Origin of the sequence: Pigmentiphaga daeguensis, assembly GCF_039523035.1 — a bacterium.
GTDB classification, from domain to species: domain Bacteria; phylum Pseudomonadota; class Gammaproteobacteria; order Burkholderiales; family Burkholderiaceae_B; genus Pigmentiphaga; species Pigmentiphaga daeguensis.
In genome coordinates this window covers 1-226,019 of sequence record NZ_BAAAEN010000001.1, presented here as the reverse complement: position 1 = coordinate 226,019, position 226,019 = coordinate 1, and the positions used below count along the sequence as shown (strand labels likewise).

Below are 226,019 nucleotides of genomic sequence, written 5' to 3'. Positions count from 1 at the left end.
GCGTGACTCCAGCCAGACCGGATGCGCCACGCCGATCACGGCGGATGCGCTGACCGGCCCGAAATACCGGCTGTCGAACGACGCCGGGTTGGTCACACTCAAGAGGAACAGTTCGCCGGGTTCAAGGCGGCGGCATTGCTGCCAGGATGGCAGCGGCCGGCGCCAGCGGTCAGCGGGCAGCACGGCGGCCGAAGGCACGCTGTCGATGCGGACAACGCGGCCAGTGATGCACACCTCCTGCGGCGCGACGGCGCCCACACGCTTGAGCAGCGGCACGCGCGCCGGCAGGTAGCCGCGCTGCGCAGCCAGCGCGGCGGCATCTGGCGGCAGCGTGGTCAGGACGATGCTGCCTACGGACAAAGGACGTGGCAGCGAGCCGGTGCCGTGCTCCTGTGGATCGACGCGATACCAGCCTACCGCCACGCTGTCGGACGGGTTGTAGATCAGACGCGGCATCGGATGCACGAAGGACGCCCAGGCCAGCGCCGCGAGGCCACAGGCGGACAGGCTCGCCAGCACGAGGCGAGCGCGCAAACGTGCGCGGGGCGCGCGAGGACGCGGCTCGGTGCCGGCAGGGGAAACGGCGGTCATGGCAGCGCCCTCCCGGTCAGCCAGGCGGCGTGCCGCTCGGCGGTGTATTCGGGCAACGGCAGGCGCGCGGCGAGCCGGTTGGCGAGCGTGCGCCAGTACGCGGGCGACGCACCGATAGGCGCGATGCCCAGCGCCTCGATGGCGTCGATGCGCTCCAGCACGGCGCGCACCTGGTTCTCCCCTTCGGCGTGCAGCAGCAGGCGCGCGCCAGGCTGCACGCCGGGGATGCGCTGCGCCGCATCGAACGGCGTGCAAGCCTGCATCACCATGAGCTGCCAGCGGATCGTGCCGTAGTCGTTGGCATGCCAGCGGATGCGGCAGAACATGGCACCCGGCAGGAACACCGCGCAGCGCCGCCAGCGGTCGAGCTGGAGCGTGCGCGCAGGTTCGCCGAAACGCAGGTAGAGCTTGAAGCGCGGTTCGATGTAGGCCAGCGCCACGCGCGTTAGCGGCGCGCTGGCAGACTGGACGGATGGTGCTGCGAGCGCGGCCGTGGCCGCGAAAGCAACAGGCGCGGGGGCAGGCGAAGCGGATGCATTCATGGCGTGTTCTCCCTGCGGTGTTCTGGAAACTCCCGCTCCAGCAGGCCGCGCAGCAGGTCGGCGACGGTCACGCCTTGCGTGAAGGCCGATACCTTGATGCGCGCCCGCATCGCGGGCGTGATGTCGAGGGTCAGGCGGGCGGTGTAGAGGTCGCCCTTGCCCAGCGCATCGGCGTCGCCCTGGCGAATCCACGCCTCGGCGTGCGGATTCGCGGGCGGACGCGCGCCGATGCCGACGCGCTTGGCCGTGCGTTTGCCGTTCGGTGGCGGCTTTGCGGTCATGGCGTCCACCGCAACAGTTCGTCCACCAGGGCTGTGATTTCGCGGGCGGCGGCGCTGTCCGGCGCCGTCTCGCGTGCAAGCCGGCCAGCAGCCACGCTGTCGGCGAAGACGATGCGTTGATGCACTTCCGCGCGCAGCGCAGGCCGAAACACCTGCGCCTCGCGAATCAGCGCGACCATCTCGGCGCTGGCCCACAGGTCATAGGGACTGGGCTGCACCGGGATCAGCACGCGCTCGGCCGCCAGCAGCGCGGAGCGCGCCAAGGCGGCAATGCGCGGCGGGCCGTCGATGACGACGTGATCGGCCCGTCTGGCGAGTTCCGGCGCTTCCTGATGCAGCGTTTCGCGGGCGAGGCCCACGGCACTGAACAACCGTGGCAAGCCTTGCTGGCTTCGGCGCTGCGTCCAGTCCAGCGATGAACCCTGCGGGTCGGCGTCCAGCAGCACGACGTGCTGCCCGCGCATCGCCAACTCGCCGGCGATGTGCGTGGCGAGCGTGGTCTTGCCCACGCCGCCCTTCTGGTTGAGCAGCGCGACGATCATGGCCTGGCCCTCCATGCTGGAAAGCCCGGCTGTTGCCGCTGCGTTTGCGGCCGCGTGGTGGTTGTCCACCGCAGCGGCGTTTCCCTACTAAAAGTTAGAGAGATTAAGTTAGGGAAGTTAGAGGGCAAGGAAACCCAGTGCTGGCGCGGGTTTGCGGCCGATCGGCACGCCTGATAGCACGATAGTTCCACGCCTGATAGCACGATACCCCGCACGCCTGATAGCACGACACCATTCACAGGTTTTCCCGGAGTTATCCCCGTGCCGTATGCGGCACGGGCCGGAAGGTCAGCAGCTCCATGCCGTTGTCCGGCATCCGCTCGATGCCTAGGACGTAGCCGGGCAGCGACTGCCGTGCGACCAGCGAGCGCAGATCGCAGGCGAAGTCGTAGGGCTTCGCGGTGCTGCCGGACTTCTGGTGCAGGTAGCGGAAGTCGAATTGCCAGCCGTATTCCTGCTTGCCGCCGTGCTTGCGTACCAGTCGATACAGCCACCGCTCGATGCCGCCCGTGAGCCGGAAGTACGCCGGGTCGATGGTCAGCGCCAGGGCGGCGTCGAGCACGCCGGCATAGAACCAGTCCGGCAGGATCAGTTCGATGCCCAGCGGCGTGCCACTGGCATCGGCCAGTTCCTTCCATTCGTTGATCCACGAAAACCGATGCAAGCGTCGCCCGGTCGTCTCGCGGATGGACGTGGCCACGGTGGTCGATTGCAGCCGATCCAAGGCCGCTTTGAGGCGCTGGTAGTCGCGCAGTGACTTGCCGCGCCCGATGAAGCGCAGGATCTCGTAGGGAGTGGCGCGCATCAGCCGCGAGGGGCGCAGGCCCGCATCCTTCGCCTCCACGATCTGCGAGGCCGCCCAGATCAGCACGTCCGCATCCCAAATCGTGGCGATGCCGTGCTCGGCCGTGCCTTCCACGCGGATCGTCACGTTGCCCGCGCGGAAGTCGATGGGCTTGACCCGCTTGGACTTGCCGAGCGAGAAGAACGGATAGGCCATCAAGTCCTGGCTGTCGCGCGGTGCCATGTCGCCGGGCAAGGCGCGGAACAGGTCGAGCTGTTCGCGCTCCTGCAACGGCCGCTGCCGGGACGGCAGCGCGGTGCTGGACATGGCGATGGCCTGCCGCGCGCCGCCGATCAGCGCGCACGGCTGTCGGCCGAGTGGTGCTCGGCGTATTCGGGATCGGAGGTCGTCTCGAAGCTGCGGTCGGCAGCCCAGGCATCGAGGTCGGCCACGGCGTACATGACGCGCCGGCCGAACTTGCGAAAGCGCGGGCCGCCGCCGATCACGCGCTGCTTTTCCAGCGTGCGCGGCGACAGCCGCAGGTACTCGGCGGCTTCATCGTTGGTGAGGTAGCGTTGGGGCTGTGCGGCAGCGGTCGAGACAGTGGCGGCAGGCCGCAAGGGAGCGGGACGCATGGTGTGAACCTCCATCGGTTGAAAGCGCCCGGTCACACAGCGCGACCGGATGGAGGCAGTCTCAGAAAACCAAGCTGTCCTGCTCAGGGCCGTTTTGCGTCGTCCTCAAAACGACCCTTCTCAAGCGGCGGAAGCTGTGCTAGGTGGCGATAGCCGCCGCGCATCAGCGCATCGCCGCGCCGCACCAGGCGGCGCACCTTCGAGCGCAGGCCACCGTCGCTGTACCAGTCGGCCACAGCGTCGGCACCGAACAGTCCTTCGCCCACATCGCGCAAGGACGCGCCCGCCAGAGTCGCGTCGAGCGCCTGCAAGGTGTGCAGCTCCAACAGCGCGGAGGGTGTTGGCCTGGGCGTGGTGGCAGCGAAGGCCGTGCCGGACGCATGACCGCGCACAGCCGCGGCAGTGCCGCCCCGCCGGGCATAGGCCACGGCCATGCCGTCTTCCAGACCGGGCGCCAGGGCAAAGCGCAGGCAATGGCCTGGGCTGCGTGCGATCAGCGCCAGCCGTTTGCCGTCATGGAGCAGTTGCTTATGGCCGGGGATGCGCCAGAACGCGAAGATCGAGGCATCGGGTGGTGGATCTTCGTCCGGGTAAAGCTGCACCATCGCAGCGTGGCCGGGCAGCCAGGCCGGATGCGCGTCGCGCGCATCCAGGGCCGGGTCTTCCAGCAGGCGCAAGCCCCAGCGTTGCGCCGCTTCCTGTGCCGCCTGCGGCCGGCGACGATGGCGCAGCCAGTCGAGCCGGTAGTCGGGGTGCCTGCGCAGGTACTCCCAGGCGAGCGCAAGGCTGTCCAGATGCAGCACGTACAGATACGCGGCAGTCGGATACCAAGGCTCGGCGGCGCGGTCGGCCATGACGCAACCTCCTGGGAACAGGAATCGCCGCCACGGCTGGGCTACGCGCTACATCGCCATCGTCAGAACGTCATGGGTAAAAATGGTGGCTGAGGCTGTCAAGACCGATTGGCTCCGATGCGTTGCGGTATTCGTCTCAATGCTGCGGCGGCAGCGCCCCGATGTGGGGCGCCGTACAGGCCAGCCTGCCGCAGCCCACGCCAGGCATCATGTCTATTTGGATCAGACTGGTGCGGCTACGCCGCAAGAATCCCGATTGAGACTTACCCGGTATGACACCAGACTGGAAAAGTCACAGTAGGCCGTATTCAGTCCGGGATAGCCCCGTCGCGCTCGGCCAGCCGGGTGTATTCCGCAAGGGTGCGCACTGGCCGAAAATAGAGGTCGCGCAGCACGGGTCGTTTGAGCGGCCCGACGATGCCGGCCAGGTCGGACAGCTTCACTGTTCCCAGCTCCGGCATCCCCAGCCCGAGGTCGATCAGGCCGTAGGCCGTATCGCCGTCCGCAGGATCGAGCGCGGCCAGCAGCCAGATGAGGTGCGCGTCAGGGGTGAACAGCCGCACCACAGGCACAGGGTCGATGGCCCGGCCAGCGGCGCGGGCCTCGCCGTTGGCGAGCAGTTGCGCGCGCTCCGGGACGGTGGCAAGTGGCTGGGGCATGGTCGGCAATCCCACAAATCCAATGATGCACGGATGCGGTTTCACGCCGAAGCGCAGAACCGCCACACCGGATTTACGCCTTCGTGCGCAAGCACGGATGCGGTTCCATGGCTCTACAGGAACCCGCCGATGCGGATTTCTGTAAAGACACGAAAGCGGAGGGCGGCACCTAGTGAACACTATAGATTGTAGCCCTATAGAGCGCAATAGGTTGTCATCTTGGTTTTTGAAGGGAAACCATAGGTGGCGGCTCGGTACTCATTGGCAAAGGCGTTGAAGACGGTCAGGAAGGCGCGTGGCTTGAGCCAGGAAGCCTTCTCTGACGTGTCCAGCCGCACCTATATGAGCACCCTCGAACGCGACCTCAAAAGCCCGACCTTGAACAAGCTGGCCGAGCTGTGCGAGGTGATGGGTGTGCATCCGCTGACGCTGCTGACGCTGGCCTACATCGGCGACAGCCCACACAAGGCCGAGGAGCTGCTGGCGCAGGTGCGTCGGGAACTAGATGAAGTCGGCGACCCTGGCCAAGCGTAGCCCCCGGTCTGAGGCAAAAAACTTCTGTTACATTCGATTCGCAACATGCGAGAGAAGTTTCCCAAACCATTTCAATGAGAGGAGATCACATGGCAGATAAGAAAGTTATTTTTGTTGCATTCGCAATTGAAGACGAAAGGCAAAGAGACTTCTTGAAAGGCCAATCACTCCTTACGAACTCGCCATTTGAGTATATAGACATGTCCGTCAAGGAAGCCTATGCGTCGGAGTGGAAGGAAAAAGTCCGCACTCGCATTCGCCGATCAGACGGCGTGATTGCTCTCATTAGCAAAAACTCCCTGACATCAAGCGGGCAAAAATGGGAGATTGCGTGCGCGCGAGAAGAAGGAAAAAGGGTACTAGGCATCTGGGCCTACACCGATGATCGAACCAGAATTGAAGGCGTTAACACTGTTGTGTGGACGTGGGATGCCATCAAAAACTTTATCAATGGTCTTTGATACGTAAGGAGTGATGTCGTGCGTATAGCTCTTATAGTCGGCATCAATCACTACGAGCATGGTGGCTCTCTGTATGGATGCGTTGATGACGCCCACGCTGTGCAAGCTGTCCTGGCCCGGCATGGCGATGGGTCAGTCAACTTCGATTGCAAGATGTTCACTGGCACTGGCCCAACGGATCGCGTTGATCGGGCTTTGTTAAAAGATCGAGTAGAGGAGCTTTTCAAGGCGCAGGCTGATATTGCGCTATTTTACTTCGCCGGCCATGGGCACATTGAAGCAACGGGTGGATATCTACTTGCAACCGACTCTCGCCGTGGTGACGAAGGGGTATCGCTCTCCGAAGTTCTCACCGTGGCCAATAAATCTCCGGCTCGAAACAAGATAATCATTCTTGATAGTTGCCACTCAGGTATCGCCGGGACTCCCCCTGCCGCTGGGGAACTTGCCAGTCTATCTGAAGGATTGACTATTCTTACCGCCTCGGCTGCCGATCAGTATGCGACGGAAGAAAATGGCAGAGGAGTATTTACAACACTGTTAGTAGATGCGCTTCACGGTGGAGCAGCTAATCTCACTGGTGATATCACTCCAGGCAGTATTTACGCGCACGTTGACCAATCTTTGGGAGCCTGGGAGCAGCGTCCTATTTTCAAGACCAACGTTAGGCAGTTCGTTTCGCTTAGAAAAGTCAATCCACCCATCTCCCTTGACGATCTTCGGCGTATAACGGAATTTTTCCCTCAACGAGGCTATGAATATAAACTCGACCCCACATTTGAGCCGGAGTTGAAGGGAAGAGATCCGGACATGCCTCCCCCAAATCCAGAAAACACAAGAAAGTTCGCGCTGCTGCAACGATACAACCGCCTGAATCTGGTTGTACCCGTGGATGCGCCGCATATGTGGCACGCCGCAATGCAAAGTAAGACCTGCAAACTCACAGTGCTCGGCGAGCACTACCGCCGCCTTGTGGAAAAGCAACGCCTCTAGCAGGTTCAACTCAGTCTACGTCACTATGGCCACAGATCGATCCTTGGAAGGATGCGCCCCGCCGCAATAGCGGGGCGCTGCGGCGGTCACACCGCCTGGGGCTTGCTGCGCGACCAGATCAGGTCGTGCGTGCCGTCCTCACCTTCGATCAGGCGGGCATAGACCGGAGCCGGGAACGAAGGATCGTCGAGGGTCACGGACAGGTAATCGCGCCCGGCCTCGCTTGTCTTCTTCCACGCCGCGCCGATGTCGTGGCCGGCGGCCTGGAGGCGGAAGTCGGGGGCGTTCTCGCTGCTGCCCTTGTCGTTGGGAACCAGCTTGGCCTTGACGTTGAGTTTCAGGGTGCGAAGCGTGCCGGCGAAGCCGTCTTTGTCTGCGGTGAAGGTGCCGATGTTGGCCATGATGTTTTCTCCTTTCGGTTGAACAAGGTTCGCGCCCATCGCGTCCTTGTTGTGATCCGGCCGGCGGGGGACGGGCTGGCTGCACCGCTTGCGGTCGCAACGCAGTGGAGAGCCGGGAGGCGAAAAGAATTTGCTGCGCGAGGAAGCCGCGTAGCGGCGGGGAAATTGTTTTCGCCGGACGGTTGCAACCATGACGCCCGAGGCGCAGCCGTTCCCCTGCCAGGATTCACAACGAGACAAGGACGCCTTGGGCCGAACCGCTCCGAAAGGAGATGGGGCCGACTCGGCATCCCTGCCCGAAGGCTTCTCCGGCTCGCCCGCTGACGCGGTCCAAGTCAACCGCCCGACGACAGGCGAGAACGCCCCTGCCGCACCTTGCGGCGCCGGCCTTGAGGCGTGGCGTGGAAGCTCCATAGCGATGCCGGGCGGGTTGTCCGTGAACCGTCCTTCGTGACGTGATAGGCAGGAACCGCCAGCGTTGAGGACGGCACGCATCTGCACAACCTGCCGCAGCAAGCCGGGGCGTAGCCTCACAAGCCCCGTCCATCGCGGCGGGGCGCTGGCCGGGCCGATCCGGCGTAGCCGGTTCGGCGGCATCGAGGGGTGCCAAGCTGCGCGCGGCGGGGATAGCCCGCAGGGCTTTCCCCTGGAGGCAAGCGAAGCGCGCAGCGCCGCAGGCGCGAAGGCGTGAGGGATTGATGCCGAATGGCCGTGATTCGGCACGAAGCACGGGGCGCAGCCCGAAAGCCCGGCGGCGCACCGCGCCGACACGCCCAGGCCGTTCTATATTTTCAGGAAGGCATCCAAGAGAAGTTCATGACCATCCATCTACGACACGAAACACCTGACGACGTTGCCGCCATCGAGGCCGTCACGATTGCCGCCTTCGCCGATGCGCCGCACACCAGCCACACCGAGCAGTTCATCGTGCGCGCCCTGCGCGCCGCCGGCGAACTGACGCTTTCCATCGCGGCCGAGGAACACGGCCAGGTCGTCGGCCATGTGGCCCTGTCGCCCGTGACCATCACCGACGGCCACGGCCACAAGACCGAAGGCTGGTACGGTTTGGGGCCGATCTCCGTTCTGCCGCAAAGGCAGGGACACGGCATCGGCTCGCGCCTGATGGAACAGGCGCTGTCTGAACTGCGGGCCATGCAGGCCGCAGGCTGTGTGCTGCTCGGAGATCCCGTGTACTACGGGCGCTTTGGCTTTCAGGCCCATGCGGGCCTGCAACTGCCGGGCGTGCCGCCCGGCTACTTCATGGCGCTGGCCCTGCACGGGCCAGTGCCGGAAGGCATCGCGCGCTACAGCGATGCCTTCAACGCCGCCGCCTGAGCCAGCGCGAAGGCGGCGGCGTTCTGACTAGGCTGCTGGCCTTGAACACCGGGCGCGGCCGCCGCCGCGCCCGGATTTTGCGTTTCACCGCGCCCAGGACGGCACGGCCTGGGCGCGGTGCTGAACGCGGTTATTCCTTCGTCTCGATGAGCCACCACACGGCACGCGGCAAGGCGCGGCCCGTGATGGGATGAATGTCGGTGAGGTCGGCGCAGGCCGTCCAGCCCGAGGGCGGGCGGTAGCCGCGCACGTCGCCTGCGCCGTGCCAGCGCCGGGCGCGTACCGTGCCGGGCGCGTAGATCGCCGCCATGCGCGGGCGGCTGGTGGTGGTGCGGGTCATGGGGGCTTCTCCTTCCAGCAAAGCGCCCCGGTCGAGGCCGGGGCGCTCGCCTTCGGCGCGGGTCAAGCGGCCAGCGCCTCGGCAGGTTCATCCGCCATTGCTTCGGCATCCTCCGGGGCATCCTGCTCCGGGCCTGCCTCCTGCGCGGCATCCTGCGAGCCTGCGGTCTTGAAGATGGCGGGCATCCAGCCCGTGCCATCGGCCAGCCGTTCGGCTTCATTGGCAATGTCGGCCTTCTTCAACTTCGCCAGCCGGGTGACGGATTCCGGTGCAAACGCGCCCACGGCATCCAGAATCACGGCCTTGGAAACGTGCTTGAAGTAGCCTTCTGCGGTCGGCTTCCACCATGCGCCCATATCGAGGCCCACGGCCTGCGCCAGTTCCTCGCCGGGCTGGTGCGGCGTGGTGCGAGGCGTCACCACGTCCACCGTGGAAGCCACGCACACGGCCAGCAACCGCACCAGTTCGTCTTGCGGCTTCGCCAGCAGCGCGGCGAACAGTTCGGCGCTGTCCTCCGGCAAGGCTTCACCCGCCACCTGTTGCAGTTCGCGCAGCGCCACGGCGGCGGGTGATTCGGGCCAGTCCGGGGCCATGCCTTCCAGCCGGTCTTGCAGTTTGAGGCCCACGCCCAGCGGCAGAGAATCACGGCTGCGGCCGTAGCGGCTGTCCTGCAAGACGGTCTGCACCATGCCATGCACCACAGCGGCCAGCGCAGCTTGCGGATGCCGGGCGACTTCGATTTGCAGCGCGGCGGTGCGGTGCGCGCTCAGGCGCTGCGCCAGCCGGTCGGACATGGCGGCGGTCTTGGGCTGCCTGTCGTCGTCTCCGTCCTCGCCTTCGTCGTCATTCGCGGATTCGCCTTCGCTGCCGAACCCTTGGCGCAGCCGTTCCAGCGTGCGAAGTGCCTTGGCCTCGGCTTCGCGCAGCAGGCCGCGATGAATGACGGCCTCGCCGTTGCGGTCGATGGTGACGATGGCACCGGCTGCGGCCTTCACATTCGCGCCGTAGCCCTGCAAGCCATCTTCCAGCGCCTGCAACTGCTCGCCCAGGGTTTCACCTTCCTCCTGCAAGGCGTCGGCCTTTTCCTCGTCGTCGGCGTCCAGTGCGGCATCCACGGCTTCGGCCAGTTCGTGCATCTTTGTTTGCAACTTCTCGATGCGTGCCGCTTCGCGCTTGTTCGGCTCGCGCCGCTCCCTCGGCGCACGCTGAAAAGCGTGCAGGTCGGCATGGGTCATGCCCGGCGTGGCATCCACCCACGCCCAACCCTCGGCGCGGACAGTGGCAGCGATGCCTGCCAGCTTGTCTTGCGCCAGCCGTTCCAGCAGCGCGGCATCGGTCAGATACACGCCCGCATCATCTTCCGCGAACAGGTCACGGCGGATGCCGCCGCCTGCGGCTTCGTAGGTGTCCAGCCCGACGAAGCGCACCAGCGGATGCCGGTAGGCGTCAATCTCACGCTCGGTGAGGCGTTCGCGCAGGTTGGACGGGTGACGCTGCCACGTTGGCGCATCGTAGAACGCGCTTTCCTGCGCGGCGTGGTCGTCCGTGATGGACAGGGCCATCAACTGATCGAGCGTGACAGCATCGGCGCGATAGTCGGCCATCAAGCGCGGGGAGACATTCGCCAGCTTCAAGCGGCGCTGCACCACCAGCGGCGTGACGCTGAAATCCGCCGCAATGTCCTCGATGGGCCGGCCTTCGGCCACCAGTGCCGCGAAGGCTTCAAACTGGTCTGCCGGGTGCATGGCTTCGCGCTGCACGTTCTCGGTGAGGCTGGCAGTGCGGGCCGTGCCATCGGCCACCAGCAGGCAAGGCACCTCCCATTCCTTGCTGATACGGTGCTTTTTCGCCAGCAGCTTGAGGGCCACGAGGCGACGGCCACCGGCCACGACTTCGTAATGCTCGCCATCGGCGGATGCAATCACGATCAGGTTTTGCAGCAGGCCGACACGCTGGATGCTCGCGGCTAGTTCGGGGATGGACATGCGCGGGGTCTTGCGCACGTTGCGGCCCGTGGGGCGCAGCACCAGCCGCGACAGCGGAACCAGAATCAGATTCTTGGTCGGGTCGGCGGCTTCCAGCGCAGGGGCTTGGATGGCGCGGGCTTCGGTTTGGGTGATGGCGTTCATGGTGATAACTCCTTGCGGTTAGGAAATGCAGCAGCGAAGAAAGCGGCAAGGGCTGCTGCCTGCCCCTGCCGCGTGGGGATTCAGGCTTTCAACTGGCGCAGGCCATCGGCCAGCATCCAGAGGGCGCGATTCAGGCGCACATCGGAATCAATGCCCTGCACGGGTCGGGTCTGCTGGCGGCGTCCGTTGGCGCTGCGGCCATGCAATCCGCCTTTGGTCAGGTTTTCTTGGGTGCGGTTGAACACGCTCCACAGGTCGGGGCGGCGGTCGTCGAACCGGCGCGGCATCAGGATTTGCGATTCGGTGATGGGCGCGGGCTTGTTGTCGGTGGGGTCGTACTTGAGGGCCAACGCGGAACGGGCGAACACTTCGGCTTCGCCTTCATCCAGCGTGATCGCGCGCATGGCATCGCGGGATTCCTTCACCCGCTCGAAGCCGCTCAACACCTCGAAAGCGCCTTCGATGACAGAACCGGCCACGTCGCCTTTGTGGGGCACGCGCACATCGGCCACGGTGTCACCACACACAAGGCCATTGCTGCACACGAAGCGGAACATTCCGGCCAGCATCTGATAGCTGCTGGTGCCATCGTGCGAGTTCAGCAGCACGATTTCGTTAGCCTCCGCGCCGTTGATCTGGCTGGCATGGCGCAGGCGCAGCATGTGTTTCGTGTGGTCGCGCTTGCCTTCATCACGCACGCGGGTTTGCGTCACCATGAACGGCTGGAAGCCTTCTTTGCGAAGCTCGGTCAGGACGGCAGCGGTGGGGATGTAGCTGTACCGCTCGGAACGGCTCTCATGCGGGGCGTCCGCGAAGATGGACGGGGCCACCCTGCGAATCTGGTCATCGGACAGCGGGTAATCGCTGCGCAGCGAAGGGGAACGGGAAGCAAAACGGGATGCGAGTTGCATGTCTTTCTCCTGAACAAAAAGGCTGTTGAAGAAAACCGCACACCGGATTCCTAGATTCGAAGCCCAGCCTTTCGGCTGTTCGGTGCGGTCGGCACGAAGAACCCGGTTGGCCTCGTTGCCACCGTCTTTCCTGAGTTCATCGCCCGCGACGGTCAGGAGCGCGCGAACGGGCGCCGTCAAGGAGGCAAGCGCAGGGTTGGTGCGGCCCGCAGGCGCAGCCGAGGACACGGCCCTGCGCGCCTTGACGGCGCACGGGCGCGGGCTACAGTCGCGGACAAGGTGATGAGGTCAGGGAAGACGGCTGGACAAGGCAACGGCCCCTCCACACGCCGACCGCACGGCAAGCGAAGCGCGCAGGCCCGGATCTGGAAGCCGGGCCGGAGGCGTCAGCCGAGCGGAGCGAGGGAACGATGGAAACCCGACAGGGGCGAAACCCCGCAGGGGGTTCGATGCGCAGCACGACAGCGCGACCGGCCATCTCCCAGGTGGCCGGGGACGCCCAGCCTTCAATGCAAGATCAGGACGAATCCACGCAAGGCATCGTGGATCTGCTGCGAATGCGGTCTAGCCGATCCGGCGCAGCCGGGTCGGCGGTGTTCAGGGGCGCCAAGCCTGCGCGGCGGGGATAGCCCGCAGGGCTTTCCCCTGGAGTGCAAGCCGAAGGCGTGCAGGCATCGCGCCACATGGGCGCGATGCGAGGGGGCGTCCCGCGACGCCCCAAGGCCGGGTCAGACGATGACCCGCCCGGCTAGCCGCGCATCGCGCGCGTAGGCGCTCAATCGCTTCTCGGCGCGGAACGACAGGTCGCGCTCGATCGGCAGGCCCAGCCCGCCGCGCACCGTCGCCAGTTCGCCCAGGCTGACCCAGCCAACTTCCGGCTCACCCAGCCCCAGGTCGCAAAGACCAAAGGCGTGATCGTGGTCATCGGGATCAATCTCGGTCAGCAGCCAGGTCGCGCCGGCGTCCGGCGTGAACAACTTGACCACGGGCGCCGGATCGAAGTCCGGGTTCTGGAGAGATTCGCGGCCATTGGCCAGCAGCACGATGCGCTGTTCGTCAGTGATGAGTGCGTTGATCATGGTGAACTCCTGAAAGGTTGCCGGGCGGAATTGCCCGACCCGTCCGAGGCACGGCGCAGCGCAAGCAGTCAGGGGACAGCGACGGCCGCAGGCCGCAAGCGCCATCGGCGCGCCGCCCTTGACGGCGAGCACGCCGTGGCACGATGAAGGGAAAAGCAAGACCGCATCCCTCGCGCCTCCACGCTCCCCGGTTTTCGGCAAGCGGAGCGCGCAGGCCCGAATGAAGTCGGGCCGGAGGCGTCAGCCGAGCGGAGCGAGGGAACGATGGAAGCCCGATGGGGCGAGACGCCGCAGGCGGCTCGATGCGCAGCACGACAGCGCGACCGGCCATGCTTCTTGGCCGGAGACGCCACTACTACACCTATAAATTCACCATCAGTGAAATTCTATTGACATTACGCGCAGACTTGTGCTGTAATGCCCTCGGCTAGGCGAATCGCCTAGGTACACGTTCTTTGAAGTGTTGCTCTTACCGTAAAAGCGAAAGGTCAGTGTATTGCCTGAAGTGATTCAGGCCGCTCCTTCATCCAGTGTTGGAGATTTTGAGGTGAGGCAGGCCGGTAACGATCGGTCCGCCGCGAAGGTTCGCCCTCGCATCGTCCCGCGCACCACGGTTAGCCAGATGCAATCTGCTAATCACAAAGCGCAATCGGATAGACGCTCGGACGGGGCTTCATCACCGCGACGACTGGTGTTGGGCTTGCGCATCGAGTTGGCTCCTTTCGGCCAATCGCCTTGTTACGGGGCTTCGGCGTTGTGCCGGGTTTAGAAGGAGCAATCCATGAAATTTGAAACTTTGAAGAACAGCATCGCAACGCTCCAAAAGCTGCGCGATGCACATTACAGCCAACTCGATGCTGGCGCTCTGGCTGAACTGGATGACGTGTTGTGGCAACTGCGCGATATGTCTGAAAGCTCTGAGAAGCGGGAGCACGATCACGGGAAACTCCTGGATCGGACTCTGCGCATCACTGACATCGTCATCCGCGCAGTGAGCAATCTCACTGACTGGATGAAGTGATGGAAGTGGGCCAAGACGCAGCAAGCCCAATATTTGATTACCGGAGTCGATCATGAACGTTGGACAAGCCATCAAGCTATGCCGCACTCGGCGGGGCATCTCCCAGGCTGATCTGGCGCGACAGGCTGAATGCTCGGTTTCCTATCTTTCCATGCTGGAAAACAATAAGCGTGATCCGACGCTTTCCACCATGACCAAAATCGCCCATGCGTTGCATATGCCCGTGGGCATCATCTTTTTTCTCGGCGCTGAAGGGGATGATCTGACGGGCATCGACAAGTCGCTGCAAGGAGACCTTGCGCGCACGGCACTGGAACTGCTCAATGAGCCAGTCAGCGACCAACGCCCCCTCCTATAGCCAGCGCCGCATCGGCACGCTGCAAGCCCTGCATGTTGCGCTGGGAATGCCTGTCGGCGACCTCCCGACATTGGCCGAGCGTGCTAACGACCTTTACCGAGTCGCAAAGTCCATCACCAAACCGGACGGCAGCATCCGTAATACTTACGATGCACGGGAGCCATTGAAGGAAGTTCATCGAAGGATCAAGAGTCAGATCCTCGACCACGTGAACTACCCGGCCTATTTGACGGGGAGTATCAAAGGCTGCGATTACAAGGTCAACGCCTCGCTCCATGCCCGCGCACGGATCGTCATCAACGAGGACATCAGCGGTTTTTTCCCTTCCACGTCGGCAGACCGCGTGTTCAGCATCTGGCGCGGCTTCTTCGGCTTCAGCGAGGACGTGGCGCGATGCCTGACACAACTGACGACCCGGCATGGCGAACTGCCCCAAGGGGCGATAACCAGTTCATTCCTTGCCAACCTCGTGTTCTGGTGGGATGAGCCCGAGTTGTTCGGCAAGTTCGCAGCCCAAGGTCTTGTCTACTCTCGCTATGTCGATGACATCGCCGTGTCGTCTAAAACGTTCCTGACCAACGAGGCAAAAACGAACGTAGTGCGGCAGGTGTACGGCATGCTGCTCAAGCATGGCTATAAGGCCAAACGAGCCAAGCATGAAATTGCCACATCGGGCAGCCGCATGGCCGTCACGAAGCTCGCAGTGAACAACAAGCCTGGCTTGGACAAAGCCACGCGCAACAAGATTCGTGCAGTCGTCCATGCCGTTGAACGACGCATCGCGCAAGGCGAGGCGCTTTCGTTTGAGCGTGGCCCATACGCCCAGGCAATGGGACAAGTTCTGCATCTGGAAAGATTTCATCCCGGCGATGCGGCACCACTGAAGAGGCGACTATTAGCCCTCAAAGAGGCAGGTGCAGCCCTGCCCCACTCCTAATAGAGAGGGAGGAGACAAGTGATCCTGACCGATAACGAAACCAAAGTTGATCTGCTGAATAACGAAGCCATTGCCACCACGATTATCGGGCTGCTTCGTGCGAAGCCCGACCACCCAGTGACGATCGGAGTGCATGGCGACTGGGGGGCGGGGAAATCCAGCGTGCTCGAAATGATCGAGGCCGGCTTCGCAGACCAGGACGATGTTCTGTGCCTCAAGTTCAATGGATGGCGTTTCCAGGGCTTCGAGGACGCGAAGATCGCCTTGATCGAGGGGATCGTCACAGGCTTGATCGAGAAACGTCCGGCGCTGAAAAAAGCGGCAGTAGCCATCAAGGACGTCTTCCGTCGCATCGACTGGCTGAAGGTCGCCAAGCGATCCGGCGGCTTGGCCCTGACCGCATTCACTGGCATTCCGACACCGGAGCAAATCGGAGCCATTGTCGGCTCGCTCGAAGCGCTGGTGACAGACCCTGCCAAGCTCGTAACGAAGGAAAACATTTCGGCGGCCATCGACCAGGCGAAGGCCGTGCTCAAGCCGGGCGAGTCCAAGAACGTGCCAGAGGAAGTGGAGGCTTTCCGCAAGGCGTTCGACCAGCTTCTGAAAGATGCTGGCATCAAGCAGCTCGTTGTCCTGATCGACGATCTTGACCGCTGCCTGCCTGACACAGCCATTGAAACACTCGAAGCGATCCGGTTGTTTGTTTTCACTGCGCAGACAGCGTTCGTCGTTGCGGCAGACGAGGCAATGATCGAATATGCGGTGCGTAAGCACTTTCCCGACCTGCCTGACAGCACCGGGCCGCGAGACTACGCCCGCAACTACCTCGAAAAGCTCATCCAGGTTCCGTTTCGCATCCCGGCCCTGGGAGAAGCCGAGACGCGAATCTACGTGGCGTTGTTGCTGGCCGGCGCCGAAGTCGGCGAGGACGACGCGGACTACGGGAAGCTGATCGCCGTGGCGCGGGAGAAGCTGAAACGGCCTTGGACCAGCGGCGGTCTGGATGCCGCGACGATCAAGACGGCGCTCGGCAAGCAGGCCGAGAAGGCGAACAACGCTCTTGCGCTCAGCGACCAGATCGGTCCCATTCTGGCGAGCGGCACAAAGGGCAACCCGCGCCAGATCAAGCGCTTTCTCAATACGCTGTTGCTGCGCGAACGCACTGCGACCGCGCGCGGTTTCGGCGACGACATCAAGCTACCCGTGCTCGCAAAGCTCATGCTCGCGGAACGCTTCATCCCACGGTTGTTCGAGCAGATCGCGTTCGTTGCAGCGATCCATCCGCAAGGACTGTGCGAAGACCTCGAAGCATTGGAGAAGAACCTTGCGGCGATTGACGCTAAAGATGGCGAGTCAAAAGGTCAGAAATCCGCAGAGCCCACACCTGCACCCGATAACGCTGTATTGATCGAATGGAAATCGTCGGAGACGGTGTGCGACTGGGCGCGCCTCTTGCCGAAGCTATCTGGACTCGATCTGCGCCCCTACTTATTCGTGACAAAGGACAAGAAGGACTACTTCGGCCCGGTGTCGGTGTTGGGTCACTTGGCTGGTGTGGTCGAGAAGCTGTTCGGCGGCAAGATGACCGTCCAAGGCTACGAAGTCGAGTTGAAGCAACTCGTGCAGCCTGAAGCCGAGAAAGTGTTCGAGGCCATGCGCAGCAAGATCATGGGCACGGGTGTTTTCGACACCAAACCGGCGGGCGTCGATGGTCTCGCCGTCCTCGTGAGGGCGCAGCCCAGCCTCCAGAGCCGGTTGCTGGATTTCCTGGAGGTGTTGCCAAGTAGCAAATGCGGGCCTTGGGTTGTCAGCGGCTGGCAAGGCGTCATCAAAGACACCGAATGCGCCACTCGCCTGACGAAGCTGCTGGGAGACTGGAGCAAAGTCACCAACAACCCCGGTCTCAAGGCCAGCGCCGAAGCGGCGCTCAAAGATCTGAAGGGAGGCCGCTAATGGGAACCTCGACAGCTTACGGCGGGCCAGGTGGCGGGACACCACTTGTTCCATCATGGCTGGGTGACATCGATGGCGGTGGCGCCCCTGCTGCTCCGGGAAATGGTGCAGGACCGGATGGCCAGCCGCCCGCGGACGGCGCCGCACCGCCGGTGCCGCCAAACCGCCCACCTATTCCCAGGACAGCGGACCCGCAGCGCTTCTCTGGCGCTCGCAACAGCTTCACGCGATTCGCTGGCTCTGGTGGCAGCGATCGAGCCAACCTGGGCCGTGCGGTCTCAAGGTACATCTCAACGTCCGCCGGGGGTTCACGCCAGGCTGCCCAGCGCATGGGCGCCTCTCGGGGTGCCGGCGCGCGGCTCCTCGGCTTCTTGGCCGATGCGCAAACGCGGGGTGTGCGCGAAGCGTTGCGTGCCCTGGATCTAGAATCGTTGGCAGGTCGCCCGATCACTGAGATTTTCGTCGGCTTGGCCGACTACATCTGCCCAGGCGCGGGAACGGTCGATGAAGGCATCGCCCGCGAGGCTTACATCGAAACCATTGTTGAATTGGCGAGCGAGGGTCTCACCGACTTGGCCACATTCACCCCGGATCAGATGCAGACGGTTTTCGAGCTATATGCCACCCATGCCATCGAGGCGCGCATCTGCAATGACATCGGCACCAAGGCCGTGACCATGCCGACAGATGCACAGGCAGCACATCGGGTCGAGCAGCAGTTGCGCGACTTCATCCGAGGTGGAGTGAGCGATGCGCTCACGCGAGCACGGGCGGAGACACCCAATCTCACCCCCGAGCGGGTTCAAGGCTTCGTGGACGCGGTGTATGAGTCCGCATTTGCGATCTTGCAGACCCTCGGCGAGGCGGAGGCCAATCAATGAAGCGACAACTCCTGGTGGGTCGTTTTGGCCCGGATGACCGCTTAGATGTGACGGCGGGCGCTGATGAACAGACGACCTACCTGCAACTCGTCGCCGGCGAGAAATCCTTGGATCACGGTATCAGTGGCGCGCTGACGAGTCTGAAGAAGATCGGCGTATTTCCTTCGGAAATCGGCATCGACCTGCTGGTACTGGCCGCCCATGTCCATGCAGCCGACACACGCATCTCTCGCACCGAGCAGTCGCAGGATTCGTGGACGCGCGAGATACGGCTGGTCGTGCCGGTCAGCGATCCGACTCGCTGGGGAGCAGCAGCGCCGACGCTCAAGAGGTCTCTGGACTTCTTGACGGGAGATCGCTGGACGATCGGCTTCAGGGCACGTCCAGATCGGTTCACGACGATCACCCAAGTGGCTCCTCCAAGTCTGATCGCGCCTCCCTTTGATTCCGTCAGCCTATTCTCAGGAGGACTGGACAGCCTTATTGGTGCCATCGACCTACTGGAGGATGGCGCGACGCCATTGCTGGTGAGCCACTTCGGGGAAGGGGCGACGAGCGATGCTCAAGGCAAGCTGTTTGCAGGTTTGAAGAAGTATTACATCCAGTCATCTTTCGAGCGTTTGCGGGTCGGCATGACCTTCAAGAAAGGCCTCGTGGCAGACGTTGGTTCGGAGGACAGCACGCGCGGCAGGTCATTCCTGTTCTTCGCGCTCGGGGTGTTCGCGGGCACAGGGCTTGGGCGCCGTTTTGTCCTGCGTGTTCCCGAGAACGGACTGATCGCGCTGAATGTGCCTTTGGACCCCCTGCGGTTGGGATCAAACAGCACCCGCACCACACACCCGTATTACATGGCGAGGTGGAACGACCTGCTCATCGCACTCGACATAGATGGCGAGATTCGGAATCCGTACTGGGACAAGACGAAGGGAGAAATGGCCGCAGCCTGTCGCAACCCGGACCTCTTGAAGAAGCTGGCGACGGATTCGTTGTCGTGCTCGTCCCCCGCCAAGGCCCGATGGCTAGGACATGGTATTGAGCAATGTGGCTATTGCCTGCCATGTCTGATCCGTCGCGCAGCCTTGACGGCAGCATGGGGGGCCGGGAACGACCCGACGACGTATACCGTTCCAGACCTTCATGCGCAGCCGTTGGACACGCGCCAAGCCACCGGGGTACAGGTTCGGTCGTTTCAGTACGCGATCGAGCGCTTGAAAGGTAAGCCGCAGCTTGCGAACCTCTTAATCCACAAGCCCGGCTCGCTTGTCGACGAAGCCGCACACCTAGACCAACTCGCCGATGTCTACCGGCGCGGCCTCGATGAGGTTGCACGGCTCATCGACGGTGCCGAAGCGAGACCGAGTTGACGAGGGTGAGTACATGATCGCCACAGCAGGCCTCGTGGACTTCCACTGCCATCTTGATCTCTACCCGAACCATGCTGCGGCAGTCCAGGACGCGGAGGCCTCTGGCGTGTTCACGCTGGCGGTGACGACGACACCTCGCGCCTGGCCTCGCAATCACGAACTCGCGCAGCGCACAAAGCATGTTCGAGCGGCTCTGGGACTGCATCCGCAGTTGGTCGCAGAACGCGAGAACGAGATCGAGCTATGGGATCAACACCTTGCGGAGACGCGCTATGTCGGCGAAGTCGGGTTGGACGCCGGCCCCCGGTTCTTCAAATCGCTCGATGCGCAGAAGCGTGTGTTCCAACACGTGTTGCAGCGTTGCGCGCAGGCCGGTGACAAGATCATTACGGTTCACAGCATCAGGTCGGCCAAGGCGGTACTCGATCTTGTCGAAGCACATCTACCGCCCGAGCGCGGGAAAATCGTTCTCCACTGGTTCACGGGAACAAAGAGCGAGGCGAAGCGTGCGTTGGAATTGGGCTGCTACTTCTCGATCAACGCGGCAATGCTGGGCAATGAGAGGCACGCACCGATGGTGCAGGCTATCCCCTTGGATCGGATGCTGACGGAAACCGATGGTCCCTTCACTCGCACTGGCGACAGGCCCTCGCAGCCGACGGATGTAGTAAGCGTCGTCGAGGAACTGGGCTGTTTACATCGGCTACCTGCAAACGACATGGCCAGCCTTATTCGTGACAACCTACGAGCATTGCTCGGATAGCTGGAGACGAAACGCTCCGCGCGAACTCTACATCCGCTTGAGTGTTCCCCAGTTCGCCCTAGCAAGTTGTCCCGATAGCTGCGGAACTTCACCATGTCTCCATGCAGCGTGCTCATGGAGTCCGAGGTGGAACATCTATCGCAAACGACCAACGCGGCCGGCATCGACAACGACATCGGCCGGTCTCTCCCCTTGCCGGGAACGGAGGCCTACGAGGCACTGCCGCAATTTCCGAAGCGCAGCGCCCTCCCCTTCCGACGCACCATTCGCCGCCAGGAACTGCGGCAGATAGTCCCCTTGGCCGAAACGACGATCTACGAAATGGAGCGCCGCGGCGAGTTTCCACGCCGATTCAATCTGACGCCGCGCTGCGTGGTGTGGGACTTGGCCGAAGTAGAAGCGTGGGTCGAAGAACGAAAGCAAGCGCCTCGCGGCGGCACCTCAAAGCCGGATGTCCACCTACGAAAAACCCGCCCTGTCCGGGCGGGTTCGAGCGAGAAATGAGGCCGGCGACGTTCCTCATCCGACCAGGGCTTGCAGTTCCTTTGACGCCGAGCGCGGCAGCCGCCGCCCCTCCTTCGCCACGTTGACCTGCAAAGCCACTCGCGCCACCTCCAGCACGTCCTTGGCCAGCGCATAACTGCCCTTGGCCTGCAACCAAGCCAGCACGTCCGCCAGATGCCAGATCGACGCACTGCCCTCATGCACCGGCGCCGGGAAGCTGCCCGGATGGGCCAGCATCAACTTGCGCATGTTCTGCCGCGACACGCCCACGATGTCGGCCACATCGGTCAGGCCGACCAAATCCGGCGCCACCTCGATCAGCTTGGCCGACGGCGCGGCACGGCGCACATCGGCCAGCGCACTACGCACCGCGTCATCCGCATCCGCCGCCTCGCGCGTGAACTCCAGCGCCAGGCGCCCCGGCTGCCCGATGCCGACCAAGGCATCGTCGCAGCCGGCTTCGCCCAGGCGCTCCACCAACGCCTCCGTGTCGCGGTCGTCGTCGGCAAGCTGGTATTTCAGGGTGAAGGTGTATTCCATCGCGCTACTCCTTGGAACCGTCGTCAGCCTCGTGCTGCTTGCGGTGCGTGGTGCAGTTGTCCACGACGCGCCGCAAGGCGCGAGCGTGGTTGCCGGGGTTCTTCGGCGTGCTCCACACGCTGGTGATGCAGAACTCGCCGCAGCGGCATTCCTCATCGTTGTACGGGCAGTAAATCCGCCCCCAGGCATGGCTACCACCGACTTCGACGCGCCAGCCCTGCCCTTCGGCGTGCCTGAGAGCTTCCTCGACCTCTTTCTTTGGATGAGGGGAACGAGCCATCAGTGACCTTCAGTATGAGGATGGCCGGCAAGGTTGTCAAGTGACAACCTTGCCAGGACAAGATCAGGCCACATATCGCCGACCAGCGAGAAGTTCAGATTTCCTCGTTTTCGATCACTCAAAGTGATCGCTTCCTCGAAATAACAAACCTGGCACAACCCGGCAAAGACCGATTCAAGGCAACCCATGATGCGGCCCTCCTACGCGATCGCGCTCAACGCCGGCACGACCACGTTCTCCGGCATCAGCTTCGGCACGTAAGTCTGTCCGCCACCCCAGGCATCGACCAGGTTGGCCCACTCTTGCAGCATGTGGCGCCGCTGCTCGGCGTATTCGGCCTTGTTGTAGACCGAACGCGAGGAACGCCCCTCCTCGTGCGCCAGGCACTTCTCAATCCAGTCGCGGTTGAAGCCGATTTCGTTCAGCAGCGTCGAGCCGGTGCGGCGCAGATCGTGGACGGTGAACGGCTGTAGCGGCAGATCTTTGGCCTTGGCACCTTCTGCCACCAGCATCGTGATGCGATTCAAGGTCGCATTGGACATGCACCGCTCTGCATCGTAGCGAGAAGGGAAAACGAACTTTGAGCCAGCCGCACAGGCGTGCAGCGTCACGAAGATGTCGAGCGCCTGGCGCGACAGATAGACCACGTGCGGATTGCGACCCTTCATCCGCTGCTTCGGAATCGTCCAGGTCTTGCGCTCGAAATCGACTTCATCCCAAGTGGCCTGGATCAGTTCGCTCTTGCGCACCAGCGTCAGCAGGATCAGGCGCAGCGCCAGCTTGATGGTCGGATAGGTCGCCACCGTCTCCAACTGCTGCACCATCAAACGGATTTCCAGCGGCGAGAGGGCACGATCCTTCGGCACGAAGGTGGCGATCGAGGACGGCCCCACGCTGTCGGCGGGGTTGACCACCTTCTCACCGTGGGCGATGGCGTAGACGTAGACCTGCTTCACGATGTCCCGGATCTGCACCGCGGTGGCTGGTGCCCCGCGCTCCTTGACCTTGTTGCACAGAATCCGAAGGTCTTCGGCCTGGATCTCGGTCAGCAGCCTATTCTGGAAAACCGGCAGGATGTCCCGGTCGATGATGTGCTTGCGCACGGCGCGGGTGCTGTCGGCCCATCTCGTGTGGGCAAGATACGTCTCCATCGCCGCGCCGAAGGTCTTGATGGCGCGAACCCGGCGCTTGTCGCGTTGCTTCTCCAGCGCGGGCGATATGCCCTGGAGAACGGCCTTGCGCGCCTCCAGAAGCAGTTCACGCGCCATTGCCAGCGAAATGCCGCCTGCACCGTAGCGGCCGATGGTCAAGGTCTCGCGGCGGCCGTTGAGACGGTAGTCGTAGCGGAAGGTGACGGTATTTGCGGGCGATACCGTCACGTACATCCCGTCCCGGTCAGAAACCTTATAAGTCAATGACTTAGGCTTCAGATTGCGCAGTGCTGTGTCGGTCAGCATCGAGGTTTACCTCCTGTTTTGCGACGGCTTTTACCGTCAAGGACCAGGAGACCCACTGATGCCCGGAAAGCCGCATGCAATAAGCTTTCCCGAGAAGGCTTTTACCGTCAAAGACGGTAAAAGTCTGAATAGTGAACGAGAGTGTCTTAATTCGGCCTCAGTTCTTACCGTCAGCTCTACCGTCAACCGTTTTTGCTGGTCGGCGATAGCCACCGATAGCTGCCGCGACGTATTTCCTTCTAAATCAACACGTTACGACGGGTTTTCGGATGGCTGGCGATAGTCCCTGAAGGACGTAAATTCACTCCCACTCAATCGTCGCCGGCGGCTTTCCTGACACGTCATAAACCACCCGATTCAACCCCCGAACCTCATTGATAATCCGGTTCGAAGCCCTCCCCAGCAACGCATACGGCAAATGCGCCCAATGCGCCGTCATGAAGTCGGTAGTCTGCACCGCGCGTAGCGCGACGACGTAGTCGTACGTCCGCCCGTCCCCCATCACGCCCACGGACTTCACGGGCAGGAACACGGCGAACGCCTGGCTGGTCAGGTCGTACCAGTTCTTCCCGACCTCCTCGGCCGCGCACAGGCCCGCTGCGGCATCCTGTTCGGTTGCCCGGGTGCCTCGCAGTTCTTCGATGAAGATCGCGTCCGCGCGGCGCAGCAGGTCGGCGTATTCCTTCTTCACCTCGCCCAGGATCCGCACGCCCAGGCCCGGCCCGGGGAACGGATGCCGGTAGACCATGCCGTGCGGCAGGCCGAGCGCGATGCCGAGCTTGCGCACTTCGTCCTTGAACAGCTCGCGCAGCGGCTCGAGCAGTTTCAGGTGCAGGGTATCGGGCAGGCCGCCGACGTTGTGGTGCGACTTGATGGTGACGGCCTTGCCGGTCTTGGCGCCGGCCGATTCGATCACGTCGGGGTAGATGGTGCCCTGCGCCAGCCACTTGGCGCCCTTGAGCTTGGCGGCTTCGCGCTGGAAGACTTCGACGAATTCCTTGCCGATGATCTTGCGCTTGGCCTCGGGGTCGGTTTCGCCGGCCAGCTTGCCCATGAAGTCGTCGGTGGCGTCGACGTGGATGATCTTCAGGCCCATGTTTTCGGCGAAGGTCTGCATGACCTGCTCGCCTTCGTTCAGGCGCAGCAGGCCGTGGTCGACGAAGACGCAGGTGAGCTGGTCGCCGATGGCCTTGTGGATCAGTGCGGCCGCCACGGAGGAATCGACGCCGCCGGACAGGCCCAGGATGACTTCGTCGCTGCCGACCTGTTTGCGGATGGCCTCGACGGCTTCGCTGACGTAGTCGGGCATGTTCCAGTCGGTGCCGCAGCCGCAGATGTCGTGCACGAAGCGCGACAGCAGGGCCTGGCCCTGGACGGTGTGGGTGACTTCGGGGTGGAACTGGACGGCGTAGTAGCCGCGGTCGACGTCGGCCATGCCGGCGATGGGACACGAGGCGGTGGAGGCCATGAGCTTGAAGCCGGGCGGCAGTTCGGTGACCTTGTCGCCGTGGCTCATCCAGACCTTGAGCATGCCGTGGCCTTCGGGGGTGGCGAAGTCCTGGATGCCGTTCAGGAACGGGGTGTGGCCGTGGGCGCGGACTTCGGCGTAGCCGAATTCGCGGTGGTCGCTGAAGCTGACCTTGCCGCCCAGTTGCATGGCCATGGTCTGCATGCCGTAGCAGATGCCGAGCACGGGCACACCGGATTCGAACACGGCCTGGGGGGCGCGCATGGAGGCTTCGTCGTAGGCCGAGGCGTGGCTGCCGGACAGGATGACGCCTTTGAGGCCCTTGGCGAGCTCGCCGCGGACGAAGTCGTCCGAGACGTCGTAGGGGTGGATTTCGCAGTAGACCTGCGCTTCGCGCACGCGGCGGGCGATGAGCTGGGTGACTTGCGAGCCGAAGTCGAGAATCAGGATGCGGTCGTGCACGCTTCAGTCCATCCGGTAGTTGGGAGCTTCTTTGGTGATCTGCACGTCGTGGACGTGCGATTCGCGGATGCCGGCGGCGGTGATCTGGACGAATTCGCTCTTGGTGCGCATTTCGTCGATGGTGGCGCAGCCGCAGTAGCCCATGGAGGCCCGCACGCCGCCCACCAGTTGGTAGATGATGGCGATGACGCTGCCCTTGTAGGGCACGCGGCCTTCGATGCCTTCGGGCACGAACTTGTCGGAGTTGTTGGCCGGGTCCTGGAAGTAGCGGTCGGCCGAGCCGTCGGCCATGGCGCCCAGGCTGCCCATGCCGCGGTAGGACTTGTACGAGCGGCCCTGGTACAGGACGATTTCGCCCGGAGCTTCGTCGGTACCGGCGAACATGCCGCCCATCATGACGGTGTAGGCGCCGGCCGACAGGGCCTTGGCGATGTCGCCGGAGTAGCGCACACCGCCGTCGGCGATCAGCGGGACGCCGGTGCCTTCCAGGGCCTCGGCCACGTTGGAGATGGCGGTGATCTGGGGCACGCCCACGCCGGCCACGATGCGGGTGGTGCAGATGGAGCCGGGGCCGATGCCGACCTTGACGCCGTCGGCGCCGGCCTCGACCAGTGCGCGGGCCGCGGCGCCGGTGGCGATGTTGCCGCCGATGACCTGCAGTTGCGGGTAGTGTTTCTTGATCCAGCGGACGCGGTCGAGCACGCCGGCGGTGTGGCCGTGGGCGGTGTCGACGATGAGGACGTCGACGCCGGCGGCGACGAGCTTCTCGACCCGTTCGTCGGTGCCCTCGCCCACCCCGACGGCGGCGCCGACGCGCAGCTTGCCGTGTTCGTCCTTGCTGGCGTTGGGGTTCTCGGTGGTCTTGATGATGTCCTTGACGGTGATCAGGCCGCGCAGCTCGAAGCTGTCGTTGACGACCAGCACGCGCTCCAGGCGGTGCTTGTGCATCAGGGCCTGGGCCTCGTCCAGCGAGGCGCCTTCGCGCACGGTGATGAGGCGCTCGCGCGGCGTCATGACGGTGCGGATGGGCTCGTCGTAGCGGTCTTCGAAGCGCAGGTCGCGGTTGGTGACGATGCCGACCACCTGGCGGCCCTCGACCACGGGCAGGCCGGAGATGCCGTGCTGGCGCTGCAGCTCGATGACTTCGCGCACCTTCATGTGGGGCGCGATGGTGATGGGATCGAGCACGACCCCGGCCTCGTAGCGCTTGACCTTGGCGACTTCGCGCGCCTGCTCGTCGGCGGTGAGGTTCTTGTGGATGATCCCGATCCCGCCTTCCTTGGCCATGGCGATGGCCAGGCGCGATTCCGTGACGGTGTCCATGGCGGCGGACACCAGGGGAATGTTCAGCGAGATTTCACGGGTCAGACGGGTTCGAAGACTGGTGTCGCGGGGCAACACCGCAGAGTATGCGGGCACCAACAACACGTCATCGAAAGTAAGCGCATTTTGTACGAGACGCATCGAGTAACCCCTGGCCGCAATAAACCTAGTATTGTAAATCAGAGCGGGGGGCTGCGCTGTTCAGCCTTGCTGTCAAGAGGGTTTATATGCGGGAAAACCCACGGTCCACACGCCGGGCCCGTCTAGCGGCCCGGTCCGCCCCGCCTGGCGCCTGCCGACGCCGCCTTGTGCGCGGCTCGCCGGCGGCGGGATTCCTTGGGGTCGAAGACCAGCGGGCGGTAGATCTCGACCCGGTCGTGGTCGTGCAGCACATGGTCCAGCGGCCGGCGGCGGCCATGGACGCCGGTGCCGGCCTGGGCGGGGTCCACCCCCGGGTAGGCCTGGCGAAAACCGCTGGCCAGGATGGCGTCGGCCAGGGTCGCGCCCCGGGGCAGGACGAGTTCCCGCATCCAGGTTTCCGACGCATCCGCATAACAGACGCTGACGGCCACGGTGCCGCCCCGCCCCGCCTGGCTATCCATAGCAGGCTTCGGCCCGCTGGGTGAAGGCGTCGATGAAGCTGGTGGCGATGCGGTTGAACACGGGGCCGACCAGGGTTTCCAGCGCACGGCTGGAGAACTGGTACTGCATGGTGAAGACCACCTTGCAGGCGTCGTCGGCCAGGGCGTGGAATTCCCAGACGCCTTCCAGCAGCGAGAACGGCCCGTCCACCAGGTCGAGCTGGATGCGGTCGGGATAGTGGTGGGTGTTGCGGGTGGTGAAGCGCTGGCGCAGGCCCGCGAACTGGATCACGACCGAGGCGCGCATGCCGTTCTCGTCGCGCTCGTGCACCTCGGTTCCGCCGCACCAGGGCATGAATTTGGGGTAGTCCTCGACCTTGGCCACCAGGTCGAACATCTGGGCGGCGCTATAGGGGACCAACACCGAACGTTGCACTTTATGCATGCGTAGATGATCCGATTGGGCAAATTGCTAGAATGACCCATTTTAACGGCGTGACGAATGAGCATCATTGAGAACCGCAAGGCATTCCACGACTACTTCATCGACGAGCGTTTCGAGGCCGGCCTGGTACTCGAAGGCTGGGAGGTGAAGGCGATTCGTGCCGGGCGTGTCCAGCTCAAGGAAAGCTACGTCATCGTCCGCGATGCCGAACTGTACCTGCTGGGCATGCACGTCAGCCCCCTGGAGACGGCCTCCACCCACGTCCATCCCGACCCGACCCGCACGCGCAAGCTGCTGCTCAAGGCCGAGGAGATCCACAAGCTGATCGGCAAGGTGGAACAGCGCGGCTTCGCGCTGGTGCCGCTGAACCTGCATTTCAAGAAGTCGCTGATCAAGCTGGAATTCGGGCTGGCGCGGGGCAAGAAGCAGTTCGACAAGCGCGACACCGAGCGCGAGCGCGACTGGCTGCGCGAGAAGGCGCAGATCATGAAGCACGACACGCGCAAGCACTCCTCCTGATCCCTCAGGCATATCAGCTTTGGCGCCGCGGTGATGAACAGCCGCGCGGCGGCTACCTATACTCGTGCCAGCCATCCATCGCACGAGACCGGACCCGGATCCGGCCAGGAGACGCCTCATGCCGCGCCGCATCGCCCCTTTCCCCACTGACCTCCCCTGCCGCCCCGCCCACGGCGCGAGCCGGCCATGAGCAGCCTGGCGGGCGTGAAGGTCCTGGACCTGAGCCGGGTGTTCTCGGGCCCCTGGGCCGCGCAGATGCTGGCCGATTTCGGGGCCGACGTGATCAAGGTGGAGCGGCCCGGACGCGGCGACGACGTGCGCCACCAGGGCCTGCGGGCGCGCGGCGAGGACGGCGGCGAGGTGGGCGAGACCTCGTCCTTCATGTCCATGAACCGCGGCAAGCGTTCGGTGGCCATCGACCTGTCCAGGCCGGCCGGCCAGGCGCTGGTGCGCGAGCTGGCCATGCGCTCGGACATCCTGATCGAGAACTTCAAGGCCGGCGACCTGGCGCGCTACGGGCTGGACTACGCGTCGCTGTCGGCGCTGAACCCCCGGCTGGTGTATTGCTCGATCAGCGGGTTCGGGCAGACCGGTCCGTACAGCCACCTGCCGGGCTACGACCCGCTGTTCCAGTCCATGAGCGGGCTGATGAGCATCACCGGCCACGCCGACGGCGAGCCGGGCGGCGGGCCGCTGCGCGTGGGCTATTCGGTGGGGGACATCACCGCCGGCTTCTATGCCGTCAGCGCCATCCTGGCCGCGCTGCGCCACCGCGACGTGGTGTCCGGCACGGGACAGCACATCGACCTGGCCCTGCTGGATGCCCAGGTGGCGTCGATCTCGCACGTGGCCATGATGTACCTGGTGTCGGGACGGCAGCCGGAGCGGCTGGGCAATGCCTCGCCCATCACCTGCCCCTGGCAGTCCTTCGACTGCGCCGATGGCCAGATCGTGGTCGCGGTAGGCAACGACACGCAGTTCGCCGCCATGTGCGAGGTGCTGGGGCTGCCCGGGCTGCCGGGCGATCCGCGCTATGCCACCAACCCCATGCGGGCGCGGCACCGGCTGGAGCTGGTGCTGCTGCTGGAACAGGCCATCGCCCGGCATCCCGTGGCGCAATTGCGCGCGGCCTTCGACGCCGCCGGCGTGCCCTGCGGACCCATCAACGACTTCGCGCAGGTGTTCGACGATCCGCAGATACGCCATCGGGAGATGCTGCTGCGCATGCCCGCGGACGCGGGGCGCGATATTCCCCAGGTGGCCAATCCGGTCCGCTTCTCGGACACGCCGGTCGAATACCGGCGCGCCCCGCCCGCCCTGGGCCAGCACACGGACGAGGTGCTGCGCGAGGTGCTGGGCCTGGAGGCGGCCGAGCTTGACGCTCTGCGGCGCGACCGCATCATCCAGGCCGCCCCATGACCGCCCCGCTGCACGGCATCCGCGTACTGGACCTGAGCCGGGTGTTCTCGGGCCCGTTCGCCACCCAGATGCTGGCGGACCTGGGGGCGGACGTGATCAAGGTCGAACGGCCGGGTATGGGCGACGAAGCGCGCTACCAGGGTTCGCCCCTGCGGGACGCCGACGGCAGGCCGCTGGACTGGACCTCATCTTTCCTGGCGATGAACCGCGGCAAGCGGTCCATCGCCATCGACGTCGCCAATCCCGAGGGGCAGGCACTGGTGCGCGGCCTGGCGCGGCAAAGCGACGTCTTCATCGAGAACTTCAAGGCCGGCGACCTGGCCCGCCACGGGCTGGACTACGCGTCGCTGCGCGCGGTCAATCCGCGCCTGGTCTATTGCTCGATCACGGGTTTCGGCCAGGATGGGCCGCGTGCCCGCCAGCCCGGCTATGACCTGGTGTTCCAGGCCATGAGCGGCATCATGAGCATGACGGGCGAACCCGACGGCCCGCCGCAGCGCGTGGGTTATTCGGTGTCGGACATCACCGCCGCCTACCATGCGGTGATCGGCATCCTGTCGGCGCTGCACGCGCGCCAGGCGGGTCTGTGCGAAGGGCAGCACATCGACATCGCGCTGCTGGACTGTCAGCTGGCCGCCGCCTCGCATGTCGCGATGGGCTATCTGCTGTCGGGTTCGCAGCCGGCGCGCATAGGCACGCGTTCGCACTTCATGGTGCCCTACCAGGCTTTCGACTGCGCGGACCAGCCGCTGGTGGTGATGTGCGGCAACGACGACCAGTTCCGCCGCCTGGCCGCCGCGCTCGGACTGCCGGGGCTGGCGGACGATGCGCGCTACGCCGCCAATCTCCAGCGCATGCGGCACCAGGACACGCTGGTGCCCCTGCTGGAAGATGCGCTGCGCGCCCGCCCGCGCGCCCATTGGCTGGAAGCGCTGGACCGGGCCGGCGTCCCGTGCGCGCCCATCCAGGACTTCCAGCAGGCCTTCGACGACCCGCAGGTGCGGCACCGGCAGGTGGTCACGCACCTGCCCTTCGCGCCCACCGGCACGCTGCCCATGGTGGCCAATCCCGTGCGCCTGTCGGAGACCCCGGTCGAGTACCGACGCCCGCCACCGGCCCTGGGCGAGCACACCGAGGAAATCTGCGCGCAGCTGCTGCAAGTGCCGGTGGAGCGGCTGCGGGCCTTGCGCGAGCAAGGCATTCTTTGACGGGGCATGCCCCAGGGAACTTCATGGACGATACTCTGCGGGAATTTCGCGACAGCGCCGCCGACTACCTGGGCGCGAACGACCAGCGGCAGCGCATGCGTGCGCTGGACGACAGCGCGGGCGGACACGATCGCGAGGAATGGCGCCGCATCGCCGAACTGGGCTGGCTGGCGGTGCTGGTGGCCGAGGACGACGGCGGACTGGGCCTGGGTCTGCCCGAGCTGTGCGCGATCGCCCAGGAAGCCGGCCGCCATCTGCTGCCCGAACCGCTGGCCGCGGCGGGCGTGCATACGATGGCGCTGCTGGCCGGCCTGCCCGCCACGCTGCCGCGCGCATCGCTGCTGGAGAAGGCCATGTCGGGCGCCCTGCTGCTGGGCGTGGCCTGGCAGGAACGCGCGGGCCAGCTCGATCCCGACGCCCGGCCCGGTTCATGCGCCACGCGCGGGGCCGGCGGCCTGCGGCTGGCCGGCCGCAAGCGCTTCGTCCAGCCCGGCGCCGACGTCGATGGCTGGCTGCTGGCCGCCACGCTGGACGACGAAGCCGCGCTGCTGTGGCTGCCCCGCGAACGTCTGGCCCGCGCTCCCATCACCCGGCGCCTGGTGGACGGCAGCGCGCAGGCGGACCTGGACCTGGACGGTACCGTGCTGGATGCGGAGCACGTGCTGGCCACCGGCCCGGCGGCCAGCGAGGCCCTGGCGCGCGCCAACGACGTGGCGCGCCTGGCCCAGGGCGCGGAGCTGGCGGGCATCGCCCGGCGGGCGCTGGAACTGACGCGCGACTACCTGGCGACGCGGGAGCAGTTCGGCCGCCCGATCGGCAGCTTCCAGGCCTTGCAGCACCGCATGGTCGACGGGCTGATACAGGTGGAACTGGCCGAGGCCTGCCTGCGCGAGGTGCTGGCGCAGGCGGCGCCGGATGCTCCCGCCACGCGCCTGGGGCGCCTGGCCAGCCGGGCCAAGGCCCGCTGCGCCCACGCGGCGCTGGAGATGACCCGCATGGCGATCCAGTTGCACGGCGCCATCGGCACGACCTACGAATACGACATCGGCCTGTATTTCCGCCGCGCGATGGCGCTGTCCGCGCACCTGGGAAATGCCGAGGCGCACCGCGTGCGCTACGCCACGCTGGCCGCTCCGGAAGCGGACGATCGCGAAGCCGGGCCGGCCCCCGCGCCCATCACCGCGTTTCCCGCCGACGCGGACTGGGGGGCGATGCCGGAAGCCGAATTCCGCCGCCTGGTCCGCGCGCTGTTCGACACGCACTACCCGCAGGACCGGCGGCACATGCCCTACCGCCAGACCTGGGCCGAGACGCGCGACTGGTACCTGACGCTGGCCCGCCTGGGCTGGCTGGCGCCGGCCTGGCCCCGCGAGCATGGCGGCATGGGCCTGCCGCCCGACAAGCTGATCGCCTACATCGAAGAAGCCGAGGCCTACGGCGTCGCGCGGCCGCCCGACCAGGGGCTGAACATGGTGGGGCCGATCCTGATGCGCTTCGGCACCGATGCGCAGCGCGCCCGCTTCCTGCCGGCCATCCTGAAAGGCGAGCACGTCTGGATCCAGGGCTATTCGGAACCCAACGCCGGCTCGGACCTGGCCGCCGTGCGCACGGAAGCCGTGCCCGACGGCGACCACTTCGTCGTCAACGGCCAGAAAACCTGGACCACCTGGGGTTCGGACGGCACGCACATGTTCATGCTCGTGCGCACCGACAAGACGGCCAAGAAGCAGGCCGGCATCAGCTTCCTGCTGGTGGACCTGAAGACACCCGGCATCACCGTTCGCCCCATCCGCAACATCGCCGACGAGCGGGAATTCTGCGAGGTGTTCTTCGACAACGTCCGCGTGCCGCGCGAGAACCTGGTGGGAGGCCTGAACGAGGGCTGGACGGTGGCCAAGGCGCTGCTGGGCTTCGAGCGCCTGTTCACCGGCAGCCCCAAGCATTCCCAGCACACACTGCGGCAGGTGGAAAAGCTGGCGCGCCAGCGCGGGCTGTTCGACGACCCGGCCTTCGTCGCGCGCCATACCGCCTTGCAACTCGACACGCTGGACCTGGGGGCGGCGTACGGCGGCTTTGCCGACCTGGCCAAGCGCGGGGCGGCCATTCCGCCCACCGTGTCGATCCTGAAGATCTGGTCCACCGAGACCTACGAGCGGCTGGCCCTGCTGCTGATCGAGGCCGCCGGCGAATACGGCGCGGTGCGCGACCACGCCGGCACCGACGAGATCGACCTGCACGTGGTGGCGCCGCTGTTCAACGCGCTGGGCGCGAAGATCTTCGCCGGCAGCAACGAGATCCAGCGCAACATCCTGGCCAAGGCCGTGCTGGAGCTGCCCTCGGGCTGAAGGCGGCGGCGTTCAGCCCTGGCCGGCCTGGGTGCCCTTGACCACGGTCAGCGCCGAGGCGATCAGGCCGCTGATGTCGCTGACGTTGGCGGGCACGATCAGGGTGTTGTTGGTCTTGGCCAGGTTGCCGAAGGCGTCGACGTAGCGCTCGGCCACCTTGAGGTTGACCGCTTCCATGCCGCCGGGGTGCTTGATGGCCTCGGCCACCTGGATGATGGCCTTGGCGGTAGCATCCGCCACGGTCACCACGGCGGTGGCCTCGCCCTGGGCCTGGTTGATCTGGGCCTGCTTCTCGCCCTCGGAACGCGCGATGGCGGCCTCGCGCTCGCCGGTGGCGATGTTGATCTGTTCCTGGCGGCGGCCTTCGGAGGCCGCGATCAGGGCCCGCTTCTCGCGCTCGGCGGTGATCTGGGCCTGCATGGCGCGCAGGATCTCGGCCGGCGGCGTCAGGTCCTTGATCTCGTAGCGCAGCACCTTCACGCCCCAGTTCAGCGCAGCCTCGTCCAGCGCGCTGACGATGCTGCTGTTGATCTGCTCGCGCTCCTCGAAGGTGCGGTCCAGTTCCAGCTTGCCGATGACCGAGCGCAGCGTGGTCTGGGCCAGCTGGGTGATGGCGACGATGTAGTTGGACGAACCGTACGAGGCGCGCATCGCGTCGGTGACCTGGAAATACAGGATGCCGTCCACCTGCAGCTGGGTGTTGTCGCGCGTGATGCAGACCTGGCTGGGCACGTCCAGCGGGATTTCCTTGAGCGAATGCTTGTAGGCCACGCGCTCGATGAAGGGGATGACGAAGCCGGCGCCGGGCGACAGCACGCGGTCGAACTTGCCCAGGCGCTCGACCACCCACGCATGCTGCTGCGGAACGATGGCAATGGCCTTGACGACGATGAGGATGGCCAGGAAAACGATGACCAGCAGGACGATGGTGGATGCGCTCATGGTGCTTCCTTATGAGTGATGCCAGCGATACGGGAAGGCCGTCCGCAACGGCCTTAGCGAGTGGGCGAAAGAACGAGGCTGTTGCCGCGCATCTCGGTAATCACGAACTGCCCGGCGACCGGCTCGGCCCCGGGAGCGAGCTCGGCCTGCCAGTGCGCCCCACGATACCAGACACGTGCGGTGCGGTCTTCGTTCCAGGCGTCGACCTTGACGGTCTGGCCGATGTCCATGTTGACGTTGGCGTTGGAAGACGGCGGCCCTCCCCGTTTCTTCAGCACGTTCAGGCGCTTGAGCAGCAGCGTGCAAAGCACCACCGCCGCCGCGCACAGCACCAGTTGCCAGGCGATGTCCACGCCCAGCCAGGCCGCGATGCCGGCCACGGCGAAGCCGACGGCGACCATCAGCAGATAGAAGGTGCCGGTCATGACTTCGCCGATCAGGGCCAGGGCCATCAGACCGAACCATACCCAGGCGGGATTCATAGTTGCCTCCTTCGAGCGAGAGCGGACGCGGCCCGCCGGCTCGGCCGCGCGGCACGAAACGTGCCGCAGTGACGTATCTGCCTCTATTATGCCTGCCTGGGGGAAATGCCGCCCGGCCCCGCCCCCCGGCCACCGGAGGAACCCCCATGCGCATACCGCCCGCCCCCACTCCCGCCTATCCGTCATCCGCCAGCCGGCGGCAGTTCCTGGGCTATGGCGGTGCCGGCATGCTGGCCGCGGTCCTGCCCGGCTGCGGAGGGGGCGACGGCCCGACGCCCGCCGCCTATGCGCAAACGATCGAGTGGGGCCGGCAGGAAATCGCGCGCGCCCTGGCCGGCGATCCCGGCAACGTGGCCGCGGTCTCGATTGCCCTGCTCAAGAACGGCACCGTAGTCTGGCAGCAGGCCTTCGGCCGCGCCTCGGTCCAGGACAACGTGGCGGCCACCGTCCTGACCCGCTTCAACATCGGTTCGGTCAGCAAGGTGCTGGCGGCGCTGGCCGCCATGATCCTGCGGGACCGCGGACTGCTGGACCTGGACGCACCCGTGGCGCGCTACCTGCCGGGCTTCGCCATGCTGTCGCCCGAGTATGCGCTGATCACGACCCGGCACCTGCTTTCGCATTCCTCGGGCCTGCCGGGCACCAGCATGCGCGATGCCTTTGCCTTCGAACCCATACCGGGCTACGCGGCCCATGCCGAAGCGGCTCTGGCCAACCAGCACCTGAAGCACCTGCCGGGCGAACTGGCGGTCTATTGCAACGACGGCTTCACGATGATCGAACGGGTGGTGGCGGCCCTGGCCCGGCAGGACTACGCCAGCTTTGTCCAGGCCAACATCCTGACGCCGCTGGGCATGGCCGACTCCGGCTTCCTGACGAAGAAGCCCACGGGCGGCTCGTTCGCGCTGCCTTATTCGGGCGGCAGGCAATATCCCCAGGAGTTCGTCAATCCGCTGGCCACGGGCGGCCTGGCCGCCACGCCAGGCGACATGATGAAGCTCGCCCGCATGCTGCTCGAACGCGGCACCTACCAGTCGCGGCGCATCGTGTCGGCCGACGGCATCGCGCAGATGGGCACCGACCAGACCACGGGCCTGGCCATCAATCCCTCGCCGGAATGGGTATGGGGGCTGGGCTGGAACAGCGTGCGGCATCCCGGGCTGGCCGCGGCAGGCGTCCGGGCCTGGCAGAAGAATGGCGGCACGACCTTTTTCTCGAGCGACTTCTACGTCCTGCCGGACCAGCGGCTGGCCCTGATGGTGACCGGCAACACGGGCAACGCGCAACGCCCCGATACGTATCGCGCCGGCGCGCTGGCCGAAGGCGTGCTGCTGCGCGCCCTGGTCGAGGACGGCACGATACGTGCCCTGCCGCCGCTGGTCGCCCATGCCGCGCCGCCCGCGGCGGCATCGCCCGGGCTGGCCGACGCCGTGGGCGTGTACGCCAACTACAACCAGCCCACCCGGGTCACCGCCAACCAGGACGGCAGCTTCTCGCTGTCGTCCTGGAACGGCACCGCCTGGCAGCCGATGAACGGCGGTGCCAGATACAGTTATCGCAGCGACGGCTGGTGGTGGGGCAACGACGCCCCCATCAGCTACCGCTTCGAGGTCGTGTCCGGCACCGACGCGAACGGCCAGCCCTACCGCTATCGCTACCTGATGCTGCGCGGCCCCCTGTTCGGCGCCGGCTACAGCGAAACGACGCTGCCCGTGGGCCAGCAACTGCTTCCGCTGGCGCCGCTGGGCGCCGCCTGGCAGGCGCGGCTGGGCAAGACCTGGACGGTCATCAACGAATCCCCCACGACCATGCCGTCCACCCTGGGCGGCACACCCTACGCCACACTGGGCAGCCTGCCCGAGCTGCCGGGCTACATCCTGGTGCGCAATAGCAGCTACGACGACGGCTCGCCCGAATACCAACTCCTGGCCCCGCTGGCCGCCGACCGCGCCGGCATGACCGTCAAGATCCCCGCCAACGCCGGCCGCGACCTGTACGAACTGCACTTCGCCACGGCTGGCGGCAAGGAAACGCTGACCATAGGCAGTTGGACCTACGAAGCAGCCACGGGCTGACCTCAAAAAATGCCCCCACGCTAGGCCCTTCGGGCCGTCGCTGCCCCCCGAGGGGGCGTTTTTGCCTTGGGGCGGCCCGGCGGAAAAAATGCCCCCACGCTAGGCCCTTCGGGCCGTCGCTGCCCCCCGAGGGGGCGTTTTTGCCTTGGGGCGGCCCGGCGGCAAAAAAAAACGGCGCTCCAAAAGGAACGCCGCTCTCCACGAGCCCGGTTTTACCCCAGGATGCGGTGGATCCGGCTTTGCCGGTCCACCCGCATCGCCCCCTGGGGGGCGCGCGTCAGCGCGTAGGGGGGATCCTATTCAGCCAACTTCTTCCAAGTATCGACCACCGTATCCGGATTCAGCGAGATCGACTTGATGCCCTGGTCCTTCAGCCAGACCGCGAAGTCCGGATGATCCGAAGGACCTTGGCCGCAGATGCCGACGTACTTGCCCGCCTTCAGGCAAGCCTCGATGGCACGCTGCAGCAGCGCCTGGACGGCCGGATCGCGCTCGTCGAAGTCGGCGGCCAGGAGTTCCAGGCCGGAGTCGCGGTCCAGGCCCAGGGTGAGCTGGGTCAGGTCGTTCGAACCGATCGAGAAGCCGTCGAAGTATTCGAGGAACTGCTCGGCCAGCACGGCGTTGGACGGGACTTCGCACATCATGATCAGGCGCAGGCCGTTCTCGCCGCGCTTGAGCTGGTTGTCGGCCAGGAGGCCGACCACTCGCTCGGCCTGCTTGAGCGTGCGCACGAAGGGAACCATGATCTCGACGTTGGTCAGACCCATGTCCTGGCGCACGCGGCGCAGCGCCTCGCATTCCATGCGGAAGCACTCGGCGAACTCGTCGGCGATGTAGCGCGAGGCGCCGCGGAAGCCCAGCATGGGGTTCTCTTCCTCGGGCTCGTAGCGCGAGCCGCCGATGAGCTTGCGGTATTCGTTCGACTTGAAGTCGGACATGCGCACGATGACCGGCTTGGGATAGAAGGCCGCCGCGATCGTGGCGATGCCCTCGGCCAGCTTGTCGACGAAGAACGCGCGCGGGCTGGCGTAGCCCCGGGCCACCGATTCCACCGCCTTCTTCAGGTCGCCGTCGACATTCGGATAGTCGAGGATGGCCTTGGGGTGGATGCCGATGTTGTTGTTGATGATGAATTCCAGGCGGGCCAGGCCCACGCCGCCGTTCGGGATCTGCGCGAAGTCGTAGGCGAGCTGCGGGTTGCCCACGTTCATCATGATCTTGACGTCGATGGCGGGCATTTCGCCGCGTCGGACTTCCTCGACCTCGGTTTCCAGCAGGCCGTCGTAGATCCGGCCCTCGTCGCCTTCGGCGCAGGACACGGTGACCATGGCGCCGTCGGCCAGCACGCTGGTGGCGTCGCCGCTACCGACGACCGCCGGGATGCCCAGTTCGCGCGCGATGATGGCCGCGTGGCAGGTCCGGCCGCCACGGTTGGTGACGATGGCCGAGGCGCGCTTCATGACCGGTTCCCAGTTGGGATCGGTCATGTCGGTGACCAGCACGTCGCCAGGCTGGACCTTGTCCATGTCGGCGATGTCGGCCACCAGGCGCACCGGGCCCGAGCCGATCTTCTGGCCGATGGCGCGGCCCGTGACCAGCACGTTGCCGGTGGCCTTCAGGCGGTAGCGCTGCTGCACGTCGTTGCCGGACTGCTGCGACTTCACGGTTTCCGGGCGGGCCTGCAGGATGTAGATCTTGCCGTCGTTGCCGTCGCGGCCCCATTCGATGTCCATGGGACGGCCGTAGTGCTTTTCGATGATGACGGCGTAGCGCGCCAGCTCGATCACGTCGTCATCGGACAGCGAGAAGCGGTTGCGCTGTTCGGGCGCGACGTCGACCGTGCGCACGGCGCGGCCTTCGGTGCGGGCCGGGTCGAATTCCATCTTGATCAGCTTGGAGCCGATGCGGCGGCTGACGATGGGATACTTGCCGGCTTCCAGCGTGGGCTTGAAGACGTAGAACTCGTCGGGGTTGACCGCGCCCTGCACCACCGTCTCGCCCAGGCCGTAGGACGAGGTGATGAAGACGACGTCGGGGAAGCCCGATTCGGTGTCGATGGTGAACATGACGCCGGCCGCGCCGGTGTCGGAGCGGACCATGCGCTGGATGCCGGCGGACAAGGCCACGTCGGCATGGGCGAAGCCCTTGTGCACGCGATACGAGATGGCGCGGTCGTTGTACAGCGACGCGAACACGTGGCGGATCTTGTCCAACACGTCGTCGATGCCGACCACGTTCAGGAAGGTTTCCTGCTGGCCGGCGAACGAGGCGTCGGGCAGGTCTTCGGCGGTGGCGGACGAACGGACGGCGAACGAACCCTTGCCGTCGGCGTCGAGCTTGGCGAACGCTTCACGGATGTCCTTCTCGAACTTGGCCGAGAACGGAGCATCGACGATCCATTGCCGGATTTCCGCGCCGGTTTCGGCGAGCGCGCGCACGTCTTCCGGATTCAGGGAAGACAGGCGTTCGTTGATCCGGGTATCCAGGCCCGAATCCTTCAGGAAATCGCGGAAAGCCTCTGCCGTCGTGGCAAAGCCCCCGGGCACGCGGACTCCGGCGCCGGTGAGCTGGCTGATCATCTCTCCAAGTGAGGCGTTCTTTCCTCCTACCGAGTCAACATCCGTCATCCGGAGTTGCTCGAACGGCACAACATAAGACATGAAAGTCCCCTATTACAATGGCAAGAAAGCTTGTTTGGCGAGCACACGCGCCGGGCGATTCCGCGCCGCAATGCGTGGTGTGCTGGCCAAACCCGCCTCCGCCGCGGCCCAGGGCTCCGTAAGCCTGGGCGTGCGCCATGCGTAACCGGGGTAATCCCCGGATTGTACGCCGGCCGCCGGCCTTTCTGCACATTGCTTGCTTCGTTTGCCTTTCCCATCCCCGGAAACCCTGTTTTTGCGAGATATCCATGCCTCAACCCGCCCCCGCCGCGAATTCGTACCTGCGCACCGTATTCGTGGTCTCCGACGGCACCGGCATCACCGCCGAGACCTTCGCCCACTCGGTCCTGGCGCAGTTCGAGAACGCCCGCTTCCGCCATATCAGGCTTCCTTTCATTGATTCGGTGGACAAGGCCGCCGACGTGGCCGCGCGGATCGACGCCGCCTTCACGGCGGACGGGCAGCGCCCCATCGTCTTCAGCACCCTGGTCAATTCCGAGATCAATACCCGCGTGCGCCAGGCCAACGGCCTGTTCCTGGACCTGTTCTCGACCTTCGTCGAGCCCATCGAGCAGGAACTGAACATCAAGTCCAGCCATTCGATCGGCCGCTCGCACAACATGGCCAACACCAAGCAGTACCAGAGCCGGATCGAGGCCATCAACTTCAGCCTGGCGCACGACGACGGACAGTTCATCAAGGGCCTGGAACAGGCCGACGTGATCCTGGTGGGCGTGTCGCGCTGCGGCAAGACGCCCACCAGCCTGTACCTGGCCATGCAGTACGGGATCAAGGCCGCCAACGTGCCGCTGATTCCCGACGACTTCGAGCGCGACGCCCTGCCCTCGGCCATCCTGCCTCACCGCAACAAGCTGTTCGGGCTGACCATCCAGCCCGAGCGCCTGGCCGAGGTCCGCAACGAGCGCCGCCCCGACAGCCGCTATGCCTCGCTGGAGCAGTGCCGCTACGAGGTGGCCGAGGCCGAGAAGCTGATGCGCCGCGAAAGCATCCGCTGGCTGTCGACCACCACCAAGTCGATAGAGGAAATCTCGACCACCGTGCTGCAGAAGATCGGGCTGGAAGGCCGGTTCTATTAAGTCAGGAAGCAGGCCGCGGCGGGCGCGCCAGCGCCTCGCTTTCGGCCGCATGGGGCCGGGCCGCGACCTCCAGGCACTCGCGCAGCACGTTCAGCAGTTCGCGCCGCCTGGGTTCGCGGGGCATGACCAGGCCCAGCTCGCGGTGGAAGACGTCCTTGCCCAGCGAGACCGCCCGGACGCCCGGCGGCAGGCTATTGCTGCGCGTGATGGGCACCAGCGACACGCCCAGCCCGGCCGCCACCATCGCCACCATGGCATCCACGTCCTCGATATCCAGCATGGCCTCGACATGCAGGTCGTGCCGGCGCAGGAAATGCTCGACCCCCCGCCCGCCGAACGAGGCACGGTCGTAGCGGATGAAGGGGTGGGCGGCCAGCAACTGGCGCCAGTCCTCGCCCGGGACGCCCTCCGGCACCGCCAGCACGAAGGGTTCGCGCACCAGCGGCTGCCATAGCAGCTCGCGCGGTAGCATGAAGGGCGGCGCGATCATCAGCGCGGCGTCCAGCTCGCCGCTGTCGACCTGGCCGATCAGGAACAGCGACGAACCGTGCACCAGCCGCACCGATACCAGGGGATGGCGGCCCCGCAGGATGCCCAGCGCCGTGGGCAGCATGCCCACCTGGGCGGTCTGGATCGCCCCCATCCTGACCGTGCCGCGCAGTTCGCGGCTGGTCACCCGCACGGCCAGCTCGTCGAACAACCCGACGATCTGGCGAGCCATTTCCACCGCTTCCTCTCCCGCCTCGTTCAGCGTGGCCGAGCGTCCGGTCCGGGTGAACAGGGGCGCGCCCAGCGCCTCCTCCAGGCGTTGCATCTGGGCGCTGACGGCCGACTGCGTCAGGCCGATGCGGGCCCCCGCCGCGGCGAACGTGCCCCAGCGCACGACCGCAAGAAACGTCTTCAGCTCGCGCAGCACGACGGCACCCTCCGAATGATCAAAAAAATTTGACCTCAGGCGAAAAACAAAGCGTTTTCGTTTAAGGATTTTTGTTTATACCATGGCTGCCATGGATGCCTGCCTTGGCGTCCCTTCCCACTTCGAATCCCTGGACACTGGGTCGCCTGCAGTGGGGTTAATTTCGCCCAAAAACAACTAAATCAAATCAAAACAAAATAAATACGCAGAATTTCTGTCAACTTCATGGCACAGCACTTGCTTGATAACCCAGGAGACGGCGCGCAATCCCGCGTTCGCCCCTCTCTCTTGAATGGAACAGCAGGTATGAAGATCCCCTCCTTTCTAGCGGCCGCCGCGCTGGCCCTGACCCTGGCCCTGCCGGCCCATGCCTACCCGGACCGGCCGATCACCATCGTGGTGCCGTTCTCGGCCGGCGCCGGCACCGATCTGACCGCCCGCCTCCTCGCGCGCACCATGGAGAAGCACGCGGGCCGCAGCGTCGTGGTGGTGAACCGCGCCGGCGCCGGCGGCGAGATCGGCATGGCGTCGGTGGCCAACGCGGCGCCCGACGGTTACACGCTGTCCATCCTGAACACGCCCAACGTGCTGACCATTCCCATCGAACGCCGGGCGCAGTTCAGCCTGTCCAGCTTCGACGTGATCGCCAATATCGTGGACGACCCCGGCACCCTGAGCGTGCGCGGCGACAGTCCGCTGCGCGGTATCCAGGAACTGGTGGACGCGGCTCGCAAGGCACCGGGAACGCTGACCTACGGGACGGCCGGCGTCGGCTCGGCCGGCCATATTTCCATGCTGCTGCTGGAGCAGGCCGCCGGCATACGGCTGCGCCACGTGCCCTTCAAGGGCACGGCGGACGTGGCAACGGCCTTGCTGGGCGGCCACATCGACATCGCCACCGCCAACCTGGGCGAGGCCCTGGGTTTTTCCAAGGGCAAGCAGTGGCGCATCCTGGGCCAGATGGCGTCCAGCCGGTCCCCCATGGCGACGGACCTGCCCACCTTCGCCGAGGCCGGCTATCCCATCGAAAGCGGTTCGCTGCGCGGGCTGGGCGCGCCGCGCGGCACGCCGCCGGAAACGCTCAGGGCGCTCTCGGCGCTGGTGGACAAGGCCATCAACGACCCCGACTTCCGCCAGGCGGCCCGGGGGGCCGAGCAGAACGTCCGCTACCTGCCGCGCGACGACTACGCGCTCCTGCTGACGGGCATGCAGGGCCAGTTCGAGAAACTGTGGGCGGCCTCGCCCTGGAATCAATGATGCCGAGCCCCTCGTTCCCCCCGCACCGGACCGCCACCATGAAAACCGCCCTTCGCTTCCTTCTTTCCGCCCTCGCGCTGGCCGGCGCCTGCGCCGCGCACGCCGCCTATCCCGACCGCCCCATCACCATGATCGTGCCGTTCAGCGCGGGCGCCGGCACCGACCTGACCGCGCGCACCGTCGCCCAGTGCATGGAAGGCCAGATCAAGGGTGCCACCATCGTCGTCACCAACCGCCCCGGCGCCAGCGGCGACATCGGCCTGGCGGCGCTGGCCACGGCCGCGCCCGACGGCTATACCCTGGGCATCGTCAACACGCCCGGCGTGGTCAGCATCCCGATCGAGCGCCAGACGCGCTACACCGTCGCCAGCTTCGACTTCCTGGGCGCCGTGGCCGATGCGCCGGGCACGATCAGCGTGCACGCCGACAGCGGCATCCACTCCATCCAGGACCTGGTGCGCGCGGCCAAGGCGAAACCGGGCGGGATCACCGTGGGTACGCAAGGCGTGGGCTCGGCCGGCCACATCGCGCTCCTGCTGCTGGAGCAGTCGGCAGGCATCGAACTGACCCCGGTGCCGTTCCAGGGTGCGGCGCCCGCGCGCACCGCGCTGCTGGGCAAGGTGATCGACTCCACCATGGCCAACGTGGACGAGGCCGTGGGTTTCCGCAACGGATCGCCGTGGCGCATCCTGGGCGTGATGAGCGATACCCGCTCGCCCGTGGCCGCCGACCTGCCCACGTTCAAGGAAGCCGGCTACGACATCGTGGCGGGCTCCATGCGCGGCTTCGCCGGCCCCAAGGGCATGCCGCGCGAGGTGGTCAAGACACTATCCGACGCCATCCGCACCTGCGCCGCCGACCCGGTGTTCCTGGACCGCGCGCAGAAAGCCTTCCTGCCCGTGCGCTATCTGCCGCCGCAGGAACACCTGGACAGCCTGCGGCGCCTGGACACCTCGCTGCGCGAGCTGTGGAAGGCCAAGCCCTGGAACCAATGACCCCTTCACCCCAACGGCGGACCTTCCGCCATCCTGAACGAGACGAACGCTTCATGAGAACCGACCACAGCACCTATGCGGACATCCGCGCCTACCTGAAGAATCACGACACCCTGCTGGTCCCGGTGGGCGCCACCGAGCAATACGGCTCGCACCTGGCCACGGGCACGGAACTGCGGCTGTGCGAGATGATCGCCACCGAGGTCGGTGCGCTGACGGGCTTTGCCGTGACGCCCATCATCCCGGTCAACTACTCCGCCATGTTCCTGGATTACCCCGGCACGCTGTCGGTGTCCATGGCCACGCTGGAACGCTACCTGGACGAGATGTGCGACGGCCTGGCCGGCCAGGGCTTTCGCCATTTCATGTTCGTCAACATCCATGCCGGCTCGCTCGGTCCGATCGAAAGCGTCTGCCGCAATCTGCGCCGGCGCCATGGCGCGGTGGGCGGCACCATCGATGTCTTCACGGTGATGCGCGACGTCGGCGGCGTCGAATTCAAGACCAGGAAATCGCCCTCGGGCCATGCCTCGGAAATGGTGACCTCGGTGGCGCTGGCCAAGTGCCCGGAGCTGGTCTTCATGGACCGCGCCCAGGCCACCGAATCGCTGCGCCCCTTCGTGGACGGCGTCAAGACAGTGTCCAGCGGCAAGGTCAGCCTGGGCAAGTCCAGCTTCTCGGTATTCAGCGACATCAGCGACTATGCTCCCATCGGCACCCAGGGCGACCCGACCGGCGCCACCGCCGAGCAGGGGCACCAGGTATGGAACGCCGCGGTGGACTACCTGGCCGAGGCCGCCAGGAAGTTCAGCCAGATGTCGTTCCAGGCATAGGGAGCGGCCATGCGCAACAATCCGCTGAAAGCGCTCTGGCGGGCCGGCAAGCCGGCCTTCGGCACCTGGGCCACGCTGGTGCACCATCCGCGCTTCATGAAGCTCCTGGCCGTGACGGGCCTGGACTTCGTGCTGATCGAGATGGAGCACAGCGACTTCACCATCGCCGAGGTCGGCACGCTGTGCCTGGTCGCGCGCGAAGCCGGCATCGTGCCCATCGTGCGGCCCGCGGGCACGCAGCCGCACGACTACACGCGGCCGCTGGACGCCGGCGCCATGGGCCTGCTGCTGCCCAACGTGGAGACGGCCGGGCAGCTCGAATCCATCCTGCGCGCCACCAAGTACCACCCGCGCGGCGAACGCATCCTGAACATGCGCGGCCCGCACACCGACTACGTCCGGCTGACCCAGCCGCTGGAGCAGATCCAGGCCATGAACGAGCACACCCTGACGGTGGCGATGATGGAGTCGCAACGCGGCCTGGACAACCTGGACGCCATCTGCCGCGTGCCGGGACTGGACGCCGTCATGATCGGGCCCGACGACCTGTCGCAGGCGCTGGGCGTGCCCGGCGACATGAAGCATGCGCGCATGGTCGAGGCCACCGAGCACGTCATCGCCACCTGCCAGCGCCACGACGTGCCCTGGGGCTTCAGTTGCCAGGACCCGGCCAGCGCCGCCGAATGGATAGGCCGCGGCATCCGGTGGATGCCCTATGCCAACGACGCCGCGGCGCTGTTCAACACCTTCAGCTCGGCCGCGCAGCAGCTCAAGCGCGCGGCGGGCCGCTAGCCCCCCATTCCTTCATAGACCAGGAGTCTTCGATGAAAGCAGTCGCCATGTACAGCCCCTACGGCTGGAAAGCCAAGATCGGCCTGATCGTGCCGTCCACCAACACCGTCAACGAACCCGAGTTCTGGCGCCTCGCGCCCGAGGGCGTGACCATCCATACCGCCCGCGCCATGCTGCTGGGCCCCGCCACCGAGGAGTCCTACTACAAGATGGCCGAGGCGGTGAACGGCGCCGCCGACGAACTGGCCACGGCCGAGGTCGACGTGGTGGCCTACGGCTGCACCTCGGGCTCGATCATCTGCCCGCTGCCGGAACTGATCCGCAACATGAGCCAGCGCACCGGCACCCCCGCCATCGCCACCGCCGGCGCCGTCGTGGCGGCGCTGCGCGCGCTGGGCGCCCGCAGGATCGCCGTGGGCACGCCCTACGTCGATTTCGTCAACGAGAGCGAGGACAAATTCCTGCGCGACTACGGCTTCGACGTACTGACCCTGCAAGGCCTGCGCCTGGGCGAAACCCAGGAGGAACGCCGCGGCATCGGCCGCGTGCCGCCCGAGATGGTGTTCCGCCTGGCCCGCGCGATCGACCGGCCCGAGGCCGATGCCATCTTCATCTCGTGCACCAACCTCGCCACCTTCGACGTCATCGCCGAGATCGAAAGCGAGCTGGGCAAGCCGGTCGTGACCAGCAACCAGGCGTGCTTCTGGGCCTGCCTGCGCCTGCTGGGCCTGCGCACGTCCATTACCGGCCACGGCACGCTGCTGGAGCACCAGCTCGATCCCATCGACGAATCCAGCTACGCGCTGCCGTCCGCGCGATGAACGTCCCGCCGCCCGACCTCGCGCTGGCCAAGACGCTGTTCGCGCAGTTGCGCCGCGATGGCCACGACGGCGTGGGCATCACGCGCGATGCCTACGGCCCGGGGGAACAGCGCGCGCATGACGAGGCCACGCGCCTTGCCCGCGCGCTGGACCTGGAGATCGCGCGCGACGCCGCGCTGAACCTGTACCTGACGCTGCCCGGCCGGGACCGGCAGGCACCCCGCGTCATGACGGGGTCGCACCTGGACTCGGTGCCGGCCGGCGGCAACTACGACGGCGCCGCCGGCGTGGTGGCCGGGCTGGCGGTGCTGGCGGGTTGGCGGGCGGCCGGATTCGTGCCTCCGGCGGACGTGACGGTGATGGCCGTGCGCGCCGAGGAAAGCACCTGGTTTCCCTATTCCTACCTGGGCAGCAAGGCCGCCTTCGGCCTGGTCGGCCGCGACGCGCTGCAATTGCGGCGCGCCGACACCGGCCGCCCGCTGGCCGAGCACCTGGCCGAATGCGGCGGCGACCCGGCCGCGTTCGGCAGTGCCTGGCTGGATCCGGCGCGCATCGCCCGCTTCGTCGAGCTGCACATCGAGCAAGGTCCCGTGCTGGTGGACGACGCGCTGCCGGTGGGCATCGTCACCGGCATACGGGGCAGCCTGCGCCATCGCGATGCCCGCGTCCTGGGCAGCTATGCCCATTCGGGCGCCGTACCGCGCGCCGGACGGCGCGATGCCGTGCGCGCCGCCGCCCTGCTGGTGGCCGCCATCGACGACGACTGGGAACGGCTGGAGGCGCAAGGCCGCGACCTGGTCGTGACCTTCGGCAAGTTCTGCACCAATCCCGCCCAGCACGCCTTCAGCAAGGTGGCCGGCGAAGTGGACCTGTGCGTGGACGTACGCAGCCAGGACCGCGCGGTGCTGGACGAGGTCGACGCCCTGCTGGACGCCCATGCGCGCCGGCTGGAACAGGCGACCGGCACGCGCATCGAACTGGGCCCGCGCACCGGCTCGGAACCGGCGCTGATGGATGCGGGCATCCAGCGGTCGCTGGAAGCCGCCGCCGCCCGCCACGGCATCGCCGCGCGCCGCATGGCCAGCGGCGCGGGACACGACGCGGCGGTGTTCGCCCAGCGCGGCGTACCCACCGGCATGGTGTTCGTGCGCAACGACCACGGTTCGCACAATCCCGACGAACACATGGACATGGACGACTTCGCGCTGGGCACGCGCCTGCTGGCCGACGTTCTGGCCGCTCCCTGACTCTCTTTTCCTAGGAACACGATGAAGCCACCCGTCTGCCTGGTTGTCCAGCCCATCCACCCCGCCGGCATCGCCCGCCTGCGGGCCGCCGGTATCGAAGCCCGCATGGCCAGTTCGGCCGACATGGCCACCGTGGCCCGCGAGATCGCTCCCTGCCAGGCCGTGATCACGCGCAACGCCGGACTGGATACTGCCGCCGTCGAGGCCGGCGCGCAACTGGCCGTGATCGCCAACCACGGCATAGGCACCAACAAGATCGACGTGGCGCGCGCCACGGCGCTGTCGATACCCATCGTCTACACCCCCACCGCGAACGCCCGCTCGGTGGCCGAGCACGCCGTCATGCAGATGCTGGCGGTGGCCAAGCGGCTGGCCGCCTGCGACCACGCGGTGCGCGCCGGCGACTGGGACTACCGCTATCGGCCCGGCCTGCAGGAACTGCACGGCAAGACCCTGGGCATCGTCGGCTTCGGCATCATCGGCCGGCTGACCGCGGCCATTGCCCTGCATGGCCTGGGCATGCGGGTCATCGTGTATTCGCCGGCCGTGCCCGCCGGCGAGATCACCGCCCAGGGGGCGCAGCCCTGCCCGGCGCTGGACGAGCTGCTGGCGCAGGCCGACGTGGTGTCGCTGCACCGTCCTTCCCGGGCCGATACCCGGCACATGATCGACGCGCGCGCGCTGGCGCGCATGAAGCCGACGGCCATCCTGGTCAACACCGCGCGCGCCGACCTGATCGACACCGACGCGCTGGCTGCGGCGCTGCGCGACCGCCGCATCGCCGGCGCCGCGCTGGACGTATTCGAGCAGGAGCCCCTGCCCGCCGGCCATCCGCTGTGCGGACTGGACAACGCGCTGCTGACGCCCCACACTGCCGGCAGCACGGACGAGGCCCTGCGCGCCGCCGCCGAACAGTGCGCCGACCAGATCATCGAGGTCCTGGCGGCACGCCGGCCGGCCCACCTGGTCAACCCGCAGGTCTGGGAAACCCGGCGCCTGCCCGTTCCGGCCTGACCCGTCATCTTTCATGCACCGACCGTCATCATGCAATCGATCTTCCACCTGGCCTATAACGTCACCGACCTCGCCCAGGCGCGCCGCTTCTATGGCGACGTCCTGGGCTGCGCCGAGGGGCGCAGCACCGACACCTGGGTCGATTTCGACTTCTTCGGACACCAGATCTCGCTGCACCTGGGCACGCCGTTCAAGACCGAGCGCACCGGCCACGTGGGCGACAAGCTCGTGCCCATGCCGCACCTGGGCGTGATCCTGCTGCTGGACGACTGGCAGGCGCTGGCGCGGCGCCTGCGGGAGGCCGGCACGGAATTCGTGCTGGAGCCGCAGGTCCGCTTCCAGGGCCAGCCCGGCGAACAATGGACCATGTTCTTCACCGACCCGTTCGGCAACCCCATCGAGGTGAAGGGGTTCAAGTCCTTCGAGTCGGTGTACGCCGCCTGAGGATCAGGCGCGGCGCGCCGTCAGCCATTTGGCCGGGGGCAGCGGCTCGGCGCAGATGCGGATCTCGCCGATGTTGCCCAGGAAGCCGTTGGTGCGCTCGCCGGCATACGCGCCGCCGCCGATCACCATGCGGTCGGTGGACTTGCGGTAGGCGATGCCCGGCGCGTTGGCCGCGTTGCGCAGCACCGGCGCCCCTTCCACGTACATGATGGTCTCGTTCAAGGCCGGATCGTTGACGATGGCGATGTGCACCCATTTGCCGGCGATGATCTCGCCCGACCAGTTGGCCGCGGGAGACTTGCTGCCCGGGCTGTTGGGCAGCACTTCCCATTGCACTTCCCGCAGGCTCGAGATCGAGAAGATGATGGGGCATTCGTCGCCGTCTCCGCCCGCGAAACCGGGGATCTGGCCACGCCGGCCGTCGCGCTCCATGATGTTCATCCACGCGTTCTGGCTGGCGGTCCAGCTGCTGTCGACCTTGATGAAGGCCTCGACGGTGTAGCCGGCATCCAGGGTGGCCGTGTTGACCTGGGCATCCGCGCGCGTCGTGAAATAGCTCATGCGCAGCGGACTCGTGGTCGTATTGGCGAAGCGCACGCTGCCGGGCGCCGCGGACAGGTAATGACGGTCGTCGGTCCAGGTCAGGTCGCCCTCCTGCCCTATCGTGGCGCCGTTAAAGGTCAGGGCCTCGCGATACACCGGATTCCTGCCGGTCGTGTCCGCCACCACCTGGCCCACCGGCACCACGCTGCCGGGCGTTCCGCCGAAGAAGCGCCAGTGCGCCACCGTGGACGCCACCAGCGGGTAGTCGTTCTCGTCGGCGGCGGGCTTCTTCTCCACCGTTTCCGGTTCCTCATAGGTCGCCAGGATGGCGGCCTTGGCACGATCGTTGATCGGCTCGTTGCCCGCCTCGGGCGTCTTGAAACCGGGGTTGAAGCGGGCGAAGCGCTTCTTGAAATCGAAGTCGATCTCGAATTGCTGGTTGGCCTCGGTCAGCACCGCCACGTCGAAGTCGTTCAGCGTATCGGCGGGCTTCTGCGGCACCCACGGCGAGAACGACAGGACCTTGATCTTGTTGCGGGTCAGGTCGAACTCGTACAGGCGCATCAGCCCGTTGCCGCCCATGTAGGCCATCTGGTAGTCGACCACCATTTCCTCGACCGCGTTGCCATAGTCGTTGGTCTTGGTCAGGCGCGAGGCGCCGTGATAGTGGCCGTTCAGCGTCATGAAGATCTGGTCGTTGTCCCGGATCAGCTTCTCCCACAGCATCTTGCCGTACGGAACCTCCAGCGGGCTCGCGCCGTCCGCGGCGATGTTCAGCAACTGGTGGTTGACCAGGATGGCGGGCAGGGTCGGATGATCCGCCAGCACCTTGCGCGCCCAGGCGATGGCCGCGTCCGACGCGCGCCACGACAGCGACAGCACCAGGAACCGGTTGCCGTCGGCCTCGAAGATGTGGAACTCGTGGAACCCGGACGCATCGCGGCCGCCGAACGTCGCCTGCTGCTTCGCGCGTTCGGTCGGGAACCACTTCAGGTACGGCTCGGCGGCCAGGTTGCGCTGGGCGTCGGTGTTCGAGGCCTGGCTGCTCTCGTCGACATAGTCCACGTCGCGGATCACGTCGTGGTTGCCCGCCAGGATGGAGTACGGCAGCCTGGCTTCCTCCAGCACCTTCATCGCGTCGTCGGCGACCTGCCACTGGGCCGGCTTGCCCTGCTGGTCCACCACGTCGCCCAGATGGATGGTGAACGGGATCTTCAGGCTCTTGGCGTTTTGCGCGATCCAGTTCGTCTGCGCGCGGAACGGCGTCGATCCGTACTTGCGCTGGAACTGCGTGTTCTCGGCCTCGGTCGCATAGCGCGCATAGAACTGGGTATCGGGCAGCACCGCCAGCGCGAAGCTGGACACCAGGGTGGATGGCTGCTCGCCGTCTCCGCCGTTGCCGTCCCCGGGATTGCCCGTCTGCGGCGGCGCGTCATCGCCGCCGCAGGCCGACAGCAGCAATGCCGTGCCGCCCAGCGACAATCCGAAGCCCGCCTTCATCAGCAAGCGGCGCTGCCGGTCGGGCAGTCCTTCCAGCTTGCGGAGCGTGTCCGGGGCGAGAATGTTGTCCTTCTTGTTCATGTCCTGCTTGTTTCCATGCCACGAAAGCCGCACAGCGTAGCGATGGAACATGACAGGAGTACGCGGTCCGCATGCCGCGTTGAAACGCGCATGCAACCTTGGAGCCGCGGCTGGGCCCTAACCCGGAACGAACCGGCGCCGATGCTCGAACAGGCACACCGCCACCGCCGCCCCGACGTTCAGCGACTCGGCCGCCGGCTCCTGCGGAATGCGCACCCGCAGCGCCGCGGCGGCCTGAAGTTCGGCGCGCACGCCCTGCCCTTCATTGCCGAATACCCAGGCGCAGTGCCGCGGCAGCGCGGCCTGGTAAAGGCCCACGGCATCGTCCAGCGTGGTGGCCACCAGCGGCAGGTCCAGGCGCGCCAGCAGGGCCCGCAGATCGACCCGCTCATGGATGGTCAGCGAGAAATGCGCCCCCTGCCCCGAACGCAGCACCTTGGGCGACCAGGCGAAGGCGGTCTCGTCCGACAGGAAGACGTGGCGCACGCCGGCCGCCGCGCAGGTGCGCAGGATGGCGCCGACGTTGCCGGGGTCCTGGACGCGGTCGAGCAGCACGCAGCCTTGCGTGACGCGCTCGGGCAGCGGCGGCGCCGGCGTCTCGACCACGAACACCACGCCCTGGCCGGCCTGCACGTGCTCCAGGTCGTCGATCAGGTTGCCGTCCAGCCAGACCTGGCGGTCGGCCGGCACCTGGTCGCGCAAGGCCATGACTTCGGCGCTGGCCCGCTCGCCTTCCAGCCGCCGCGCGTCGAACACCGCATGCCGGGGCAGGCCCCGCCATTGCAGGTAGGCCTGGCACAGGTGCACGCCTTCCAGCACGGACAGGCCGGCCTCGCGCCGTGCCTGCGAGGCCTGCGTCAGCTTGCGCAGCGACTTGAATAGCGGATTGTCGCGCGAGGCGATGCGTTTCATGGTCGGTCTTCCAGGCGGCGATCCGCGCGGCTAGGCGCGCTTGGCATGGCGGCGGCGCGGGGCCGGCGCCTCGGGTTCGGGCAGGTCGTCCCAGGGCAGCAGGCTGTCCATTACCCGGGCCAGCGGCGTTTCCGGCTCGGGTATGCCCAGGGCCCGGCGCACGGGCTCGAAACTGCGGCGGTGTTCCGGGCACGGGCCGTGTTCCAGCAGGCAACGCAGGTGGTCTGGCGTGCCGTAGCCCTTGTGCCGGTCGAAGCCGTACATGGGGTAGCTGGCGTGCAGCCGGACCAGTTCGGCATCGCGCGCGGTCTTGGCCAGGATGGACGCCGCCGAGATCGCCTGTACCTGCGCATCGCCGCCGATCACGGTCTGCACCCGGCAGGCCAGCGCCGGCGCACGGTTGCCGTCCACCTGCACCAGGTCGGGCACGCAGCCCAGCCCCTCGACGGCCCGCCGCATGGCCAGCATGGTGGCGTTCAGGATGTTCAGCGCGTCGATCTCGGCCACGCTGACGCTGGCCACGCACCAGGCCAGCGCGCGCTCCTGGATCAGCGGGGCGAGTTCGTCGCGGGCGCGCTCGCTCAGCATCTTGGAATCGTTCAGGCCGTCGACCGGACGGGCCGGATCGAGGATGACGGCCGCCGCGTAGACCGGCCCGGCCAAGGGCCCCCGGCCGGCTTCGTCCACGCCCGCCACGCGCAGGGTCAGCAGCGTGTGGGCATCGAAGGCCGACAACAGGTCCGCTCCCGGCGATTCCACCGCGGTCCAGCCCAGCTCGGTCTGCACCCAGCCCTTCTCAGCCATGGCCCGCCACCTCCAGGATCGCCTGGCTGGCCAGGGCGGGCGTGTCGCGCACGAGGTCGTCATGCAAGGCGGTGAAGCGCTCTTCCAGCCGGCGGGTGGCGGCCTCGTCGGTCAGCGCCTTCCAGGCCGCGTCGGCCAGCGCGCGCGGCGTGGCCTCGTCCTGCAGCAGCTCGGGCACGACCGTGTCGCGGCACAGCACGTTGGGCAGTCCCACCCAGGGCAGATAGGCCTGGCGCCGCATGATCCACCATGACAAGCGCGGCAGCACGTAGGAAATCACCATGGGGCGCTTGAACAGCGCGGCCTCCAGCGTGGCGGTGCCGCTGGCAACCAGGACGGCGTTGCAGGCGGCCAGGATGTCGTGCGTGCCGCCTATGACGGTATGCAGGTTGGCCAGCCCCCCCACGGCCGCGGCGTGCGCCAGGAACTCGCGCTCGCGCTCGGCGTTGGCCATGGGCGCCCACAGATGCAGGCCCGGATCGCGCGCCTGCAGCAGCTTGGCCGCGGCCAGGAAGCGCGGAGCCAGGTGTCGAACCTCGCCGGCCCGGCTGCCGGGCATCAGCGCCAGCACCCGCGCGCCGGCGGCTATGCCGTGGCGGGCCCTGGCCGCGGCGCGGTCGGGCACGCGCTGGACGAGGCGCGCCAGCGGGTGGCCCACGTAGGTCACGGGAACGCCGGCGTCGCGATAGATCTGCTCCTCGAACGGGAACACCACCAGCATGTGGGAGACGGCGTCGCGGATCTTGTTGATGCGTTCCCCCCGCCAGGCCCACAGCGAGGGGCCGATGAAATGCACGGTGGGGATGCCGCCCTCGCGCAGGGCATGCTCCAGGCCGAAATTGAAATCGGGCGCGTCGACCCCGACGAAGGCCGCCGGCCGTTCGGCCAGCCAGCGCTCGCGCAGGCTGCGGCGGATGTTGAGCAGCTCGGGCAGGTGCATCAGGACGTCGGCGTAGCCGTTCACGGCCAGCTTGTGCATGGGATACCAGGCATCGAAACCCTGGGCCTGCATGTTGGGGCCGCCTATGCCCGCCAGCGCCAGTTGCGGCGCCCGCTCGTGCAGGGCCTCGACCACCGTGGCCGCCAGCAGGTCGCCCGAAGGCTCTCCCGCCACCATGCCGATGGACGCCCTGCCCTCATCCGGCACGCCGGCCTCCGTCAGCGCACGATACCGCGCGTGGCGGTATCGAGGAAGGCCAGCAAGGTGGACAGCGGAGCATCGAGCTCGGGATCCTCGGCACGCCTGGCCTGGAGCGCCGCGCGCGCCTCGTCCAGCGTCAGGCCCTGGCGGTACAGCGTCTTGTAGGCGGCCCGCAGTCCGGAGATCTGCGCCGGCGTGAAACCGCGCCGCTTCAGGCCCTCGACGTTGATGCCGACGGCCCTGGCCGGACTGCCCGAGGACGTGACGAAGGGCGGCAGGTCCTGCAGCAGCGTGGAATGGACGCTGGTCATGGCATGCGCGCCGATCTTGACGAACTGGTGCACGCCGGTCATGCCGCCCAGGAATACGTGGTCGCCGATGTGCACATGGCCGGCCAGCTGCGTGCCGTTGGCCAGGATGATGTGGCTGCCCAGCTGGCAATCATGGGCCACGTGCACGTAGGCCATGATCCAGTTGTCGTTGCCCAGGCGCGTCGCACCCGCGTCCTGCACCGTGCCGGTGTTGATGGTGCAGCATTCGCGTATCGTGTTGCCGTCGCCGATCTCCAGGCGGGTGGGCTCGCCGGCGTACTTCTTGTCCTGCGGCTCGGCACCGATCGAGCACGACGGGAAGAAGCGGTTGCCGCGCCCTATCGTCGTATGGCCGTCGATGACGCAATGCGGTCCGATCTCGGTGTCGGCGCCGATGCGCACGTTCGGCCCGATCATGCTGAAGGGGCCGACCGTCACGCTGTCGTCCAGCCGGGCGGCCGGATCGACGATAGCGGTGGGATGTATCCTCGCCACGAAAACCTTCCGTCAGGGTTCAAGGATGCGCATGGTGCACATCAGGTCCGCCTCGGCCGCGACCTGTCCGTCCACCAGCGCCTTGCCGTTGTACTTCCAGATGCCGCGCGACGAACGCTCGACGTTGACCTCCAGGCGCAGCTGGTCCCCCGGGACCACGGGCCGCTTGAAGCGGGCGCCGTCGATGCCGACGAAGTAGTACACCGTGTTGTCGTCGGGCTTCTTGCCGGCCGCGGTGAACGACGTGATGGCGGCCGCCTGGGCCATGGCCTCGAGGATCAGCACGCCCGGCATGACGGGATGGTGCGGGAAATGGCCGGTGAAGAACGGCTCGTTGATCGACACGTTCTTGATCGCGAGGATGGATTCCCCGGGCTTGACGTCGATGACCCGATCGATCAGCAGCATCGGATAGCGATGCGGCAAATGGTCGAGTATCCCCTTGATGTCCATTTCCATACAGATTCCAGTATTTGATGCGCGGCGGGCCGCTGCGGCGCCCGCCCGCCTTTTACTTCTTTTCCAGCGCCTTGATCCGCTTGGCCATGGTGGCCAGGTGCCTGACAGCGACCGCGTTGCGCTCCCACTGGGCGTGCTCGGTCATCGGGAAGAAACCAGTGTACTGCCCCGGCTTGTCGATGTTGCTGTGCACCGGGGTTGCCGCCGAGATGAAGACGTCGTCGCCGATCTTCAGGTGGCCCCCTATCATCGCGGCCCCGCCGATGGAACAGCGCTGGCCGATGGTGGTCGATCCGGCGATGCCCACGCAGGCCGCCATCGCGGTGTGGTCGCCGATGCGGCAGTTGTGGCCGATCATGATCTGGTTGTCGATCTTGACGCCGTTGCCGATCACGGTGTCGTCCAGCGCGCCGCGATCGATGGTGGTGTTGGCGCCGATCTCGACGTCATCGCCGATACGCACGCCCCCGAACTGCGGGATCTTGGTCCAGGCTCCCTTGGCCCGGGACGGATCGGGCGCGAACCCGAAGCCGTCATCGCCGATGACCGCTCCCGACAAGACGACGCAACGCGCGCCCATGCTGACCCCCCGGTACAGCGTGACACGCGGATGCAGCACCGTATCGGCGCCGACGCGGCAGCCCTCGCCCACGACGCAACCCGCACCGATGCGGGCGCGCGGCCCGATCTGCGCGCCGGCCTCGATGACCGCGAGCGGCCCCACGTGGGCGCTGGGATCGACGCTGGCGTCGGGCGCGACGACGGCCGACGGATGGATGGAGCCGGCGGGCTGGGGATGCAATTGCCGGTCGAACCATTGCCCGATCCGCGCGAACAGCAGATAGGGCGAATTGCAGACCACCAGCGGCAGCGCCTGCTCGGCGCGGCCTGCCTGCGAGAGGCTTTCGCGATAGGCTTGCGCCACCTCGGCCGTGACCAGCACGACCGCTGCGCGCGCATCGATCAGTTGCGACTGGTAACGGGGATTGGCGACGAAACTCAGTTCCTGCGGCCCCGCGTGCTCGAGATTCGCGATGCCCGCGACCACGACTTCGGCGCTGGGGAGCGCTTGCGCCCCCCCCGGCTCGATCGTCCACGTCAACCCGCTGGTATCGGTTTCGTCGAGCAGCCTTTGCAGTACCGGCGCCTTGGTCGTGTCAAGCAGGATGGGCATGCGAAGCTCGCGCGGACGACAGGAACATGCGAGAGCGGCGCAATTACTTGGCGCCGCTGTTCAGGGCCTTCAGGACCTTGTCGGTGATGTCGACACGCGGGCTGACCACGACGGCTTCCTGGAAGATCAGGTCGTAGTTTTCCTGCTCGGCGATCTGCTTGATCACGCGGTTGGCGCGCTCGAGGATCTGCGAGAGCTCCTCGTTGCGGCGCTGGTTCAGGTCCTCCTGGAACTCGCGGCGCTTGCGCTGGAAGTCCTTGTCGAGGTCGCTCAGGTCGCGCTGGCGGCGGGTGCGATCGGATTCGGACAGTACGGCGCTGTCCTTGTCCAGCTGCTCGGACTGGGTGCGCAGGCGATTGGCCATGTCTTGCAGCTCGGCATCGCGCTTCTTGAAGTCGGCTTCGATCTTGGCCTGGGCGGCCTTGGCCGGCGCGGCGTCGCGGAAGATCCGCTCGGTATTGACGAAGCCGATCTTGACCGGGGCCTGGGATGCCTGGGCATGAGCCGCGCCGACAGCGGCACTAGAAAGCACCAGCGCCGCCAGCACCCGGCCGGCACCCTTGACTGCAGAGGAGGCGGTCAGACTGGTGGCAGATGTCGAAAACATGCGGATCATTTATTTCTCGCTAGGAAGGTAGTCGTGTATTTTGCCACTAATGGCGCCGGGCCGGGCAAGCGCCCGGGGCCGCGCCCTGGTAATTGGTTGTAGCAGAAAAATTCCCGGGCGGGCATAGGCCTTGCGGCCGCCCGCCTCGTTCGCCTCGTCAGAACCCCGTGCCGATCTGGAACTGGAAGCTCTGGGTCCGGTCCTGCGGCTTGGCGTTGAGCGCCTTGCCGAAGGAGATCTTCAGAGGACCGATGGGCGATTGCCAGCTCAGGCCGATACCGGCCGAGTAGCGCAGCTGGCCCAGGTTGATGTTCTCCTCGTCGGCGTAGACGTTACCCGCGTCGGCGAACAGGAACCAGCGCAGCGTGCGGTCCTGCTGGGTGCCGGGGAACGGCAGCAGCAGCTCGGCGTTGGCGATGACCCGCTTGGCGCCGCCCAGGCTGTCGCCGTTCTTGCTGTCGCGCGGACCCAGCGAACCGCCGTCGAAGCCGCGCACCGATCCGATACCGCCGGCGTACACGTTCTTGAGCAGCGGGTACGGCCGGCCGCCGAAGCCCTTGCCGTAGTCGACCTGGCCGTTCAACGCCAGCGTCATGCTGCGCGTGATGGGCCAGTAGTACTGGTGCTGGTAGCTGGCCTTGTAGTAGCGCAGGTCGCCGAACAGCGAGGTTTCGCCGGCCGCGCGCTGGTAGGTGCCGCGCGTGGGCGCCAGCGCGCTGTCGCGCCGGTCGTTGCTCCAGCCCACCGAGAAGATGACGGCGTTGCTGCGAGCCCCGAAGGTATTGACGTAGTCGATGAAGCGCTGGGGGCTGCTGTCGTAGATGTCGATGTCGTTGGCTTCCAGCGCGGTGCCGAAGAACACGCGCTGGGTTTCCGTGAACGGCACGCCGAACGTCAGGCTCGCCCCCATGGTCTTGATGCGGTAGTCGCCGGTGTTGATCGACAGCGGACGCAGCGTACGGTAGTACAGGCTGGTCGAGCGGCTGATGCCATCCTGCGTGAAGTACGGATTGGTCTGGCTGATCGCGATCGTGCGGTAGGTCTTGCCGGTGTTCAGCTCCAGGCCGGCGGTGGTGCCGCTGCCGAAGATGTTGTCCTGGCTGATGCCCGCCGACAGCACCACCTTGTCGGTACTGCTGAAGCCCGCGCCCAGGTTGATCATGCCGGTCGGCTTTTCCTGGACGTTCACGTTGACGTCGATCTGGTCGGGCGTGCCCGGCACCGGCGGCGTCTCGATGTTGATGTTCTGGAAGTAGCCCAGGCGGTCGATCCGGTCGCGCGACAGCTGGATCTTGCCGGCGTCGTACCAGGCGCTCTCGAGCTGGCGCATCTCGCGGCGGATCACGACGTCGCGGGTGCGGGTGTTGCCGCCGATGTTCACGCGGCGCACGTACACGCGGCGGTTGGGATCGACGAAGAAGGTGATGGCCGCCGTTTTTTTCTCGCGATCGACCTGGGGCGTGGCGTTGACGTTACTGAAGGCATAGCCCAGCTTGCCCAGGTAGTCGGTGATGGCCTTGCTGGAGGCGTTGACCTTCTCGGCCGAGAAGGTCTCGCCCGGCTTGACCGTGATCAGCTTGTTGAGCTCGTCGTCCAGGCCCAGCAGGTCGCCCGCCAGCTTGACGTCGCTGACCGAGTATTTGTCGCCTTCGGTGATGGACAGGGTGATGAAGATGTCCTTGCGGTCGGGCGAGATCGTGACCTGCGGCGAATCGACGTTGAATTCCAGGTAGCCCCGGTTCATGTAGTACGAACGCAGCGTTTCGATGTCGCCCTGCAGCTTCTGCCGCGAATACTGGTCGGCCTTGGTGTACCAGGTCAGCCAGCCCGGCGTGGTCAGCTGCAGCAGGTCCAGCAGTTCGCTTTCGCGGATGGCCTTGGCGCCGATGATCTTGATGCCCGCGATGCGCGCGACGTCGCCCTCGAAGATGTCGAAGGTGATGCCGACGCGGTTGCGCTCGAGCGGCGTGATCGTGGGCACGATCTCGACCGAGTACTTGCCGCGCGCCAGGTACTGGCGCTTGAGTTCCTGCACGGCGCGATCGAGCAAGGCGCGGTCGAAGATGCGGGCCTCGGCGAAGCCCACTTCGGCCAGCGACTTGAGCACGTTGGCGGACTCGAATTCGCGCATGCCGTTGAAGGAGATCGCGGCGATCGCCGGGCGTTCGTCGACGATGACCACCACCACGTCGTTCTCGACCTCGATGCGCACGTCGCGGAAGAAGCCGGTACCGTACAGCGCCCGCACCGCCTGCGTGGCCTGCTCTTCGGTGAAGCGTTCGCCCACCTTGACCGGCAGGTATCCGAACACCGTACCGGCCTCGGTACGCTGGATGCCTTCCACCCGGATATCGCGGACGACGAAGGGATCGAAGGCGTAGGCCAGGGGGGTGGCCGCCATGGCCAGCAAAATGGACAGCAGACGCGGCATGCGCCGGGTGCGATTGGTCATGCGTAATCCCGGAGTTTTCTTAATTGAGTGATATGCGAAAGCGCGGCGTGCGGCTCGACCCGGCCCGGGCGGTCGAGGCACGGTCCGCTAAGGCGGCAGGCAAGGCGGCGCGCATGGGTTCTAGGTCAGCAGTCGCGTAAAGTCGTTGAACAAGGCAACGGCCATCAGCACCATCAGGATGCCGAACCCGGCGCGCTGCCCCATTTCCATCCAGCGTTCCGGCGGCGGACTGCCCCGGATGATCTCGACGAGATAATACAGCAGGTGCCCCCCGTCCAGCATGGGAATGGGCAGGAGATTCAGCACGCCCAGGCTGACGCTGACCAGCGCCAGGAAGGCGATGTAGGCCTCCAGGCCCATCCTGGCCGTCTGGCCGGCGTAGTCGGCGATGGTCACCGGCCCGCTGAGGTTGCTCAGGGCCACGTCCCCCACCAGCATCTTGCCCAGCATCCGCAGCGAGAACCAGGACACCTCGGCGGTGCGGCGGGCGCCCATGGCCAGGCTTTCGACCGGACCATGGCGCACGGTGATGAGCTGGATGTCGCCGCCGATCTGGGCGCCGATGCGGCCCACCAGCGTACCGTCCGCCTGGCGCTCCTCGCGCGGCAGGACGTCGATCGCCAGCGCCGCCCCGTCGCGTATCACGGACAGGCGCAGCGGCTGGCCGGCATGCGCCTGGATCAGCGTGATCAGTTCGGTGGCCGAGGGATCCTTCTTGTCGCCTGCCGCCACCACCCTGTCGCCGGCCAGCAGGCCCGCCTGGGCGGCGGCGCTCTCGGGCACGATGCCGCGGATCACGGGTTTCGGGCTGGCCAGGCCGAAGCCCTCGCGGCCCAGCACGTCGCCTTCCATCTGGCCCAGCGCGGCGCGGGAGAAGTCGACCGTGCGCACGCGGCGCTCGCCGCTGGCCGTCTGCACCTCGACGGCGGGACGGGCCTTGTCGGTCAGGCTCTTGAGCAGCATCCACCGCGCGTCGCCCCAGGTACCCACCTGGGCGCCGTCGATGGCGAGGATGCGGTCGCCCGCCTGGACGCCCGCCGCGAAGGCCGGCGTGCCGGCCGCCGGCGCGCCCAGCACGGCCGCCGGTTCCTTGACGCCGGCCATGTTCAGCGCCGCGTACAGCAGCGCCGCGAGCACCAGGTTGAACACCGGCCCGGCCGCGACGATGGCGATGCGCTTGCCCACCGGCTGGGCATTGAACGCGCGGCCCCGCTCGGCGGCGGGCACCTCGCCCTCGCGCTCGTCCAGCATCTTCACGTAACCGCCCAGCGGGATCGCCGACAGGGCCCATTCGGTGCCGTGGCGGTCGGTGCGCTTGCACAGCACCTTGCCGAATCCCACCGAGAACCTCAGGATGCGCACCCCGCACGCGCGGGCCACGAGGTAGTGCCCCAGTTCGTGGATCACCACCAGCACGCCCAGCGCGACGGCGAAGGCCGCCAACGTCAACAACATGGAAATCTCCTTGCTCCGGCATCCTGGCCTGGACGCCGAACCGACGATTTAACACGGAAATGCACGCCGGCTCCGGCAATACACGGGGAATCTCGGTAAGCGAACATGACAGGATCATCGGCCAAAGGCCGGTGGCCGCCAACCCGGGTGCGCGGCAAGCGCGCTTCCTAGGGCCCGGCGCTCCGGGCCAGGGCCTCGCCGGCCCGGGCGCGCGCCTCGCGGTCCAGGTCGAGCAGGGCTTCCAGGCTGCCCAGCCGGTCCGCGGCCCGGACCCAGGCGCCATCCAGCACGGTCTCGATGATAGCCGCGATTGCCGGATAGGGGGCGGCGCCCCGCAGGAAGGCCTCGACGGCCACTTCGTTGGCGGCGTTCAGGGCCACGCAGGCGCCCTGCCCGCCCCGCAACGCCTCGAACGCCAGGCGCAGGCACGGAAAGCGGGCCAGGTCGGGGGCCTCGAAGTCCAGGCGGCCCAGCCGGGCCAGGTCCAGCGGGCCGACGCCCGTGGCGATGCGCTCGGGGAATGCGAGGCCGTACGCGATGGGGGTCCGCATGTCGGGATGCCCGAGCTGCGCCAGCACCGACCCGTCGTCGTACTCGACCATGGAGTGGATCACGCTTTGCGGATGCACCACGACGTCGATGCGCTCCGGCGGCATCGCGAACAGCCAGTGCGCCTCGATGACCTCCAGCCCCTTGTTCAGCATCGTGGCCGAATCGACCGAGATCTTGCGCCCCATGGACCAATTGGGATGGGCACAGGCCTGGTCTGGGGTGACGTCCGCCAGGCTGTCCAGCGGCCGGGTACGGAATGGTCCGCCCGAGGCGGTCAACAGCAGCCGGCGCACGCCCGGCGCGGGCGCCTGGGCCGCCGACGCCCGGGCGCCATGGGGCAGGCACTGGAAGATGGCGTTGTGTTCGCTGTCGATAGGCAGGAGTTCGGCGCCGTTGTCGCGCACCGCGTCCATGAACAGGCGCCCCGCCACCACCAGGGCCTCTTTGTTCGCCAGCAGCACCCGCTTGCCGGCGCTGGCGGCCGCCAGCGCCGAAGGCAGGCCCGCGGCGCCCACGATGGCGGCCATGACCGTGTCGCTGGCCTCGTCGGCGGCGGTATCGGCCAGCGCCTGCGCGCCCACGCGGATCTCCGGCAACCGTGCCCTGCCCCGCCACGCATCGACGAAACGCTGGCGCGCCGCATCATCGGGCACCACCACGACGGCAGCCTGGCTGGCCTCCGCCTGGGCGGCGAGCTGTTCCATGCGGCTGTGGGCGCTCAGGGCATGGACGCGGTAGCGCTGCGGGTGGCGCGCGATCACGTCCAGCGTGCTGGCGCCGATGGAGCCGGTGGCGCCCAGTATGGTGACGGTACGGAAGGTCATGACAGCAGGACGGCCAGCGGCAGGACGGGAATCAGGGCATCGATGCGATCCAGCACGCCGCCGTGGCCCGGCAGCAGGTTGCTGGAATCCTTGATGCCGGCGCGCCGCTTGATGAGCGATTCGAACAGGTCGCCCGCGATGGACAGCGCCGCCAGCACCACGGCCAGGGCCAGGGCTCCGGCCCATCCCCAGCGCTCGACCAGGGCGGCGCCGAAGGTGCCGGGGAAGAAGCCGCAGGCCAGCACGAAGACGACCACGCACACGACGCCGCCCAGCGCGCCCTCGCGGGTCTTGCCCGGGCTGATGTGGGGTGCGAGCTTGTTGCGCCCCAGCGCGCGGCCGACGAAATACGCCGAGATGTCGGCGATCCAGACCACCGCCATCAGGGTGAGCAGGAAGGGCACGCCGCGTCCGAACGCCGCGGTCAGCGCCGACCAGGCGGCCAGCAGCGCGAACGGCGCCAGCGCGGTCAGCCAGGGGTTGCGAGGCTCGGCATCCGGACTGGCGCGAAACAGCATGGGGACCAGCAGGCCCACCCAGACCGCCGAGACGGCGATCCACAGGCCGCGCCAGAAGCTGCCGGCGGGACCGGCCGAGAGGTCGGCGCCGCCGCTGTTCCAGCGCCAGGCGACCAGGGCGGCGCCCAGTACCACGCCCGCCGCGATGGCGGGCAGATGGGCGCGGCCGGTGCCGCCGCGGGGCGAAAGCGTCAGGCGCCACCACTCCCACAGCGCGCAGCCCACGAACACCGCCATCAGGATCTCGAAGGGGCGCGGATCGGCCACCGCCAGCACGGCGACCAGGACGATCAGCAGGACGATGGCGGTGACGACGCGCTGCCCGAGCATGGGTCTAGCCGCCGTTCGAGGAAACCGCCGCCGGCGCCTTCAGCTGGGCGCTGGTGCGGCCGAAGCGGCGCTCGCGGCTGCGATAGGACTTGCACGCCAGATCCAGTTGATCGGCGTCGAAATCGGGCCAGAAGCAGTCGGTGAAATACAGCTCGGTATAGGCCAGTTGCCAGACCAGGAAGTTGGAGATGCGCTGCTCGCCGCCCGTGCGGATGAACAGGTCCGGCTCCGGCGCGTACGCCATCGACAGATGCGGCGTCAGCATGGCCTCGTCCAGTTGCTCGGGATGGGCAGCCAGGTCCGGACGCGCAGCCAGCAGGCGGCGCGTCGCTTCCAGGATGTCCCAGCGGCCGCCATAGTTGGCGGCGATCGTCAGCGTCAGGCGGTCGTTGTCGCGGGTGCGGGCTTCCACGTCGGCGATCAGCTCGCGCAGCCGGGGCTCGAACGCGCTGATGTCCCCCACGACCTTGAGCTTGATGCCGTTGCGGGCCAGCCTGGCGACCTCGCGCTCCAGCGCGTGGACGAACAGCCGCATCAGCAGGGACACCTCGTCGGGCGGACGGCGCCAGTTCTCGGAACTGAAGGCGAACAGGGTCAGGTATTCGATGCCGCGAACGGCGCAGGCCTCCACCACCGCCCTGACGGCATCCACGCCCTTCTTGTGGCCCGCCACGCGGGGCAGGAAGCGCTGCGTGGCCCATCGGCCGTTGCCGTCCATGATGATCGCCACGTGCCTGGGCACGGCGTCGGTACGGGGAATGCCGAGGGTTGAACTCAGGACCATGTCAGCTCCGCTGGGACCGAATGTACATGGCGGAACTCAAACCGTCATGATCTCCGCTTCTTTCTGCGCGACCACCTTGTCGATCTCGGCGACGAAACGATCGGTCAGCTTCTGGACGTCGTCCTGCGCGCGGCGTTCTTCGTCCTCGGAGATTTCCTTGTCCTTGACCAGGCGCTTGAGCTGCTCGTTGGCGTCGCGCCGCAGGTTGCGCACGGCGACCTTGGCATCCTCGCCCTCGCTCTTGACCACCTTGGTCAGCTCGCGGCGGCGCTCTTCGGTCAGCGCCGGCATCGGCACGCGGATCAGGTCGCCCATGGACTGGGGGTTGAGACCCAGGTCGGATTCCCGGATGGCCTTCTCGACCACCTGGGCCATCTTCTTTTCCCACGCCTGGACGCTCAGGGTACGCGCATCCAGCACGCTGACGTTGGCGACCTGGCTCAGCGGAACCATGGAACCGTAGTACTCGACCTGGACATGGTCCAGTATGCCGGCATGGGCACGACCCGTACGGATCTTCGCGAGACTGCCCTTCAGGGTCTCGATGGACTTGCCCATCTTGGTCTCGGCGTTTTTCTTGACGTCGGAAGCGCTCATTGCGGTCTCCTAAATGCTGAACAATCGATCAAACGTGCACCAGCGTGCCTTCGTCGTCGCCCGAGACGACGCGCTTCAGGGCGCCAGGCTTGTTGATCGAAAAAACCTTGATCGGCAGTTTCTGGTCGCGGCACAGCGCGAACGCCGTCGCATCCATCACTTCCAGGCGGCGCACGATGGCCTCGTCGAAACTGATGCGGCTGTAGCGCGTAGCCGTGGGATCCTTCTTGGGATCGGCCGAATAGATGCCGTCGACCTTGGTTGCCTTCAATACGATTTCGGCACCGACCTCGGCGCCGCGCAGGGCGGCGGCGGTGTCGGTGGTGAAGAACGGGTTGCCCGTGCCGGCCGCGAAGATCACGACCTTGCCCTCTTCCAGGTAGCGCAGGGCCTTGGGGCGGATGTAGGGCTCGACCACCTGCTCGATGGTCAGCGCCGATTGCACGCGCGCATCGACGCCGCGGCGCTTGAGCGCGTCCTGCAGCGCCAGGGAGTTCATGATGGTGGCCATCATGCCCATGTAGTCGGCGGTGGCGCGGTCCATGCCCTGGGCACCCGGCGCCACGCCGCGGAAGATGTTGCCGCCGCCGATGACCAGCGCCAGCTCGACGCCCAGCTCGGCCACCTCGGCAATTTCCTCGACCATGCGGCCGATGGTCGCCCGGTTGATACCGAACGCATCGTCACCCATCAGGGCTTCGCCCGACAGCTTGAGCAGGACGCGCTTGTACGCCCCCGTTTTCGTTCCAGATGCGTTCATTTCCACCGTCATACATGCTCCCGCGCAATCGCCGACATCCGGCCCATCTCCGCCCACAGAGGCCCACCCTTCTGCGCTGCGTTACGTCTACATCTTTACAACAGCCCCACTTCCCCCAGACGAGGCACGAGGGATCCGGCTCCGCCGGTCCCTCGAGGCCGCCCCCGGGGGGCGCGCGTAAGCGCGTAGGGGGGGGACTAACTCTTTGCAGCAGCAGCCTGGGCAGCGACTTCTGCGGCGAAGTCGGTGACCTTCTTCTCGATGCCTTCGCCCACCACGTACAGCACGAACTGCTGGACGGCGGAGTTCTTGGCCTTGAGCACCTGCTGGACGGTCTGCTTGTCGTCCTTGACGAACGGTTGCGACAACAGCGTAACCTCTTTCAGGAACTTCTGGACCGAACCTTCGACCATCTTGGCGACGATGTCGGCGGGCTTGCCCGATTCGGCGGCCTTCTGCTCGGCAACCGAACGCTCGCGCTGGATGTCGTCCTGCGACACGCCGGCGGCGTCCAGCGCCTTCGGCTTGGTGGCCGCGACGTGCATGGCGATGTCCTTGCCCAGCGTTTCGTCGCCGGAGTACTCGACCAGCACGCCGATGCGGCCGCCGTGCACGTACTGGGCCAGCTTGTTCTCGGTGGCGATGCGGGTGAAGCGGCGGATGGAGATGTTCTCGCCGATCTTGCCGATCAGGGCGGTACGCACGCTTTCCACGGTGCCGTCACGGAACGCCAGCTCGGACAGGGCGGCGACGTCGGCCGGGTTGGCCTTGGCGATCAGCTCGGCGATTTCGTTGGCGAACTGGACGAAATCGTCGTTCTTGGCCACGAAGTCGGTTTCGCTGTTGACCTCGACGGCGACGCCGGTCTTGGCATCGGCCGAGACATACAGGGCCACCAGGCCTTCGGCGGTCACGCGGGCGGCGGCCTTGCTGGCCTTGCTGCCCAGCTTGACGCGCAGGATTTCCTCGGCCTTGGCCAGATCGCCACCGGCTTCGGTCAACGCCTTCTTGCACTCCATCATGGGCGCGTCGGTCTTCTCGCGCAGTTCCTTGACCATTGCTGCGGTAATTTCGGCCATGATTACTCCTGACATCTTCCGCCCCTGACAAAGGCGGAAATATAGTTTGACTAAAAAGAAGGGGCACAAGGCCCCTTCAAGCATTACTAGCGGCAGAGAAGCCCACTCCCGCATCCAGGCAAGAATGCGGCGCTTCGCGCCGAGACATCCCCACCCAGACCCAGGATGCGGTGGATCCGGCTCCGCCGGTCCACCCGCATCGCCCCCTGGGGGGCGCGCGCAAGCGCGTAGGGGGACCTTACTCCTCGCCTTCGACTTCCACGAACTCGTCGCCGCCTTCGGTCACGGCATCGACCACGCCCTGCAGGGCCTGTTCGCGGCCTTCCAGCACGGCATCGGCCACGCCGCGGGCGTACAGGGCGATCGCCTTGGACGAATCGTCGTTGCCCGGGATGACGTGGGCCACGCCGTCCGGCGAGTGGTTAGTATCCACCACGGCGACGACCGGAATGTTAAGCGCCTTGGCTTCGGTGACGGTAATTTTGTGATACCCGACGTCGATGATGAAGATCGCGTCCGGCAGGCCGTTCATGTCCTTGATGCCGCCGATGGACTTGTTCAGCTTCTCGAGCTCGCGCTGGAACATCAGCGCTTCCTTCTTGCTCATGCGCTCGGTCGCGCCCTCGGCCTGCATGGCTTCCATGTCCTTCAGGCGCTTGATCGAGGTCTTGACCGTCTTGAAGTTGGTCAGCATGCCGCCCAGCCAGCGGCTGTCGACGTAGGGCATGCCGCAGCGCTGCGCTTCCTCGGCGATGATCTCGCGAGCCGCGCGCTTGGTGCTGACGAACAGGATCGTGCCGCCGCGGGCCGACAGTTGACGCACGAACTTCAGAGCGTCCTGGTACAGGGCCAGGGTCTTCTCGAGGTTGATGATGTGGATCTTGTTGCGATGGCCGAAGATATAGGGGGCCATCTTGGGGTTCCAGAAGCGGGTTTGGTGGCCGAAGTGGACACCGGCTTCCAGCATTTCGCGCATGCTAACGGACATATTGACTCCGAGGGTTGGGTCTTGCACCGCATCAGCACCCGCCAGGCACACTAGGCCCGGCCGGCACCCTGGACGACACGGCGCGCGGTTGAAAAATCCAGGCCGAAGACGGGCGACATCCCTGGAGAAACTCCAGGCTTTCTGGCATGATGGACGCGCCACGCGGCGCCCCGCCACCCCAGGATCGCCCTGATCCGATCCGGCCTTTGGCTTCCTGAAATCACAGGAAGCCTATAATTCTACTATTTTCCGGACCACCTGCTCAAGCGATCCCTCGGCCCCGGCGCCGGCCCTCGTCGCTTCTTGTTACAAGAAAGCCTCGACGCCTGCCTTTCGGGCGCCGTCCGGGCCGGCTGCGGGCGCGACGGGCGGTCCGGCGCCATAACATAATGTGGAGCGCACACAGCGCGGGAAGCAGATCATGAGCATCACCATCAAGTCGGCCGAGGAAATCGGGAAAATGCGCGAGGCCTGCCAGGCGGCGGCCAGCGTGCTCGATTTCATCGCGCCCTACGTCAAGCCGGGCGTGACCACCGGCGAACTGGACCGGCTGTGCCTGGAATTCATGACCGACGAACTGAAGGTGAAGTCGGCCACCATCGGCTATGCGCCGCCGGGCTACCCGCCCTTCACCGGGGCCATCTGCACCTCGGTCAACCACCAGGTCTGCCACGGCATCCCCGGCGACAAGGTCCTGAAGAACGGCGACTCGCTCAACATCGACGTCACCATCATCAAGGACGGCTGGCACGGCGACACGAGCCGCATGTTCTTCGCCGGCGAGCCCTCCATCCTGGCGCGCCGCCTGGCGCAGGTCACGTACGAGTGCATGTGGCTGGGCATCGAGCAGGTCCGCCCCGGCGCCCACCTGGGCGACATCGGCCACGCCATCCAGAAGCACGCCGAGGCGCACGGCTACAGCGTGGTCCGGGAGTTCTGCGGCCACGGCATCGGCCAGGTGTTCCACGAAGACCCGCAGGTGCTGCACTACGGCAAGCCCGGCACCGGCATCGAACTGCTGCCGGGCATGATCTTCACCGTGGAACCCATGATCAACGCCGGACGCCGGGAAATCCGTGAACTGGCCGATGGATGGACCATCGTGACCCGGGACCACAGCCTGTCGGCCCAATGGGAACACACGGTGGTGGTGACGGACTCGGGCTACGAGACCCTGACCGTCTCGCCCGGCATGCCCGCCCCGCCCAGCTTCGTCACCGCCAAGGCCGCCTGATCCTGCTCCCATGTCCATGTCCACCGCCACGCTGGCCTCGCCCGGCCTGAACGAACTGCAGGGCCTGCGCAACACCATGCGAGCAGCGCGCGAGCGCGCGATCGCCACCTACCGCGAGAACCTGCGCGCCGATGGACTGCTGACCGAGCTGCGGCGCATCGTCGACCGCACGCTGGTGGCGCTGCTCGAGCGCCATCCGCTGCCCGAGGGCGCGACACTGGCGGCCGTGGGCGGCTACGGCCGCGGCGAGCTGTATCCCTATTCCGACGTGGACGTGCTGGTGCTGCTGCACCAGCCCCCCGGCGCCGAGGACGAGGCCAGAATAGGCGCGCTGATCACGGCGCTGTGGGACATCGGGCTGGAGCCCGGCCACAGCGTCCGCACGGTGGACGAATGCATGGCCGAGGCGGCCCGGGACATCACCGTGGAAACGGCGCTGCTGGAGGCCCGCTACCTGGCCGGCAGCCGGACGCTGATGCGCCAGTTCGAGACCGCGATGCGCGGCCGGCTGGACAAGCGTGCCTTCTTCCACGACAAGCAGCTGGAGATGCAGCAGCGGCACACCAAGTACAACTACACGCCGTACGCGCTGGAACCCAATTGCAAGGAATCGCCGGGCGGCCTGCGCGACCTGCAGGTCATCCTGTGGATGGCGCGGGCGGCAGGCTTCGGTAAGACCTGGGCACAGGTCGCCCGCGCGGGACTGCTGACGGCCGACGAGGCCCGCCACCTGCGGCGCGCCGAACAGGCCTTCAAGCGCCTGCGCATCGAGCTGCACCTGCTGACCGGCCGGCGCGAGGACAGACTGGTGTTCGACATCCAGCCGGCGATGGCCAAGGTCTACGGCATCGAGGCCGGCGGCGCGCGCCGCCCCAGCGAAATGCTGATGCAGCGCTACTACTGGGCGGCCAAGCTGGTGACCCAGCTCAACACCATCCTGGTCCAGAACCTGGAAGAGCGCCTGTTCGCGCGGCCGGGCGAAGAAGCCCAGCCCATCGACGAGGACTTCCGCAGCCTGCACGAACGGCTGGACATGTACCGGGACGACGCGTTCGAGCGCAACCCCACGCTGTTGCTGCGCGCCTTCCTGGTCATGCAGCAGCAACCCTCGCTCAAGGGCATGTCGGCCCGCATGCTGCGCGCCATCTGGCACGCGCGCCGGCGCATCGACGCCCAGTTCCGGCGCAATCCGGTCAACCGCCACCTGTTCCTGTCCATCCTGCAACAGCAGCGCGGCATCGTGCACGAGCTGCGCCGGATGAACGAACTCAGCATCCTGCCGCGCTACCTGCTGCCCTTTCGCCGCATCGTCGGCCAGATGCAGCACGACCTGTTCCACGCCTACACCGTGGACCAGCACATCCTGATGGTGGTGCGCAACCTGCGCCGCTTCACCATGCCGGAACACGCGCACGAGTACCCCCTGTGCAGCCAGTTGATCGCGAACTTCGACGGCCACTGGATCCTGTACGCGGCGGCCCTGTTCCACGACATCGCCAAGGGCCGCGGCGGCGATCACTCCGAGCTGGGCGCCGTGGAAGCGCGCAAGTTCGCGCGCGAGCACGGGCTGGCCAAGGACGACGCGGCACTGCTGGAATTCCTGGTGCGCCAGCACCTCACGCTGTCCTCGGTCGCGCAGAAAAAGGACCTGTCCGATCCGCAGGTCATCCAGGAGTTCGCGGCGCTGGTGGGCGACACGCGGCACCTGACCGCGCTCTACCTGCTGACCGTGGCCGACATACGCGGCACCAGCCCCAAGGTCTGGAACGCCTGGAAAGGCAAGCTGCTCGAAGACCTGTTCGTCAAGACGCGGCGGGCGCTGGGCGGAGAGATCCCCGACTCCAAGGCCATCCTGGAAAATCGCAAGGAAGAAGCGCTGGGCGCGCTGCGGCTGGCAGGGCTGACCGAGGACGCCCACGAAGCGCTGTGGAAGCAGCTGGACGTGGCCTATTTCCTGCGCCACGAGGCGCCCGAGATCGCCTGGCAGACCCGGCACCTGTACAACAAGGTCAACAGCGAGGCGCCCATCGTGCGCGCCCGCCTGGCGCCCATCGGCGAAGGCCTGCAGATCGTCGTCTACGTCAAGGACCAGCCCGACCTGTTCGCCCGCATCTGCGGCTATTTCGACGAGCGCCACCTCAGCATCCAGGACGCCCGCATCCACACTACGCGCCATGGCTGGGCGCTGGACAGCTTCATCGTGCTGGCCCAGGGCACGCCCAGCGAACAGCGTTCGCTGCTGAGCCTGGTCGAACACGAACTGACCCAGCGGCTGGCCACGCCCAACGCCGCCGGACCGGCCTCGGCGGGCGACGCCGTCCCGCTGGGGCCCCGGCAGTCGCGGCAGTCGCGCATGTTCCCGATCACCCCCGCGATCGAACTGCGGCCCGACGAGCGCGGACAATCGTGGATACTGAGCGTGACCGCCTCCGACCGGACCGGCCTGCTGCACGCGCTGGCGCGCACCTTCGTCAAGCACGGCATCAACCTCAAGACCGCCAAGGTCATGACCCTGGGCGAACGGGTCGAGGACACTTTCCTGATCGACGGCGACGCGCTCAACAACGCGCGCAGCCAGATCCAGTTCGAACAGGACTTGCTGGAAGCCCTGCAGTAAGCAGCGCCAGTTCCTTTCACGGCGCTGTCGCATGCTTAACCAATTGAAAACGCGGCTTGCGCCGCACGGATCCCAAAAGCAACAATAGCCGGGTTGCCCCGCCCCTGGGGCGGCGTACCGATGGGAGCTCCGCACGTGTCCGCACCTGTTCCCCTGCCGGCCGATGACGACGACGATCGCACGTCGTTCTCCAAGGAAAGCCTGAAGCGCGCCTTTTTCGACCACCTGTTCTACACGATAGGCAAGTTTCCGAAGATCTCGGGCAAGAACGACCTCTACCTGGCCCTGGCCCACGCGATACGCGACCGCAGCCTGCAGCGCTGGATCAGCAGTACCGCCCAGTACAACCAGACCGCGCCGCGCACCGTCGCCTACCTGTCGGCCGAATTCCTGATGGGCCCGCACCTGGGCAACCACCTGATCAACCTGGGCATCGCCGACAGCGTGCGCGAAGCCATGGCCGAGCTGAAACTCGACTTCAACGAGATCCTGCGCCAGGAAGAAGAGCCGGGCCTGGGCAACGGCGGCCTGGGCCGCCTGGCCGCCTGCTTCCTGGATTCCCTGGCCACCGGGCAGATCCCGGCCTTCGGCTACGGCATCCGCTACGAGTACGGTATCTTCTTCCAGACCATCATCGATGGCTGGCAGGTCGAGAACACCGACAAGTGGCTGCGCTACGGCAATCCATGGGAAATCCAGCGCGCCGAATGGGCGGTCGAGATCAAGCTGGGCGGCCACACCGAACAGTACACCGACGATGCCGGCTACCTGCGCGTGCGCTGGGCCCCCGAGAAGACCGTGGTGGGCGTGCCGTTCGATTCGCCCATCCCCGGCTACCGCGTCAACACCACCAACACGCTGAGGCTGTGGCGGGCGGAGGCCACCGAGTCCTTCGATTTCTCGGTCTTCAACCAGGGTGACTACCTGGGCGCGGTCAGCAAGAAGGTGACGTCCGAGAACCTGACCAAGGTGCTCTACCCCAACGACGAAACCACCCAAGGCAAGGAACTGCGGCTGGAGCAGCAATACTTTTTCGTGTCGTGTTCGCTGCAGGACATGATACGCATCCATCTTGCCCGCGGCGGCGCCATCGGCGATTTCGACAAGAAGTTCGCGATCCAGCTCAACGACACGCATCCGGCCATCGCCATCGCCGAACTGATGCGGCTGCTGGTGGACGAACACCTGTTGCCGTGGGACCAGGCCTGGGGCATCACCACGCGCAGCTTCTCGTACACCAACCACACGCTGCTGCCCGAAGCCCTGGAGCGCTGGCCGCTGGACCTGTTCCAGCGCATCCTGCCGCGCCACCTGGAACTCATCTATGAGATCAACGCGCGCTTCCTGAACGACGTGCGCATTCATTTCCTGGGAGACGAATCCCGCATCTCCCGCCTCTCGCTGATCGACGAAAGCGGCGAGCGCTACGTACGCATGGCGCACCTGGCCTGCGTGGGCAGCCACGCCATCAACGGCGTGGCCGAACTGCACTCGGACCTGCTCAAGCACGGGCTGCTGAAGGACTTCTACGAAATGTGGCCCGAGAAGTTCACCAACGTCACCAACGGCGTCACGCCGCGCCGCTGGCTGGTCCTGAGCAATCCGCGCCTGACCTCGCTGGTGACCAACGCCATCGGCGACGCCTGGGTGACCGACCTGCCCCGCATCCGCCTGATCGAGGACTACATCGACGATGCGGCGTTCCGGCAGGAATGGCGCGCGGTCAAGCGCGCCAACAAGGTGGACCTGGCGGCGCTGATCCTGCGGCGCACGGGGGTCAAGGTCGACCCCGATTCGATGTTCGACGTGCTGGTCAAGCGCATCCACGAATACAAGCGCCAGCACCTGGCGGTCCTGCATATCGTCACGCTGTACCACCGCTTGAAGTCCGGCCGGGCACGCGACCCCCTGCCCCGCACCTTCATCTTCGGCGGCAAGGCCGCCCCCGGCTATCACACCGCCAAGCTGATGATCAAGCTCATCACCTCGGTAGGCGATGTGGTCAACAACGATCCCGACGTGCGCGACCTGCTCAAGGTGGTGTTCATCCCCAATTTCAACGTCACGCAGGGCCAGTGCATCTATCCGGCCGCCGAGCTGTCCGAGCAGATATCGCTGGCGGGCAAGGAGGCCTCGGGAACCGGCAACATGAAATTCGCGATGAACGGGGCGCTGACCATAGGCACCATGGACGGCGCCAACATCGAACTGCGCGACCAGGTCGGGGCCGAGAACTTCTTCCTGTTCGGCCATACCGCCGCGGAAGTGCGCCACATCAAGACCGCCGGCTATCATCCCGGCGACTACTACCATAGCCACAGCGAGCTGCGCACCTGCCTCGACCTGATCCAGAGCGGTTTCTTCTCGCGCGGCGACACCGAACTGTTCCGGCCGCTGGTCGACAACCTGCTGCGGCACGACCCCTATCTGCTGCTGGCGGACTACCAGTCCTACATCGAGTGCCAGGATCTCGTCAGCCAGGCCTATCGCGACCATGAAGGCTGGACGCGCATGTCCATCCTCAATACCGCCCGATCCGGCAAGTTCTCGTCGGACCGCAGCATCCGCGAATACGCCGAACAGATCTGGAACGTCAAGCCGGTGCCGGTCGAACTGTATGACGAGGCCGAGATGGAGCACACGCTGCGGTGAAAGCTTGCCAAGCAGTGAGAGAATAGGCGCTTTCCACCCCCTTCATCGAGGCCCCATGAAGCTCTACTACTCCCCCGGCGCCTGCTCCCAGGCCCCCCACATCGTCCTGCGCGAGGCGGGCATCGACTTCACCTGGGAAAAGGTCGACCTCAAGGCCAAGACCACCGAGACCGGGCAGGATTTCCGCAAGATCAATCCCAAGGGCTACGTGCCAGCGCTGGAAGTGTCCACTGGCGTGGTGATGACCGAGCTGGCCGTGCTGCTGCAATACATCGCCGATCTCGTGCCGGCGCGCAAGCTGGCGCCCCCGCCCGACAGCGCCGAGCGCTACGCGCTGCAAACCTGGCTGGTGTTCATCGCCACCGAGATCCACAAGGGCTTCTCGCCCATGTTCAAGCCCACGCTGAGCGAGGAAGGCAAGGACGTCTTCCGCCAGATCCTGGCCACGCGCCTGGACTACGTGCAAAGCGAGCTGTCGCAGCGCGAATACCTGATGCCCGGTGGCTTTTCCGTGGCCGATATCTACCTGTTCGTGACCACCGGCTGGGCCGCGCGCCTGAACTACGACCTGTCGCGCTGGCCCGCCATCGTGGCCTTCCGCGAACGCATCGCGCAACGCCCCGCCGTGCAGGCGGCGCTCAAGGCCGAAGGCCTGCAGTAAATCCCCCCCCTACGCGCTGACGCGCGCCCTGAATCGTGGGCCCCCAGCCGCTACGCGGCAGCCCCCCGATGGGGGCTGGGCCCGCCTTGGGGCGGCCCGGCGCCGGGCCCAGGGGCGGCACTGGCGGACCGGCAAAGCCGGATCCGCTGTGCCCTGGATCACTGACGAATCAGGTGGCTCCGTCGCCGCAGGTGGTGCCCACCAGTTGGCCCAGGATGCGGTGGACGTTCTGCATGCTGTCGTCCACCACCACGCGCATGCCCTGCATGGAAATCTCGTCCACGCTGGCGCGCTGGCCGGCGGCATCGTTGGTGACGAGACACAGGGCCGCATAGTCCAGGTCGAGCTCCCGCGCCAGGGCGGCCTCGGGCATGCCGGTCATGCCGACCATGTCGCAGCCGTCCCGCCCCATCCGGCGGATTTCCGCGGCGGTTTCCAGCCGCGGACCCTGTGTGCAGCCATAGACCCCGCCGTCGACGACGTCTATCCCGCAGGTCCGCGCCGATTCCAGCAGATCGTGCCGCATGGCGGCCCCGTAGGGCTGGGTCATGTCCACGTGGGCGACGGGCTGGTCGCCTCCCTCGAAGAAGGTGCGGGGCCGTTCGGTGGTGTAGTCGATGATCTGGTCGGGCACGACGATGACCCCGGGCACGAGGGGACCCGCGATGCCGCCCACCGTCGCCACCGAGACGATGCGCCGCACCCCCACCTCGTGCAGCGCCCACAGGTTGGCGCGATAGTTGATGCGGTGCGGGGCCAGCGTGTGGCCGTATCCATGGCGGGCCAGGAAGACGATTTCGGCGCCGTCGCCGATGCGCCCGTAGGTCAGCGCGCCCGAAGGCTCGCCGTAGGGCGTGCGCACGACCTGGCGGCGCGTCACGACGAGCCCGGTCAAATGGTAGAGGCCGGTGCCTCCGATGATTGCCTGCATGGTTTTCCTTCCTGCGAAGCGGCGCTTCGCCCTGTCAAGACTGCAGCAAGGCCTTCAGGCCGTCCTCGTCGAGCACGGCGATGCCGAGCTCCTGGGCCTTGGCGAGCTTGCTGCCGGCGTCGGCGCCGGCGACGACGTAGTGGGTCTTCTTGGACACCGAGCCGGTCACCTTGCCGCCGGCGGCGCGTATGAGCTCGGCCGCGTCCTCGCGGGTGAGCGTGGGCAACGTGCCGGTCAGCACGAAAGTCTTGCCGCCGATGGGGCCGGCGGTGCGATCGACCACGGTTTCCGTGCCGGGGGTCACCCCGTTGCGCAGCAGGTCGGCCACGACCTCGCGGTTGTGCGGTTCGGCGAAGAAGCGAAAGATGGACGCGGCCACCACGGGCCCGACGTCGGGCACCGCCAGCAGCTCGGCCTCGGTGGCGTTCATCACCGCATCCAGGTTGCCGAAATGGCGCGCCAGGTCGCGGGCCGTGGACTCGCCCACGTGCCGTATCCCCAGCGCGAAAAGAAATCTCCCCAGCGGCGGCGTGCGTGTCGCGGCGATGGACTCGACCAGGTTGCGTGCCGACTTCTCGCCCATGCGGTCCAGGCCGGCCAGCTCTTCCTCGTTCAGCGTATAGAGATCCGCCAGCGTGTGCACGCGGCCGCGCTCGACCAGCTGATCGATCAGCTTCTCGCCCAGCCCCTCGATGTCCAGCGCGCGGCGCTGGGCGGCATGCCACAACGCCTGCTTGCGCTGCGCAGCGCAGAACAGGCCCCCGGTACAGCGCGCGATGATCTCGTCCTCGGGCCGCTCGATGGCCGATCCGCACACCGGACACTGGGTGGGCATGACGAACTTGCGGGCATCGGCCGGGCGCTTGTCCAGCACGGGTGTCACGACCTCGGGAATGACATCGCCGGCCCGGCGGACCACCACGGTGTCGCCGATGCGCACGTCCTTGCGCTCGATCTCGTCTTCGTTGTGCAGCGTCGCGTTGGTGACCGTGACGCCGCCCACGAACACCGGCTTGAGCCGCGCAACGGGCGTGATGGCGCCGGTGCGGCCGACCTGTACTTCGATGCCGAGCAACTCGGTGGTGGCTTCCTCGGCCGGGAACTTGTGCGCGACGGCGAAGCGCGGCGCGCGCGAGACGTATCCCAGCGTGCGCTGCGCCTCGAGCGCGTTGACCTTGTAGACCACGCCGTCGATGTCATAGGGCAGCGAGGCCCGCAGCCCCTCGACCCGCCGGTAGAACGCCAGCAGGCCGGCCGCGTCCGACGCCAGCTGGCGCTCGCGGTTGACCGGCATGCCCAGTTCCTGCAGCCAGTCCAGCATGCCCATGTGGGTATCGAACGGCGGCGCGTCGGCGCGGGATTCCTTGCCCGGCAGGCTGCCGCGTATCTCGCCCCAGCCATAGGCGAAGAATCGCAGCGGACGGCGGGCCGTGATGCGCGGATCGAGCTGCCTCAGGCTGCCCGCCGCAGCATTGCGGGGATTGATGAAGACTTTCTCACCGGCTTCGCGCTGGGCGTCGTTCAGGCGCTCGAAATCCTTGCGGAACAGCAGCACCTCGCCGCGAACCTCCAGCACCTCGGGCACGGGTCCCGCCAAGGTCAGCGGGATGGATCGTATGGTCCGGATGTTGGCGGTGATGTCCTCGCCCGTCTGGCCGTCGCCGCGGGTAGCGGCCCGCGCAAACCTGCCGTTCTCGTAGCGCAGGCTGACGGCCAGTCCGTCCAGCTTCAGCTCACAGGCGTACTCGACGGCGGACGCCGTTTCCAGGCCGTCGCGCACCCGTTTGTCGAAGGCCTGGATGTCCTCGTCGTCGAAGGCATTGTTCAGGGACAGCATGGGCACCGCGTGGCGCACCGAACCGAAGGCGGACAGCGGCGCACCGCCCACCCGCTGGGTGGGAGAATCGGGCGTGGCCAGCAGCGGGAATTCCTGCTCCAGCTTGACCAGTTCCGCGAACAGCGCGTCGTACTCGGCGTCGCTGATCAGCGGGTCGTCCATCACGTAGTAGCGGGCGTTGTGCAAGGCCAGCTCCTGGCGCAGCTGCGCCGCCCTCTGCATGGCCTGGTTTTCCCGATCGACCCCCGACACCATATCCGCTCCGCCTGCGCGCCTTATCCGAATACCCGCAGGGCACGCACCGAACCGGCCTTCAGGCCGGACTGCTCAAGGCGCGCATACAGCGCCAGCAATTGCTTGTCGATGGCGGCCTCGGCGCCATCCGCCAGGGGCCGGCCGTTGTCGTCGACCACGGCGGCTTCCAGCCGCGTGGCCAGCCCACGGGCGACCTGGGCCATCTGGGCGAAGGCGTGCTCGTGGGCGGGCGCCCGGGGCACGTCCAGGACCAGGCTGAGTTGGCCGATGGTGGCCGGGCCCGCCGAGCCCAGCGATACGCCATCGCTGCGCCCCAGCGTGAAGCGGACCGCGCCGTCCTGATCCACCCATGGCAGGCGGCCGTCGTGGATGGACGAGAATCCGGCCTCGCGCGCGGCGGTCAGCACGTCGCCGGATGACCAGCGGCGGCTGCTGGCCACCAGGGTCAGGCCCACCTGGGCGTCGAGCGCGGCGCAGACGGCATCGAGCTTGTTGGCGCGATCCAGCACCGCTTGCGTATCGCTGGCCTCCACCGTGCCGTCGAACCGATCGGCCAGCACGCGCGAGCGCGACAGTGCCTCGGCCCATTCGCCGGCGCTGAGCGGGCCGCTGCGATTGGCCAGCAGCACGGCCACCTGGACGGACGCATAGTTCTCGCCACTGCGGATGGCCGAGCGGTGCACCCCCTCGGCCGTTTCGGCGAACACGCGCAGCGATTTCTGGCCGGCGTGGCGGATGCCCTGGGTGAAGGCCGCCAGCTCGTCGCCCGGCACGGGTTCGAGAAAGGAGACGTCGATGACGGTCTCGCAGGCCTCGTCGGCTTCGTCCGCATCATGCTGCTGCGGCACGGCCGCGCCTTCGGCCGGCGCCTCCATGCCTCCGACGATGTTGGGCTCGGCGATTTCGCCCGCGCCCAGCCCCGGCTCGCGGCGTACCCCGTCCGCCTTGGGCAGGCCGGTTTCGACCCCATGCAGCAAGGGATCCTTGCCCGAGTCCGGGAAGCCGTCCTGTATCTGCTTGCGAGCGCGGCGGTCCTGCCACCAGTTCAGTCCAAGCACGACGACGATGGCCAGAACGCCAAGGGCGATGAGCCCGGTTTGTAGATCACTCATTGGTGTGTTCCCGATGGCGGGGCATGGTGGAAAGAGTGCCGGTTCGCGGACTGCCGGCTCATCAGGCGGCCTCGACGGCGAGTTGCATGGCCGAGTCGATGTCGACGGCCACGATGCGGGAGACGCCCTGCTCCTGCATGGTCACGCCGACCAGCTGGTGTGCCATTTCCATCGCGATCTTGTTGTGCGAGATGAACAGGAACTGCGTCTGCTCGCTCATCCGGCGCACCAGGTTCGCGTAGCGCTCGGTGTTGGCATCGTCCAGCGGCGCGTCGACCTCGTCCAGCAGGCAGAACGGCGCCGGATTGAGCTTGAACATGGCGAACACCAGCGCGGTGGCCGTCAGTGCCTTCTCGCCGCCCGACAGCAGATGGATGGTGCTGTTGCGCTTGCCCGGAGGCTGGGCCATGACCTGCACGCCGGCATCCAGGATTTCCTCGCCGGTCATGACGAGCTTCGCTTCGCCACCCCCGAACAGCGACGGGAAGAGTTCGCCGAAGTTGCGGTTGACGGTGTCGAAGGTCTCCTGCAGCAACTGGCGAGTCTCGCGGTCGATCTTGCGGATGGCGTCCTCGAGCGTATCGATGGCGGCCTGCAGGTCGGACTGCTGGGCATCCAGGTAGGTCTTGCGCTCGCGCGAGGCGTTGAGTTCGTCCAGCGCGGCCAGGTTGACCGCGCCCAGCGCGGCAACCTCGCGGGCCAGGCGCTGCACTTCGGCCTGCAGCCAGTTGGGACGCTGCCACTCCTTGGGCAGCGCGTCGAGTTGCTCGCCCAGCGCCGCCAGGTCCAGCTCCTGGCCGGCCAGTTGCTCGGCATATTGTTCCTGGGCCAGGCGGGCCGCCTGTTCCTTCAGCTGCAGCTCGGTGATGCGGCTGCGCAGCGGCTCGAGCGAACGCTCGATGCCCAGGCGCTGCTCGTCGGCGGCGCGCAGTTGCGCGGCCAGGGTATCCATTTCGATGCGGGCGCGGTTCAGCACCTGCTCGCGCTCGCTGCGCAGCTCGAGCGCCGACTGCAGGCCGGCCTGGGCCGCGGCGTCGTCCAGGACCCGCAATTCCTGCTGGACCCGTTCGGCCTCGGCGGCGGCGCGCTGGCTCTGCTCGCCCGCCAGTTGCAGGCTGCGGCGCAGCTCGTCGATGCGCGCGCGCAGGCCCCGCTCGGCGAAGCTGGCTTCCTGGGCCGACCGCTCGAGTTCACGCAGGCGATCGCGCGCCCGCTGGACGTCCGCTTCACGCTGCTCCTGGGCCATCTGCGCGTCTTCGAACGCGGACTGCTTGTCGCCCAGCTGGCCATCCAGGATCTCGAAGCGGCCCTCGGCCTCTTCCTTGCGGATGCGGGCCTCTTCTTCCTGCGCCTCGAGTTCGGCATGCTCTTCGCGGATGCGCGCGGCGCGCTCCTCGGACTGCGCGGCCTGCTGCGACAGCTTGGAATGCTCGAGCTGGATGGCGTGCAGGCGCTGGGTAACCTCGGCCAGGCGCTGGCGCGAGGCGGGCAAGGCCTGCGCCACCTGCTGGTAGCCGGCCTCGGCGCGCGCCACGGCGGACCGTGCCTCGTCGGCGATGAGCTGCTGGGCCTTGAGCTGGCGTTGCAGGTTCTCGATTTCCTGCTGGCGCGCCAGCATGCCGGCCTGTTCGGAATCGGGGGCGTAGAAACGGACGCTGTTGTGCCCGATCAGGTGCCCTTCCTTGACCACGAACTGGCCGCCTTCGGGCAACTGGGCGCGCGCGGCCAGCGCCTGGGTGGCGTCGGTGGCCGTATAGACATCGCGCAGCCAGTCGGCCATGAGCGAACGCAGGCCCGGATCGGTGATGCGCAGCAGCGACACCAGCGGCGTCAGCGCGGCTGGCGCGGGAGCCGGCGCCGTGGCCGGCGGCATCTGGTAGAAGGCCAGCCGCGCGGGCGGCGCGTCGCCGAAGAAGGCCTTGGCCCATTCGAGATTGCTGACTTCCAGCGCGGCCAGCCGCTCGCGCAGCACGGCCTCCAGCGCCGTTTCCCAGCCTGGCTCGATATGCAGCTTCTGCCACAGCCGGCCGAGCTGCGTCAGTTCGTGTTTCTCCAGCCAGGGATGCAGCGCGCCCTGCTTCTGCACATCCTGCTGCAGGCGGGTCAGGGCCGAGAGCCGGGCTTCGATCTGCGAAACGGAGGCGGCCTCCTTCTGCACCAGTTCCTGGGCCTGCCGGCGGCCGGCGTCGACCTGCGGCAACTGGGCCTCGAGCGTGGACAGCTCCTGCTGGGCATGCTGGACACGCTGCTCGGTGTCGGCCAGGTCGCCCGTCAACTGCTCGAGCCGGGCCGGGTCGGGGCGCTGCAGGTTCCGTTCTTCCTGTTCCAGGCGCTCGCGGCGCTGCGCCAGGGCCTGCAACTGGCGGTCGGCCTCGCGCTGCTCCTGGGCGGTCAAGGCCAGGTTCTGTTCGACCTGGGACAGCGCAGCGCGCAGCTCGGACAGGCCGGATGCGGCATCGCGCACCTTGGCCTCGATGTCCGGCAACTGGGCCTGCGCTTCTTCGGCCACGACGCGCGCTTCCTCGGCGCGGGCCTCGCCCACGGCCAGGTCTTCCTCGGCCTGCGCCAACTGGTCGCTGCCGGTCTCGTGCTGCTCGTTCCACTGGGCGATCTGCTGCTGCAGTTGCGCCAGCTGGGCCTGCATCCGGTTGCGCGCCTCGACCACGTACTTGATCTCGGCCTCGAGCCGGCTGACCTCGGCATTGGCCTCGTACAGGCCGCCCTGCGCGGCATGGACGGCATCGCTGGCGGCATAGTGCGCCTGGCGCGTGCCTTCCAGGTCGGACTCGAGCTTGCGCAGGCCCGCCATGGCGGCCTCGAGGTCGGTCTGGGCCTGTTCGATGGCCAGCGCGTGCTTCATGCGGTCGGCGTCGGCCTCGCGTTTCTTCAGCAGCCACAGGAAGCGCTGCTTCTGCTCGCTTTCCGCCTGGAACCCCTGGTAGCGCTGGGCGACCTCGGCCTGTGCCTCGAGCTTCTCGAGCTGGGTGGCCAGCTCGCGCAGGATGTCCTCCACGCGCGTCATGTTCTCGCGCGTGTCGGCCAGGCGGTTCTCGGTCTCGCGGCGGCGCTCCTTGTAGCGCGACACGCCCGCCGCCTCTTCCAGGAATACGCGCAGTTCATCGGGCCGGGCCTCGATGATGCGCGAGATCATGCCCTGCCCGATGATGGCGTAGCCCCGCGCGCCCAGGCCGGTACCCAGGAAGATGTCGTGGATGTCGCGGCGGCGGACCTGCTGGTTGTTGACGAAATAGCTGCTGGTGCCGTCGCGGGTCAGCACGCGCTTGACGGCGATTTCGCCGTACTGGCTCCATTGCCCGGACGCCCTGCCCTCGGAGTTGTCGAACACCAGTTCGACCGACGAGCGCGCCGCCGGCTTGCGGTTGACCGATCCGTTGAAGATCACGTCCTGCATGGACTCGCCGCGCAGCTCGGAAGCCTTGGATTCGCCCAGGACCCAGCGCACGGCGTCGATGATGTTGGACTTTCCGCAGCCATTGGGTCCCACCACGCCGACCAGCTGGCTCGGCACCTGGATGGAAGTGGGGTCGACGAACGACTTGAAACCTGCGAGTTTGATCTGGGTAAGTCGCACCGGAAACGAAGCTTCGCTTAAAAAAGGCTGGAAAAGGAACCGACCTGCACCCAAGCCGGTCCGATATGGCGGAACACTCCCCACCCCCGCCCCAGGGCACCGGGATCCGGCTCCGCCGGTCCTCCAGTGCCGCCCCCTTCAGGGGTCGCGCGAAGCGCGGAGGGAGGGGGGCCAACACAGCTTCGTATAATACCAAAGGGTCATCGGCAAGGTTACGCCAGGAGCCGCCGCCCAGTCTGTTTTTTCATTTTCGTTACGTATAGATCGCAAGAGACATGCCCTCTCAACCCAGCAAGAGCCTAGACACCTTCGCCAACCCCAGCCCGGGGCGCGACTTCCAGATCCACATCGAGGTGCCGGAATTCACCTGCCTGTGCCCGATGACCGGACAGCCGGACTTCGCCCTGCTGGTCATCGACTACATCCCCGACCAGTTGTGCGTCGAGCTCAAGAGCCTCAAGCTCTACGCCTGGAGCTTCCGCAACGAAGGCAAGTTCCACGAAGCGGTCACCAACGAGATCCTGGACGATCTCGTACGCGCGCTGTCCCCCCGCTTCATGCGGATCACCGCCAAGTGGTACGTGCGCGGCGGCATCTTCACCAACGTCGTCGCCGAGCACCGCCAGCCCGGCTGGACGCCGCAGCCCGCCGTGCAACTGCAGGAATTCGCGCCCGGCAGCAATATCCGCGGGTAACTACCACCGGATCGGCCGGGACGCGGCCTCGGAACCTGCGCTACGATGCGCGGCACGCATTCCTGCCGTAGTGCCCCGAGTGCGGCACTTTCCGATCCACTCAAAGGCACACGAGTCCACGCCTACCGATGAAACGCGGCTTTTACCTGATCATGGCGGCGCAGTTCTTTTCCTCGCTGGCCGACAATGCGCTTTTCATCGCCGCGATCGCGTTGATCCAGCAGTTGGACGGTCCGGACTGGATGACGCCCATGATCAAGTGGTCGTTCGCCCTGGCCTATGTCCTGCTGGCCGCCTTCGTGGGTGCCTTCGCCGACTCCTTTCCCAAGGGCCGCGTGATGTTCGCCACCAACGCGGTGAAGATCATCGGCTGCCTGACCATGTTCGCCCACGCCAGCTTCGGGCTGGCCGACCACCACCAGGTCTATACGGTGTGCGCGGCCTATGCGCTGGTGGGCATCGGCGCGGCGGCCTATTCGCCTGCCAAGTACGGCATCATCACCGAACTGCTGCCGCCCGAGCAGCTCGTCAAGGGCAACAGCTGGATCGAAGGACTGACGGTGGTGTCCATCATCCTGGGCGTGGTCCTGGGCGGCGCGCTCATCAGCCCCAAGGTGTCGACCTGGCTGCTGTCCCTGGATCTCAGCCCGGGCTTCGGCCCCGACATCCAGACGCCGGCCGAGGCCGCCATCATGGTCATCGCGCTGGTCTACCTGGTGGCCGCCTTCTTCAACCTGCTCATCCCGTCCACGGGCGTGTGCTACCCGCGCCAGCAGCGCAACCCCATCAGGCTGATGAGGACGTTCGGCTGTTTCGTGGCCACGCTGTGGCGCGACAAGCTGGGCCAGATCTCGCTGGCGGTGACCACCCTGTTCTGGGGGGCCGGCGCGACGCTGCAACTGATCGTGATCGAATGGGGGCGCGTACAGCTCGGACTGCCGCTGAACAAGGCCTCCATCCTGATGGGCGTGGCCTCCGTCGGCACCATCCTGGGCGCCACGCTGGCCGGCAAGGTGCCCCTGCATCACGCGCTGGCCGTGCTTCCGATGGGCGTGGTGATGGGGCTGGTCGTGATGCTGATGCCGCTGGCCTACGAACCCTGGTTCGTCTATGCGCTGCTGATCGCCATCGGCGGCCTGGGGGGGTTTTTCGTCGTACCCATGAACGCCCTGCTCCAGCACCGGGGCCACGTGCTGCTGTCGGCCGGCCACTCGATCGCCGTCCAGAACTTCAACGAGCAGCTCAACATCCTGCTGATGGTGGCGGTCTATTCGCTGATGCTGGGCATGCAGATTCCCATCAACACCATCATCATCATCTTCGGCACGCTGGTCGCCTGCCTCATGCTGCTGATCATGGGCTGGAACCGGCACAACCACCGCACCCACCCGGATCTCGACCTGGTGATAGGCAGCCGCGCGCACGGCACGGCGCTGCGCGGGGAATGACCCCGCGCGGGGCCGCGCTCAGTTGCGGGCCCGCCCCACCGACAGGGCCAGCTGCAGGTCCTGCCAGGCCTTGACCTTCTCGGCCGGGCTGCGCAGCAGATAGGCCGGGTGGTAGCTCACCACGACCGGCACCGGCCTCCCCGCCACCGACAGGCTGTGCACCTTGCCCCGCAGGCTTCCTATGCGCGCATCGGTCTCGAGCAGGGTCTGCGCCGCGAACCGCCCCAGCACCAGGATCATTTCCGGATTGATGAGGGAGATCTGCCGCATCAGGTACGGGCTGCACCGCGCCACCTCCTCAGGCAGCGGGTCCCGGTTGCCGGGCGGACGGCACTTGATGACGTTGGCGATGAAGACGTCCTGCTGGCGCGAGCGCGCGATGGAAGCCAGCATGCTGTCCAGCAGCTTGCCCGACCGCCCGACGAAGGGCGCGCCCTGCTTGTCTTCCTGCTCGCCTGGCGCCTCGCCCACCAGCAGCCAGCGCGCCTTGGGCGATCCGGTGCCGAACACGGTCTGGGTACGCCCCTTGCACAAGCCACAGGCCATGCAGTCGCGCACCTCGTCCTGCAAGGCGGCCCAGGCCTGCCCGGGGTCGGCGGGCGTGGCGGCCGGCACCGGAATCTCCTGCGCCGGGATTTCCTGCACGAAGGCCACGGATTCGACCCTCTCGGACCCGGCGGCGGACCCGGCGGCGGGCGCGGCGACCACGGGTGCCGGCACCGGGCCCGGGGACGGCGCCACGGGCTCTTCCTGCGCCGCCGGCGATGCATCGGGTTCGGGTGCCGCGGGTGGGGCCGCGGACGCCACCGCGCCGGGCAGGTTCCACAGCCGCTCCACGCCCAGTTCGCGCAGCCAGGCGCGCCGGACCGCGCTCATGCCCTCGGCGCCGTTGCGTTCAGTTGCCATGGAGGCCTCCGGGAATCGGATGGACCGCCAGCATCTTGCGCATGACGATCGCGTCTTCCCGCCCGCGCACCGACGGATAGTAGCCACGGCGCAGGCCGATGCGCTCGTAGCCCGAGCGTTCGTACAGGCCCTTGGCCACCAGATTCGAGGGACGCACCTCCAGCAGCAGGCTCTGCGCCTGGCGCGCGGCGGCGCACTGCTCGACCCAGGCCAGCAACCTGCGGCCCAGCCCCAGGCCCTGCGCCTGGGGCGCCACGCTGATGTTCAGCAAGTGCGCCTCGTCCAGCGCCACCATCACGATGCAGTATCCCAGCAGCCGCTCGCCGTCGCTCACCACCCAGGCGTCATAGCCAGAGCGCAGCGAATCGGCGAAATTGCCGCGCGTCCAGGGAAACGAATAGATCTGGCGCTCGACCGCGTCCACCTGGTCGAGATCCCGTTCGGTCATGGGACGGCAGGCCTGCCCCCATGTCGCCAGGATGCGCGCCGCGTCGATCGGCGCCCGGCCCTGCACCGCAGTCATGATTGCGCTCCCGATGTGGCGACGCGCGGGTTGCCCCCCGCGCCGGCTTCCCGTTCCGCGGTGGTGAACGCCACCTTGTCCCTGACGTACAACGGCGCGGCGAGTTCCGCCGCGACGGCTTCGCCACGCAGGTAGGCGTCGTGAGCCAGGCGGGCGACCGCGGCCGCCGTGGGCCGCGCAATGTCCGACCGCTCGTCCGCGCCGAAACCCGCGAATACCTCTGGATAGGCGGCCGCCGCATCACCGCACAGCAAGGGCCTCTGCGGCACCGGATCGCCCAGGTCTTCCAGGCGCCGGCGCACCCAGGACTCCAGCCCCTCGCCCGCCATCAGCTGCGGTTCGATCACGCAGGCAAGCCGGCCGGACGGCTCGCGGCGATAGGCGGCCAGGTAGATTTCCTGCATGCGCGCGTCCATGGCGACCACCAGCGTCCGGGATCCGGGATCCCGGACCTGCTGCGCCACGGCCGCATGCGAGACCACCGGTACCACCGGACGATCCAGGGCAAACCCCAGCCCCTGCGCCACGCCGCAGGCGACCCGCAGTCCGGTGAAGCCTCCGGGCCCCTGCCCGAAGGCGATGGCGTCGAGTTGCGTCCGGGCGATGCCGGCCTCGTCCAGCACTTCCTGCACCATGGGCAGCAGCCGGGCCGAATGCTCCTGCACGCCCTGGTGCTCGCGCGCGAACAGGTCGGCGGCGCCCGTGTCCGTGGCGCGCAACAAGGCAACGCCGCACCAGGCGGAGGAAGTTTCTAGAGAAAGGATATGCAGCGACATGGGCTGCGATTGTAAGACCAGACGGGAGGAAATACCGGGATGACCTCCCGGTTTTCAGTGCTTGTGCTTGCGATAGGGCTCGTACACTTCCTCGCTGGCGCGGCGGATTTCCTGCCGCAGCAGGACGCGTTCCTCGGAAGAGAGTTTGCGCGGCCCCACCCGCCGCTCGTCCGGACTGACCGGCCCGGCCCAGGGGTCCATGGCGGCGCGGATCACGCCGGAATGCCCGGATTGCGGCGCGGCCGCCGTGTTGGCCTGCGCATCGGCCTGTGAAACCGCGCTTTCGACCTGGACAGCCAGCCCGCCGGCGACGGGAGGCGCGGGGCGAGCGGCCTCGGCGCGGGAGAGCGGTGCACGAGGATCCCTGACCTGGCCGATCGCCGCGCCACCGGCCAATACCGTTATCATCACGAACAGCCCACCCAGCATGATCGCTGCGCTGGAGCCTGCCGTACGAGTGGAGTCGAATACTTTGTTCACGTTTCAATCATACGATGTACCCATGACAGCGTCATAGATGCCTGCGTGACCAAACGGGCATTTATGTAACAACCAATGTCCCTCGCTGGATTGATACAAACTCCTCCGTTACATTCGCGCCATGTCACTAGCCAACGCCCCCAAGAAAATCCTCGTCGTCGACGACGACGTGCGGCTGCGCGATCTGCTGCGCCGCTACCTCGCCGAGCAAGGTTTCTCCGTCTGGGTCGCGGAAAACGCCCAGACCATGAACAAGCTCTGGCAGCGCGAGCGTTTCGACCTGCTCGTGCTCGACCTGATGCTGCCGGGCGAGGATGGCCTGTCGATCTGTCGCCGCCTGCGCGGCGCCCGCGACAGCACCCCCATCATCATGCTGACGGCCAAGGCCGAGGACGTCGACCGCATCGTCGGGCTGGAGATGGGCGCGGACGACTACCTGCCCAAGCCCTTCAACCCCCGGGAACTGCTGGCCCGCGTCAACGCGGTGCTGCGCCGCCGGGGCCCCGAAGAGCATCCGGGCGCGCCCAGCCAGGACAATGAATCGGTTACGTTCGGCCCCTATGTGCTGAACCTGGCGACCCGCACCCTCACGCGCGACAACGAGCCGGTGGCGCTGACCACGGGCGAATTCTCCGTGCTCAAGGTCTTCGCCCGCCATCCCAAGATCCCGCTGTCGCGGGACAAGCTGATGGAACTGGCGCGCGGCCGGGAATACGAAGCCTTCGATCGCAGCCTGGACGTGCAGATCTCCCGACTGCGCAAGCTGATCGAACCCGATCCGGCCAAACCTGTATTCATCCAGACGGTATGGGGCCTCGGCTACGTATTCGTACCCGATGGGGGCAGTTGATCCGCTCGTAGGCATTCATGTCGGTCGCCCTGCGCGTCGCGTCCAGGCTGGGTCTGTTCAGCCGGACCTTCCTTTTGCTCACCGTCCTGATGACGGCAAGCCTGGCAGCGTGGCTCCAGGCCTTCCGCAGCATGGAGGTCGAACCGCGCGCGCAGCAGGTGGCCCAGCAGATCGTCACCGTCGTCAACATCACGCGCGCCGCGCTGATCCACTCCGCGCCGCAGGAGCGCCGCTACCTGCTGCTCGATCTGGCCACCAACGAAGGCATCCAGATCTACCCGCACGAAAAGGATGACATCACCGTCCGCCTGCCCGACCGCCAGGTCCTGCAGCGGGTCGAAGAACAGGTGATCGATCGCCTGGGGCCCGAAACCGTCGTGGCCTGGGAAGTCAACCGCATCCCCGGCCTTTGGGTCAGTTTTTCCATAGACGATGACGACTACTGGATGGTGGTCGAACGCGACCGGGCCGAACGCGTGCCCGGGGTCGAGTGGCTGGGCTGGGGCGCGGCCGCCCTGCTGCTGTCGCTGCTGGGCGCGGCGGTCATCGTCGGCTTCGTCAACCGGCCCCTGTCGCGCCTGTCGCGCGCCACGCTGGCCCTGTCGCGCGGCGAAACCCCGCCGCCGCTGCCGGAGAGCGGTCCCGAGGAAATCCGGCGGGTCAACACCAACTTCAACCGCATGGTCGAGGAACTGGACCGCGCCGAGGCGGATCGCGCGCTGATGCTGGCGGGCATCTCGCACGACCTGCGCACCCCGCTGGCCCGGCTGCGGCTGGAAATCGAGCTGAGCGGGGTCTCCGAAGCCAGCCGCGACGCCGTGGACGAGGATCTTGCCCAGATCGACCGCACCATCGGGCAGTTCATGGAATACGCCCGCCCGGCCAGCGCCCCCGACCGCAACACCAACATTTCCGAGCTCGTCTCCGAGATGGTCGAGCGCGAATGCAGCCATACCGAGACGCTGGGCGGCTCGCTGCAGGTCACGATCACGCCCAACCTGTGGGCTCGCATCGCCGCCGCCGACCTGCAGCGGGTCGTGGGCAACCTGCTCGAGAACGCGCGGCGCTACGGCCACAAGCCGGGCGAAGCGCCCCACATCGACCTGACCGTCAGCAGCCAGGGCGCCAACGTCCTGATCGACGTGTCCGACCACGGCCCCGGCGTCAAGGCCGAGGACGTGCCCCGGCTCACGCGCCCGTTCACCCGGGGCTCCGATGCACGCACCAACGCCGGCGGCGCCGGACTGGGCCTGGCCATCGTCAAGCGGCTGCTGCAACGCGCAGGTGGTACCCTAAACCTCCTGAACCGGGATGGCGGGGGCCTGACCGCCCGCATCACCCTGCCGGCCTCCTCGCAGAAATCGGCCGACGCCAAGTAGGCGGCATCGGCCATCGGCGCGCGGAGCCGGCGCTGTCCGAGGAGCGTGCATGAAAACCATCGGAGCCAAGCTCGAACCTTTCAAGGTGCATGGCGTCAAGCCAGGCTTCAACCAAGCCGAGGAAAACGGCGCCTCGGCCTTCGAGACCCTGAGCGAAACCTCGTTTCCAGGCAAGTGGAAGGTCATCTATTTCACTCCCAAGGATTTCTCCGACATCTGCGCCACCGAGATCGAGGGCTACGCGGCACTGGCCGAGCCCCTGGCACAACGCGGCGCCGTGCTGATGGGCGGATCCGTCGACAATGAGTACGCCAAGCTGGCGTGGCGCCGCGCGGTGCCCGCGCTGGCGAACCTGAACCACTACCAATTCGCCGACAGCGCGGGCGCGCTGGCGGATCAACTGGGCATCCGGGACCGCAACGAGGGCGTGGCGCTGCGCGCCACCTTCATCGTCGATCCGGACAACACCATCCAGCACGTGTCGGTGAACAACCTCAAGGTCGGCCGCTGCCCGGAAGAAACGCTGCGGGTGCTCGACGCCCTGCTGACCGGCCAGTTCTGCCCCGCGAACCGCCCCGTCGGCGACCCGCCCTCGAAAAAATCCTGAACATGCCGCACGTATTCGTCTACGGCACGCTGCGTCGCGGCGAGATCAACGACATCGAGCGCCTGGCGCGCCGATTGATGCTGTCCCCGCCCCTGCTGCTGGGCGAGGCGCGCGTGCGCGGCCGCCTGGTCGATTTCGGCGACTGGCCGGGACTGGTCGAGGACGGCGATGCGCGGATACTGGGCGAGGTCTACGTGGTGGACGACCCGCTGCTGGCGGCCATGGACGCGGTCGAGGAATACGATCCGGACGGCGGTTCGCTGTTCGTGCGCCGCCCGGTGGATCTTCAGGTGGCGGGACAGGCGCTGTGCTGCCACTACTATCCGATCGAACCGCGCCTGATGGGGGGCGCCGTCCCCATCGACCATGACGACTGGGTCGCGTACCGCCTGGCGCGCGACACGGGGCGCGCGGACAGGATCCGGCAGGCCGCGGGCTGAGCCCCGGCCGCAAGGTCAGCGCCGGTCGGCTTCCAGGACGCCGGGTACTTCGCGTATGCCCGCCAGCGCCCGCACCAGGTGCTCGCCGTTGCCGACCTCGGCGGTGAAGACCATGCGGGCGATTCCCTGCCGGCTTTGCGTGTTGACGCCGATGACGTTGATGCGCTGGCGTGCGAAGACTTCCGAGATATCGCGCAGGAGTCCGTGGCGGTCGTTCGCCAGCACGACGATGTCCACCGGATACACCGCGTCGCGCGTATCGCCCCAGGTCACGTCGATGACGCGCTCGGGCTCGCGCGCGGCCAGCGAGCGGAAGCTCTTGCAATCGCAGCGGTGGATGGAGACTCCCCTGCCGCGCGTCACGAAGCCCGAGATGAGGTCGGGCGGCGCCGGCCTGCAGCACTTGGCCAGCTGCGTCAGCAGCGCATCCACGCCAACCACCAGCACGCCGCTCTTGCCCGCATGGACCGCGCTTTCCGGCCGGCTGTCGCGCGTGAGTGCGGACAGGTCGGGGCCGGCGTCGGGCGGCGGCGCCTCGAAGGCAGCCGCGACGTGCCGCAGGCTGAATTCGTCCTTGGCCAGCGCGACGTACAGGTCCTCGGTGCACGCGAAGCCCAGTTGCTGGGCCAGCGATTCGAGGTTGGTCGCGGTCTTGCCCAGGCGCTGCAATTCCTTTTCCAGCATGCCCTGGCCCTGGGCAATGCGCTCCTGGATGTCGATGGCGTTGAACCAGGCGCGCACCTTGGCACGCGAACGCTGGCTGGCCAGATAGTTCAGCTGGGGATTGAGCCAGTCGCGCGACGGGCCACCGGACTTGGTCGCGATGATCTCCACCGTCTGGCCGGTGGCCAGGCGGGTGTTGAGCGGCACCATGACCCCGTCCACCCGCGCGCCGCGACAGCGATGCCCGAGATCGGTATGGACCTGGTAGGCGAAGTCCACCGGCGTCGCGCCCGGCGGCAGCTCTATCACCCGCGCCTGCGGCGTCAACACGTAGATGTTGTCGACCAGCGTGTCGAGAGCGGCCTGGCCTATCTGGTCGTCGACCTGGACATCGGCCTTCCAGGCCAGCAATTGACGTATCCAGCTGAGCTTGCGATCGTATTCCGAATCGGCGCTGACCTGCCCGCCCTTGGCGCCCGCTTCCTTGTAGCGCCAATGCGCCGCCATCCCGAATTCGGCGAACTGGTGCATCTCGCGCGTGCGGATCTGCACCTCGAAAGGCCGTCCGTCATGGTCGTAGACCACCGTGTGCAGCGACCGGTAGCCATTGGGCTTGGGCCGCGAGATGTAGTCGTCGAACTCGTCGGGAACGGGCGTCCACAGGTGGTGCACCAGCCCCAGCACCGTGTAGCAGGTACGGATGTCCTCGACGATGATGCGCAGCGCGCGCAGGTCGTACAAACCGGCGAAATCCAGGCGCCGGTTGCGCATCTTGTTCCAGATGCTGTAGATGTGCTTGGGCCGGCCGGTGACGTCGGCCTCGATGCCCGCGCTTGCCAATGCCTGGCGCACCCGGGCGATGGCGTCGGCGATGAAGGCTTCGCGTTCGGCGCGCTTTTCCTCGAGCAGGTGGGCGATTTCCTTGTAGCGGACCGGCTCCAGGAACCGGAAGGCCAGGTCCTCCATTTCCCACTTGACCTGCCAGATGCCCAGGCGGTTGGCCAGGGGCGCGTAGAGTTCCAGCGTCTCGCGCGACAGCGCCTCGGGCAGCGGCACCTTGTGCTGGGCGTGCCAGCGCAGGGTTTGCAGGCGCGACGCCAGCCGCATCAGGACGATGCGCAGGTCGGCCGCCATGGCCAGCAGCATCTTGCGCAGCATCTCGGCCTGCGCGCCGCTGCCGGCCGACGCATCGCTGGCGTCGCGGGTGACTTGGCCCAGGCGGATCAGGGCGCGATAGCCATGCACCAGCTTGCCGATCTCGGGACCGAACTGCAGCGTGACCGGATCCTTGTGCGGATTGGCGCTGACGTCGCGGTCGCCCACGGCGATCGCCAGCAGCGCCGCCATGCGGGTATGGCCATCCACCTGGAGTCCCGCCAGGATCGCGACCACGCCCGCCGCGTGCTCGGCCCAGCCCTCGCCCTCGGGCACGGCCGGCTCGCGCGCATAGCGGGGAAACGACCATTCGAGCGCCTTGCGCAAGTCCAGTCGCGCCGCCTCCGACAGGCCGGCATTGGCCGCCTGTTGCCAGTCGGGGCCGAAGGTCGCCGACAGGTTCGCGGAAGTCTCGGGAGCGGATGAGTTCATGGTCTTACACTTGGGGCGATGCCGGCCCTTCCTGGCCGCCGGCACGGTACTCTAGTCGCTTATCCACCAGGGAAGTTCATTGTATGTTGGGATGGCTGTTTGCCCGCGGCGCATCGAAGCACCGCGTGGCGCAGATGCAGGCTCGCATCAATCCGGAATTATGGACCCAAACGCTGGCCTCGCATGCATTCCTCGCGCGCCTGACCGAGGACGAACGCGACACGCTGCGGGAGCGGGCCGCGTGGTTCCTGGCCAGCAAGACCATGACCGGCGCGGCCGGCCAGGTCCTGACCGACGAGATCCGCCTGTCCATCGCGGTACAGGCCTGCCTGCCCATCCTGTACCTGGATCCGGGCCTGTACGAGGGATGGTCCGAGGTCATCGTCTATCCGGGCGGATTCCTGATCCCCCGCTCCGACGTGGACGAGGACGGCGTGGTGCACGAATATGTCGAGGAAGCCGCCGGCGAAGCCTGGGACGGCGGTCCCATCGTGCTGTCCTGGGAGGATGCCAGTCCCGGCCTCGAACGGCCGGCGGGCTTCAACGTGGTCATCCACGAATTCGCCCACAAGCTCGACCTGCAATACGGCCAGGCCGACGGCATGCCCAGCCTGCACGCGCATGCCGGCATACGGCCCAGGCTGTGGCGCAGCGTGCTGGAGCGCAGCTACGACGCGCTGCTGGCCCGGCTGGAGGAAATCGAGGCGGCCATCCCGGCCGACGTGGATCCGGAATCCGAGGAAGCGGACCACTGGTATGCGCAGCTGCCGCTGGATCCGTACGCGGCCACGGACGAGGCCGAGTTCTTCGCCGTCAGTTCCGAGGCCTTCTTCGTGCATCCCGAGCCGCTGTGGCGCGCGATGCCCGAATGGTATGCGCTGCTGTCGCAGTACTACCGGCAGGACCCGCTGGGCGCCGGGCCCGCGCTGCCCCGCTGAGCGGACGGCGGGCGGCCGGCGGACCGGGATCAGACCGCGGCGGTGACGACGATCTCGACCTTGTATTCAGGCGCGGCCAGCTTGGCCTCGACCGTGGCGCGGGCGGGCGTGTGGCCGGCAGGCACCCAGGCGTCCCAGACCGAGTTCATCGCGGCGAAGTCGGCGATGTCGGCCAGGAAGATCTGTGCGCGCAGGATGCGGGTCTTGTCGGTGCCGGCGGCGGCCAGCAGCTTGTCGATGGCGGCCAGCACCTGGCGGGTCTGGTCCGCCGGATCCTTCGAGGGATCCTCGGCCACCTGGCCGGCCAGGTAGGCCACGCCGCCGTGCACGACCATTTCGGACATGCGCTTGCCGACACTGAAACGCTCGATGCTCATGATGTTTTCCTCTTTGTGGGGCAGATTCGGAGCCGCAAGCATAGCAGGCGGCGATGGCCGCTAGTCGCGCAGGAAACCGTCCACCAGGTCCAGTTGGGCGGACGTCATGAAGGTGGGCGCATGCCCGACGCCGGCGACGTCGACGCGCCGCGCATGGGGATTGCGGGCCAGCATCGCCGCCACGGTATCCTGGGTGAGCAGGTCGGAATGTTCGCCGCGCACGATCAGGATGGGACATTCTATGTTGGTGTAGACGTGCCACAGCGCCGCCTCGGCCGCGATGGCCGTGGCGGGATCCATGGCCGCGAAGGCCTCGGCGATGGCGGGATCGTAGTGCATGGTCCAGGGCCCGGCCGGACCGTCGACCTGCCGCACCACGTGCCGGGTCAGTTCGTCCCACTGTTCCTGGGTATGCGGACCGAACGAGGCCGATACCGTGCTCACGTAGGCCCGCGCCTCCTCGAAGCTGCCGAAGGCCGGCGCCTTGCCCACGTACTGCGCGATGCGCGCCAGCGCGGCGGGATCCAGGTGCGGCCCCACGTCGTTCAGCACCAGCTTGTCGATGGGGGACGCCTCCAGGCCCGCCAGCGCCATGCCGATCAGGCCGCCCAGCGAGGTTCCGAACCAGTGCAGGGTCTCGGCCTGCACGCGGGCCAGCAACGGCATCATGTCCGCCACGTATTGCGGTACGGTGTAATAGGCCGGATTGGACAGCCAGTCCGAGCGGCCACGGCCCACCACGTCCGGGCAGACCACGCGATAGCGGCCGGCCATGCGCCGCGCCAGCGCGTCGAAATCGCGACCCGAGCGGGTCAGGCCGTGCGCGCAGACCAGCACGTGGTCGTTGGACGGATCGCCCCATTCCCAGTACGCCATGCGATGCAGGCCCGCCGGGCTCAGGCAGGTCACGAACTCCAGGCGGGGCTGGAGGGAATCGGGCGAGGCATCGTGGTTCATGAAGGCATTCCTTGCTGGGCCGGACCCGGGATTGTAGCCACCGCCGTCACGGTGCGGTATGCCAATAGCGCCGTCGGGATTCCCGCTCGCGCGCGACCCGCAGCCCCTCCTGCCGCGAGACGAACACGAGCGCGCCGTGCCTGTCGGTGCGATGGAACACGGCGCCGGCGCGCCGCCACCGCCGTTCCGCGTCGGGATGCGGATGGCGATAGCGGTTCAGGTAGCCCGCCTGGGCCACGACGTGCGAGGCCCGCGTGGCCGCGACCAGCGCCGGGCTGGACGATCCGCGTGAACCGTGGTGGGGCGCGGCCACCACATCGGCGGCAAGGTCCTCGACGGCCGCGAGGCCAGCTTCCTCGGCCGCGCCGATGTCCCCCGCCAGCAAAGCCGCGTGGTGGGCACCGCGTACCCGCAATACGCAGCTGTACGCGTTGCGTGCGCGAGCCGGTACCTCGCCCCTGGGCGAGGCCGGGTGCAGGAACTCGAACGCCACGCCATCCACCGTCCACCGCTGCCCGGCGGCGCAGCGCGAGAAAACCGCCTGCCCGATGTCCGCGGACGCAAGATCGTAGGACGCATGCACCCGCGCCGCGGGCAAGGCCGCCAGCACCGAACGCAGCCCGCCCGCATGGTCCGCATCCGCGTGCGATACCACCACGTCGTCCAGCCGCCGTATGCCCCGCGCCCGCAGATAGGGCCAGACCACCCTGCCACCGGCATCGGCCTTGTCGCCATAGGGCGGACCGGTGTCGTACAGCAACGTCGCGCTGGCCGTCTCCACCACGATCGCGGTGCCCTGCCCCACGTCCAGCATCGCCAGGCGCCATTCGCCCGGCGCGGGACGCGCGGGCCGATAGGCCAGCATGGGCACCAGCAGCACGAGCCCCAGCCAGCGGCCGGGCAGGCCGCGCGGCTGCAAGGTCCATACCACCCCGGCCAGCGCCAGCACGAACAGCGGCCAGGGCGGCGCGGCCAGCGAGACGGCCGCCAGTTCGGTATCGGCCAGCCACTGCAACGGCACCATCAGGCCCTCGAACACCGCATGAGCGACGGCGGCCGTGGCGGCGCCCCACTCCTCCAGCCCCGGCACGACAGACAACGCCAGCGCCGCCAGCGCGAGCGGCGTGACCAGCAGGCTGACCACCGGGATGGCCACGGCATTGGCCAGCGGCGATACCAGCGACACCTGCTGGAACAGCAGCGCCAGGGCGGGCAGCAGGCCCACGGTCAGCGCAGCCTGCGCGCGGGCGCCTTCCCGTACCGAAGCGGCCACCCGCGCCGGCCATGCGCTGGCCGGCGCAGGCCCGTCGCGCTGCCGCCAGCGCCCCCCGCCACACAGGATCAGCAGCGCCACCGCGCCGAACGACAGCCAGAACCCGGCCGCCAGCGTCGCCCAAGGATCCAGCGCGCAGACCAGGGCCGCCGCCAGCGCCAGCACCCGCGAGCCGGACACCGGGACTCGCCAGGCCGCCGCGCCCGCCACCACGGCCAGCATGAAAAAGGTCCGGCGGGCCGGCACGCCCCATCCGGCCAGCAGACAGTACAGCCATGCCACCGCCAGGGCCGCGCCGGCCGCCGCCACCTGGGCGGGATGCCGCTCGGGCAGCCGGATGCCGTCCCAGCGGCAGCGCTTCCACGCCTGCAGCACCGCCCACCCCGCCAGGGCGGCCAGCATCGTCACGTGCAGGCCGCTGATGGAGACCAGATGGGTGATGCCGGTGCGGTTGAAGATGTCCCAGTCGCGCCGGTCCACGCCGGCCTGGTCGCCCATCGCCAGGGCGGCCAGCACGGCGCCGTAACGCTTGCCCTCCAGCGCCCGGCGCAAGGCCTCGCGGCACACGTGGCGGGCACGTTGCACCGCTACATCGAAACTGGCGTAGGCATCGTCCGCCAGCCAGCTCGGCTGGCCGCGCACCGACCCCGTCGCGCGGATACCGTGTTCGAACAGATAGGCCTCGTAGTCGAAACCATGCGGATTCAGCGTGCCGTGGGGCCGCCTGAGCAGCACGGTCCCGCGCCAGCGTTCGCCGGGCACGACCTCCGCGGCCCGGCCCCACCACGATAGTTGCACCTGGCCGGGCACGCCGGCCGGCGGATCCAGCACCGTCGCCTCGAAACGCTGCCCGGCCGCGGTCGCCGTGGACAGGCTGGTGACGAGGTACTCCAACTCCAGCGGCACGTTCTCTTGCGCCGGCGACAAGCCGTCCTGCAAGCGCAGGTCGATGCGCGCCAGCGCCAGCGCGGACCCCGCGGCAAAAGCGGCGACCGCGAGCAGGACAGCCGCGCGGCGATGCCGCCGGCATCCTGGCCGCGCCCGCCCCCACGCCGCGCACGCTGCCGGCACGGCCACGCCCGCCAGCGCCGAGACCCAGGCCGGCGGCACCGCCGGCAGTCCATGCACCCAGGCGGTGCCCAGCACGAACGCCACCAACGCGAAACGCAGCATGCCCTTCCTCCGGCCCAAGGGCAGCATGGTAGGCATGCCGGGGCCGCCACGCAGCCCCTGCCGGGATGAATCTGTCCATGATGAATCTGCCCGGGCCGCACCCGGCCGGCGCTCAGGCCGCCAGCGCGCCGCTCAGGCGCGGCAGCACGCGACGCGCATTGGCCGACGTGGCCGCGGCGATCTCGGCCACCGGCAGGCCGCGCAGTTCGCCCAGCACCGCCGCGATGCGCGGCAGCTCCCCGGGCTCGTTGCGACGGTCGTCGCGCGGCAGCCAGGCGGGCGGTATGTCGGGCGCGTCGGTTTCCAGCACCAGCGCGGCCAGGTCCATCCCGGCCGCCAGCCGGCGGATGTTGCGCGAACGCTCATAGGTCATTTCCCCGCCCAGGCCCAGCGCGAAGCCGCGCGCGACGAACAGGTCGGCTTGCTGCCGGCTGCCGTTGAAGGCATGGGCGATGCCTCCCGGCACTTCCACGCGCCGCAGGTACTTCAGCAGCACGTCCTGCGAGCGGCGCACGTGCAGCAGCACGGGCAGGCCGAACTCGGCGGCCAGCGCGAGCTGCGCGTGGTAGAAGCGCTCCTGGCGCGCGCGCTGTTCGCCCTGGGCGATGTCCTGCACGAAGAAGTCCAGGCCGATCTCGCCCACGGCGACGAAGCGCGGATCGCCCATGGCCTGCGCCACCGCGTCGCGCAGGCGGTCCAGGTCCTCGTCGGCGGCGTGGCGCACGTACATGGGATGGATTCCCAGCGCATACGCACCGCCCGGAATCGCATGGGCCAGGTCGCGCACGGTGGAAAAATTGTCGCGCGCCACGGCCGGAATGACGATGCCGGCCACGCCGGCGGCGCGGGCCCGCATGGCAACGTCCGGACGGTCGCGGCCGAACTCGGCCGCGTCGAGATGACAATGGGTATCGATCAGCATCGGACCACTTTACCGTCTTCGCCGTGCCAGGGCCTGTTCACCCTAAAACCTAAAAGGAACCTCGCACAGGCCCTAGCCGGCGGCTTCCTCTGCCAGCAGGCCGTCGGCCATCTTCAACTGCCGGTCGGCCAGCGCCGCCAGTTCGGCATCGTGCGTCACGATGACGAAGGCCATGTCCAGTTCCTGGTTCAGCCGCTTGAGCAGGCCGAATACCTCGCGCGCCGTGTGGCGGTCGAGGTTGCCGGTGGGTTCGTCGGCCAGCACGCACAGCGGCCGCGTCACCAGCGCGCGGGCCAGCGCCACGCGCTGGCGCTCGCCGCCCGACAACTGGCCGGGATGATGGCTGGCCCGCTGGCCCAGCCCCACCTGCTCGAGCATCGCCGCGGCGGCCCGCCGGGCCTGCGCGCGTTCCATGCGGCGCACGATCAGCGGCATCGCGACGTTGTCCAGCGCCGAGAACTCGGCCAGCAGATGATGGAACTGGTAGACGAAGCCCAGGCTGCGGTTGCGCGCCAGGCTGCGCTGCTTTTCATTGAAGCTGGCCGCCGCCTGACCGTCCAGCAGGACCTCGCCGGCGCTGGGCTGGTCCAGCAGCCCCAGCACGTGCAGCAGCGTGCTCTTGCCCGAGCCCGAGGCCCCCACCAGGGCCACCATCTCGCCCTGGCGCACCCGCAGGTCCACGCCGCGCAGCACGGTGACGCGTTCGCCGCCCTCGGCATAGACCTTGGATATGCCCCGCCCTTCCAGCACCACGCGGCGATCAGTCATGGCGCAGCACCTCCGCCGGTTGCAGGCGCGAGGCGCGCCAGCTGGGATACAGGGTGGCCAGGAACGACAGCACCAGCGACGTCACGCCTATGGTGACGATGTCGGACAGGCGCGGGTCGGACGGCAGCTCGGTGATCAGGTAGATGTCGCGCGGCAGGAACTGGATGCCCAGCGCATGTTCGATGGCGGGCACGATGACGTCGATGTTGTAGGCGATCAGCGTGCCGCCCGCCACGCCCAGCAGCGTACCGATGACGCCGATCAGCGCCCCCTGCACCACGAAGATGCGGGCGATCTCGGCCGGGGTGGCGCCCAGCGTGCGCAGGATGGCGATGTCCGCCTGCTTGTCGTTGACCGCCATGACCAGCGAGGACAGCAGGTTGAAGGCCGCCACGGCGATGATCAGCGCCAGGATCAGGAACATCATGCGTTTTTCGGTCTGCACCGCGGCGAACCAGGTGCGGTTGTTGCGCGACCAGTCCGCGGCGGCGATGTTCGGCGGCAGCAGTTGCGCCAGGTCGCGGGCCACCTGCGGCGCCTTCTGCATGTCGGCGATGCGCAGCCGCACCCCGCCTATGCCGCTGTCGCGAAACAGCCGCGCGGCGTCGTCCACGTTCACGAACGCCAGGCTGGAGTCGTATTCGTAGTGGCCGGCCTCGAACACGCCCACCACGGTGAACTGCCGCATGCGGGGCGTGAAACCGGCGGGCGTGACCGAGCCCTGCGGGGCCAGCATCAGGATCGGATCGCCCAGCCCCACGCCCAGGCCCTGCGCCAGCGCGCGCCCCAGCACCACGCCGTAGCTGCCGGGCTTCAAGTCGTCCAGCGAACCGGCCACCATGTTCTTGGCCACGTCGGACACGTCGCGCTCGGCCTCGGGGTCGATGCCGCGCACCTGCACGCCGCGCAGCACCTGGTCGCGGGCGATCATGGCCTGGGCCGCCACGTAGGGCGCCCCCGCCTGCACTTCGGGATTCTTCCTGGCCAGCGCCGTCAGTTCGCGCCAGTTGGCCAGCGCCGCGCCGCGCTCGCCCCCCACCGGATAGAGTTCGATGTGCGGCAGCACCGACAGCATGCGGTCGCGCACCTCCTTCTGGAAGCCGTTCATGACGGACAGCACGATGATCAGCGCCGCCACGCCCAGGCCTATGCCCGCCATGGAACTGGCGGCAATGAAGGAAATGAAGCGATCGCGTCGCCGCCCGCGGCCGGCGCGCGTATAGCGCCAGCCTATCCAGAATTCGTAGGGTATCTTGAGCACGCGCGTATTATGGCAGAAGGCGGCGGCCGGCACCGCCTCCGCCCCACCCCCTACAATACCGGCCATTCGGCCCGCCGCCCGCGGGCCCTCCTACCCGGATCCTGCCGCCGTGCCCGCCTTGCCGTCCGCCCTGACCCTGCTGCTTCCCGGCCTGCTGACCGACGCCGCCATCGCGCCCGAACTGGCGCGCCAGCTCGCGGACCAGCCCGCCGTGCGCACGCTGGTCTCGTGGCTGGGCGCGGCGCGGCCCGTCCAGCAGGACTTCGACCCCTTCGAGGCGGGCTGCACCTCGCGCGAGTACTGGTGGCTGCATCGCGCGGGCCACCGGCCCGCGGACGGCAGAATCGGCGCGGGGCTCGCGCCCTTGCTGGTGGACGATGCCCGAGACGGCCGGCCCGTCTGGCTGGCGGACCTGGCCCACGTGCAGGTCGGCCGCGACGGCCTGGTCCTGACCGACTCCACCGAACTGGGCACGACGCAGGCCGAGAGCGACGCGCTGCTGGCCGCGGCGCAGCCCGCGCTGGAGGCGCATGGCGCGGCGGCCCGCGCCGTCGATCCGCGCCGCTGGCGCCTGGACCTGCCCCAGGGCGCGGCCCGGCACACCGGCACGCCGGATGCCGTGACGGGCGCCGCGCTGGATGCCTGGTGGCCGCGCACGCCCGAGGCCCGGCCCTGGCGCAAGCTGATCAACGAAATCCAGATGCACTGGCACGAGTCGCCGGTCAACGTCGCCCGCGAAGCGCGGGGGCAGGTCCCGGTCAACACCCTGTGGCTGCACGGCGGCGCGGTGCCATGGCAACCGGACTGGCCCGCCGGCCGGCCCGCGCTGGTGGCCGGCAGCGCGCCCTGGCTGCGCGCGCTGGCCGAACGCGGCGGCCTGCCCTGGCAGCGCCCTGCCGATGCGGCCTCGGCGATCCGGCCCGGCGCGCTGGTGGAACTGGACGACCTGGCCCTGCCCGAGCGCACCGACGACTGGCGCAGCTGGCTGGACGCCGCCGCGCGGCTGGAGCGCGACTGGTTCGCCCCGGCCGACGCGGCGCTGCGCGCCGGCGCCCTGCGGCAACTGATACTGGTGCTGCCGGCGCGCGAACGGCTGGTCACCCTGACCCTGGAACGCCGGCCCGCCCTGCTGCGCTGGCTGCCCTCCTCCCGACACGATTGGAAACGCTGGTGGTTGCCCCAAGAATCCTGACCCGTCAGCCCGACCCGGCGGCCCGGCGCCGCCTGGAACAGGCCGGCATCCATCCCCTCCTGGCCCGCCTGTGGGCGGCGCGCGGCGTGGCCGCGCCGCAGGAAACCGCGCCCGACTGGCAGGCCATGCTGGCCCCCTCGCTGCTGACCCACGCCGGCCGCGCCGCCGCGCTGCTGGCCGATGCCATCGCCGCGCGCAAGCGGCTGCTGATCGTGGCCGACTACGACTGCGACGGCGCCACCGCCTGCGCCGTCGGCCTGCGCGGCCTGCGCGCCATGGGCGCCGTGGTGGACTTCCTGGTGCCCAACCGCTTCGAGACCGGCTACGGCCTGTCGCCCGCGGTGGTCGACCTGGCCTGCGCCCACCCGGGCGGCAAGCCCGACATCCTGATCACCGTCGACAACGGCATCGCCAGCATCGACGGCGTGGCGGCGGCCCGCGACGCCGGCATGCAGGTGTTGATCACCGACCACCACCTGCCCGGCGACGTCCTGCCCGAGGCCCTGGCCATCGTCAACCCCAACCAGCCCGGCTGCGGCTTCCCGTCCAAGCACCTGGCGGGGGTCGGCGTCATCTTCTACCTGCTGCTGGCACTGCGCGCGGAATTGCGCCAGCGCGGCGCCTTCGGCGGGGACAGCGGCCCCAGGCTGGATGCCCTGACCGACCTCGTGGCCCTGGGCACCGTGGCCGACGTGGTCCGGCTGGACGCCAACAACCGCCTGCTGGTGGCGCAGGGCCTGAAGCGCATACGCGCCGGCCGCATGCAGCCGGGCCTGCGCGCGTTGTTCGCGGTAAGCGGCCGCCAGGCCCGCGAGGCCAGCACCTTCGACCTGGGCTTCGCCCTGGGCCCCCGCATCAATGCCGCCGGCCGCCTGGCCGACATGAGCCTGGGCATACGCTGCCTGGTCACCGACGACGAGGACGAAGCCCTGAAACTGGCGCGCGAGCTGGACACCATGAACCGCGAACGCCGCGAGATCGAGGCCGGCATGCGCGACCAGGCGCTGGCCTCGCTGGACGCGCTGCCCGCGGCCTCGGCCGCCAGCCTGTGCGTGTTCGATGCCTCGTGGCACCAGGGCGTGGTGGGCCTGGTGGCGTCGCGCCTGAAGGACCGTTTCTGGTGCCCGACGCTGGCCTTCGCGCCCGCGGGCGACGGCGAACTGCGCGGCTCGGGCCGGTCGGTGCCCGACGTGCACCTGCGCGACGCGCTGGATCTCGTCTCCAAGCGCTACCCCAGCCTGATCCGCAAGTTCGGCGGCCATGCCATGGCCGCCGGCCTGACCCTGCACGAGGCCGACTTCGCGGCATTCGCGCCGGCCTTCGACGCCGCCGTGCGCGAACTGACGGGCCGCAGCCGTTTCGAGCCGGCGCTGGAAACCGACGGTTCGCTGGAGGCCGACTACGCCAATGCCGAGGTCGCCACCCTGCTCGACCAGCAGGTCTGGGGCTCCGGGTTCCCGGCGCCCGTCTTCGTCGACGCCTTCATCGTCCGCAACCAGCGGGTGGTGGGCGAAAAGCACCTGAAGCTGGCGCTGGAACGCGGTGGCCAGCGCTTCGACGCGATCTGGTTCGGCCACGCCGACGCCCTGCCGCCCGCCGTGGACCTGGCCTACCGCCTGGCGCTGAACAACTGGAACGGCATGGTGTCCGTGCAACTGGTGATCGAGCACGGCCAGGACACGGCGCGCTGAACGCCGGGCGCACCCCGCCGAAGGGCGTCCGGCCTACGCTAAAATAGCGGGTTACGCGAAAAATCACCTGGAATTCAGCATGGAAGCAGAACGCCTCAACCAACTCGAAGCCCAACTGCAGGACCTGGCTGCGCGCACCCAGGATCTACGGAGGTATCTTTGACTACGATGTCAAGGATGAACGCCTGCAGGTCGTGAACGCCGAGCTGGAAAACCCCGACGTCTGGAACGACCCCAAGCACGCCCAGGACCTGGGCCGCGAGAAGAAGGCCCTGGAAACGGTCGTATTGACCATCAACGAGATCGATTCGGGCCTGCGCGACGCCACCGAGCTGTTCGAGATGGCCGCCGCCGACAACGACGACGCCACGCTGGAATCCATCATCGGCGATGCCCAGGGCCTGGAGGAAAAAGTGGGCGGGCTGGAATTCCGCCGCATGTTCGCCAACCCGGCCGATCCGCTCAACTGCTTCCTGGACATCCAGGCCGGCGCCGGCGGCACCGAGGCGCAGGACTGGGCCTCCATGCTGCTGCGGCAGTACCTGAAGTACGCCGAGCGCAAGGGCTTCAAGGCCGAGCTCATGGAAGAGTCCGAGGGCGAAGTGGCCGGCATCAAGTCCGCCACCATCAAGATCGAGGGCGAATACGCCTTCGGCTACCTGCGCACCGAGACCGGCGTGCACCGCCTGGTCCGCAAGAGCCCCTTCGATTCGTCCGGCGGCCGCCACACCTCGTTCGCCAGCGTGTTCGTCTACCCGGAAGTCGACGACTCCTTCGAGGTCGAGGTCAATCCGGCCGACATCCGCGTGGACACCTTCCGCGCCTCCGGCGCGGGTGGCCAGCACATCAACAAGACCGACTCCGCGGTGCGGATGACCCACATCCCCACGGGCATCGTCGTGCAGTGCCAGAACGATCGTTCGCAGCACCGCAACCGCGCCGAGGCGATGCAGATGCTGAAGTCCAAGCTGTTCGAACTGGAAATGCGCAAGCGCATGGCCGAGCAGCAGAAGCTGGAGGACTCCAAGACCGACGTGGGCTGGGGCCACCAGATCCGTTCGTACGTGCTGGACCAGAGCCGCATCAAGGACCTGCGCACCAACGTCGAAATCTCCAACACCCAGAAGGTGCTGGACGGCGATCTCGATCCCTTCATCGAAGCCAGCCTGAAACAGGGCGTCTGAGCGGCGCCGGAACGCGACATGAGCGATGCCATCGTGATACTGAGCGGTGCCTCGCGCGGCCTGGGGGCCGCGCTGGCCCTGGCCGCCTGCCGGCCGGGCACGCTGCTGGTCACGCTGTCGCGCGGCGCGCATCCGTTGCTGGCGCAGCAGGCGCGCCGCAGCGGATGCCAGCACCGGCACTATGCGGTGGACCTGTCCGATCCGGCACAGACGGAAACCGTGGCCCGGGGCCTGTTCGCCGACCTGCCGGCGGGCGCCGCCCGCTACCGGCTGATCAACAACGCCGGCACGGTCGAACCCATCGCCCAGGCCGCCACGCTGGACGCCGCATCGGTCGCGCATGCGCTGCATGTGAACGTGGCCGCCGCCATGCTGCTGACGGCGGCCTTCCTGGCGGCCGCGCCCGCGCAGGCGGACCGCCGCGTGCTGAACATCTCGTCCGGCGCGGGGCAGCGGCCCATGCCGGGCTGGAGCGTGTACTGCGCCACCAAGACCGCGCTGGACATGTACACGCGCACGGTGAAGCTGGAACAGCGGGGCTCGGGACTGCGCATCGCCGCGCTGGCCCCCGGCGTGATCGACACGCCCATGCAGGCCCGCATCCGCGCCACGCTGCCCGACGCCTTCCCCGCCGTGGAAGACTTCAAGGAACTCCATCGCGGCGGCCGCCTGGCCGCCCCCGCCGACGTGGCGACCCGCATCCTCGACTACCTGGAACGCGACGACTTCGGCCACGCCGACATCGACGACATCCGACATTACTGACCCGATAGCCATCATGACCGACAACCGGCCCACCGCCAACGAACCCGCGCAAGACGAAAACCAGATCATCGCCGAACGGCGCGCCAAGCTCGCCCGCCTGCGCGAAGCCGGGCCGGCCTTCCCCAACGACTTCGTGCCCGCCGACCGCGCCGCCGCGCTGCACGCGGCACACGACGGCACCGAGAAGGAAGCGCTGGACGCGGCCGACATTCCCGCCAGCGTCGCCGGCCGCATGATGCTCAAGCGCGTGATGGGCAAGGCCAGCTTCGCCACCCTGCAGGACTCGACCGGCCGCATCCAGATCTACCTGAGCAAGGAACTGGTCGGCGACCAGGTCTACGACGCCTTCAAGCACTGGGACATCGGCGACATCCTGGGCGTGCGCGGCAAGGTCTTCAAGACCAACAAGGGCGAACTGTCGATCCAGGCCACCGAGGTGCGGCTGCTGACCAAGTCGCTGCGCCCCCTGCCCGACAAGTTCCACGGCATCTCCGACCAGGAGATGCGCTATCGCCAGCGCTACGTCGATCTCGTCATGACCGAGTCGACCCGCAACACCTTCGTGGCACGCAGCCGCGCCATCGCCTCCATTCGCCGCCTGATGACCGAAGCCGGTTTCCTGGAAGTGGAAACCCCCATGCTGCACGCCATCCCGGGCGGCGCCGCGGCCAAGCCCTTCACGACCCACCACAATGCGCTGGACATGCCCATGTACCTGCGCATCGCGCCCGAGCTCTACCTGAAGCGCCTGATCGTGGGCGGCTTCGAGCGCGTGTTCGAGCTGAACCGCAACTTCCGCAACGAAGGCGTCAGCCCCCGGCACAATCCCGAATTCACCATGATGGAGTTCTACGCGGCCTACGGCGACTACCGCTGGCTGATGGACTTCACCGAGCAGCTCATCCGCCAGGCCGCCATCGACGCCACGGGCAGCGCCAAGGTGACCTACCAGGGCCGCGAGGTGGACGTGTCCAGGCCCTTCGACCGGCTGACCATCACCGAGGCCATCCACAAGTACGCCGATCCCGGCTACACCGACGAGCAACTGAACGACGAAGCCTTCGTGCGCGCCGAACTCAAGCGGCTGGGTGCCCACGTGGACGGCCCGCAACTGGCGCGCGCCGGCCTGGGCGCGCTGCAACTGGCGCTGTTCGAGGAAACGGCGGAAGCCAAGCTGTGGCAGCCGACCTACATCATCGACTACCCGGTGGAAGTGTCGCCCCTGGCGCGCGGCTCGGACACGCGCCCCGGCATCACCGAACGCTTCGAGCTGTTCATGGTCGGCCGCGAGATCGCCAACGGATTCTCCGAGCTGAACGACGCCGAGGACCAGGCGGAGCGGTTCCGCAAGCAGGTCGAAGCCAAGGATGCCGGCGACGAGGAAGCCATGTACTACGACGCGGACTACATCCGCGCGCTGGAGTACGGCATGCCTCCGACCGCCGGCTGCGGCATCGGGATCGACCGCCTGGTGATGCTGCTGACCGACAGCCCCAGCATCCGCGACGTGATCCTGTTCCCGCACCTGCGGCCCGAGGACTGATCCCCCGATCCATCGAGCAGGGATGCGCCGCAAAGCGGAAGGATCGCCGGAAGAGGCGCTTGAACGTACCGCAAGGAGTATCCATGGTCCCCGCGCAGCGTCACCTGGCCTTTCTCCTGTCGGTGTTCCTGGCCGGCGCCACATTCGCGGCTGCACCCCAGGACCCCGCCGGCTATCCCGACGCCGATGCCAGCGATCCCGCCAGACTCGGCTGGATGGTCGGCTCTCCGCCGCCACCGGACCGCATCCTGCGGTTCGACGACGGCTCGTACTTTCGCTTCCCCGCGATGCGCTGGAGCGTCTCCCACTTCCGCCAGCTGATGCCCACGGTGAACGTCTCGCGCGGCCTGGGCGCCCCCGCCCCTCTGCCGCGCGCGCTGCGCGGCGACATCGACGGCCTGGTCTTCCAGCCTCTGGGGTCGGACCGGACCATGACCTGGCAGGCCTCGCTGAAGGCCAACTATACCGACGGCATCGTCGTGCTGCACAAGGGGCGCATCGTCTACGAACGCTACTTCGGCGTGCTCGACCAGCAAGGCCAGCACGGCGCGATGTCGGTGACCAAGTCCTTCATCGGCACGCTGGCCGCCATGCTGGCGGCCGAAGGCACGCTGGATCCGTCGCGCAGGGTGGCCGAGTACGTGCCGGAACTCGCATCGTCCGCCTTCGGCGATGCGACGGTGCGCCAGGTCATGGACATGACGACCGGCATCCGCTTCAGCGAAGACTATGCCGATCCCGACGCCGAGGTCTGGGCCCACGCGGCCGCCGGCAATCCGCTGCCCAAGCCCGGTGACTACACCGGGCCGCGCAGCTACTACGAATTCCTGCAAACGGTGAAGCCGGAAGGCAAGCACGGCGAGGCCTTCCATTACCGCACGGCCAACACCGACGCGCTGGGCTGGGTGCTGGCCCGTGCCAGCGGCAAGCCGGTGGCGCAACTGCTGTCCGAACGCATATGGAGCCGGCTGGGCGCCGAGCAGGATGCCTACATGACGGTCGACTCGACCGGCACGCCGTTCGCCGGCGGAGGCCTGAACACGGGCCTGCGCGACCTGGCTCGCTTCGGCGAGATGATCCGGAACGATGGCTTCTTCAACGGCCGGCAGATCCTGCCGCCCGCCGCGGTGGCCGACATCCGGCGCGGCGGCGACCCGGCGGACTTCGCCCGCGCCGGCTACGCGCTGCTGGCGGGCTGGACCTACCGCGACATGTGGTGGGTCACGCACAACGCGCACGGCGCCTTCACCGCGCGCGGCGTGCATGGCCAGGCGATATATGTCGACCCCAAGGCGGAAATGGTGATCGCGCGCTTCGCCTCGCATCCGGTGGCGAGCAACGCCGCCAACGACCCGACCTCGCTGCCCGCCTACCATGCGCTGGCGCTGCACCTGATGGGTTCGCGCTGACCGGGGCGTTGGTCCGAAGGCCCGCCGGCGCCTGGGGTCTGTTCACGCTAAAAGGAGGGGCTCAGTCCGGGATTTCCGGTTCGACCAGCTTGGCCAGCTGGAGCAGCGACTCCTGCCAGCCGAGATAGCACATCTCCGTCGGAATGACCTCGGGAATGCCGGCCTGTTCGATGTCCAGGTCGGTGCCGCATGCCACCTGCCTGAGCACGACCGTGACCGCCATTTCGCCCGGCAGGTTGGGATCGTCGAACTTGTCGGTGTAGCGGATCTTCTGGAACGGGACCAATTCCTGGTACTCGCCGCCGAAGGAGTGCGCGTTGCCGGTCGTGAAGTTGCGGAAGGACATCTTGAAGGTCCCGCCCACCTTCGCTTCCAGGTGATGGACCTGGCAGGTGAAGCCATACGGCGGCAGCCACTTCGCCAGCGCGTCGGGCTCGACGAAGGCGCGATAGACGCGCTCGGGGGTGGCGCGCAGGACGCGGTGGAGTCGAACGGTTCCGGTAGCCATGGTGAATCTCCTTTCGTCAGGGTGGTTACATGCCTACGACGAGCGGGAAACCGGGAAATCGACAGAACGACCCATCAGTGAAAACCCTAGGCATCACACCCTGTCATTCCCAGACGTTGGCCGACCGCTCGAACCCGTCCCGGTAGGGCTTGCCCACGCAGAACCGGTGTCCGCTGGGCGCCTGCATGACCACCCAGGCCTCCTTGCGCGACACGAGGACGGCGCCGAGTCGTTCCAGGCGCGCCACCTCCGCCTCGATCGCATCGGTCTCGATGTCGAGATGGGCGCGCGCCTCGTGCTCGACCTTCTGGATGATGACCTGAACTTCCCCCGGCCTGGTCACGAGCTGGATGAAACGGCCATCCGGATCGATTTCCCCGGGCAAGGGATACCCCAGCGCCGCGCTCCAGAAGCGCGCTTCCGACAGCAGATCGCCGGTCTTGCAGTCGATGACGATGTTTCCCAATCGGCTCTTGTGCATCACAGCTCCCGAACGACAACGGCCACTACTTCCGCGCGTGCTCCCGCAGATAGTCCAGCACCGCGCGCTGGTCTCCCGTGAACACGATACGTGCCGCCTTCAGCTTGCGCTGGTAGACGTACATGGGATCGTAGTAGCCGGTCAGCAGTTCCTCGATCCAGGCCCGGTGCGGTTCGACACTTCCCCCTCGCGCCTGCTCGGCCAGGGCGGCGTCCATGACCGCCGCCAGGCGCTGATGGCGTTCGCCGCCCAGCCGCTTGCGGATATTGTCCAGGCTTGCACGCAGCCGCTGGCCGAAAAGCGCCCTGCCCGCTTCTTCGCCATGAAGGACGACGAACTCGGCGCACAGATCCACCACGTAGTCGCGCAGGATACGCTCCACACGGTTCTGCAGGCTGTCCTCCAGCCAGACCACAGGATATTCCTGCATGCCCTGGAAAAGGCTGAACGGCACGCTGCAACTGCCTATCGCATGGCTTTCGTCCTCCAGCACGAAACGGGCATGGCCGGCTTCCCGCTTCCTGAGCACGTCGATCGCCAAGCCGTTCTCGAAGCCAATCTGCGGCGGCTGCCCGGTGGCATGCTTGCCGAAGCTCGATCCGCGGTGATGGGCGTGCCCCTCCAGGTCCAGGGCATGGTCCAGCGCCCGCAGCACATCGGTCTTGCCCGTTCCCGTCATGCCGCCCAGCACGATGAAGCCGCACTCGGCCACGGCCCGTTCCAGCGTGTCCATCAGGAAACCGCGCATGGCCTTGTAGCCGCCCACCACGCGCGGATAGGCGATGCCCGCCTCGTCCCGCAGCCACTGCTGGACGATTTGCGAACGAAGGCCGCCGCGGAAGCAATACAGGCTGCCCTCGGGATGCACGCGGGCGAAGGCCGCCCAGGCCTCGATCCGTTCAGCCTTGGTGCGGCCCCGGACCAGTTGGTGGCCCAGCGCGATCGCGGCCTCCTGGCCCTGCTGCTTGTAGCAGGTGCCGACCTTCTGCCGCTCGATGTCGGTCATCAGCGGCAGGTTGACGGCCCCGGGAAAGGCGCCCTTGCGGAATTCGATGGGCGCGCGCGTATCCATCAGGGGCGTGCCCCGCAGGAACAGCGCGCGGTAGTCGTCGATATCGCCGCGCATCACACCACTTCGACCGCGTAGTCCCGCCGCTCGACCAGTTCCCCGATGGGCTCGAGCGCCAGTCCGGATTCGGCGGCCGCCGCCAGGAACTCCTCCTCGCCATCGGGCGCGACCGCCACCAGCAGGCCGCCGCTGGTCTGCGGATCGCACAACAGGTCGATGCGATCCTGGCCCAGCGGCGCGATGCGCTGGCCATAGCTGTCGAAATTGCGGCCCGTGCCGCCCGGTACGCAGCCTTCGGCCAGATAGTGCTCCACGCCCGGCAGGCGCGGCACCTTGGCGAACTCGACCCGGGCGCTGACGCCGCTGCCGTCGGCCATTTCCACCAGATGGCCCAGCAGCCCGAAACCGGTGACGTCGGTCATGGCCTTGACGCCGGCCAGCCGGCCGAAACGGCTGCCGGGCCGGTTCAGCGTGCACATCCAGTCCCGCGCCAGGTTCACATCTTCGGGGCGCAGCTTGGCCTTCTTCTCGGCCGTGGTCAGGATGCCGATGCCCAGCGGCTTCGTCAGGTACAGCTTGCAGCCCACCGTGGCGGTGTCGTTGCGCTTGAGCCGGGCCTTGTCCACCACGCCGGTCACGGCCAGCCCGAAGATGGGCTCGGGAGCGTCGATCGAATGCCCGCCCGCCAGCGGAATACCCGCGGCGTCGCAAGCCGCCCGGCCGCCGCGCACCACCTCGCGCGCCACTTCGGGCGGCAACAGATTGACCGGCCAGCCCAGGATGGCGATGGCCAGCAACGGATCGCCGCCCATCGCATAGATGTCGCTGATGGCGTTGGTGGCGGCGATGCGGCCGAAATCGAAGGGGTCGTCGACGATGGGCATGAAGAAATCCGTGGTCGACACCACGCCGCGCTCGTCATCCAGCGCGTAGACCGCCGCATCGTCGCGCGAGGCGTTGCCCACCCACAAACGGGGGTCGAGATTCTGCGCGCCGCTGCCGGCCAGGATCACGTCCAGGACCTTGGGCGATATCTTGCAGCCGCAGCCGGCCCCGTGGCTGTACTGCGTCAGGCGTATGGGAGTGCTCATGGATCGTTCGCAATGGCTTGATGGAAGCCATTCTAGAACACCCGTCCGGGCGGCCCTGCCGCCCGGCGCCCATTACTTCCCTTCCGGCATCGCCGACGAGTGATGGCTGGTGATCAGCCATTGCCGCCCGTCCCAGCGATAGGTATAGGTGTAGCGCGCCTTGACCGCGGCCCCCGTCCGGGCGAAGGTGAAGGTGTACAGCCCCGAGTCGACCGCGGTATTGCATCCCAGCGCGATGCGGCGCTCGTCGATCCGGCCCGCCGGGCGGTCTTCCAGGAAATGATGGAAGTAGTCTTCCTTGGCCTCTGCGCCATAGCGCGGCTGGTTGGACAGGGTGGGCAGCAGCACCGAATCCGGTGCGTAGTTCGCCACCACCCGATGCGGATCGCCGGTCTGCAGCGAGCGGTTCCACCGGTCGAACAAGCCGGCGATCTCCTGCTCGCTGACGCCCTTGCAATTTTCCAGGTGCGGCGCCAGCGCACCCCCGGACACCCTAGGATTCGTGGCACAGCCTGCCAGCGCGCCGGCCAGAATCACCATTCCCAGACGTTTCATGAACTTCCCCCTTCATTATTGTTGTGGAAGTGAATGCTCAAGCATAGCGGAGAGCGGCCTCGGTGCAGGCCTGCTTGCGGCCCCCGGCCGCCTCAAGAACCAAACCTCCACCGGTAGTCCAAATCATCACTTGCATTTTTATGTCTTATATCTTATATAAGACATAGGACCTACCCTTATAGAAAGTCATCCTCCCCTACATCGCAACGACGCAACATAAGTGGTAGATTTAACCGGTTTTCCTTCGGAGCCCATCATGCCGCACAACACGTTCAAAACCCTGAAAGAGTTCAAGATCGGCAGCAAAACCGGCCAGTACTATTCGCTCCCGGCGCTCGGCAAGGCCCTGGGCGTGGCGGTAGAACGATTGCCCGTCTCCCTGCGCATCGTGCTCGAATCCGTCCTGCGCAACTGCGACGGCAAGAAAGTCACCGAAGAACACATCAGGCAACTGGCCCACTGGAAACCCAACGCCAAGCGCGAAGAGGAAATTCCCTTCGTCGTCGCCCGCGTCGTGCTCCAGGACTTCACCGGCGTCCCCCTGCTGGCCGACCTGGCCGCCATGCGCAACGTCGCCGCCAAGCTCGACAAGAATCCCAAGGCCATCGAACCCCTGGTTCCGGTGGACCTCGTCGTCGACCACTCCGTCATGATCGACGCCTACGGCACCAAGAACGCCCTGGACATCAACATGAAACTGGAATTCAAGCGCAACCACGAGCGCTACCAGTTCATGAAATGGGGCATGCAGGCCTTCGACACCTTCGGCGTGGTGCCCCCGGGCTTCGGCATCGTCCACCAGGTGAACCTGGAATACCTGGCGCGCGGCGTGCACAAGCGCGACAAGGTCTACTACCCTGACTCGCTGGTAGGCACCGACAGCCACACCACCATGATCAACGGCATCGGCGTGGTCGGCTGGGGCGTGGGCGGCATCGAGGCCGAGGCCGCCATGCTGGGCCAGCCCGTCTACATCCTGACCCCCGACGTCGTCGGCGTCGAACTCAAGGGCAAGCTGCGCGAAGGCGTCACCGCCACCGACCTGGTCCTGACCATCACCGAGATGCTGCGCCGCGAGAAGGTCGTGGGCAAGTTCGTCGAGTTCTGTGGCCCCGGCACCGCCAGCCTGACCGTGTCCGAGCGCGCCACCATCGGCAACATGGCGCCCGAATACGGCGCCACCATGGGCTTCTTCCCGGTGGACGAGCGCACCATCGACTTCTTCAAGGGCACCGGCCGCACCAAGGAAGAAATCGAAGCCTTCGAGGCCTATTACCGCGCCCAGAAGATGTTCGGCGTCCCCAACGCCAAGGACATCGACTACACCAAGCTGCTCACGCTGGACCTGTCCACGGTCGCGCCCTCGCTGGCCGGCCCCAAGCGTCCGCAGGACCGCATCGAGATCGGCGACGTCAAGACCACCTTCAGCGACCTGTTCAGCAAGCCGGTGGCCGAGAACGGCTTCTCGCAGCCCGCGGAAAAACTCGACCAGGTCTTCACGACCGACAACGGCATCCCCATCCAGAACGGCGACATCCTGATCGCCGCCATCACTTCCTGCACCAACACGTCCAACCCCAGCGTGCTGCTGGCGGCGGGCCTGCTGGCCAAGAAGGCGGTGAAGGCCGGGCTCAAGGTCAAGCCGCACATCAAGACCTCGCTCGCCCCGGGATCGCGCGTCGTCACCGAATACCTCCAGAAGACCGACCTGCTGCCCTACCTGGAACAGCTGGGCTTCGACGTGGCGGCCTACGGCTGCACCACCTGCATCGGCAACGCCGGCGACCTCGCCCCCGAACTGAACGACCTCATCACCAAGAACGACCTGGTGTGCGCGGCCGTCCTGTCGGGCAACCGCAACTTCGAGGCCCGCATCCACCCGAACATCAAGGCCAACTTCCTGGCCTCGCCGCCCCTGGTCGTGGCCTATGCCATCGCCGGCACCATGAAGCGGGACCTGATGACCGAGCCCGTGGGCCGCGGCACCAAGGGCGACGTCTACCTGGGCGACATCTGGCCGACCCAGGCCGAAGTCGAGAAGCTGATGAAGTACGCCCTGGACCCCAAGGCGTTCAAGAACAACTACGCCCAGGTCAAGACCAATCCCGGCAAGCTGTGGCAGGACATCCAGGGCGTATCCGGACAGATCTACGACTGGCCCAAGTCGACCTACATCGCCGAACCCCCGTTCTTCGAGGATTTCACGATGGAACCCGGCGCGGCCAACGCCGTGGTCAAGGGAGCCCGGGCGCTGGGCCTGTTCGGCGACTCCATCACCACCGACCACATTTCGCCGGCCGGCTCGATCAAGGAAAGCTCGCCCGCGGGCAAGTACCTGCAGGCCAACGGCGTGATGAAGGCCGACTTCAACAGCTACGGCTCGCGCCGGGGCAATCACGAGGTCATGATGCGCGGCACCTTCGCCAACGTGCGCATCAAGAACCTGATGATCCCGCCCAATGCCGACGGCACGCGCGTGGAAGGCGGCATCACGCTGCACCAGCCCAGCGGCGAACAACTGTCGATCTACGACGCCGCCATGAAGTACATCGCCGAGGGCACGCCCACGGTGATCTTCGGCGGCGAGGAATACGGCACGGGTTCGTCGCGCGACTGGGCCGCCAAGGGCACGCAACTCCTGGGCGTGAAGGCCGTCATCGCGCGCAGCTTCGAGCGCATCCACCGCAGCAACCTGGTGGGCATGGGCGTGCTGCCCCTGCAGTTCAAGGCTGGCGACAGCATCCAGTCCCTGGACATCACGGGCCGCGAGACCTATGACATCACCGGGCTGGAGAACGGCATCAAGCCCCAGCAGGACGTGACGCTGACCATCCACTACGAGAACGGCACCAGCAAGCAGGTTCCGCTGCTGCTGCGCATCGACACGCCCATCGAGGTGGACTACTACAACCACGGCGGCATCCTGCCCTTCGTGCTGCGCCAGTTGCTGGCGGCCTGAAGCCGGCCGGCCCCGGCGGCCGCCTCCAAGGCCTGCGCTTGCGGTGCCCCCGGCATCTGGCGCAGGCCTTGCCACATCCGCGGAGCCCACGCTTGATCAACCTTTCGCGCTTCGACCTGGTGACGCTGTCGCTATTCGTGGCCGTCGCCCGCCACGGCAGCATCTCGGCCGGCGCCCGCCAGGCCCGGCTGGCCGTGGGCGCGGCCAGCCGGCGCATCGCCGACCTGGAAGACGCGGTCCGCACGCCCTTGCTGTACCGGCGGGCCTCGGGCGTCGAACTGACCGAGGCCGGACGGGCCTGCCTGCGGCATGCGCTGCGCATCCTGCAGGACGTGGAGCAACTGGCCGGCCGTATGTCCGACTACGCCAGCGGCGCCGTGGGCCAGGTCCGCATCGCCGCCAACACCTCGTCCATCACGCAGTTCCTGCCGGAAGACCTGTCGGCATTCATGGCCGGCCATCCCGGCATCCGCATCGAGCTGGAGGAGCAGAACAGCGCGGACATCGTGGCCGCGGTGAACGAGAACCGCGCCGACATCGGCGTGTTCGCCGACCGCACGCCCGCCCAGGGCCTGACGACCTACCGCTACCGCGAGGACGAGCTGGTGCTGATCGCGCCGCGCGCGCACGCCCTGGCGTCCCGGCGCGCCGTGGCCTTTCGCGACACGCTGGACTGCGACTACGTCAGCCTGCCGGATGCGACCTCGCTCGCCAGCCGGATAAGGGAGGAAAGCAGCCGGCTGGACCGCCCCATCCGGCTGCGCATCCAGGTGCGCAGCTTCGATGCCATCTGCAGGATGGTCTCGACCGGCATGGGCGTGGGGATACTGCCGCGCCTCGCGGCGGCTCCGCACGCGAAATCCATGCACCTGAAGCTGGTCGCGCTGGAAGACGACTGGGCCAGGCGCAGCCTGCTGCTGGGCGTGCGCGCGCCCGATGCGCTGGCGGCGCCGGCACGGCTGCTGGTGTCGCACCTGCGGGCCGCCGCCACGCCGGCCTGACGCCACCGGCCGGCTTTCGCGTTCCGGCAAACCCCGCTTGCCCGATCGCCCATTTCCTCCGTTGCGGGTTTCGGGTCACACTGTCGCCAAGATATTTCCCCGCGAGACTCCCATGCCACGGCAAATCCTCGAAGGCATCCGCATCCTGGAACTGGGCCAGCTGATCGCCGGCCCGTTCGCCGCCAAGACCCTGGCCGATTTCGGCGCCGAAATCATCAAGATCGAACCGCCCGGCCAGGGCGATCCGCTGCGCAAGTGGCGCATGCTCCACGAGGGCACCTCGGTCTGGTGGGAAGCCCAGTCGCGCAACAAGCAATCGGTATGCGTGGACCTGCGCCAGCCCGACGGGCAGGAACTGGTGCGCAAGCTGGCCGCGCAAGCCGACGTGCTGATCGAGAACTTCCGCCCCGGCGCCATGGAAAAATGGGGCCTGTCCTGGGAAGCCCTGCACGCCTTGAATCCCCGCCTGATCATGCTGCGCGTCTCGGGCTACGGGCAGACCGGCACCAAGCGCGACGAACCGGGTTTCGCCGCGATAGGCGAAGCCATGGCGGGCCTGCGCTACCTGACCGGCGAGCCTGGCCGCCCGCCGGTACGCGCGGGCCTGTCGCTGGGCGACACCATCGCAGGCCTGCACGGCGCGATGGGCGTGCTGCTGGCGCTGTACGACCGCGACGCGCGCGGCGGCCAAGGACAGATGATCGACACCGCGTTGTACGAAAGCGTGTTCAACCTGAGCGAAAGCCTGCTGCCCGAGTATTCGGTGTTCGGTGCCGTGCGCCAGCCGGCCGGCGGCGCCCTGCCCGGCATCGCGCCCTCGAACGCCTATCCGTGCGCCGACGGCGAATACGTGCTGATCGCCGGCAACGGCGACGGTATCTTCGTGCGCCTGATGCGGCGCATGGGACGCGACGACCTGGCCGACGATCCCGGCCTCGCCCGCAACGACGGCCGCGCGCAGCGCGCGGAGGAACTGGACGAGGCCATCGGCGCCTGGACCCGCACGCTGGACAGCGGCGCCGTGCTGGCGGCCCTGCGCGAGGCCGACGTGCCCGCCGGGCGCATCTATAACGCTCGCGACATCGCCCAGGACCCTCACTACCGCGCCCGCGAGATGATCCACGAGGTCACCTCGGCCAACGGCCTGAAGGTCGAGATGCCCGGCATCGTGCCCAAGCTGTCCACGAATCCGGGCGCCATCCGCCACCGCGCGCCGACCCTGGGCGAACACACCGACGCGGTGCTGCGCGGCGTGGGCCTGGACGACGAGACGCTGCGGACGCTGCGCGGCAAGGGAGTGATCGCATGATCGAGATCAACGAGGTCGGGCCGCGCGACGGGCTGCAGATCGAACCGGCCTTCGTCGCCACCGACGACAAGGTGGCGCTGGTCGATGCGCTGTCGGACTGTGGCTTCGCCCGCATCGAAGTCACCAGCTTCACCTCGGCCCGTGCCATTCCGGCGCTGGCCGACGCCGAGGCGGTCATGCAGCGCATCCGCCGCCGGCCCGGGGTGGTCTACACCTGCCTGGTGCCCAACCTGCGCGGCATGGAGCGCGCGCTGGACAGCGGCGCCGACGAGCTGAACCTGGTGATGTCGGTCAGCGAGACCCACAACCAGGCCAACCTGCGCATGACGCGCGAGCAATCCACGGCCCAGCTCCTGGCCATGCTCGAGCGCGCGGGCCAGGCCGGCGTGCCCTGCAACGTCTCGCTGTCCACCACCTTCGGCTGTCCGTTCGAAGGCGACATCGCGCCATCCGAGGTCGAGCGGCTGGCACGGCTTTTCGCCGGGGCCGGCGCCGCCGGCATCACGCTGTGCGACACCACCGGCATGGCCTACCCCACGCAGGTGGCCGACCTGTCCGCATCGCTGGCCGCCGCCCTGCCCGCCTCGGCCCCGTTGACCCTGCACCTGCACAACACCCGCGGCATGGCCCTGGCCAACGCGCTGGCGGCCTGGCAGGCGGGCATGCGGCGCTTCGACGCCGCCGTGGGCGGCCTGGGCGGCTGCCCCTACGCGCCCGGCGCCAGCGGCAACGTCAGCACCGAGGAACTCGTCCACATGTTCGATTGCATGGGCGTGGACACCGGCGTCTCGCTGGCACCCCTGATGGACATCGTGGCCACCCTGCCCCGCCTGGTGGCGCGCGAGGTACCCAGCCAATTGCTGGCCGCGGGACCGCGTCTGCGTACCCACCCGGCGCCAGGGAGATAAACTAGCGGACTCGAACAATCATTCCGTCAGCCGCGACCCCTCCATGCCCCGTTCCCGCAGCACCTCCTCGTCCCGCCTCAATCGCGATGCCGAAAAACTCGTTTCGCTGTCCCTGTCGCTCAACGGCTCGGGCAGCCGGGTCGAAGACCGCTACTGGGAAGGAGAACTGGGCGCGCTGTTGGAAAAGCTCATGCATGGCGGCCAGGACGCGACCATCGAGGCCGCGCTCGAGGTCCTGTACCAGCGCAACGCCGGCGCCTACGAGATCCTGGTCGAGCAGGCCGAGACCCTGTCGGAATCGCTGACGCTGCAGAAGGAAGGGGTGGACCACGACGTGCTGCTGGTGGTCGCGCCGGTGGTGGCCTGGACCCGTTTCAGCATCCCCTACGGGCCGATACGCATCGGCCTGCTGGACGCGCTGAAAGCCCAGCTGCATGGCCACATCCTGGCGGCCGACGCGCGCCTGGCGCTGGCCCCGGAGCTCTACAGCGTGGACCAGATGCCGCGTTCGTTCAGCGCCACCCGGCTGTGGCTGAGCCGCCTGGGCGCCCAGGCGCTGGGGCTGACGCTGCCGCGCATGCCCGCCACCGACACCGAAGTCGCGAACCTGCTGGCCGACACGCGCTACGTGGTCGCGGCCGTAGCCGTGCCGCGCGGCGCGCCGGTATTCCGCTGGCAGGAGAACCCCGGCAAGCCCGAGCACACGCGCGAAAGCTGCCTGGCGCAATGGGAGGCGCAGGCCGCGCCGCTGTTCGCCGACCTGCTGCCCGGGTGCGGTTTCGAATGCCTGCTGCCCGACGCCTATTACGTCAACAACCGCGAGGCCGACCGCCGGGTGCGGCCGCTGTCGCTGCGCGCCTCGGTCGCCTGGCTGGAGGCCACGCTGGGCGTCGCGCCCGACCAGTTGCGCGCGGTCATCGCCGCCTGCGGCGAGACCGAGGTCGAGGAATACCGGATCGGCTTCACCCAGCGCCAGAGCAACGACGTCATCTATGGCTCGGCCTGGCCCCTGTTCGGACGCGAGGACGACAATCCCGACATGCCGGCCATGGACGTGATCGCCGACCAGTTGCGAGAACTGGGCGTGACCGACCTGCGCAAGCTGCAGGGGCTGCTACCCATGGAATTCTGCGACGACTGCGGCGCACCCTACTTCCCCAATCCCCTGGGTGAAATGGTGCATGCCGAGCCGCCCGACGACGCCGACGCCGGCCCCGCCCATTTCCACTGAGCGGGACGCCGCCGGCGCTCAGGCCGCGCGCGGGCTGGCCTCGGGCGCTTCCTCGGGACGGTTGGCGTAGCGGCGCGCCAGCACCGCGCACACCATCAGCTGCATCTGATGGAAGATCATCAGCGGCAGCACGATGGCGCCCGCCGCGCTGCTGGACAGCAGCACCTTGGCCATGGGAATGCCCGTCGCCAGGCTTTTCTTGGAACCGCAGAAGACGATGGTGATCTCGTCCTCTTTCGAGAAGCCCAGCGCCCGGCTGATGTAGGTCGTGGCCAGCAGCGCCGCGGCCAGGATCACCGCGCACGCCACCAGCACGCCGGCCAGCGTCGCGGTGGAGGTCTGGTGCCAGAGGCCGCCCACCACGGCCTCGCTGAAGGCCGAGTAGACCACCAGCAGAATCGAGCCCTGGTCGACGTACTTGAGCACGGCGCGATGGCGCGTGACCCACCCGCCTATCCAGCGGCGCATCACCTGCCCCACCACGAAGGGCAGCAGCAGTTGCACCAGGATCTTGCCCACCGCGTCGAACGAGAACGCCGCCTCGCCGGCCGTGCTCATCATCAGCTTGACCAGCACGGGCGTCAGGAAGATGCCCAGCAGGCTGGAGGCGGAGGCGCTGCAGATGGCCGCCGGGATGTTGCCGCGCGCGATGGACGTGAGCGCGATGGCCGACTGCACCGTGGCCGGCAGCGCGCACAGGAACAGGATGCCCAGGTAAAGGTCGGGGGTGACCAGCGGCGCCAGGAGCGGCTTGAACGCCATCCCCAGGATGGGGAACATGACGAAGGTGAAGGCGAAGATCAGCAGATGCAGCCGCCAGTGGGTGGCGCCCGCGACGATGGCCTCGCGCGACAGCTTGGCGCCGTGCAGGAAGAACAGCAGGCCGATGGCGATATTGGTGACCCAGTCGAATACCACGGCCGTCTGCCCGGAACATGGCAGGAAGCTGGCAAGGGTGACGACGACGATCAGGCTGAGTGTGAAATTGTCGGGCAGGAAACGCGGACGAGTCATGGGATGGGCCGAAAGACAAAGGAAAACTGCGCCTGGCACCGGGCGCGAGGCCACGCGGCGCCTCCGGACGAACCGGTCGCTGGTCCCGCCGCAGCGGACGTTGCGCGCTGGCGGCCAGCGGCCGGAAGGCGGTTCCGGCCAAGGGTAAACACGGATTATCTTCCTTTGTCGGCCCCCTGCCCAGCCCGCATTCGTTGCATCTGCTGTGCTCCCAGGTCAAAGATCGCCGTCCGTATCCCTGCCGCAAGGGAGGCCTATCGGCCACGAGCGATGGTCTTTGTCGCATAATCGCATCGAACTCGACCTCTTTCCGGAGTCCCGCATGACCGACAAGATCGCCAAGCCGGCCCAGCAGCCCATCCAGGTCTACTCCTGGCCGACGCCCAATGGCCACAAAGTGCACATCATGCTCGAGGAGTGCAAGCTTCCGTACGAGGTGACGGGCATCAACATCGGGGCTGGCGACCAGTTCAAGGAAGAGTTCCTGGCCATCAGCCCCAACAACAAGATTCCCGCCATCGTCGATCCCGAGGGGCCCGACGGCAAGCCGATCTCGCTGTTCGAGTCGGGCGCCATCCTGGTCTACCTGGCCGGCAAGACCGGCAAGTTCCTGGGCAAGACCGACCGCGAGCGCTACAACACGCTGCAATGGCTGATGTTCCAGATGGGCGGCGTCGGCCCGATGTTCGGCCAGGCCCACCATTTCCGCCTGTACGCGCCCGAACGCATCGAATACGCCACCAACCGCTACACCAACGAAGCCCGGCGGCTTTACGGCGTCATGGACAAGCAGTTGTCCCGCCAGGCCTTCCTGGCGGGCCGCGCCTACACCATCGCCGACATGGCCACCTGGCCCTGGACGCGCTCGCATGCCAACCAGGGCGTGGACCTGGCGGACTTCCCCAACGTCAAGCGCTGGTTCGACGAGATCCACGCGCGTCCGGCCGTGCAGCGCGGCATCCAGGTCCTGGCCGACCAGCGCAAGCCGCAGGACGCCACCGCGAAGGAAAACCTGTTCGGCGCCACCCAGTACCAGCGGCGCTGACACCCGGGCGGCGGCGCCTTGCCGGCGCGCCGCCGCCCTCAGGCCAGCCAGGCCCCCAGCACCGGCGCCAGCAGCACCATCGACAGGCCGCTGAATATCATCAGCAGGCTCGCCATGACGCCCGCCTCCTCCCCCAACTCCCGTGCCTTGGCCGTGCCCAGCGCGTGGGCCGCCGCGCCGTAGGACGCACCGCTGGCCAGCCCGGAGCGGCGCGGCATCAAGGCCAGGATCAGTTCCCCGGTCAGCATGCCGGCCAGTCCGGTGAAGACCACGAACATCGCGGCCAGGTCGGCGTTGCCGCCGAAGCGGTCGGCCGTGGCCATGGCGAATGGCGTGGACACCGAGCGCACCAGCAGGCTGCGCGCGACCTCGGGCGCCAGGTGGAAGGCGCGCGCCAGCCACCACGAGCTGGCCACCGCCGCCGTCACGCCCGCCACCGTGCCTACGGCCAGCGCCGGCCACAACTCCCGTATCAGGCGCCGGTACTGGTAGATCGGCACCGCGAACGCGACCGTGGCCGGGCCCAGGAACCACAGCAGCACGCGCGTGTCGGCCGTGTATTCGTCCAGCGAGATGCCGGTGGCCAGCAGCAGTGCCAGCAGCGCCAGCGGGGTCAGCAGGATGGGATGCGTCCACAGCCGCGGATGGCGGGCATAGAGCAGCTTGTTCAGGTAATACAGGGCGACCGTGGCCACCACGCACAGGGCGATGATCATGATGCCGCCTTCGCCGGCACGCGGGCGCGGCGTCGCCGGGCGATCCATTCCACGGTCATGGCGGTGGTCAGCATCACGCAGGCGTTGCCGAGCACGATGACGGCCGCCAGCTTCAATCCCTCGCTCCTGAGCAGGTCCTGGTAGCGCACCATCGCGACCACCGCGGGAATGAAGAACACCAGCATGTCCGCCAGCAGCCATTGCGCGCCCTGGTCAATGCGATGAAGCGGCAGGCGGCCGCTCAGCAGCAGCGCGAGCACGGCGAACAGCCCCACCACCCCGCCGGGTATGGGCAGGCCGGTCCAGCGCACGGCGGTATCGGCGGCCCACCAGACGGCGACCAGGGCCAGGACTTGCAGGATGCGGGCGGCGAAGGAAGGAACGGGACGATGCTGCATGATGGCGAACCAAGGGTATACCCGTAATTCTAGGCAACTTCCATACATTTATAAAATGAATAAAATCCATATTTGGAATTCCATATTGGAATGAAATGGATTTGCGCGCCCTGCGGTACTTCGTCGAAGTCGTCCAGCGCCAGAGCTATACCGCGGCGGCGCGGGCGCTGTTCGTCACCCAGCCCACGGTCAGCAAGATGATCCGGCAACTGGAGGACGAACTGGGCACGCCGGTGCTGCGCAAGTTCGGCCGGCGCATCGAACCGACCGACACCGGCCGCATCGTGCTGGAACGCGGCCGGCAACTGCTGGCCCTGCACGCCCAGTTGCAGGCCGAACTGTCCGACGTGCGCCAGGCCGCCCGGGGCGAGCTGGTCGTCGGCACGCCGCCGCTGGCGCACCACCTGCTGGCCCCGTTGCTCGCGCGCTTCCACCAGGACTACCCGGGTATAGAGCTGCGGCTGTTCGAGCGGGGCTCGCGCTCGGTCGAGGACGAACTGAAATCGGGCACCCTCGAGATCGGTGCCATGCTGCTGCCGACGGACGAGAACGAATACGAGACCCTGCCCATCTGCAATTTCCCGCTGCGCCTGATTGCGCCCGCCTCGTCCGGCTGGGCAGGGCGGGAACGGGTCCGGCTGGACGAGCTGGCCGCCGAATCCTTCATCTTCTACGGCGAAGGCTTCGTGCTGAACGAGGTGGTCCACGCCGCCTGCGTCCAGGCCGGCTTTACGCCGAAGATCGCCGGCCGCAGCAGCCAATGGGACTTCATGGCCTCCATGGTGGCCGCCGGCGTGGGGCTCGCCCTGCTGCCCGAGCTGTTCAGCCGCCAACTGGACCGCTCCCGGCTGGCCGTGGTCCCGCTCGACGATCCGCAGCTGTGGTGGCACATGGCCTTCGCCTGGCGCCGCGGCCGCTATCTGTCGTTCGCCGCCCGCGCCTGGCTGGACCTGGCCCGGCGCACATTGCCCGGGGATGGCCGGGCCGCGGGCGATAATGGCGTCCTTTGGGAAGAGGGAAACCGCTGATGCGCGCCGACATATTCTGCCGGGTGATCGACAACTACGGCGACATCGGCGTGTGCTGGCGCCTGGCCCGCCAGTTGGCCCGGGAACACGGCTGGCGGGTGCGCCTGTGGGTGGACGACCTGTCCGTGATGACGCGCCTCGCGCCGCAGGTGGATCCCAAGGCGGCCTCGCAGCGGGCGGATGGCGTGGACATCGTCCATTGGACACGCCCGGCGCCGCCGCTGGCCCCGGGCGACGTGGTCATCGAAGCATTCGCGTGCGATCCTCCCGTCGAATTCGTCCAGCGCATGCGGGACCAGGTCCGCCCGCCCGTCTGGGTCAACCTGGAATACCTGAGCGCCGAGCCCTGGGTCGAGACCTGCCATGCCCTGCCCTCGCCCCAGCCTGGCGGCCTGCGCAAGTACTTCTTCTTTCCCGGGTTCACGGCCGCGACGGGCGGGCTGCTGCGCGAGCGCGGCCTGCTGGCCGAACGCGATGCCCTGCAGGGCGACCCCGCTGCCCGGGCCGCCTTCCTGCGCGGCGCCGGCCTGCCCGAGCCGCTGGCCGGCGAACGCCTCGTCACCCTGTTCTGCTATCCCGACGCCCCCGCGTCCGCGCTGGCCGACATGCTGGCGGGCGGCGACACGCCCACGCTGCTGGCCATCCCGCCCGGTGTCGCGCCCTACCTGGCCGCCGGTACGCGGGGCCGCCTGCGCATCGCCCGGGCGCCCTTCCTGCCCCAGGCCGACTACGACCGCCTGCTGTGGAGCGCCGACCTGAATTTCGTCCGGGGCGAGGACTCCTTCGTCCGCGCCCAGTGGGCCGCCCGCCCCATGGTCTGGCACATCTACCCCCAGGCCGAGGCCGCCCATGTCGACAAGCTGGAGGCCTGGCTGCGGCGCTATCCCGCCCCCGCGCCCGCTTCCGCGCTGCAGACCGCCTGGAACGGCGACGCCGGCGCCGCCCGTTTTCCGGGGCTGCTGGCCGAGGCCTTGTCGCCGGCGGTATTCGGACCTTGGCGGGAAGCCGCCCGCGCCTGGAGCGGCAGCCTGGCCGCACAGCCCGACCTGGCCACCCAATTGACCGGTTTCTGCCAGGCACGACAGGAAAACCACGCCTGATGCCGGCACTAGCCGGAGTGCCTCGTCCCAGGCTATACTGATTGGCTGCACAGGCCGTATGGCCGTCTTTTGGGCATCGCGGTTGCTTACGCGCCGGCTGTCCAGCGTTCCCTCCCCTAAGGTTGCTCCAGCATGAAAATCGCTCAGGAACTGCGCGTCGGCAACGTCGTCATGGTCGGCAAGGATCCCCTGGTCGTCCAGAAGGCCGAATACAACAAGTCCGGCCGCAACGCCGCCGTCGTCAAGATGAAGTTCAAGAACCTGCTGACCGGTTCGGGCACGGAATCCGTCTACAAGGCCGACGAGAAGTTCGAAGTCCTGGTGCTCGAGCGCCGCGAGTGCACCTACTCGTACTTCGCCGATCCCATGTACGTCTTCATGGACGCCGAGTACAACCAGTACGAAGTCGAAGCCGAGAGCATGGGCGACGCCCTGCACTACCTCGAAGAAGGCATGCCCGTCGAGGTGGTCTTCTACGAAGGCCGCGCGATCTCGGTGGAAATGCCCACCATCGTCGTGCGCGAGATCATCTACACCGAACCCGCCGTGCGTGGCGACACCTCGGGCAAGGTCATGAAGCCCGCCAAGATCAACACCGGCTACGAACTGCCGGTGCCGCTGTTCTGCGAAATCGGCGACAAGATCGAAATCGACACCCGCACGGGCGAATACCGTAGCAGGGTGAAATAACCCCCCTACGCGCTTACGCGCGCCCAGCAGGTGAGCCCCCAGCCGCTACGCGGCAGCCCCCCCGAGAGGGCCGGGGCCCGCCTTGGGGCGGCCCGGCGCCGGGCCCCGTGGGGCGTGCGGGTGGACCGGCGAAGCCGGATCCACTTCGCCTCGTCTTTCTTGGGGGCCTTTGGCCCCCTTTCCCCCATAGTTTCGTCTATTGGTTGGCTTGCGCTTTTTTGACGCAGGGCAGGCGCAGGTTCGCCCCGCTTTGCGGGACGAACAAACGTCCTCATTGCAGGCGGTCGTCGTCCAGCAGGGCGGGGATGGGGGCTACGGCTATGCCTTCTTCGGCCAGGGATTGACGTTCTTCCTGGGTGGCCACGCCGCGGATGGGACGCTCGGGGGCGTCGCCGTGGTGGATGCGGCGGGCTTCGGTGGCGAAGCGTTCACCGACGTTTTCGGTCCTGCGCAGGAGTTCGCGCAGTTGCTGCAGCATGGCGGCCTGCATGTCGGGAGACATGGGCGCGCTGCCGGACTCGCGGGCAGCGGGAACGGCGGGCGCCTTGCTGCCGGATACGTTCAACATGGGCGCCGACAGTTTCTTGTCGATGGACTTGCTGTCGCACAGCGGGCAACTGATCAGGCCGCGTTCGCGTTGCGTGTCGAAATCGGAGTGCGAGCTGAACCAGCCTTCGAATACGTGGCCGTGCTCGCATTGCAGATCGAAAACCTTGAATGCCATGGATGATGCGCCTGTCGCCCCGGGGGACGCCTGGCGCGGTCTGTACCTGTAGATAACCCTATCGTACCCCAAGCCAGGGGCTTGCAGCCGCCCGGGCGTCGGCGTTCATACCGAACGCGACATCGACCCCTGCTGCGGCTCGTACACGCAAGTGCGGTTGCGCCCCTGCCGCTTGGCGGCGTAGAGCGCGGCGTCGGCCTGGCGCACCAGCAGCGCCGCCGTCGTGCCGTGGCCCGGCACCATGGCATCGACGCCTATGCTGACCGTCATCACCCCCTGCTCGCTCTTCAGGTGGGGAATCCGCGCGTCCAGCGTGGCCTTGCGGATGTTCTCGGCGATCAGGTAGGCGCCGTCGATGTCCGTCTTGGGCAGCAGCACCGCGAATTCCTCGCCGCCGTAGCGCGCCGCCATGTCGGCCGGACGCCGGATGTTGGCCTGGATCACCTGGGCGATGGTGCGCAGATACTGGTCGCCATGCTGGTGGCCGTAATGGTCGTTCAGGGCCTTGAAATGGTCGGCATCGATCAGCAATAGCGCCAGCGAGCTTTCCTCGCGCGCGGCCCGCCGCCATTCGCGCTCCAGCGCCTCGTCGAAGCGGCGGCGATTCGACAGGTTGGTCAGGCCGTCGGTGGCCGCCATGGCCAGCAGTTGGGCGTTCTCGGCCTCCAGCGCCTCTTCCGCCTTCTTGCGGCGCGACACGTCGCGGATGTTCAGGATGCAGCGTTCGTCGCCCATCTCGGGCGGCAGCCGCTTGACGCTGGCCTCCAGCCAGCTCCACGAGGAATCCCGATGCCGCGCCGGGAAGGTCAGCATGCGCGGCCAGGACTGCTCGTCGCCGGAAAAGAGCGGCACATAGTCCGCGCGCACGAAATCGTCGATGTTGCGCCCCTCGATGTCTCCCGGCACCCATCCCAGCACGTCCTTGATCGCCGGCGAGATATAGGTGACGGTGCCGTCGGCCCGGCACAGCGCGATGATGTCGGCGGAGTTCTCGGCCAGCACCCGGTAGCGCGCCTCGCTGCGCAGCGCGCTGCGCTCGGCCGCCAGGCGCAGCGCGAATTCCCGGCGCAGCATCCAGACCAGCACCATGGTGCCCATGCACAGCAGCAGCGTAAGGATGGCGATGATCCCGGCCTTGTTGCGCCAGGCCGCGTAGATGTCGCTGTCGGCCATGCCCACGAGCACGATCAGTGGCAGCGGAGGCTCGACCGCCGTGAAGGAATAAAGCCGGGTCACTCCGTCCGTGGCCGACACGGCCTCGTACGAGCCGCTATCGGACGCCGGGTAGCGCTTGAACAGTTCGAGGTCGGTCAATTGCTTGCCCAGCAAGCCCTGCACCGCCGGAAAACGCGCCATGACCGAACCGTCGGCGCGCAGCAGCATGATGGAACCGTTCTGGCGCAGGTCCAGCTGGCGGAACTGGTTTTCCAGGTGGGAGATGCGCAGCGTGCTGACCACCACGCCGCCGAAACTGCCATCGGACCGGGTGACCCGGCGGCTGATGGCGATGGACCACATATTGGTCAGCCGGGAGAAGAAAGGCCGGCTCACGAAAAGGCCGACGTCGGAAGCCTCCTTGTGCACGCGGAAATAGTCGCGCTGCGAAAACTCGACCCCGCGCGGCTGTACCGACTTGGAGTCGGTCAGCATCCGGCCCTCGGTATCCAGCACCACCATGGTTCCCACCCCGCGCATCTGCGGCAGGCTGCCGAACAACAGTTGGTGGCGGCGATAGGGGTCCAGGCCCTCGGCTTCGGCAAGCCGCAGGCCATTCAGCATGGATTGCAGAGAAAGGTCGACCAGCTCGATGTCGCGGCCGATGCCGTCGGCGACCACCCGGCCCAGGTTCACCGTGGCTTCCCTGGCCGCTCGCTTGGCATCCTGGCGGGTGTCGTATAGCGCGGCCGCGCATACCAGGCCGAAACACGCGACCACCAAGGTGGCCCATAACGTTAGCCAGCGCATGGACCGAACGATATAGGTTACAAAAATTAACCGGGACTATACATCCATTGGGTGGCCGGCGGTACGCGTCTTAACGGTGATTTGCATTCTCCGGGCCGGAAGCGGGCCCCGTCCGGCCGCGCGCCGCCCTCTCCGCCATCGCGTGGTAGCGTTCGCTCAGCCGGCGCAGATGCTCTTCATCCATGGTCTCGATGGCGACCAGCTTGCTGTTGGCGCCTTCCAGCGCCCCGAGCAACTCGTCCAGCTTCAGGTGCAGCGCCTCGCTGTCCTTGTTCTGGCTGCGCTGGATCACGAACACCATCAGGAAGGTCACGATGGTGGTCCCGGTATTGACCACCAGTTGCCAGGTTTCGGAAAAATGGAATATCGGCCCGAGCACGGCCCAGAGCAGGATGGCCGCGCATGCCACGCTGAACGCCGGCGGCGATCCCGTGCTGCGGGTGACCGCCGTCGCGAAGCGGTCGAACAGTCGCCCCCGGCCGTTTCTCCGCGTGCTGGCTTGGTTCATCGTCGTCTCCCGTGGATGAGGACGACATGGCCCAGCAAGCGGCGTACCCGCGATTCGGAGGAAGGAGAAATGGTGCGCCCGGCCGGAATCGAACCGGCACGCCTTGCGGCGGCGGATTTTCTTACCCGCTACTGCTCGCGCAGCCGGATTGCACGGGGCAACGCCGTTTGGGGTCTGGACTCTGCCTTGACCATCGCGTCGCGCGGCGGAATCGCCGCGCCCAGCCTTAGGTCCCCGCCGTCGAGTCTCTACACACGCCCGGCGGCCTGCATCGGCCGCCTGCTTGGCTCGGCGTTCCCGTGCCAGGGGTTCGCCGAATTTGACGGGTTCTACTCCCGGACTTTCGTCCAGGGCACTCCACTCTTACGGAAGTCCGCTACGTCTACCAGTTTCGTCACGGGCGCACGGGCGGTATTGTAGCCGATGCGCCCCGCCCTCCTGCCCCGCCGCCCGCCGAATCAGGAATAAGCCTGGCGCAGCACGTTCTTCTGGACCTTGCCCATGGTGTTGCGGGGCAGCTCGGGCACCACGTAGACGCGCTTGGGCACCTTGAAGTTGGCGATCCTGGCCTTGAGCTCGGCGATCATGGCCGCCTCGTCCAGGCTGGCGCCCGGCTTGGGCACGACCACGGCCACCACGGCCTCGCCGAAATCGGGGTGCGGCACGCCGATGACGGCGCTTTCCTCCACCCCCGGCATGTCGTCCAGGAAGCTCTCGATTTCCTTGGGGTAGACGTTGAATCCGCCCGAGATGATGAGGTCCTTGCTGCGTCCGACGATGGACAGATAGTCGTCCGGCACCCTGGCGCCGCCCGATTCGCCGCCCCAGCGCCCGACGTCGCCGGTCTTGAACCAGCCGTCCTGGGTGAATTCCTCCCTGGTCTTCTCGGGCATGCGCCAATAGCCCTTGAACACGTTGGGTCCCTTGACCTGGATGTTGCCGATCTCGCCCGGGGGGCACGGCACGCCGGCATCGTCCACCACCCGCGCCGATACGCCCGGCAGCGGCTTGCCGACGGTACCGCCCAGGCGCTCGCCCTGGGCCGGGTCGTAGGGATTGGAAACCAGCATGACGGTCTCGCTCATGCCATAGCGCTCGAGAATGGTGTGGCCCGTGCGTTCGCGGAAGGCGTTGAAGGTTTCCATCAGCAGCGGCGCCGATCCCGACACGAAGAGCCGCATGTTGCGGCAGGTGTCGCGCCCGAACACCGGTTCGGCCAGCAGCCGCACATAATAGGTCGGCACGCCCATCATGACGGTGCAGCGCGGCAGCAGGCGCAGCGCGGCGGGCACGTCCAGCTTGGGCAGCCAGATCATCTTCGCGCCGGCCAGCAGCGCGCCGTGCGCGGCCACGAACAGCCCGTGCACGTGGAAGATGGGCAGCATGTGGAGCAGCACGTCGTCGGCGCGCCAGCCCCAGTATTCATGCAGCACGCGGGCGTTCGAGGCCAGGTTGCCGTGGGTCAGCATGGCCCCCTTGCTGCGCCCCGTCGTGCCCGAGGTGTACAGGATGGCCGCCAGGTCGTCGGCGGCGCGCACGGCCACCGCATGCTCGGGCGCAGCCTGCGCAGCGGCGTCCAGCAGCGTGCCGGTACGATCGTCGTCCAGCGTGTACACGTGGCGCGTTCCGGCACGCTGCGCGCAGCGGTCCACCCATTCCTGGTTCTTGCTGGCGCAGACCACGACCGACGGCTCGGCATCGCCCAGGAAATAGTCGATCTCGGCTTCCTGGTAGGCGGTGTTCAGCGGCAGGTAGACATAGCCCGCGCGCAGGGTGGCCAGGTACAGCAGCAAGGCCTCCGGCGACTTCTCGACATGGACGGCCACGCGGGCGCCTGCGGGCAGGTCCAGCGAACGCAGCAGATTCGCCATGCGCGCCGTCTGCGTCTCGACCTCGCGCCAGGTGTAGTCGCCGGCGCCGGGCGCCTCGATGCACACCGTGTCGCGATCGGCGGGGAAGCCCGAGGCCAGCAGGGAATAGAGATTCTCGTCTTTCATCTATCTTCTTCGGTCTGGAAAGGTGAAGCGTCGCCGCCGAACACCGGGGGTCGTCCTTCTAGGAACGCCGCCACGCCTTCGCGATGATCGCGGGTATCGCTGTAGGAAAAAAATGCCGCCAGTTCGGACTCGTCCAGCGGCTCGGGCCGCTGCAGTCGCCGTACCATGCGCTTGTTCAGGGTGGCCGCCAGCGGCGCGCCGGCGGCCAGGCGGGACAGGGTGCGCGCCAGCTCGGCCTCGAGTTCGGCATCCTCGACCACACGGGTCAGGAGGCCCTTGGCATGGGCCTCGGCGGCATCCAGGATGCGGCCTTCCAGCAGCAGCTCCAGTGCCACCGCGCGGCCGGCCACGGCCAGCAGGCCGGCCAGCTCGGCCGGCGCCATGGGGAATCCCAGCCGGGCGATGGGCGCGCCCACGCGAGTGCTGCCGCCGGCGATGCGCAGGTCGCAGCAGCAGGCGATCTCGAGCCCGCCGCCCACGCAGGCTCCTTGCAACAGCGCCACCGTGGGCAGCGGACATTCGTCGATCGCGCGCAGCGCCGGCGCGATGATCCGCTCGTGATAGCGCCGCACCGAATCCAGGCTGCCCCGCTCCACCGGAAACTCGCCGATGTCGGCGCCGGCCGCGAAGTGGCCGCCGGCGCCCCGGATCACGACGGCGCGCACGCTGGGCTGGCCGGCGGCATCCCGCATCGCCGTGGCCAGCGCGCGCCACATCCCGGCGGTCAGCGCATTGAGCTTGCCCGCGTGCGCCAGGGTCAGCGTCAGGACGCCATCCCTGGCCGACACGTCGATCCGGCCCGGCGCCGGCGCGGCTTCCATGGCTGGGTCCCCGTCCATCAGTCGGCCTTGATGCCCGCGTCCTTGGCGACCTTGGCCCAGCGCTGCACTTCATCATGCAGGTATTTGCCGAACTCGGCGCTGGTATAGCGCGGGACCTCGGAACCATTGCTCAGCCACACCTTCTTGATCTCGGGCGTGCCCAGCGCCTTCTGGACCTCGGCGTACATGCGCTCGACGATGGGCTGGGGCGTGCCCTTGGGCGCCCACATGGCATACCAGGTCGAGACCTCGTAGCCCGGCAGGCCGGCCTCGGCCGCGGTGGGCACGTCGGGGAAGGCGGACGAGCGCTGCGACGCCGCCACGGCCAGCGGCTTGATCTTGCCGGCGCGGATGTGCTGGGCCGACGACCCCAGCCCATCGAAGGCCAGGTCGACCTGGCTGCCCATCAGCGCGAGCAGCATGGGGCCGGCGCCGGTGTACGGGACGTGCGCGATATCCACGCCAGCCTGGAGCTTGAACAGCTCCCCGGCCAGGTGGTGGGACGTGCCGTTGCCCGCCGAGCCGAAGTTGAGCTTGCCTGGCTGGCGGCGGGCGTGGTCGATCAGCCCCTTCAGGTCGCTGAAGGGTTCGGTGGGCGCCGCGACGATGATCTGCGGCGGCTGCGCGATGAGCGTGACGGGAACGAAATCCTTTTCGATATCGTAGGTCAGGCCCTTGTAGAACGACGGCGCGATGGCGTGGTGCGCCCCGCCCACGAAAAAGGTGTAGCCGTCCGGCTGCGCGCGCGCCGCGATGGCCGCTCCCACCGTGCCGCCCGCTCCCCCGCGGTTGTCCACCACGACGCTGTGTCCAAGCTGGGCGCCCAGTTGCTGCGCCAGCGGCCGGACGAAGGCGTCGGTGCCGCCCCCCGCCGGGAACGGCACGATGATGGTGACGGCCTTGGACGGCCAGGCCTCCGCTCCCACTGCATGGCCACCCGCGGCCGCGCCCACGATGCAGGCGATCAAGGCAATGCTGCGTTTCATCTCCTGTCTCCTTTCTTTTGGTATGAAGGTACTACACGCTGGCTCGTGCCAGTTCTATCAAAGCAGCCGGGCCACTCCCCTGCTGGTCTCGGGCTTCCCCTCGCCCAGCCGGGCCAGGTTGTCGTCCAGCGCATCCAGTTCGTACACGTAGTTGACCATCATGCCGCAGGACTGGGCGCGGCCCTTGCGCGACGTGTCCGCCTTCCAGTTCAGCCGTTCGATGCGCGCGCCATTGCCCAGGTGGAACCGCGCCACCGAATCGAGCGGCAGCGAGCCCTTGCGTTCGACCAGGTAGCGCGCCGCCAGCCTCATGGCCACGGCCTGCACGGCCGGCGGCGCGGCCTCGTCGTCCACCGCCTGCTGGATGGCGGCCAGCACCTGCGCGCCGGTAGCGCCTTCCAGGCCGGCCTTCTCCTTGCGGACGATGGCGGCGAGATCCTCGGCGCCGCGTTTCCTGACCCAGTCGCAAAAACCCGGTATGGGCGAGAGCGTGGCGAAACGCTTGATCTTGGGCAGTTCGCCGTTCAATTCCTCGATCACGCGCTTGAGCAGGAAGTTGCCGAAGCTGACGCCGCGCAAGCCCTGTTGCGTGTTGGAGATCGAATAGAAGATGGCCCAGCGCGCCTTGTCCAGGTTCTCCATGGGCGCGCCTTCGTCCAGCAGGCTCTGCACGTTGCCGGCCATGTCGGCGCAGAATGCGACCTCGACGAAGATCAGCGGCTCGTTTGGCATGCGCGGATGGAAGAACGCGTAGCAGCGGCGATCGGAATCCAGGCGGTTGCGCAGGTCGGTCCACGAGGCGATCTCGTGCACCGCCTCGTAGATGATGAGCTTCTCGAGCAGCGAAGCCGGCGAATCCCAGGTGATGCGCCGCATCTCCAGCAGGCCCACGTCGAACCAGTTCGACAGCAGGCCCTCCAGATCCGCGTCCAGCCCCTGCAAGGCCGGGATCTTCGAGCGCCAGGCCAGCATGTCGGTGCGCAGTTCCAGCAGGAAAGGCAGGCCGTCGGGCAAGGCGTTCAGGCGCTTGAAGAAGCGGACGCGGGCATGCGAGAGCGCGCGCGACAAGTCCGAAGGCGTCTCCTTGCCGCCCGCCTCGGACGGCCCCGCCGCCGACGCCCCCACCTCGCCCAGCAGCCCCAGCATGGCGCCGCGACGCTGGGCGTCGGCGGCGCGATAGGTCTCCTGCCAGGCCGACGCGGCGCGATTGGCCGCGACATCGGTCAGGCGCGCCTGGAAGCACGGCAGCAGCATCGCCCGCTGGCGATTGGCCTCGCGCGTGGACAGGGCGACGCCGTCGGCCTCGCGGCCCGGCTCGGCAACGGCCTGGGGCCGTCCTCCCAGCCATTTGCTCCAGCGGGCCAGCAGCGACTGGGTCGGCTGCGGATCGGGGGCCGGCGCGGCGGGCCGCGCATCGGCGGCATCGTGACGATCGCTGTTCAACATGTCGTTCATGTCCCTTCTGAAAGACTCAACCCGATTGCCTGGACAGCGAGGCCATCAGGTCGGCGAAACGCTGCCCCTGCACCACCACGTGGTCGCGCGCGCGCTCGGCGGCCAGGCCGGCATCGCCGGCCAGCAGGGCCTCGACGATGCCCTCGTGCTCGTCGTAGGACGTGGCGATGCGGTCGCGCACGCGCAATTGCAGCCTGCGATACGGCCCCAGCCGGCGATGCAGCTTGATGGCTTCCTCGTTCAGGAAGCCGTTGCAGCCCAGGCCGTAGATGGTGCGATGGAAAATCTCGTTCAGGTAGTAGTAGGCATTGGCGTCGCCGGCATCGCGCGAGGCCTGGCAGGCCCGGTGGGCCTCGAGCAGGCGGCGGTGGTCATCGGCCGTCATGCGCCGCGCGGCCAACCGCGCGCACATGGCCTCGATCTCGCCCATCACGTCGAACATCTCGATCAGGCGCTGGGGCCCGATCTGCGCCACCAGTGCGCCCTTGCGCGGCCGCATTTCCACCAGGCCGGCGGAAGCCAGCTGGATCAGGGCCTCGCGTATGGGCGTGCGCGAAACGCCGAAGCGGTTGGCCAGCACGGTCTCGTCCAGCGGATCGCCCGGCGACAGTTCGCCGACGGCGATCAGCTCTTCGATGGTCTCGCGCAGCGTCTCGGAGCGCTTCTTCTCGTTGCCGGGAGATGGGGGGCGGGATGACATGGCGCCATCTTGCCCCATCCCGTCCTTGTATACAAGAGATTTTTATAAATACACAAGAATAGGGGTCTGCTTACACACTACGCGCCTGCCGCCGCTCCAGCCACAGGGTGGCCAGCAGCATCACCGTCGTGGTCAAAGCCACCGTGACCAGGCTCATCGCCATGCCTTGCCCCACCGAACCCTGCTCGAACTGCCTCCAGATGAACAGCGATACCGTCTGCACCCCCGTGGGCGCGAGCAGCAGCGAGGCCACCAGCTCGCGCGAGGCCACCGCGAACACCAGCAGCATGGCGGCGGCCAGGCTGGGCGCCAGCAGCGGCAGCAGGATGCGCGCCAGCGCCGTGACCGTACCGGCGCCATGCACCCGGGCCGCGGCCTCCAGGTTGTCGCCGATCTGCATGAGCGCGGCGTGGGAATAGCGCACCGGATAAGGCAACAGCAGGCAGCAATAGGCCAGCAGCAGGATGCCCCAGGTGTTGTAGGGCGTGGCGGGCCAGAAGGCCTGGTTCCAGGCCAGGATCAGGCCTACCCCGACCACCACGCCCGGCATGGTGTTGGGCAGCACGGCCAGGGCGTCGAGCACCGCGCGGCCGCGCGTGCGGGTCTTGACCACGCAGTAGGCCACCAGCACGCCCGTCAGTCCGGTCACGATGGCCGCGCCGGCGCCCAGCATGAGGCTCGTCGCCAGCGCGCCCGAGGCTTCGCTGCCGCCCGCGGCGATGGCCTGGAAATGCGTCAGCGACAGGTTGCCGACGGCCAGGCCGCCCGACAGCGTGCGGCTGAATGCCGTCGCGGCGATGGCGAACAACGGCGCGAAGGTGGCCACCGCCACGATCACGGCGAACAGCGCGGCGGCGGGCCAGCGCCAGGCTCCCAACGGCAGGTTCTCGCCCCGCGCGGGCTTGCCCGTGGTGGTCTCGTATCCCCTGCCCGTCAACATCCGCCGCTGCCAGACGAAGGCCAGCATGGCCAGCGCCACCAGGATCAGCGACAGCACCGAGGCGCCGGGCAGGTCGATCGGCCATTCGGAAAACCGCCGCTCGATGCCCGTCACCAGCACGAAGAAGCCGGCGTTGGCCGCCAGCGCCGCCGGCGTGCCGTACTCCTCGATCGCCATCGCGAACACCAGCAGCAGGCTCGCGGCGATGCCCGGCAGGGCCAGCGGCAGCGTGATGCGCCAGAAGCAGCGCCAGGCCCCCGCGCCGCACACCCGCCCCACCAGCGCCAGACGGGAACCCGACGCGGCCATGGTGCGGGACACGGCGAAATAGACCACCGGCACCACGTTCAACGTCATCACGAACACCACGCCGCCGAACGAGAACAGCGCCGGCCCGGCATGGACGCCCAGCAGCTGCTGCAGGTATCCGCGCGGCTGCAGCAGCATGATCCAGCCCAGCGCGCTGATGTAGGGCGGGATCATGAAGGGCACCAGCATCAGGACGTCCCAGAGCCTGGCGCCGGGCAGGTCGAACAGGCCGCGCAGCGTGCCCAGCGGAATCCCGATAGCCGCCGCGGCCAGCACCACGCAGGCGCCCAGCTTCAGCGTGTTGATCGTCAGCTCGACCAGCTTGGGATCGGCCAGGACACCCGCCAGGTGGGCCAGCGGCCGCGCCAGCGAGCCCTGGGCCAGTTCGGGGAAGATGGCCTGCAGCAGGACGAAACCCAGCGGCATGGCCACCAGGATGCCCAGGGCGGACACCGCGGCACCCACCAACAACGTGTTCGCGCGCATGGAGCCCGCCTCTTGCTAGATATGTGAAGTCATGCATGGCCGGCGCCGCGACGGGCGCCGGCCGGGTCGGTCACTTGCGGCCGAACAACGTCGTGAAGCGCTCCAGCAGGGCCTGGCGGCCGGCACGCTGGGCCTCGTTTTCCATCGGCAGCGCCTTGATGTCCTTGATCACCGGACGCTTGGCCTGCACGTCCTGGCGGGCCGGGATCAGGTAGGTCGCGGCCACTCGCGCCTGGCCCGCGTCGGACAGCACGAAGTCGATGAAGCGCTTGGCGTCCTGCTGCTGGCGGCTGGACTTCAGGATCATCATCGGCCGTCCGGCGATCACCGTGCCGCTGGCGGGGAAGATGACCTCGATGCTCTCGCCCTTGGCCTGGTTCTCCAGCGCGACGTAGTCGACCGCGCCGAAGACCGCCGCCTTGGCACCCTGCAGGACGGGGTTCATCGCCTGCGCGTTGGCGCCGGCGATGGCCATGTCATTGCGCTTCAGGTCGGCGAACAGGCGCCACGCATCGGCGCCGCGCGCCGACTGCAGGCCGGACAGCAGTTCCAGCGCGGTCCCCGACTGGGCCGGATCGGGCATGTTGACCAGCCCCTTGAACTCGGGCTTGGCCAGGTCCGCCCAGTCCGCCGGGCGGGGCGTGCCGCTCTTGGTGTTCCAGGCGATGGCCAGCGCCGACAGGCCCTGCGCCACGTAGCTCGGCCCCTTGTACTCGGCCGGCACCTTGGCGGCATTGGGGCTGGCGTAGGCCAGCAGCCAGCCGCGCTTGTGCAGGTCCAGCGCGCTGTCCCACGAGGCCGAGATCACCACGTCGGCCTTCGGGTTCGAGGCTTCCGCTTCCAGCCGCGCCATCACCTTGCCGGTATCGGCCTGGAACACGTCGACCGACACGCCGGTCTGCTTCTTGAAGTCGTCGGCCAGTTGCTTGATCAGTCCGGCCGGGCCGGCGGTATAGACCGTCAGGGCCTGGGCCTGGCCGGCGGCCAGCAACGCGCCGAACGCCAGCGCGCCGATCAGAGGCTTGATTTTCATCATCGAGATTCCTGAGTCGAGAAACGGCATATCGCCGGGGGAAGGGTCACGCCGCCTGCGGGAACCAGCGCAGCCGGCTCCAGTCGAGATCCAGCCCTACCGGATGCAGGACAGGCATGCGTTGATCGGTCAGCCACGCCAGCTCGAAGGCATGGTGGTCGCTGCCCACGCGCACCGTGGTCGCGTAGTGCCCGCCGCGGAACCGCTGGGCGACCACGTGGCCCCGCAGGGCATGGCGTTCGCCCGCCTTCAGCGCGGCATGGGGAATGAAGAGATGGCCCGGTCCCGCCGGCCCGCCGGCCAGGGGTTCGGGGCAGACCAGCTCGAGGCCGCCGGCCAGTTGCCAGCCGCGCTCGGTGCGCACGCCGCTGCGCAGGGCCCCCAGCTTCAGGAACTCCACCACGTCGGGACTGGCGGGCTCGTTCACCAGCAGTTCGGGGGCCGCGATCTGGCACACCTTGCCGGCCCGCATGACCGCCACCGTATCGGCCAGCGCGAAGGCCTCCTCGTGGTCATGGGTCACGTAGACCGCCGTGGTGCCCAGCTCACGCAGCAGCAGCCCGATCTCGCCGCACAGGGTCTCGCGCAGGTCCCGGTCGAGATTCGACAGTGGCTCGTCGAACAGCAGCACCCGGGGCCGCGCCACCACCGCCCGCGCCAGTGCGACGCGCTGCTGCTGGCCGCCCGACAGGCTGCCCGGGGAGCGGGCTTCGTAGCCCGCCAGCCCCACCATGTCGAGCGCGCCCGCCACCCGCCCCGCCCGTTCGCTCCTGGGCACCCCGCGCACCTCCAGCGGGAAGGCCACGTTGGCCCCCACGGTCATGTGCGGCCACAGCGCATAGTCCTGGAACACCATGCCCAGGCCGCGCCGCTCGGGCGGAACGAAAGTCCGGTCGTCCACGACCGTGGCGCCGCCGATGGCGATGCGCCCCGCCACCGGACGGCTCAGGCCGGCCAGCAGCTTGAGCAGCGTGGTCTTGCCGCAGCCGGACGGCCCCAGCAAGGCCAGCACCCTGCCCGGTTCGAGCCGGATGTCGATGCCGTCCAGGATGGTATTGCCGGACAGGCGCTGCACCAGGCCCTCGATGTCGATGGCGGCGCCGGAGGAAGAAGATGCGGAATGGGAAGCGAAGTCGGACACGGGCGAACACGAACAGGAAACGCCGCCGTTCGCCGGCTCGCAAGAGCCCGGCCACGGCGCCGTAGGATCGTGTAAATACTATGTCCGCCCGATGACCGGATCATGACAGCCGGCCACCCCGCGCGGGGCGCCGGGTCAGAAAATGGACGTGATGGCGAAATGCTCCAGCACCGTGGGACACAGGGTGCCCAGCTTCGCGACCAGCCACATGAAGACGCACGAGAAACCGGCCAGCAGGGCCAGATCGCGCAAGCGCTTGAGAAATACCGTCAGGGGCCGATACTCCACGCCGTGGTATTCCATGGTTGCAGAACCTCTCATGATTGCGAAAATCCGCGACGAGAGTCTATTCGTCCCCGCCGCGAATCACCATATCCGGAAGGTCGTACTCCAAAGACGTGAAAAACGGCCGCGCCCGTCACAGGCCGGCCGGACGCACGTAGCCCGGGAAGTCCTTGTCCAGCACGTTCTTGAAGAACGGCGACTTGAACGCGGCGGCCAGGTCCTTGGCCCAGGGCTTGCCCTGGTCGGCGCTGCGGATCGCCACGACCTGCTGGAATTGCACGGGCGGCGTCTCCAGCGCCACCGCGCTGGTCAGCTTCAGGCCCGAGGCAATCGCGAAATTGCCCGGCACCACGGCGAACTCCACGTCGCCCACGGTACGCGGCAGTTGCGCGGCCTCGACCGGCTGCAGCTTGACCTTCTTGGGATTGGTGGCCAAGTCCTTTTCCGTGACGCGCAGCGGGTCCACGTCGGCCTTCACCGTGATCACCCGGTTCTGCTGCAGCAGCAACAGGGCGCGTGCCAGGTTGCTCGGATCGTTGGGCAGCGTGAAACGGTCGCCCTCCTTCACGTCGGCCAGGCTCTTGCGCGACTTCGAATAGATGCCCATGGGCGCGGTCGTGCTTTGCACCAGGTCGACCAGGTCCAGCTTCTGGTCCGCCTTGAAGCGGTTCAGGTAGGCGATGTGCTGGAACAGGTTGGCGTCCAGCGAACCTTGCGCCAGGGCCAGGTTGGGCTGCACGTAGTCGTTGAACTCGACCAGCTTGACCTTGTAGCCCTGCTTCTCGAGCTGGGGCACGATGCCCAGCTTGAGCACGTCATAGTTGTAGCCGGCGGTCGCGCCGAACACGAGGTCCTTCTTGGCGGGATCGGCGGCATGGGCGGCGGCGCCCAGCGCCAGGACGGCGGCGGCGGTGCCGAGGATGAAAGTGCGACGTAGGGTCATGATGGAATTCCCGGAAATGAATGCGGCACGGCCAGCCGTGCCTTCGACGGAAAGAAAGGATCAGCGTTTGTCCAGCCGGTGGGCCAGCGCGTTGCCGCCGAACTGGATGATCTGCACCAATACGATCAGCAGCGCGACGGTCAGCAGCATGACGTCGGTCTGGAAGCGGTAGTAGCCGTAGCGGATGGCCAGGTCGCCGATGCCGCCTCCGCCCACCACGCCGGCGATGGCCGAATACGACAGGAAGCTGACCGCCAGCACGGTCAGCGCCAGGATCAGGCCGGAGCGGGCTTCGCGTACCAGCACGCGCCAGACGATCTGCAGTTCGGAAGCGCCCATGGCGTGCGCGGCCTCGATCACGCCGCGCGGCACTTCGCGGATACTCTGCTCCACCAGCCGCGCGAAATACGGGATGGCGGCCACCGACAACGGTACCGACGCGGCCAGCGGGCCGATGGACGTGCCCACCACCACGCGCGTAACCGGCACCAGCGCGACCAGCAGGATGATGAAAGGAAAGGACCGCACGGTGTTGACGATCCAGCTCAGCACCAGGTAGGCGGGCCGGTTTTCCAGCGACTGCCCGGGTCCCAGCAGGAACAGCAGCACGCCCAGCGGGCCCCCGATCAGGATCGCGGCGGCCAGGCCGATGCCCAGCATCATGAAGGTCTGGCCGATGGCGACCCAGAGTTCGGGAAGAATGGCGAGGATATTGTCGGACATGGTCATGCGGCCCGGGTAGTCGGTTCCGCCGCCTGGGCGATGCGGGCGGCGTGTTCCTTGAGGATGTCTTCACGCACCTGCTCCTGGGCCAGTTCGCGGCCCAGCGCGCTCAGGCGCGGCGTGGCCTGGTCGCCCACGTCGAAGCGTTCGACCAGTTGCCCGTTCTCGAGCACCGCGACGTGGTCGCACAAGGCATGGACCACGTGCAGTTCGTGCGTGACGATGATGATGGTCACGCCCAGCCGCTGGTTGATCTCGCGCAGCGTGTCCAGCACCGAACGCGTGGTCTCGGTATCCAGCGCCGACGTCGGCTCGTCGCACAGCAGCACCTTGGGATGCGGCGCCAGGGCGCGCGCGATCGCCACGCGCTGCTTCTGCCCGCCGGACAACTGCGCGGGATGGTTGTGCAGCTTGTCGGTCAGGCCCACCACGGCCAGGCACTCCTGGACGCGGGCCTCGATCTCGGCCCGGCTGCGGTTGCCATGCAGCTTCAGCGGAAAAGCCACGTTCTCGTAGACGCTGGCGTTCTGCAGCAGGTTGAACTGCTGGAAGATCATGCCTATGCCCTGCCGGGTCTCGCGCAGCTCGCGCTTGGAGAGCCGCGTCAGGTCGCGGCCGTCCACCAGCACGCGGCCGGTGTCCGGGCGCTCCAGCAGGTTGATCATGCGCAGCAGCGTCGACTTGCCGGCGCCGCTCTTGCCGATCAGGCCGAAGATGCGCCCTTCGGCCATGTCCAGCGACACGGACTTCACGGCCTCGAACACCCGCCCGTCGGGCAGCTTGAACGTCTTGCTGACCGCTTCGAGCCGGATCAGCGGCGGTGCGGAAGGAGAGGAAGAATTCGGATTCATAGAAAAAGACGAGGCGGCTGGCCCCCGCCCGGCATGGGGCGGAAGCACCTTGGCCGCCACTGTAACATCGCAGTATGGGGCAAACGCCCGGCGCCGGGAACGACGCATTTTTCCTATGTATATTCTATTTCCTTATTAACCACTGCGTTCGTTCGACAAAAAACGCATAAGCGGCCGGTTCAGAATTTCAGCGTCATCCCCAGGGCCAGCGCACGCGGATAACCCGGCTTCACATAGTCCGCGTACTGGAATTCCCAATAGCGCTTGTCGGCCAGGTTGGTGATGGCGGCGCGGAAGATCGTGTCATAGCCGCCCAGGCGGGTTTCGTAGCTGGCGCCGACATTGACGATGGTATAGCCCGAGACCTTCACGTCGTTGGCCGGACGCAGCATCGTGCTGCCGGTGTACTTCAGATCGGCCCGCAGCTTGAGCCCCTGCACCTGCGGCACGCTGTAGACCACCTGCCCCGCCGCGACGAAGCGCGGCGCGCCGGCGACGCGCTTGCCGTTGTAGTCCGAGCCCTTGCGATATTCCGAATCCAGCAGCATCAGGTTGCCGCCCACGGTCCACGCCCCCGCCCGCTTCGAGGCCCCCAGTTCCAGGCCCTGGTAGACCGACAGGCCATCCTGCACCAGCACGTTGCCGGCGTTCGCATATTCGGCGCCGCGCTCGATGCGGAACAAGGCGGCGGTGGCGGCCCAGCCGCTGCGCTCGGTCTTGATGCCCACCTCGTACTGCTTGCTGGTAAGCGGCCCCAGCGTCTGGCCGCGGTTGACGTAGGCATTGCCCACCGTCGCGCCCTGCTCCAGCGACTCGACATAGCTGGCATAGGTCATGGTCTGCGCATCGGGCCTGAACATCACCGCCACCGTGGGCGTCACGCTGCTCTTGTCATACAGCGCCGACGTGGCGCCGTCCGGCGTGTAGCCTTCCTGCCTGAACCTGGTGTAGCGCACGCCCGCCAGCACCGACCAGCGATCCGACAGCTTGACGGTATCACTGGCGAACAGCGCCTTCTGCGTGATCTCGCCGGCCCGGTACAAGTCGAGCCCGCCCTGCGGATGGTAGGCAATGACGTTCCGCGACCCCAGCGACCCCGTGCCCATCTGCTGATACACGCTGTTCAGGCTGTAGTCGTTCTTCTGCTGCTGCCAGGACGCGCCCAGCACCACCTGGTGTTCCAGCGCGCCCGTCGCGAAACCTCCCTGCACCATGGCTTGCCACTGGTCGTAGGCATAACGCTCCGCGTAGTCCGACCGGTAGTCCTGGTAGTTGCCGCCGCTGTCCGTCAGGAACAGCACCGACTCGCTGCGGCGGGTCCCCAAGTTTGACGATGGGCCGGTCGTCCAGGTCGCTGCGCGTGACCACGGTGGTCGAGAACGGCGTCTCGAGCTGCGTCAGGCTGCCCAGCGCACCGGCATTGACCGGCGCTTCCAGGTCATGGAGCGTGGCCGATTCGCCCGTCGCGGTGACGGAGATGGTGGGAAGCTGCTGGGCGGTTTCCGGCGTCTTGTCCTGGTCCCTGGCGGAGGTATCGGCGGCAGCGGCCTGGGCCGCGAAAGCCAGGGACAGCGCCAGGACGAGGGCGGAACGACGCAGGCATGCGAGGCGGGCGTGATCGGCGTGGCGATCCTGATGAGAAGGAGTGTGCAAAATCGCTCTCGGGTAGAAATGGTGGGTCACAAAATTTGCGAATCATAATGATAAATGTTTTCATTTAAAAACAGGAATCCCCGGGAGCTGCTTCTCTCGATCGGTCGCCCCGTGAACACGGGAACGCACAAAAGAAAATCGCCGCCCCTTGCGGGAACGGCGATTGTCGGTGAACCTGGAGGCGCGTGGCGGAGTCGAACCGCCCTCAACGGATTTGCAATCCGGTGCATAACCGCTTTGCTAACGCGCCATGGCGAACAAGGTTCGCATTCATCTTTCCTTTTCCGCCCCATGGTTCTTGCATGATTTCGCATGCAAGGGGCTTGTGCTGGAAAGAGCCCGCTATTCTACACGAAGCTGCGCTTGTGTGCGAGGCGCGTGCCCGCCCCGCCCTTGCGGGCTTGCGCTAGTTCTTCCGGCGGGCGCGCATCACCTCGATATTCGCCCGTTGCTCGGGTGTGAAAGAGGCTTGACCCTGCGGGCCGGCGGCCCGTTCGGTGGCCAGGTACATGCCGGCATGCAGCGCCGCCAGCATCGCGGTGGCGTATTCCTTGCCGGTCAGCCGCTGGCGGGCCAGGGCGGCGCGCACGCGCGGCTGGGCCTCGAGCTTGCGCGCGATGTCCTCGACCGACTCGGCGTCGTCGTCATCGTCGTCGGCGGCTTTCACGTTCTTCAGTTCGGCGGCCACCGCGTCCATGCGGTCGAGCAAGGCGGGAGTCAGGCGGAAACGCGCCGGATCCGTGCCGTCGGCGGCCTGCGCGGGGTCCGCGGCGAGCAAGGCGCTCAGGACGATGACGGCCGAGGCGGCCGCCAGGGAAAGGAAACGGGTGCTTGGCGACATGGCGATACATACCTTGGGAAAAACCCCGGCAGACTAACCAAACCCTTCCCCCTCTACCCCACCCTGCCCGGGTAGGGTGTCGTGACCGACGCACGGGGATGCCGGGATGCCGCGGCTCGGGTACGATCAGGAATCCCCATTGTCGCCACCCGCCATGTCATCGCCTCGCCCGACCGGCCAAGCCCTCGCTCGCCTGCACCAGCTGGCCTGCCTGGACGTGGGCGGCCCGCAGTTGATCCAGCCCATGCTGGAGGCCATGCACCCGCTCATCGGATTCGAGTCGGGCGGCTATTTCTACCCGGACGGCAATGGCGAGCTGGAAGCACATATGGAGGATGCCGACGTGCAGGCCTCGGTGCCTGAACATTTCGATCCGCGCATCCTGCGCAGCGAGAACGAGATGTTCCACAACAGCCTGCGCGCGGCCCGCGACATCGTGCTCCACGGCCACGGCCCGCGCACCATGGGCCAGATGCTCCGGGCGTCCCATGTGGACCTACGGCGCAGCGACTATTACAACGTCGTGATGCGCCCCGCGCGGGTGGCCGACTGGCTGTGCCTGGCGCTGCGCGCGCCGCAAGGCCAGGGCATAGGCATGCTTTTCCTTTTCCGTCCGCCCGGCGCGCCCCCCTTCCGGCCGGAAGAAATCGCAACGCTGGCCCGGCTGGAACCCCATCTGGCGCATGCCTTGCAGCCGGGCGAGCTCGACGCCCAGGACAGCGAAATCCATCGCCAGGGCCTGCTGGTCGCCACCCCGCAAGGCCGGCCCTTGTGGATTTCCCCCGACGCCGAAGCCCTCATGCCGCTTGCGTTCGGCTGGCGCTGGCGGCGAGGCGCCGCGCTGCCTCCTGCCCTGCAATCGCTGGTGCAGCGGCTGGCGCCACGGGCAGGCGCGGACTGCGCCCCGCCGCGACACGAACTGCACAATGCCCACGGCTGGTTTTCGCTGCGGGCCACGCACCTGGCGGCGGCCTCGGGCGATGGGGAAGCCATCGGCATCCATATCACGCAGCGCGTGCCGCGCGGCCTGCGGCTATGGTCGGCCTTGGGGGCGCTGCGGCTGCCGCCGCGCCAGCACGAGCTGGCATACTGGCTGGCGCGCGGCGTGCCCGAGTCGCAGATCGCCAGGCGCCTGGGCATCAGCGCCAACACCGTGGTCTATCACCGCCGCCAGCTCTACAACCGCCTGGGCGCCGGCAACCGGGCCGAACTGCTGGCCCGGCTGGAGCCCGGCGGCCATCGTCGATAACCGACCATCCATCTGGAGCAAGCCATGGCCGACAAGCCCGTCAAGATTCCCGGCCCGGACCATCCGATCACGATCACGCCGAACCCGGCGCGCATCGTCGTCACGGCCGGCGGCCGCACGGTGGCCGATACGCGCCGTGCGCTGACGCTGCACGAGGCCGTCTATCCACCGGTGCACTACGTGCCGCGCCAGGACGCCGACATGACGCTGCTCGAGCGCACCGCGCACACCACCTACTGCCCCTACAAGGGGGACTGCACGTACTACAGCATCCCTGCCGGTGGCGAGCGCGCCACGGATGCCGTGTGGAGCTACGAGTCGCCGCACCCCGCCGTGGCGCAGATCGCCGGGTATCTGGCGTTCTATCCGGACCGTGTCGACGCGATCCGGGAAATGCGCTAGCGCCCGCCGATCAACCGCAGTGCACGAATGCTTCGTCCGGGATCGCCCAGGCCAGCAGGTTGCGCATATGAACCTGCCTTGCTGCGCCGGAACCCGCCACATCCTTCCATTCGCCGTCGCCGATGTTCGCTAGCGCCGCCATCATCTGCGGCCTGCAGGCGCGCAGCACCGCAATGAGCCCGCCGGGGTCGCGCCGGGCCAGGGCATGGCGGCACAGCGCGAACAGGTACGCCGTATCTTCCTGCCCGTCCTCATCCGGGCCGTGATCGACGGGCAGCCTGGACCGCAGCCGCCTGAGCAGGCGATGCAGGTGCTGGCGGGAAGCTTCCTCGCTGCGCCCGGCCAGCGAACCGAGCTCGGCATGGCTGAACCCGAATACCTCGTACAACAGGACGGCCGCCGCATCGCCGGGGGCCAGCGTCCGGCAGAGGTGAAGCAAGGCCGCCTCCACGCGCTGGGCCTGATCGGCCAGCCGCTGCGGCCAGTCTCCATCCGGCTCCCCCGGCGCCGCTTCGGCCGCCTGCGCGAGGACGGCCTGGTACCGCCCCTGGCGGCGCAGGAAATCGATGCACAGATGATGCAGCACCGTCACCAGCCACGCCTCCCGGCCTGCCTGGGTCGGCGGCAAGGCGCCGCCGGCGGTGCGCAGATAGGCGTCCTGCACCAGGTCTTCCGCTTCGCCGCCGTGCGCCAGCCAGCGTCGGGCCAGTGCGATCAATCGCTTGCGCAGCGCCTTGTCGTCTGCCAGGGGATGGGAGGAGATCAGGGATGTCACGTTATGGGCGGCTCGTTCGTTTACCAGCAGAACCTAACACGAAAAGGAGCCTCCGATGTTTGCCAACGATCCCGATCACGCTTCCGGAACCGCGCCCGGACAGAACAGCGCCTTCCTAGAAGAAAAGGCGTTCCGGACACGGACGGTGCTGGTGTTCGGCACCATCACCGACACCACGGCGTCCGAGACGGTGCGGCGCCTGCTGGCGCTGGACTCGGAATCCGACGCGCCCATCAACATGATCGTCTCGTCTCCCGGCGGCCACCTGGAGTCGGGCGACGCGATACACGACGTGGTGCGCTTCATCGACGCGCCGGTCAACATGATAGGCACCGGCTGGGTGGGCAGCGCCGCCACCCATCTCTACCTCGGCGCGCCCCGCGCGCGGCGTTTCTGCCTGCCCCAGACCCGCTTCCTGATCCACCAGCCCAGCGGCGGCATGGGCGGCACGGCCAGCGACGTCGCCATCCACGCGCGCGAGATCGTCAAGGCGCGCGAACGCATCGCCCGCGTCATCGCGCGCGAAAGCGGGCAGGCCCTGGAGCGGGTGCTGGCGGATATCGAACGCGACCACTGGATGCCGGCGGAAGAAGCCGTGGCCTATGGGCTGGTCTCCCGCATCATCGAGAAACGTGGAGACCTGGCCTAGGCCCTTCCCCTTGGAAGAAGCCCCACGCAGATCCTAGAACGCGGCCTGCAGCGCGATCTCGCCGCGCGTGCCGGCCATGCCCGGAAACAGCCGCCGGGCCGCCGCGTCGGTTCCATGCAGGGTCAGCCGCAACTCGAAGGGAGGCTTGAACGCCCACACCGCGCCCACCGAGGCGTGGGTGTAACTGTCGGCATACGCGTCATCCAGGAAATAGCGGGCCAGCGCGGCTTCGACACGCCACGTATGGCCCAGGGGATGACGCGCCCCCAGCAGCGCATACGTGCCGGCCGTGCGGCTGGCCATGGCATTGTTCGAATGCCCCAGGGCCAGCCAGTAGCGATCGCGCCATGTCACGGCGAAATTGACTTCGTTCCAGTTCGGATGCCCCTGCGTCGACGGATACTGGTAACGGAGGAAATAGGCATCGAGCGCCCAGTCCGGCGCGAGCCTTCCTGCCCAGCCGGCGGCGAGGTCGAACTCGGTGTAGGCGCCGTTGTCGGGCTTGAATTTCACCGTGGACCCCCACGCCGAGGCATACAGCCCCGATTCGTGGGTGTATCGGACGCCGGCCTGCACGGCGGGGCGCTCCCGCGTTTGCGACGACCCCCGCCACACATAGTCGGAGGTCAGGGCCGCGCTGCCCGTCCACTGCGCACGGGCATCGCCCGGCAAGACGGCCAGCAAGGCCGCGCAACCCAGGACGGCAAGGCTGCCGCGGGAAAGAACAAGGATGAGCCGCATGTTTTCCACTTGAAAAGGGTGATAGACATGACCGGCCACCAGTATTCCGAAAAGCGTATAAATTCCTCGTTCAAAAACCGGGGAGCGCCGTATATTTTCCGTAAACGTGCCCGCCCGCGGCGGCGGGCTCAGCCACCGCGGTAATACCGCTGCGGGACGAACGGCATGCGGACCACTTCGACCGGCACGGCCTTGCCGCGCACCATCGCTTGCAGGACGGTTCCCGGCTGTGCAAGACCGGTGTTCACATAGCCCATCGCGCAGGGTGCGTTGAGCGTCGGGCCGAAGCCGCCGCTGGTCACCGAACCGGCCGGATGGCCATGTTCGTCAAGCAGTACGGCGCCTTCACGCACTGGCGTGCGCTCGCGCGGCAGCAGCCCGACGCGCTTGCGGTCCACGCCCTGTTCGATCTGCGCCTGGATCGTCTCGTCCCCCGGGTAGCCGCCCGCCCGGGCGCCCGCGGCCCGGCGCGCCTTCGAGATCGCCCAGAGCAGGCTGCTCTCGACGGGGGTGGTCGCGGCGTCGAGATCATGGCCATAAAGGCACAGGCCGGCCTCGAGCCGCAGCGAATCCCGGGCTCCCAGGCCCACCGGCCTGACTTCCTCGTGCCCGAGCAGTTCCCGGGCCAATGGCTCGGCGGCATCGGCGGGAACCGAAATTTCGTAGCCATCCTCGCCGGTGTAGCCGGAGCGGCTGACCAGGCACTCGACGCCCAGCAATTCCACGGTGGCGACCGACATGAAGAGCAGCGAGGCGAGCTCGGGCGCCAGGCGGGCCATCACCTGCGCGGCCGCCGGTCCCTGGATCGCCAGCAAGGCGCGATCGGACAGCACCTCGACGCCGCAGCGCTCGCCGATGCGGTGGCGCAGGTATTCGATGTCCTGCTCCTTGCAGGCCGCGTTGACGACGAGGACCAGCGAATCGCCGGCGTTGGCCACCATCAGGTCGTCCATCACTCCGCCGCGCTCGTTGGTGAACATGGCGTAGCGCTGCTGGCCTGCGGGCAGATCGACGATGTCGACGGGCACGAGGGTCTCGAGCGCCGCGGCCGCCTGCGGCCCGGACAGGCGGATCTGGCCCATGTGCGATACGTCGAACAAACCTGCCCTGGCCCGCGTATGAAGATGTTCCTTCAGGATCCCGTCGCGGTACTGGAGCGGCATCGCGTACCCCGCGAAGGGGACCATGCGTGCCCCGAGCTCGAGGTGCAGGTCATGCAGGGGCGTCTGCGCCAGGGGCGCAAGAGCGGATTCAGTCATTCATCGGTTCCCAATCAGCACTCGATCACGTTGACGGCCAGCCCGCCGCGGGCCGTCTCCTTGTACTTGACCTTCATGTCGGCGCCGGTCTCGCGCATGGTCTTGATGACCCTGTCCAGCGACACGCAGTGGCTGCCATCGCCCTGGAGCGCGATACGCGCGGCATTGATGGCCTTGACCGCCCCCATCGCGTTGCGCTCGATGCAAGGCACCTGGACCAGTCCCCCGACCGGATCGCAGGTCAGGCCAAGGTTGTGCTCCATGCCGATTTCCGCCGCATTCTCGACCTGCCGCGGCGTGGCTCCCAGCACTTCCGCCAGCCCGCCGGCGGCCATCGAGCATGCGACGCCCACCTCGCCCTGGCAGCCCACCTCCGCGCCCGATATCGAGGCGTTCTGCTTGTACAGCATGCCGATGGCCGCGGCAGTGAGCAGGAAGCGGACGACGCCGTCGGACGTGGCGCCCGGAACAAAGCGCATGTAGTAGTGCAGCACCGCGGGCACGATACCGGCCGCGCCGTTCGTTGGCGCCGTCACGACTCGTCCGCCGCTGGCGTTCTCTTCGTTCACGGCCAAGGCATAAAGATTGACCCAGTCGATCACGGACAGAGGATCGCGCAGGCCGGCTTCCGGCTGGCTCGTCAGTTTCCGGTACATCTCGGCGGCGCGACGCTTGACGCGCAAGCCGCCGGGCATCACCCCTTCCTTGCGACAACCGCGCCGCACGCACTCCTCCATCGTGCTCCAGATCCGCAGCAGGGCCGCGCGTGTTTCCTCCTCGGGCCGCCAGGCTTCCTCGTTCTTCATCATCAGCGCGCTGATCGGCAGTCCGGTCTGCCGGCAGTGCGCCAGCAGCGCGTCGGCGGTATCGAACGGGTATGCCAGCGGCCGGTCGTCCGCCACGATCGGCGAACCCTCGGCCACCGACTCGTCGAGCACGAAACCGCCCCCCACCGAGTAGTACACGCGCGACCGCAACACCTCGCCCGCCTCGTCGAACGCCGTGAACCGCATGCCGTTCGGATGAAACGGCAGGCTTTCCCGCCGATGCAGGACGAGATCGGTCTTCTCGTCGAACCGGATCTGGTGCACGCCCAGCACGTTCATGCACCTGTGCTCGCGGATGGCGGCCAGCCGGTCCGGGATGCTTTCCGTATCGACCCGCTCGGGCTCCTCGCCTTCGATGCCGAGCAGGACCGCCACGTCCGAGGCGTGTCCCCTGCCCGTGGCCCCCAGCGACCCGTACAGCTCGGCCCGGATACGGCACACCCGCTCGAGCAGGCCCAAGTTTCGCAGGCCGTCCGCGAACTTCAGGCCCGCCTTCATCGGCCCCACCGTATGGGAACTCGACGGCCCGATTCCGATCTTGAAGATGTCGAGGGCGCTCACCGACATGGAACTCTCCCGGGCACGCTAACCGCGGTCGGCAAGCGATTGCCTGGCCGGGGCGCCTGCCTGGCCGCCTTCGTAGTCGGACATCGGGGGGCACGAGCAGACCAGGTTGCGGTCTCCGTAGACGTTGTCCACCCTGCCCACCGGCGGCCAGTACTTGGACTGCCGCAGCGACGGCACGGGGTACGCGGCCTGCTCGCGCGAGTAGGGCCTGGTCCACTCGCTCGCAACGACGTCCAGGGCCGTGTGCGGCGCGTTCTTCAGCGGATTGTCATCGCGGCCGAAGGCCCCGCGCTCCACCGCGTCGATTTCCTCGCGGATGCATATCATGGCATCGCAGAAACGATCCAGTTCGGCCTTGGGTTCGCTTTCGGTCGGCTCGATCATCAAGGTGCCCGGCACCGGGAACGACATGGTCGGCGCATGGAACCCGAAGTCGATGAGCCGCTTGGCGACGTCTTCCGCCGACACGCCGGTCCTGTCCTTGATCGGACGCAGATCGATGATGCACTCGTGGGCGACCATGCCGTGCACGCCCGTATACAGGATCGGATAATGCGGCGCCAGCCGCCGGGCGATGTAGTTGGCGCTGAGGATGGCGACCTCGGTGGCGCGCTTCAAGCCGTCCGCGCCCATCAGCGCAATATAGGCCCAGGTGATCGGCAGGACGCTCGCGCTGCCCCACGGAGCAGCGCTGACGGCGCCTTCCGTGCGCCGCTCGAACCGGCGGTGTCCCGGCAGGAAGGGCGCCAGGTGGGCCTTGACGCCTATCGGCCCGACGCCGGGCCCGCCGCCGCCGTGCGGAATGCAGAAGGTCTTGTGCAGGTTGAGATGGGACACGTCGCCGCCATAGGCCCCCGGCAGCGCCAGGCCGACCTGGGCATTCAGGTTGGCGCCGTCGATATAGACCTGGCCGCCATGCTCGTGGACGATGGCGCAGACCTCGGCCACCTCCTCTTCGAACACGCCATGTGTCGACGGGTACGTGATCATGATGGCCGCGAGGTCGGCCGCATGCTGCGACGCTTTTTTCCGCAGGTCTTCGAGGTCGACGTTGCCGTTCTCGTCGCACGCGACGACCACCACCTTCATGCCGACCATCTGCGCCGATGCCGGATTCGTTCCGTGCGCCGACGAGGGGATCAGGCACACGTTGCGGTGCCCTTCCCCACGGCTCGCGTGCCAGCCGCGTATCGCCAGCAGGCCGGCGTACTCGCCTTGCGCACCGGAGTTCGGCTGCAGGCTGAAGGCGTCGTACCCGGTGCACGCGCACAACATCTGCTCCAGTTCGGTCACCAGTTGCAGATAGCCCCGGGCCTGCTCGATGGGAGCGAAGGGATGCAGGCCGCCGAACTCTTTCCACGTCACCGGAATCATTTCGGTGGTGGCGTTCAGCTTCATCGTGCATGATCCCAGCGGGATCATCGTACGGTCCAGGGCGAGGTCCTTGTCGGCGAGGCTGCGCAGGTAGCGCAGCAGATCCGTCTCGCTGTGATAGGTGTTGAAGACGGGATGGGTCAGGAAGGCCGACGTGCGTTGCAACGCTTCCGGGAACCGGTCGTCGGTGCCGGCCTCGATCGCCTCGAACCCCGGCGCCCGCAGTCCGGCGGGAGCGAACGCCGCCCACAGGGCTTCCACTTCCGGCACGCCGCTGGTCTCATCCAGCGAAATGCCCACGTGGGCGTCGTCGATCTCGCGCAGGTTGATCCCGCGCGCCCGCGCGGCCTGGTGGATCTCGTCCGTGCGGCGGCCCGTCCTTACCGTGATCGTGTCGAAGAACACGTGCGTCGGCACCTCCAGGTCCAGCTCGCGCAAGCCCCGGGCCAGCGTGGCCGCAAGTCGGTGGACGCGCCGCGCGATCGTCGCCAGGCCGCTCGGCCCATGATACGAGGCGTACATCGCGGCCATCATGGCCAGCAAGGCCTGCGCCGTGCAGATGTTGCTCGACGCCTTCTCGCGCCGGATGTGCTGCTCGCGCGTCTGCAAGGCGAGCCTGTACGCCTTGCGTCCCTGCGCGTCCACCGACACGCCGATGAGGCGGCCGGGCATCTCGCGCTTGTACGCCTCGCGCGTGGCGAAGTACGCCGCGTGCGGGCCGCCGAAGCCCAGCGGCACGCCGAACCGCTGCGCCGATCCGACCACGACGTCGGCCCCGCACTCCCCGGGCGGGCGCAGCAGCGTCAAGGCAAGCAGATCCGCGGCCACCGCAAGCAGCGCGCCCTTCGCATGCGCCTGATCGGCGATGCTGGCCAGGTCTCCGACCTCGCCGCTGGTTCCGGGGTATTGAAGCAGGACGCCGAAACAGTCCACGGCCGCGAGGTCCGTGCGCTCGTCGCCCACGATCACCTCGATACCCAGCGGCTCGGCGCGCGTGCGGACGACGTCCAGCGTCTGGGGATGGCAATCGCCGGATACGAAGAAACGGTTGGCCTTGTTCTTGGCCAGGCGCCGGCAGAAGGTCATCGCCTCCGCCGCCGCCGTCGCCTCGTCCAGCAGCGAAGCGTTGGCGATGTCCATCCCCGTGAGGTCGCTCACCATCGTCTGGAAATTCAGCAGGACTTCGAGCCTGCCCTGCGAGATCTCGGGCTGGTAGGGCGTATAGGCCGTGTACCACGACGGATTCTCGAGCAGATTGCGCAGGATGACCGTCGGCGTGTGGCAGTCGTAGTAGCCTTGGCCGATGCAGGACTTCATCACCCGGTTCCCGGCCGCGATGCGCTTGAGGTCTTCCAGCACCCGGGGTTCGCTGCGCGGCTGGCCGAGCGCCAGCGGCGACCGCGCAAGGATCGAAGCGGGGACCACCTTCTCTATCAGCTCGCCCATCGATGCGAGTCCGAGCGAGCCCAGCATCTCGGCCTGGTCGGCCGCGGAAGGTCCGATATGGCGGCCGATGAAATCGTCCGCCTGGGTCAGCCCGGCATAGGGGATACGGCGTGCGGTGTCGGTTGCGTGCTTGGTCATGAAGCTTCCTCTGTTCGTGCCGGTCCGTCCTCAGCCCTCGATGAGCCGGGCATAGGCTTGCGCGGTCAGCAGCCCGTCCAGCCTCGGCGCTTCGTCGGGCGCGAGCTTCACGAACCAGCCGCTGCCCAGCGGGTCGCTGTTGACTTTGCCGGGATCCTGCACGATTGCCTCGTTGACCGCGACGACGGTGCCGGACAGCGGCGCCTTGATGTCGCCGGCCGCCTTGACCGATTCGATCACCGCAAGCTCGTCGCCGGCATCGTAGTGCGAGCCGACGGCGGGAAGCTGGACGAACACCAGGTCACCGAGCGCCGATTGCGCGTGATCCGTGATACCGACGACGACGCCGCCGTCCGCATCCGGCCGGAGCCATTCGTGGTCCTCCGTGAAGCGGACTGCATCGGTCTGGATGGACATGCGAACCTCCGGGGCGGATAAAGCAAATCATTCTGCTAACCGGTACCCGGGTGGTCAAACGATCTATACTGGGGCATCCATTAGTCCGAGTGCGTGCAAGGAACCAAGAGTGCGGCGGAGACACCTCAACAGCTCCGTAATGGCCTGGCTGCGCTGCTTCGAGGCGGCCGCCCGCGCCGGCAGCTTCACGCAGGCGGCTTCCGAACTGTCCCTTACCCAGGGCGCAATCAGCCAGCAGGTTCGCGAGCTGGAAGACCGGCTGGGCGTCGTGCTTTTCCGCCGCCTGCCGCGCCAACTGGTGCTTACCAGCGAAGGCGAGAAACTCCGCGAAACCGTCACGACCGCCCTGGACCAGCTCGAACTGGCCCTGTCGCGGCTGCAGGACCGGCGCACCGACGGCTCGCTGGTGCTGAGCTGCTATTCGTCCTTCGCGCTGCTCTGGCTCATGCCGCGCATCGGCGCGTTCTACCGCGAGTACCCCGAGATCGACCTGCGCGTGTCCGCCGAATTCCATGTGCTGGAGATGGCGACGGTGCTCAGGGAGGAGATCGATGCCGCGATCCGCTACGACCTGGGCGAATATCGCGACCTGGAATCCGTCCATCTGCTGGACGAATATCTGCTTCCCGTCGCCAGTCCGGATTTCGTGGAAGCGCATCCGGCGCTGCGCACTCCCTCCGACCTGGACGGTTCCATGCTGCTGCACGACGCGGTGGCCTGGCCAGGCGCCTCGGCCGATGCGGAATGGCGGTACTGGCTGGACACGGTCGGCGCCGACAGGGTGTCCATCACCCAGGGCAGGCGCTTCAACATGGCGCAGTTGGCCGTGGAAGCCGCCCTGAACGGCCAGGGCATCGCCATCGGACGCCTGGCCCTGGTCATCGATCACTTGCGGGAAGGTCGCCTGGTGCCGCTGTTCGGGCGCGCGGTACGCTCGCCGGCCGCGTACCGCCTGGTACACGTCGCCCAGCCGCCGCCGCGCGTGGATGCGCTGGCGCATTGGTTGAAGCAGGAAACCAGCCGCTTCCGCCAAGGCCGCGACGACTACCTCGCCCCGCTGTCGCCGGCCAGCCGATAAGGCTTCCAGGGCCTGCTCCGGATGGACAGGGAGGGTCCCGAAACGAAAAAAGGAGCCGCAAGGCTCCTTTTTTACACTCCATGGAAGGGCTTTCCATGGATCTCGAATTGGAGCGGGAAACGAGTCATGCACTAGAGCGCTAAGTCTCTGTTTCCCAATCACTTTCTCCACTGTGGTGATCAGCGAAGAACTCAATTATAGCCTTGTTTTTCGCCCTCGGCAACAAAGTTCATCCAACCACTTCCACCAGCGTCCAAGGATGATCCATCCACCCGTCGTTACGCCTGATGCGTCCAGCTGCTGAGCGGGTTCGCTATCGAACTCCAACTTGCGACGATCATGACTTGCGCTCGCTCCGCAGGCAGCGCGGGGTGGTGTCGCGTGGACTACCTGGCACCTGGACGGCTGTAGGACACAACCGCCGGCATCGGAACACCGCAAGTACTCATCTTTACATCGCTGCGGCTAACTTCGCCGGAGCGCAACGCGGCGCCAGTGTAGTGGCAGCCAGCCTCAACGAAGGCGTGCAGCAATCCGGTTCATCTGCTCGATCTCCGCGCGCTGGCCATCGGAAATCGCTTGGCATAGGTTGACGAGTTCCGGATCTGAGAGCTGCGCCTCGCGGCACATGAGGATCGCTCCCGAATGGTGCGGGACCATAGACGCGATGAACTGTCGATCGCCGATTCCGGTTTGAGCACGGGTAGCGGCAAAAGAACCGAGTGTGAGAACGGCAAACAAGCCGTACAGCACGAGATTGAGCCGCCGGTTTGGAAACATGCCGGGCATTGTCGCTAGCATGAAGATGCCCATTGGCGCCCACATAGTGACCGCCATGTAGAGCATGTTGAGATTGTTTCTGAAGTCCCTGGCGCCGTCGATCATGCTGAACATTACGAAGTACATGACGACGAGGCCCAACACCATGTTCACCCAGAACTTGGCGTATGGTCGGCCGTGCTTACCCATCTGACCGGATGTGTGATGTTGATGTTCATGGGAATGTTCAGCCATCTCCGTCTCCTATGTGCTGGGGCAACCTGGCAGGGTCACTGGTACTGCGGCAGATACTTTGTCGATATATCAGCATGTGGAGCGATGCATCACTAACCGCTGATTTCCAGTCCCCAACTGGACGTAGGGGCGTCGAACGCTTCAACTCGCTGGTCTTGAACCGTCTGGATATCAGACCATACCAAATCGGTCTTGATGGGCTTTGCGCCACCTATGACGCTGGTACCGTGAGCGCCAATATCGAGCTTGCGTCCTCATCGCTCGATGGGCCGGCAACTGATCGATTCTTGCATATCAAGCAAGACAAGGCCACCTGCGGCGGACGCCAATGGCCTCCTCCGCCTTCGCTTAGGGCATCGCCTCAAGCGTCCGTCGCAGGCCATAACGACACAACAGCCCTTGGGCAAGAAAGGAGCCGGTGATGTAGCGCACCCGAAAGGAGACGAAGACATGCACAAGGACATTTCAACATCAAAGGTGTTCTATCGTCCCATCGAGGCGGCCATCCGATGGGCTGGGTTGCTGCGGTATCTCCCGATGATCCTGGCCACGATCGCGTCACCGCGTGTCCTGCCTCGGTCGCTGAACTGCCCTCGATGGAATGAGTGCCGGCTGCACTCGGAACGTATCTATGACGGCATCCTCAACGGAGAGCTGCCCTACGGCAAGAACGGGATCACGCTCAATGATCCGAACCTGCTCAATTCTCTGGATCTGACTGTTCGCCATGTCGATCTAAAACGCTGGATGCGCACCCACTATCCCGAGCACCGGCCAGGATTTCTGTTCAGCCGTGGCGAACGCATGGCGCATCCTTTCATCACCATGGAAACAGGACAGGCGATCCTCGTGGAGCGGCTGGCCCTTCAGGCCGCGCTTGAACAAGCCCGACGTGAGATGCGAGAACTGCAGGAGCAGCACGACACGCTACTCAAGCAATCCTCGGTGCTGTTGGCATCCAAGCAATGCGAGATCAGCGAACGGGCGGAAACGACCTATCTCAACATCATTGGAGGGATGTTGACGCTGATGCTGAGCCAGTCGCCTTCAGGCGTGCCCTATTCCAGCTTCAAAACGCAGGAGGCCCTTGTCTCTGCATTGGTCGCCCACTACGGCGGCACCATGGGCATCACTGAGCGCACCTTAAACGGAAAGTTCGCCAACGCTAAGAGGTACGTTCGTAGCGCAAGCGCATGAGGTTATCCAGCTTGTATGTGCAATCGCGGAGATTGCATTTGCAATGTCTTTCCGCAGCCAGGTCTATTGAATAGAGGTCACGCCAACAAACGCCACCGAGCGTTCAGGAGTGACCGCCATGTCGCAGACCCCTGTACTCCCGCCGAACGAGCGCCGCATCCTGCGGCTCGATGAAGTCGAAGCGAAGTCCGGCTTCAAACGCGCCCACATCTACAACCTGATGAAGAAGCGCCAGTTCCCTCAGGCGCTGCGCCTGGGCGTGCGCGCTGTCGGCTGGGATTCGATCGAAATCGACCAGTGGATCGCCGAGCGCCTCAACCACCGGACCTGACCCGCTCTCCCGCGGACTTCCCATTCCCAGCCGGAGAGCGCCATGCAGGTCGTGTCCATCATTTCAACGAAGGGCGGCGTCGGCAAGACCACGACGGCCGCCAACCTGGGCGGGCTCGCCGCGGACGCGGGCCTGCGCGTGCTGCTGCTCGATCTCGACGTGCAGCCCACCTTGTCCTCCTACTACGAACTGACCCAGCGCGCGCCGGGCGGCATCTATGAGCTGTTGGCCTTCAACGAGCGCGACCTTGGCCAGCTCGTGTCCCGCACGATCATCGCGGGCCTGGACCTGGTGCTGTCCGACGACCACCGGGGCGAGCTGAACACGTTGTTGCTGCATGCGCCGGATGGCCGCCTGCGGTTGCGGCATCTGCTGCCAGCACTTGCTCCCCTCTACGACCTGGTGCTGATCGACACCCAGGGCGCGCGTTCCGTGCTGCTGGAGATGGCGGTGCTCGCCTCCGATCTCGCGCTGTCGCCCGTCACGCCGGAGATCCTCGCGGCACGCGAGCTGCGGCGCGGCACCATGCAGTTGCTCGAAGACATTGCGCCGTACCGGCACCTGGGCATCGAACCGCCGCCGCTGCACTTGCTCATCAACCGCGTCCACCCGGTGTCCGCCAACGCACGGCTGATCCAGCAGGCCTTGCGCGACCTGTTCCAGGACAGCGCCGGCATCCGCGTGCTCGCCACCGACGTGCCGGCCATAGAAGCGTATCCACGTGCCGCAACGCGCGGCCTGCCGGTGCATCGGGTCGAGCACCGCCAGCCGCCCGGCAGAGTCGCCCCTGCCGCGCTCGACACGATGCGCGCGCTCGCCAGCGAGTTGTTCCCGCAATGGCAGGACCGACTGGCTCAAGTATCCGGCCGCCCGCAGCGACCTCTTGATCCTGGGAGGCCCCATGGCGAACGCACATGAGCTGGCCCGCGGCCACAAGCGGCTGCGCGCCCTGATCGAGTTCGCGGTCGGTGAGGGCTGGCACGTCAAGCGCACGCCGGGCGGGCACCTCAAGTTCACCAAGGCCGGCTGCGCGGCGATCTACACGAGTTCGACAGCGAGTGACCACCGGGCCGAATTGAACGCCCGTGCGCAGATCCGCCGCGCCGAGCGAGAGGCCCGCATGGCGCCGGCCGGCGGTCGTGGGGACTGCGAGGGGTGCGGCCATGGCTGACATGACCTCGCAGGACATGGCAGGCAAGCTGCTCGCGGCCGGCTTCGAGCGCAGCGGCCCAGCGGCTACGGCCTTGAGCGACCCGATCGCGGACACGCCCATGGTCGTGACGCTGGACCAGTTGCGGCCCTACGACCATGACCCGCGCATGAAGCGCAACCCGGCTTACGAGGAAATCAAGGCATCCATCCGCGAGCGCGGCCTGGACGCGGCGCCGGCCATCACGCGCAGGCCCGGCGAGGACCACTACATCATCCGCAACGGCGGCAACACGCGACTGGCGATCCTGCGCGAACTCTGGTCGGAGACCAAGGAAGAACGCTTCTTCCGCATATCGTGCCTGTTCCGACCATGGCCGGAGCGCGGTGAAATCGTCGCGCTGACCGGGCATCTTGCCGAGAACGAACTGCGCGGCGGCCTCACGTTCATCGAGCGCGCGCTCGGCGTCGAGAAAGCACGGGAGTTCTACGAGCAGGAGAGCGGCGCCGCCCTGAGCCAGTCGGAACTGGCCCGCCGCCTGGCGGCCGATGGCTTCCCCGTCCAGCGGTCGCACATCACCCGCATGGCCGACGCGGTGCGCTACCTGCTGCCCGCCATTCCCACTGTGCTCTATGGCGGCCTGGGGCGCCACCAGGTCGAGCGGCTGTCGGTCATGCGCACGGCCTGCAAACGCACCTGGGAGCACTACGCCAAGGACCGTTCGCTGCCGCTGGACTTCGACAGTTTCTTTCAGGAGGTGCTGGCGCAGTTCGACACGCAGGGCGACGAGTTCGCGCCGCAGCGCGTGCAAGACGAGCTGATCGGCCAGATGTCCGAGCTGCTGGGCATCGGCTACGACGTGCTGGCGCTGGACCTGACCGAATCGGAAAGCCGCCACCGGGCGCTGGTCAGTGACCCGACGCCACCTGCGGCGCAGCCGGCGTTGCCTTCGCCCACCGCCGGCACGCCGACTCCGCCGGGCGCAGCATCGTCCATCGCCACGCCTGCAGCGGCGGCCGGTCCTCCACCCGCCAGCCCTCCGGCGTCCGAGCCCACCTTGCGCCACGACGACACGGCGGTTGGCGAAGCGGCCACGGGAAGCCAGCCGGCCGCACCGGGCGATCTGCTTCGCGAGCACATCGTCTCGCCAGCACCGACGACAGAACGGCTCCAATCGATCCAGCGCATGGTCGCCGACCAGTTGGGCGATGCGCTGCCGCCCGACTTCTCGGCGAGCGTGCTGCAGTCCATCCCGGTGCAAGCCGGCGGACTCTATCCGATCTCCGACGTCTGGTACATCGACGCCGGCCTGGACACGCCCGATCGGCTGCGCATCCACATCGCGCAGTTCGCGCGCGAGATCGCCGGGGAGGCAGGCCTGGACGAGTGCATCGAGGATCGCGCCGATGGCATCGGGTTTGCGTGCCGCGCCCGCGGCCAAGCCCCGTCGCCGCTCGGCCGCGCGGTGCTGACGCTGCTCACTTCCCTGACGGGTCAGCCCGTCGCCGAAGCGGGCCTGGACGGCGCGCAGCTCGCCGCCGACCTGCCGACCCTGTTGCACGGCCAGAGCCAAGGCCATGGCAGCGGCGCAAGGCGCTTGAGCGACACGGCGTTGGTCAAGCTCTTTCGGCTGCTGCGCCTCGCCCGGCGTCTGCTGGACCTGGAAGCCGGCACCACGGCGCCCGGGACGTGAGCGAGGGAGGCCGCATGTCCACATCGCATCCGCTCAACCAGGCCGTGATTGCCCAGGCGCTGTATGACCTTCGCAACGGCCAACTGCGCCGCTGCAAGGCCATGGGCTTCGGCGAGGCCGAGCTGGATGCGCTCAAGCACCCCGCGCTGATCAGCGTGCTGGCCAACGCCAGCGTCTCGTGGTGCTCGGTCACGGTCAACCGCGAAGTGCTGCAGCGCCTGCTCAACCAGGCACAGGACGTGGAGAAGGAAATCGCCACGGTCGATCGCATGCTGCGGCTGGGGGCCAGCACGGAGATGGTCAGCCGCTTCTATGGCCTGACCCATCAGGAAGTCGCCCTGCGGCGGGAGATCCTCGGCCTGCCCAAGCGCAAGGGGCGCCACCCCGTCCTGGACGAGACCCAGGACACCGAACTGTGGCGGCAATGGAAAGCCGTGACCAGCAGCAGGAACGTCGATCTGGAGGACGAGACCTCGATTCTCGATGCGGCCATGGACCTGGCCGAGGGCATGTCGCTGCCGCTCTCGGTGGTCTGGGCCGCGATCAGGAACTGGGTCGATCAGGGATTGGGCTAGGCCATGGCCGTGGACGACACCGCCCCACGAGCCCAGCGCCCTGGCCCCATCGCACTCGCCGACCTGTTCGACGCTGCGCTGAAGGACCTCGCGCCCAAGTCCAGCTCTGGCGCTCCCGCGTCCCTGCCTGCTCCAACGCCCACGCCTCCTACGTCCGGCGACGCCTTCCTGTTCAGTGGCAATCGGCACGAGAGCGTGCCGCGGCGGCTGTTCCTCGACCGCCGCCTGACACCGCTGGAGCGCAACGCCTGGCAGGTGTTCCGATTGATGCTCAACGACGATGGCGTCACGGCATTTCCCACCTATGAGCAGTTGCGCCCCTGGCTGGCGTCGATGCCCTGCGCAGGCCAGGCCTCCCATGAGACCGTGGCGCGGGCGCTGACGCTGCTGCGCCTGACGCGCTGGCTGAGCCTCGTGCGACGACGGCGCGACCCCAAGACCGGTCGCATCCTCGGCAACCTCTACGTCCTGCACGACGAACCGCTGACGCCGTTCGAGGCGATGCAACTCGACGCCGACTACCTGGCCCTGGTCAGCCAGTCGCTGGGGCATTCGGCCAAGGCCGTCCAGGTGGTGGGACTCAACACCCTCCAGGAGATCGCGGACGACCCGATGCTGTCCGGACGCACCTTGCCGTCGCGGCTGCAAGTGCTCGCCGAGCGCCTGGCCGACCAGGGCATCACCGCCTCCGAAAGTTATCCACAGGAGGATGCGGTCCACGATTCCGAAGAAGGGCCCGCGAGCCTTCTTCGGAATGGCGATCGCCCATCTTCGGAATCCGAAGCAGGGCCGAAACCCGCGCCAGACGGCGCTCTTCGGAATTCGAAGCAGGACCGTACAGTACGTAGTAGTCGTATTGATGAAGTACGTACTACCGCGCAGGCGCGTGCGCTGGGCGACCTGCAATGGCCCAAGCGCTTCGCGGAACTGAAGGCGGAACAGCAGGCCGGAGCCAAGATGGCGTTGCAGCAGGTGGACGCTGCCCTGCGGCAGGCCGTGCTGGACGAATGGGCCGCACGGTGCGGCAAGCATGGCATCCGCAACCCCGCCGGTTATCTGTTCGGCATCATCCAGCGCGCCATGCGCGGCGAGTTCAATGCCTGGGCCAAGCAGACCGGCCCGGCACCGCCAACACCATCGGCGGCGCGAGCGCCACCAACCGAGCCGCCGCGCAACGTCGTGCCGCCCGAGGTGGCCCGGCAGCACATCGAGCGCCTGCGCGATCTGCTGCGCAAATCCTGAGCACAGGGCTTGTCAAAGCCGTGAAGTAGATCTCCATGGCGGTCGGCAGAAACGGTCCCCTGGGGACGGCTGTGCGGTGAAGCGCCGGGCGACGGCGCGACATGCTGCGCAAAACCTGAGTAGAGCGCATGCAAGACCATGAAGCAGACCTCCATGGCGCTCAACGGAACGGTCCCCTGGGGACGGCTGCGCGGCGAAGGATCGTGTCGAACGGCAGCGCGACGTGCGGTGCAGCACGCATACCGTCAACAACCGAGGACGGGAACGCCGATGTGAGTGCCCATCTGCGGAGCGGTCCCCAGGGGACCGTTGCGCGCTGCGCCGCCAGCGCGCACAGAACCGGGGGTCGGCTCATTTCGGTTTGTTGACTGACTGCCTTCCGCTGCATGCGGATGCTGGCGGCTCCCTGTCCACCAGCGAGCGATCACCATGGCAACCAGCAACGAACCATTGCAACTCAACCTCGGCTCCCTGCGCAGCGCGATGTCGCTGACGCTGCACACCCACCACGCCTCGCGCATCTGGCATGGCCGCGCCGCCGCCGAGGGGCGACCGGGCATCGTCGGCCTGAACGGCTACATCGCCGTCATGAACAAGATGAAGCGCGGCTCGGAGCAGGACGACCCATACAGCGACTGGTGGATGCTTCGCATCGAAGACAAGCTCGACCAGACCAGGACCACGCTGCAGACGCTGCGCGACCAGGTGGACCAGGCCCTGGCCGGCGTGCCCGCCGCGTTGACCCTGGGCGAGAACCTCAACGTGCAGCCCGTCAAGCTTCCGCTGTTCGTCAATGCGCAGTTGGGCTTTGCCGCCGTCTATCTCCTGGCCGACTACGACGACATCGCGCGCAAGCTGATCCTCGCCCACCACACCGCGCTGATCGATCGCTCGACGTTGGAGCGCTGGCTCAACGAAGGTGCCCACGCGCTGCGCAGCCTGTTCAGCCTGGCCCAGCAATACCGCTACTCGGGCTGCACCCGCGACGACTTCGCGGCCAAGAACGCCGCAGCTCGGGCAGCATTGGAGAAGTTCGGCGAACTGCCGCAGGACGTGCTCGAAGGCATGCGCCGCTCGAAGTTTGCGCCGCCCGTCGTGCGCCGTGGTCTGCAACAGCGTGGTGATAGCGCTGCCGCAGCCGCATCTCCCACCGACGAAGGCGCTGCCGCCGATTCGGCCGAGGCCAAGTCCACAGCCGCCGGCGAGGACGAACCGGCATGAGCGACCCGAACCGCGAACCGCGCTACTTCCGTCGTCTGGAACAGCCAGCCTTCATGCGGCTGGAACACGCGGCCTCTCTAAAAGGCCTTTTAAAGCCTTTTAAAGGTAAAGGGGACTTCGAGGCCTGGGCCAGCCAGTGCTTCGCCATGCGCGACGAGTTGATTGCCCTGGCGCAGCGACAGGTGCTGCCACAGGCGTGCGGGCATCCCTTCCACCTGCTTCCCGTCGAGCTGGCCCAGCAGACCACTGGCGCAGGCACGACCTTTCTTCGCTGGCGCAAGCACGATCGATCGGCCATGGGCGTGGCGTTGTGGCAGGAGCTGATGGCGAGCCCCAGCACGCCGGTCAACCTGCTGCACGACCTGCACGAGATCGAACTGCAGCGCGTCATGCTGAACATGCAGATCAGCCTGCTGCACACCCTGGGCAGGCAAGCACAGGAATGCGCCAGCAAGGCCGCGCAGGCGGACAACACCTACCTGCGCCGGCTCGCGTCCGTTCCTGCCGCAGTGCGCGATCGGTGATTGCGCCTGCCATCCGAGCACGCGCCCGAGCCCAACGAGGCACGGGTATTTCAACCACCACGGAGATTCCAACATGAGCACACAATTCATCGGCGAGGGCAACATCGGATCGCCTCCCGAGTACCGCGAATTCCCCAATGGCAACGACGATCCTCGCCGGTTGCTCCGGCTGAACGTGTACTTCGACAACCCCGTCCCCACCAAGGGCGGCGAGTTCGAGGACCGCGGCGGCTTCTGGGCGCCGGTGGAACTCTGGCACCACGACGCCGACCGCTGGCAGCAGCTCTACCAGAAGGGCATGCGGGTGCTGGTCGTCGGCCGCATGGAGCGCGACCCCTGGACGGACAACGAAGATCAGCCGCGTGAGACTTGGCAGGTCAACGCGCGCAGTGTCGGCATCCTGCCGTACCGCATCGAGTCTGTGGCCCTCAGCCCGAAGCCACAGGAGGCAGAGCCGAAGCCCCAGGCCACCCAGGAATCGACGGCGCCGAAAGAGACCAAGCGCAGGAAGTGATCGGGCATGGAGGGCGGCTGCCGCAGTGCTTCGCCGCCCTCCATGCGCTGCGAATTATCCCCAGGGGATAGCTCCACCAACGTCCACCGAGTTCCACGCGCGCTCCCGGAAATCGCGGCTCTCGGCCCGCACACTTCCGGCCACGCACCTTCCCCGCACTCGCCATTTCATCGGCGTGAAAGCGGTCGCTGCCGCATGCGGCTTGTTTGCTGCTGCCAGGGGCTGCGCTCGGCATCCTCGATCCCAGCAACTCCATGAACAACAGGAATCGGGATGGACGGATATGCGGCTGTTCTTGTGCGAGAAGCCCTCCCAGGGCAAAGACATTGGCCGGATTCTCGGCGCCACGCAGCGCGGTGAAGGCTGCCTCAACGGTTCCGGCGTCACGGTCACCTGGTGCATCGGCCATCTCGTGGAGGCGGCGCCGCCCGAGGCCTACGACGAGCAGCTCAAACGATGGTCCGTTGAGCAGTTGCCCATCATTCCCCAGCACTGGCGGGTCGAGGTCAAACCGAAGACCGCCACGCAATTCAAGGTCGTCAAGGCGCTCTTGGCGAAGGCGACTCACCTGGTTATCGCCACCGATGCCGACCGCGAGGGCGAATTGATCGCCCGCGAGATCGTGGAGCTTTGCGGCTACCGCGGCCCCATCGAACGCCTGTGGCTGTCGGCGCTCAACGATGCGTCCATTCGGGCGGCACTGGGCAAGCTGCGGCCTTCGGCCGAGACGCTTTCGATGTACCACTCGGCGCTGGCGCGCTCCCGTGCGGATTGGCTCGTGGGCATGAACCTGAGCCGGCTGTTCACGGTGCTGGGGCGACAGGCGGGTTACGACGGCGTGCTGTCGGTCGGCCGCGTACAGACCCCGACGCTCAAGCTCGTTGTGGACCGCGACCGCGAGATCGCGCGCTTCGTGTCCGTACCATACTGGGCCATCGCCGTGTCCCTGTTCGCAGGCGGTTCGACTTTCGCCGCGCAATGGGTTCCACCCGATGCGTGCACCGACGACGCAGGCCGCTGCCTGCGGCAGCCGGTCGCACAGCAGACCATGCAGCAGATCCGCGCTGCGGGCAGTGCCCACGTCGTGTCGGTGGAGACTGAGCGTGTCCGCGAAGGCCCGCCGCTGCCGTTCGACCTGGGCACCTTGCAGGAAGTGTGTTCCAAGCAGCTTGGGCTGGACGTGCAGGAAACCTTGGAGATTGCCCAAGCCCTGTACGAGACGCACAAGGCCACGACGTACCCCCGCTCGGACTCCGGCTACCTGCCCGAGAGCATGTTTGCCGAAGTGCCCACCGTTCTCGACAGCCTGCTCAAGACCGATCCCTCGCTGCGCTCGATCATGGGCCAGCTCGACCGCTCGCAGCGCTCGCGCGCCTGGAACGATGGCAAGGTCACGGCGCACCACGGCATCATCCCGACGCTCGAACCGGCGAAGCTCTCCGCCATGAGCGAGAAGGAACTGGCCGTGTACAGGCTCATCCGGTCGCATTACCTGGCGCAGTTCCTCCCTCACCACGAGTTCGACCGCACTGTGGCCAAGTTTTCGTGCGGGGGGCAGAACCTGGCGGCCACGGGCAAGCAGGTTGTCATCCCGGGTTGGCGCCAGGTGCTCGCCGAGCCGCAGGCCGAAGACGGTGATGGCGAGGGCGATACTGCGGTCCGCGCCCAGGTGCTGCCCGCGCTGCCGAAACTGTATGAGGGCCTGGCATGCCAGGTGGCCGACGTCGATCTCAAGGCACTCAAGACGCTGCCGCCCAAACCGTACACGCAAGGCGAGTTGGTCAAGTCCATGAAAGGCGTCGCCAAGCTGGTGTCCGATCCCCGCCTGAAGCAGAAGCTCAAGGATACGGTTGGCATCGGCACCGAAGCGACGCGGGCCAACATCATCGGCGGCCTGATCGCTCGCGGCTACCTCGTGAAGAAGGGGCGCGCCATCCGCGCCTCGGATGCGGCTTTCACTTTGATCGATGCCGTGCCTGCGGCGATTGCCGACCCTGGCACCACCGCCGTCTGGGAACAGGCGCTCGACATGATCGAGGCCGGACAGCTCACCCTGGACGTGTTCATCGGCAAGCAGGCCGCGTGGATTTCGCAGTTGATTGCGCAGTACGGCAGCGCCTCCCTGTCCATCAAGGTTCCCCAAGGGCCGGCATGCCCGCAGTGCGGCGCACCCACGCGCCAGCGCAGCGGCAAGAGCGGCCCGTTCTGGTCGTGCAGCCGCTACCCGGACTGCAAAGGCACGCTGCCAGTCGAATCCGGCAGCTCCAAGCGCGGCGCCTCGCGCCCGCGCCGTAGCGGCCGCAAAGGCTCCTGACCGCCCCCGTTCCCCGTGAGCCGTGCCCGCCTTCGGCGGCGTGGCCCCTGTCCCGCACTCCGCCGCATGCCCTGCGGGACGCCCAGCGCGCAACGCCTTCTTGATCCGTGTGCGCGTCCCGCCCAGCCGTCCCCGGCCGCGGGACCTGAAGGTAGCTTCTCTGCGAGCCGCACCACGCGCGTTCTGTTGATCTGCGTTTCTTCCGCCCTCTGCGAAGGGTCTCCCGGTGGCTTGCCAGGCTGCACGAGCCACCGGGAGACCCTTCGTGGTCAGCGGTAATCGGTGCCGGTGCCCGCCGGTGCAAAAACGGGCTCCCTTTGTGCGCGGATGTGCGCCAGACGATGCCGGCCCCAGCCACGACATGGGCCGGGTGTGATTGCTTGATGAGCAGACGGTTCTAGCGACGACCGGGCCTGCCAATCAGCCCACGGGTGGTTCCTCTTTTCTCCCGAGCCGAAGGCCGTTGGGCCTTCGGCGCCATTCTCCTGCCCATCAACGTCCCGGCCCGGCCATTGGCCTGGGCCACACGAACAGGAGAGACGACATGCACCCTCAACCTTGCGCACCGCTGCTGTACGGCAGACGGAGGTCGAGAACGGCATGCCCGCCTATCGCGCGGCCATCGCCAATGGTACGCTCGGCTGCAGCCGAGGCCGTAGCCCAAAGGCTGGACTACCTCTTTTGCAGAGGTAAACCTCGGGATGAACTGGGCGAAAACATGCCTTATGTGCCCGCCTTACGGCGAGCTGTTTCCGATGCTTCGCGCAGGATTTCCCGCCCCCCATTCGCTGCGATTGCGGCCACGATGACGCCCAGCACCAGATCCGGGATGTTCGACCCGAACCCCATCACCAGCACCCCGGACAGCACAATCGCACCATTGACGATGGAGTCGTTGCTGGTAAAGATCGCTGACGCCTTGAAGTTCACATCTTCCCCGCGATGGCGGCGCAGTAGTCTGAGGCACACTAGGTTCAAAGCCGCGTTCAGCGCGGCCATGGCCATCATGGCTGGGCCGACAGGCTCTTCCCCTCCAGCGAAGCGGCGTAGGACTTCCAACAGCAGCAGCGCGGCCAGGCCGATTAGCAAGAAACCCGACAAGCGGGCCGCGCCCACCTTGACCGTTGCCGCACGACCGACGGCATACAGGCTAACCGCATAGACCGACGCATCGGCGAGGTTGTCCAACCCGGCGCCCATCAGCGCCGTAGAGCCAGCCCAGATGCCAAGGGCAATGCCGGCGGCGGACTGCGTCAGGTTGATCAGCAACACAGTCAGAAGAATCTTTCGGTCCTTCGCATCGCTCGCATCTAGGCGGCCCAACTCGTCGTTTTCGTGATTTCTGTGGTTTTCAGCCATGCATTGTTCCTTCCAAATCGATGGATGCTGAAGCCTGTAGCGGCTGGAGAGTCAAGGCGCAGATGCAACGAACTTGCCACAGGGTCTTCCCGGACGCCCTTGACTCTACCGTAGCTAGAAGGTTTTCCAATCCAGTCAGAGCTTTAGGACAGAACAGATGAGCACCAATGCGCCCCCTTCATTGCGACTGTCATCCGGTATGGCTGCTATCCACTGATCCGTGGCGCCACTGCGGTTGTGCTCTTCGGCGAGCTCGCGACCGGCCGGCCGTCTTTTCCGACGGAGCTACTCACAGTGATCGTCGCGCTCGCTTGTGCCGCCTTGCTAGAGGGCGGGCGGCCTTTCCACTCCCCGTTGAGCCAGTAGCGGCGTTCCAAGCTGTGGTTGGCCGTCGGCGCATGGCTCGGCTTCTTGGTCGTGCATCTGGCCTTCCAGCACTCCAATCTGGGATACCGGGTCGGGCCGTTGGGATTGTTGATCGGGGTGGCTGAAGCCCATCGCTGGCATCACAAGCGTGAGCACGAAGACGCCCAAGTCAACTACGGCGATTTCTGGATGCCCGGGGGCCACTTGTTCAGCGCTTTCCGGTCGCAAAAGCACACGCTGGGCGCCAAAGAGTGACACTCAAGAAAGATGGACTTTCCAATGGACTACGGCCCGCAGCTTGTCTATCCCTTCCGGAGCCGGCCAGCAGCGGCAAACGCTTGCGCTGCTGTCTATACGATCTTGCCCACGTCGCATTCTTGCGCGAGTCGGGCCTTGCGGCTTCTTGCGAAGCGATCGCGAGTTGCGTGGCGTGCCCATGAGTCGGGCCGCGTCGTGGCGCACTGCTACCTTGGCCTGCACCTGCACCTGCGCAGCCACGCCGCGATGCTCGGTCTGGCCTGGAGAACCCGTAAGGTGGCGGAGATTGCGGCGCGCAGGTCGTCCGGCTCGCGCTGGCTCCTGTGGGCCACGCCCTCGGTCGCACGCCGTCTCAAAACGTCAGAATCGCGCGCTTTCGCATGATGGAGCGCGGCACGTGGCTCTCAGAACTGGACCCGATCACTTCCAGCACCGATGACACGCTCGAGCTTCAGGCGGGCTCGGCCAAGCTGTTGAGAATGCCGCACTCGCGCGAGGTTCGGGCGCTATCGCAGGAGCGTCGCAGATCCATTAACTCGCGCTCCAAGGCGCGCAATTCCTTCATCTTGGTCCGCACTTGCGCGATATGAGCGTCGACCAGCGCGTTCACCTCGCCGCAGCCCAACTCTGGCCGATCCCGTAAGTTCAGCAGTTGACGGATCTCATCCAGCGTCATGTCCTTCGCCCGGCAGCGGCGGATGAACAGCAAGCGCTGCAAATGGACTTCGTCATAGAGCCTGAAGTTGCCCTCGCTACGTGCAGGCTCGGGCAGCAAGCCTTCTGACTCGTAAAAGCGCACGGTCTGCACCAAGCAATCTGCCTTCTTGCCCAGTTCACCGATCCGCATCATGGTTGCTTCCTATAAAAAACTTGACTCTATATCTACTAGAGGTTTTCTAATGATGGCATCCGGGGAAAACCTTGTCAATGAAGAGCGATCTATGAACAAAGAACCTTCCAGCCCATGCGCCTGCTCCGGCGGCAATGGCCAACAGACGGCGTGCGCCAGTGAGCAGGCCAGCACTGAAACCACCGTTTTCCACGTGAGCAACATGGATTGCCGCAATGAGGAAGCACTGGTGCGGCGAACGCTGGAGGGCATGCCCGGTGTCGAGCGGCTCCTGTTCGATCTTCCGCAGCGTTTGTTGACCATTTCGCACCGCGAAGTCTCGGCCGATGCCTTGGAGCAAGCGCTGAATTCGGTGGGCATGAAGGCTCAGGCTGTCCGAGACGCCGCCGTGTCGACCACCTACCGCATCGAGAACATGGACTGCCCGAGCGAGGAGAAACTCATCCGCTCGCACCTCGGGGCAGTCGAGGGAATTCAGGACCTCGACTTCGACCTCGCTGAGCGCACCCTGTCGGTGAAACACCTCGCTCAGGCACGCGCGCAGATGGAGCAGGTCCTGGCCTCGATCGGCATGCGCGCCAAGGAGCAGACCTTCGGCCACACGGGGCCGATCGAAGCCGCGGCTGTGATCCCATCCTCGGCCCTGCAGCAGCAACCAACCGCTGCCGTTTCCGCGCCGCCGATCGGCGAGCGGGTGACGTACCGGATCGAGAACATGGATTGCCCGACGGAAGAAGCGCTGATCCGCGACCGGCTGGGCAAGCTGCCGGGTGTGACCGCGCTCGACTTCAATCTGATGCAGCGTGTGCTGGGAGTCCAGCACACGCTGGCGACCTCAGCGCCGATCGAGAAGGCGCTTGCTTCCATTGGAATGCAGGCTGCGCGGCAGGACATGCAGACAGCCACCACGGTACTTCGCATCGCGAAGATGGACTGTCCGACCGAGGAAAGTCTGATCCGCGGCAAGCTGCAAGGCATGCCGGGCGTGCAGGGAATGGATTTCAACCTGATGCAGCGCACGCTCACGGTTCGGCACACACCCGACGCGATCAAGCCGGCAGTCGAAGCCATCGAATCGCTGGGCATGGAAGCCGAGGTCCAGAGGACTGATGAGCCGCGCGATGCCCCGGTGGCCGCGCACAAGACCAATTGGTGGCCGATGGCGGTTTCGGGCGTTGCGGCGGTGGCCGCCGAAGGCGTGTACTGGGTCAACGACGGCAATCATTGGGCCGTGATCGTGCTGGCACTGGTTTCGATCTTCACCGGCGGCCTCAGCACCTACAAGAAGGGCTGGATCGCGCTGAAGAACCTCAACCTGAACATGAACGCCCTGATGGCCATCGCGGTCACCGGCGGCATGGCGATCGGCCACTGGCCGGAGGCCGCCATGGTCATGTTCCTGTTCGCGTTGGCGGAAGTGATCGAGGCGAAGTCGCTGGACCGCGCCCGCAACGCCATTCGGGGGCTGATGGACTTGGCGCCCGAGACCGCGACCGTGCGGCAGGCCGATGGCTCATGGACAGAGCTGCCGGCCAAGGAGGTCGCAAAGGGCGCGGTGGTCCGCGTGCGTCCTGGCGAGCGCATCGCACTGGACGGCCTGATCACCTCGGGTCGATCGGCCATCAACCAGGCGCCCATCACCGGCGAGAGCCTGCCCGTCGAGAAGGCCGAAGGTGACCAGGTCTTCGCCGGAACCATCAATGAGACCGGCTCTTTCGAATACAAGGTGACCGCAGGCGCCAGCGACTCGACGCTCGCGCGCATCATCCATGCCGTGGAGTCCGCGCAGGGCAGCCGTGCGCCCACGCAGCGCTTCGTCGACCAGTTCGCCCGCGTCTACACGCCGGCGGTGTTCGCGGTGTCCGTGCTGGTTGCCGTCGTGCCGCCGCTCGCCTTCGGCGGCGCATGGTTTGACTGGGTCTACAAGGCCCTGGTACTGCTGGTGATCGCCTGCCCCTGCGCTCTGGTCATCTCCACGCCGGTCACCATCGTCAGCGGCTTGGCCGCTGCCGCCCGACGCGGCATCCTGATCAAGGGTGGCGTCTACCTGGAGGGCGGGCGCAAGCTCAAGGCGTTGGCCCTGGACAAGACCGGCACACTCACACATGGCAAGCCCGAGCAGACCGACTTCGTGCCGCTGATCGGCGAGGCGCAGGAAGTTGCCGCCTGGGCCGCAAGCCTCGCGGCACGCTCGGACCATCCTGTGTCTCAGGCCATCGCCCGCAAGGCGAACCGTGACGGCATCGCGCTGCACGAGGTCGACGACTTCGCGGCGCTGCCTGGCCGCGGCGTGCGCGGCCGCGTCGCCGGGCGCATGTTGCACATGGGCAACCACAGGCTCGCCCAGGAGCTGGGCCTGAGCGAAGCGACGCTCCAGGCTCGGCTGGAGACCCTGGAGCGCCAAGGCAAGACAGCGATCCTGCTGATGGACGATGCGACCGTGCTCGGCATTTTTGCAGTGGCCGACACCGTGAAGGAAACCAGCCGTGAGGCGGTGGCCGACCTGCAGGCGCTGGGTGTGCGCACGCTGATGCTGACGGGGGACAACCAGCACACGGCCGCGGCCATCGCTGCCCAGGTCGGAATCTCTGAAGCCCGTGGTGACCAACTGCCCGAAGACAAGCTCAAGACCATCGAAAGCCTGGTCGGCGGCGAGGGCCAGGTGGGCATGGTGGGCGACGGCATCAACGATTCGCCCGCGCTCGCCCGTGCCGACATCGGCTTCGCCATGGGCGCGGCCGGCACCGACACCGCGATCGAAACAGCCGACGTCGCCCTGATGGACGACGACCTGCGCAAGATCCCCGCCTTCATCCGGCTGTCGCGTAGCACTGCGGCGATCCTCACGCAGAACATCGTTCTGGCCCTTGGCATCAAGGCGGTGTTCCTTGCGTTGACGTTCACAGGGCATGCCACCATGTGGATGGCTGTGTTCGCTGACATGGGGGCAAGTCTTTTGGTTGTCGTCAATGGGCTGCGCCTCCTGAAGTTCAAGGCGGCATGAACAATGGATGAACCATCTCTTCGCAAGACGCAGTGGTACTCACTCGCGATCGTTATATTCGCCGGCGATCAGGCAGCTAAGAGCTACATTGACGCGACAACTCCCTTGGGTTGGTCGCACGAGGTGGCGTCATTCTTCAACCTAGTTCACGCTCTCAATCCCGGCGCGGCGTTCAGCTTCCTTGCTGGCGCGGGCGGCTGGCAGCGGTGGTTTTTTCTGGCGATCGCGTTCGCAATATCGGCATGGCTCGCATGGCTGCTCTCCCGGCCGCTGCGCAAAACGGAAGGCCTTTCGTACAGCCTCATTCTGGGCGGCGCATTGGGCAACGCGTTCGACCGCGCCACGCGCGGGCACGTTATCGACTACATCGACTTTCACCTGCACGGCTGGCACTGGCCCGCCTTCAACATCGCTGACATGGCCATCGTGGGCGGGGCGATCGCGCTGGTGGCCCAGTCGTTCATGAGCGTGGAGAACCCGGCCGCCACAAAGGAGTCCCAGTGACATTGGGACGATCCGGAAATTCGCAATGCACACGGTGCAGGACACCAATCTGAAGAGAACGGCCCCCAGCATGAGCGGCCGCGGCTTGGCCCTCATGCTAGCGCCCACCGCCGCTTTTGCTGCAACGCCCTGTTGCGATGGCGGCGATTGCTGCAACGACGTCGCAATGCCTTGCTGTGAATAAACAGCACGCAAGCCAGTTGACCTGGCAATTATGAAAGTCCATCACGGCGATGCTGGCCTTTTTCGTTCCAATGAGCCGTCACGGAGAGGTGATGATGAAGCTATGCCGGGATCCTGCAAGCTTTAGGACGGTCTTCTTTACCGCATAGCGATATGCTGATGTCACCCGTTCGCCTCGCCTGGCAAGTACAAGTAGTTCGTCGCGGTTTTCTGGCCGTGTCCGCCCGCTTCGCTGGCCCTTTTGCCCCAAACAAGCGCAATCATGCCTGCGTTACCACCAAAGTTCGCCCCCGCCAGTTGCTGTTCCTAAAGGGCATCAAGCTCAACGCCATCGCCGACCGGCCAGCGTATTTCGCATCGCTGCGTGCCCGTCGGGGCCAGCCCATCGTCATCCTCGCAGAGCTGGGACCGGACGAGGCATTCGCCCTGTGGAAGCAGCATGTACTGGGCGACAGGCCTCGCTGACCCAGTTTCGCCTCATCCTCCTGACAGCCCCGCACTTATTGCGGGGCTTTCTTTTTTCCGCGTTCGCCAATCGGGGCTGTTGCAAATGCCGATTTCCGGCTGACGCGGCTCGCCTCGCGCATGAAGCTGCCCGCATGTGTCGCTGATTCGTCAGCACCATGCCAGCAGCCAGAGTTTCCAGGCTGCCGCGGATTCTTTCCGCGCTACCCGCCAGTCCGCCATCGCATCGAGTCTGCGGACGCGCGTCACCCGTGACGCCGATGCTTTTTTCTCAACCGCGTGCGGGAGCTGCCATCCCGTGAGGGACGAGGCCCCGCTTTTTCCAAGGAGCCCGTCCATGTCCCAGCAAGCCTCTTTCGGCCAGTTGGCCTTGATCCATTGCGGCAAGTTCCTGCCGCTCGAAATCCTGCATAGCGCCGCCGGCCACTACATCGGCACGCGCGATACAGAAGGTCCCGTTTCGCGGGAATCCTGCCAGTACTTCCGCAGCTATGCCGCGGCTCAACGTGCCCTCGAAAGAGGCGGCTGGTCCCAGCTCGCCACACCCTGATCCAACTGGAGGAACCACGTCATGAACCAGCTTTTGCCCCAGGAAGTCGTCGATCAGATCATGCGGGAAGAGCAGCATTTCGCCGCCGCGCCCCAAGCCTTCTTCGAGGTCTGGAAGCGCGGCGTCGAGATCGCAGGCCCGCAATGGTTTGGCGACGGCACGCGCGAAGGCCTGAACCAGGCAAAGAGCAAGTGGGATCTGCGTCCCGACATGCTGCGTGCCAACGACGCACTCGGCGTCCTGAGCAGCGGGGAACGCATGTTCCTGTCCGCCATGTTCAGCTTCTACAACGCGCGCGAGGGCGGTGCCATGCTCAAGCGCTGCCACTTCCAAGGACTGTCGGACTTCGATGGTCTCGATCTGCAACGCCGCAAGGTCATCGCCGATCTGTTGGTGAACTACAGCGGTTGGTGAGCCGGTCTGCGGCATACCACCGTCTTTTTGTTCACTGCCCATGAGGGACATGCGTCCACGCGGCCATGTCCCTCGATTTTTCTTCCGTCAGCCTGCGCCGATTGGCCCAAAGCCCTCGATCAGTGCCGCCTGACGCTTTTTCCACTTTCAACCCACCGGGGTTCAATTCCCGGTGGCGGGAATTGGCTCCATTATTCAATCTGGAGAAATTCCATGACCCAGAATCCCAATCCCTTTGTACGCGGCTACTGGAATCTGAGAGTCGTCCGAACGCTGTGCATCTGCTACGGGGACGGAAGCCCGCATGTCTGGCGATCCATCCACACGAGCCAAGCGCATCTTTCCGACAACGACCTGATCTCATCGCCTTGCATCGTCACCAGCGACTTCGCGTTGATCAAAAGCGGCACTGACGCCATCAGCGACGAGCTGATTGCTGAATGTGATGCTGTTGAAGGCATCAACGGCGAAGGCGTGGTGGGCGCCGTGGTCTATGCCATCCATGGCAACGACCTCGACGGCCGCCCGGTCCATGTCGGTGATACCTATTCGGCCGAAGCCGCGCGAGACGTGGTGCAGCGGTTGAGTTTCGAGACCGGCTATTACAGCCGGTGCTGGGAAGTCAGCAGCGCGCACATCTGCCAGGAAACCGGCCAGTACCTCGCCAACCTGGCAGACCTCGCCACGCCGGAGGCTTTTCTGTTCATCGCCTTTCGGGTTCCGTACAGCCCGGCGATTGGCGTCAAGCTGATCTCCACGCCCTGGACAGACAAGAACCTGGAATATGCCGAGGGCATCAGTGCTGAGCAGCTTCGACAGGAGCACCGCGACAAGGGCATGCCTGACGACCTGGCGAACATCCTTGAACTGGCCGGCCAGGCAGATGTGCGCATCCTCATCCTCGATGCCGACGCACCCGCGCTACTGGGCTTGCCACTGGCCGAGACCTAGCAGACACGCGACGCGCAAGCCTTCCCCTTTATCCCCCATATGCCAGCCCGCCTCCCACCAGGAGCCGGGCTGGTTCAATTCCATAGGAGCAATCTCATGTTCCCCGATCTCATCTTGCCCACGCCCGACTTCGAGAATCAGCTTGGAGCCTGCGTCAACGCCATGAGCCAGGACGACGCCATCGGCCAGATCCTGGTGTTCGAGCGCATGAGCGGTACGCTGCACATGCGCCATATCGACAGCGCCGATCTGGTGGACACCGACATTGACGACTACGAAATGGTCGTATTCGACGGTGGCAACACAAGCGGCGACACGTGGAAGCACGTGTTCTTCCCGCGTCAGCGAGAACACTACTTCGTGTACGAAGCCTGACCCCCAAGCCCCTTTCGAGGGGCTTTTTCTCGCCCGCAGCGCTGGAAAGCGGGTGCGATGGGGTGCCGTTTCCTGCAAGCGGGCCGCTTACTCCCGGGCCATTCTTGCCCCATGTTCGTCGGCGTTGCCGACACATGCCCAGGCAGCCAAGACCTTCAAGGCTGCAAGCACGGGAAGCCGTGCTGGTCGATGTTTTCCACGGACGTACCGCGTCCATCCACACCACCCACAAGGGACCTCTCCCTTGCGGGCGGGGAATCCCTTGTTTCTTCCTCAAGGAGATTCCCATGGACCGTTCCCTCATCAAATCCATGATGCCTTCGCTAGTCGCAGGCCACGTGCCCCGCAACGTGCGGTCGTTCAAGTACCGCGTGTTCGACGATCAGCCGCAATCTTCGACATTGGGCTTCGCCGTCGACCCCCAGCCCTTCGACGGGAAGGTAGTCGCCATCACCGACGATGCCATCGTCGTCAAGCTCAAGCCGAGCGAGTTCGCTGTGCTCGATTCCAAGCTGGTGACCACCGTCCCCGACGAAGGCGCCAAGGTGCATGTCCAACCCTACGCACGGCGCCGTTTCGATGGGCTGCGGGCGGACACGCCGGAAGAGCGCACCGAGATGACGTCCGACGGCATTCCCTACACCGTCAAGACGCACATCCTCGGCTCCGCGCCGGCCAAGCTGCCCATTCCCGAGCCGCAGTGCATGGAGCTGGGTCAGCTCATCCAGCAGTTGGAGGAAATGCCGGCGCCCGATGGCTTCCGGCGCATCACCCACATGCTGGTCGATGCGGGTGCCCGGGATTTCACCTGGGTCGATCCGACGCCGTCCAAGATCATCGAGACGCCTCCGGCGATCAGCTTCACGGTCTCGACCGCGAAGTTCGAGGGCCGGGTGACGGTGCTGTACGACCGAGGCGGCGACACCTACGTGGTGGAGCTGCATCGCGACGGCGAATTGGTCGATCGGCATGACGAGGTGTATTTCGACATGCTCGGCGAAGTGCTGGAGCGACTCATCGACGACGGACGTTGGCGCCTGATCGATGTGAGCGTGATCGACGCCAAGGCTACCCGGCAGCGCCAGGCGGTGCCGGCATGACGCCGGAAACTGAATCCTGCCGGTTCTACGGCTGACCCGTGGGTCCCGCCACGAAGTTTCGCCCATGGGCCATGTGCCCACAGGCCCTCCATCCATGCGGATGGAGGGCCTTTTCTCTATTCCACATAGGAGATTTCAACCATGTCACTGCGATTCAAAGGCTCCGACCTGCGCCCCGTGCTGACCGAGGCCATCGCCAGCCAATGCCGCGTCATCCTGGTCAAGGACCAGGGCGTGTACTTCCTCGCCGAGCAGGGAGAGCGCCGCCCGGATGGGCGTGTGAAGCTGCTGGCCTATGCCGTCGGCTGCAACCCGGATACCGACCCGTTCGACGACTGGTGGGAACTGGCGCGCGCCGAACTGGGCGGCGACGACTTCGGGGAGTACTTCGACCCGAAGGACGGCGTATTCACGCGCATCCTGCACACCGAAGACGACCTGATGCTGTCGGCCACCGCCACACATCTGTCGCTGGAGGTGGTGCCTCCCGCATAGCGCGGCAACCGCCACTCGACTCTCGCAGCCCCCCACACCGGGGGCTTTCTTTTGCGCTGAGCCGGGCTGCGTGGACAAAGGGAAACGCGCGGATGCCAATTGATTGCTGTCGCGCGCGCGAGGCCCGGCCATGCTGACCCCATGCCTGCTGACGCTGTCAGCGACATGCCAGGCAACCATCGGTCTTCGAGGTTGCGGCGCAGTTTCCACTGCGTGACCGAGCCAGCTCGCACCGCATCCATCCGCGAGCGGCCACCAGTCCCTGGTGGCGGATGCTTTCGCCTTATCAACCCACCGCGGGGTTACGCACCTTTCCCCGCATGCGTGGGCTCGGTGTGTCTCCGCTTTTCCCTATGGAGATTCACCATGAACACCACTTCCAACGAGAAATCGTATTTCGACCTCCACACCTCGGGCATCGGCTACCTCCAGCGTGTCCGTGAGGTGCCCGTCAGGGGCGGCCGCCGTGCGCAGCCCTTCCTGGCCTGCACCATCGCCGCGCTGGTCGGCCCCGCCAGGGACCCGAGCTACCGCTACTTCGACGTCAAGGTCTCGGGTGCCGAGGCCAAGAAGCTCGTTCAGCGCTACATCGGCGTTGACGATTCCAAGCAGCGACCGCTGGTGCGCTTTCGCCTCGGCGACCTCTGGGGCGATGCCTACATCCGCGACAAGGGCGAACAGAAAGGCCAGGCCGCCGCATCCCTCAAGGCGCGACTGCTCAAGGCCGAGCTGATCGAGCGGGCCGAACTGGCTTCGATCGAGCAGCACGAGTTGATCACCCGTGGCATCGGCTACCTCAACCGTCCGAAGGACGTCACCCCCAAGGATGGTGACCCGTTCCTGTCGTGCTCCATCGCCGCGCTGGCCGGACCTGTCGATGAACCGGAATATCGGTACTTCGACACGATCGTCGCCACCCCTGAAGCCGAGCATCTGGTTCGCCGATGCGTGCAGGCCATCGAAGGGGATCGCAAGGTGCTGATCGCCTTTCGTCTGAACGACATGAAGATCGATCCGTACATCCGCACCAAGGGCGAGCACGCTGGGGAACCGGCCGCAAGCCTGGAATCGACGCTGGTCCACATCGGTCTGATCAAGATCGACGGCACCCAGGTCTATCCGACGAGCCAGGCGCATGCCGAGGCAGCGCCAGCGGAGGACGCACCCGCGTCCGAAGCCGCCAACGCCATCGACACTGCCGCCGACGCCGTTTCCTACCAATCTGCCGAGCCCGCCGAGCGCGAGCCCGAATGTGCAGTCGAGGAGCAGGAGCCGGCATTGGCTGCTTCGTTCTGATCCGGCACGGCCCCTCACGGGGCCTTGCCTTTTTCCTATTCGTCCAAGGAGAACCATCATGGCAGCCACATCGGCACCTACGAGATCAGCCCTACCCATCGTCGTCCCGGGCCAGCTCACGTTGCGGACCATCCGGGGCAAGAACGGCCCGTTCACGGTTGGGCGCCTTTCTACCCCCATCGGCGAGTTCGCGGTTAAAGACGCGGAGTTGGAGCAGTACCCCGAAGGAAAGTACGACGGGGATTTCGTCATTCGCTACATCTTCGCGAAGTCCTATCCGGTCGCGGGCGGCGCGCGGTTTGAAGTGCGCGCAAACCTCGACGGCATGACGCTCAACGGCATCGACAAACTGAGTCGTGATGAGGCCCGCAGCTTCGCCACCCAGGAAGTCGATCCACTCGATGAAGAGCTGGGGACGCAGCCTGCGGAAACGCCGGCCAAGCCCGCCAAGGCCTCCAGACCCGCCAAGCCCGCACCCGTGCAGGCCTCGGCGGACCCGCTGGTCGATACCACGCCCTTCGGTGTGGATGCACCGACGCCCGCTGCGGCGGCTGCCCCTGGCAGCACCGAAGAGGGCGACGTTGCTTTGTTCGGCTTGCTCTGGCCGCTGGGCGATTCCGTGAAATTGGATTCGACCATCGACCGCCGCGCCCTGCGCGCGCAGATCGCCCGCCTGGGCGATCTGGGCTACGCGCTGGACTTCAAAACGCAGGAGTGGAGCCGCCAGGCCGAACTGCAACCTGCGTGATCGCAGACACCGCATGCGCGGTGTTCTTCATCCACCCGCCGGGGCTCTTTCCCTATGCGGGGAGGCCCCCGGCTTTCTTCTGGAGGTCTCCATCATGTCCACCATCGATTGCGATACACCCCGTTCTTCGCTGGGTGAACCCGCGTGGCGAGCTGTTTGCAAGACAGCCGCCGAGCACGCCCAGCGTGGTTGTGGCCTGTCCTGGGACCACTGGGTCACGCTTTTCAGTTCGGAGATCGACGCGCAAGCCAGTCGATTGCCGGAAGAGCAACGCGCACAGGCGCTGCAGATCGCACAGGAATGGGGCTACGCCACACCGGCCGAAAGGCAGGAAACCCAGGACTGGAACGCCGAAAACGGCTACTGCTCGCACGGAATCGAACTGGGTTATTGCCCGTCCGGTTGCGATTCGGACTATTGAGGTCCGGCACACGTCATCGCCGCTTGCGCGGCTTTTCTCCACCCCTTGGGGCAGCACCTGCCTCAGGGGCGGTGCTGTTTCCGATTCACCGAGGACATCACCATGAGTCGGCACTACTTCGACACCGTTCACAAGGGCTTTCCCATCACCGTCGTACTGGGCTGGGACCGGCCGGCAAATTACTTCTTCCTATTCATCGAAAAGCCGGCCGAGCTGATCGACGATACCGCGAAGGTCGAGAGCGACGACTTCTTGTACAGCAACCTGCACGAGAGCGACCCGTTCAACCACTACCTGGACTACTACCGAGTGGTCCTGCGCCATTTCCACATCGACGTGCCCGAAAGCATGTTCACCGAAGTCCAACAGGACTGCGAGGGCAACGTTGGCAACCGTGTAGTCAAGCATCAGGCCGACGGCTCGTTCACCGAACAGACGTTCTGAACGCCCAAGCGGATCGAACACCTTATCCGCATTCCTTCATCCCTAACGGGGCATTCGCTGCCCCTGCGGGCGGTGCTGCCCCTCATTTCATCGAGGACACCACCATGCACGCACACACTTCATCCACCACGCTGTTCCACATCGACGAATGCCCGGACGTTATGGCCGACGCTTGCGTCGGCGATGACCAGGGCAACCTGATCTTCCTGTCCATCTGGGCGCGCGACACCGCCGTCCAGCAGTTCCTTGCACGCCTGACCCTCGGGCGCGACGAGCAGGGACTGGACCAGTTCCACGTCATCACCGACCAGGGCGGCAGCGTCCCGGTATTCATCGGCAACGTCGATCGCCTGGAAAAGCGCATCACGCGCGCCTACCGGCGAACGCTGTTCGGTTCGCTGTCCAACGTGTGGCTGTTCGACCGGCGCTGCGTCAAGCCCGACAAGGCCAACGCCAGCGCATTGGCACTGCTGCCACGTGACAGCGCCCACCGGCTTGACCGCCTGTGGATGCTGGTGCGGGACACCTGCCCGTTGCCGCTGCTCGACCACTGGCGCGAGACCGTGCTGGAACTGCTGCAAAGCCGCGAGATGCTGGCCCGCCTTCCGTCCGCCCTCGGGCCGCTGGAAGGCCATCGGCTCGCCATCGACGTGCCGGCGCTGAGCTTGGCGCTGGGCTCCCTGATCCGCAGTGACGCGCTCACCGCCTATCCCTATCCGGCCAAGATTTGGACGCCGGAAGCGGTGGCGGCTTGACCCACCCTCGGAGGCACGCCTTGGCGTGCTTCCGTCATTCATCCCCGCCAACCAGGAGACTTCCATGGCTCTCATGTTCCCGCGGCTCGCCCGCAATTTCGCCAAAAATGGGTACTACCCGACCGACGAACCCACGCTCGAAAGAGCCCTCAACGCACTGATGCCCAGCGACGGGCCGATGTGCATCCTCGATCCCTGCGCCGGTGAAGGCGTGGCAATCGCCGAAGCCTCTCATGCCCTCGGGCGCGAACAGGCCAAGGCGTTCGCCGTCGAATTCGACGCCGAGCGGGCGCGCCATGCCCGCGGCCTGGTCGATCACTGCCTGCACGCGGACCTGATGGACACGATGATCTCCAAGCAGTCCTTCGGACTACTGTGGCTGAATCCACCGTATGGCGACCTGTCCAAGGACGTCAACGGCAACATCGGCTATCAGGGCCAGGGCCGTGCCCGCCTCGAAAAGCTGTTCTATCAGCGTTCGCTGTCGCTGTTGCAATACAGCGGCGTGCTGGTCTTCATCGTCCCCGGCTACGTGCTCGACGCGGAGCTGGTCGGCTGGTTGACGCGCCACTACACCGATCTGCGTATCTACCGAGCGGTGGAAACGCAGTTCAAGCAGGTGGTGATCTTCGGCCGCCGGGTCCGTCAGCGGGAGCTGGCACCCGATGGCGTCAAGGCCGTGCGCAATCTGCTGCTGCAGGTTGGGCTTGGCGAAGTCGAAGCCGAGGAACTGCCGAGCGAATGGCCGTTCCTGCCGTACATCGTCCCCGCCAGTCCGGCCGAGCCGGAGCATTTCTTCCGCGTGACGATGGAGCCCGAACAGTTCGCCGACGAGGTTGGCCGGCTGCAAGGCCTTTGGCCGTCGCTGGACACGCACTTGGGGACCGCGCAGCAGTCGCTGCGTCCACCGGCGCGGGCCTTGTCCCACTGGCATCTCGCCCTGGCTCTGGCCGCGGGCGCGATCTCCGGCGTCGTGCGCTCCCAGACGGGGCGCGTGCTCGTCGTCAAAGGTGACACCCACAAGGACAAGACGCTCCAGCGGGAATTCACCGAACGCGAAGACGGCTCCATCGCCGAGACACGCATCCTCACCGACAAGTTTGTGCCCGTTATCCGCGCGTGGGACATGACGCCTGGCTCCCCGACAAGGGGCGAGGTGCTGACCATTCGCTGATCCACCGGACGCGCTGCCGTCCTGCTGTACCACATCGAAGGAGAAACACCATGTTCCCCAATCCGTTCAAGCGGCCTGCGCCGCGCAAGCAACCCTTGTTCGCACCGAGTACGTTGAAGTTGAGCGAGAAGGTGCATTGGCTGGCTCGGCGAGGCCTGATCGACCCCTTGGCCTATGTCCAGCGCCATGTGCGCGGGGACTGGGGCGAGATCGATGAGGCCACCCGCCAAGCCAACGACGTCGCAATCCAACAGGACAACCTGATGATCTCCCAGTACCGGATCACGCCGGAACTGGTGTTGCTCGTGAAGACCAGCGAAGACCACCAGACCACGGTGGTCCAGCTTCCCGAAGAGCGCGACCTGATCTGAAGGCGCCGCCTCGTCATCCCATCCACTTGACGGAGCCACTTCACTCCGCCAGGGGTGTCGTGGCTCAATAGCCTTTCAAGGAGGAGCCCATGGCATCGCATCGCATCGAAACCTACTGCCAGCGGCTGGCGTTCCCCATCGGGGCGCTCATCTTCAGCCGAGGCATTGATCGCCTTGTCCGCGCGGGTCGCCTGGACCCGATTCCGTACTTCAGGCGCCACACCCGTGGCGACTGGGGTGACGTCAACGTCTGCCAATGGCACGCCAACGGCGTTGCACTTCAATCGGGCGCGTCGCTGGAATCGCACTATGTGATCCACCCGGGACTCGCCATTCGCATCATCACCGATGCGGGGCGCAGCGTCACTGCCATCGTGCTGCCGTCCGAAGACTGAGCACGGTTCACCCGCAGGCCACTCAGGCCAGCATCTTCAACCACCTTCGGCCGCGCGCCGATTTCCTTCCCACCACGGGGCATGCCATTGCCCCGCTGGGGGTGGTGCATGCCCCATTTTTCATTGGAGCATCACAATGTCCTTCGATCTCGAAACCACTGCCGCTGACGCCGCGCCCGTACAGGGCGAACTGCTCGACGCGGAATCATCCCCTCTGACCCTGAGCCTTCAGGATTTCGTCGGCGAGTTCGGCGACGAACTGCTCGACGCCCTCAACAGCGCCAACCCGCCTGTCTATACCGGCCAACCGCAGGCGCACCGGCAGCTCATCGTCGCCAGCCTCAAACGCAAGCTGTTCCCGGCCCAGGCCGAAGTCGTCCACGCCGCCGCCGAGCTGCTGATCGACCGTGGCGAACGCGCCGCGATCGTCAATGGCGAGATGGGCTGTGGTAAGACGACCGTTGGCATCGCCGCGGCCGCCGTGCTCAACGCCGAAGGCTACCGCCGCACTCTGGTCCTGTCGCCACCGCACTTGGTTTACAAGTGGCGGCGGGAGATCCAGGAGACGGTGGCCGGCGCCAAGGTATGGGTGCTCAATGGGCCGGATACGCTCGTCAAGCTCCTCAAGCTGCGTGAGCAGTTGGGCGTGCAGCCCACGGGCCAGGAGTTCTTCGTCCTGGGGCGCGTCAGGATGCGGATGGGTTTCCACTGGAAGCCCGTCTTCACCCAGCGGCGCACCCGCCACGGCGACGTGGCGGCCTGCCCGGACTGCGGCACGGTCATCACCGACCTCGACGGCGAGCCGGTCAACCCGGTCGCGCTCGAAGCCGAGGAGTACCGCAGGAAGTGCAGCCATTGCGCTGCGCCCCTGTGGACGCTGATCCGCCCGCGCAGCCTGTCCGGCAGCGACCAGTCCTCGGCCGTCCTCAAAGCCCTGAAGCGCATCCCGACCATCGGGGAAGTCACTGCGCAGAAGCTGATGCAGAAGTTCGGTGACGGCTTCCTGGCCTCGATGCTGGGCGACAACATCCACGAGTTCATCAACCTCATGGATGGCAACGGCGAGCTGGTGTTTTCCGACCGTCAAGCCACGCGCATGGAACGTGCGACGGCCAACATGGAGTTCGGCTTTGGCGAGGGCGGTTATCAACCCTCGGAGTTCATCAAGAGGTACTTGCCGCAAGGTACGTTCGACCTGCTCATCGCTGATGAAGCGCATGAGTACAAGAACGGGGGCAGTGCCCAGGGCCAGGCCATGGGCGTGCTGGCGGCGAAGGCTCGCAAGACCTTGCTGCTGACTGGCACGCTGATGGGCGGCTACGGTGATGATCTTTTTCACCTGCTGTTCCGAGCCCTTCCGGGGCGGATGATCGAAGACGGCTACCGCCCGACCACGAGCGGCAGCATGACCTCGGCTGCGATGGCGTTCATGCGCGATCACGGGGTGTTGAAGGACATCTACTCCGAGAGCACCGGCACGGCGCACAAGACGGCCAAGGGCACCAAGGTATCGGTGCGCACGGTCAAGGCCCCGGGCTTCGGCCCCAAGGGCGTCTTGCGCTGCATCCTGCCATTCACGATCTTCCTCAAGCTCAAGGACATCGGCGGCAACGTCCTGCCGCCGTATGACGAGGAGTTCCGTGAAGTCGCGATGGACACGGCGCAAGCCGCGGCCTACCGCGATCTGGCGGGTCGGCTGACCGCCGAGCTGAAACAGGCTCTGGCGCGACGCGATACGACCTTGCTGGGTGTGGTCCTCAACGTGCTGCTGGCCTGGCCGGATTGCTGCTTCCGGTCGGAGACCGTGGTGCATCCGCGCACGCGCAACACCTTGGCGTTTGTCCCGGCTCAGTTCAACGAGTTCGAGATCAGCCCCAAGGAGCGTGAGCTGATCGACATCTGCAAAGAGGAGAAGGCGCAGGGCCGCAAGGTCCTGGCCTACACGGTCTATACCGGCACGCGCGACACCACGTCGCGCCTGAAGGTGTTGCTGGAGCAGGAAGGCTTCAAGGTGGCGGTGCTGCGCGCGAGCGTGGATGCCAGCCGCCGCGAAGACTGGATCGCCGAGCAACTGGACCGTGGCATCGACGTGCTCATCACCAACCCCGAGTTGGTCAAGACGGGGCTGGACCTGTTGGAGTTCCCGACGATCGTGTTCATGCAGTCGGGCTACAACGTGTACTCGCTCCAGCAGGCGGCACGCCGCTCCTGGCGCATCGGGCAGAAGCAGCCCGTGCGTGTGATCTACCTCGGCTACGCCGGTTCCTCGCAGATGACCTGCCTGGAGCTGATGGCCAAGAAGATCATGGTCTCGCAGTCCACCTCGGGCGACGTGCCCGAATCCGGGCTCGATGTCCTGAACCAGGACGGTGATTCCGTCGAGGTCGCACTGGCCCGGCAGCTTGTCGCCGCATGACACGTTCCACTTACGGCCCTTCGGGGCCGTTTTTTTTGCCGCTCCCGGTAAATCGGACGCTGCCTGGTTCGCATTGTTTGCTGCCGCTCGCGGCCTGAGCGGCGATGGTGAGGGCTGGATGTTTCAGGACGCCGAGCTATGTGCCCCTCTCCACCGTGGTTTCACTATCCCGAACGCCGCCTTCTGGCGGGATTTCTCGGCCTGCTGTGGTCGGTGCTGGCCGGTGGCTGCGCGACGACGACTGCGCCGGTCGCGCCCGACACCATCGCGGAAGTCTTGGCCGCGCCTGAACCCGAGGCTTCCGAGTACATCCCGGTCGTGCGCTACGCCCGCTACACACTGGTCGAACTGGCACCCATGGCGGCGCAGCGCGACCTGTTGTTGCAGACCATCGACGTGTCCATGCCCGAGGATGCCCGCGCCACGGTCGGGGATGGGCTTCGGCACGTGCTCAAACGCAGCGGCTATGGCCTGTGCCAGACCGCGCATGCCGTGATCGAGCTGTACGCGCTGCCGTTGCCGGCGGTACACCTGCACCTCGGCCCCATGACCTTGCGCGATGCGCTGCTCACGCTGGCTGGCCCGGCCTGGGAACTGCACGCGGATGACCGCGCACGGCAAATCTGCTTCGAGCGGCCCGGCGATCGCGCGGTCGCCGAGTCCCCATCCGAGCCACCCGCCACCGAGGCGGTGCAGACGTTCCCGCTGGCACCCATGGTTTCGGGAGGCCAGCCATGAACGCCCCGCAACCTGCCCAGCGATCGACCGCCGCCGTGGTGGTGCAGAGCCTGATGTGGCTCTGGTTGATCTTCCTCAGCGTCTTGGCGGCCCTGGGCTACCAGGCCCTCAGCGACCAGGCCGACCAGGAGCGGCTGGATTCCCGCCTGCAACGCCTGGAAGCGCAGGCAACTGGCTTGGCCGAGACGATCGAGGCCATCCAGCAGCGCCCGGCCGTCGCGACGGACGCTGACCTCAAAGACACCCGCCAGATTCTGGAAGCACGCGCGGCCCAGGTCGAGAAATCTCTCAGTGGCTACGCAGCGGCCGACGACCTCCAGGCGCTGCGCGCGGAGGTCGAGCAGATCAAGGCGCGCCAAGCCGCCGCGCGTGCCACCGCACCCGCCCAGCGGCGCTCATCGCGCACGTCCGCCGCCTCCAAGACCGAGCTGCCGCCGCTGCCATTCCGCGTCGTCGGCGCCGAACTGCGCGCCGGCCAGCGCAGCGTGTCCGTCGCGCCGAGCATCGGGGACTTCACGCCCGCCCAACTTCAGGTGCTGCTGCCCGGGGATGCGGTCGGCCCGTGGCGCCTGCAGGCGATCGAGGGCAACACCGCAGTGTTCCAGGCCGGCAACCAGACCCGCCGCGTGGCGATTCCCTGACCGGAGCACCCCATGAAGCCGTCGATCCTCCTTTTCGCGGTCCTGGTGGCGTCGTCGCAATGGCCCGCCTGGGCGCAGCAGCCCGCAACGACCTCGGCGCGCAACGCACAGAGCCAGGAGCGCCCGCTGGCCGCCCGCGTGCTGGACGACCGGGTGGCAACCGAATGGGGCTTGCAGCCACAAGAATGGGCACGCTACCGCGAGCTGATGGATGGGCCGCTGGGTATCTACTCGCCCAACCTGGACCCGCTGTCCGCCCTGGGCATCGAAGCTCGCACGGACGAAGAACGGCGCCGCTATGCGGAACTGCAGGTGCAGGTGGAAGCGCGCCGCGTCGAGAAGCTGCTCGCCTACCAGCGCGCCTACGACGAGGCCTGGCAGCGCCTGAATCCGGGGATGCAGCGCGTGAACCTGCCCGACGACAAGCCGGGCGCCGGCCCATCCAGCAGTCCCTTGCGCGGCAGCGGCCGCATGGCGGTGTTCGTCAAGGACGGCTGCGCAGCCTGCGGACAGCTCGTGCAGCGCCTGCAATCCTCGGGCGCGGAGTTCGACCTGTACATGGTGGGCAGCCGCCAGGATGACGCGCGCATCCGCGACTGGGCCAAGCGCGCGCAGATCGACCCGGCGCGCGTGCGCGCCGGCAGCATCACGCTCAACCACGACGGCGGCCGCTGGCTGTCACTGGGCCTGCCCGGCGATCTGCCCGCCGCCGTGCGCGAAGTGAACGGCCAATGGCAGCGCCAGCCGTAGCCATGCCCCTGCGCGCACTGGTGCTCACTGCCGGCCTGTATGCCGTTGCCGCCCTGGCCCAGGAGGTTCCGCCACCGGCTTACCAGCTTGCCGCCCAGCGCGCAGGCATCCCCTCGACCGTGCTCTACGCCGTGGCCTTGCAGGAGAGCGGCATCCGGCGCAACGGGCGCCTGGTGCCGTGGCCGTGGTCCCTCAACGTCGCCGGCCAGTCGCGCCGCTTCGCCACGCGCGCCGACGCCTGCGCTGGCCTGCAGCAGGCGATGCGCGCCACGCCGCACACGCGCATTGATGCGGGCCTGGGCCAGATCAACCTCGGCTACCACAAGCACCGCTTTACCGGCGCGTGCGACCTGCTGGATCCGTATCGCAACCTGGCCGTTGCCGCCGAGATCCTGAAGGAGCAGCACACCCCCGGCGAGGACTGGCTGCTGGCGATCGGCCGCTACCACCGCCCCGCAGGCGGCGAGCCCGCCGCCCGCTATCGGCGCAGCGTGTCGCGCCACCTTGCCCGCGTGCAGGGCACGCGACCAGCCGCCGCGGTCCTCGCGGCGCGCCAGGAGACCTCCCCATGACGAAACCCCATCCCGCCCATCTCGCGTTCACGGGCCTACTCATGCTGCTGTCAGGCCTGCCGCTGGCCTCGCGTGCCGGCGAGCCACTGATCGTTGTCGAGGACCGTGGCGGCACGTCGGCATTGCCGTACTACGAAGCCCTGAATCTCCAGCCGCGCGCCAACGCACCGGCGCGGCCGTCCATCCCGACGCCCCAGGTTCCTGCCACACGGGCGGACGAAGCCGCGATGCTGCCGGTGCGCAGCGCCAAGCTCACGCCCGGCACCGTCGCGCGACGGGTGATCGAAGCGCCCGGCCTGCGGCCGTTCGTGGTCATCGGCGACGACGAGGCTTCCCGGGCCTGGTTGCAGCGCCGCGCCGCCGCTTTGCGCGAACGTGGCGCGGTCGGCCTGGTCGTCAACGTCGAGACCGCGCAGGGCCTGGCGCGGCTGCGCGCCCTGGTGCCGGGCGTGCCGCTCGCGCCCGTGGCCGGCGACGACCTGGCCGATCGCCTGGGCCTGCGGCACTACCCGGCGCTGATCACGGCCACCGGCATCGAGCAATGAAGCCATGTCGGGCAAACAGCCGGTCGAGGTTCTGCTACGCCCAGCGGTGGAGCTATACACCGTCGCGGCGTGTGCAGGCGCCGCGTTTCTGTGCCTGGTGGCCCCATGGTCGCTCGCGCTGAGCCCGGCCATGGGCATCGGCAGCGCCTTGGCGTTCGGCGCCTACGGCGCGATCCGCTACCGCGATGCCCGCATCATCCTGCGCTACCGGCGCAACATCCGCCGTCTGCCGCGTTACGTGATGACCAGCAAGGACGTGCCGGTCAGCCAGCAGCGCCTATTCGTGGGGCGCGGCTTTCTCTGGGAGCAGAAGCACACGCATCGGCTGATGCAGACGTACCGGCCCGAGTTCCGCCGCTACGTCGAGCCGACGCCGGCCTACCGGCTGACCAGGCGCCTGGAGGAACGGCTGGAGTTCGCGCCATTGCCGCTCTCGCGCCTGCCGAAGCTCACCGGCTGGGACGCGCCTTTCAACCCCGTGCGCCCGTTGCCGCCTGTCGGCGGCCTGCCAAGGCTGCACGGCATCGAGCCCGACGAAGTGGACGTCAGCCTGCCGCTGGGCGAGCGCGTCGGGCACTCGCTGGTGCTGGGCACCACGCGGGTGGGCAAGACGCGCCTGGCCGAGTTGTTCGTCACGCAGGACATCCGCCGCAGGAATGCTGCCGGCGAGCATGAGGTCGTCATCGTCATCGACCCCAAGGGGGATGCCGATCTCTTGAAACGGATGTACGTCGAAGCCCAGCGCGCGGGCCGCGAAGGCGAGTTCTACATCTTCCACTTGGGCTGGCCAGAAATCAGCGCCCGCTACAACGCCGTGGGCCGCTTCGGTCGGATCTCGGAAGTGGCGACACGCATCGCGGGGCAGCTCTCCGGCGAAGGCAACAGCGCGGCGTTCCGCGAGTTCGCATGGCGCTTCGTGAACATCATCGCCCGCGCCCTGGTGGAACTGGGGCAGCGCCCGGACTACATGCTGATCCAGCGCCACGTCATCAACATCGACGCGCTGTTCATTGAGTACGCCCAGCACTACTTTGCCAAGACGGAGCCCAAGGCCTGGGAGGTGATCGTCCAGATCGAGGCCAAGCTCAACGAGAAGAACATCCCAAGGAACATGATCGGGCGCGAGAAGCGTGTGGTGGCGCTGGAGCAATACCTCTCCCAGGCGCGCAACTACGACCCTGTGCTCGATGGCCTGCGCTCGGCGGTGCGCTACGACAAGACCTACTTCGACAAGATCGTTGCATCGCTGCTGCCGCTGCTGGAAAAGCTCACGAGCGGCAAGATCGCCCAGCTCCTGGCGCCGAACTACTCCGACCTGGCCGACCCGCGCCCGATCTTCGACTGGATGCAGGTGATCAGGAAGCGCGCCGTCGTCTATGTCGGCTTGGACGCGCTGTCCGATGCGGAGGTCGCCGCAGTGGTCGGCAACTCGATGTTCAGCGATCTCGTCTCGGTGGCTGGGCACATCTACAAGCACGGAATCGACGATGGCCTGCCGGGCGCATCGGCTGGTGCGCGCGTGCCGATCAACGTGCATGCGGACGAGTTCAATGAATTGATGGGTGACGAGTTCATTCCGCTCATCAACAAGGGCGGTGGCGCGGGCCTGCAAGTCACCGCCTACACGCAAACGCTTTCGGACATCGAGGCCCGCATCGGCAACCGCGCGAAGGCCGGCCAAGTGATCGGGAATTTCAACAATTTATTCATGTTGCGCGTGCGCGAGACGGCCACCGCGGAACTGCTGACGAGGCAGTTGCCGAAGGTCGAGGTCTATACGACCACCATCGTCTCGGGCGCGACGGACAGCTCAGACATCCGCGGCGCGACGGACTTCACGTCGAACACCCAGGACCGCATCAGCATGGCCAGCGTGCCGATGATCGAGCCGTCACACGTCGTCGGTCTGCCCAAGGGCCAATGCTTCGCGCTGCTGCAGGGCGGCCAGCTTTGGAAGGTGCGCATGCCGCTTCCGGCGCCAGACCCCGATGAAGTGATGCCGACGGACTTGCAGCAACTGGCCGGGTATATGCGCCAGAGCTACAGCGAGGCCACGCAGTGGTGGGAGTTCACCAGTTCCGCAGCCTTGCCGCATGCAGCCTTGCCCGACGACCTGCTGGATGACGCCGCTCCAGCCGAGCCTGACGCGGTGGCCACCGGCGCCGACGACAGCACCGGCGAGGCCGCACCATGAAGGATGCCGCCTCGACCGCGCAGCGGGAGCAGAACCAGCGCCAGGGGCTGATCGTCGGCACCATCACCTTGCCGTTCCGGCTGCTCGGGGTGCTCATCGGCTCGCTGCTGTTCTCGATCGTGGTGGAGTGCGTCGGCATGCACCTGTTCTGGAAGGACCAGGGCTGGCGCCACTCCCAGCAGATGCTGCAGTACGAACTCGGGCACCTGTCCAACCACTTCACGCGCAGCGTGGTGGTGCAGGAGCCCGGGCGCACGGCGCACGAGCTGGTGGATACCGGGTACGAGTGGGTGTTCGTGCGCTCGGGGTTGCTGGAGCGCATGAGCCAGACCGCCGAGCGCGCCCGCGCGGCCAGCCACGGGCAGAGCCGCAACTTCCGCTACTACATCAGCCAAGTCTATGTCTGGGCCGAAAGCTACCTGATCGCTGCGGCCTTCACGACGCTCACCTTCCTGGTGCGCCTGCTGGTCCTGGTACTCACGCTGCCGCTGATCCTCACTGCAGCATTCGTCGGCCTGATCGACGGCCTGGTGCGACGGGATGTGCGCCGGTTCGGCGCGGGCCGCGAATCCGGCTTCATCTACCACCGCGCGAAGGCCAGCCTGATGCCGTTGGCCGTGCTGCCTTGGGTCACCTATCTCGCACTGCCCATAGCGGTGCATCCTCTGGTCATCCTGCTGCCCAGCGCGGCGTTGCTGGGGATGGCAGTCAGCCTGACCGCAGGCAGCTTCAAGAAGTACTTATGAGGTGACACGGGCGGCACTGCTCTGCAAAGCCGTGTGCCGTTCATCGGTTCTGCAGGGTATCAAGAGCAGCATCCAACGCCGTAACCGCCTCGACGACCGTTCTTACCGTCGCCCGATCGAACTCATGATCGCGCTGAGCGTCGTGCACACCGCTATTGAGGTAACCCCATTCAATACTCGTACCGCTGACATTGAGCAGCCTGACCAACGCCCCTACGGCATCCGGCGCACCCGCATGTTGCGCCGCGATACGCTCGACGGCCGACCGCAACTTGGTGCATTTATTGTTCAGCTCCCAAGGCGCGCGGGGCCCGCTCAGCTTGATGTCGATCCGGCCGTCCGCCCGCCGACCCAGCCACGTCCACAGGCGGTCCGTCAGACTCTCCAGCGCCGGCCGGGCCTGGCGCAGTGCCTCGCGTTTCTCGTCAGCCGCCAACGCCTGCTGGGCCAGAAGAACATAGTTCTTCGCTGGCGGGTCGCTGTCGACCCGCAGTTCGTGCTCTCCCTGATGCGGGAGAAACTTGTAGCGCTTGATGGCCGCGGCGCGGCGCACGCCCAACTCCTGCTGGATGCGGTGCAGGAACTCCTCTGCGTGCGAGGTGAGGATAACCTGCTTGCCGTGGAGCAAACCGTCCTCGAAGAAGGTACGCCAGATGCCATCGCGATGGTCGTCGTCTATCGCATTGACGACGTCATCGAAGATGACCACGGGGCAGCCCTGCGCGAGGTTCTTGGCAAGCAGAATCGCCAGACCCAAGCATTTGATGTGCCCTTCGCTGAAGACGATCAACGCGTCGTAGCGCACGCCCGGCTCGCCGGCGAACTCCACCTCGATCTTGCCGTTCTCGGCCACGGGCAACCACAGCGCGTGCAGCAGATCGCCGGGCGGATCGGCCCGGTTGAATGCGTTGTAGAGATGGCGGGCTTGGTCTCCCAGCCCCTGTAGCAGAACCCCCGGCAGAGCGGTCAGGTATGCCTGAATCTCGGGTAGGAAGCCGTCGTAGGCGGCCTTGACCCGCTGATGGTGCACCACCACCGGCATTTCGTCCGTGGCCGCCTGGATCAGGCCGCGGTTCGCGTCGTCGAATTGGGCCACGGTTTGGCGGGCGGCCGCCAGCTCCTGATCCGCAGTCGTGCGCATGGTCCGCAGCCGTTCGATCTCCAGCTGATGCTGTTGCAGGCGGTCCCGCTCCTGGGCCATCGCGCCGCGCTGGGCATGCACGTCGCGCGCCTGCGCGTCGAAGCCTTCGATGATCTGTGCGATCCGTAAGAGGGCTTGCCAGGCGCGCTGGTCCCCATTCACCCAGCCGCCGAGCCAATTGCCCGCCGACGTGGGAGGCAGCAGTGGCAGGCCCGCGGCCTGCGATTCGGCAGGACAAGCGACCCCAGCCGCCGCCACCACGCGGCGCATTTCGTCCCACAGCGCTCGGACCGCCTCGCTCAACTGCGTCCGATGCCCGGCCTCTTGCTGCTGCAGGACGGCCAGTTGCGCGAGCTGCTCCAGGCCCATTCGCGCCCTGGCGAACGGGTCCTGTGCCACAGCGGCCAGTCCGGTTCCACATGCCGGACACGCGGTCGCCCCGTCCGCCAACGCTTGCACGGCCTCGTAGAGCTTCGCGTACGACACCTCGCCCGCGCGGGCCGCGAGTTGCGCGGAAGACGCTTGCCACAGTCCCTGGACGCGGTAGGCCTCTGCCAGCAACGCTTGCAGGCGGGCCTGGGTCACCTCGTGAATGGCAGGCGGGTTGGCGTCCAGCTGAGCCTGGACATACGGTAGCCGTCCTTGCTGCTGCGGCGTACCCAGCAGCCAGTCCACGCAGGCTTGATAGGTCGCGCCAGGTGACATGCGCTGCGCCAAAGCTTGTTCCAGGCCCTCGACCGCTGCGATCTTCTGCGGGTAGGCGGCGATGGTCTGTTCGGAGTTCGCCAACCGCAGGCGACGCTGCGCCAGCTGCGCCGCCTGCACGCCGGCAAGCATCAGGTCCTGATCGAGCGAGGGGTTGAAGCCGCGCACGAACTCGCTGAACTGGTCCACGCCGAACAGGGTGGCGATGAGCTGGCGCTGATCGCTCGGGGTCCGCGCGGCGATTCGGGCGAAATCGTCGAGGCGGTTCTTCTCGATGAAGCAGAAGCGATACTCAGCTTCGTCGGGCTGGACGGCCTGCGCTTCGCCCGCCGCCGTAGACGACAGGACTGGCGCGACGTGGCGGCGCAGGCGAGCGTTGTTGCAGTACGTCCGCTGGTCGACCCGCTTGGCCTGCGCTTCGCTGATCGAACCGAGCATCGCCACTTCCAAGGCTTCGCAGAAGCTGCTCTTGCCGGTGCCGTTGGCACCGTAGACCAAGGTGATGTCATGGCTGAGGTCGAACGTCTCCTGCCGCATGAATCCTCGAAACGGCCCGACTTCGAGCTGGTGCAGTCGCCCGAGCGCCGGCCCGTTTTCGGGGCCGCGCGCGTCCCCGTCGTAGGCGACAGGCATCTGCGCCAGATGCGCGATGGCCAGCGGCGCCAAGCGCGTGGAGCGCCCCCGGCGTGCAGCACCGACCTCGGCCAGTGGCTGCAGGTGATCGAGCACCAGGTGCGCCAGCCGGCGCACGTCGTCGTGCACGTGCCGCTGCGCCAAGTGCGCCAGGAACCGGTGGTACTCCGAACGTATGCTTGCCACAGCGCCCCCTCACTTGGTCAACCACTGACCGTAAGCCTCCACATCGATCATGGGGACCGTTCCACTGAACTGAAGCTGCGCGATCAGCTTGAAAAGAAACGCGGTCGCCGGCTTGTTTTCGTTGGTGTAGCTGTACGCGCCGCTGGCTTGGTCATAGAAAAAGTGCCCGTGGGCGGCAACGCATCCGATGTCCAGACGCCCCTCGGTGAGGTTTGCGTTCAGCGCCTTGTCCATGGATGGACCCAATGCAGGACTCCATTCGCTCTCGAAGGTGAGCAAGCCACCCAGAATCGGAATCAACGGCTTCGCTGGGTAGGTCCCGCCAGCGTGCGGGATCGGCAGGCTCGTGCGGTGCAGCCTGCGCACACTGGCGACCTTCTCCTGGGCATAGGCCACAAGCCCCGCGTCAGCCGTCTGCTTGGCCTCGAAAACGGCGTACACGCTTTCGGCTGGAATGATCGTCTCGTTCTCGTAGGTGAAGATAAAAGGCGAATATTGCCGATCAAACACCACCACATCGATCTGCTGGCTGAAGTTCCCCAGGCTGTCCACCACATGCGCCTTGGCCGCCTGGTACCGTTTGGGCAGATAGGTATCCAGCATGTCGATCCAGACGTTCTCGCTCGCATCCCCCTTCGTACCCGGGTGACCGAAGGTCTTGCGTACTACGGACAAGCGCTGCTGGATGTCCTCATGCAGGGACGACAGGAGCTGGGAAAGCGACCACTGGGACATGCTGTACCTCGATGGGACGTGTATGGAAGCCGATGGAATCAGGACAGTGGGAACTTGGGGCCAAACAGTGCGCGCCAGGCGCGAAGCGCTTCGATATTGCGACCACGACGCGCGTGGTCGATGGCGATGCTTGCGTCTTGGCTCGCCTGGAACAGCAGCTGCTGCGCGCGCTGCTTGCGCGCGGCATCCATATCGTTGCTGATCGCCGGGCCAAGTCCGGCGGGATCCGGCCACTCGTCATGAACTCGATCGGCAAGCGTGGCAAAGAACGACTGGATCTCGCGATCGAACGATCCTCCCCAGCCGCCGTAAAGACACTCAAGGGCCATTACCTCGATCAGGAACGAGGGCTTCACCGGCTTCAGATCGCCGTGCTTGGGATTGTTGTTCCAGTACTTCACCATGCGCACGAGACCTTTCCACTCATTGCCATAGGCTTGGTGCGCTGCGGTCGCCTTGTCCTTATGGATCTCCGGGTCCGTCTTGATCCACTTTCCGGACGCCGTATCGGGGATCTCATACTGGTCGCCGGTATCGAATGCGGGCACCGCATCCACGCTGACCACCCGGTAGTCCGTGTTGTCCTCCGCGTCGATGTGAACACCGAAATCCACGTTGATCGAGCGCGCCTGTTTGCGCACGGCCGCCGAACCGTATTTCTCCACCAATGCAGAGTGGAAATCATCCAGCACTACCGATGCGGCCTTGCCGTGGTAATGCTTCTCCGAGTCCTTCAGCACGAAGAAGATGTCGATATCCTTGAGCGGCTTCGTCTTCGTGTATCGAGCATAGGAACCGGTCAGGAAGCTGCGCGCAATGCCGAACTTGGTCTGCAGGTAGTCCCGCACTTCGTTCTGGCGTTGCGAGGCATTCTTCTGTTCGCGTTCGTTGAGTTCCAGACGCGACTTGAACTTGCGAAAAGCTTCATCGATCGACAGCATCAGCGTTGCCTCCAATATCCGGCCTGACCCGCCAGGCCGCTGTGTTCGACAGTCGAGCCTAGGCTCTGCTTGACCATTCCATCCGTCGAGCGATAACTTCCTTTGCTCCACCCCTCCACATCAGGCCGCCCTGGCTTTGTATCGAGCATTAACTTGTACTTGGCCTGCGATGGCAGCAGCCCAGCTTTCTTGATCGCGTACTTCAACTGCTCGGTATCTGTCCAGAAGCTGCCGTCGCCATCGGACCACCCATACACGATGTCGATATCCCATCGGGTCACGAGTTTGTCGGTTGCCGGGTTGTAGATCTCCAGAATCACCTTGCGCAGATCACCGGTCCCGAGCCACGTCTTGATGGCTCGGGTATTGCTCTCCCAGCGATCCGCGAAGTGCTCGGGGTCCAGCCCACTGAGCAGGATGATGTCTTTCAAGCTCTTGAGGATGTTGTCGGTCACATAGGTAACCGAGTGCGTGTACGAGTAGGTGGCGACGGTGCTCATGACTTGAGGAAACCTCCGAGGTCGAGCGACAGCGCTTGTCCAGCATCGGCCTGCGCCTGCGTGGCAATTCCTTGGCTCAAGTCCCGTGCAATGATGCGAGAACTGTGCTTTTTGAGCGCGGTTTGCACCCAGCCGAGCTGCTCCTTCGGACACGGCAGCGAGACTCCCCAGTCTCCCTTCAACGGCTCGAACCCCAAGACTTCTTCGTTGGCATCATCACCATCGATCGCGTCTTCGTCGAAGAGGCAGTAGATCCTGGTCCGTGGTCCATCGCATGTCGCAACGATGGGCGCGCTCTTGGGTGCCTGGTCGGCGATCAAGCTGGCGGCCACGCCCGCCACGGCCCTGAGTTCAGAGCGAGCCGTGCCGTCCTTGCCCTGAGTGAGCAGTTCGACAATGGCATCCCACGTCTGCAACGCATCGCGGTGCGGCGAGCTGCGAAACGTCCGGCTGACAACGGTGGTCATTTTTGCTTCCCTCCTTGAAGGCGCATTTGCGTTGCCTGTCGTATCGCACTGCGCAGGTGCTCTACGGAAAGCTTGTTCGGATCGATAGCCACTTGCGGGTCGGCCGCGAGGGCGTTGGCTACGACCTTGCGAATGGCCCGACCATCCAATCCGACGCACTCGCCAGCGCACGCGTCGAACTGGTGAGCCGAGGAAAGCTTGCCAATCCCCGGAAATGTCTTTGCCAGGCCATTCAGGCAGTCCACTAGGATCTGCTTGCAGGCATCCTTGCCGGGCAGTGGCACCTCCATCACCATGTCGCAACGAGATAGGAAGGCACTGTCGACGGCCTGTGGGAAGTTGCTGGTGGCCACGAACAGCAGATGCGGGTTGCGTTCGGCCAACATGTCCAACTGCACCAACACCGCGTCGGTGGCCCGGTGCACATCAACCGGGTTGGCTTCCAGGCTGAGCTTCGCTCGATCAGCCGCAAGCGTTTCGACCTCGTCCAGAAGGACGATCGTCGGGCCCGCCGCTGCGGATTCTGCGATCGATTGCGAGAACAGGTCTGCCACGGCGCGTTGAGTCTTTCCCATTGCAGAGCTCGTCAGCGTGTGAGGCTCCACTTCCAGCAATCGAAACTTCGCAGAAGAAAAAGATTCGGCCACACGATGCGCCAAGCCCCGTGCCAAGGAGGTCTTCCCAGTCCCCGGCGGGCCGACCAACAAGATCACGCCGTGCAGGGGGAGTACCGTGCGCTCCACCTTGGGGCGCACCGTGAAGTTGACGATCGCTTGTGACAGCAACTGTTTTTTGATGGCTTCGTCCATCACGATCGAATCCCACAAGTCACCCAGCGACTTATCCGGCAGCTTCCAGCTTCGATGGATGCCTTTCGGCAAAGTGGCGTCTGATGAAGGATTCTTGGTCATCCGTGGCTCTCGGCGGGTCAGAGAATGGTGCGATAGGTCGCCAGCACCTTGGTCGTTTGCACAAGGCCTTGGCGCAGCAGGATTTCGAGATAGCGGTCCACATCGATCGGCGGATGCTTGAGTTGGGCACGCTGGCGCTGCGCAGCCGACACTACGGCGGCCGCATCCAGATCCAGCAGGTTGTCCACAAACTCATCGGGGTGCTGCGATTCGATGCCGTACGGAGCCAGCAGATCGTTCGGGAAATCCCGTTCGTTGAACGTCACAATCACGCTCGCACCGCAGCGAATCGCCGCAGCCAGGACGTGCCGGTCGTCCGGATCGGGCAATGTCAGGCCTGCCACGAGCGCTTCGTAGCCCTCCACCAAGCCGTCCGGAATTGCCCGGTCCATGAGATCCGACGTCCTGTCGACCTGAACCCGGGTGAGATCGGGGCGGTTGATCAACAGGTTGCGTTTCCACTCCTCATGAATGGCTTGGCTCCACCGCGCCCGGAAGCGGCCAGACAGGCCGAGCCACATCAGGAAATCCCGCAGTGGCGCGGGATATAGAACGCACGCGTCGTAGACGGCGGTGAATGGGGAATGCCTCATTCGTATCCCATTCCCAACTCTTGCGACTGCTGAGCGAGTTCGGCCATCGCCTGCTCACTGGCGCGCTCGCGCGCTTCCTTGTACTGCATCAGATCGGCGAACCTCACCCTGCGGTGCTTGCCGGTGCGATGAAATGCCAACACCCCATCTTCGAGCAGCTTGACGAAATGGGGACGGGACACGTTGAGCAAGTCCGCCGCCTCTTGGGTCGTCAGCTCTGCATGGACGGGCACCACCTTTACTGCATTGCCATCGGCCAACTCGGCCAGGATGTCGACCAGCAGGCGTAAAGCCGAGGTAGGCAGTTCCACCTGATGAGCCTGTTTGTGGTCATCAAAGATCTGGATGTGCTGCGTCTCGAACTGGGTTGCGAGGTAAGCCGCCAAGGCACGTTGACCCTGGACGGCTGCCTTCACCTCTCCCGCGGCGGGAAGGGTCATCTTGGATTGGGCAGTGGCGGTGGTCATGGGTAGCTCCTAAGCGAAAACGGTTGCAGAGCCGATCATATTCGAAACACTCGAAAAACGCAATAATCGAAACTCCACCCGGGCTTTTGTAGGTTCGCTCGCGGTATGCCCAATCCGGTCGTCCGCCAGTTCCTATTGTTTGCGGCCTAAAACAGCCCTGATCTCCACGATCACCCCATTGCTGATCACACAGGAATGGCGCGATGGTGGCTTCGATCTGGCTGCGCGCCGCGCATCGCGGCGTGCCCACTTTTCTCGTGACGGCCCTCCTGCTGGGTCAGTCCCAGATGGCCTTGGCCGAGTCTCCGGCACAGCGCCAGGAGCTGGTCGCCGCACTGCGCCAGCTCGACGCGCTGGAGCGCACCGTCGCGGACAGCGCCGCGCATGCCCCCATCCAGCCGGGCGAGCGCTACCACTTCGACTACCCGCGGCTGCTGGCTGACCTGGCGCGCGTTCGCGCCGGCATCCAGTTTCACCTGACGCCATCGCGCGCTCAGCCGCGCGACCCCTCCGAACTGGCCGGCGACTACCGCACCGAGCGGGCGGCCGAGCCGCTGCCGGCGACGACTGCGGGGGGCAAGCAATGAACGGCGCCCAGGTCTCGGCATTTCAAGCCAACAGCGGCATCGCGCCTTCCGCAATGGCGACCGTCCTGGTCGGCGTCGTGTTCGCGGTCCTGCTCGTGTGGGGCGTCTGGGCCATCCGAACGGCCTACGTGGGGTGGTCCGAGAGCCGCCTCAACCAGCGCCAGTTCCTCGGCGTCTGCATCCGCTTCGTCGCGATGTACCTCGTCCTGAGTTTCTTCCTTCTGTCCTGACCTGAAAGGCCCGACCATGCACAACCGCATCCTCACTTCCCGTCTCGCCCAGCGCGCCGCCATGGCCCTGGGCGCCGCCGCGCTGCCCGCGCTGTCGTTCGCGCAAGGCCTGCCGCAGTTGGAGAACCCGACGCGCGGCACCGGCAACGGCATCATGGAGACGATCCGCAACTACGGCTACGACATCATCATGCTCGTGGCCCTGCTGGTGGTGGCGTCGATGTTCATCGGCGTCTGCTACCACGCCTACGGAACCTACGCGGAGATCCACACCGGCCGCAAGACGTGGGGCCAATTCGGCCTCACGGTCGCCATCGGCGCCGTGTTGCTCGTGATCGGCATCTGGCTGCTCACCGAAGCCACGGGCATCCTGTAAGGCGAGGCCGGTATGTCCGAGCAGCAGCACGTCCGTGCGGACGGGACGGTCACGTTCCTTCCGCACCGGCTCAACCGCCATCCCGTTGTCGTGCGCGGCCTCACCGCCGACGAGCTGTGGATCTGCTGCGGCCTGTCCGGCGCCGCCGGCCTGCTGGTCGGCGCGCCGCTTTCGTGGGTGTTCCGCACGATCGCCATCGCACCGACGTTCGTTGTCCTGGGCGTGGCCTTGGGCGTGTTCATCGGCGGCGGCATCCTGCGCCGCCTCAAGCGTGGGCGCCCCGACACCTGGCTTTATCGGCAGTTGCAGTGGCGCATCGCAACGGGCCATCCGCTGATGGCCGGCTGGGTGGGCGGCCACGTGCTGATCTCGCGCTCGGGCTTCTGGTCCACCCGCAGGAGCATGCGATGAGTCGCTTCAAGAACGAGATCGCCCACCTGCAGGCGCACATCAAGACCTTGCGCCTGGGCGCGGGCGCGCTGGTCATTGTCGCCCTGGTCATGGGCGGCGGCTGGTGGAGCGCGCCGCGCGACCTGACCATCCACGTCCCGCCCGACCTGCGCTCTGGCAGTACCCGCAAGTGGTGGGAAGTGCCGCCCGAATCGGTCTATGCGTTCACGTTCTACGTGTTCCAGACGCTGAACCGCTGGCCGACCAATGGCGAAGAAGACTACTCGCGCAACCTCCACACGCTCTCGCCGTACCTCACCCCGTCCTGCCAGGCCTTCCTTCGCGCGGACTACGACTACCGCCGCTCCACCGGCGAGCTACGCCAGCGCGTGCGCGGCATCTACGAGATTCCCGGCCGCGGCTATGGCGACGACCCCACGGCGCGCGTGCGCACCGTGTCCGATCGCGACTGGGTGGTGACGCTGGACATCACGGCGGACGAGTACTACGGCGCCGAGCAGGTCAAGCGCGCCCTGGTGCGTTATCCGATCAAGGTCACGCGGGTGGACGTCGATCCCGCCCGCAACCCGTTCGGCCTGGCGCTGGACTGCTACGAAGGCGCGCCCCAGCGCATCAGTGCACCGGAGCCGGCGCGCCCGGCGTCGAGTGGCCTGTCTCCGCAAGCGCCTCAAGGAGGAAACACCCCATGAAGCATCCTGTACTCGCGCTGCTGGGGCTACTGGCCGTGGCCGCGGCACCCGTCGCCCAGGCGGTGGAGATCCTGCGTTGGGAACGCATGCCACTGGCAGTGCCGCTGAAGGTCGGTCAGGAACGCATCGTGTTCATCGACCGGAACGTGCGCGTGGGCGTGCCCGCGGGCGTGGGCGAACGCCTGCGCGTGCAGAGTGCGGGTGGCGCGGTGTACCTGCGCGCCAGCGAGCCGATCGAGCCCACGCGGTTGCAACTGCAGGACGCCGACACGGGCGCGCTGATCCTGCTGGACATCGCAGCCGAACCGCCCAAGGACGGGGAAGCCGAGCTGGAGCCGGTGCGCATCGTCGAGGGTGACAGCGCACCGGGACGCTATGGCGAGCAGGCCGACAGTGCCGAGGCCCCGGCACGCGCCCAGGGCCAGGCAGGTGCGCGGACCGCGCGGCGCGAAACTCCGGTCCCTGTCGTGCTGACGCGCTTCGCCGCGCAGAACCTCTACGCACCGCTGCGCACCGTCGAGCCGCTTCCGGGCGTCATGCGGGTCAACCTGCCCCGCGACCTCGACCTGGACACACTGATGCCAACGCTGCCGGTGCGCGCGGTCGCGCTCGCGTCGTGGCGCCTGGAAGACCAATGGGTGACTGCCGTGCGCCTTACCAACACCGGCGCCGACTGGGTCGCGCTCGACCCGCGCGTGCTGCAAGGCGATTTCCTCACCGCCACCTTCCAGCACGAGGCGCTGGGCCCGCGCGGCACGCCCGAGGACACGACCGTCCTCTACCTGGTCACGGGCGGCCGCGGCCTCGCGCAGTCGCTGCTGCCGGCGATTCACCGCTTCGACCCTGCCGTGCATCTGCCGCAGCCGGACGGCGACGAGAACGCCAAGGAGGCCCGCCATGCGCAGTAACGGCCTGCTCAAGTGGCTGATGATCCCTGTCGCCATCCTGGTGCTGTTCGTCGGTATCCGGCTGTTCTCGGGTGGAGGCAGCACGGCGCCACCCGCGGCGGACAACGGCGCCCAGCTCACGCCCGAGGAAATGAAGGCGCTGGGCATCGAAGGCGACACCCCGCGCGACACCGTGGCGACGCTCGTTGCCCAAGTGAAGCAGTTGCGCACCGAGCTTCAGACCGCGCTCTCGGACAACAAGTCGCAGCGTGAAGAGAACCAGCGACTGCGCCAGCGCGAGAACTCCATCGACCAGCGCATCAACTCGGCGCTCGAATCCGAGCGGTCCAACCTGCGCCGCGACCAGGAGCAGGCGGCCAGCGCGCGCCAGCAGACCGAAGGGCTGCTCGCCGACCTGCAGCGGCGCCTGGACAGCATCGGCGGGCGCGGCGGCGGCCATGCGGACCTGCCCGTGGGCCTGGGGCTGCAGGGCGGCGACGAGGCCGGCATGGAGGGCGGCGTGCGGTGGGTCGAGCCGGACGACGCAAAGCCCGCCGAGGGGCGCAACGGCGGTCGTGGCGCGAGCGGCGGAATGAGCTTCCCCACGAGCTTCGGCCCGGCGCAGAGCACGCTCGAAACCACCGCGGAAACCGTGGCCAACGCGGGCGCCCGCGCCTCTGGGGTCAAGAGTGCCAAGCCGGTCTATACCGTGCCGACCAACTCCACGCTCATGGGTTCGGTCGCCATGACCGCGCTGATCGGCCGCGTGCCGATCGACGGCACGGTCAACGATCCCTATCCGTTCAAAGTCCTGGTCGGGCCGGACAACCTGACCGCCAATGGCATCGACATTCCCGACGTGGCCGGCGCCGTGTTCAGCGGCACCGCATCGGGCGACTGGACGCTTTCGTGCGTGCGCGGCCAGGTGCGCAGCATCACGTTCGTCTTCAACGACGGCACGATCCGCACGATCCCCGAAGACCGCGAGGGCAACCAGCAGAACAACCAGCAACGCGACGGCTTGGGCTGGATCAGCGACCCGCACGGCATCCCCTGCGTCAGCGGCGAGCGGCGCAGCAACGCCCAGCAGTACCTCGGCTCGCAGGCCCTGATCACCGCGGCCGGTGCCGGCGTGGCCTCGCTCATCGAGAGCGACAGCGGCCGCATGTCCTATGTCGGCTCGGACGGCTCCATCGGCACCGTGGGCATCACCGGCCAGGAAGCGGTCGGCCAGATTCTCGCGGGCGGTGTCCGGGACATGTCGGCCTGGGTCAACAAGCTCTACGGCCAGGCGTTCGCCGCCGTCTATGTGCAGCCCGGCGCCAAGGTCGCCGTCCACCTCGAAAAACCGCTCGCCATCGACTTCGATCCCGAAGGCCGCAAGGTCGATCACCGCGCAGGAGAAAGCCATGCTCTCGAACTCGATTAAGGGCCTGGTGCTGGCCCTCGCCGTCGCGGTGCTCGGCGGCTGCGCCACCAGCAAGGAAAAGCTGCTGACCCACGGTGACCGCACGATGATGGACATCTGGCAGCAGGAGGCCGGCGACGGCGGTGGCGCAGCCGGACGGAACGCCGGCCGCCAGCTGCTCGATGCGCGCCAGAGCCTGCGTCGGCCCCTGACCGACGCCGACGTGCAGGCCGCACCTGTCGAGCAGATGCGCTACACGCGCACCGCGCGCAATGAGGTCCACCGCCAGTTCCAGCGCCTGCCCAATCCCGATCTCGTGATGTACGTGTACCCGCATCTGGCCGGCACCGATCCCGTGCCGGTGCCCGGCTACACGACCGTCTTCCCGCTCTACCAGCGCATCCAGTACGCGATGCCGGGCGAGCGCGTGGAGGACTACTGATGCGGTGGAAACTCCCATGGCCGAAGCTGGCCGGCGCCGGCTCCAGTAGCCCGGCTAGCGATGAGCAGCCGGACAGCTGGCAGCGCCACGTCGAGGCCTTGCGCCAGGCCGGCATCCCCGAACCCGGTTCGGCAGTCCACGGCCGCAAGCCAGCGACCGTGGCCGACGAGCAGGCGCTGTACGACGTTGCGCCGTCCTTCGTGGAACTGCTGCCCTGGGTGGAGTTCTTGCCCGGGTCGAAATCGATGCTCCTGGAGGATGGCCAATCGGTGGCGGCGTTCTACGAACTGGTGCCGCTGGGCACCGAAGGCCGGGAACCCGGCTGGCTCGCGCATGCCCGCGACGCCCTGGAAAACGCGCTTCAGGACAGTTTCGATGAACTGGACGAGAACCCGTGGGTGCTCCAGCTCTATGCCCAGGACGAACCGAGCTTCGACCAGTACATGCAGACCTTGCGCGATTACGTGCAGCCACGTGCGCGCGGCTCGGCGTTCACCGAGTTCTACTTGCGCTTCTTCGGCCACCACCTGCGCGCTGTGGCCAAGCCCGGCGGCCTGTTCGAGGACACGGTGGTTACGCGGCTGCGCTGGCGCGGGCAGACGCGGCGTGTGCGCATGGTGGTGTACCGCCGCGCGAGCGGACAGGGACAGGCAAACCGCCGCGGCCAGACACCCGAGCAGATGCTGGGCATCGTCTGCGACCGCCTATGCGGCGGCCTGGCGAACGCCGGCATCCAGGCCCGGCGCATGGTTGCAGCGGACGTTCACGACTGGCTGCTGCGATGGTTCAACCCGCGCCCCACGCTGCTCGGCCCTGGGGTGGAGGACCGGGAGCGCTTCTACGCGTTGGCGCGCTATCCGGACAGTACCGAGGAAAGCGAGGCCGGCGAGATCGAGTTGGCGAGCGGGCGGGATTTCAGCCAGCGGCTGTTCTTTGGGCAGCCGCGCTCGGACGTGGCGCAAGGGGCCTGGTACTTCGACGGCATGCCGCACCGCGTGCTGATCACCGACCGGCTGCGCATGCCGCCCGGCACCGGGCACCTGACCGGCGAGACCCGCAAGGGAGACGCGATCAACACGCTATTCGATCAGATGCCCGAGGACACCTTGATGTGTCTCACCATGGTGGCCACGCCGCAGGACGTCCTCGAATCGGACCTCAACCATCTGGCGAAGAAAGCTGTGGGCGAGACGCTGGCGTCGGAGCAGACGCTCAAGGACGTGCATGAAGCCCGCTCCCTGATCGGCAGCGCGCACAAGCTCTACCGGGGCACTCTGGCGTTCTACCTACGCGGGCGCGACGAGGCGGAACTGGATCGGCGCGGCCTGGACCTCGCGAACGTGATGCTCAACGCCGGCCTGCAGCCGGTGCGCGAGGACGACGAGGTGGCGCCGCTCAACAGCTACCTGCGCTGGCTGCCGTGCTGCTACAACCCCGGCAAGGACCGGCGCCGGTGGTACACGCAACTGATGTTCGCCCAGCACGCGGCGAACCTGTCGCCAGTATGGGGCCGCGCCCAGGGCACGGGGCATCCCGGCATCACGATGTTCAATCGCGGCGGCGGCCCGATTACGTTCGACCCCTTGAACAGGTTGGATCGGCAGATGAATGCCCATCTGTTTCTATTTGGCCCCACCGGCTCGGGGAAGTCCGCCACGCTCAACAACCTGCTGAACCAGGTGACGGCCATCTACCGGCCGCGGCTTTTCATCGTGGAAGCCGGCAACAGCTTCGGCCTGTTCAGCGACTTCGCCAGGCGCCTGGGCCTGACCGTGAACCGGGTCAAGCTGGCCCCCGGATCGGGCATCAGCCTGGCGCCGTTCGCCGACGCACGCCGGCTGATCGAAACGCCCAGCGACGTACAGACGCTCGATGCCGACGCGCTGGACGAAGACCTGCCCCCCGATGCCTCGGCCATGGAAGCGGACGAGCAGCGCGACGTGCTGGGCGAACTGGAGATCACAGCGCGGCTGATGATCACGGGCGGCGAAGACAAGGAAGAAGCGCGGATGACGCGGGCCGACCGCTCGCTGATCCGCCAGTGCATCCTCGACGCCGCCGAACATTGCGTGGCCGAAAAGCGCACCGTGCTCACGCGCGACGTGCGCAACGCGCTGCGCGCCCGTGGCCAGGACCCGACGCTGCCCGAGATGCGGCGCGTGCGGCTGCTGGAGATGGCGGACGCGATGGACATGTTCTGCCAAGGCACGGACGGCGAGATGTTCGACCGTGACGGCACGCCGTGGCCCGAGGCCGACATCACGCTGGTCGATCTGGCGACCTATGCCCGCGAGGGCTACAACGCGCAGCTCTCCATCGCCTACATCAGCCTGATCAGCACGGTGAACAACATCGCCGAGCGCGACCAGTACCTGGGCCGGCCGATCGTCAACGTGACCGACGAAGGTCACATCATCACCAAGAACCCGCTGCTCGCGCCCTATGTCGTGAAAATTACAAAAATGTGGCGCAAGTTGGGCGCCTGGTTCTGGCTGGCGACGCAAAACATCGACGATCTGCCGCGCGCCGCAGAGCCCATGCTCAACATGATCGAGTGGTGGGTGTGCCTGTCGATGCCGCCGGACGAAGTGGAGAAGATCGCCAGGTTCCGCGAACTCTCGCCGGCGCAGAAGGCGCTGATGCTCTCCGCACGCAAGGAAGCGGGCAAGTTCACCGAGGGCGTCATCCTCTCCAAGAGCATGGAAGTGCTGTTCCGCGCCGTGCCGCCAAGTCTCTACCTCGCGCTCGCGCAAACCGAGCCCGAGGAGAAGGCAGAACGCTACCAGCTCATGCAGCAGCACGGCGTCAGCGAGCTGGATGCCGCCTTCAAGGTGGCTGAGAAGATCGACCGGGCACGTGGCATCGAGTCGCCGACCCTGGACCTGCCCTGAATCTGCCGTACACCGGAGAACGCCATGGAACAGAAACGCCCATCCATTCCGATGCAGGTACAGGCGTTCCGCCGTCGGCGCTGGAGGCTCAGCTGGCCCTGGGTGTTGGCCGCCGTGCTGGTAGCGCTGCTGCTGATCTGGCTCGTGTCCCGCTATTCTGGCAAGTCCACTCCCCAGACTTCAACGCCGGTCAGCGTGACGCAGGTGGCCGGGCCTCCGTGGCAGATGGGAAATCCGGAAGGGCGTTTCACGCTGACGCTCTACGCGGACCTCGAATGCCCGTTCTGCCGATCCTATTTCCCAGTGCTCAAGCGTTGGGTGGCCGGCAACGCGGACGTGGCCTTGCAATGGCACCACCTCCCGTTGGCCGCGCATGAGCCGGCCGCGTCTGCCGAAGCGAGCCTGGCGGAGTGCGCCGGCGAATCTGGCGGCCATGCCGCCTTCTGGCAGGCTGTCGAGTGGGTCTATGCCCACACGCGCAGCGACGGCCAGGGCTTGCCCGAGGACCTGCGGTACCCCGACCTTACGCCAGCCATCGAGCAGTGTCTGGCGAGCGAACGGCCCGAGGCGCCGATCCGCACCCAGACGGCGGAAGCCACGAGCAGCGGCGTGACCGCCACGCCGTCGCTGCGGCTGCACGATCGCGAAACCGGCAAGGCGATCCTACTGCAGGGTCCGATCGAGGGCGATGCCTTGCTGTCGGCCATGGACATGCTCGCGGCCGGCGATCCCGCCGCCACACCTACTACATCGGAAATGCCTGCCGACGTCGTCGGCGACATGCCCAGGTAGCCCCGGTCTTCAAGGCTACGGCGCAGTCCACTGCGCTGACCGAAACCCGTTCGCCTCGCATCCTGGCCGCGAACGATCACCGCTGCCGCGGTGATGGATGCACCTTGTTCGTTCCCCAGGAGGGCTTGCCCTCCCAGGGCGCGCGCCCTCCGATCTCACCGTCTGGAGGTTCGCCATGTCTTTCGTCGTCAATGACTCCTGCCTGGAGTCGCTTTCCGCCATCGCTGCCCAACACGAGGACTGGATCATCCAGCAAGCCATTGCACTGCTGGAGAAGCGGGTTTTCAAAGCGGGTGCGAAACTCCTCGACCCCACGGCCGTGCGCGACTACCTGCGCGTGAAGCTGGTCGCCGAGCCCAATGAGATATTCGCCGCGGTGTTCCTGGACAGCATGCACCAGGTGCTGGCCTACGAGCCGTTGTTCAGGGGCACGATCAACTCGACTTCGGTCTATCCGCGTGTCGTCGTGCAGCGTGTGCTGGAGTTGAAGGCCGCCGCGGTGGTCTTCGCGCACCAGCACCCCTCGGGCATTTCCGAGCCGTCGAGCGCGGATCGCATGCTGACCCAGCAACTGCAGGCCGCGCTGGCGCTCATCGATGTGCGGGTACTGGACCACATCATCGTCGGCCAGGGTGCCCCGTTCTCCTTTGCGGAGTCCGGCCTGCTGTAAGGGTTGCACTGCTTCGTTGATCAGCGCGGAGGCTTCGGCCTCCGCTTTTTTCTTTGCGGCGACGCAAGCAGGTATGCGGGGTGGCCGCGATGCGCATTGTTTGTTGGGGCCGCCTGGGGTTCGGCGTTTGACTATGGCCCTGATCAACTTCCGGGGCACATGACATGCCAGCAGCTTTTACCCGGTTCGCACCAGGCTGGCGAACCCTTGGCCTGGCCGTGGCGCTGCCGACGTCTCTGGCGGTGTTCAGCCCGGCCACCTTCGCCGCCGACGTGGTGGTCGTCACCGACAGCCGCCACCCGGTCAAGACCATGGGCGGCGAGCGACTGATCGAGTTGGGCGAAACGCCCCGGATCGAGGCCGAGCTTTCCGCGAATCTTCCAGCCGACCCTGAGCGGGCAGCAGCCATCGTCCGGCAACGCCTGAAGCAAGGCGGCACCGATCTTCAGCGCCGCATCGGCACCGCCTACCAGGGCGTCACCGACGCATGGAGTTTGGGTGTCACGACCATCCCGGCCGTCGTGGTGGATCAACGCTTTGTGGTCTATGGCGAGCCGGACGTGGCCCGGGCCGTCGCGCGCATCGAGCAACACCGGAGGACGCAGCCGTGACCCATCGCCCATTCGACCTGCTGCGCCGCCTGCGCGTCGCCGTGGCCTCGCTGCTGCTGATCAGCGCCACGGGCAGCTACGCCTTGAACACCGCCACCATCGTGTCCTCCGTCATGTCGCCGGACTGCCTGGAGTACCGGGTGGTGGGCATCTGCTACTGGCTCTACTGCACCTGGACGGGCTGCACGGTGCGCACATCCACCAAGGTCCGGCACTACGTGCCCGATGCGGTCGTCTCCAGCTACAGCAACACCGGAGAGAACCCCTGGGTCGAGGTGCAGGCGATGAGCACGCCCAACCCATCCGCACAGGCAGGTGGGGATGGGACCACGAACGAAGACCACGAAAACAACCTCGCCAAATTCAAGAACAGCGATGTCATCGGCCATCCTGGCGGCGAGGTATTCAACCAGTTCGCATCGTCGTCGGGCTATTTCTGCCAAGGCGCGGGCACGGCCTTCATGCCGTATCTACTCAGCACCCTGGACACGCTGGCTTGGCGCTACAACGTGCCTGAAATGGCCTACCCGGAGGCGTTGATTCCGGGCATGCGCGAGGTCGGTGCGCGCACCACGATGAACCTCTGGGGCAATGTCTATCCGCGCGGCGGCTTCCTGCATCAGACCGATGACTACAAATCCGGGGCCGTCGTGGCCCAGCGCGCCGGTGATGTCGTCACGCGCCGCGGGCAGATCCACGTGTACCAGCCGCTGCTTGCCAACGCCCGCGACGGCTACTGGCCGGCCGGCGCGCTGATGGAGGGTGATGCCTCTACGGGCAAGTGGCAGGAGCTGACGCCGCGCCTGTCCAACACCTGCGTGGTGTTCCCGCACAGCGGCACGCTGACCCAGGCCCAACAAGGCGACTACGCCTGGGCGCTGTGGCGTCCCTATGCGTGCTGCGAACGCCGCGGGCAGGTGTTCCTGGGCAGCGTCGATTTCCTCTGAGGTGCCACGATGAAGCGTCCTGAATCGATGAACCTTTCCGCCAAGGCGTGCCGCCTGCTGCGCCCGAAGGCGCTGGCCGGCCCGCTCGCTCTGGTCTGCGGCCTGGCGTGGGCGCAGGTCGGATACCAGAACAGCGGCCCCGTCCTCGGCGATGACGTCATGTACTCGATCGGCGGTGGCAGTGCGGTGTCCATGGGCCGCGCGGCCGGCATGCGCTCCATCGGGGTCGGCGTGGGGTGGAACAGCAACCTGATCTGCGGCGACATGAGCATCCAGACCACGCTGCGCAATCAGCTCAACGGCATCACGAACGGCTTTCAGCAGATCATGAGCAACGTGATCCAGAGCGCGACCAGCGCGGTTGCATCGCTGCCGGCGCTGATCATTCAGCGCGCCGATCCGGGCCTGTACAACCTGCTGACCAACGGCGTGCTGCAGGCGCGGCTGGACTTCGACCGCTCCAAGCTGACGTGCCGCGCCATGGCGGAGAAGATGGCCGAGACTGCGGGTGGCCAGCTTGGCTGGAGCCAGATGGCCGAAGGCATGGCCTTGCGTGACGCGGTTGGCAGCAACGATGCCGTGTCGGCCGTCGAGCAGGCCGAGACGCGCCGCGGCAACGACGGCCTTCCCTGGGTGGGCGGCAGCAATGCCGGTGGCGCAGGCCAGTCCGCCATCCGCGTGGTCGGCGACGTCACCCGCGCGGGCTACAACCTGGTCAACGGGCGCGGCGTGACGGACACATCCTCCATCGCGTCCACCAGTTGCGCGAGCCTGTCCTGCCAGACCTGGACGTCGCCGCAGCAGGCGACCGAATGGGCCACCCGGGTCCTCGGGGAACAGGTGCAGCGCACGTGCGATTCCTGCACCAAGACCGAGACGGTGCCCGGCGTCGGGCTGACGCCGCTGATCCAGGAGGAGTACGAAGCCAAGCTGGAAGTCTTGCAGGAACTGGTTTCCGGCGTGCGCAACACCACCTTCGAGAACTTGCGCGAGGCCGGCAGCACGTCGCTGCCGATCACGCGCGGCGTCATCGAGGCGCTGCGCGACGAGCCGGACCAGGACCTGCTGGCGCGGCGCCTCGCGTCCGAGGTGGCGCTTTCGTCGGTGCTGGAGAAGGCACTGCTGCTCCAGCGCACGCTGCTCACCGGCAAGAAAGAGCCCAACGTGGCAGCCAACGAGTTGGCAGTCGAGGCCGTGAACCACGAGAGCGACACGCTCGACCGGGAGATCCGCAACCTCAAGACCGAACTTGAACTGCGGCGCGAGCTGGCGAACAACTCGCCGATGGCCATCATCCAGCGCCATGGCACGCGCGCGGCAGGCTCGCGCGGCATCTATGAGGGCGATCCGGTGCCCGACCGCCTCGACCAGTTGCAGAAGGGCAATCCGGGAGGCCGGCCATGAGCGCGGAGCGCATGGCCTGGCGCCCCTTGCGCTGGCTCATCAGCCGGCGTGCGGCGAAAGCACTGCTGTGGGCGGCCGTGATCGTCGCCGCTGCGGTGGGCGCCAACATCGCCGGCATCTATCTCGTTGGCAGCGTGGCCGGCTGGGAGCGGTGGCTCGCGGCCGCATCGGGCTACTTCTTCGTGTGGCGGTTGTTCCTGTACGGGGCGACGGCCTGCGGCTGGGTCTGGATGCGGCGGCGGCTGCTGGCGCGCGAGGACAGCACGCTGGCCCGACGCCGGCTGATTCGCGCTGAGGTCGCCGGCATTGTTGCCATCGTGGCGCTGGAAGCCAGCCTGTTGATGCAGGCCGCTTGAGGGGATCGAGGCCATGACGCTTTTCACGACCGACTACCTGGAGTACTACCTAACCCTCGTGTCCTGGATCGTCAACAACGGCATCTGGGCGGTCCTCGTATCCAGCGGGGTATTCGCGCTGCCTTTCGTCGCCATCATCGTGCAGGAGTGGTTGAAGGCCCGTGCGGAAGGCGCCGACGAGGGCAACAAAGGCGTGCTGAGCGCCGCCCGCATCGAGAACCGGGTCTTCGTCGCCATCGTGGTGGTGATGTTCGCCGGCATTCCGTTCATCGACGTGGACCTGAACACCATCCAGTACGACAGCTCGCACTCGGCCCAGTGCCAGGTCAGCGTGGCGCAGCCCGGGGATACCGGCTGGTCGCAGTCCTTCAGCACCATCAACAACCAGTCGGCGAAGGTGCCGGTGTGGTGGGCGTTCATGCACGCGCTCTCGCGCGCCGTCACGGGCGCTTCGGTGGCAGCGATCCCGTGCGGCACGGACCTGCGGCAGATGCGCATGGAGATCGACGCTACGCGCATCGATGACCCGGTGCTGGCTCAGGAAGTAGCGGATTTCTCGCGGGATTGCTATGGGCCTGCACGGGCCAAATTGTTCATGCAGCGCCCTCAGCTCGATGAGCAGCAGATGCACGACGTGACCTGGATCGGATCGCGGTTCTTCACCGACACGAACGGCTACTACGACACATACCGTTCCAGCACCCCACGCGAGGACTGGCCCTATGACAGCACCCGCGACGCAGGGCTTGCGCAGGTGGCCAGCGGTGGCGGCTACCCGACCTGCCGCCAGTGGTGGAGCGATGGAAGTAACGGCCTGCGGGCACGCCTGCTGGGTCAGGTGGACCCGAGCCTGTTGAGTCGCCTGGCGGGCTGGGCCGGGTTCCTGAGCCGGGCCGAGGTGGACGACTCGGTGATCCGAGCCATCGCGTCACCGCGGCAGCAGAAGTTGAACCAGGGCAGCGTCTATACGGACTACGGAGGCCAGATCGACAAGACCTTGCCGAACATCGTGACACGGGCCACGGGAGACGTTGGGATGGCCGTCGGCGCGATTGCCGCGTTTCCCGCCATGGACGTCGTGAGACAGTCTCTACCCATGGTCCTCGCCTTGCTCAAGATGGCGCTGGTCATCTGCATCCCGCTCGTGCTGGTCGTGGGCACCTATGACCTGAAGACGGTCGTCACGGTCAGCGTCGTGCAATTCGCGCTGTTCTTCGTGGATTTCTGGTTCCAGCTCGCTCGCTGGATCGACAGCACTATCCTCGATGCGCTCTATGGCTGGGGCTTTGGCTGGAACCGGCCACACACGAACTTCGACCCGCTGGTGGGGCTGAACAATGCGTTCGGCGACATGCTCTTGATGTTCGTCGCGGGCACGATGTTCCTGGTGCTGCCAGGATTCTGGCTGGCAAGCCTGACCTGGGTTGGAATTCGGGCGGGACATGCCATTCAGGGGTTGTCGGACGGCAGCAAGAGCGCCGGCCAAGCCGGGGGCAAGGGGGCTGGGGCACTCACGGGAGGCAAGCTGAAGTAGCCCGGAGTCCGTCAGTCGTCGGTGTACAACTCGTGCGACGTATCGTTGTACAGATTGGGATCGTAGCCCGGTGTCTTGCGCAGTTCTGTGAGATCGGTGAAAGGCCACTCGTCCTCGTCAGAGGTATTGGCAGCAGCAGCCCACGCCGCCGCCACGACGCCCAACAACACGAGTGCGAACCAAAAAGCAACGTAGAGCAGCAATCCCACCACAGACAGCTTGACCACCCACACGAGCGCGGTGGCAACGGCCGCCGGCACCCCCTTGGACACCAACCAGTTCGACGCCCGACGTTCGCCGCGCGCGTAGGCGCGCCATCCGCGGCCAAAGGTGCGGCCGAGGCGTTCTGCGGTGCTGATGCGGGTCGTGGTGTTCATGGTCGTCTCCTGCTACAGAGGGATGCCTATTCCAGTTTGGTCCATTTCATTCTGTTTGGGGCTTCAATGTGCTCTCTTGCCGCTTCAGGACGCTTCGTCATCCGGTTCCACCGGCCCGGGATCAGGCTCCACGCCGACGCGATACGTGGCAACGAAGCGCGGCCAGTCCACATGGTCCACCAGGTCGATGTCATCGACAACGCCGACTCTTGCTGCCGCACGCTCGAACAGGGCGATGCTCTTGGCGGGATAGTTGTTGCGCGACGGATAGAGCACCCCGTCGAACAGCGGCTGGCCATCATCGCCGAGCATCGCATGCACCTGGGCGGACACCTGCTGCGTGTGCGTGTAGTCGCGGCTGGCCAACTGTTCCAGGTTCAGGCCGAAGTAACCCGCCATGACACCCTCGGCCGTGAGATCGGCCAAGCGCACGTCGTCCAGGACCCCCACGGCCCGCACGAGCCGGCTCTCGACTTCCTTCAGCGCAATCGAGCGCTTCTCGTCCGCCAGCCACTGGTGCTTGTGAAACACCGACTCCATCAGCGCCGTGGACAGGTCGCGGCCCAGGTAGAGCACGCCGTAGGTCCGCGCCGGGTCGTCGTAGCGATTGGTGCCGCTGCGGCCATAGTACAGCGGGCTGCCCCGATAGACGACGCGGCTCACATGCTGGAGCAGTTCACCCGCATCGATCAAGAACAAGGGCAGTTCGCGGCTCATGGCGGTCTTGCCTCAATGCACCTGGACGCCCAGCACGTTGAACACCGCTTCGGCCACGTCATCGATTGTGCCATGCGTCACCGCATCCACCGGCGAGCGTCCGCCCAAGCCTTCGAGCGGTTCGGATAGTGCGCGGTAGATCGTCCAGTGGTCGATGCCCTCGACCTCTTGAAGCACGGTTTGGGTCAACTGCTGCTTCACCGGGTCGAGCTGCCAGTCGGGCAGCTTCTGGCCGCGCGGCCCCACATTCAGCGCCAGCAGCCGGCGCGCGAGGATGTCCTTGTAGATCTGCTGGCGCGACTTGTCCGCCAGCTTGGCGTACTCGGGGATCGGCAGGTTGTGCGGCTGGTTGAAGGATTCCAGCAACACGGCGCGGCCTCGCTGGACGTCGGTTTCAGTCGGGGTCCAGCGCGTTTCGGTGCGCAGCGCGGCCGCCTTGCGCGCCAGGGCCTGCTCCACCGTTTCGCCTTCGAGGTTGGCTGGCAGTTTTACCGCCTCCACGCGCTCGTGAATGAACGCCTGCAACTCGGCCGCGAAAGCCGGCGCATCCCGGATTTCAACGGTATCCGCGAAACGGCGCACGTCCTCCACGGTGACGCGCGGCAGACGATCGGCAATGAATTCAATGGCGGTGGGCATGGTCATCTCCCAAGCAGGTTTGAGACAGGATTCACTCTAGTCGCCCTTGTCGCATTTGTCAACTTAGTCGCCTGAGCGAGAGCCTACCTGCCGGGGGTAGCGTCCCCGCAGCATAGGCAGGGGCCAGCGCCAGGTCTCCGTCCAATCCATTCGTGCGGGTTCCACATTGACGCTGGAGACGCAACCCAGGCCCGGCTATACCGAAACGGTTAAAGGCCAAAGGGCCGAAACGGCAAGGGAATGGGGTGCAAGGGGAAAGGCCCTACCTCGAAAAGGCGAAAAGGCCTCCCGGCCGGCCCCCCAGAGGACACCCGCATGCTCTCCCTGTTCCAGCGAAAACGGCCCCCGGTCGCTGCCCCGTCGCCAGCGCCCGCCACCGACCTCCCGAAAGGGTTGCTGCGGCCCGAATCGGCCGCATCGCTGCTGGCAACACCGCGCCGGCAGAAGCTGCTGGAACACATCTGGCAGCGCACGTCGCTGTCGCGGCGGCAGTTCGCCACCCTATACCGCACGCCGCTGGAGCACTACGCCGAGTTGGTCCAACAATTCCCCGCATCGGAAAGCCATCACCACGCTTACCCCGGCGGCATGCTGGATCACGGGTTGGAGATCGTCGCCTATGCGCTCAAGCTGCGGCAGTCCCATCTGCTGCCCATTGGCGGCAGTCCCGAAGACCAGGCGGCGCAGTCTGAAGCCTGGACTGCCGCAGTCGCTTATGCCGCGCTGCTGCACGACATCGGCAAGATCGCCGTCGATCTGCACGTCGAACTGTCCGACGGCTCGCTGTGGCACCCCTGGCACGGCCCGCTGCACCAGCCATACCGCTTCCGCTACCGCGACGATCGGGAATATCGGCTCCACAGCGCCGCGACAGGTTTACTCTACCGTCAACTGCTCGACCGTGATGCCCTGGACTGGCTCAGTGGCTATCCCGACCTGTGGGGACCGCTGCTCTACGTCCTGGCCGGCCAGTACGAGCGCGCCGGCGTGCTGGGCGAACTTGTCGTGCAGGCCGACCGGGCTTCGGTGGCCCAGGAACTGGGCGGCGATCCGGCCCGCGCCATGGCTGCACACAAGCATGCGCTGCAGCGCAAGTTGCTCGACGGGCTGCGCTACCTGCTCAAGGAACAGTTGAAGCTGAACCAGCCGGAAGCCTCCGATGGCTGGATCACCGAGGATGCCTTGTGGCTGGTAAGCAAGACGGTCTCGGACAAGCTGCGTGCGCACCTGCTGTCACTAGGCGTCGACGGCATCCCCGCGAGCAACACCGCCGTCTTCAACGTGCTGCAGGATCACGGCATGTTGCAACCGACGCCGGACGGCAAGGCGGTCTGGCGCGCGACCGTGACCAGCACGACTGGCTGGTCCCACTCATTCACCCTGCTGCGTCTCGCTCCCGCGCTGATTTGGGAGTCTGGAGAGCGGCCAGCGCCCTTCGCAGGGGCAGTGGCAATCGACGGGACACCGGCACCCAACAATGCCGATGCCTTGGTGCCCTCGCCGGCAATGACGGCAAAGCCAGCCACCGACGATCAAGAGTCCCTTCCATGGGAGGGCGTCGACGCCGCGACTCCGGTTCACTTGCCTGCCGCACAAGCCGCACCCGATGTCATGGAGGACCTGCTGGCGATGGTAGGAATCGGCGATTTGCTTGTTCCCCAACAGGATGCGGAAGCCGTCTCGGGCGACGCACCCGCCGCTGGCCCTCAAACGCCACCGCCAACCTCGATGGTGCCCGTGCCGTCATCAGCGCCGGTGCCCACGTCCTCGTCGGCGCAGCCATCGGGCGAGCACTTCATGGCGTGGCTGAAACAAGGTATCGCTACCCGCCGGCTGGTCATCAACGACGCGAAGGCGCTCGTGCATACGGTGGGCGACACGGCCTACCTGGTCAGCCCCGGGGTATTCCAACGCTACGCACAAGAACACCCCCAGGTCGGGACTCTCGCCAAGCAGGAGAACCAGCAGGATTGGCAATGGGTACAAAAGCGCTTCGAGCGCCTGCAACTGCATCGCAAAAAGCCCAGGGGCCTGAACATCTGGACGTGCGATGTCACAGGCCCCAGGAAGTCCCGCCGCCTGTATGGCTATCTATTGCACGATGTTCGGCTCCTGTTCGCAGAGCCACCACCGAACAATCCTTACTTGTCACTTCTCGCGTAACCGGCGGCTCAAGAGCCGTCCAAAAATGCGACGCGGCGGACCAATCCGCAACGGCGCGAATCAGAACGTCGATATCGCTTGACCTCAAGTTTTGAGGCTTTGTAATGCCGCCGAGGTCGGTTTGCGCGCGCGTTCTGCGACGAGACGAGAAGCCGACAACCAACGGGATTCGATCTCTGCCGCATCTGTCGCTCATGGTCTTGCGCTGCCAAGAAAGCAGCGTCAGGGGACAGCGTGCAGCGCGATCGCGCTCGCTTCATTCGCTTTACGACCTGACCACGGAACCTGTTCAGATGACGACTTCCAGCTCCGACCCTCGCGGCGTGCGCCTGCTTTGGATACTGATCTCCCTCAGCGCGATGGCGCTCGCAGGTTGTAAAGAGAACGCCGGAGCTGGCGCCGGAGGCCATCCACCGCCGCCGCAAGTCAGCGTCGCGCAGGTCGAGATCAAGCCCATCACGTAATGGGACGAATACAACGGACGCATCGAAGCCATCGAGAGCGTCGAGCTGCGCCCACGGGTGTCTGGCTACGTCGAGCGGGTCGCCTATCGCGAAGGAGACGAGGTCAAGAAGGGCGATGTGCTCTTCATGATCGATGCCCGAAGCTACCGCGCGGAACTGGCCCGGGCCCAGGCGCAATTGACCCGGGCGCGCAGCGAAGCCGGCCGCAGCAGAAGCGAGGCGCAACGTGCCAAGGTGCTGGTCGAGCAGCAGGCTGTCTCCACCGAGGCCTGGGAGCAGCGCCGCGCCGCTGACGAGTCCGCGCAGGCTGAGGTGCAGGCCGCGCAGGCTGCGGTGGAGACGGCGCAGTTGAACCTGGAGAGGACCCAAGTGCGCTCGCCCATCAACGGGCGCGCCAGCCGTGCCCGCTTTACCGCAGGCAACCTGGTGGCCGCCAGCGATGCAGCCAGTGTGCTAACCACCATCGTGTTCCAGGACAGGGTCTATACCTACTTTGAGGCCGATGAGAAGGCGTTCCTGCGCTACTCGCGCATGGCGCGCAAGGGAGAGCGCCCCAGCGAGCGAGGCGGCCAGCTGCCGGTCCAGATCGCCCTGGCGGACAAGGCGGACTTCTCTCACACCGGCACGGTGGACTTCCTCGACAACCAGGTGGACCGGGGCAGCGGCACGATCGCCGTGCGCGCGGTGCTGGACAACAAGGATCGCGTTTTCACGCCGGGCCTCTATACCCGCGTGCGACTGGTCGGCAGCGGCGAATTCTCGGCCGTGTTGATCGACGACAAGGCGGTGCTGACCGACCACGACCGTAACTACGTCTACATCGTAGACAAGGATGGACTGGCGCAGCGACGTGATGTGAAACTGGGTGGCAGTTCCCATTGGCTGCGCATCGTGCGAGGGGGGCTGGCGGCGGGCGACCGCGTGATCGTCAACGGCGCGCAGAAGGTGTTCTTGCCGGGCATGCCTGTGCAGGCCACGGCGGTGCCCATGGTGGCTGCTGCGGCGCCCGCGTCCGCCACCAAATGAAGCACCACGCCGGAGCGCGCCACCGATCGGACGTATCACACAACGAGCGGCGCGGCGCGCTTCCCCCTGGACTCCTTTCAAGGTATTAGCCCATGGACCTCTCCAAGTTCTTCATGGACAGGCCGATCTTCGCGGCTGTGCTGTCGATCGTCATCTTCGTCTCGGGCCTGCTCGCGATCCCGGCGCTGCCGATCAGCGAATATCCCAAGGTCGTGGTGCGCGCCGTGTATCCGGGCGCCAACCCCAAGGTGATTGCCGAGACCGTGGCGACACCCCTGGAGGAGCAGATCAACGGCGTCGAAGGCATGATGTACATCAAGTCTGTCGCCGGCTCCGACGGCGTGCTGGTGACCACGGTCACCTTCCGTTCTGGCATCAACGCCGATGACGCGACGGTGCGGGTACAAAACCGCGTCGCCCAGGCTCAGGCCCGGCTGCCCGCGATGTGGTGCGCCAGGGCATCACCGTCCAAAAGCAGTCCCCCGCCTTCCTGATGGTGGTGCACCTGACATCGCCCGATAAGCAGTACGACACGCTGTACCTTCGCAACTACGCCCGGCTGCACGTCAAGGACAGTTGCACATCGAGCCGCGCAAGACCGACAACGAGTAGTCCTGTCCCAAGCAGTCGGGCGTCCCGGCGTGCCGCCGTCGCGCTGTCGTGCTGCGCATTGAGCCTCGCTGCGCGAGTCTCGCCCCTGTCGGGCTTCCATCGCTGGCGCCTCCGGCCCGGCTCGCTGATCCGTGCCTGCGCGCTCCGCTTGCCGAAAACCGGCGTGCGTGGGTGGCGTGAGGGGGCGGTCTTGCTGTGTCCCTTCGCCGACGACCACGCCGCGCAGGAAGCCACGTTCTATGGTGCGCCGGAATGGCAGCGCAGCCCGTCCAAGCTGCGCGAGCGCCTGACCGAGCGCGAAATCGACGCCGCGCACGCGCTGGTGCGCTTCGTCGGGCTGGACGCCTACCGGCAGGCAGGCGGCGGCATCCGCCGCGACCTGTTCGCGGAAGGCGATGCCGGAACCTACCTCACCGATACCGCAGTGCTGGAAACGCTCGTGCGCGACAAGCTGGCAACGCTGGCCGAGGACGTGCGCGCCGAGGGCTGGGCATGGGTGGAGGCCGTGCCGCATCTGGCCTACGAGGAACGGCAGGCGTTCCAGAACGCCCCGCGCCACCGCCGCGAGCCGACCACCCGCGAGGCCCGCCGCATCGCCTCGCTGGAAACCCGCCTCGAAAAGATCGACGCCGAACTGGAAGAAGCCTGCGACGCCGAGGACGAGGCCAAGGCCGAGAAGCTGGAACAGCGGCGCGATCAGGTGGTCGGAGAACTGCAAGACGCGGAGAATGCCTTGCAAGGCTACGCCCCCGAAGTGCGCGAGGTGGCCGGTGCCATCGTCACCATCGACCGCAACGGCGAGGCTGTTATTCATCGCGGCCTGCTGCGCGAAGCCGAGGCCAAGGCGCTGCGCACGCTGGAAAAGCTGCGGCGCGGCTTCGGCAGCACCGAAGGCGAAGCCGCCAACGAGGAGCACGAGGACGCCGACGACCCGCCCAAGGCCGCGAGCCTGTCCGACCAGCTGGCGCAGCGGTTGAGCGCCCACCGCACGGCGGCGCTGCAAATCGAAGTGGCCCGGCATCCGCACGTCGCGCTGGCCGCGCTGGTGCATGGCATGGTGCAGAAGGTTTTGCAGGACAGCTACCACGGCCACGACCTGCCGCTGGGCGTGAGCCTGAAAGTGCAAGACCGGCTGGAAGGCATGGCCCCGGACTGGCCGGAGTCGCCCGCCGCTGTGGCGCTGCGCGAACTGCAACAGGTAGCCGGGGAAGCCTTGCCGGAGGACAGCGCCGAACTGTTCGCCGCGCTGCTGGCGAAGTCGCAAGACGAACTGGTGCGGCTGCTGGCCGTGTGCGTGGCTTCCACGGTGGACGTGGTGACGCCCCGTGCCACGCCGCACCAGCCCGGCGCAGAACTGGCGCAGGCCGTGGGCCTCGACATGGCCGCATGGTGGAAGCCGACCGCAGAAGGCTACTTCAAGCACGTTTCCAAGGCCGTGATTCTGGATGCCGTGGGCGCGTTTGCACCGGAATTCGTCACCCGGCTGGCGAAGCTCAAGAAGGCCGACATTGCCAGCGAGGCCGAGCGGCTGGCCGATGGCACCGGCTGGATGCCCGCCATCTTCAAGGCCGAAGGCCCGCAGGAGGCCGCGCAGGAAGAAGGCCCGGAGCAGGACGCCCCGGAGGATACCGAGGCAATGGCGGATGAACCCGCCGAGGCACTGGCCGCTTGACCCGCGCCGAAGGCAAGCGCCCCGGCCTCGACCGGGGCGCTTCGCTTTGTGTGGTGGCGCATCGAGACGAAGGAATAACCGCGATCAGCACCGCGCCCAGGCCGTTCCGCCCTGGGCGCGGTGGACGCGAAATCCGGGTGCGACAGTGGCCGCGCCCGGTGTTCAAGGCCAATAGCCGAATTAAAACGCCGCCGCCTTCGCGCTGGCTCAGGCGGCGGCGTTGAAGGCATCGCTGTAGTGCGCGATGCCTTCCGGCACTGTCCCATGCAGGGCCAGCGCCATGAAATAGCCGGGCGGCACGCCCGGCAGTTGCAAGCCCGCATGGGCCTGGAAGCCAAAGCGCGTGTAGTACGTTGGATCTCCCAGCAGCACGCAGCCTGCGGCCTGCATAGCCCGCAGTTCAGACAGCGCCTGTTCCATCAGGCGCGAACCGATGCCTCGCCCCTGCCTTGGCGGCAGGACGGAGATCGGCCCCAACCCATACCAGCCCTCGGTCTTTCGCCTGTGCTCATGGGTGATCGTTACTGGCGACAGCGCGACGTGACCGACGACGCGCCCATGTTCTTCGGCCACGATGGAAAGCGTCAGTTCGTTGGCGGCACGCAAGGCGCGCACGATGAATTGCTCGGTGTGGCTGGTGTGTGGTGCATCAGCGAAGGCGGCGGTCGTGACCGCTTCGATGGCGGCAATGTCGTCGGCGGTTTCGTGTCGGAGCTGGATGGTCAGGGTGTGCCACATGAGATTCAGACGCCCATCGCCATGACCCAGCCCACCAGCCCGGCTAACAGCACCACGAGCGCCGGCGGCACGCGCCCCACCGTCAGCAGTCCGAACGAGAGCAGCGCCAGCCCAAAATCCGCCTTGCTGTGGATGGCACTCGTCCATACCGGGTCATAGAGGGCGGACACCAGAATACCGACCACGCCGGCGTTGATGCCGGCCATGGCCGTCTGGATGCCCGCGCGGTGGCGCAGCCCTTCCCAGAACGGCAGTGCACCGACCAGCATGAAAAAAGCGGGGAGGAAGATCGTGCCCAGGAGTGCCAGCCCGCCGATCCAGCCATGCAGCGGTCCGTGGGCGACCGCGCCGAGGTAGGCCGAGAAAGTGAACAGCGGCCCCGGCACGGCCTGCGCCGCACCGTAGCCGGCCAGGAAGTCGGCATTGCTCACGACGCCGCTGGGCACCACCGAGGCCTGCAGCAGCGGCAGCACAACGTGTCCACCGCCGAAGACCAGTGCACCGGAGCGGTACACCCCTTCCAGCAGGGCTATCGTGGACGAGTCCGTGGCTGCCGCCCACAGGGGCAGCCCGACGAGCGGTGCGGCAAACAGCAGCAGCGCCACGATGCCCAGCTTGCGCGAGACGGGGTAGCTGTGGGCGTGGCCGCCGCCGGGTTGCGCGATCTTCAATGTCCACCAGCCCAGCAGCCCTGCCACCGCGATGGCGGCAAGCTGTCCCGCGGCCGAGGGCAGGACCATGGTCAGCAGCGCCGCCAGAATGGCCAGCGCGGCGCGCGGCCGGTCCGGGCACAACGACTTGGCCATCCCCCAGACCGCTTGCGCCACGATGGCCACGGCGACGACCTTGAGCCCGTGCACCCAGCCGGACTGGGCCAGCCCCTGGTACTCGGCGATGCCAAAGGCGAACAGGATCAGCGCAATCGCCGATGGCAAGGTGAATCCGGCCCAGGCCGCCAGCAGCCCCAGCCAGCCCGCGCGGCCCAACCCCAGCGCCATACCGACCTGGCTGCTGGCCGGCCCCGGCAGGAACTGGCACAGGGCGACCAGATCGGAGTAGCTGCGGTCATCCAGCCAGCGGCGACGCTCGACGAACTCCGAGCGGAAATAGCCCAGATGCGCGATCGGCCCGCCGAAGGAGGTCAGCCCCAGCTTGAGGAAGGCGCCGAAGACTTCGACGGGTGAGCCGCGCGCGGCAGCGGCCTCATGCTGCAAGGTGTTGGTGGAATCTGTCATTTGTGCATCGCCTCCCCGGTGAACTCCCGGATGCGGTCCTTGGCCAGCGCCAAGCCTTCCTTGCCCTTGGGCGTGATCGTGTAGAGCTTGCGCACGGTGCGCCCTTCACGCTCCTGGCGGGAGACGAGGTAGCCGTCGCGCTCCATCTTGTGCAGCATCGGGTACAGCGTTCCGGGGGAGAGGCGGTAGCCGTGGTGGGCCAGCTCGTCGATCATCCATTGCCCGTAGATCTCCTGCTCGGCTGCGTGGTGCAGCACATGCAGGCGGATCAGCCCCGACAGCAGGTCGTGGTGCTCCATGGCACGTGGAGTAGGTTTCTCTTTCATATCGAATATCGATAACGAAATTCGATAATACCAGCCTCACTTCAGATTGCCTGCCGCTTGTGCGGGAGGTCTCAGACCCTGCGACCCTCCGCATCCACCACGGCTTCGCCGTCTTCCTTGCGGAACGCGCCGCGCTGCGGCTGCGGCAGGATGTCCAGCACGGCCTCTGAGGGCCGGCACAGGCGCGTGCCCAGCGGGGTCACCACGATGGGCCGGTTGATGAGGATGGGGTGCTGGAGCATGAAGCCAATCAACTGCTCGTCACCCCACTTCGGGTCATCGAGGCCCAATTCCGCATAGGGCGTACCCTTCTCACGCAGCACGGCGCGCATTGGCGCGCCCATGTCCGTGATCAGGCGTTGCAGCGTTTCGCGGTCAGGCGGTGTCTTCAGGTATTCGATAACGTTCGGCTCTTCGCCGCTGTTGCGGATCAGAGCCAGCACGTTGCGCGACGTGCCGCAGGTGGGGTTGTGGTAAATGGTGATGTTGCTCATGAGTCGTGTCTTGGTTATCCGCGGGCAGGGTTCGGGCCGCACTCATACCAGCCCTTGCTTTGGTTGACGATCCGAACGACCAGTAGCATGACTGGCACCTCGATCAGCACGCCGACCACGGTGGCCAGCGCGGCGCCGGACTGGAAGCCGAACAGGCTGATGGCGGCGGCTACGGCAAGCTCGAAGAAGTTGCTGGCGCCGATCAGCGCCGAAGGACAAGCGATGCTGTGCTGCTCGCCCGCCTTGCGGTTGAGCCAGTAGGCCAGGCCGGAGTTGAAGAACACCTGGATCAGGATCGGAACGGCCAGCATGGCGATGACCAGTGGCTGGCGGATGATGGCCTCGCCCTGGAAGGCGAACAGCAGCACCAGCGTGAGCAGCAGCGCCGCGATGGACAGCGGCCCGATGCGCTCCAGCGCCCGGTCGAAGGCGGCTTGGCCCTTGCTCAGCAGGGCGCGGCGCCAGAACTGGGCCAGGATGACGGGAATCACGATGTACAGGCCGACCGATACCAGCAGCGTGGCCCACGGCACCGTGATGGACGATAGGCCCAGCAGCAGGCCGACGATGGGCGCGAAGGCGAACACCATGATGGTGTCGTTCAGCGCGACCTGCGACAGCGTGAACACAGGATCGCCCCCGGTCAGCCGGCTCCAGACGAACACCATGGCTGTGCAAGGTGCGGCGGCCAGCAAGATCAGGCCCGCGACATAGCTGTCGAGCTGGTCGGCGGGGAGCCACTGCGCGAAGACCTGGCGGATGAAGATCCACGCCAGCAACGCCATCGAGAATGGTTTGACGGCCCAGTTGATGAACAGCGTCACGCCGATGCCGCGCCAGTGCTGCTTGACCTGGCCGAGAGCGCCGAAGTCCACCTTGAGCAGCATGGGAATGATCATCACCCAGATCAGCAGGCCCACGGGCAGGTTGACCTGAGCCACTTCCGTGCGGCCGATGGCCTGGAACACGCCCGGCGCGAACTGGCCGAGCGCGATACCGGCGACGATGCACAGCAGCACCCACACGCTCAGGTAGCGCTCGAAGACGCTCATGGTGGGGGCGGCCGGCACGCGGCCGGCCGTTTGGGTTCCAACACTCATCGCGCCAACCTCACTTCGTACCAATGCTGCGCAGCTCGTGCTGCAGCGACATGGCATCCAGGCGCTGAATCGGCAGCGACAGGAACAATTCGATGCGTCGGCGCAGCGTCAGCGCCGCATCCGTGAACGCCTTGCGCTTCTGCTCGTCGGTGCCTTCAACGGCTGCAGGATCAGGCACACCCCAATGCGCCGACATCGGGCGCCCCGGCCACACGGGGCAGACCTCGCCGGCGGCGTTGTCGCAGACCGTGAAGATGAAATCCAGCTCCGGCGCACCGGGCGCCGCGAACTCGTCCCAGTTCTTGCTGCGGTAGCCGGCGGTCGGCATGTGCAGCCGCTCCAGCGTGGCGAGCGCCAGTGGGTGGACTTCGCCCTTGGGGTGGCTGCCCGCCGAGTAGGCGCGAAAGCGCCCCTGGCCCAATTCATTGAGGATGCCTTCGGCCAGGATGGAGCGGGCCGAGTTACCCGTGCAGATGAACAGGGCGTTGTAGGTCTTGTCGGTGGTCATGGGTATCTCACATCAGCAGCAGGAGGAAGCCGGCTTCACCGCAACGCCCACCGGCTTGCCGCGCACCGGGGTACAGCACGCTGCGGCGGAAGTCGCTGCAGGCGCCGCTTCGTTAAAGACCGGAATGTTGCCCAGCGTGTGGAAGTGCTCCCAGGCCACGCCCTGCGGATCGGTGATCCAGTGCTTCTCGCTGCGCGCGTAGCAGCAGGTCGTGGTGCCCTCGTCCAGCAGCGTCATGTCGGCCGCCTCGGCGCGGGCCTTCAGCACCGCCAATTCCTCGGCATCGTCGGTCTGGATACCCAGGTGGTCGATGCCCGGCTTGTTGCCACGTGTGGAGATGGCGAAGTTGACCGGCGGGTCTTCGAGCATCCATTTGGCGTAGTCGCCTTCGACGCGCGCGGGCTGCGCGGCGAACAGTTGGGAATAGAAGCCGATGCTGCGGTTCAGGTCATCGACGTGCAGGTGGACGTGAAAGCGCTTCATGGGGGTGATCCTTTCAGCAGGAAGTACAGGCAGAGGAGGATTCGGTGACCTCGCACGCGCCGCCCTGGCAGCAGTGCTCGGTCAGATAGCCGAGCAGCCCATTCATCTGGGTGAAGTCGGCGCGGTAGATCAGGTTGCGGCCCTGCTGCTCGATGGTGACCAGGCCGGCATGGGCCAGTTCTTTCAGGTGGAAGGACAGGGAGTTGCGGGCCACGTCGAGCTGGTCGGCGAGGACGCTGGGTGTCAGCCCTTCGGGGCCGGCGACCACCAGGGCGCGGAACACGCGCAGCCGCTGGGTATGGGCCAGGGCGCCGAGGGCGGAAATGGCTTGGGTCTCGTTCATGATTCGATAATACAACATTTATTGAATCATTGGCAAAACGCTTCAATTGAATGGAGCCTGCGCGCTTGCGAGGCTTGACTTTCAAGACAGTTGCTCACGCCTTCGCGCCTGCGGCGCTGCGCGCTTCGCTTGCCTCCAGGGGAAAGCCCTGCGGGCTATCCCCGCCGCGCGATGCTTGGCGCCCCTCGATGCCGCCGAACCGGCTGCGCCGGATCGGCCCGGCCAGCGCCCCGCCGCGATGGACGGGACGCTGGCGAACACGCTGGCGCTTGCTGCGGCAGGTTGTGCAGGTGCGTGCCGTCCTCAACGCGGTTCAGGGACAACCCGCCCGGCATCGCTATGGAGCTTCCACGCCACGCCTCAAGACCGGCGCTGCAAGGCATGGCGGGGCGTTCTCGCCTGTCGTTGTGGGGTTGACCTGGCCCGCGTCAGCGGGCGAGTCGGAGAAGCCTTCGGGCGGGGTGCAGTGGTCAAGTTTTAGTGGACACCTGCATAGGTAGTTTTGGCGGTTGGCTGCGTTCATATGCAGCCGGCGCCTGATAGCAGTACCTTGATCTTGATCAATAAGACTCTCTGTACCCAGCTACGGGTACATATACCCGCGCAACGAACCAGCAGACCAACTTCCAACTCACCTCAGGGGCTCAGCGCACACAGCCAGGTCTGCGCGCGATCGAGGCGCCGAGCAGGCAGACGTTCGGCACTGACCGCTGAGGCTATCGACGATCGGTGGTAAGCGCCCGGTGATCCCGTCTTGAGCCAGGGCGTTGTCCTCGATTAGTGTCCACCATTTTTTGGTGGACACCATGGCAAAGACAGAATTAGCGCC

The 226,019-nt window shown here is 66.7% G+C and carries 220 protein-coding genes, 1 tRNA gene and 4 pseudogenes (1 of these 225 running past the window's edge); 114 read left to right on the top strand and 111 right to left on the bottom strand.

Annotated elements, in window-relative coordinates; translation table 11 throughout:
- From ABD104_RS01130 to ABD104_RS01095, 8 genes are all read right to left on the bottom strand, one after another.
- On the bottom strand, positions 1-591 hold the 5' portion of the coding sequence (locus ABD104_RS01130; RefSeq protein WP_343927011.1) for a S26 family signal peptidase. It extends 6 nt beyond the left edge of the window; 591 of the gene's 597 nt are visible here — the first part of the coding sequence; the start codon lies at positions 589-591; the stop codon falls past the left edge of the window.
- Entirely contained in the window at positions 588-1,133 is a 546-nt protein-coding gene (locus ABD104_RS01125) for a DUF2840 domain-containing protein (protein WP_284408791.1), read from the bottom strand. The genes ABD104_RS01130 and ABD104_RS01125 overlap by 4 nt, the downstream gene beginning before the upstream one ends.
- Positions 1,130-1,414, bottom strand: coding sequence for a chromosome partitioning protein ParB (locus tag ABD104_RS01120; protein ID WP_284409450.1), 285 nt, complete (start codon positions 1,412-1,414; stop codon positions 1,130-1,132). The genes ABD104_RS01125 and ABD104_RS01120 overlap by 4 nt, the downstream gene beginning before the upstream one ends.
- On the bottom strand, positions 1,411-1,956 hold the full coding sequence (gene parA / locus ABD104_RS01115; RefSeq protein WP_343927010.1) for a ParA family partition ATPase: 546 nt from the start codon (positions 1,954-1,956) through the stop codon (positions 1,411-1,413). Before parA ends, ABD104_RS01120 begins: the two co-directional genes overlap by 4 nt.
- 253 nt (positions 1,957-2,209) lie before the next feature.
- Positions 2,210-3,067, bottom strand: coding sequence for a replication initiator protein A (locus ABD104_RS01110; protein ID WP_253144800.1), 858 nt, complete (start codon positions 3,065-3,067; stop codon positions 2,210-2,212).
- Between the two features lie 26 nt (positions 3,068-3,093).
- A complete protein-coding gene (locus ABD104_RS01105) occupies positions 3,094-3,375 on the bottom strand; it encodes a helix-turn-helix transcriptional regulator (RefSeq protein ID WP_003107109.1) in 282 nt (93 codons plus the stop codon).
- A gap of 83 nt (positions 3,376-3,458) precedes the next feature.
- Positions 3,459-4,229, bottom strand: coding sequence for a DUF2285 domain-containing protein (locus ABD104_RS01100; RefSeq protein WP_114482146.1), 771 nt, complete (start codon positions 4,227-4,229; stop codon positions 3,459-3,461).
- 308 nt (positions 4,230-4,537) lie between these two features.
- Positions 4,538-4,888 carry a DUF2958 domain-containing protein gene (locus tag ABD104_RS01095; RefSeq protein WP_114482147.1) on the bottom strand — a complete coding sequence of 117 codons (351 nt, stop codon included), beginning with the start codon at positions 4,886-4,888 and terminating at the stop codon, positions 4,538-4,540.
- Between the two features lie 243 nt (positions 4,889-5,131).
- On the opposite strand from ABD104_RS01095, the gene ABD104_RS01090 reads away from it, so the two are divergent.
- The 3 genes from ABD104_RS01090 to ABD104_RS01080 all read left to right on the top strand — a co-directional run bounded on the left by ABD104_RS01090 (position 5,132) and on the right by ABD104_RS01080 (position 6,876).
- Positions 5,132-5,422, top strand: coding sequence for a helix-turn-helix domain-containing protein (locus tag ABD104_RS01090; protein ID WP_114482148.1), 291 nt, complete (start codon positions 5,132-5,134; stop codon positions 5,420-5,422).
- A gap of 89 nt (positions 5,423-5,511) precedes the next feature.
- Positions 5,512-5,883 (top strand): TIR domain-containing protein, encoded by a 372-nt coding sequence (locus ABD104_RS01085; RefSeq protein ID WP_114482149.1) that lies wholly within the window; start codon positions 5,512-5,514, stop codon positions 5,881-5,883.
- A gap of 18 nt (positions 5,884-5,901) precedes the next feature.
- Positions 5,902-6,876 (top strand): caspase family protein, encoded by a 975-nt coding sequence (locus ABD104_RS01080; RefSeq protein ID WP_114482150.1) that lies wholly within the window; start codon positions 5,902-5,904, stop codon positions 6,874-6,876.
- A gap of 86 nt (positions 6,877-6,962) precedes the next feature.
- Here ABD104_RS01080 and ABD104_RS01075 read toward each other — a convergent pair whose 3' ends face one another.
- Positions 6,963-7,277, bottom strand: coding sequence for a DUF736 domain-containing protein (locus ABD104_RS01075; RefSeq protein WP_343927009.1), 315 nt, complete (start codon positions 7,275-7,277; stop codon positions 6,963-6,965).
- Between the two features lie 816 nt (positions 7,278-8,093).
- Between ABD104_RS01075 and ABD104_RS01070 the strand changes: the two genes are divergently transcribed.
- Positions 8,094-8,612: a GNAT family N-acetyltransferase gene (locus tag ABD104_RS01070; RefSeq protein WP_114482152.1), complete on the top strand. Its 519-nt coding sequence runs from the start codon at positions 8,094-8,096 to the stop codon at positions 8,610-8,612.
- A gap of 130 nt (positions 8,613-8,742) precedes the next feature.
- On the opposite strand, the gene ABD104_RS01065 is transcribed toward ABD104_RS01070, so the two are convergent.
- From ABD104_RS01065 to ABD104_RS01050, 4 genes are all read right to left on the bottom strand, one after another.
- Complete coding sequence (locus ABD104_RS01065; RefSeq protein ID WP_114482724.1) at positions 8,743-8,952, bottom strand: hypothetical protein; 210 nt, start codon at positions 8,950-8,952, stop codon at positions 8,743-8,745.
- 62 nt (positions 8,953-9,014) lie between these two features.
- Entirely contained in the window at positions 9,015-11,081 is a 2,067-nt protein-coding gene (locus ABD104_RS01060; protein WP_343927008.1) for a ParB/RepB/Spo0J family partition protein, read from the bottom strand.
- Between the two features lie 80 nt (positions 11,082-11,161).
- Positions 11,162-11,992 carry a DUF932 domain-containing protein gene (locus tag ABD104_RS01055; RefSeq protein ID WP_279844678.1) on the bottom strand — a complete coding sequence of 277 codons (831 nt, stop codon included), beginning with the start codon at positions 11,990-11,992 and terminating at the stop codon, positions 11,162-11,164.
- 728 nt (positions 11,993-12,720) lie between these two features.
- Positions 12,721-13,071 (bottom strand): DUF2958 domain-containing protein, encoded by a 351-nt coding sequence (locus ABD104_RS01050; RefSeq protein ID WP_011516224.1) that lies wholly within the window; start codon positions 13,069-13,071, stop codon positions 12,721-12,723.
- A gap of 781 nt (positions 13,072-13,852) precedes the next feature.
- Here ABD104_RS01050 and ABD104_RS01045 point away from each other — a divergent pair.
- The 8 genes from ABD104_RS01045 (at position 13,853) to ABD104_RS01010 (ending at position 20,852) form a co-directional block, all read left to right on the top strand.
- Positions 13,853-14,092, top strand: a complete 240-nt coding sequence (locus tag ABD104_RS01045) for a hypothetical protein (protein WP_011516223.1) — start codon at positions 13,853-13,855, stop codon at positions 14,090-14,092.
- A 52-nt stretch (positions 14,093-14,144) separates the two neighbouring features.
- Entirely contained in the window at positions 14,145-14,450 is a 306-nt protein-coding gene (locus ABD104_RS01040) for a helix-turn-helix transcriptional regulator (RefSeq protein WP_114482658.1), read from the top strand.
- Positions 14,416-15,387 (top strand): reverse transcriptase family protein, encoded by a 972-nt coding sequence (locus ABD104_RS01035; protein ID WP_011516221.1) that lies wholly within the window; start codon positions 14,416-14,418, stop codon positions 15,385-15,387. The genes ABD104_RS01040 and ABD104_RS01035 overlap by 35 nt, the downstream gene beginning before the upstream one ends.
- Positions 15,388-15,405: 18 nt before the next feature.
- Positions 15,406-17,340, top strand: a complete 1,935-nt coding sequence (gene qatA / locus ABD104_RS01030; protein ID WP_114482657.1) for a Qat anti-phage system ATPase QatA — start codon at positions 15,406-15,408, stop codon at positions 17,338-17,340.
- Positions 17,229-18,221 (top strand): Qat anti-phage system associated protein QatB, encoded by a 993-nt coding sequence (gene qatB, locus ABD104_RS01025; RefSeq protein ID WP_322790411.1) that lies wholly within the window; start codon positions 17,229-17,231, stop codon positions 18,219-18,221. Before qatA ends, qatB begins: the two co-directional genes overlap by 112 nt.
- Positions 18,218-19,585 carry a Qat anti-phage system QueC-like protein QatC gene (qatC, locus tag ABD104_RS01020; protein ID WP_011516218.1) on the top strand — a complete coding sequence of 456 codons (1,368 nt, stop codon included), beginning with the start codon at positions 18,218-18,220 and terminating at the stop codon, positions 19,583-19,585. Before qatB ends, qatC begins: the two co-directional genes overlap by 4 nt.
- A gap of 13 nt (positions 19,586-19,598) precedes the next feature.
- Entirely contained in the window at positions 19,599-20,348 is a 750-nt protein-coding gene (gene qatD / locus ABD104_RS01015; RefSeq protein WP_011516217.1) for a Qat anti-phage system TatD family nuclease QatD, read from the top strand.
- A gap of 114 nt (positions 20,349-20,462) precedes the next feature.
- Positions 20,463-20,852 (top strand): helix-turn-helix transcriptional regulator, encoded by a 390-nt coding sequence (locus tag ABD104_RS01010; protein WP_029310272.1) that lies wholly within the window; start codon positions 20,463-20,465, stop codon positions 20,850-20,852.
- 15 nt (positions 20,853-20,867) lie between these two features.
- Here the strand turns inward: ABD104_RS01010 and ABD104_RS01005 are convergent, their stop codons facing one another.
- The 8 genes from ABD104_RS01005 to ABD104_RS00970 form a co-directional block, all read right to left on the bottom strand.
- Positions 20,868-21,392, bottom strand: coding sequence for a helix-turn-helix transcriptional regulator (locus ABD104_RS01005; protein ID WP_011516215.1), 525 nt, complete (start codon positions 21,390-21,392; stop codon positions 20,868-20,870).
- 4 nt (positions 21,393-21,396) lie between these two features.
- Positions 21,397-21,672, bottom strand: a complete 276-nt coding sequence (locus ABD104_RS01000) for a hypothetical protein (RefSeq protein WP_011516214.1) — start codon at positions 21,670-21,672, stop codon at positions 21,397-21,399.
- Positions 21,672-21,860 carry a hypothetical protein gene (locus ABD104_RS00995; protein WP_131753755.1) on the bottom strand — a complete coding sequence of 63 codons (189 nt, stop codon included), beginning with the start codon at positions 21,858-21,860 and terminating at the stop codon, positions 21,672-21,674. Before ABD104_RS00995 ends, ABD104_RS01000 begins: the two co-directional genes overlap by 1 nt.
- 12 nt (positions 21,861-21,872) lie before the next feature.
- Positions 21,873-23,129, bottom strand: coding sequence for a tyrosine-type recombinase/integrase (locus ABD104_RS00990; RefSeq protein WP_011516213.1), 1,257 nt, complete (start codon positions 23,127-23,129; stop codon positions 21,873-21,875).
- Positions 23,130-23,430: 301 nt separating this feature from the next.
- Positions 23,431-25,059: a glutamine-hydrolyzing GMP synthase gene (guaA, locus tag ABD104_RS00985; RefSeq protein WP_338615255.1), complete on the bottom strand. Its 1,629-nt coding sequence runs from the start codon at positions 25,057-25,059 to the stop codon at positions 23,431-23,433.
- A gap of 3 nt (positions 25,060-25,062) precedes the next feature.
- Positions 25,063-26,523, bottom strand: coding sequence for an IMP dehydrogenase (guaB, locus tag ABD104_RS00980; RefSeq protein WP_087837372.1), 1,461 nt, complete (start codon positions 26,521-26,523; stop codon positions 25,063-25,065).
- Between the two features lie 122 nt (positions 26,524-26,645).
- On the bottom strand, positions 26,646-26,984 hold the full coding sequence (locus ABD104_RS00975) for an RnfH family protein (RefSeq protein WP_087837373.1): 339 nt from the start codon (positions 26,982-26,984) through the stop codon (positions 26,646-26,648).
- The gene (locus ABD104_RS00970; RefSeq protein WP_087837374.1) at positions 26,977-27,408 is read right to left on the bottom strand and encodes a type II toxin-antitoxin system RatA family toxin; all 432 of its coding nucleotides are present in this window, start codon (positions 27,406-27,408) and stop codon (positions 26,977-26,979) included. The genes ABD104_RS00975 and ABD104_RS00970 overlap by 8 nt, the downstream gene beginning before the upstream one ends.
- 57 nt (positions 27,409-27,465) lie before the next feature.
- On the opposite strand from ABD104_RS00970, the gene smpB reads away from it, so the two are divergent.
- The 4 genes from smpB to ABD104_RS00950 all read left to right on the top strand — a co-directional run bounded on the left by smpB (position 27,466) and on the right by ABD104_RS00950 (position 32,899).
- Positions 27,466-27,927 carry an SsrA-binding protein SmpB gene (gene smpB / locus ABD104_RS00965; protein WP_132978789.1) on the top strand — a complete coding sequence of 154 codons (462 nt, stop codon included), beginning with the start codon at positions 27,466-27,468 and terminating at the stop codon, positions 27,925-27,927.
- Positions 27,928-28,113: 186 nt separating this feature from the next.
- On the top strand, positions 28,114-29,346 hold the full coding sequence (locus ABD104_RS00960; protein ID WP_132978788.1) for a CaiB/BaiF CoA transferase family protein: 1,233 nt from the start codon (positions 28,114-28,116) through the stop codon (positions 29,344-29,346).
- Complete coding sequence (locus ABD104_RS00955) at positions 29,343-30,554, top strand: CaiB/BaiF CoA transferase family protein (protein ID WP_132978787.1); 1,212 nt, start codon at positions 29,343-29,345, stop codon at positions 30,552-30,554. The genes ABD104_RS00960 and ABD104_RS00955 overlap by 4 nt, the downstream gene beginning before the upstream one ends.
- Before the next feature lie 23 nt (positions 30,555-30,577).
- Entirely contained in the window at positions 30,578-32,899 is a 2,322-nt protein-coding gene (locus ABD104_RS00950; RefSeq protein WP_338615256.1) for an acyl-CoA dehydrogenase family protein, read from the top strand.
- 12 nt (positions 32,900-32,911) lie between these two features.
- Here the strand turns inward: ABD104_RS00950 and ABD104_RS00945 are convergent, their stop codons facing one another.
- Together ABD104_RS00945 and ABD104_RS00940 are read right to left on the bottom strand one after the other, a co-directional pair.
- A complete protein-coding gene (locus tag ABD104_RS00945; RefSeq protein WP_087837379.1) occupies positions 32,912-33,841 on the bottom strand; it encodes an SPFH domain-containing protein in 930 nt (309 codons plus the stop codon).
- A gap of 53 nt (positions 33,842-33,894) precedes the next feature.
- Positions 33,895-34,323: an NfeD family protein gene (locus tag ABD104_RS00940; protein WP_087837380.1), complete on the bottom strand. Its 429-nt coding sequence runs from the start codon at positions 34,321-34,323 to the stop codon at positions 33,895-33,897.
- 146 nt (positions 34,324-34,469) lie between these two features.
- On the opposite strand from ABD104_RS00940, the gene ABD104_RS00935 reads away from it, so the two are divergent.
- Positions 34,470-36,398 carry a serine hydrolase domain-containing protein gene (locus ABD104_RS00935; protein WP_343927007.1) on the top strand — a complete coding sequence of 643 codons (1,929 nt, stop codon included), beginning with the start codon at positions 34,470-34,472 and terminating at the stop codon, positions 36,396-36,398.
- 296 nt (positions 36,399-36,694) lie between these two features.
- On the opposite strand, the gene ppsA is transcribed toward ABD104_RS00935, so the two are convergent.
- Complete coding sequence (gene ppsA, locus ABD104_RS00930) at positions 36,695-39,058, bottom strand: phosphoenolpyruvate synthase (RefSeq protein ID WP_279816529.1); 2,364 nt, start codon at positions 39,056-39,058, stop codon at positions 36,695-36,697.
- Positions 39,059-39,306: 248 nt separating this feature from the next.
- Between ppsA and ppsR the strand changes: the two genes are divergently transcribed.
- A complete protein-coding gene (gene ppsR / locus ABD104_RS00925) occupies positions 39,307-40,155 on the top strand; it encodes a posphoenolpyruvate synthetase regulatory kinase/phosphorylase PpsR (RefSeq protein WP_087837383.1) in 849 nt (282 codons plus the stop codon).
- A 1-nt stretch (position 40,156) separates the two neighbouring features.
- Here ppsR and ABD104_RS00920 read toward each other — a convergent pair whose 3' ends face one another.
- Complete coding sequence (locus ABD104_RS00920) at positions 40,157-41,071, bottom strand: LysR substrate-binding domain-containing protein (RefSeq protein ID WP_243724336.1); 915 nt, start codon at positions 41,069-41,071, stop codon at positions 40,157-40,159.
- A 306-nt stretch (positions 41,072-41,377) separates the two neighbouring features.
- Here ABD104_RS00920 and ABD104_RS00915 point away from each other — a divergent pair, with 306 nt between their 5' ends.
- Genes ABD104_RS00915 through ABD104_RS00880 form a run of 8 tightly spaced genes read left to right on the top strand, consistent with a single transcriptional unit; the run spans position 41,378 to position 48,474 of the window.
- Positions 41,378-42,328, top strand: coding sequence for a tripartite tricarboxylate transporter substrate binding protein (locus ABD104_RS00915; protein WP_087837385.1), 951 nt, complete (start codon positions 41,378-41,380; stop codon positions 42,326-42,328).
- Positions 42,329-42,366: 38 nt separating this feature from the next.
- Complete coding sequence (locus ABD104_RS00910; protein ID WP_087837428.1) at positions 42,367-43,323, top strand: tripartite tricarboxylate transporter substrate binding protein; 957 nt, start codon at positions 42,367-42,369, stop codon at positions 43,321-43,323.
- Positions 43,324-43,376: 53 nt separating this feature from the next.
- Positions 43,377-44,156 (top strand): creatininase family protein, encoded by a 780-nt coding sequence (locus ABD104_RS00905; protein ID WP_087837386.1) that lies wholly within the window; start codon positions 43,377-43,379, stop codon positions 44,154-44,156.
- A gap of 9 nt (positions 44,157-44,165) precedes the next feature.
- Positions 44,166-44,948, top strand: a complete 783-nt coding sequence (locus ABD104_RS00900; protein ID WP_087837387.1) for an HpcH/HpaI aldolase family protein — start codon at positions 44,166-44,168, stop codon at positions 44,946-44,948.
- A gap of 32 nt (positions 44,949-44,980) precedes the next feature.
- Positions 44,981-45,769, top strand: coding sequence for a maleate cis-trans isomerase family protein (locus tag ABD104_RS00895; RefSeq protein ID WP_087837388.1), 789 nt, complete (start codon positions 44,981-44,983; stop codon positions 45,767-45,769).
- Positions 45,766-47,016 (top strand): Zn-dependent hydrolase, encoded by a 1,251-nt coding sequence (locus ABD104_RS00890; RefSeq protein WP_087837389.1) that lies wholly within the window; start codon positions 45,766-45,768, stop codon positions 47,014-47,016. Before ABD104_RS00895 ends, ABD104_RS00890 begins: the two co-directional genes overlap by 4 nt.
- Positions 47,017-47,037: 21 nt before the next feature.
- Complete coding sequence (locus tag ABD104_RS00885; RefSeq protein WP_087837390.1) at positions 47,038-48,030, top strand: hydroxyacid dehydrogenase; 993 nt, start codon at positions 47,038-47,040, stop codon at positions 48,028-48,030.
- Between the two features lie 30 nt (positions 48,031-48,060).
- Positions 48,061-48,474 (top strand): VOC family protein, encoded by a 414-nt coding sequence (locus ABD104_RS00880; protein ID WP_087837391.1) that lies wholly within the window; start codon positions 48,061-48,063, stop codon positions 48,472-48,474.
- Between the two features lie 3 nt (positions 48,475-48,477).
- Here the strand turns inward: ABD104_RS00880 and ABD104_RS00875 are convergent, their stop codons facing one another.
- The 17 genes from ABD104_RS00875 to rpsB form a co-directional block, all read right to left on the bottom strand.
- Positions 48,478-50,598 carry a LamG-like jellyroll fold domain-containing protein gene (locus ABD104_RS00875; protein ID WP_087837392.1) on the bottom strand — a complete coding sequence of 707 codons (2,121 nt, stop codon included), beginning with the start codon at positions 50,596-50,598 and terminating at the stop codon, positions 48,478-48,480.
- A gap of 117 nt (positions 50,599-50,715) precedes the next feature.
- Complete coding sequence (locus tag ABD104_RS00870; protein ID WP_087837393.1) at positions 50,716-51,510, bottom strand: TrmH family RNA methyltransferase; 795 nt, start codon at positions 51,508-51,510, stop codon at positions 50,716-50,718.
- Positions 51,511-51,540: 30 nt separating this feature from the next.
- A complete protein-coding gene (rnhB, locus tag ABD104_RS00865) occupies positions 51,541-52,314 on the bottom strand; it encodes a ribonuclease HII (protein ID WP_087837394.1) in 774 nt (257 codons plus the stop codon).
- Positions 52,307-53,431 (bottom strand): lipid-A-disaccharide synthase, encoded by a 1,125-nt coding sequence (gene lpxB / locus ABD104_RS00860; protein WP_087837429.1) that lies wholly within the window; start codon positions 53,429-53,431, stop codon positions 52,307-52,309. The genes rnhB and lpxB overlap by 8 nt, the downstream gene beginning before the upstream one ends.
- 41 nt (positions 53,432-53,472) lie before the next feature.
- Positions 53,473-54,261, bottom strand: coding sequence for an acyl-ACP--UDP-N-acetylglucosamine O-acyltransferase (gene lpxA / locus ABD104_RS00855; protein WP_087837395.1), 789 nt, complete (start codon positions 54,259-54,261; stop codon positions 53,473-53,475).
- A 12-nt stretch (positions 54,262-54,273) separates the two neighbouring features.
- Positions 54,274-54,720, bottom strand: coding sequence for a 3-hydroxyacyl-ACP dehydratase FabZ (gene fabZ, locus ABD104_RS00850; protein ID WP_087837396.1), 447 nt, complete (start codon positions 54,718-54,720; stop codon positions 54,274-54,276).
- A 52-nt stretch (positions 54,721-54,772) separates the two neighbouring features.
- Positions 54,773-55,894, bottom strand: coding sequence for a UDP-3-O-(3-hydroxymyristoyl)glucosamine N-acyltransferase (gene lpxD, locus ABD104_RS00845; RefSeq protein ID WP_087837397.1), 1,122 nt, complete (start codon positions 55,892-55,894; stop codon positions 54,773-54,775).
- 43 nt (positions 55,895-55,937) lie between these two features.
- Complete coding sequence (locus ABD104_RS00840; RefSeq protein ID WP_087837430.1) at positions 55,938-56,501, bottom strand: OmpH/Skp family outer membrane protein; 564 nt, start codon at positions 56,499-56,501, stop codon at positions 55,938-55,940.
- 157 nt (positions 56,502-56,658) lie between these two features.
- Positions 56,659-58,953 (bottom strand): outer membrane protein assembly factor BamA, encoded by a 2,295-nt coding sequence (bamA, locus tag ABD104_RS00835; RefSeq protein ID WP_087837398.1) that lies wholly within the window; start codon positions 58,951-58,953, stop codon positions 56,659-56,661.
- Between the two features lie 120 nt (positions 58,954-59,073).
- Positions 59,074-60,408 (bottom strand): RIP metalloprotease RseP, encoded by a 1,335-nt coding sequence (gene rseP, locus ABD104_RS00830; RefSeq protein WP_087837399.1) that lies wholly within the window; start codon positions 60,406-60,408, stop codon positions 59,074-59,076.
- A gap of 167 nt (positions 60,409-60,575) precedes the next feature.
- Entirely contained in the window at positions 60,576-61,784 is a 1,209-nt protein-coding gene (locus ABD104_RS00825) for a 1-deoxy-D-xylulose-5-phosphate reductoisomerase (RefSeq protein ID WP_087837400.1), read from the bottom strand.
- Positions 61,781-62,632: a phosphatidate cytidylyltransferase gene (locus tag ABD104_RS00820; RefSeq protein ID WP_087837401.1), complete on the bottom strand. Its 852-nt coding sequence runs from the start codon at positions 62,630-62,632 to the stop codon at positions 61,781-61,783. Before ABD104_RS00820 ends, ABD104_RS00825 begins: the two co-directional genes overlap by 4 nt.
- Before the next feature lie 4 nt (positions 62,633-62,636).
- Positions 62,637-63,416, bottom strand: a complete 780-nt coding sequence (uppS, locus tag ABD104_RS00815) for a polyprenyl diphosphate synthase (RefSeq protein ID WP_087837402.1) — start codon at positions 63,414-63,416, stop codon at positions 62,637-62,639.
- Positions 63,417-63,452: 36 nt separating this feature from the next.
- Positions 63,453-64,013 (bottom strand): ribosome recycling factor, encoded by a 561-nt coding sequence (gene frr, locus ABD104_RS00810; protein WP_087837403.1) that lies wholly within the window; start codon positions 64,011-64,013, stop codon positions 63,453-63,455.
- 28 nt (positions 64,014-64,041) lie between these two features.
- Positions 64,042-64,773, bottom strand: coding sequence for a UMP kinase (gene pyrH / locus ABD104_RS00805; RefSeq protein WP_087837431.1), 732 nt, complete (start codon positions 64,771-64,773; stop codon positions 64,042-64,044).
- Between the two features lie 197 nt (positions 64,774-64,970).
- Positions 64,971-65,852, bottom strand: a complete 882-nt coding sequence (gene tsf / locus ABD104_RS00800) for a translation elongation factor Ts (RefSeq protein WP_087837404.1) — start codon at positions 65,850-65,852, stop codon at positions 64,971-64,973.
- A 238-nt stretch (positions 65,853-66,090) separates the two neighbouring features.
- Entirely contained in the window at positions 66,091-66,840 is a 750-nt protein-coding gene (gene rpsB, locus ABD104_RS00795) for a 30S ribosomal protein S2 (protein WP_087837405.1), read from the bottom strand.
- 421 nt (positions 66,841-67,261) lie between these two features.
- Here rpsB and map point away from each other — a divergent pair, with 421 nt between their 5' ends.
- From map to gstA, 4 genes are all read left to right on the top strand, one after another.
- Positions 67,262-68,074 (top strand): type I methionyl aminopeptidase, encoded by an 813-nt coding sequence (map, locus tag ABD104_RS00790; RefSeq protein ID WP_087837406.1) that lies wholly within the window; start codon positions 67,262-67,264, stop codon positions 68,072-68,074.
- 16 nt (positions 68,075-68,090) lie between these two features.
- Positions 68,091-70,691 carry a [protein-PII] uridylyltransferase gene (locus ABD104_RS00785; protein WP_087837432.1) on the top strand — a complete coding sequence of 867 codons (2,601 nt, stop codon included), beginning with the start codon at positions 68,091-68,093 and terminating at the stop codon, positions 70,689-70,691.
- Positions 70,692-70,826: 135 nt separating this feature from the next.
- Positions 70,827-73,343 (top strand): glycogen/starch/alpha-glucan phosphorylase, encoded by a 2,517-nt coding sequence (locus tag ABD104_RS00780; RefSeq protein WP_243724335.1) that lies wholly within the window; start codon positions 70,827-70,829, stop codon positions 73,341-73,343.
- A 55-nt stretch (positions 73,344-73,398) separates the two neighbouring features.
- Positions 73,399-74,004: a glutathione transferase GstA gene (gene gstA, locus ABD104_RS00775; RefSeq protein ID WP_338615263.1), complete on the top strand. Its 606-nt coding sequence runs from the start codon at positions 73,399-73,401 to the stop codon at positions 74,002-74,004.
- Between the two features lie 169 nt (positions 74,005-74,173).
- On the opposite strand, the gene ABD104_RS00770 is transcribed toward gstA, so the two are convergent.
- The 4 genes from ABD104_RS00770 to smc form a co-directional block, all read right to left on the bottom strand.
- Positions 74,174-74,935, bottom strand: a complete 762-nt coding sequence (locus ABD104_RS00770) for an S-methyl-5'-thioinosine phosphorylase (RefSeq protein WP_087837409.1) — start codon at positions 74,933-74,935, stop codon at positions 74,174-74,176.
- A gap of 34 nt (positions 74,936-74,969) precedes the next feature.
- Positions 74,970-76,994: an NAD-dependent DNA ligase LigA gene (gene ligA, locus ABD104_RS00765; RefSeq protein ID WP_425543303.1), complete on the bottom strand. Its 2,025-nt coding sequence runs from the start codon at positions 76,992-76,994 to the stop codon at positions 74,970-74,972.
- A gap of 53 nt (positions 76,995-77,047) precedes the next feature.
- Positions 77,048-78,139, bottom strand: a complete 1,092-nt coding sequence (locus ABD104_RS00760) for a cell division protein ZipA C-terminal FtsZ-binding domain-containing protein (RefSeq protein WP_343927005.1) — start codon at positions 78,137-78,139, stop codon at positions 77,048-77,050.
- A 61-nt stretch (positions 78,140-78,200) separates the two neighbouring features.
- Positions 78,201-81,731, bottom strand: a complete 3,531-nt coding sequence (gene smc / locus ABD104_RS00755) for a chromosome segregation protein SMC (protein WP_087837412.1) — start codon at positions 81,729-81,731, stop codon at positions 78,201-78,203.
- Positions 81,732-82,006: 275 nt separating this feature from the next.
- On the opposite strand from smc, the gene queF reads away from it, so the two are divergent.
- Both queF and lplT read left to right on the top strand, forming a co-directional pair.
- A complete protein-coding gene (queF, locus tag ABD104_RS00750; RefSeq protein ID WP_087837413.1) occupies positions 82,007-82,426 on the top strand; it encodes a preQ(1) synthase in 420 nt (139 codons plus the stop codon).
- A 128-nt stretch (positions 82,427-82,554) separates the two neighbouring features.
- Entirely contained in the window at positions 82,555-83,874 is a 1,320-nt protein-coding gene (gene lplT / locus ABD104_RS00745) for a lysophospholipid transporter LplT (RefSeq protein WP_087837414.1), read from the top strand.
- 18 nt (positions 83,875-83,892) lie between these two features.
- Here lplT and ABD104_RS00740 read toward each other — a convergent pair whose 3' ends face one another.
- The 4 genes from ABD104_RS00740 to ABD104_RS00725 form a co-directional block, all read right to left on the bottom strand.
- On the bottom strand, positions 83,893-84,780 hold the full coding sequence (locus tag ABD104_RS00740) for a uracil-DNA glycosylase (RefSeq protein ID WP_343927004.1): 888 nt from the start codon (positions 84,778-84,780) through the stop codon (positions 83,893-83,895).
- The gene (gene rimI / locus ABD104_RS00735) at positions 84,770-85,303 is read right to left on the bottom strand and encodes a ribosomal protein S18-alanine N-acetyltransferase (protein WP_243724333.1); all 534 of its coding nucleotides are present in this window, start codon (positions 85,301-85,303) and stop codon (positions 84,770-84,772) included. The genes ABD104_RS00740 and rimI overlap by 11 nt, the downstream gene beginning before the upstream one ends.
- The gene (gene tsaB / locus ABD104_RS00730) at positions 85,300-86,025 is read right to left on the bottom strand and encodes a tRNA (adenosine(37)-N6)-threonylcarbamoyltransferase complex dimerization subunit type 1 TsaB (RefSeq protein ID WP_243724332.1); all 726 of its coding nucleotides are present in this window, start codon (positions 86,023-86,025) and stop codon (positions 85,300-85,302) included. The genes rimI and tsaB overlap by 4 nt, the downstream gene beginning before the upstream one ends.
- A gap of 108 nt (positions 86,026-86,133) precedes the next feature.
- A complete protein-coding gene (locus tag ABD104_RS00725; protein WP_343927003.1) occupies positions 86,134-86,559 on the bottom strand; it encodes a hypothetical protein in 426 nt (141 codons plus the stop codon).
- A 121-nt stretch (positions 86,560-86,680) separates the two neighbouring features.
- Between ABD104_RS00725 and ompR the strand changes: the two genes are divergently transcribed.
- The 4 genes from ompR to ABD104_RS00705 are packed head-to-tail and all read left to right on the top strand — an operon-like array spanning position 86,681 to position 89,835.
- On the top strand, positions 86,681-87,409 hold the full coding sequence (ompR, locus tag ABD104_RS00720) for an osmolarity response regulator transcription factor OmpR (RefSeq protein WP_087779290.1): 729 nt from the start codon (positions 86,681-86,683) through the stop codon (positions 87,407-87,409).
- Positions 87,410-87,426: 17 nt separating this feature from the next.
- A complete protein-coding gene (locus tag ABD104_RS00715) occupies positions 87,427-88,788 on the top strand; it encodes an ATP-binding protein (RefSeq protein WP_087837417.1) in 1,362 nt (453 codons plus the stop codon).
- Positions 88,789-88,837: 49 nt separating this feature from the next.
- A complete protein-coding gene (locus tag ABD104_RS00710) occupies positions 88,838-89,395 on the top strand; it encodes a redoxin domain-containing protein (RefSeq protein WP_343927002.1) in 558 nt (185 codons plus the stop codon).
- Positions 89,396-89,397: 2 nt separating this feature from the next.
- Positions 89,398-89,835, top strand: coding sequence for a gamma-glutamylcyclotransferase family protein (locus ABD104_RS00705; RefSeq protein WP_087837419.1), 438 nt, complete (start codon positions 89,398-89,400; stop codon positions 89,833-89,835).
- Between the two features lie 15 nt (positions 89,836-89,850).
- Here the strand turns inward: ABD104_RS00705 and ABD104_RS00700 are convergent, their stop codons facing one another.
- Positions 89,851-92,052: a RelA/SpoT family protein gene (locus ABD104_RS00700; protein WP_371695235.1), complete on the bottom strand. Its 2,202-nt coding sequence runs from the start codon at positions 92,050-92,052 to the stop codon at positions 89,851-89,853.
- Between the two features lie 116 nt (positions 92,053-92,168).
- On the opposite strand from ABD104_RS00700, the gene ABD104_RS00695 reads away from it, so the two are divergent.
- On the top strand, positions 92,169-93,023 hold the full coding sequence (locus tag ABD104_RS00695; protein ID WP_087837421.1) for a M90 family metallopeptidase: 855 nt from the start codon (positions 92,169-92,171) through the stop codon (positions 93,021-93,023).
- A gap of 29 nt (positions 93,024-93,052) precedes the next feature.
- Here the strand turns inward: ABD104_RS00695 and ABD104_RS00690 are convergent, their stop codons facing one another.
- The 6 genes from ABD104_RS00690 to ABD104_RS00665 all read right to left on the bottom strand — a co-directional run bounded on the left by ABD104_RS00690 (position 93,053) and on the right by ABD104_RS00665 (position 99,754).
- On the bottom strand, positions 93,053-93,400 hold the full coding sequence (locus tag ABD104_RS00690) for a RidA family protein (protein WP_087837422.1): 348 nt from the start codon (positions 93,398-93,400) through the stop codon (positions 93,053-93,055).
- 60 nt (positions 93,401-93,460) lie between these two features.
- The gene (locus ABD104_RS00685; RefSeq protein ID WP_087837423.1) at positions 93,461-94,357 is read right to left on the bottom strand and encodes an alpha/beta fold hydrolase; all 897 of its coding nucleotides are present in this window, start codon (positions 94,355-94,357) and stop codon (positions 93,461-93,463) included.
- Between the two features lie 46 nt (positions 94,358-94,403).
- Positions 94,404-96,803: a DNA internalization-related competence protein ComEC/Rec2 gene (locus ABD104_RS00680; protein ID WP_343927001.1), complete on the bottom strand. Its 2,400-nt coding sequence runs from the start codon at positions 96,801-96,803 to the stop codon at positions 94,404-94,406.
- Positions 96,804-96,915: 112 nt separating this feature from the next.
- Positions 96,916-97,725: a TatD family hydrolase gene (locus ABD104_RS00675; protein WP_279816463.1), complete on the bottom strand. Its 810-nt coding sequence runs from the start codon at positions 97,723-97,725 to the stop codon at positions 96,916-96,918.
- A gap of 72 nt (positions 97,726-97,797) precedes the next feature.
- Positions 97,798-98,493 (bottom strand): ABC transporter ATP-binding protein, encoded by a 696-nt coding sequence (locus ABD104_RS00670; RefSeq protein ID WP_087837426.1) that lies wholly within the window; start codon positions 98,491-98,493, stop codon positions 97,798-97,800.
- A complete protein-coding gene (locus ABD104_RS00665; protein WP_165962978.1) occupies positions 98,486-99,754 on the bottom strand; it encodes a lipoprotein-releasing ABC transporter permease subunit in 1,269 nt (422 codons plus the stop codon). The genes ABD104_RS00670 and ABD104_RS00665 overlap by 8 nt, the downstream gene beginning before the upstream one ends.
- Positions 99,755-99,863: 109 nt before the next feature.
- On the opposite strand from ABD104_RS00665, the gene ABD104_RS00660 reads away from it, so the two are divergent.
- The 6 genes from ABD104_RS00660 to ABD104_RS00635 all read left to right on the top strand — a co-directional run bounded on the left by ABD104_RS00660 (position 99,864) and on the right by ABD104_RS00635 (position 107,538).
- Positions 99,864-100,946 carry a hypothetical protein gene (locus ABD104_RS00660; protein ID WP_343927000.1) on the top strand — a complete coding sequence of 361 codons (1,083 nt, stop codon included), beginning with the start codon at positions 99,864-99,866 and terminating at the stop codon, positions 100,944-100,946.
- Positions 100,925-102,637 carry a single-stranded-DNA-specific exonuclease RecJ gene (gene recJ, locus ABD104_RS00655; RefSeq protein WP_343926999.1) on the top strand — a complete coding sequence of 571 codons (1,713 nt, stop codon included), beginning with the start codon at positions 100,925-100,927 and terminating at the stop codon, positions 102,635-102,637. The genes ABD104_RS00660 and recJ overlap by 22 nt, the downstream gene beginning before the upstream one ends.
- Positions 102,638-102,716: 79 nt before the next feature.
- A protein-coding gene (gene prfB / locus ABD104_RS00650; RefSeq protein ID WP_132978777.1) for a peptide chain release factor 2 occupies positions 102,717-103,821 on the top strand; the annotation gives its coding sequence in 2 pieces (ribosomal slippage) (positions 102,717-102,797 and positions 102,799-103,821; 1,104 coding nt in all).
- Between the two features lie 18 nt (positions 103,822-103,839).
- Complete coding sequence (locus ABD104_RS00645; protein ID WP_343926998.1) at positions 103,840-104,586, top strand: SDR family oxidoreductase; 747 nt, start codon at positions 103,840-103,842, stop codon at positions 104,584-104,586.
- A gap of 13 nt (positions 104,587-104,599) precedes the next feature.
- The gene (gene lysS / locus ABD104_RS00640) at positions 104,600-106,129 is read left to right on the top strand and encodes a lysine--tRNA ligase (protein ID WP_343926997.1); all 1,530 of its coding nucleotides are present in this window, start codon (positions 104,600-104,602) and stop codon (positions 106,127-106,129) included.
- 215 nt (positions 106,130-106,344) lie between these two features.
- Entirely contained in the window at positions 106,345-107,538 is a 1,194-nt protein-coding gene (locus ABD104_RS00635) for a serine hydrolase domain-containing protein (RefSeq protein ID WP_343927063.1), read from the top strand.
- 61 nt (positions 107,539-107,599) lie between these two features.
- On the opposite strand, the gene ABD104_RS00630 is transcribed toward ABD104_RS00635, so the two are convergent.
- From ABD104_RS00630 to ABD104_RS00610, 5 genes are all read right to left on the bottom strand, one after another.
- Positions 107,600-108,046 carry an SRPBCC family protein gene (locus ABD104_RS00630; RefSeq protein ID WP_279816454.1) on the bottom strand — a complete coding sequence of 149 codons (447 nt, stop codon included), beginning with the start codon at positions 108,044-108,046 and terminating at the stop codon, positions 107,600-107,602.
- A 103-nt stretch (positions 108,047-108,149) separates the two neighbouring features.
- Complete coding sequence (locus ABD104_RS00625; protein ID WP_087836977.1) at positions 108,150-108,527, bottom strand: VOC family protein; 378 nt, start codon at positions 108,525-108,527, stop codon at positions 108,150-108,152.
- Between the two features lie 25 nt (positions 108,528-108,552).
- On the bottom strand, positions 108,553-109,653 hold the full coding sequence (gene mnmH / locus ABD104_RS00620; protein ID WP_338615275.1) for a tRNA 2-selenouridine(34) synthase MnmH: 1,101 nt from the start codon (positions 109,651-109,653) through the stop codon (positions 108,553-108,555).
- Positions 109,653-110,687: a selenide, water dikinase SelD gene (gene selD, locus ABD104_RS00615; RefSeq protein WP_338615277.1), complete on the bottom strand. Its 1,035-nt coding sequence runs from the start codon at positions 110,685-110,687 to the stop codon at positions 109,653-109,655. Before selD ends, mnmH begins: the two co-directional genes overlap by 1 nt.
- A 72-nt stretch (positions 110,688-110,759) precedes the next feature.
- Positions 110,760-111,242, bottom strand: coding sequence for an SgcJ/EcaC family oxidoreductase (locus tag ABD104_RS00610; RefSeq protein ID WP_338615278.1), 483 nt, complete (start codon positions 111,240-111,242; stop codon positions 110,760-110,762).
- A 256-nt stretch (positions 111,243-111,498) separates the two neighbouring features.
- On the opposite strand from ABD104_RS00610, the gene acnA reads away from it, so the two are divergent.
- The 5 genes from acnA (at position 111,499) to ABD104_RS00585 (ending at position 118,650) form a co-directional block, all read left to right on the top strand.
- Complete coding sequence (gene acnA / locus ABD104_RS00605) at positions 111,499-114,201, top strand: aconitate hydratase AcnA (protein WP_087836973.1); 2,703 nt, start codon at positions 111,499-111,501, stop codon at positions 114,199-114,201.
- Between the two features lie 95 nt (positions 114,202-114,296).
- The gene (locus ABD104_RS00600; RefSeq protein WP_087836987.1) at positions 114,297-115,202 is read left to right on the top strand and encodes a LysR substrate-binding domain-containing protein; all 906 of its coding nucleotides are present in this window, start codon (positions 114,297-114,299) and stop codon (positions 115,200-115,202) included.
- A gap of 112 nt (positions 115,203-115,314) precedes the next feature.
- The gene (locus ABD104_RS00595; protein ID WP_087836972.1) at positions 115,315-116,511 is read left to right on the top strand and encodes a CaiB/BaiF CoA transferase family protein; all 1,197 of its coding nucleotides are present in this window, start codon (positions 115,315-115,317) and stop codon (positions 116,509-116,511) included.
- Entirely contained in the window at positions 116,508-117,419 is a 912-nt protein-coding gene (locus tag ABD104_RS00590; RefSeq protein WP_132978776.1) for a hydroxymethylglutaryl-CoA lyase, read from the top strand. Before ABD104_RS00595 ends, ABD104_RS00590 begins: the two co-directional genes overlap by 4 nt.
- Before the next feature lie 43 nt (positions 117,420-117,462).
- The gene (locus ABD104_RS00585) at positions 117,463-118,650 is read left to right on the top strand and encodes a DUF2863 family protein (RefSeq protein ID WP_132978775.1); all 1,188 of its coding nucleotides are present in this window, start codon (positions 117,463-117,465) and stop codon (positions 118,648-118,650) included.
- An 18-nt stretch (positions 118,651-118,668) separates the two neighbouring features.
- On the opposite strand, the gene ABD104_RS00580 is transcribed toward ABD104_RS00585, so the two are convergent.
- Positions 118,669-119,664, bottom strand: a complete 996-nt coding sequence (locus ABD104_RS00580; RefSeq protein WP_087836969.1) for a bile acid:sodium symporter family protein — start codon at positions 119,662-119,664, stop codon at positions 118,669-118,671.
- A gap of 322 nt (positions 119,665-119,986) precedes the next feature.
- Between ABD104_RS00580 and ABD104_RS00575 the strand changes: the two genes are divergently transcribed.
- Entirely contained in the window at positions 119,987-120,709 is a 723-nt protein-coding gene (locus tag ABD104_RS00575) for a glutathione binding-like protein (protein ID WP_087836968.1), read from the top strand.
- 38 nt (positions 120,710-120,747) lie between these two features.
- On the opposite strand, the gene ABD104_RS00570 is transcribed toward ABD104_RS00575, so the two are convergent.
- Both ABD104_RS00570 and ABD104_RS00565 read right to left on the bottom strand, forming a co-directional pair.
- Complete coding sequence (locus ABD104_RS00570; protein ID WP_243724330.1) at positions 120,748-121,425, bottom strand: LrgB family protein; 678 nt, start codon at positions 121,423-121,425, stop codon at positions 120,748-120,750.
- Complete coding sequence (locus ABD104_RS00565) at positions 121,422-121,823, bottom strand: CidA/LrgA family protein (protein WP_087836966.1); 402 nt, start codon at positions 121,821-121,823, stop codon at positions 121,422-121,424. The genes ABD104_RS00570 and ABD104_RS00565 overlap by 4 nt, the downstream gene beginning before the upstream one ends.
- A gap of 95 nt (positions 121,824-121,918) precedes the next feature.
- Between ABD104_RS00565 and ABD104_RS00560 the strand changes: the two genes are divergently transcribed.
- The 3 genes from ABD104_RS00560 (at position 121,919) to efp (ending at position 124,641) form a co-directional block, all read left to right on the top strand.
- Entirely contained in the window at positions 121,919-122,851 is a 933-nt protein-coding gene (locus tag ABD104_RS00560; protein ID WP_132978772.1) for a LysR family transcriptional regulator, read from the top strand.
- The gene (earP, locus tag ABD104_RS00555; RefSeq protein ID WP_132978771.1) at positions 122,851-123,951 is read left to right on the top strand and encodes an elongation factor P maturation arginine rhamnosyltransferase EarP; all 1,101 of its coding nucleotides are present in this window, start codon (positions 122,851-122,853) and stop codon (positions 123,949-123,951) included. Before ABD104_RS00560 ends, earP begins: the two co-directional genes overlap by 1 nt.
- 132 nt (positions 123,952-124,083) lie before the next feature.
- On the top strand, positions 124,084-124,641 hold the full coding sequence (gene efp, locus ABD104_RS00550) for an elongation factor P (protein ID WP_087836963.1): 558 nt from the start codon (positions 124,084-124,086) through the stop codon (positions 124,639-124,641).
- Positions 124,642-124,912: 271 nt separating this feature from the next.
- Here the strand turns inward: efp and ABD104_RS00545 are convergent, their stop codons facing one another.
- The 18 genes and pseudogenes from ABD104_RS00545 to ABD104_RS00460 form a co-directional block, all read right to left on the bottom strand.
- Positions 124,913-125,365 (bottom strand): DUF1178 family protein, encoded by a 453-nt coding sequence (locus ABD104_RS00545; RefSeq protein ID WP_338615287.1) that lies wholly within the window; start codon positions 125,363-125,365, stop codon positions 124,913-124,915.
- A 105-nt stretch (positions 125,366-125,470) separates the two neighbouring features.
- Positions 125,471-127,330, bottom strand: a complete 1,860-nt coding sequence (locus tag ABD104_RS00540) for a diguanylate cyclase (RefSeq protein WP_132978769.1) — start codon at positions 127,328-127,330, stop codon at positions 125,471-125,473.
- A gap of 70 nt (positions 127,331-127,400) precedes the next feature.
- A complete protein-coding gene (locus ABD104_RS00535) occupies positions 127,401-127,838 on the bottom strand; it encodes a low affinity iron permease family protein (RefSeq protein WP_087836960.1) in 438 nt (145 codons plus the stop codon).
- A gap of 458 nt (positions 127,839-128,296) precedes the next feature.
- Positions 128,297-129,835 carry a malonate--CoA ligase gene (locus tag ABD104_RS00530; RefSeq protein ID WP_343926996.1) on the bottom strand — a complete coding sequence of 513 codons (1,539 nt, stop codon included), beginning with the start codon at positions 129,833-129,835 and terminating at the stop codon, positions 128,297-128,299.
- A complete protein-coding gene (locus tag ABD104_RS00525; protein ID WP_425543302.1) occupies positions 129,832-130,674 on the bottom strand; it encodes an enoyl-CoA hydratase/isomerase family protein in 843 nt (280 codons plus the stop codon). Before ABD104_RS00525 ends, ABD104_RS00530 begins: the two co-directional genes overlap by 4 nt.
- Positions 130,674-131,642, bottom strand: a complete 969-nt coding sequence (locus tag ABD104_RS00520; protein WP_132978766.1) for a Bug family tripartite tricarboxylate transporter substrate binding protein — start codon at positions 131,640-131,642, stop codon at positions 130,674-130,676. Before ABD104_RS00520 ends, ABD104_RS00525 begins: the two co-directional genes overlap by 1 nt.
- Before the next feature lie 57 nt (positions 131,643-131,699).
- Positions 131,700-133,088 carry a malonyl-CoA decarboxylase domain-containing protein gene (locus ABD104_RS00515; protein WP_132978907.1) on the bottom strand — a complete coding sequence of 463 codons (1,389 nt, stop codon included), beginning with the start codon at positions 133,086-133,088 and terminating at the stop codon, positions 131,700-131,702.
- Positions 133,089-133,113: 25 nt separating this feature from the next.
- Positions 133,114-133,797, bottom strand: coding sequence for a GntR family transcriptional regulator (locus ABD104_RS00510; protein WP_087836985.1), 684 nt, complete (start codon positions 133,795-133,797; stop codon positions 133,114-133,116).
- 70 nt (positions 133,798-133,867) lie between these two features.
- Complete coding sequence (locus tag ABD104_RS00505) at positions 133,868-135,532, bottom strand: ABC transporter permease (protein ID WP_132978765.1); 1,665 nt, start codon at positions 135,530-135,532, stop codon at positions 133,868-133,870.
- A 70-nt stretch (positions 135,533-135,602) separates the two neighbouring features.
- Positions 135,603-136,565, bottom strand: a complete 963-nt coding sequence (locus ABD104_RS00500; protein WP_243724329.1) for an ABC transporter substrate-binding protein — start codon at positions 136,563-136,565, stop codon at positions 135,603-135,605.
- A 46-nt stretch (positions 136,566-136,611) separates the two neighbouring features.
- The gene (locus ABD104_RS00495; protein WP_132978764.1) at positions 136,612-137,706 is read right to left on the bottom strand and encodes an ABC transporter ATP-binding protein; all 1,095 of its coding nucleotides are present in this window, start codon (positions 137,704-137,706) and stop codon (positions 136,612-136,614) included.
- A gap of 135 nt (positions 137,707-137,841) precedes the next feature.
- Entirely contained in the window at positions 137,842-138,027 is a 186-nt protein-coding gene (locus ABD104_RS00490; protein WP_132978763.1) for a hypothetical protein, read from the bottom strand.
- Between the two features lie 97 nt (positions 138,028-138,124).
- On the bottom strand, positions 138,125-138,934 hold the full coding sequence (locus ABD104_RS00485) for a MetQ/NlpA family ABC transporter substrate-binding protein (RefSeq protein WP_087836952.1): 810 nt from the start codon (positions 138,932-138,934) through the stop codon (positions 138,125-138,127).
- A 60-nt stretch (positions 138,935-138,994) separates the two neighbouring features.
- Positions 138,995-139,657, bottom strand: coding sequence for a methionine ABC transporter permease (locus tag ABD104_RS00480; RefSeq protein WP_087836984.1), 663 nt, complete (start codon positions 139,655-139,657; stop codon positions 138,995-138,997).
- 2 nt (positions 139,658-139,659) lie between these two features.
- Complete coding sequence (locus ABD104_RS00475) at positions 139,660-140,508, bottom strand: methionine ABC transporter ATP-binding protein (protein ID WP_087836951.1); 849 nt, start codon at positions 140,506-140,508, stop codon at positions 139,660-139,662.
- A gap of 179 nt (positions 140,509-140,687) precedes the next feature.
- Positions 140,688-141,866: pseudogene (locus ABD104_RS00470) on the bottom strand (TonB-dependent siderophore receptor); the annotation flags it as partial.
- A gap of 471 nt (positions 141,867-142,337) precedes the next feature.
- Positions 142,338-142,411 (bottom strand) — tRNA-Cys (locus tag ABD104_RS00465).
- A gap of 156 nt (positions 142,412-142,567) precedes the next feature.
- Positions 142,568-143,002: a hypothetical protein gene (locus ABD104_RS00460; protein WP_087836950.1), complete on the bottom strand. Its 435-nt coding sequence runs from the start codon at positions 143,000-143,002 to the stop codon at positions 142,568-142,570.
- 154 nt (positions 143,003-143,156) lie between these two features.
- On the opposite strand from ABD104_RS00460, the gene ABD104_RS00455 reads away from it, so the two are divergent.
- Positions 143,157-144,251 carry a helix-turn-helix transcriptional regulator gene (locus ABD104_RS00455; RefSeq protein ID WP_132978760.1) on the top strand — a complete coding sequence of 365 codons (1,095 nt, stop codon included), beginning with the start codon at positions 143,157-143,159 and terminating at the stop codon, positions 144,249-144,251.
- 24 nt (positions 144,252-144,275) lie between these two features.
- Complete coding sequence (locus tag ABD104_RS00450) at positions 144,276-144,653, top strand: DUF427 domain-containing protein (protein ID WP_343926994.1); 378 nt, start codon at positions 144,276-144,278, stop codon at positions 144,651-144,653.
- 10 nt (positions 144,654-144,663) lie between these two features.
- Here the strand turns inward: ABD104_RS00450 and ABD104_RS00445 are convergent, their stop codons facing one another.
- Positions 144,664-145,428: a sigma-70 family RNA polymerase sigma factor gene (locus ABD104_RS00445; RefSeq protein ID WP_343926993.1), complete on the bottom strand. Its 765-nt coding sequence runs from the start codon at positions 145,426-145,428 to the stop codon at positions 144,664-144,666.
- A gap of 55 nt (positions 145,429-145,483) precedes the next feature.
- Here ABD104_RS00445 and ABD104_RS00440 point away from each other — a divergent pair, with 55 nt between their 5' ends.
- A complete protein-coding gene (locus ABD104_RS00440; RefSeq protein ID WP_087836946.1) occupies positions 145,484-146,077 on the top strand; it encodes an ATP-dependent Clp protease proteolytic subunit in 594 nt (197 codons plus the stop codon).
- Positions 146,078-146,110: 33 nt separating this feature from the next.
- Here ABD104_RS00440 and ABD104_RS00435 read toward each other — a convergent pair whose 3' ends face one another.
- From ABD104_RS00435 to gcvH, 5 genes are all read right to left on the bottom strand, one after another.
- Positions 146,111-146,818 (bottom strand): TorF family putative porin, encoded by a 708-nt coding sequence (locus ABD104_RS00435; protein WP_343926992.1) that lies wholly within the window; start codon positions 146,816-146,818, stop codon positions 146,111-146,113.
- Positions 146,819-146,946: 128 nt separating this feature from the next.
- Positions 146,947-148,077 (bottom strand): glycine cleavage system aminomethyltransferase GcvT, encoded by a 1,131-nt coding sequence (gene gcvT, locus ABD104_RS00430; RefSeq protein ID WP_087836944.1) that lies wholly within the window; start codon positions 148,075-148,077, stop codon positions 146,947-146,949.
- Between the two features lie 14 nt (positions 148,078-148,091).
- Complete coding sequence (locus ABD104_RS00425; protein WP_343926991.1) at positions 148,092-149,471, bottom strand: L-serine ammonia-lyase; 1,380 nt, start codon at positions 149,469-149,471, stop codon at positions 148,092-148,094.
- Between the two features lie 18 nt (positions 149,472-149,489).
- Positions 149,490-152,429, bottom strand: a complete 2,940-nt coding sequence (gcvP, locus tag ABD104_RS00420) for an aminomethyl-transferring glycine dehydrogenase (RefSeq protein WP_343926990.1) — start codon at positions 152,427-152,429, stop codon at positions 149,490-149,492.
- A 30-nt stretch (positions 152,430-152,459) separates the two neighbouring features.
- Positions 152,460-152,846, bottom strand: a complete 387-nt coding sequence (gene gcvH / locus ABD104_RS00415; RefSeq protein ID WP_087836941.1) for a glycine cleavage system protein GcvH — start codon at positions 152,844-152,846, stop codon at positions 152,460-152,462.
- A 139-nt stretch (positions 152,847-152,985) separates the two neighbouring features.
- Between gcvH and ABD104_RS00410 the strand changes: the two genes are divergently transcribed.
- On the top strand, positions 152,986-153,924 hold the full coding sequence (locus ABD104_RS00410) for a LysR substrate-binding domain-containing protein (RefSeq protein WP_165962977.1): 939 nt from the start codon (positions 152,986-152,988) through the stop codon (positions 153,922-153,924).
- Positions 153,925-154,437: 513 nt separating this feature from the next.
- Here ABD104_RS00410 and ABD104_RS00405 read toward each other — a convergent pair.
- Positions 154,438-154,938, bottom strand: a complete 501-nt coding sequence (locus ABD104_RS00405) for a DUF305 domain-containing protein (RefSeq protein WP_003098996.1) — start codon at positions 154,936-154,938, stop codon at positions 154,438-154,440.
- Between the two features lie 450 nt (positions 154,939-155,388).
- Here ABD104_RS00405 and ABD104_RS00400 point away from each other — a divergent pair, with 450 nt between their 5' ends.
- The 11 genes from ABD104_RS00400 to ABD104_RS00350 all read left to right on the top strand — a co-directional run bounded on the left by ABD104_RS00400 (position 155,389) and on the right by ABD104_RS00350 (position 165,699).
- Positions 155,389-156,135: a hypothetical protein gene (locus ABD104_RS00400; RefSeq protein WP_003098991.1), complete on the top strand. Its 747-nt coding sequence runs from the start codon at positions 155,389-155,391 to the stop codon at positions 156,133-156,135.
- 118 nt (positions 156,136-156,253) lie between these two features.
- On the top strand, positions 156,254-156,466 hold the full coding sequence (locus tag ABD104_RS00395; protein ID WP_003090093.1) for an AlpA family transcriptional regulator: 213 nt from the start codon (positions 156,254-156,256) through the stop codon (positions 156,464-156,466).
- A gap of 42 nt (positions 156,467-156,508) precedes the next feature.
- Complete coding sequence (locus tag ABD104_RS00390) at positions 156,509-157,384, top strand: ParA family protein (protein WP_003098988.1); 876 nt, start codon at positions 156,509-156,511, stop codon at positions 157,382-157,384.
- Positions 157,368-157,637 (top strand): hypothetical protein, encoded by a 270-nt coding sequence (locus ABD104_RS00385; protein WP_003050422.1) that lies wholly within the window; start codon positions 157,368-157,370, stop codon positions 157,635-157,637. The genes ABD104_RS00390 and ABD104_RS00385 overlap by 17 nt, the downstream gene beginning before the upstream one ends.
- Positions 157,630-159,309, top strand: a complete 1,680-nt coding sequence (locus tag ABD104_RS00380; protein ID WP_004350508.1) for a ParB family protein — start codon at positions 157,630-157,632, stop codon at positions 159,307-159,309. The genes ABD104_RS00385 and ABD104_RS00380 overlap by 8 nt, the downstream gene beginning before the upstream one ends.
- Before the next feature lie 14 nt (positions 159,310-159,323).
- Entirely contained in the window at positions 159,324-159,884 is a 561-nt protein-coding gene (locus ABD104_RS00375) for a DUF2857 domain-containing protein (RefSeq protein WP_003090097.1), read from the top strand.
- Positions 159,885-159,887: 3 nt separating this feature from the next.
- Positions 159,888-161,126 carry an STY4528 family pathogenicity island replication protein gene (locus tag ABD104_RS00370; protein ID WP_003116837.1) on the top strand — a complete coding sequence of 413 codons (1,239 nt, stop codon included), beginning with the start codon at positions 159,888-159,890 and terminating at the stop codon, positions 161,124-161,126.
- A 429-nt stretch (positions 161,127-161,555) separates the two neighbouring features.
- Complete coding sequence (locus ABD104_RS00365; RefSeq protein WP_003098981.1) at positions 161,556-162,347, top strand: PFL_4669 family integrating conjugative element protein; 792 nt, start codon at positions 161,556-161,558, stop codon at positions 162,345-162,347.
- On the top strand, positions 162,344-162,871 hold the full coding sequence (locus tag ABD104_RS00360; protein ID WP_003098978.1) for a DUF3158 family protein: 528 nt from the start codon (positions 162,344-162,346) through the stop codon (positions 162,869-162,871). Before ABD104_RS00365 ends, ABD104_RS00360 begins: the two co-directional genes overlap by 4 nt.
- Positions 162,872-162,944: 73 nt before the next feature.
- Positions 162,945-163,385, top strand: coding sequence for a single-stranded DNA-binding protein (locus ABD104_RS00355; RefSeq protein ID WP_003098976.1), 441 nt, complete (start codon positions 162,945-162,947; stop codon positions 163,383-163,385).
- A 283-nt stretch (positions 163,386-163,668) separates the two neighbouring features.
- Positions 163,669-165,699 carry a DNA topoisomerase III gene (locus ABD104_RS00350; protein WP_003116834.1) on the top strand — a complete coding sequence of 677 codons (2,031 nt, stop codon included), beginning with the start codon at positions 163,669-163,671 and terminating at the stop codon, positions 165,697-165,699.
- A 723-nt stretch (positions 165,700-166,422) separates the two neighbouring features.
- Here the strand turns inward: ABD104_RS00350 and ABD104_RS00345 are convergent.
- The gene (locus ABD104_RS00345; RefSeq protein WP_003098972.1) at positions 166,423-167,058 is read right to left on the bottom strand and encodes a cation efflux transmembrane domain-containing protein; all 636 of its coding nucleotides are present in this window, start codon (positions 167,056-167,058) and stop codon (positions 166,423-166,425) included.
- Positions 167,059-167,442: 384 nt separating this feature from the next.
- Between ABD104_RS00345 and ABD104_RS00340 the strand changes: the two genes are divergently transcribed.
- Both ABD104_RS00340 and ABD104_RS00335 read left to right on the top strand, forming a co-directional pair.
- Complete coding sequence (locus ABD104_RS00340) at positions 167,443-167,679, top strand: sterol desaturase family protein (RefSeq protein ID WP_003098970.1); 237 nt, start codon at positions 167,443-167,445, stop codon at positions 167,677-167,679.
- A 12-nt stretch (positions 167,680-167,691) separates the two neighbouring features.
- On the top strand, positions 167,692-168,066 hold the full coding sequence (locus tag ABD104_RS00335) for a DUF3703 domain-containing protein (RefSeq protein WP_343926989.1): 375 nt from the start codon (positions 167,692-167,694) through the stop codon (positions 168,064-168,066).
- Positions 168,067-168,133: 67 nt separating this feature from the next.
- Here ABD104_RS00335 and cadR read toward each other — a convergent pair whose 3' ends face one another.
- Complete coding sequence (cadR, locus tag ABD104_RS00330; protein ID WP_003098965.1) at positions 168,134-168,532, bottom strand: Cd(II)/Pb(II)-responsive transcriptional regulator; 399 nt, start codon at positions 168,530-168,532, stop codon at positions 168,134-168,136.
- A 91-nt stretch (positions 168,533-168,623) separates the two neighbouring features.
- Here cadR and ABD104_RS00325 point away from each other — a divergent pair, with 91 nt between their 5' ends.
- From ABD104_RS00325 to ABD104_RS00205, 25 genes are all read left to right on the top strand, one after another.
- A complete protein-coding gene (locus tag ABD104_RS00325; RefSeq protein ID WP_003098961.1) occupies positions 168,624-171,536 on the top strand; it encodes a heavy metal translocating P-type ATPase in 2,913 nt (970 codons plus the stop codon).
- A 3-nt stretch (positions 171,537-171,539) separates the two neighbouring features.
- Positions 171,540-172,040 carry a signal peptidase II gene (gene lspA, locus ABD104_RS00320; RefSeq protein WP_003098955.1) on the top strand — a complete coding sequence of 167 codons (501 nt, stop codon included), beginning with the start codon at positions 171,540-171,542 and terminating at the stop codon, positions 172,038-172,040.
- A 336-nt stretch (positions 172,041-172,376) separates the two neighbouring features.
- Positions 172,377-172,688 carry a hypothetical protein gene (locus ABD104_RS30280; RefSeq protein ID WP_003108988.1) on the top strand — a complete coding sequence of 104 codons (312 nt, stop codon included), beginning with the start codon at positions 172,377-172,379 and terminating at the stop codon, positions 172,686-172,688.
- A 337-nt stretch (positions 172,689-173,025) separates the two neighbouring features.
- A complete protein-coding gene (locus tag ABD104_RS00310; RefSeq protein ID WP_003116833.1) occupies positions 173,026-173,238 on the top strand; it encodes a hypothetical protein in 213 nt (70 codons plus the stop codon).
- Between the two features lie 21 nt (positions 173,239-173,259).
- Positions 173,260-173,652, top strand: coding sequence for a hypothetical protein (locus ABD104_RS00305; RefSeq protein ID WP_003098949.1), 393 nt, complete (start codon positions 173,260-173,262; stop codon positions 173,650-173,652).
- A gap of 213 nt (positions 173,653-173,865) precedes the next feature.
- Complete coding sequence (locus ABD104_RS00300; RefSeq protein ID WP_343926988.1) at positions 173,866-174,603, top strand: DUF5983 family protein; 738 nt, start codon at positions 173,866-173,868, stop codon at positions 174,601-174,603.
- A gap of 96 nt (positions 174,604-174,699) precedes the next feature.
- Positions 174,700-174,978, top strand: coding sequence for a hypothetical protein (locus tag ABD104_RS00295; protein ID WP_003108989.1), 279 nt, complete (start codon positions 174,700-174,702; stop codon positions 174,976-174,978).
- Positions 174,979-175,265: 287 nt separating this feature from the next.
- Positions 175,266-176,078 carry a hypothetical protein gene (locus ABD104_RS00290; RefSeq protein WP_006226009.1) on the top strand — a complete coding sequence of 271 codons (813 nt, stop codon included), beginning with the start codon at positions 175,266-175,268 and terminating at the stop codon, positions 176,076-176,078.
- A gap of 141 nt (positions 176,079-176,219) precedes the next feature.
- A complete protein-coding gene (locus tag ABD104_RS00285) occupies positions 176,220-176,573 on the top strand; it encodes a DUF3085 domain-containing protein (RefSeq protein ID WP_006226010.1) in 354 nt (117 codons plus the stop codon).
- Between the two features lie 366 nt (positions 176,574-176,939).
- Positions 176,940-177,869, top strand: a complete 930-nt coding sequence (locus ABD104_RS00280; RefSeq protein WP_006226011.1) for a DUF3577 domain-containing protein — start codon at positions 176,940-176,942, stop codon at positions 177,867-177,869.
- A gap of 58 nt (positions 177,870-177,927) precedes the next feature.
- On the top strand, positions 177,928-178,617 hold the full coding sequence (locus ABD104_RS00275) for a DUF3275 family protein (RefSeq protein ID WP_006226012.1): 690 nt from the start codon (positions 177,928-177,930) through the stop codon (positions 178,615-178,617).
- Between the two features lie 94 nt (positions 178,618-178,711).
- A complete protein-coding gene (locus tag ABD104_RS00270) occupies positions 178,712-179,038 on the top strand; it encodes a hypothetical protein (RefSeq protein ID WP_006226013.1) in 327 nt (108 codons plus the stop codon).
- A 102-nt stretch (positions 179,039-179,140) separates the two neighbouring features.
- A complete protein-coding gene (locus tag ABD104_RS00265; RefSeq protein ID WP_006226014.1) occupies positions 179,141-179,482 on the top strand; it encodes a hypothetical protein in 342 nt (113 codons plus the stop codon).
- A gap of 104 nt (positions 179,483-179,586) precedes the next feature.
- On the top strand, positions 179,587-180,237 hold the full coding sequence (locus tag ABD104_RS00260; RefSeq protein WP_008266552.1) for a hypothetical protein: 651 nt from the start codon (positions 179,587-179,589) through the stop codon (positions 180,235-180,237).
- Positions 180,238-180,277: 40 nt separating this feature from the next.
- Entirely contained in the window at positions 180,278-181,411 is a 1,134-nt protein-coding gene (locus tag ABD104_RS00255) for a DUF6094 domain-containing protein (RefSeq protein ID WP_254916320.1), read from the top strand.
- A 50-nt stretch (positions 181,412-181,461) separates the two neighbouring features.
- Positions 181,462-181,782 carry a hypothetical protein gene (locus ABD104_RS00250; RefSeq protein WP_003098896.1) on the top strand — a complete coding sequence of 107 codons (321 nt, stop codon included), beginning with the start codon at positions 181,462-181,464 and terminating at the stop codon, positions 181,780-181,782.
- Between the two features lie 89 nt (positions 181,783-181,871).
- A complete protein-coding gene (locus ABD104_RS00245; RefSeq protein ID WP_003098895.1) occupies positions 181,872-182,177 on the top strand; it encodes a hypothetical protein in 306 nt (101 codons plus the stop codon).
- Positions 182,178-182,313: 136 nt separating this feature from the next.
- Positions 182,314-184,593 carry a helicase-related protein gene (locus ABD104_RS00240; protein WP_343926987.1) on the top strand — a complete coding sequence of 760 codons (2,280 nt, stop codon included), beginning with the start codon at positions 182,314-182,316 and terminating at the stop codon, positions 184,591-184,593.
- A 138-nt stretch (positions 184,594-184,731) separates the two neighbouring features.
- A complete protein-coding gene (gene pilL2 / locus ABD104_RS00235; RefSeq protein ID WP_003098890.1) occupies positions 184,732-185,331 on the top strand; it encodes a PFGI-1 class ICE element type IV pilus protein PilL2 in 600 nt (199 codons plus the stop codon).
- The gene (locus tag ABD104_RS00230) at positions 185,328-185,972 is read left to right on the top strand and encodes a hypothetical protein (protein ID WP_135966258.1); all 645 of its coding nucleotides are present in this window, start codon (positions 185,328-185,330) and stop codon (positions 185,970-185,972) included. The genes pilL2 and ABD104_RS00230 overlap by 4 nt, the downstream gene beginning before the upstream one ends.
- A gap of 12 nt (positions 185,973-185,984) precedes the next feature.
- A complete protein-coding gene (locus ABD104_RS00225) occupies positions 185,985-186,722 on the top strand; it encodes a TIGR03759 family integrating conjugative element protein (RefSeq protein ID WP_003098886.1) in 738 nt (245 codons plus the stop codon).
- Entirely contained in the window at positions 186,704-187,294 is a 591-nt protein-coding gene (locus tag ABD104_RS00220) for a transglycosylase SLT domain-containing protein (RefSeq protein ID WP_003109780.1), read from the top strand. Before ABD104_RS00225 ends, ABD104_RS00220 begins: the two co-directional genes overlap by 19 nt.
- The gene (locus ABD104_RS00215; protein WP_003109779.1) at positions 187,291-187,839 is read left to right on the top strand and encodes an integrating conjugative element protein; all 549 of its coding nucleotides are present in this window, start codon (positions 187,291-187,293) and stop codon (positions 187,837-187,839) included. Before ABD104_RS00220 ends, ABD104_RS00215 begins: the two co-directional genes overlap by 4 nt.
- A gap of 4 nt (positions 187,840-187,843) precedes the next feature.
- Positions 187,844-190,033 (top strand): type IV conjugative transfer system coupling protein TraD, encoded by a 2,190-nt coding sequence (traD, locus tag ABD104_RS00210; protein ID WP_343926986.1) that lies wholly within the window; start codon positions 187,844-187,846, stop codon positions 190,031-190,033.
- Entirely contained in the window at positions 190,030-190,779 is a 750-nt protein-coding gene (locus tag ABD104_RS00205; RefSeq protein WP_003153644.1) for a TIGR03747 family integrating conjugative element membrane protein, read from the top strand. Before traD ends, ABD104_RS00205 begins: the two co-directional genes overlap by 4 nt.
- 40 nt (positions 190,780-190,819) lie before the next feature.
- On the opposite strand, the gene ABD104_RS00200 is transcribed toward ABD104_RS00205, so the two are convergent.
- Genes ABD104_RS00200 through ABD104_RS00165 form a run of 8 tightly spaced genes read right to left on the bottom strand, consistent with a single transcriptional unit; the run spans position 190,820 to position 198,058 of the window.
- Positions 190,820-193,444 carry an AAA family ATPase gene (locus tag ABD104_RS00200; protein ID WP_003153642.1) on the bottom strand — a complete coding sequence of 875 codons (2,625 nt, stop codon included), beginning with the start codon at positions 193,442-193,444 and terminating at the stop codon, positions 190,820-190,822.
- Positions 193,445-193,453: 9 nt separating this feature from the next.
- Positions 193,454-194,179, bottom strand: a complete 726-nt coding sequence (gene nucC, locus ABD104_RS00195) for a CBASS effector endonuclease NucC (protein WP_003050273.1) — start codon at positions 194,177-194,179, stop codon at positions 193,454-193,456.
- 38 nt (positions 194,180-194,217) lie between these two features.
- A complete protein-coding gene (locus ABD104_RS00190) occupies positions 194,218-195,120 on the bottom strand; it encodes a CBASS oligonucleotide cyclase (protein WP_003153640.1) in 903 nt (300 codons plus the stop codon).
- A complete protein-coding gene (gene cap7 / locus ABD104_RS00185) occupies positions 195,120-195,620 on the bottom strand; it encodes a type III CBASS phage resistance system CD-NTase-associated protein Cap7 (RefSeq protein ID WP_003090159.1) in 501 nt (166 codons plus the stop codon). Before cap7 ends, ABD104_RS00190 begins: the two co-directional genes overlap by 1 nt.
- Positions 195,617-196,087 (bottom strand): type III CBASS phage resistance system CD-NTase-associated protein Cap8, encoded by a 471-nt coding sequence (gene cap8 / locus ABD104_RS00180; protein ID WP_003105626.1) that lies wholly within the window; start codon positions 196,085-196,087, stop codon positions 195,617-195,619. The genes cap7 and cap8 overlap by 4 nt, the downstream gene beginning before the upstream one ends.
- Positions 196,084-196,998 carry a CBASS system CD-NTase-associated protein Cap6 gene (gene cap6 / locus ABD104_RS00175; protein ID WP_303672675.1) on the bottom strand — a complete coding sequence of 305 codons (915 nt, stop codon included), beginning with the start codon at positions 196,996-196,998 and terminating at the stop codon, positions 196,084-196,086. The genes cap8 and cap6 overlap by 4 nt, the downstream gene beginning before the upstream one ends.
- A gap of 17 nt (positions 196,999-197,015) precedes the next feature.
- The gene (locus ABD104_RS00170) at positions 197,016-197,591 is read right to left on the bottom strand and encodes a PIN domain-containing protein (protein WP_003050248.1); all 576 of its coding nucleotides are present in this window, start codon (positions 197,589-197,591) and stop codon (positions 197,016-197,018) included.
- A complete protein-coding gene (locus tag ABD104_RS00165; protein ID WP_003050245.1) occupies positions 197,588-198,058 on the bottom strand; it encodes a helix-turn-helix domain-containing protein in 471 nt (156 codons plus the stop codon). The genes ABD104_RS00170 and ABD104_RS00165 overlap by 4 nt, the downstream gene beginning before the upstream one ends.
- Positions 198,059-198,261: 203 nt before the next feature.
- Between ABD104_RS00165 and ABD104_RS00160 the strand changes: the two genes are divergently transcribed.
- The 16 genes from ABD104_RS00160 (at position 198,262) to ABD104_RS00085 (ending at position 212,293) form a co-directional block, all read left to right on the top strand.
- Entirely contained in the window at positions 198,262-198,645 is a 384-nt protein-coding gene (locus ABD104_RS00160) for an integrative conjugative element protein, RAQPRD family (RefSeq protein ID WP_003090167.1), read from the top strand.
- Positions 198,642-198,875 carry a TIGR03758 family integrating conjugative element protein gene (locus ABD104_RS00155; RefSeq protein WP_003050225.1) on the top strand — a complete coding sequence of 78 codons (234 nt, stop codon included), beginning with the start codon at positions 198,642-198,644 and terminating at the stop codon, positions 198,873-198,875. The genes ABD104_RS00160 and ABD104_RS00155 overlap by 4 nt, the downstream gene beginning before the upstream one ends.
- 16 nt (positions 198,876-198,891) lie before the next feature.
- Entirely contained in the window at positions 198,892-199,251 is a 360-nt protein-coding gene (locus tag ABD104_RS00150) for a TIGR03745 family integrating conjugative element membrane protein (protein ID WP_003153634.1), read from the top strand.
- 12 nt (positions 199,252-199,263) lie between these two features.
- Positions 199,264-199,662, top strand: a complete 399-nt coding sequence (locus ABD104_RS00145; RefSeq protein ID WP_003153632.1) for a TIGR03750 family conjugal transfer protein — start codon at positions 199,264-199,266, stop codon at positions 199,660-199,662.
- Positions 199,659-200,351, top strand: a complete 693-nt coding sequence (locus tag ABD104_RS00140; protein ID WP_004350603.1) for a PFL_4703 family integrating conjugative element protein — start codon at positions 199,659-199,661, stop codon at positions 200,349-200,351. The genes ABD104_RS00145 and ABD104_RS00140 overlap by 4 nt, the downstream gene beginning before the upstream one ends.
- Positions 200,348-201,259: a TIGR03749 family integrating conjugative element protein gene (locus tag ABD104_RS00135; protein ID WP_004350604.1), complete on the top strand. Its 912-nt coding sequence runs from the start codon at positions 200,348-200,350 to the stop codon at positions 201,257-201,259. The genes ABD104_RS00140 and ABD104_RS00135 overlap by 4 nt, the downstream gene beginning before the upstream one ends.
- Positions 201,249-202,667: a TIGR03752 family integrating conjugative element protein gene (locus ABD104_RS00130; RefSeq protein WP_004350605.1), complete on the top strand. Its 1,419-nt coding sequence runs from the start codon at positions 201,249-201,251 to the stop codon at positions 202,665-202,667. Before ABD104_RS00135 ends, ABD104_RS00130 begins: the two co-directional genes overlap by 11 nt.
- Positions 202,648-203,088 (top strand): TIGR03751 family conjugal transfer lipoprotein, encoded by a 441-nt coding sequence (locus ABD104_RS00125; protein ID WP_003149753.1) that lies wholly within the window; start codon positions 202,648-202,650, stop codon positions 203,086-203,088. Before ABD104_RS00130 ends, ABD104_RS00125 begins: the two co-directional genes overlap by 20 nt.
- Positions 203,088-205,979: a conjugative transfer ATPase gene (locus ABD104_RS00120; protein WP_343926985.1), complete on the top strand. Its 2,892-nt coding sequence runs from the start codon at positions 203,088-203,090 to the stop codon at positions 205,977-205,979. Before ABD104_RS00125 ends, ABD104_RS00120 begins: the two co-directional genes overlap by 1 nt.
- A 24-nt stretch (positions 205,980-206,003) precedes the next feature.
- Positions 206,004-206,771 carry a DsbA family protein gene (locus ABD104_RS00115; protein WP_003090202.1) on the top strand — a complete coding sequence of 256 codons (768 nt, stop codon included), beginning with the start codon at positions 206,004-206,006 and terminating at the stop codon, positions 206,769-206,771.
- 175 nt (positions 206,772-206,946) lie between these two features.
- Positions 206,947-207,441, top strand: a complete 495-nt coding sequence (locus tag ABD104_RS00110) for a JAB domain-containing protein (RefSeq protein ID WP_003090203.1) — start codon at positions 206,947-206,949, stop codon at positions 207,439-207,441.
- A gap of 164 nt (positions 207,442-207,605) precedes the next feature.
- Positions 207,606-208,052 (top strand): TIGR03757 family integrating conjugative element protein, encoded by a 447-nt coding sequence (locus ABD104_RS00105; RefSeq protein WP_003109772.1) that lies wholly within the window; start codon positions 207,606-207,608, stop codon positions 208,050-208,052.
- A gap of 83 nt (positions 208,053-208,135) precedes the next feature.
- Positions 208,136-208,999 (top strand): TIGR03756 family integrating conjugative element protein, encoded by an 864-nt coding sequence (locus tag ABD104_RS00100; RefSeq protein ID WP_425265766.1) that lies wholly within the window; start codon positions 208,136-208,138, stop codon positions 208,997-208,999.
- Between the two features lie 9 nt (positions 209,000-209,008).
- Positions 209,009-210,403, top strand: a complete 1,395-nt coding sequence (locus tag ABD104_RS00095) for an integrating conjugative element protein (RefSeq protein ID WP_003109770.1) — start codon at positions 209,009-209,011, stop codon at positions 210,401-210,403.
- Positions 210,400-210,759: a hypothetical protein gene (locus ABD104_RS00090; RefSeq protein WP_003090212.1), complete on the top strand. Its 360-nt coding sequence runs from the start codon at positions 210,400-210,402 to the stop codon at positions 210,757-210,759. Before ABD104_RS00095 ends, ABD104_RS00090 begins: the two co-directional genes overlap by 4 nt.
- Before the next feature lie 13 nt (positions 210,760-210,772).
- The gene (locus ABD104_RS00085; RefSeq protein ID WP_343926984.1) at positions 210,773-212,293 is read left to right on the top strand and encodes a conjugal transfer protein TraG N-terminal domain-containing protein; all 1,521 of its coding nucleotides are present in this window, start codon (positions 210,773-210,775) and stop codon (positions 212,291-212,293) included.
- 11 nt (positions 212,294-212,304) lie between these two features.
- Here the strand turns inward: ABD104_RS00085 and ABD104_RS00080 are convergent, their stop codons facing one another.
- The 3 genes from ABD104_RS00080 to ABD104_RS00070 all read right to left on the bottom strand — a co-directional run bounded on the left by ABD104_RS00080 (position 212,305) and on the right by ABD104_RS00070 (position 214,026).
- Complete coding sequence (locus ABD104_RS00080) at positions 212,305-212,670, bottom strand: DUF3742 family protein (RefSeq protein ID WP_003090216.1); 366 nt, start codon at positions 212,668-212,670, stop codon at positions 212,305-212,307.
- A gap of 84 nt (positions 212,671-212,754) precedes the next feature.
- Complete coding sequence (locus ABD104_RS00075) at positions 212,755-213,387, bottom strand: RES family NAD+ phosphorylase (protein ID WP_003090219.1); 633 nt, start codon at positions 213,385-213,387, stop codon at positions 212,755-212,757.
- A 12-nt stretch (positions 213,388-213,399) separates the two neighbouring features.
- Positions 213,400-214,026: a hypothetical protein gene (locus ABD104_RS00070; RefSeq protein ID WP_003109769.1), complete on the bottom strand. Its 627-nt coding sequence runs from the start codon at positions 214,024-214,026 to the stop codon at positions 213,400-213,402.
- Between the two features lie 315 nt (positions 214,027-214,341).
- Here ABD104_RS00070 and mobH point away from each other — a divergent pair, with 315 nt between their 5' ends.
- The 4 genes and pseudogenes from mobH to ABD104_RS00045 all read left to right on the top strand — a co-directional run.
- Positions 214,342-216,189 (top strand): MobH family relaxase, encoded by a 1,848-nt coding sequence (gene mobH / locus ABD104_RS00065; RefSeq protein ID WP_003109768.1) that lies wholly within the window; start codon positions 214,342-214,344, stop codon positions 216,187-216,189.
- Positions 216,190-216,482: 293 nt separating this feature from the next.
- Positions 216,483-217,679, top strand: a pseudogene (locus ABD104_RS00055) (efflux RND transporter periplasmic adaptor subunit).
- A gap of 92 nt (positions 217,680-217,771) precedes the next feature.
- Positions 217,772-218,253, top strand: a pseudogene (locus tag ABD104_RS00050) (efflux RND transporter permease subunit); the annotation flags it as partial.
- 243 nt (positions 218,254-218,496) lie between these two features.
- Positions 218,497-219,963, top strand: a pseudogene (locus tag ABD104_RS00045) (chromosome partitioning protein ParB); the annotation flags it as partial.
- Between the two features lie 207 nt (positions 219,964-220,170).
- Here ABD104_RS00045 and ABD104_RS00040 read toward each other — a convergent pair.
- From ABD104_RS00040 to ABD104_RS00005, 8 genes are all read right to left on the bottom strand, one after another.
- Positions 220,171-220,689 (bottom strand): GNAT family N-acetyltransferase, encoded by a 519-nt coding sequence (locus tag ABD104_RS00040; RefSeq protein ID WP_023980163.1) that lies wholly within the window; start codon positions 220,687-220,689, stop codon positions 220,171-220,173.
- Between the two features lie 17 nt (positions 220,690-220,706).
- A complete protein-coding gene (chrA, locus tag ABD104_RS00035; protein ID WP_003107233.1) occupies positions 220,707-221,936 on the bottom strand; it encodes a chromate efflux transporter in 1,230 nt (409 codons plus the stop codon).
- A complete protein-coding gene (locus ABD104_RS00030) occupies positions 221,933-222,262 on the bottom strand; it encodes a PadR family transcriptional regulator (protein WP_015014846.1) in 330 nt (109 codons plus the stop codon). The genes chrA and ABD104_RS00030 overlap by 4 nt, the downstream gene beginning before the upstream one ends.
- Positions 222,263-222,333: 71 nt before the next feature.
- Entirely contained in the window at positions 222,334-222,756 is a 423-nt protein-coding gene (gene arsC / locus ABD104_RS00025; RefSeq protein ID WP_003107236.1) for an arsenate reductase (glutaredoxin), read from the bottom strand.
- 14 nt (positions 222,757-222,770) lie between these two features.
- Entirely contained in the window at positions 222,771-223,856 is a 1,086-nt protein-coding gene (arsB, locus tag ABD104_RS00020) for an ACR3 family arsenite efflux transporter (RefSeq protein ID WP_003109696.1), read from the bottom strand.
- A gap of 10 nt (positions 223,857-223,866) precedes the next feature.
- Positions 223,867-224,364 (bottom strand): arsenate reductase ArsC, encoded by a 498-nt coding sequence (locus ABD104_RS00015; protein WP_003107241.1) that lies wholly within the window; start codon positions 224,362-224,364, stop codon positions 223,867-223,869.
- A 12-nt stretch (positions 224,365-224,376) separates the two neighbouring features.
- Positions 224,377-224,847 (bottom strand): ArsI/CadI family heavy metal resistance metalloenzyme, encoded by a 471-nt coding sequence (locus tag ABD104_RS00010; RefSeq protein WP_003107243.1) that lies wholly within the window; start codon positions 224,845-224,847, stop codon positions 224,377-224,379.
- A 13-nt stretch (positions 224,848-224,860) separates the two neighbouring features.
- Positions 224,861-225,190 (bottom strand): ArsR/SmtB family transcription factor, encoded by a 330-nt coding sequence (locus ABD104_RS00005; RefSeq protein ID WP_003116799.1) that lies wholly within the window; start codon positions 225,188-225,190, stop codon positions 224,861-224,863.
- Positions 225,191-226,019 lie beyond the last annotated feature (829 nt).

Coding starts and splice junctions, on each gene's coding strand:
- ABD104_RS01125 (WP_284408791.1), bottom strand. CDS start 1,133: ATGAATGCATCCGCTTCGCCTGCCCCCGCGCCTGTTGCTTTCGCGGCC.
- ABD104_RS01120 (WP_284409450.1), bottom strand. CDS start 1,414: ATGACCGCAAAGCCGCCACCGAACGGCAAACGCACGGCCAAGCGCGTC.
- parA (WP_343927010.1), bottom strand. CDS start 1,956: ATGATCGTCGCGCTGCTCAACCAGAAGGGCGGCGTGGGCAAGACCACG.
- ABD104_RS01110 (WP_253144800.1), bottom strand. CDS start 3,067: ATGTCCAGCACCGCGCTGCCGTCCCGGCAGCGGCCGTTGCAGGAGCGC.
- ABD104_RS01105 (WP_003107109.1), bottom strand. CDS start 3,375: ATGCGTCCCGCTCCCTTGCGGCCTGCCGCCACTGTCTCGACCGCTGCC.
- ABD104_RS01100 (WP_114482146.1), bottom strand. CDS start 4,229: ATGGCCGACCGCGCCGCCGAGCCTTGGTATCCGACTGCCGCGTATCTG.
- ABD104_RS01095 (WP_114482147.1), bottom strand. CDS start 4,888: ATGCCCCAGCCACTTGCCACCGTCCCGGAGCGCGCGCAACTGCTCGCC.
- ABD104_RS01085 (WP_114482149.1), top strand. CDS start 5,512: ATGGCAGATAAGAAAGTTATTTTTGTTGCATTCGCAATTGAAGACGAA.
- ABD104_RS01075 (WP_343927009.1), bottom strand. CDS start 7,277: ATGGCCAACATCGGCACCTTCACCGCAGACAAAGACGGCTTCGCCGGC.
- ABD104_RS01070 (WP_114482152.1), top strand. CDS start 8,094: ATGACCATCCATCTACGACACGAAACACCTGACGACGTTGCCGCCATC.
- ABD104_RS01065 (WP_114482724.1), bottom strand. CDS start 8,952: ATGACCCGCACCACCACCAGCCGCCCGCGCATGGCGGCGATCTACGCG.
- ABD104_RS01060 (WP_343927008.1), bottom strand. CDS start 11,081: ATGAACGCCATCACCCAAACCGAAGCCCGCGCCATCCAAGCCCCTGCG.
- ABD104_RS01055 (WP_279844678.1), bottom strand. CDS start 11,992: ATGCAACTCGCATCCCGTTTTGCTTCCCGTTCCCCTTCGCTGCGCAGC.
- ABD104_RS01050 (WP_011516224.1), bottom strand. CDS start 13,071: ATGATCAACGCACTCATCACTGACGAACAGCGCATCGTGCTGCTGGCC.
- ABD104_RS01045 (WP_011516223.1), top strand. CDS start 13,853: ATGAAATTTGAAACTTTGAAGAACAGCATCGCAACGCTCCAAAAGCTG.
- ABD104_RS01040 (WP_114482658.1), top strand. CDS start 14,145: ATGAACGTTGGACAAGCCATCAAGCTATGCCGCACTCGGCGGGGCATC.
- ABD104_RS01035 (WP_011516221.1), top strand. CDS start 14,416: ATGAGCCAGTCAGCGACCAACGCCCCCTCCTATAGCCAGCGCCGCATC.
- qatB (WP_322790411.1), top strand. CDS start 17,229: ATGCGCCACTCGCCTGACGAAGCTGCTGGGAGACTGGAGCAAAGTCAC.
- qatC (WP_011516218.1), top strand. CDS start 18,218: ATGAAGCGACAACTCCTGGTGGGTCGTTTTGGCCCGGATGACCGCTTA.
- qatD (WP_011516217.1), top strand. CDS start 19,599: ATGATCGCCACAGCAGGCCTCGTGGACTTCCACTGCCATCTTGATCTC.
- ABD104_RS01010 (WP_029310272.1), top strand. CDS start 20,463: ATGGAGTCCGAGGTGGAACATCTATCGCAAACGACCAACGCGGCCGGC.
- ABD104_RS01005 (WP_011516215.1), bottom strand. CDS start 21,392: ATGGAATACACCTTCACCCTGAAATACCAGCTTGCCGACGACGACCGC.
- ABD104_RS01000 (WP_011516214.1), bottom strand. CDS start 21,672: ATGGCTCGTTCCCCTCATCCAAAGAAAGAGGTCGAGGAAGCTCTCAGG.
- ABD104_RS00995 (WP_131753755.1), bottom strand. CDS start 21,860: ATGGGTTGCCTTGAATCGGTCTTTGCCGGGTTGTGCCAGGTTTGTTAT.
- ABD104_RS00990 (WP_011516213.1), bottom strand. CDS start 23,129: ATGCTGACCGACACAGCACTGCGCAATCTGAAGCCTAAGTCATTGACT.
- guaB (WP_087837372.1), bottom strand. CDS start 26,523: ATGCGTCTCGTACAAAATGCGCTTACTTTCGATGACGTGTTGTTGGTG.
- ABD104_RS00975 (WP_087837373.1), bottom strand. CDS start 26,984: ATGGATAGCCAGGCGGGGCGGGGCGGCACCGTGGCCGTCAGCGTCTGT.
- ABD104_RS00970 (WP_087837374.1), bottom strand. CDS start 27,408: ATGCATAAAGTGCAACGTTCGGTGTTGGTCCCCTATAGCGCCGCCCAG.
- smpB (WP_132978789.1), top strand. CDS start 27,466: ATGAGCATCATTGAGAACCGCAAGGCATTCCACGACTACTTCATCGAC.
- ABD104_RS00960 (WP_132978788.1), top strand. CDS start 28,114: ATGAGCAGCCTGGCGGGCGTGAAGGTCCTGGACCTGAGCCGGGTGTTC.
- ABD104_RS00955 (WP_132978787.1), top strand. CDS start 29,343: ATGACCGCCCCGCTGCACGGCATCCGCGTACTGGACCTGAGCCGGGTG.
- ABD104_RS00950 (WP_338615256.1), top strand. CDS start 30,578: ATGGACGATACTCTGCGGGAATTTCGCGACAGCGCCGCCGACTACCTG.
- ABD104_RS00945 (WP_087837379.1), bottom strand. CDS start 33,841: ATGAGCGCATCCACCATCGTCCTGCTGGTCATCGTTTTCCTGGCCATC.
- ABD104_RS00940 (WP_087837380.1), bottom strand. CDS start 34,323: ATGAATCCCGCCTGGGTATGGTTCGGTCTGATGGCCCTGGCCCTGATC.
- ABD104_RS00935 (WP_343927007.1), top strand. CDS start 34,470: ATGCGCATACCGCCCGCCCCCACTCCCGCCTATCCGTCATCCGCCAGC.
- ppsA (WP_279816529.1), bottom strand. CDS start 39,058: ATGTCTTATGTTGTGCCGTTCGAGCAACTCCGGATGACGGATGTTGAC.
- ppsR (WP_087837383.1), top strand. CDS start 39,307: ATGCCTCAACCCGCCCCCGCCGCGAATTCGTACCTGCGCACCGTATTC.
- ABD104_RS00915 (WP_087837385.1), top strand. CDS start 41,378: ATGAAGATCCCCTCCTTTCTAGCGGCCGCCGCGCTGGCCCTGACCCTG.
- ABD104_RS00910 (WP_087837428.1), top strand. CDS start 42,367: ATGAAAACCGCCCTTCGCTTCCTTCTTTCCGCCCTCGCGCTGGCCGGC.
- ABD104_RS00905 (WP_087837386.1), top strand. CDS start 43,377: ATGAGAACCGACCACAGCACCTATGCGGACATCCGCGCCTACCTGAAG.
- ABD104_RS00900 (WP_087837387.1), top strand. CDS start 44,166: ATGCGCAACAATCCGCTGAAAGCGCTCTGGCGGGCCGGCAAGCCGGCC.
- ABD104_RS00895 (WP_087837388.1), top strand. CDS start 44,981: ATGAAAGCAGTCGCCATGTACAGCCCCTACGGCTGGAAAGCCAAGATC.
- ABD104_RS00890 (WP_087837389.1), top strand. CDS start 45,766: ATGAACGTCCCGCCGCCCGACCTCGCGCTGGCCAAGACGCTGTTCGCG.
- ABD104_RS00885 (WP_087837390.1), top strand. CDS start 47,038: ATGAAGCCACCCGTCTGCCTGGTTGTCCAGCCCATCCACCCCGCCGGC.
- ABD104_RS00880 (WP_087837391.1), top strand. CDS start 48,061: ATGCAATCGATCTTCCACCTGGCCTATAACGTCACCGACCTCGCCCAG.
- ABD104_RS00875 (WP_087837392.1), bottom strand. CDS start 50,598: ATGAACAAGAAGGACAACATTCTCGCCCCGGACACGCTCCGCAAGCTG.
- ABD104_RS00870 (WP_087837393.1), bottom strand. CDS start 51,510: ATGAAACGCATCGCCTCGCGCGACAATCCGCTATTCAAGTCGCTGCGC.
- rnhB (WP_087837394.1), bottom strand. CDS start 52,314: ATGGCTGAGAAGGGCTGGGTGCAGACCGAGCTGGGCTGGACCGCGGTG.
- lpxB (WP_087837429.1), bottom strand. CDS start 53,431: ATGGTGGCGGGAGAGCCTTCGGGCGACCTGCTGGCGGCCACGGTGGTC.
- fabZ (WP_087837396.1), bottom strand. CDS start 54,720: ATGGAAATGGACATCAAGGGGATACTCGACCATTTGCCGCATCGCTAT.
- lpxD (WP_087837397.1), bottom strand. CDS start 55,894: ATGCCCATCCTGCTTGACACGACCAAGGCGCCGGTACTGCAAAGGCTG.
- ABD104_RS00840 (WP_087837430.1), bottom strand. CDS start 56,501: ATGTTTTCGACATCTGCCACCAGTCTGACCGCCTCCTCTGCAGTCAAG.
- bamA (WP_087837398.1), bottom strand. CDS start 58,953: ATGACCAATCGCACCCGGCGCATGCCGCGTCTGCTGTCCATTTTGCTG.
- rseP (WP_087837399.1), bottom strand. CDS start 60,408: ATGTTGTTGACGTTGGCGGCCTTCGCCGTCGCGCTGGGCGTGCTGGTG.
- ABD104_RS00825 (WP_087837400.1), bottom strand. CDS start 61,784: ATGACCTTCCGTACCGTCACCATACTGGGCGCCACCGGCTCCATCGGC.
- ABD104_RS00820 (WP_087837401.1), bottom strand. CDS start 62,632: ATGCTCGGGCAGCGCGTCGTCACCGCCATCGTCCTGCTGATCGTCCTG.
- uppS (WP_087837402.1), bottom strand. CDS start 63,416: ATGGTCCTGAGTTCAACCCTCGGCATTCCCCGTACCGACGCCGTGCCC.
- frr (WP_087837403.1), bottom strand. CDS start 64,013: ATGAGCGCTTCCGACGTCAAGAAAAACGCCGAGACCAAGATGGGCAAG.
- pyrH (WP_087837431.1), bottom strand. CDS start 64,773: ATGAACGCATCTGGAACGAAAACGGGGGCGTACAAGCGCGTCCTGCTC.
- tsf (WP_087837404.1), bottom strand. CDS start 65,852: ATGGCCGAAATTACCGCAGCAATGGTCAAGGAACTGCGCGAGAAGACC.
- rpsB (WP_087837405.1), bottom strand. CDS start 66,840: ATGTCCGTTAGCATGCGCGAAATGCTGGAAGCCGGTGTCCACTTCGGC.
- map (WP_087837406.1), top strand. CDS start 67,262: ATGAGCATCACCATCAAGTCGGCCGAGGAAATCGGGAAAATGCGCGAG.
- ABD104_RS00785 (WP_087837432.1), top strand. CDS start 68,091: ATGTCCACCGCCACGCTGGCCTCGCCCGGCCTGAACGAACTGCAGGGC.
- gstA (WP_338615263.1), top strand. CDS start 73,399: ATGAAGCTCTACTACTCCCCCGGCGCCTGCTCCCAGGCCCCCCACATC.
- ABD104_RS00770 (WP_087837409.1), bottom strand. CDS start 74,935: ATGCAGGCAATCATCGGAGGCACCGGCCTCTACCATTTGACCGGGCTC.
- ligA (WP_425543303.1), bottom strand. CDS start 76,994: ATGCAGAGGGCGGCGCAGCTGCGCCAGGAGCTGGCCTTGCACAACGCC.
- ABD104_RS00760 (WP_343927005.1), bottom strand. CDS start 78,139: ATGAGTGATCTACAAACCGGGCTCATCGCCCTTGGCGTTCTGGCCATC.
- queF (WP_087837413.1), top strand. CDS start 82,007: ATGCCCTCTCAACCCAGCAAGAGCCTAGACACCTTCGCCAACCCCAGC.
- lplT (WP_087837414.1), top strand. CDS start 82,555: ATGAAACGCGGCTTTTACCTGATCATGGCGGCGCAGTTCTTTTCCTCG.
- ABD104_RS00740 (WP_343927004.1), bottom strand. CDS start 84,780: ATGGCAACTGAACGCAACGGCGCCGAGGGCATGAGCGCGGTCCGGCGC.
- rimI (WP_243724333.1), bottom strand. CDS start 85,303: ATGACTGCGGTGCAGGGCCGGGCGCCGATCGACGCGGCGCGCATCCTG.
- ompR (WP_087779290.1), top strand. CDS start 86,681: ATGTCACTAGCCAACGCCCCCAAGAAAATCCTCGTCGTCGACGACGAC.
- ABD104_RS00715 (WP_087837417.1), top strand. CDS start 87,427: ATGTCGGTCGCCCTGCGCGTCGCGTCCAGGCTGGGTCTGTTCAGCCGG.
- ABD104_RS00710 (WP_343927002.1), top strand. CDS start 88,838: ATGAAAACCATCGGAGCCAAGCTCGAACCTTTCAAGGTGCATGGCGTC.
- ABD104_RS00705 (WP_087837419.1), top strand. CDS start 89,398: ATGCCGCACGTATTCGTCTACGGCACGCTGCGTCGCGGCGAGATCAAC.
- ABD104_RS00695 (WP_087837421.1), top strand. CDS start 92,169: ATGTTGGGATGGCTGTTTGCCCGCGGCGCATCGAAGCACCGCGTGGCG.
- ABD104_RS00690 (WP_087837422.1), bottom strand. CDS start 93,400: ATGAGCATCGAGCGTTTCAGTGTCGGCAAGCGCATGTCCGAAATGGTC.
- ABD104_RS00685 (WP_087837423.1), bottom strand. CDS start 94,357: ATGAACCACGATGCCTCGCCCGATTCCCTCCAGCCCCGCCTGGAGTTC.
- ABD104_RS00680 (WP_343927001.1), bottom strand. CDS start 96,803: ATGCTGCGTTTCGCGTTGGTGGCGTTCGTGCTGGGCACCGCCTGGGTG.
- ABD104_RS00675 (WP_279816463.1), bottom strand. CDS start 97,725: ATGCTGATCGATACCCATTGTCATCTCGACGCGGCCGAGTTCGGCCGC.
- ABD104_RS00670 (WP_087837426.1), bottom strand. CDS start 98,493: ATGACTGATCGCCGCGTGGTGCTGGAAGGGCGGGGCATATCCAAGGTC.
- ABD104_RS00645 (WP_343926998.1), top strand. CDS start 103,840: ATGAGCGATGCCATCGTGATACTGAGCGGTGCCTCGCGCGGCCTGGGG.
- lysS (WP_343926997.1), top strand. CDS start 104,600: ATGACCGACAACCGGCCCACCGCCAACGAACCCGCGCAAGACGAAAAC.
- ABD104_RS00635 (WP_343927063.1), top strand. CDS start 106,345: ATGGTCGGCTCTCCGCCGCCACCGGACCGCATCCTGCGGTTCGACGAC.
- ABD104_RS00630 (WP_279816454.1), bottom strand. CDS start 108,046: ATGGCTACCGGAACCGTTCGACTCCACCGCGTCCTGCGCGCCACCCCC.
- ABD104_RS00625 (WP_087836977.1), bottom strand. CDS start 108,527: ATGCACAAGAGCCGATTGGGAAACATCGTCATCGACTGCAAGACCGGC.
- mnmH (WP_338615275.1), bottom strand. CDS start 109,653: ATGCGCGGCGATATCGACGACTACCGCGCGCTGTTCCTGCGGGGCACG.
- selD (WP_338615277.1), bottom strand. CDS start 110,687: ATGAGCACTCCCATACGCCTGACGCAGTACAGCCACGGGGCCGGCTGC.
- ABD104_RS00610 (WP_338615278.1), bottom strand. CDS start 111,242: ATGAAACGTCTGGGAATGGTGATTCTGGCCGGCGCGCTGGCAGGCTGT.
- acnA (WP_087836973.1), top strand. CDS start 111,499: ATGCCGCACAACACGTTCAAAACCCTGAAAGAGTTCAAGATCGGCAGC.
- ABD104_RS00595 (WP_087836972.1), top strand. CDS start 115,315: ATGCCACGGCAAATCCTCGAAGGCATCCGCATCCTGGAACTGGGCCAG.
- ABD104_RS00590 (WP_132978776.1), top strand. CDS start 116,508: ATGATCGAGATCAACGAGGTCGGGCCGCGCGACGGGCTGCAGATCGAA.
- ABD104_RS00585 (WP_132978775.1), top strand. CDS start 117,463: ATGCCCCGTTCCCGCAGCACCTCCTCGTCCCGCCTCAATCGCGATGCC.
- ABD104_RS00580 (WP_087836969.1), bottom strand. CDS start 119,664: ATGACTCGTCCGCGTTTCCTGCCCGACAATTTCACACTCAGCCTGATC.
- ABD104_RS00575 (WP_087836968.1), top strand. CDS start 119,987: ATGACCGACAAGATCGCCAAGCCGGCCCAGCAGCCCATCCAGGTCTAC.
- ABD104_RS00570 (WP_243724330.1), bottom strand. CDS start 121,425: ATGATCATCGCCCTGTGCGTGGTGGCCACGGTCGCCCTGTATTACCTG.
- ABD104_RS00565 (WP_087836966.1), bottom strand. CDS start 121,823: ATGCAGCATCGTCCCGTTCCTTCCTTCGCCGCCCGCATCCTGCAAGTC.
- ABD104_RS00560 (WP_132978772.1), top strand. CDS start 121,919: ATGGATTTGCGCGCCCTGCGGTACTTCGTCGAAGTCGTCCAGCGCCAG.
- earP (WP_132978771.1), top strand. CDS start 122,851: ATGCGCGCCGACATATTCTGCCGGGTGATCGACAACTACGGCGACATC.
- efp (WP_087836963.1), top strand. CDS start 124,084: ATGAAAATCGCTCAGGAACTGCGCGTCGGCAACGTCGTCATGGTCGGC.
- ABD104_RS00545 (WP_338615287.1), bottom strand. CDS start 125,365: ATGGCATTCAAGGTTTTCGATCTGCAATGCGAGCACGGCCACGTATTC.
- ABD104_RS00540 (WP_132978769.1), bottom strand. CDS start 127,330: ATGCGCTGGCTAACGTTATGGGCCACCTTGGTGGTCGCGTGTTTCGGC.
- ABD104_RS00535 (WP_087836960.1), bottom strand. CDS start 127,838: ATGAACCAAGCCAGCACGCGGAGAAACGGCCGGGGGCGACTGTTCGAC.
- ABD104_RS00530 (WP_343926996.1), bottom strand. CDS start 129,835: ATGAAAGACGAGAATCTCTATTCCCTGCTGGCCTCGGGCTTCCCCGCC.
- ABD104_RS00525 (WP_425543302.1), bottom strand. CDS start 130,674: ATGGACGGGGACCCAGCCATGGAAGCCGCGCCGGCGCCGGGCCGGATC.
- ABD104_RS00520 (WP_132978766.1), bottom strand. CDS start 131,642: ATGAAACGCAGCATTGCCTTGATCGCCTGCATCGTGGGCGCGGCCGCG.
- ABD104_RS00515 (WP_132978907.1), bottom strand. CDS start 133,088: ATGTTGAACAGCGATCGTCACGATGCCGCCGATGCGCGGCCCGCCGCG.
- ABD104_RS00510 (WP_087836985.1), bottom strand. CDS start 133,797: ATGTCATCCCGCCCCCCATCTCCCGGCAACGAGAAGAAGCGCTCCGAG.
- ABD104_RS00505 (WP_132978765.1), bottom strand. CDS start 135,532: ATGCGCGCGAACACGTTGTTGGTGGGTGCCGCGGTGTCCGCCCTGGGC.
- ABD104_RS00500 (WP_243724329.1), bottom strand. CDS start 136,565: ATGAAAATCAAGCCTCTGATCGGCGCGCTGGCGTTCGGCGCGTTGCTG.
- ABD104_RS00490 (WP_132978763.1), bottom strand. CDS start 138,027: ATGAGAGGTTCTGCAACCATGGAATACCACGGCGTGGAGTATCGGCCC.
- ABD104_RS00485 (WP_087836952.1), bottom strand. CDS start 138,934: ATGACCCTACGTCGCACTTTCATCCTCGGCACCGCCGCCGCCGTCCTG.
- ABD104_RS00480 (WP_087836984.1), bottom strand. CDS start 139,657: ATGTCCGACAATATCCTCGCCATTCTTCCCGAACTCTGGGTCGCCATC.
- ABD104_RS00475 (WP_087836951.1), bottom strand. CDS start 140,508: ATGAATCCGAATTCTTCCTCTCCTTCCGCACCGCCGCTGATCCGGCTC.
- ABD104_RS00460 (WP_087836950.1), bottom strand. CDS start 143,002: ATGTCGCCAAGCACCCGTTTCCTTTCCCTGGCGGCCGCCTCGGCCGTC.
- ABD104_RS00455 (WP_132978760.1), top strand. CDS start 143,157: ATGTCATCGCCTCGCCCGACCGGCCAAGCCCTCGCTCGCCTGCACCAG.
- ABD104_RS00450 (WP_343926994.1), top strand. CDS start 144,276: ATGGCCGACAAGCCCGTCAAGATTCCCGGCCCGGACCATCCGATCACG.
- ABD104_RS00440 (WP_087836946.1), top strand. CDS start 145,484: ATGTTTGCCAACGATCCCGATCACGCTTCCGGAACCGCGCCCGGACAG.
- ABD104_RS00435 (WP_343926992.1), bottom strand. CDS start 146,818: ATGCGGCTCATCCTTGTTCTTTCCCGCGGCAGCCTTGCCGTCCTGGGT.
- gcvT (WP_087836944.1), bottom strand. CDS start 148,077: ATGACTGAATCCGCTCTTGCGCCCCTGGCGCAGACGCCCCTGCATGAC.
- ABD104_RS00425 (WP_343926991.1), bottom strand. CDS start 149,471: ATGTCGGTGAGCGCCCTCGACATCTTCAAGATCGGAATCGGGCCGTCG.
- gcvP (WP_343926990.1), bottom strand. CDS start 152,429: ATGACCAAGCACGCAACCGACACCGCACGCCGTATCCCCTATGCCGGG.
- gcvH (WP_087836941.1), bottom strand. CDS start 152,846: ATGTCCATCCAGACCGATGCAGTCCGCTTCACGGAGGACCACGAATGG.
- ABD104_RS00410 (WP_165962977.1), top strand. CDS start 152,986: ATGGCCTGGCTGCGCTGCTTCGAGGCGGCCGCCCGCGCCGGCAGCTTC.
- ABD104_RS00405 (WP_003098996.1), bottom strand. CDS start 154,938: ATGGCTGAACATTCCCATGAACATCAACATCACACATCCGGTCAGATG.
- ABD104_RS00400 (WP_003098991.1), top strand. CDS start 155,389: ATGCACAAGGACATTTCAACATCAAAGGTGTTCTATCGTCCCATCGAG.
- ABD104_RS00395 (WP_003090093.1), top strand. CDS start 156,254: ATGTCGCAGACCCCTGTACTCCCGCCGAACGAGCGCCGCATCCTGCGG.
- ABD104_RS00390 (WP_003098988.1), top strand. CDS start 156,509: ATGCAGGTCGTGTCCATCATTTCAACGAAGGGCGGCGTCGGCAAGACC.
- ABD104_RS00385 (WP_003050422.1), top strand. CDS start 157,368: ATGGCGAACGCACATGAGCTGGCCCGCGGCCACAAGCGGCTGCGCGCC.
- ABD104_RS00380 (WP_004350508.1), top strand. CDS start 157,630: ATGGCTGACATGACCTCGCAGGACATGGCAGGCAAGCTGCTCGCGGCC.
- ABD104_RS00375 (WP_003090097.1), top strand. CDS start 159,324: ATGTCCACATCGCATCCGCTCAACCAGGCCGTGATTGCCCAGGCGCTG.
- ABD104_RS00370 (WP_003116837.1), top strand. CDS start 159,888: ATGGCCGTGGACGACACCGCCCCACGAGCCCAGCGCCCTGGCCCCATC.
- ABD104_RS00365 (WP_003098981.1), top strand. CDS start 161,556: ATGGCAACCAGCAACGAACCATTGCAACTCAACCTCGGCTCCCTGCGC.
- ABD104_RS00360 (WP_003098978.1), top strand. CDS start 162,344: ATGAGCGACCCGAACCGCGAACCGCGCTACTTCCGTCGTCTGGAACAG.
- ABD104_RS00355 (WP_003098976.1), top strand. CDS start 162,945: ATGAGCACACAATTCATCGGCGAGGGCAACATCGGATCGCCTCCCGAG.
- ABD104_RS00350 (WP_003116834.1), top strand. CDS start 163,669: ATGCGGCTGTTCTTGTGCGAGAAGCCCTCCCAGGGCAAAGACATTGGC.
- ABD104_RS00345 (WP_003098972.1), bottom strand. CDS start 167,058: ATGGCTGAAAACCACAGAAATCACGAAAACGACGAGTTGGGCCGCCTA.
- ABD104_RS00335 (WP_343926989.1), top strand. CDS start 167,692: ATGGACTTTCCAATGGACTACGGCCCGCAGCTTGTCTATCCCTTCCGG.
- cadR (WP_003098965.1), bottom strand. CDS start 168,532: ATGATGCGGATCGGTGAACTGGGCAAGAAGGCAGATTGCTTGGTGCAG.
- ABD104_RS00325 (WP_003098961.1), top strand. CDS start 168,624: ATGAACAAAGAACCTTCCAGCCCATGCGCCTGCTCCGGCGGCAATGGC.
- lspA (WP_003098955.1), top strand. CDS start 171,540: ATGGATGAACCATCTCTTCGCAAGACGCAGTGGTACTCACTCGCGATC.
- ABD104_RS30280 (WP_003108988.1), top strand. CDS start 172,377: ATGCTGATGTCACCCGTTCGCCTCGCCTGGCAAGTACAAGTAGTTCGT.
- ABD104_RS00310 (WP_003116833.1), top strand. CDS start 173,026: ATGTCCCAGCAAGCCTCTTTCGGCCAGTTGGCCTTGATCCATTGCGGC.
- ABD104_RS00305 (WP_003098949.1), top strand. CDS start 173,260: ATGAACCAGCTTTTGCCCCAGGAAGTCGTCGATCAGATCATGCGGGAA.
- ABD104_RS00300 (WP_343926988.1), top strand. CDS start 173,866: ATGACCCAGAATCCCAATCCCTTTGTACGCGGCTACTGGAATCTGAGA.
- ABD104_RS00295 (WP_003108989.1), top strand. CDS start 174,700: ATGTTCCCCGATCTCATCTTGCCCACGCCCGACTTCGAGAATCAGCTT.
- ABD104_RS00290 (WP_006226009.1), top strand. CDS start 175,266: ATGGACCGTTCCCTCATCAAATCCATGATGCCTTCGCTAGTCGCAGGC.
- ABD104_RS00285 (WP_006226010.1), top strand. CDS start 176,220: ATGTCACTGCGATTCAAAGGCTCCGACCTGCGCCCCGTGCTGACCGAG.
- ABD104_RS00280 (WP_006226011.1), top strand. CDS start 176,940: ATGAACACCACTTCCAACGAGAAATCGTATTTCGACCTCCACACCTCG.
- ABD104_RS00275 (WP_006226012.1), top strand. CDS start 177,928: ATGGCAGCCACATCGGCACCTACGAGATCAGCCCTACCCATCGTCGTC.
- ABD104_RS00270 (WP_006226013.1), top strand. CDS start 178,712: ATGTCCACCATCGATTGCGATACACCCCGTTCTTCGCTGGGTGAACCC.
- ABD104_RS00265 (WP_006226014.1), top strand. CDS start 179,141: ATGAGTCGGCACTACTTCGACACCGTTCACAAGGGCTTTCCCATCACC.
- ABD104_RS00260 (WP_008266552.1), top strand. CDS start 179,587: ATGCACGCACACACTTCATCCACCACGCTGTTCCACATCGACGAATGC.
- ABD104_RS00250 (WP_003098896.1), top strand. CDS start 181,462: ATGTTCCCCAATCCGTTCAAGCGGCCTGCGCCGCGCAAGCAACCCTTG.
- ABD104_RS00245 (WP_003098895.1), top strand. CDS start 181,872: ATGGCATCGCATCGCATCGAAACCTACTGCCAGCGGCTGGCGTTCCCC.
- ABD104_RS00240 (WP_343926987.1), top strand. CDS start 182,314: ATGTCCTTCGATCTCGAAACCACTGCCGCTGACGCCGCGCCCGTACAG.
- pilL2 (WP_003098890.1), top strand. CDS start 184,732: ATGTGCCCCTCTCCACCGTGGTTTCACTATCCCGAACGCCGCCTTCTG.
- ABD104_RS00230 (WP_135966258.1), top strand. CDS start 185,328: ATGAACGCCCCGCAACCTGCCCAGCGATCGACCGCCGCCGTGGTGGTG.
- ABD104_RS00225 (WP_003098886.1), top strand. CDS start 185,985: ATGAAGCCGTCGATCCTCCTTTTCGCGGTCCTGGTGGCGTCGTCGCAA.
- ABD104_RS00220 (WP_003109780.1), top strand. CDS start 186,704: ATGGCAGCGCCAGCCGTAGCCATGCCCCTGCGCGCACTGGTGCTCACT.
- ABD104_RS00215 (WP_003109779.1), top strand. CDS start 187,291: ATGACGAAACCCCATCCCGCCCATCTCGCGTTCACGGGCCTACTCATG.
- traD (WP_343926986.1), top strand. CDS start 187,844: ATGTCGGGCAAACAGCCGGTCGAGGTTCTGCTACGCCCAGCGGTGGAG.
- ABD104_RS00205 (WP_003153644.1), top strand. CDS start 190,030: ATGAAGGATGCCGCCTCGACCGCGCAGCGGGAGCAGAACCAGCGCCAG.
- nucC (WP_003050273.1), bottom strand. CDS start 194,179: ATGTCCCAGTGGTCGCTTTCCCAGCTCCTGTCGTCCCTGCATGAGGAC.
- ABD104_RS00190 (WP_003153640.1), bottom strand. CDS start 195,120: ATGCTGTCGATCGATGAAGCTTTTCGCAAGTTCAAGTCGCGTCTGGAA.
- cap7 (WP_003090159.1), bottom strand. CDS start 195,620: ATGAGCACCGTCGCCACCTACTCGTACACGCACTCGGTTACCTATGTG.
- cap8 (WP_003105626.1), bottom strand. CDS start 196,087: ATGACCACCGTTGTCAGCCGGACGTTTCGCAGCTCGCCGCACCGCGAT.
- cap6 (WP_303672675.1), bottom strand. CDS start 196,998: ATGACCAAGAATCCTTCATCAGACGCCACTTTGCCGAAAGGCATCCAT.
- ABD104_RS00170 (WP_003050248.1), bottom strand. CDS start 197,591: ATGAGGCATTCCCCATTCACCGCCGTCTACGACGCGTGCGTTCTATAT.
- ABD104_RS00165 (WP_003050245.1), bottom strand. CDS start 198,058: ATGACCACCGCCACTGCCCAATCCAAGATGACCCTTCCCGCCGCGGGA.
- ABD104_RS00160 (WP_003090167.1), top strand. CDS start 198,262: ATGGTGGCTTCGATCTGGCTGCGCGCCGCGCATCGCGGCGTGCCCACT.
- ABD104_RS00155 (WP_003050225.1), top strand. CDS start 198,642: ATGAACGGCGCCCAGGTCTCGGCATTTCAAGCCAACAGCGGCATCGCG.
- ABD104_RS00150 (WP_003153634.1), top strand. CDS start 198,892: ATGCACAACCGCATCCTCACTTCCCGTCTCGCCCAGCGCGCCGCCATG.
- ABD104_RS00145 (WP_003153632.1), top strand. CDS start 199,264: ATGTCCGAGCAGCAGCACGTCCGTGCGGACGGGACGGTCACGTTCCTT.
- ABD104_RS00140 (WP_004350603.1), top strand. CDS start 199,659: ATGAGTCGCTTCAAGAACGAGATCGCCCACCTGCAGGCGCACATCAAG.
- ABD104_RS00135 (WP_004350604.1), top strand. CDS start 200,348: ATGAAGCATCCTGTACTCGCGCTGCTGGGGCTACTGGCCGTGGCCGCG.
- ABD104_RS00130 (WP_004350605.1), top strand. CDS start 201,249: ATGCGCAGTAACGGCCTGCTCAAGTGGCTGATGATCCCTGTCGCCATC.
- ABD104_RS00125 (WP_003149753.1), top strand. CDS start 202,648: ATGCTCTCGAACTCGATTAAGGGCCTGGTGCTGGCCCTCGCCGTCGCG.
- ABD104_RS00120 (WP_343926985.1), top strand. CDS start 203,088: ATGCGGTGGAAACTCCCATGGCCGAAGCTGGCCGGCGCCGGCTCCAGT.
- ABD104_RS00115 (WP_003090202.1), top strand. CDS start 206,004: ATGGAACAGAAACGCCCATCCATTCCGATGCAGGTACAGGCGTTCCGC.
- ABD104_RS00110 (WP_003090203.1), top strand. CDS start 206,947: ATGTCTTTCGTCGTCAATGACTCCTGCCTGGAGTCGCTTTCCGCCATC.
- ABD104_RS00105 (WP_003109772.1), top strand. CDS start 207,606: ATGCCAGCAGCTTTTACCCGGTTCGCACCAGGCTGGCGAACCCTTGGC.
- ABD104_RS00095 (WP_003109770.1), top strand. CDS start 209,009: ATGAAGCGTCCTGAATCGATGAACCTTTCCGCCAAGGCGTGCCGCCTG.
- ABD104_RS00090 (WP_003090212.1), top strand. CDS start 210,400: ATGAGCGCGGAGCGCATGGCCTGGCGCCCCTTGCGCTGGCTCATCAGC.
- ABD104_RS00085 (WP_343926984.1), top strand. CDS start 210,773: ATGACGCTTTTCACGACCGACTACCTGGAGTACTACCTAACCCTCGTG.
- ABD104_RS00080 (WP_003090216.1), bottom strand. CDS start 212,670: ATGAACACCACGACCCGCATCAGCACCGCAGAACGCCTCGGCCGCACC.
- ABD104_RS00075 (WP_003090219.1), bottom strand. CDS start 213,387: ATGAGCCGCGAACTGCCCTTGTTCTTGATCGATGCGGGTGAACTGCTC.
- ABD104_RS00070 (WP_003109769.1), bottom strand. CDS start 214,026: ATGCCCACCGCCATTGAATTCATTGCCGATCGTCTGCCGCGCGTCACC.
- mobH (WP_003109768.1), top strand. CDS start 214,342: ATGCTCTCCCTGTTCCAGCGAAAACGGCCCCCGGTCGCTGCCCCGTCG.
- chrA (WP_003107233.1), bottom strand. CDS start 221,936: ATGACAGATTCCACCAACACCTTGCAGCATGAGGCCGCTGCCGCGCGC.
- ABD104_RS00030 (WP_015014846.1), bottom strand. CDS start 222,262: ATGAAAGAGAAACCTACTCCACGTGCCATGGAGCACCACGACCTGCTG.
- arsC (WP_003107236.1), bottom strand. CDS start 222,756: ATGAGCAACATCACCATTTACCACAACCCCACCTGCGGCACGTCGCGC.
- arsB (WP_003109696.1), bottom strand. CDS start 223,856: ATGAGTGTTGGAACCCAAACGGCCGGCCGCGTGCCGGCCGCCCCCACC.
- ABD104_RS00015 (WP_003107241.1), bottom strand. CDS start 224,364: ATGACCACCGACAAGACCTACAACGCCCTGTTCATCTGCACGGGTAAC.
- ABD104_RS00010 (WP_003107243.1), bottom strand. CDS start 224,847: ATGAAGCGCTTTCACGTCCACCTGCACGTCGATGACCTGAACCGCAGC.
- ABD104_RS00005 (WP_003116799.1), bottom strand. CDS start 225,190: ATGAACGAGACCCAAGCCATTTCCGCCCTCGGCGCCCTGGCCCATACC.